Genomic DNA, 228,041 nt, shown 5'->3' with positions numbered 1-228,041 from the left:
GATAGCCTTCTGCGGGACCGACTTCATCGAAGGCGTGGAAGTCATAGCGTAGGTGGCTGACGTTTGCGTACAACTGTGCAAAGTAAGTGCGCAAGGCCGGCAGGCCTTCGATCCGGTGCAGAGGGTCTTGGAACTGGATGTCTGGGCTGTAGAGCTCATCGAGCTCAGCCAGGCGACTGGCGTCCAGCTCGGCGAAGGCGTGGGCGAAACGCTGGAGGTAGACGGACATGCAGAGGCTCCGATTGTTGTACAGAATATAATCTCTGTACAAGTTTTCAGAAGCCTACTGCACGTCATGTACAAGTTAAAGCATTTTGTACAAGTATTTTTTGCCCTTTGTACAAGTCCAAGCGAAGCGCGGGGGTTGGACGCTGGGCATCAGGCCCCGGTCAAGGTCGGATAGTCCGTATAACCGCGCTCGTCGCCCTGGTAGAACGTCGAGGGGTCAGGGATGTTCAGCGCCTGGCCTCGTTTGAAACGTTCCACCAGGTCCGGGTTCGCCAGAAACGGCGTGCCGAACGCCACCAGGTCTGCTTCACCGCAGCCGATGGCCGTGGCTGCGCGTTCAGCACTGTAGCCGCCATTGGCGATGTACGGTCCACCGAAGCGGCGCTTGAGTTCCCGGAAGTCGAACGGCCCTTCGCCCAGTTCCACGATATGCAGGTAAGCCAGGCCATAGCGGCTGAGCATTCTGGCGGTGTAGTCGAAGGTCGCTTGCGGGTTGCTGTCGCTCATCGAGAAGTAGCTGAAGGTTGGCGACAGTCGGACGCCGACACGGCTGGGACCGAAGACTTCGATCACCGACTCGACCACCTCCTTGAGGAAACGGGCACGGTTCTCGATCGAGCCGCCGTAGGCATCGGTCCGCTGGTTGGTGCCGTCACGCAGGAACTGGTCGATCAGGTAACCATTGGCGCCGTGGATCTCCACGCCGTCGAAGCCGGCCAGCTTCGCGTTGACGGCAGCCTGGCGGAAGTCGGCGACCACACCGGGGATTTCATCGAGCTCCAGGGCCCGTGGCAGTTCATAGGGCTTGAGGCCTTCGGGGGTGTAGATCTCGCCATCGGCCTTGATTGCCGAGGGGGCTACGGGTTGGGCACCGTTGACCTGCACCAACGGATGGGAAAGACGGCCTACGTGCCAGAGCTGCAAGAAGATCTGCCCGCCCTTGGCATGGACCGCGTCGGTCACCTGTTTCCAGCCGATGATTTGCTCAGGGGTAAAGATCCCTGGCGTTCTCAGGTAACCCTTGCCCTGGGCTGACACCTGGGAGCCTTCGCTGATGATCAGGCCGGCGCTGGCGCGTTGGCTGTAGTACTCGGCCATCAAGGGCGTGGCGACATCGCCAGCGCCTGCGCGGCTGCGGGTCATTGGCGCCATGATCATGCGGTTGTTCAGGGACAGCTTGCCGACTTGAGTGCGGGACAACAGAAGATCGAGACCGATGGCAGTCATGATTCACCTCTAAGGGATCGGGTATGAATTAGGGAGTGAGTCGAGGGTCGGTCAGGCCAACCGACCCTCTTGTTGCAAAAGGGCGCCGATGCGCTGGATTTCTTTCTCGCCTTTTTCCAGGGCGGCTTCGCTGGTGTGCACCGAGTAGTAGCCCATCACCAGGTCATGGGGATGCTTGACCGCCGAACCGAGCACGAAGGAGGTCGCGCCCCGGGCAACGATGTCGATGGCCTCGTCGGACGCTTCGAATACCACCATTTCTCCGGCATTGACGTTGCCGCCAGCATCGAGACTGCCGTCGTTGACCGCCAGCCAGGCGACGGTGTGCCCGGCCGGTGGCGTATAGCGCCAGTGCTCGTTGTCCTGCAACTGCACGGCGAGATAATTCATGCCTGCTGGCGCCGCGACACTGCTGCGGACGGTGCCGTATTGGCCGAGCAACACCAGCGCCGGACCTTCACGGGGGATCTCGGAGGGCGCCAGGTAGACACTAAGGGCCGGGGCATTTTCTTCTGCCGCCGGCAGCGCAACCCAGAGCTGGAAGCCTTGGATCGGTGCACCTGCGACGGGGCGGGCGGTGTGCCATACGCCGTTACCGGCTTGCATCCACTCCATGCCGCCGCTGGGCAGCGTGCCGGACTGGCCCGTGGTGTCTTCGTAGATCACCTGGCCCTCGATCATGTAGGTCAGCGTGGCGATACCGGAATGAGGGTGCATACCGAAACCTCTTTGCATGGCATCGGCGTTGAAGGCGAAGTGATCGAGAAATACGAATGGCTTGCAGAGCTGGCCCAGGTCACCGGGACTCATGAGTCGGGTGATCGGCCCATGGCTGTTGCCGGAGGTGCGATGGACGATGGCGCGGGGCGGTGCTGCGACGATGCTGTGCATGGGTGCCTCCAAGTCTTGGGCGTTGGGCCTCGATGCGAGAAGGATAAGTGCCTGCCAATAGATTGATTAGTCGATACAATCGGATTGAACTCATCCATAAAACGAAGGAATGTCGGCGCCATGCTCGATCTCAACGATGTTGCGCTGTTCGTTCAGGTGGTCCGCAGCGGCAGCTTCGCCGAAGCCGCCAGACGCTTGGGCATGCCTTCCAATACTGTCAGTCGACGGGTTCAGCAGTTGGAGGCGCAGCTTGAATCGCGACTTCTGCAGCGCTCGACCCGCAAACTCACGCTGACTCAGGCGGGCCAGGGGTTTTATGAGCGTTGCGTGGATGCGGTGGACGGCCTGATGGATGCCGGACAGGAACTGATGATGGGCAGCGAGGAACCCAGCGGCCTGGTGCGCATCGCGGCGATGGCGGATTTTTTCGATTTTTTTCCGATGGAATGGGTGGCCGACTTTTTAGCCGCGCATCCGCGAGTGCAACTTGATTTTGTGCTCAGCGACGCCCGGGTCGATCTGATTGCCGACCGCATTGACGTTGCCTTTCGCGGCGGTCCCTTGCAGGACTCGGGGTATGTCGGTCGCCAACTGCTCAAGAACGACGGTGACGGCATGGTCGCCAGCCCCGCGTACATTGCCGCGCGCGGCGCACCGCTTTCGTTGCAGGATCTGGCTCACCACGACGGCGTGAGTTTCGCTCATCCCGGCGGCATGACCCATTGGCGATTCGTTGGCCCGGACGGCATCGAGGAACAGGTGCAGATCGCCAGCCGATTCCACGCCAACACCGCCCAGGCGTTGCGCAGGGCGACCGTCGCCGGCCTGGGCATCGCCGTGTTGCCGGGGGCGCTGAGCAGCCTCGACCTGGAAGCCGGAAGGCTGGTGCGTGTGCTGCCACAATACCAACGCATCGGCTTCGGCCTGAATGTGCTCTATCCGAGCCGGCGGCAGTTGCCGCTGGCGGTTTCGGCATTCATCGGGTTAGTGATGGAGAAGCTTGAGCTCAAGGCGTTTCCGGCGCGGATGACGTAGGCGCAGTCGATCGTTCCCATGCTCCTGTGGGAGCGAGCTTGCTCGCGAAAGCGGTGGGTCAGCTTGCATCAATATTGATTGTTCCGCCGTCATCGCGAGCAGGCTCGCTCCCACAATGGTTCTGCGCCGAATGCAGTGCTCACCACACCCCAGCTCCTGAGTGGGAACGATCCTCGAGCAATAGCCCATTTTTTTCCTTCCCAGCAACGACAAAAACCCTCGTTTCGCAAATCTTCCCCCGCCAACACAATCGCCTCGACATCTGATCTCGATAGCTGCAAGCGCAGAACAACAAAAAATCAGACCCCGAGGCGGCGCTATGCCGGCCTGAACCAAACCTACTGCCGGAAGTGCACAGACATGCCCGTTGAAACCCTACGCATCGATACGCTTGTTATAGGCGCCGGCCAGGCCGGCATAGCCATGAGTGAGCACTTGAGCCGGCAAGGCGTGCCGCATCTCGTGGTGGAGCGAAGCCGCATTGCCGAAGCCTGGCGCACATCACGTTGGGATTCGCTGGTGGCCAACGGGCCAGCCTGGCATGACCGTTTTCCGGGGTTGGAATTCGAGGGGCTCGGTCCTGATGATTTCGCCACAAAGGACCAGGTGGCCGATTATTTCGAAGCCTATGCCAGCAAGTTCAACGCGCCGATCCGTACCGGCGTGGACGTCCGGAAAGTCGAGCGCAATGTCGGCCGTCCGGGTTTCACTGTTGAAACCTCTGAAGGCCTGATCGAGGCGATCCATGTGGTTGTCGCCACCGGGCCCTTCCAGCGGCCGGTGATTCCACCGATTGCGCCGGATATGGCGACGGTTACCCAGTTGCACTCGGCCCAGTACCGCAATCCCCGGCAGTTGCCCGAGGGGGCGGTGTTGGTAGTGGGTGCCGGGTCGTCGGGGGTGCAGATCGCCGATGAGCTGCAGCGCGCCGGCAAGCAGGTCTATCTCTCGGTGGGGGCCCACGACCGTCCACCCCGGGCCTATCGCAACCGCGATTTCTGCTGGTGGCTGGGCGTGCTGGGCGAGTGGGATGCGGAGGCGGTCAAGCCGGGCAAAGAGCACGTCACCATCGCAGTGAGTGGTGCCCGTGGCGGCCATACCGTGGATTTTCGCCGGCTGGCCCACGAGGGCATCACCCTGGTGGGACTGACGAAATCGTTCAATGGCAGCGTGGTGACCTTTGAGCCGAATCTTGCCGAAAACATTGCGCGTGGCGATGAAAACTACCTGGCGCTGCTCGATGCCGCCGACGCCTACATAGCCCGCAACGGCCTGGACCTGCCGCTCGAACCGGAAGCTCGTCACCGGCTGCCTGATCCGCACTGCCTGACCCAGCCGATCCTGGCGCTGGATCTGGTCGCCGCCGGTGTGACCAGTGTCATCTGGGCCACCGGCTACTCGGTGGATTACAGCTGGCTGAAGGTCGACGCCTTCGGCGCCAATGGCAAGCCTCGGCACCAGCGTGGTGTTTCCAGTGAACCGGGCCTGTACTTCGTCGGCTTGCCCTGGCTGTCACGACGAGGCTCGGCGTTCATCTGGGGTGTCTGGCATGACGCCCGGCATATTGCCGACCACATCGTGAAACAACGCATTTACCTCGCCTATCAAGATGCTGCCCAGCGCCAGGCCCCGGCACTGGCCAGCGATTCACAACGTTCGAGAACCAGTCTCACGGGAGTTCGTTGATGCCTACTCACACGCGTATTCGCATGTTCAATACCAAGGACACCTACCCGAACCAGACGCTGGACAACGACCTGTGCCAGGCCGTGCGTGCCGGCAACACCGTTTACGTGCGCGGCCAGGTCGGCACCGACTTCAACGGTCAACTGGTGGGCCTGGGCGATCCTCGCGCCCAGGCCGAACAGGCCATGCGCAACGTCAAGCAATTGCTGGAGGAGGCCGGCAGCGACCTGAGTCACATCGTCAAGACCACGACCTACCTGATCGACCCGCGCTATCGCGAGCCGGTGTACCAGGAGGTCGGCAAGTGGCTCAAGGGTGTGTTTCCGATCTCCACCGGCCTGGTGGTCAGTGCCTTGGGCCAGCCGCAGTGGCTGATGGAAATCGACGTGATCGCGGTGATCCCTGAATAAGGAACGGAACATGACCTTTTCCATCGTTGGACGCTGTGCCGAAACCGGCCAGTTGGGCATCGCCATCAGCTCCTCGAGCATTGCCGTCGGTGCCCGTTGCCCCTGGCTGCGCGCGGGCGTCGGCGCGGTGTCGAGCCAGAACATTACCCTGCCGGCCCTGGGCCCGCAGGTTCTCGATGAATTGGCCGGCGGCCTGGCGGCGCAAGCGGCGCTGGAGCGGACCCTGGCGCGCAATGGCTACAGCCACTACCGGCAGGTGGCGGTGATCGATGCCGAGGGCCGCACGGCGATTTTCAGCGGCGAGCATACCTTGGGCACCCACAACGCCGTGGCCGGTGAGCAATGCGTGGCGGCTGGGAATCTGTTGGCCAACGGTGCAGTGATTGAGGCGATGGTCGCGGCCTTCGAGCATAGCGGCGGCTGCCTTGCAGCACGCTTGGTGAGCGCGTTGCAGGCCGGGCAAGCGGCAGGCGGGGAGGCCGGGGCGGTGCATTCGGCGGCGTTGTCGGTGGTCGATGACCTGACCTGGCCCATCGTCGATCTGCGGGTGGATTGGGCCGAGGGAAATCCCATCGGCGAGCTGGAAAAACTCTGGCTCGCCTATCAACCGCAATTACAGGATTACCTGACCCGTGCGCTCAACCCGACCTTGGCGCCGAGTTATGGAGTGCCGGGTGATGAGTGAGCTGCGCAGCCGCGCCCTGCTTGCCGAGTTGGTGGGTTTTGCCACGGTCAGCCGCGATTCGAACCTGGCCTTGATCGAGTTCGTGCGCGACTACTTGCAAGGGCTGGGCGTGAACAGCGAGCTGATTTACAACGCCGAGCGAACCAAGGCCAACCTGCTGGCGAGCATTGGCCCGGCGGTGCCCGGTGGCGTGGTGTTGTCCGGGCACACCGATGTGGTGCCGGTGGACGGGCAGGCCTGGACGGTCGAGCCGTTCTGTCTGAGCGAGGCGGACGGCAAGCTGTTCGGGCGCGGCACGGCGGACATGAAGGGTTACCTGGCGTCAGTGCTGGCAGCGGTGCCGACGTTCCTTGCCAGCCCGCTTCGCCGGCCCGTGCACCTGGCGTTTTCCTATGACGAGGAGGTCGGTTGCCTGGGCGTTCACAGCTTGCTGGAGGTGCTGGTTCGGCGGATTGCACAACCGGCCCTGTGCCTGATTGGCGAACCCACCCAGCTGCGACCGGTGCTGGGGCACAAAGGCAAGCTGGCGATGCGTTGTCATGTGCGAGGGGCGGCCTGCCATTCGGCCTATGCCCCTTATGGGGTCAACGCCATCGAACAGGCGGCGCGCCTGATCGGGCGGTTGGGCGAGATCGGCGCGCAGTTGGCCGAACCCTCACGGCACGACCCGCGTTTCGACCCGGCGTTCTCCACAGTGCAGGTCGGGGTGGTCCACGGTGGCACGGCGCTGAACATCGTTGCGGCGGACTGTCGGTTCGATTTCGAAGTGCGCGCCTTGCCGGATTTCGATCCCCTCGTGGTGGCTGAGCAATTGCAAGGTTATGCCGAGCAGACCCTGTTGCCGGCCATGCAGGCGGTGGCGGGGGATACAGCGATCCGCTTCGAACCGTTGTCGGCCTACCCGGGTCTCGCCACTTCGCCCGACAGTGCGGCTGCCCGACTGGTTGCTCGGCTGTGCGGCAGCGACGCTTTCAGCACCGTCGCCTTTGGCACCGAAGGTGGCCTGTTCCATCAGGCCGGTGTGCCGGCAGTGGTCTGTGGCCCCGGCAGCATGGACCAGGGGCACAAGCCCGACGAATACGTGAGCGTTGAACAAATGGCCGCCTGCGACTGCTTGATGGATCGGCTGGCGAGCTATCTCTGTGAACCCAATGATTGCTGACCGCAAGGTGCCTGAGGAGGACGATTTCAATGGAAGGAGATTCCTCGCGGTCAGCCAGGCGACACCCATGAACAGGCCGACAAGAGCCTTTGCTGTAGACCTTGCCGCCCGTATTTACGGTCACTTTTGAGTCCCGTCACCGGCTCGTGCGGGCGAGCCGGTATTTTCGAGGAACCGCTTCATGTCCAGATCCTTGCGTTGCAATATTGCGTGTGCCCTGGCGTTACTGAGTACCAGTGTCCTGGCCGCGCCACAGAGCCTGACCGTGATCTCCTTCGGCGGCGCCACCAAGCAGGCCCAGGACAAGGCCTACTTCCAACCTTTCAATGCCAGCGGCGCGGGAAACATCGTGGCCGGCGAATACAACGGCGAACTGTCGAAGATCAAGGCCATGGTCGCGGCGGGTCACACCAGTTGGGACGTGGTCGAAGTTGAAAGCCCCGAGTTGCTGCGAGGCTGTGAGGAAGGCCTGTTCGAGAAACTCGACTTGGCAGGCCTGGGCGACCCGGCGAACTATGTGCCGGGAACGCTCAATGAATGTGGGGTCGCCACCTACGTCTGGTCGATGGTCCTGGCTTATGACCAGAGCAAGCTCGCCAAGGCACCCAAGTCCTGGGCGGATTTCTGGAACGTTGCCGAGTACCCGGGCAAGCGTGGCCTGCGCAAGGGGGCCAAGTACACCTTGGAAATCGCCTTGCTGGCCGACGGGGTCAAGGCGCAGGACCTGTACAAGGTGCTGAACACCCCGGAGGGCGTGTCCCGGGCATTCGCCAAGCTCGACCAGATCAAGCCGAACATCCAATGGTGGGAAGCCGGCGCGCAACCGGCGCAATGGCTGGTGGCGGGGGATGTAGCGATGAGCGCGGCCTACAACGGGCGCATTGCGTCGGCGCAGAAAGAAGGCATGAAGCTGAGCATCGTCTGGCCGCAGAGCCTCTACGACCCGGAGTACTGGGCCGTGGTCAAGGGCACGCCGAACAAGGCCCTGGCCGAGCAGTTCATTGCCTTTGCCAGCCAGCCGCAGACCCAGAAGGTGTTTTCGGAAAACATTCCTTATGGGCCGGTGCACCGCAAGACACTGGCGCTGTTGCCGACGGCGGTACAGGAACAGTTGCCCACCGCCGAGGCCAACCTGGCTGAAGCCCAAGCCGTGGACGCGGAGTTCTGGGTCGACCATGGCGAGGAACTGGAACAACGCTTTAACGCTTGGGCGGCTCGCTAGGCATAGCACCTGTGGCGAGGGGATTTATCCCCGTGGGCTGCGCAGCAGCCCCAATGCAGCAGACCCCATTCACCTGATAGCTTGGATGTTAGGTTTTGGGGGCGCTGCGCACCCCAGCGGGGATAAATCCCCTCGCCACACAAGCAGTGTTGCGCTTCATGTCCCTTGGTTCAAGGCAGCCATTGCTTGAACTGCTCCTTGCAGTAGTCGACAAACAACTGCGCCGGCTTGGTAAGGTGCGCACGCTTGAGCCAACCGGCCACCAACGCCGACCCCGTCACGTCCTCGGCGATGTCGACGCACACCACGTGTTGCCCATCGTAGGTGCAGGCGGACTGCGGCCGGGTCACCAGTACGGCAAAACCAAAGGACTGGCCGACCATGCCCCGCACCATCTCGATGGACGGCGAGCTGAAGACAATGTTGGGCGTCAGGCCCAGTTCCTCGAAGATGCTCACGAAATAGGTGCGACTGGGTTGTACGTCCAGCAGGATCATCGGTTCCAGCGCCAGGTCGCGCAGCGACACCTGGGCCTGATCGGCGAAGCGATGCCCCGCTGGCAATAATGCGTAGGGGCGCTGCGGTGCCGTCAGGGCTTCAGTCTCGATGGTGCTGTCGAGGTCATGTTCATAGAAAATCGCCAGGTCGAAACGCCCCCCCGTGAGGCCCTGTACCAGCTCCTGTTGCTCGCCATCCTGCACGCGGATCTCCACCCCCGGGAAACGCTCGCGAAAGCCGGCGATCAGCCGCGGCAGGTAGAGCGGGGCGACGGTTTCGAAGCAGCCGATGTCGATTTGTCCGCTGACCACATCGTTATCGGCCAGCGCGTTCTGCTCGAACTCCCGGGCCATGCGCAACAGCTCCTGGGCCTTGCGGTAGAAGCGCGCGCCGCCGGGGGTCAACGACACCCCCTGGGCGTGATGCCGAATGAGCAATTGCACCCCGAAACTGTCTTCCAACCCTTTGATGGCAGTGGCGATAGACGGCTGGGCGATGTACAGCTTGCGGGACGCTTCAGCGACGCTGCCACACTCGACGGTGGTGACGAAATACTTCAGCTGACGCAAGGAATAGGACGCCACGGCACACCTCGATCCGGATGATTTCTGCCTACCTTACCTTGTGCGCAGGGAGCAAGGTGCGGGCATTGATACGGATTTTGCTGGGCATTGACGATATTCAGGCTGGCTTGGGGCGAGCATCGTTGGCAGGCGTCCGGGAAAGACCGGCGCAGAAAGGAGGGACTGGCCGGGTTGGAAACGGGGCCCAGGCCACCGCGATCGACGGGGCTCGACAACCAGGCCTTCGGCACTTTGCGTCGGCAGCTGAATCCGTGCCGATTATCCGTTTTCGGCACAATTGCCCGACCGGCCCACGGGGCGGAATGGAACTTGCCTGACCTTTGACCCGTAAGCCCTGGAATCATCGAAGGTCGGGTCAATGAACAATGACAACATGGCGCAGCCAGCAGTCTCGTCGGACGGGATGCCGATGCTGCCGATCAATCGGTTCCGCACCACGGACATCGACGAGCACGCCCGGAACATGGGTGGTTGGCAGGTTTGCTATGACCAGTTGACCCCCGGGCGTTTCGACGGCGAGTTGATCGAGTTCCGCTCGGACTGGATGCAACTGGTGCGCGACCGCTCTAATCAGGCCCTCACCAAACAAGGCATGGCCTGGGAGGGCGCCATCACATTCAGCGTGCCGCTGAGTGCCGACGGCCCGGTCTTTTGCTCCGGACACCCGATTGTCGAGCCCAGCCTGTTGGTCGCCCGTGGGCATAACCTGCCCGAGCTGCGCACACCCCAGCATCTGGATCTGCTCGGTGTCGCCATCGACGAGCAGGCGTTGGAGCATGTGCTGGATCGACAGGGCAGTCGCTTTCGAATTACCGATCTTCCCAAGTGTTACCGTCTCGGCAACTCGACGCTGCCCGCTGAGCTTGCGGCATTGTTCGATGAGCTTGAAGGTGGCGAGCAGGGGCGTGACTCGTTACTGGGTTACGAGTCGATCCGCCGTGGCCTGCGTGACACGGTGATGCTGCACATACTGGAGCTGGTGGCACCGGATGAGGCGCCACCGCTCAACCCTACGGCGCGCAAGCGCATGGTCGACCGCGCCCGGGAATATGCCTTGACCCATGTCGATGAGCCGCTGTCGATCCTCGACCTGTGCAACCACATCGGTGCCAGCCGGCGAAAACTGCAGTATTGCTTCCAGGAGACGCTGGGCATTAACCCCGTGGCCTATTTGCGGGCGTTGCGCCTCAATGCCGTGCGTCGTGAACTGCGCAGTGGCGGCCACGCTCACGGTGTGCAGGAAGTGGCGGCACGCTGGGGCTTCTGGCATTTGAGCCGGTTCTCCAGCGACTATCGAGTGCTGTTCGGCGAGACACCGTCACAAACCCTGCGTCGCACGCATCTGTGCTGAAAACGGATAACGGCTGACCGGTCGGCTCCCTAGGATGACCCCTACACCACATGGTCGGGAGGGGCATTCGATGAATCAGAAGAATAAAACAAACGTCTTGCGCTGTACTGGGTTAACCCTTGGATTGATCGCTGTCTGTGGCGCTGCCCATGGCACCGAAAACGGCGCACCGACCACGGCGGTCGGGGTCTACGATTTCGGTGCGGGCATGATGCCGCCGGCCACGCCCTTCGGCACCGTCGGCCTGCGCACTGCGTTCTATTCGGCCAACGTGCAGAAGGATCGCCACGGCAAGTCCGTGGACAACAATTTCTCCCTGGATGTCTTGTCCATCGGCGTCGCCTACATGCGCATGACCGATTACACCGTGCTGGGCGCCAAGTATGGCTTCGGCGCAGTCGTGCCGTTTTTCCAGATGGACGCCTCGGTACAGGTGCAGACGCCCATTGGCCCGCTGGACCTGGAGGCCGATCCGTTTCGCATGGCCGACATGCAGGTGCTGCCGGTGATCCTGCAGTGGACCCTTTCGCCGAACCTGTTCGTCAATGCCCAGTTCCAGGTCCAGGCTCCTACCGGCGACTACGACAAGGATCGCTTGATTTCACCGGGTCTCAACCACTGGACCTTCTCGCCGATCCTCAACGCCACGTACATCTCCGACAGCGGCTTCGAGGTGTCTTCCAGTTTTGAAGCCGACATCAACACCCGCAACCACGCCACCGACTACAAGAACGGCGTCGAGTACCGTCACGAATTCGCCGTGGGTCAACACGTCGGGCCGTGGACCGTGGGCGTGGGCGGGTATTACTACCGACAGTTCACCGACGACGATGCGCCGGGCCTGGAAGCGGGCAATCGCGCCCGGGTGTTGGCGGTCGGGCCGGCGGTGAGCTACTTCAAGCCCGGCATGCCCCCGGTGTGGCTGCATGTCTACAAGGAGCTCGATGCGCGCAACCGCGCCGAGGGCTACACCACGGCGCTGCGTATTTCTCACAGTTTCTAAAGGGGCTCGCCATGAACCAATCAAGTTCCGTTTCAACGGCCGGCACCTTGTCGCGCCAGGCCGGTCGAGGCGAAGGGCTGGTGCTGATGCTGGGCAGCAGCCTGACGATCATGGGCTCGGTGATGGTCGCGCCCATTCTGCCCAGGTTGGGCGCCGAGTTCGGCCCCATGGAACCGCGTGCCGATCTGTTGGTGCCGCTGGCGATCACTGGGCCGGCCCTGGCGATTGCCGTGTGCGCGCCATTGGCGGGTTGGTTGGCCGACCGGGTCGGACGCAAGGCGCTGCTGGTCATTGCGACGCTGCTCTACGCCTTGCTCGGCGCGTTGCCGGCGCTGCTCGATAACCTGCCTTCCATTGTCGGGGTGCGGCTGTTGTTCGGTTGCACCGAGGCGGCGGTGATGACCTGCTGCGCAACCTTGATCGCTGACTATTGGCACGGCGAGGAGCGCCTGCGCTACGTCAACCGCCAGGTGGTGACCATCGGCCTGGTGGGCGCGCTGTTCTTCGTGGTGGGCGGAGCGCTCGGCGAGCATTCGTGGCGTGCGCCGTTCCTGTTGTATTTGCTGCCACTGCTGCTGGTGCCAGTGATGATGAAGGTGCTGTGGGAGCCACCCGTGGCGAAGCGGCAGACGGTGGCGCCGCAGGTCGATGAGTCAGGGCCGGCCAAGGTCGCCGTGCTGCAACTGCTGGCCGGCTATTTGATGATTCTGGGGGGCATGGTGCTGACCTTTGTCATGGCCATCCAGGCACCGACATTGTTGGTTGGCCTGGGCATTACTTCGAGCACGATGATCGGCCTGGCGGCGGGACTGAGCCTGTTGGCGACCTTGGGCGGATCGTTGGCGTGGCCGTCGTTGCGCCGTCGCGTTGGCATCGCCGGTTGCAACGCTTTGTTGCTGGGGCTGATGGGGATCGGGCTGTGGCTACTGATGCGCGCGCAAAGCTACAACGCGGTGCTGGTGGCCGTGCTTATCCAGGGCCTGGGTTCCGGGTTGCTGGTGCCTAACGTCATGGCGCCGGTGATGAATGCGTTGACCGCCCGCACCCGAGGTCGCGGCTTGGGCGGGTTCACATCGTGTCTTTACTTCGGCCAGTTCGTCAGCCCGCTGGTGGTGGCCGCCGTAGCCGTCTTCGCCGGTGATCTTCGCCATGCCATCCAGTGGCTGGCGTTCGCCAGTCTTGCCGGGGCGCTGCTTTGGGTGACCGTTGGCCTGCGAACGCGGGGCCACGGCCAGGCGAATAACCTCGAATCACGTCAATCGTCATGAAATAAGGAACCAGAAGCATGGGCATGCAAGACATTCATCACTTGATGGACAACGAAGACGCCACGGCGCTGGCCGAATGGGTCAGGCGTGGCGAGGTCCAGCCCGGCGAACTGCTGGAGGCTGCCATCGAGCGTCTCGAGCGGGTCGAGCCGCAGCTCAATGCGGTGGCCGAGCGCTTGTACGACTCGGCCCGGGAGGCGGCGCGCACGCCACAGGTCGGTCAAGGGGTGCTGGCCGGTGTGCCGACCTTGATCAAAGACTTGTTTTCCCCGGTCCACGGCGCGGCGATGACCAACGGTTCCCGCTCCCTGGGCGATTTTCGTGCGGATTTCGAATCGGAGGTCGTGACACGTCTGCGGCGTGCCGGATGCCAGGTGATGGGCACCAGCACTTCGCCGGAGTTCGGCACGTCGTACTCCACCGAGTCCGCGCGCTTCGGCGCCACCCGCAACCCATGGAGCACCGACCATAGCGCCGGTGGCTCCAGCGGCGGCGCGGCGGCTCTGGTGGCGGCCCGCGTGGTGCCGTTCGCCCACGGCAACGACGGCGGCGGTTCATTGCGCGTGCCGGCGTCTTGCTGTGGTGTGTTCGGGTTCAAGCCCAGCCGTGGCCTGATGCCTTCGGGGCCAGTAGTGGGAGAGGGCTGGGCGGGGATGGGCACGCCCCATGGGATCACCTTGTCGGTGCGCGACAGTGCGGCGTTGCTGGACGCCACCGCCGGGATGGACCTGGGAGCGCCCTATGCCGCGCCGCTCCAGGCGTTGCCGTATGTGATGGCGGTGCAGGCTGATCCCAAGCCGCTGCGCATTGCCCTGGTCGAACAGCTCGGTCCTTGGCCTACCACGCCGCAAAGCCTCCAGGCCGTGGGCGAGGCCGCCCGGCTGTGCGAGGCCCTGGGGCATCGTGTCGAACCGGTGAGCCTGCCGGTGGGGTTGCTGGAGTTTCTCGACCACGTGTTCACCATCATTGGCGCCAGCTCTCGCCACTATGTCGACCTGTTGGGCCAGATGCGTGGATTTGCCGTGCAGGCGGAAGAACTGGAAGTGCGTACCCGGATCATCTTGCGGGACAAGGGCAACGTCAGCGGCGCCCAATATGCCGCGGCGGTGGAATGGATTCATGCCCTCGGTCGACAGTTGGCCGTGTTCATGCAGGATTACGACGTGATCCTGACCCCAGCCCTGACCCGTGAACCGGCGCTGATTGGCGAGCTGGATCTGCAGGATGTGTGCATGAGCCTGGATCAACTGATCGAGCGCTACCACAGCTATTCGCCGTTCACTGCACTGTTCAATGCCAGCGGTCAGCCGGCGATGTCTGTGCCGTTGTCCTGGAGTGCCGATGGGTTGCCGATGGGGGCGCACTTTGCCGGTCGCTTTGGCGAAGAAAACACCTTGCTGGCCCTGGCTGCCCAACTGGAACGCGCCCAACCCTGGCGCGGTCGAGTTCCAGCGGTCAACGCCTGTCGGCGGTGAAACTGTAAGAGCGGGCTTGCTCGCGATGGCGTTGGGTCAGTCGGCATCGTGGTTGGCTGATAGTCCGCTATCGCGAGCAAGCCCGCTCCCACAAGGGGATTTTGGTGGTCGCGGATGTCTGGGACGACCCGGAAAAACCTGTGGGAGCGAGCTTGCTTGCGATAGCGTTGGGTCAGTCGGCATCGTGGTTGGCGGATAGTCCGCTATCGCGAGCAAGCCCGCTCCCACAGGGGGATTTTGGTGGTCGCGGATGTTTGGGACGACCCGGAAAAACTGTGGGAGCGGGCTTGCTTGCGATAGCGTTGGGGCAGTCGGCATCTTGGTTGGCTGGTAGTCCGCTTCCGCGAGCAAGCTTGCTCCCACAAAGGGGATTTTTGCTGGTAGGGCTCTGGGGTTGTCACAGAGCCCTTGAAGGTCAGTAGCGGATCATCACCGACTTCAGTTCGGTGTAGTCATCAATGAATGCACTGCCGAATTCACGGCCTATCCCTGAAGATTTACTGCCGCCAAAAGGCACGGCCGGGTCGAGCAGGGTGTGCATGTTCACCCAGACCGTGCCGGCTTCGATGGCGGGGACCATGCGCAGGGCCTTGCCCAGGTCGTTGGTCCAGAGGCTGGCGCTCAGGCCGTAGGGCGTGTCGTTCATCAGTTCCAGCAATTCTTCCTCAGTGTCGTAAGGGAAGAACGTGGCGATCGGGCCGAAGGTTTCTTCGTTGAGCAGGCTGTCGTCGCGACGATTGGCGAGGATGATGGTCGGCTCGACGTAGCAACCCGGTCCATCGATCAGCTTGCCGCCGTGGACGATGGTGTTGTTCTGCGCACGGGCCTTGGCGAAGAATTCCGCGAGTTTGTGTTGGTGCTGGCGGTTGGTTACCGGGCCGAATTCGGTGCGTTCGTCCAGGGGCGAGCCGATGGTGAGCTTGCCCAAGCGCTGGGCCAGTTTGTCCATGATCGACTCGATCTGCGAGCGGTGGACGAAGAACCGTTCCGCCGCTGCGCAGATTTGTCCCGAATGCAGGAACCCCGCCTCGATGATGCCGTTGACCGCTACCTCGGGGTCGATGTCCCGCAGGAACCCCGCCGCATTCTTCCCGCCCAGTTCCAGGGTAGCCCGGGTCAACCTGGCGCCCATGGCCGCCTGGCCCACCGCCAGGCCGGTGGGCACGGAACCGGTGAATGAGACCTTGTTGGTGCCTGGGTGTTCGATCAGCCCTTTGCCCACCTGTCCGCCGCCGGTCAACACATTCAGGGCACCGGCCGGCAGGCCGGCTTCCATGGCCAGCTCGGCGATGCGCAGAATGGTCAGGGGGGTGAACTCGCTGGGCTTGATGATGACACTGCAACCGGTCACCAGGGCTGAGGCCAGTTTCCAGATGGCGATCATGGTGGAAAAATTCCACGGCACGATACCGACGACCACTCCGACCGGTTCGCGCAAGGTGAATGCGGTGTAGCGTTCGCCAGCGAAGGAGGGCAACGAGGGGGTGATCGTCTCGCCATTGATCTTGGTGGCCCAGCCGGCGTAGTAACGCAGGAAGTGTGCGGCCTGGTCGACTTCGAAGGCCCGGGAGATGTGGATGATCTTTCCCGACTGGCAGGTTTCGATCTGCGCCAGCTCTTCGCGGTTGTGCTCCAACAGGTCCGCCAGCTTGAGCAGCACATGGCCGCGGACCGCCGGCGCGGTTTGAGACCACTGTTTGAAGCCGCGACGAGACGATTCCACCGCCGCATCGATGTCGCTGGGGTTGGCGTCGCTGACCAGGGCGATGACTTGGCCGGTGGCGGGGTTGACGACGTCCAGTGTCTGGCTGCTCTGGCTTTCGACGTAGCCACCGTCGATGAACAGGGCGTGATGTCTGCCAAGGAAGGCGTCGACCTGAGGCAGCAGGGCAATATCGCTCATGAGGGTTTCCTGATCACGAATAGGGAAAGTCTCGAGGGTAATCCCGCCAGAACCGTCCAGCTTGACTGTGCCTGCCGCGCGGTATGTCTGTGGCTGCCAGCCTGGGCGGTTGGCAGCCAGGAGCAAGGCGCCGTGCAGGCAGGGACAAGCCAGCCTGGCCGGTTTGCGATCAGATCCGGGTTTCCACTTGATGGCATAGGGGCGGGCGATGTTTCTCCAGACCAACAAACAGAAACTGGCGTTGACTGCACAGGTGCAACGCGTGCTGACCGGTGAAACGGAGGACATGCCGCAGCTCGACGCGAATCCGCAACTGCGCACCGTCCTTGAACAGCATGCACGGCAGATGGCGAGCGCGACTGCACATGTGCATCAGGTCGAAGCTCAAGTACAGGCGCAAACCCTGCAATGGCAGCACAGCGAGCGTGAGCTACACAGGGTTCGCCAGCAATTGGAGCAAGCCCTTGAGCGCGAGCAGATGCTTGAAGTTCGTCTGGGCGAACACAACCGGCAGCTGCAGCAACAACGCCAGGATGCGCAGATCTGGGAGCTGCTGCAGTCGACCCTGACGGAAGGCTGCTGGGACATCACAGTGGTCGACGGGGATCTCCAGCACTCGGCCAGTGGCATGCGCTTTTCCAGTCAGTTCCGTTCGCTGTTGGGTTATGGCCCCGACGACTTGCCCGATGGCTGGGATGCCCAGGTCGGCATCACCCACCCGGATGACTTGCCCAAGATCATGGCCATTTTCGACCGGGAAATCCTTGGCTCCCAGGGCAGCGGTGAATACGTCTTCGAATACCGGATGCGCCACAAGAGCCGTGATTACATCTGGTGCCGCGAACGTGGTCGGGCGGTACGCGACTCACATGGACAATTGGTCCGGGTCATCGGCGCGGTGCGTGACATCAGCGATGAGCGCTCGGCCCAGTCCACCCATCAGCGCATGCTAGAGCAGAACCAGGTGACCTACGCCCAGATTGCCACGGTGGTGGGGGTGATCAAGGGCATCGCCGACCAGACCAATCTGCTTGCCTTGAACGCCGCGATTGAAGCGGCCCGGGCCGGAGAGGTCGGGCGCGGTTTTTCGGTAGTGGCCGATGAAGTACGCAAGTTGGCGCAAAGCACCCGGCAGGCGACCCATCAGATCCAGACCATGCTGCATCAGCACAAACAGTAAGCCGAGCGGGAGCTGCCGTCGGGGCAGCCCCCGCCACGTTCAGAACGGAACCGCCACCACCACCTGGCTGTAGACGTTGGTGCCGTTGCCGCCGACCTGATTGCCACCGCTGTCCGCATCCTTCTCAGGCTTGTACAGGCCCACCAGCGGCGTGACGATCAGGTGTTCGTTCACCGCCCACTCCACGTACAGGTCCAGCTCCTGCGCGTCGAGGTTCAGCGCGTCACGGGTATGGAGGGTCTGGTAGTCGAAGAACAGTGCACCAAGGGTCACGGTTTCTGCCGGCTTGAGCTTGAGGCCCACGTGCTGGATGGCGGTATTGGTATTGAACGGGCCGGCATAGTTGCCCGCCACTTCCCCCTGGAACCAGGTGCCGTAGCCGCGGTTCTGGCCGTTGAACATCGAGTCCCAGTCCTTGGAGTAACGGCTGTAGCGATAGGTCAGGTCCGGTGTCCAGGGCAGGTCGGCGAAGGTGTAGCCGGCTTCGCCGTACCAGGCCTTCTCCGGGCCCGCGTCCTTGTCCTGCCAGGCGTACTCGAAGGAGAAGTGGGCGTTCTCGATGCCAGCATTCCCGGCGCCGCGCAGGCTGTAGATCTCCATGCCGTCGCGCTGTTTCTGGAAATCACTGGCATAGCGCTCATCGACATCGATGCCATGGATATAGGTCAGCCCCAGGGTGCCAGGTGCGGCGGTGTATTCCAGGGTGCCGGCGGCCATTTCGGTGTTGGCCTGGGCGCGGTTGTCGGACTTGAGCCACATCAGGCTGCCGTGCACGCCTTCCTTGCCGCCCAGGCGCACGACAGCAGTTTCGTCGAAGGCATGCCGGGCCGCCAGGTAGTAGGCGCCGCCACGGTTGAGCTCGCCATCGGCCACGCCTTTGCCCAGGTTCAGGCCATCGTCGTTAATGATGAAACCGTCGCCGATGGTGATCACTTGGCGACCGAAGGACAGGTCGACACCGTCCTTGCCCAGCGCCGGAAACAGGTCCCCCGAACGCCAGCCGGCAAAGGCTTCGTCGAATTTCGTGGTGCGCTCGGAACCGTCGCTCAGGCCGGCTGCATCGCCATCGCCCCAGGTGCCGGAGCTGACCAGGTTGGCCGTCCCGTAGACACTGCCCAGGCTGCCGAGTGTCTGATCGATACTCAGGCCATACTTGATGAAGCCTTCGCGCCAGCTTGAACCACCGGCGGTGCCGTCGTAGTTCTTGCGGCTGTTGAACAGCCCGTAGACCGCCAGGAAGTTGCCGGTGACGGTGGTGTCTTCGTCGGAATAAAGCTCATAAGCCTGGGCCGATGAGTCGGCGACCAGCAGGGCGATGCCCAGGCCGATGGCAGTGCGCAGCAAAGGTGTACGGCGTGTGTGCTCCATGATGGATTCCCCAGCGTGATAGGACAGCAGAGGGCGCATTAAAAGGAGCGGCACACGGGGAAGTCTTTCATCTGCCTGCCATGGAATTGATCCAGGCCGCCAGCGTGGCAGTGCTGGCAGACAGCAACAAAACCGGCGGCAGACACGGGCAAGACGCCCAGGGCGTGGGCAGCGCAGAGTAAGGCTGCACGCAACGCCGTTTCGATCAGGGACCGGTTGGGGAAGGCATGATCGCCGGGTCCTGGACGGCTGTGGCATCCCTACTAAAAATCCGCTTTCGAGGATCTGCACGATGTCGATCAATGACAGGCTCACCGAGCACTTGAACCGGGGTTCGGTGGGGTTTCCCACCGCGTTGGCCAGCACCATTGGCCTGATCATGGCAAGCCCCGTGATTCTCACCGCGACCATGGGTTTTGGCATCGGCGGCAGCGCCTTTGCCGTGGCGATGCTGATCGCCGTGGTGATGATGCTGGCCCAGGCGACGACGTTCGCCGAGGCCGCGTCGATTCTTCCGACCACCGGCTCGGTCTATGACTACATCAACTGTGGCATGGGGCGTTTCTTCGCGATTACTGGCACCTTGTCGGCCTATCTGATTGTCCATGTGTTCGCCGGCACCGCCGAGACCATCCTGGCCGGCGTCATGGCCCTGGTGAACTTCGAACACCTCAACACCCTGGCCGAATCGGCAGGCGGCTCCTGGTTGCTGGGCGTGGGGTTCGTGGTGGTGTTTGGCGTGCTCAATGCGTTCGGTGTCAGTGCTTTTGGCCGGGCCGAAATCATCCTGACGTTTGGCATGTGGACCACCTTGATGGTGTTCGGCGTGTTGGGCTTGATCGCGGCGCCAGCGGTGGAGCTGGAGGGCTGGTTCGGTGCGTCCATAGTGGGCACCGACCTGGTCACGGTGCTGTCGCTGGTGGGCATGGCCATGTTCATGTTTGTCGGCTGCGAATTCGTCACGCCGCTGGCGCCGGACCTGCGTCAGTCCGCCCGGACCATGCCCCGGGCCATGATGCTGGGCTTGTTCAGCGTCGCAACCTGCATGTTCATCTACGGTGCGGCGATGAAGCGCCAAGTGGAAAACGTGCTGCTCGATGCCACCAGTGGCGTGCATCTGCTGGACACTCCCATGGCGATTCCACGGTTCGCCGAACAGGTCATGGGCGATATCGGCCCGATGTGGTTGGGCATTGGCTTTCTGTTTGCCGGTGCGGCGACCATCAACACCCTGATGGCCGGCGTGCCGCGGATTCTCTATGGCATGGCGGTGGACGGCGCGTTGCCGAAGGTCTTCACTTACCTGCATCCACGCTTCAAGACGCCGCTGGTGTGCATCCTGGTGGCGATGCTGATTCCTTGCCTGCATGCGCTGTGGCTGGGCGGCAATCCCGACAACATCATGCACCTGGTGCTGGCCGCGGTGTGCGCCTGGAGTTTTGCCTACCTGCTGGTGACCGTGTCGGTGGTCAGCCTGCGGATTCGTCGCCCCGATCTGCCGCGGGCCTATCGTTCGCCGTGGTTCCCGCTGCCACAGATCCTGTCCAGTGTCGGCATTGTGCTGGGTATGTGGTTCATCACGCCGCCCGGCATGAATCCGGCGGACATCTACGTGCCTTTCGCGGTGATGCTCGGTGGCACCGCGGCGTACGCCTTGTTCTGGACCCTGGTGGTGCAGAAGGTCAATCCATTCAAGCCGGCGTCGGTGGAAGACGTGCTGGCCAAGGAGTTCTCCCATGAACCAGGGCAACCTGCGGGCGAGTTTGTCGACCCTGCTGCAAAAACTGTCTGAGGCGTTCAGCACCCAGCGCGCCCCGGCCGGTTATCGGCCCGGGGTCACCCTGGAGCACCTGCGGCGCAACCTCGCATTGTCGCGATTCGAGGTCACCGCCCCCGCCATGGCGACGGTCGTCACCGACGACGGCAGCTTGCAGTTGGAGATTGTCGAGCGCACCGAGTCGCAGTTGTTGATGCACTTGGTGATGACCGAGTTCGTCCTGCGCGTGCCTGCCTCCAGGGAGGGCATCGCGCGCCTGGAATTGCACCACGGCGGGGCTGTCCGGCGCAGTGGCATTCGTTGTCGGCAGCGGGAGGGGAGCCGTGACCTGGCGGCCCGATTGCAGGCGGCCGTGGAGCAGGATCCAGCGTTGTATCAGGCCCTCATGCCGCTGGATTTCAAACGGCTGCGCATCGATCTGCAGGGAGGCCAGTGGTGCGTGCGCCTGGAACACATGGGCGGTAGCGAAGTGGTCAATCGCATGCCGGCCTTTCGGCGCTATATCCCGTTGAGCAGCGAGCAGCGCGGCGTCTTGCTGGCGACCTTGAGCGGCCTGCAGCGGGTGTTGGCAACGCTCTGATCCTGTTGTACTGCCCTGGCATCATTCCTGCTACTGCTCTGGCGATCAGGTACTTGTTGCGCGCATATAGATAACATGTTAACTATTGCCGCACAAAAACAAAAAGCCACTGCGGAGAATGCCATGAGCATGCAACAGGTTGGGCAGGACGGTCTGGACACCTGGAACCGGGATCTGCGGGCGACTTGCGGCCACTTCGATACCGAGCTGGCCTTCAATCGCGCGCTGTTCATTGGTGAAGTGTCGAATGTCCATCGGGGCGGCCTTGCCCTCGCGAACCTGCGTACCAACGCCGGCCGTATCAAGCGTCACTCACCCAACGCCGATCACGATGATGACCAGGATTGCTTCCTGGTCAGTCAGCGCAGCGGCTACTGCCGCATTACCCAGAACGGCCTGAGCATCCAGTTGGCGCCCGGTGAATTGTTGCTGATGGATTCCGTGGGGGCGCTCGAGATCAGCCCGTTCGGCCTGATCGAGCACGCGGTGCTGTCCTTGTCTCGCCAGGACGTGTCGAGGCAGTTGGGCGGGGAAACCAAGACCTTCGGCAAGGTGTCGTCCAGCAAGGCGTGCGGACGGATGCTGCATGTGTTGATGGACCAGCTGTGCAAGGACACACCGGACGGCGAGGGTGCGGCGGGCGAGGGTGAAGCGTTGCAAAGTGCCTTCGTTTCTTTGTTGGGCTCGGCCCTGGAACACCGCACCGATGCCCGTGATGAAGGCGGGGCCTTGCAGGGCAGCCACTTGCGCAGTTATGTGCAGAAGGTCATCGACGAATCACTGACCCAGCCTGGCCTCAGCCCGGTGGGCCTGGCCAATCGGCTGAACATTTCGGTGCGGCATCTGTATCGCTTGTTCGAAGAGCAGGATGACAGCGTTTGCCGCTATATCCAGCGGGCCCGGCTCAAGCGCAGCGCCGATGACCTGACCAACCCGTTCCTGCGGGACGAGTCCATTACGTCGATTGCCTACAAGTGGGGCTTTACCGATTCGGCGCATTTCAGTCGTTCGTTCAAGAAGCAGTTCGAGCTGTCGCCCAAGGCGTTTCGTTCCAGTCATCTGCAACAGGCGCAGGGGGTGGCTTGAATGAGGTCTTCGTTGACTGGGCGATCGCTATCGCGAGCAAGCTCGCTCCCACAAAGGGATTTGTGATGAACATGATTTTTGTGGGTGACACTGGAAAGTGTGGGAGCGAGCTTGCTCGCGATGACGGTGGTCCATCCACCCTCACCGCAAGCTGACTCCCCCCCACTCAGGCTCAAACCTCCGGCAATGTCGAACCACCATCGACCACCAAGGTCTGCCCGGTCACATAGCTGGCCAGGCTCGACGCCAGGAACAGCATGGCGCCGGCGATGTCACTCGGTTGGCCCAATCGACCCAGCGGCACCCGGCGGGCGATGTCCTGGTTAACCTCATCGTCGCCAAGATTTTCCATGGCCGGTGTCGCGATCATGCCCGGCTCGACCCCATTGACGCGGACATGCTCGGCCGCCAGCTCCAGCGCGGCGTTGCGAATGAAACCATTGACCCCGGCCTTGGAGGCCGCGTAGTGGCTCAGCCCCGGATACGCTACCCGCGGGCCGGTGACCGAGGAGGTCACCAGTACGCAGCCTCGGCCCTGGCGCCGGAACATCGGCAGCGCCGCCTGGGTCAGCCAGAATAGCGCCGACAGGTTCACCGCCAGCGTGCGTTCAAGTATCGCCGGTGTGATCTCGGCGAACGGCGTCAGCGGAAAATACCCGGCGTTGTGCACCAGGGTATCGAGCCTTCCCAAGCGCTGTTCCAGCAAGGTCATCATTTCGAAAATCGCCGTCGCGTCGGCCAGATCGACCCCTACGGCTTGCACCTGACAGCCCACGGCGGTCAACTCGCTGGCCACTGCCTCGGCCCGGGCCAGGCCCAAGTCGGCGATGACCACGTGGGCTCCGCGCAGGGCAAACGCTTCGACGATGGCCCGGCCGATGCCCTGGGCGCCGCCCGTGACCAGTACAGTCTGGCCGCTGAAATCCAGATCCTCAGGCATCGCTGGCCTCCATCCGGCTGAAGGCCAGTGTCGGCACGTCGACGATGCTGGAACCGCCATCGGCCACCAGCGTCGCCCCGGTGATGATCGAGGCATCAGGCGAGGCCAGGAAGCGGCAGACGTTGGCGATTTCCTCCGCACTGGCTGGCCTGCGCAACGGCACGTCGGCGCAGACCCGGTCATAGGCCTGTTGCAACGTTTCGCCGTGGAACTGCATCAACATCTGCATTTCTTCATCGGCCATGGGCGTGCGGACCCAGCCTGGGCAGACCGCATTGACCCGTACGCCGTGAGGCCCGTAATCCCTTGCCAGGGAACGGTTGAGACCCAGCAGCGCATGCTTGGCGGTGGTGTAGCCGCACACGTGGGGGCCAGCCCCCAACGAAGCGATGGAGGCAATCAGCACAATGTTGCCAGCGCTTTCCTGCAGCAGTGGCAGGCACGCCCGGGCGCTGTAGAAGGCGCTATCGAGGTTGCTGCGCAGGGCCGCTTCCCAGGCCGATGGCTGAGTCTCGGTGGCGCTGCCCATGCCCAAGCCACCGGCACAGGCCAGCAGCACGTCGAGTCGGCCATAACGCGTGCGAATCTGCTCGACGAAGCCGTCCCAGGCGTTCGGACAAGCCGCGTCGCCCACCAGCACCAGGCCGCCGATGTCCTCGGCGAGTGCTTCCAGGGGCTCGCGACGACGGCCGATCAACACCAGGTTGGCGCCTGCGGCGGCATACAGGCGGGCGCAGGCGGCACCGATGCCGGTACCGGCACCGGTGATCACAATCGTGCGTGATTCAGGCATCGGGATACTCCGTCCGATTGAGCACCTGGCAGTACGAGCTGACCGGGAAATTGGAGAACTCATCGAACGATGCCCCGGCGTAGCCGAAGATCTTGCCGTCGCTGCGGTGTTGCTGCAGGTCGATCAGCACCAGGCCCAGGGTCGGGATGATCTTTTCCCGCCACACGAACAGGTACAACTGATCGGCGATCTTGTAGGTGTCGCAGCGATCGGTGTCGCACAGGCCTTGTTCAACGCCCTTGAGGCACTGCCAGGAGTAGAACTGGTCGTTGAGGTAAATGTGTTCGTAGACTTCGCTCGGGCTGTAGCGATACAGGTTGCGCAGCCCCACCAATTCAGTGGTCGGTGCGTGCGGGCACAGGCCAGGCTGCCAGGGACGGTCAAGGCTGCCGTGCAGGAACTGCGCTTGAACCGAGGTCAGTGGCTTGCCGGCCAATGCCCGGCCGTAGAGGCCTTCGCCGGTTTCTGGCGGGCTTGGCATGCGGCCGATCACGGCGGTAAAGGCGGCGCTGGCGGTATCGAGCACAAGGCTTACCGACGAGGTCAGCTCGCCTTCGCGCTTGATGAAGTCCACCAGGTACAGGCCCGGGCGTACGGATGTGGCCCGGTAGGTCGCGGTGCCGCTGGAGTGCCCATCGGCGGCGTTCCAGGTCAGGGTGTCCTGCTCGAAGCGATGCTCGATCTGCCAGCCGTTGGCGAAGTGCAGGGTGAACGTCTTGCCGTCCAGGTCGGCCAGGTTTGGCAGGATGAAGGCTTCGGGGGCAAAGCCATCGGCCAGGGCGCCGACGGTGATCCAGTCTGTAGATGTGCTCATTTTTGCAAGGCTCCGGTGGTTGAATTAGCCACTCGGATCATGCGGCGCCGGGCAGTGACAGCCTATCAACCGAATGGTTGATCAGAGGAACAGTGCGCTGACCAGCTCGGTGCGACTGCTCACGCCGACTTTGCGGAACAGGTGGATCAGGTGGGTCTTGATGGTTGGCAAGCCTACGCCCAGTTCCCGGGCCAATTGTTTGTTGCTGACCCCTTGGCGCAGTAGCCAGGCGATCTGGCGCTCCTTGGGCGTCAGGTCGTCCAGTGCATCCCCATGGGCCGGTAACTGGGCCACGGCCAATTGCAGCAAGACCTGCAACGCGTTGAGTTGGCTCAACTGCTGATGGGTGAAGGCGCCTTGTTCGGCGGTGCGCAGCAACGAAATGGCGGCTTGGGGCTGACCGTCCCGGTGGGCGAAGACTTCCACCACGTCGACCACGCCGTAGCGTTGCAGGAAGTCGCGATAACGATGGTTGTCACGCAGCGGTTGGCGGGCCATCGCCAGGCCCAGCGGCACCACGGCCAGTTCGCTGGACGCGCAGTGGCGCGGGTGCAGCGGGTCGAACTGGCGGTAATTGTCCAGGTAGTCGCGGTGCATCTCGCCGCTCATCCCATGGAGGCTGAAGTCGTGGGCTTGCAGGTGTCGGTCCACGCAGTAGAACGCTGCCCGGCTGACGGGCACCAGTTGGGTGAAGGCGTGCAGGCAATGGCCGGCGATGTCTTGGGCAGGGATGAGGTTCATGGTCGCAACCTTCGCAAGCGGGCCGCCGGGTGGGCCGGCAGCCCTGTCCGGTCAGGCTACCGCGAAGTAGTGCTTGACGAAACTTTCGCTGACCACTTCCCACAGCACCGGCGTGCCCTTGGTCACGAACCAGCTGTCGCCGGTTTTGTAACGGGTGCTCTGGCCGGTGGCCTCGTCGGTGAGGACCACCTCACCGGTGACCACGGTGGCTTGTTCGGCGAACGGGTAGACCATCCGGAATTTGCCTTGGGTGGTGCCGAAGTAGGCGCTGCTGACCGGATCGGTGGGGGCGCCGAAGGTCATCTTGCCGAAGGCCTTGACTTCGCCTTCGAGAATCTGCGAGCCGAGATCGGCGACGGTGCCCCAGGCGTCCAGGTCGGACAGCTGGATGTCTTTTTCGAGGGTGATAAGGGGCATGGCAGGTGACTCCTGATGATTGAAAGGAAGAAGGAGGTTGGCCGTCAGCGACGGCCGTTCCAGTAGCCCGACAGCTGATGCCAGGACTTGCCGGCGGTCAGCAGCAATGGACGAATGGCGTCTTTGCCGATGATGGTCGGGCGATGGATCGAGCTGACCAGGTCGTAGCGCGCCGAGCCTTCGCTCATGCCTTCGGCCAGCACCTTGCAGATGATGTGGCTCGGCGTGACGCCGAAGCCTGAGTAACCCTGGACGAAAAATGCGTTGCTGCGGCCGGGCAGGGTGCCGATCTGCGGGAACAGGTTCGGGCTGCACGCCATCGGGCCACCCCAGGCGAGGTCGATCTTCACGTCCTTGAGGTACGGGAAGATCTTCAGCATCAGGCGCCGGTTCCAGGCCTTGAGATCCTGGGGGATGTGCTCCACCAACGGCGTCGCGGCACCGAACAGCAGGCGGTTTTCGTTGGTGACGCGGTAGTAGTCGATCACCGGGCGAATGTCACTGTAGGCGCTGCGAATCGGGCTGATGCGCTGGATCAGTTCGTCCGACAACGGCTCGGTCATCATCTGGAAGGCGTAGGTATTGATGGTCGAGCGGTGCAGTTCCGGTTCCAGCTTGTTGAGGAAACTGTCGCAGGCCCAGAGCAGCTTGCTGGCCCTGACCGAGCCGCGCCCGGTGCGCACGGTGATGCGTTCGCCATAGCTGACTTCCAGGGCGGGGCTGTTTTCGAAAATCCGCACGCCGTGGCTGACCACCGCCTTGGCTTCACCCAGCAGCAGGTTCAGTGAGTGCACATGCCCGCCGCCCATGTGCAGCAATGCGCTGCTGTAGGCCTTGGAGCCGATGATCTGCTGCACATCGGAGCCGCCGAGGAAGCGGATCTCATGTTTGCTGTTGATCGACTTGAAGTCTTTTTCCCAGGCCCGCAGGGTTTTTTCCTGGCGGGCGTTGAAACCCATGTAGCCGTAGCCGTGGCAGAAATCGGCGTCGATGGCGTACTTGGCGATACGGTCCTTGATGATATCGGCGCCCAGGTCACTGATCTCGAAGACCTGGCGCAGGCCGTCTTCACCGACGTCCTTTTTGATCTTTTCCAGGTCATGACCGATGCCAGCCATGATCTGCCCGCCATTGCGTCCGGTGCCGCCGAACCCAAGGTAACGTGCCTCCAGCACCACGATGTTGGTGATGCCTTTTTCAGCGAGCTCCAGCGCGGTATTGATGCCGGAGAAACCACCGCCAATGACCACAACGTCGGCGTCCACGTCCTGTTCCAACGTGGGGAAGCTGAGGTTGTATTTCTTGGTGGCCGTGTAATAGGTGGGCGTTTCGATATTGATCATGACGCAACCTGACAAAGTGAAAGGAAACTCCGTAGCCACGCCTGTGCAAGGCATTGCAGGGGATGGCTCCATTAAGAGCCCTGACGGGGCGTTTGTCTTGATCATCCGTGCCGGGGTATTTGACCGAGCGCGCCAGGGCGCCTAAACCTGCCCCATGAAAAGTACAATCTTGGATCTGGAAGGTGCATTTTTCACCTGCCCGCGATTGCCCATACTGGACCGGCCTTAATCAATGATTCCGTCGTTTGTGCAGCCTGAGGTTGCCGGGCAAAGACGGGATCGGCAGATGCCAATAATAAAAGAGCCTCTCCATGAAAAAGCCAAACCCGCTGCTCGAAGACCTCAAGCCCCTCCTGCCGGCCATCGCCGCCAACGCCTTCCAGGCGGAGAAAGACCGTAGCGTGCCCGCCGAGAATATCGCCTTGCTCAAAAGCATCGGCATGCACCGGGCCTTCCAGCCGAAACCGTACGGTGGCCTGGAAATTTCCCTGCCACAGTTCGCCGATTGCATCGCGCTGCTGGCCGGTGCCTGTGCCAGCACGGCGTGGGCCATGAGCCTGTTGTGCACCCACAGCCATCAGTTGGCGATGTTTCCGGCCAAGGCCCAGCAGGAGGTCTGGGGCGATGACCCGGATGCCACTGCCAGCAGCAGCATCGCACCGTTTGGTCGCACCGAGGAGGTCGACGGCGGTGTGATGTTCAGCGGTGAAATGGGTTGGAGCAGCGGCTGCGATCATGCCGAATGGGCAATCGTGGGCTTTCGCCGGAAAAACGCCGAAGGCACCCAGGATTATTGCTTTGCGGTGCTGCCGCGCAGCGACTATGACATTCGCGATGACTGGTTCGCGGTGGGCATGCGCGGCAGTGGCAGCAAGACGTTGATCATCGACAACGCTTTCGTTCCGGAACACCGGATCCAGAAGGCCAAGGACATGATGGAAGGCAAGTCCGGTGGATTCGGCTTGTACCCCGACAGCAAGATTTTCTACTCGCCGTACCGGCCGTACTTCGCCAGTGGTTTCTCCACGGTCAGCCTGGGCGTGGCCGAGCGTATGCTGGAAGTCTTTCGCGAGAAAACCCGCAACCGCGTGCGGGCCTACACTGGCGCGGCGGTCGGTGCCGCGACCCCGGCGTTGATGCGCCTGGCCGAGTCCACCCATCAGGTGGCGGCGGCCCGTGCCTTCCTGGAGAAAACCTGGCAGGCGCACGCCGAACACAGTGAGCGCCACGAATACCCCAGCCGGGAAACCCTGGCGTTCTGGCGGACCAACCAGGGGTACGCCACCAAGATGTGCATCCAGGCCGTCGACCGCTTGATGGAGGCAGCCGGCGGCGGAGCGTGGTTCGAGAGCAACGAGTTGCAACGGCTGTTCCGCGACGCCCACCTGACCGGCGCCCATGCCTACACCGACTACGACGTCTGTGCGCAGATACTCGGTCGTGAGTTGATGGGCCTTGAGCCCGATCCTTCCATGGTTTGACCGCCTGTCCCCTAGAACAATAATCGAGGTCGTCCCTTGAGGCGGCCGGGAGTCTTGCATGTCCAGTCTTTGTGATACCGCTTTCGACACCCGTGCGTTCCGCCGGGCCCTGGGTAACTTCGCCACCGGCGTGACCGTGGTCACCGCTGCCACTGAAGATGGCCGCAAGGTTGGTGTGACGGCCAACAGTTTCAACTCGGTGTCCCTGGACCCGCCATTGATCCTGTGGAGCATCGACAAGCGATCGAGCAGCCACGAGGTGTTCGAAGCCGCCAGCCATTTTGCCGTGAACGTACTGGCCGCCGACCAGATCGACCTGTCGAACAACTTCGCACGACCCAAGGAGGACCGCTTCGCTGAAATCGAATTCGAAACCGGCGAAGGCGGCGCCCCGGTGTTTGTCGATTGCTCGGCGCGTTTTCACTGTGAAAAATTCCAGCAGGTCGATGGCGGCGATCACTGGATCATGATCGGTAAGGTCGTGGCCTTTGACGATTTCGGACGCTCTCCATTGCTCTATCACCAGGGCGCCTACTCGATGGTGCTGCCCCACACTCGCATGACCAAACGCGAAGAGGGCCAGTCCCCCAGCAGCCACTTCCAGGGGCGCTTGAGCCACAACCTGTATTACCTGATGACTCAGGCTCTGCGGGCCTATCAAGCCAGCTACCAGCCGCGTCAGTTGTCCACCGGCTTGCGCACCAGCGAAGCCCGGATGCTGATGGTGCTGGAGAACGACGCCGGGCTGAACCTGTGCGACTTGCAGCGGGAGGTGGCGATGCCGGTACGCGAGATCGAAGAAGCCGTGGCCAACCTCAAGCGCAAGGGCCTGGTGAGCGATGAAGGCGAGCGTGTACGCCTGACTGCCAAGGGCATGGATGAGACCGAAGGGCTCTGGGCCATCGCCAAGGAACAGCAGGACAAGGTGTTCGGCCAGTTCGGCGAGGCCCAGGTGGAGCATTTCAAACAAGTGCTCAAAGGTGTGATCAAGGGCGCTTGAGCTGAAACATGCATTAAGGGTTGGCACCAACCCCTGTCGCGAGGGGATTTATCCCCGCTGGGCCGCGAAGCGGCCCTAAAGCTACAACCGCGAATCGACTGACACACCGCGATGGCCGATATCAGGGCTGCTTCGCAACCCAGCGGGGATAAATCCCCTCGCCACAGGTAACTCGGCGTCGGAGATGTTAAGATTTAGTTAACTCATTAACTAACTCTGCTCGCGAACCCCCTCCATGCCCAAGCCGCGCCAATCCTTGACCCTGACCCTGCTACAGGCCCGCGAAGCGGCCATGGGTTTTTTCCGTCCTTCCCTCAATCAACATGGCTTGACCGAGCAGCAATGGCGAGTCATCCGTATTCTCAGCCAGCACGATGAGCTGGAGATCAATCGCCTGGCCGAACTGGCCTGCATCCTCAAACCCAGCATGACTGGCGTGCTGGTGCGCATGGAAGCAGCGGGCATGGTGGTGCGGCGCAAGGCTGAACAGGATCAGCGCCGGGTGCTGGTGCGCCTGGCGCCGCAGGGGCAGGCGAGCTTCGATTCGATGAGCCAGAGCATGGAAGAGAATTACCAGCGTCTGCAGGACAAGTTAGGGGAGGAAAAATTGCAGACGTTGCTGGGGTTGCTCAATGACCTGAAGGCGATCAGGCGCTGAGAACCCGGACAGGTTGCTTTCTGTGGGAGCAAGCTTTGCTCCCACAGATGCCCTTGCCACAAGGTATTTGATAATGATCAGTACACGCCGCCAGCCGCAGGCTTTGGCGTGTCTTTGAACGTCGCCGCCAGTGTCTGCAAGCCTCGCATCAACACCGTCGTATCCACGCCCACGGCGACAAACGCCGCACCGAGTGCGATATAGCGCCGAGCCAGTTTTTCATCGGCGCTGAGAATTCCGGCGGCCTTGCCGGCCTGACGGATGCGGGCGATGGCGTCTTCGATGGCCGCTTGCACATCCGGGTGACCGGGGTTGCCGCGAAAACCCATGGACGCACTCAAGTCCGCCGGGCCGATAAAAACCCCATCCACGCCTTCCACCGCCGCAATGGCTTCCAGGTTGGCCAGGCCTTCGCGACTTTCGATCTGCACCAGCAGGCACATCTGTTCATCGGCCTTGTCGAGGTAGCCGGGGATGCTGTTCCAGCGCGATGCCCGGGCCAGTGCGCTGCCGACACCACGAACCCCGCTGGGTGGGTAATGGATGGCGCGTACCAGTTCGCGGGCCTGCGCGGCGCTTTCCACCATCGGTACCAGCAGGGTTTGCACGCCGATATCGAGCACTTGCTTGATCAATGCCGTGTCGCCGATCACCGGGCGTATTACCGGCTGGCTGGGGTAGGGCGCCACGGCCTGGAGCTGGCCGAGCAGGGTGCGCACATCGTTGGGGGCGTGTTCACCGTCGATCAGCAGCCAGTCGAAACCGGCGTTGGCAGCCAGTTCTGCGCTGTAGGCATCGGCCAGGCCGAGCCAGAGGCCAATCTGCGCTTCGCCGCTGCACAGGCGTTGTTTGAAACGGTTGATGGGCATGTCCACTGAACAATCCTCGAGAAGTCAGACGAAGCGGCAGGCGATGGAACCGAGCATGTCGTAGTCGACATGGAAGGTATCGCCGCGTTGGGCGGCCACGGGGCGGGTGAAGGAGCCACCAAGGATGATCTGTCCCGGTTGCAGGGTGACGTCGTAGGCCGCCAGCTTGTTCGCCAGCCAGGCCACGCCTTTGGCCGGGTGATTGAGCACCGCCGCCGAGACGCCGGATTCTTCGATCACACCGTTGCGGTAGAGCACCGCCGGCACTTTGCGCAAATCGATGTCGGTCGGGCGGACTGCGCGACCGCCCATGACCACGCCGGCATTGGCGGCGTTGTCGGAGATGGTGTCGAACACCTTGCGGGTCGCCTGGGTCTGCGGGTCGATCTGCTGGATGCGCGCATCGATGATTTCCAGCGCCGGGATCACCCATTCGGTGGCGTCGAGCACGTCGAACACCGTCACGTTCGGGCCTTTCAACGGTTTGCCCAGAATGAATGCCAGCTCCACTTCCACCCGTGGCACGATGAAGCGCTCGAAGGGAATATCGGTGCCTTCGTCGAAGAACATGTCGTCCAGCAGCGCGCCGTAGTCGGGCTCGGTGATGTTCGAGGACACTTGCATGGCCCGGGAGGTCAGGCCGATCTTGTGGCCGACCAGCTTGCGGCCGTCCTTGATTTTCTGCGCGACCCAGGCGCGCTGAATGGCGTAGGCATCCTCGATCGTGATGTCCGGGTGATCGAGGGAAAACTGCCGCACCTGCTCGCGGGAGCGTTCGGCATGGTCCAGGCGGGCAGCGGCTTGCTGGATGAAGGTCTGGTCAAGCATGGCAAGGGTCTCTTATTGAGGGTTGACGATGGCGGCCCGGGTGCGCAGCACCAGCAAGCCACCAAGGGCGATGAGCAGGGCCAGCACATACAAGGCGAGGCTGGCGCTTTGGGTGGTGTCGCGCATCCAGCCGATCAGGTAGGGCGCGAAGAAGGAGGCGATGCTGCCAAAGGAGCTGATCAGCGCGATGCCGGCGGCCTGGGTGCCGTTGGACAGGAAGGCTGGCGGCAGCTGCGCCCAGCGCGGCCATCAACAGCGGCACGCACAAGTGCCAGCGGCGTTCGCGATGGCGGTCGGAGGAACGCCCGCAGCCGATCATGAAGAAACAGCCGGCCAGGTAGGGCACCGCGCTGAGCAGCCCGACCTTGCCGTCGCTGCCGATGCCGGCGCCGTGGATCAGGGTCGGCATCCAGAACGCCAGGGTGTTCACCGCCAGCATCACGGCAAAGTACACCGCCACCAACAACCAGACCTGCGGATTGTTGAGGATCGCCGAAAACGAGGTGATGGATTTGCGCTGTTCTTCAAGGCTCAGTTGTTCGCGCAGCTGCTGCTTGGCGTGCGGTGTGAGCCACCTGACCGTCTCGAAGTTGTCCGGCAGGCACTTGAGCACCACGAGGCCGAGCAGGATCACCGGCAACCCTTCGATGACGAACATCCACTGCCAGCCGCGCAAACCGCCAACATCATGGAAATGCTCGAGAATGCCGCCGGACAAAGGCCCGCCAATCACCCCGGCCATCGGTACGGCGATGGCGAACAACGCGGTCACCTGGGCTCGACGCCGGGCCGGATACCAACGGTTGAGAAAGACCAGGATGCCAGGAAAGAAACCGGCCTCGGCCACGCCCAGCAGAAAGCGCAACACGTAGAAGCCGGCGGCGCTGTCGATGAGGAACATGCCGGTGGACAAGGCCCCCCAGACCACCATCAGCGTGGCGATCCAGCGCCGCGGACCGACCCGGTCCAGGGCCATGTTGCTGGGCACGCCAAACAGCGCATAGGCGATGAAGAACAGGCCGGCGCCGAAGCCGTAGACCGTGTCGCTGAACTGCAGGTCGGCGCTCATCTGCATCTTCGCGAAGCCGATGTTGATGCGATCCAGGTGAGCGAAGAGGTAACAGACCAGCAGCAGCGGCATCAACCGCCAGGTGATGGTCGCATGGGTGCGGTCGTGGGTGACGGTGCCGACAGTGTCGAGGGTATTGGCTGTGCTCATGATCTTGTACTTTTTGTCAGAGAGGCCGATGGGGAAATGCGGGTAGACGGATTCAGGTGGCCTGGCCCTTGAGGAAGGCGTGGACGTTGTTGGCCTTGAAGTTGAGTTGCTCGTGCAGCTCGATCATCTCGAACGACAGCGCCAACAGGCGCTGGGCCTGGAGTTCGGCGAAGTGCGCGGTGATCACTTCGAAGAGGTTTTGCGCGACGGCCTGGCGGGTGGCCAGGTCGCGACCATGGCCGACTTTCAAGGTCATGTGCACGAAGGCGTAGTCATGCTTGCCATCGGCCATGCGCCAGGTGTCCAGGCGTACGCCGCGGCTGCGGATACCGCCCAGGGGGAACACGCCGCTGTCGCCCAGCAAGGCGTGGACCTTTTCAAACAGGCCGGGCAGGTCGGCCTGTCGTTCGATGTTGTCGGTGTATTCAGCGATGAAATGCGGCATGAATGGCTCCTTCGGGCCGCACGGGGATGCCGTACGGCCGCCGTGTCAAACAGGGAAGATGGCGTTGATCTGACCGGTACCGGAGCTGCCGAAAGGCTCGGTGATGATTTCGGCGGGCTTGTCGTAGTCGGGCCCGCCGAGCAACCCCAGCAGCATCGCCGTGTCATGCATCTTGCCTTCGCCGAAGCAGTGCTCGGCGTAGTCCGGGAGCATCGCGCAGAACTCTTTCCAGCGGCCCTGGCGCCACATCTCGACAACGTGCAAGTCGACTTGCTTGTCGAATTCCCGTGTCCAGTTGTGGATGTTGGCTTCGGCGTTGCGATCATCGGAGAAACGGTGCGACAGCGAGCCGGACGCGAGCACCAGGACCTTGCGGTCGCTTTTTTCGATGGCCCGGCGCACGGCGGCGCCGAAGGTGAAGCTGTCTTGCAGGCGGTGCCAGGCGCACCAGGCGGCAATCGACACGACGTCGAATTTCTGTTCCTGAGGAACGTCCATGTGCATGTAGCGCATGGGCACCAGCGTGCCATATTCCAGCTCAAGACTCGGGATGTTGTGGGCCAGGGTGCGGACATCGGCGGCATTGGCCTCGGCGGCGATCAGCTCGCCCAGTTCCGGGGCGCCTGGGTATTCGTACTCCATGTTCTTGATGAAGTGCGGCAGCTCGTTGCTGGTGTAAATGCCCTTGAAGTGCGCGCCGCTGTTGACGTGATAGGCGCTGTTGACCAACCAGTGCACGTCGAACACCACGGCGGTATCGGCGCCCAGCTCGCGGGCGCGGCGGCCGATTTCCTTATGGCCGGCAATGGCTGCGGCACGGCAACCATGGTGCTTGCCGGGCAGCTCCGACAGGTACATCGAGGGAACGTGGCAGATTTTCGCGGCCAGGACGACTTCGCCCATGATGATTCTCCTGAAAAATTGTTCTTGTTGAGTCTTGGGTAATCGGTGAATCACAGCCCTGATGTTCGGGATGGAATCACAGCTCTTGTGGCGAGGGGATTTATCCCCGCTGGGGCGCGAAGCGGCCCTGAAATGGCAAACCCAATCAACATGACACACCGAGGTGTCAGGCTTCAGGTCTGCTTCGCAGCCCATCGGGGATAAATCCCCTCGCCACAGGGTTAATCAGCAGGCTTGACCCGGATTACACCCCCCACCGCGGTATGTGATGACTGCCCATGGAAATGCAAACGTTCTTGATCTCGGCAAACACTTCAAAGCTGTACTGTCCACCTTCGCGGCCGGTTCCGGAACCCTTTACGCCGCCGAATGGCTGGCGCAGGTCGCGTACGTTCTGGCTGTTGATGAACACCATGCCGGCCTCGATGCCGTGGGCCAGGCGATGGGCCTTGCCGATGTCCTGGGTCCAGATATACGAAGCCAGGCCGTATTCGGTGTCGTTGGCCAGTTGCAGGGCCTGGGCTTCATCCTTGAACGGGATCAGGCAGACCACCGGGCCGAAGATTTCTTCCTGGGCGATGCGCATGTCGTTGTTCACGTCAGCGAATACCGTCGGCTGGATGAACTGGCCGCGGCTCAGGTGGGCAGGCAAGTTGGCCGGACGCTCCAGGCCGCCGGCCAGGAGGGTGGCCCCTTCTTCGAGGCCGATCTTGATGTAGCCGGTGACCTTGTCGTAGTGGGCCTGGGTGATCATCGAGCCGACCTGGGTCTTCGGGTCTTGCGGATCACCGACGATCAGGCGTTTGGCGCGGGCGGCAAATTCGGCGACGAACTGCGGGTAGATGCTTTCCTGGATGAATATCCGGCTGCCGGCGGTGCAACGTTCGCCATTGAGGGAAAAAATCGTGAACAGCGCGGCGTCGAGGGCGCGTTCCAGGTCAGCGTCTTCGAAAATCAGCACGGGCGACTTGCCGCCCAGTTCCATCGAGTACTTTTTCAACCCGGCGGTCTGCATGATTCTCTTGCCGGTGGCGGTACCGCCGGTAAAAGAGATCGCCCGCACGTCCGGGTGGCGCACCAGCGCATCGCCGGCCGTGGCGCCGTAGCCCTGGATCACGTTCAGCACACCATTGGGAATGCCGGCCTCGACGGCCAGGCGACCCAGCTCGTTGGCGGTCAACGGCGACAGTTCGGACATTTTCAGCACAGCCGTGTTGCCCAGCGCCAGGCATGGGGCGGTCTTCCAGGTCGCGGTCATGAACGGCACGTTCCAAGGTGAGACCAGCGCGCAGATCCCCACCGGTTGGTACAGCGTGTAGTTGAGCATCTGGTCGTCGACCGGATAGGTATGGCCGTCCATTCGCGTGCAGACTTCGGCAAAGAAATCGAAGTTGTGGGAGGCGCGCGGGATCAGCACGTTGCGGGTCTGGTGGATCGGCAAGCCCGTGTCGAGGGTTTCCAGCTCGGCCAGCTTCGGCACGTTCTGTTCGATCAGTTCACCGAGCTTGCGCATCAGGCGGGCGCGTTCCTTGGCCGGGGTATTGGCCCACTTTGGAAACGCTTCCTTGGCGGCTGCGACCGCTTGGGCCACTTCTTCGGCACCGCCGCTGGCGACTTCGCCAATGGCTTGGCCAGTGGCCGGGTTGTGGTTGACGAAGACGTCTTTGCTTTCGACCTCACGGCCGTTGATCCAGTGTTTGATCATGCTGCTCAAGCCTCTTTACGGGATGCGAAGAACTCGGCTTCGCTGACAATTCGATTGACCAGGCGGCCGACGCCTTCCACTTCCACCACCACTTCGTCACCGGGCACCACATCCGCCAGGCCTTCCGGCGTACCGGTGGCGATCATGTCGCCGGGCTGCAGGGTCATGAAGCTGGACAGGTATTCGATCAGGTAGGGGATGTCGAAAATCATGTCTTTGGTGCTGCCTTCCTGGCGCAGTTCGCCGTTGATCCAGGTGCGCAGCTTCAGGTCGCTCGGGTCCGGCACATCGGCCACATCGACGATCCATGGGCCGACGGGGGTGGTGGCATCGCGGTTCTTCACCCGCAGGTTGGGGCGATAGTAGTTTTCCAGGTAGTCGCGGATCGCGTAGTCGTTGCACACGGTGTAGCCGGCCAGGTAGCCCAGCGCGTCCTCGCGCTTGACGTTGCGTGCCGCTTTACCGATGACGGCCACGAGTTCGCACTCGTAATGCATGTAGGCGACGTTGTCGGGACGCCAGGTTGCCTGGTTATGGCCGGTGTAGGTGCCCGGCGACTTGATGAACGCCAGGGGTTCGGTCGGTGGCTTGAACGCCAGTTCGGCGGCGTGATCGGCATAGTTCAGGCCCAGGGCGAACATGCTGCCGGTGGCCGGTGGCAGCCATTGGACCTGGTCCTCGGTCAGCAGGCGACCATCGGCCAGGCGTACGGCGTTGCCGGCTTCAACGGTAACGGCGTGATCCTGGCCTTCAAAACGAATGCGCGCGTGTTTCATGAATGAGCTCCTGTGTCCTCGGCCACGACGGTATTGACGAGACGACCCAGGCCGCTGATGTCCACTTCGACACGGTCACCGGGCAATACGTCGACCCGGCCCTCAGGCGTGCCGGTGATCAGCACGTCGCCGGCATGCAGGGTCATGAACTCGCTGATCTCGGCAATCAATTGGGGAATGTTGCGAACGAAGTTGGCCGTGCTGTTCTGCTGGCGTACCTGGCCGTTGACGTACAGCGTGATCGCCAGGCTGTTCGGGTCGGCCACCTGGGCGGTCGGCACCAGTTCCGGGCCGATGGCGCAGAAACCGTCCCGGCACTTGGCCTTGACGGCAGGGCGGTAATAGCTGTCTTCCGGGAGACTGAATTCATTGACGACGGTGTAGCCAGCCACATAGCTCAGGGCCTCGGCGGCGCTGACGCGGCTGGCTGATTTGCCCATCACCACACCAAGGGCCGGCCCCGGTTGCAGTGTTTGGCCGTGACCGGGGTGAACTACGTCGGCGTCGTGCCGGTTACGGGTGTTGGGTGTCTTGATGAACAGCACGGGCTTGAGCGGCGGCTTCTGGTAGGGCGGTTGCTCGAACTCGGCGAGGCGCTGTTTCAGCAGCCCCTGGTAGTTCAACGCGACCCCGAACAGGGTGCCGGTCGCGACGTCATGCAGGGCACGGCTCATGCTTGTCTCCTGGCGATGCAGAGGGTGAGGGCTCTGCGGTTATTGTTAATGTGTTAACAGTTATAATTAAGATGTTAACTATCGTCAAGCGTGACAGAATGAGCGGGCACTGGTTGCCTTGCCGGATTCGGTGCAGGATGGGTGCGGCAGGTGCCTGGACCAGAATAAGAAAACGAGTACTGCGTGATGACTGACCGTCAGCCGATCCCCAACATCAACATTGGTCAGGTGTACGACCAGCGCTACAGCGACGCCGAGGTGCACTACGACCGGCTCGCCAACCTGGCGGATTTTTTCGGCCGTAACATGCCGGTGCATCGCCACGACCGATTCTTCCAGGTGCACTACGTCAAGAGCGGCACCGTACGCGTGTATCTCGATGACCAGCAGTACGTTGAATCCGGCCCGATGTTCTTCCTGACACCGCCGACCATTCCCCATGCCTTCGTGACCGAGGCCGACAGTGACGGGCATGTGCTGACGGTGCGCCAGCAATTGGTGTGGCAGTTGATCGACGCCGACCCGAGCCTGGCGCCGGCGGGTGTGCAGATGCCGGCAGCCTGCGTGGCGTTGGCGCAACTGGGGCCCGGGCAGGCGCGGGAGACGCAGCGGCTGGAATACCTGTTCGAGGCATTGAGCGAGGAGGTGGCGGCGGGGTATCCGGGGCGCAGCGCGGCGCTGGACGGGCTGACGCGGTTGATCATGATCAGCCTGTTGCGGCTGTGTTCCAACTCCCTGGAGGCCAGGCCGGCCCGGCATGAAGACCTGAAGATCTTTCACCGCTTCAACGAGCTGATCGAGGCCCACTACCTGCAGCATTGGCCGCTGTCGCGCTACGCCGAAGGCATCGGCGTGACCGAGGCGCGCCTCAACGACGTGTGCCGACGCATCGCCGACCTGCCTTCCAAGCGCCTGATCATGGAGCGGTTGATGCAGGAGGCCAAGCGACTGTTGTTGTTCACCGGCAGTTCGGCCAATGAAATCTGCTACCAGCTCGGGTTCAAGGACCCGGCGTATTTCAGTCGGTTTTTCCAGCGTTACGCCCAGCTCACGCCAGGGGAGTATCGCCAGCGGCAATCGGGGTTGCGCTGAGCGCTTGCAGCGCTGTGATAGCGACACTAAGCTGCCGACTCGCCCATTCACACAGTTCGAACATGGCCAACCCCAGACCTTCTTTGACCCTGACCCTGTTGCAAGCCCGCGAAGCGGCGATGGCTTTTTTTCGTCCGGCACTGAACCAGCATGACCTCACGGAGCAGCAATGGCGAGTGATCCGCATCCTCCATCAGCAAGGTGAGTTGGAAAGCCACCAGCTCGCCCACCAGGCCTGCATTCTCAAGCCGAGCATGACCGGCGTGCTCAGTCGCCTGGAGCGCGATGGGCTGGTTCGTCGCCAGAAATCCAGCCAGGACCAGCGACGGGTCTTCGTAGGCCTGACCGAGCGTGGCCAACAGTGCTTCGTGTCCATGAGCGAAGGCATGGAAAGCAACTACCGGCGGATCGAAGAACAGTTCGGCGAGGAAAAGATGCAGCAACTGCTCACGTTGCTCAATGAGCTCAAGACCATCAAGCCTTGAGCCTTGAGTCTTTGTGGCGATTGAGCTCGCTCCCGCTGGGCTGTGTAGCAGCCTCCCGGAACCACCAACTCGTCTAGTCACCGGTCGGCAGAGGGAGCCATCCCTGGCCAAAAAATCGCTTCACACCGTGCTGCGTTCACGCAACGCCTGCAACCGATCAGCCCCACCCTCAGCCACGCGATTCTCGATCAGGCGGTCGGAACCGCCTTCGGCCACTCGATTCTGGCTCAACCGATCGGAGCCGCCTTCAGCCAGTTGATGCGAAGCCTGGGCCGGGGCGTTCTTTGCCGAGGCTACGTTCGAGAGGCCGACACCGCCCACCAGTGTCAGGGCGATTGCCAGCGACGAAAGTTTCGAGAAGTTGAACATGGTGATTCTCCTTGCGCTTGATTGAGTGAGGCCGTGGCAGCGAGGTGTCGCTGTCCGGTGATCACAGTTAAACGCGCAGATGTATCGACGATGTTTGCCCGAAGAGGGCGAAATCTGCAGTTTCGTATCAAGCTGCCTTTCATATACAGAGCGATACAAACCCTGTTGGAGCGAGGGGAGGCGGGGCGTGCCATCGCGTGCAAGCTCGGCTCCCACAGGGTTCTACCGCGAATTGTCTGGTCGATAATCGCACGCTTTGCGGCCTATCCCCCCGTGGGTTATTGACCAAACTAACCGGGTGGTACATTTTAGCGGCACGTGTCTTGCCCAACGTGGCAAAAGACCATAATAAAAATATAGAGGAACACCCATGCCTACCCAAGCGCCCCACGCGGTCCCCTTGATCCGTCTTTCCAGTGCACCTTCCAGCCTCCCAGGTTCGATCCGCTAGCGGCCCAATGCTGTTTCGGTCTTATCGCACCACTGGGATGTGGGCACTCGACAAGCCTCGGAGTTCTTCAAGATGACAAAAGTCGTGGATCTGTATTTCAAGCTGCTGAAGCTGCTGATAGTGGTGTGCATGGTCGTGATGATCCTGCTGGTGTTCGGCAATGTAGTGCTGCGCTATGCCTTCAACTCGGGCATCAGTGTGTCGGAGGAGCTGTCGCGCTGGTGCTTCGTCTGGATGATCTTTCTCGGTGCCCTGGTGGCGCTCAAGGACCGCGCCCACCTGGGCATGGACAGCCTGGTCAAGCGCTTGCCGCCGGCCGGCAAGCGGATTTGCCTGGTCATCGGCCATTTGCTGATGTTGTACATCTGCTGGCTGATCTTCAGTGGCAGTTGGCAACAGGCGGCGATCAACCTGGAGGTGGTTGCCCCGGCGTCAGGATTGTCCATGGCGCTGTTCTATGGCGCCGGCCTGGTGTTCGGCGCCAGTGCCGCTCCCATCCTGCTCTACGAACTCTACCTGGCGCTGTTCCGCAAGCTGGGAGACGACGAGCTGGTGATGGTCAAGGACAACGACGCCGAGGGAATCGCACATAACGCCACCAAGAGTACCCACCCATGACACTGGTTATCTTCCTCGGGTCCTTGATAGGCAGCATGGCATTGGGCATGCCCATCGCGTTTGCCTTGCTGGTGGTCAGCGTGGCGTTGATGGCTTACCTGGATCTGTTCGACGCGCAAATCATTGCCCAGAACCTGCTCAACGGCGCGGACAGCTTCCCGCTGATGGCCGTGCCGTTCTTCATGCTGGCCGGTGAAGTCATGAACGTCGGCGGGTTGTCCAAACGCATCGTCAACATTGCCATGGCGCTGGTGGGGCACAAGCGCGGAGGCCTGGGTTACGTGGCGATCATCGCTTCCTGCCTGTTGGCATCGCTCTCCGGTTCGGCCGTGGCCGATGCGGCGGCACTGGCGGCGTTGCTGGTGCCAATGATGGTGTTGGCCGGGCACAATCGGGCGCGTTCGGCGGGTTTGATTGCCGCCGGTGGCATTATCGCGCCGGTCATACCGCCGAGCATTGGCTTCATCGTCTTTGGCGTGGCGTCCGGGGTGTCGATTTCCAAGTTGTTCCTGGCCGGCATTGTGCCGGGCATCATGCTCGGAGTGGCGCTCGCCATTGCCTGGTGGATCGTTTCCCGCAGCGAGGATGTCGAGACGCCACCCAAGCAATCCCGTGCCCAGGTCCTGCGGGCGTTGGTCGAGGGCAGTTGGGCCATGGGCTTGCCGATCATCATTGTTTTCGGCCTCAAGTTCGGCATTTTCACCCCGACGGAAGCGGCAGTGGTGGCGGCGGTCTACTCGCTGTTCGTATCCCTGGTGATCTACCGGGAAATGAAAGTCAGCCAGTTGTACGGGGTAATCCTGTCCTCGGCCAAGACCACCTCGGTGGTGATGCTGCTGGTAGCCGCCGCCATGGTTTCTTCCTGGCTGGTGACTATTGCCGACCTGCCGGGCCAATTGGCGGCGGTGCTCGAGCCGTTCATGGATAGCCCGACCCTGCTGTTGGTGGTGATCATGCTGATGATCATCCTGGTGGGTACGGTCATGGACATGACGCCCAGCATTCTCATCCTCACGCCGGTGCTGATGCCGGCAATCACCCAGGCGGGCATCGACCCGGTCTACTTTGGCGTGTTGTTCCTGATCAACACCGCCATTGGCCTGATTACTCCGCCCGTGGGCACTGTACTCAATGTGGTGAGCGGGGTTTCCAAGCTCAATATCGAAGACATCGTTCGTGGCGTGTGGCCGTTCCTGCTTGCGCAGCTGGCGGTATTGCTCCTGCTGGTCCTGTTCCCACAATTGGTCTTGGGACCGTTGAAATTCTTCACCGGTTGAGACCGGTGCAGGCCGTAGTAACTCGACTCAAAAACAATAATGATCGGAGAGTGACATGGGAAAACTGATGAAAACCCTGTTGGCCGGGGCGTGCGCGACGGGCTTGCTGTTGGCCAGCGCGGCCAGCCATGCGGACGAAATCCGCGAACGGACCTTGCGATTCGCCTTTCAGAACGTCAAGGAACACCCCCAGGGCCAGGGCGCGCAGAAGTTCGCTGACCTGCTCAGCGAAAAGAGTGGCGGCAAGATCAAGGTTCGTCTGTTCCCCGGCGGTACGCTGGGCGGTGATGTGCAAACGGTGTCGGCGTTGCAGGGCGGCACGCTGGACATCACCGTGCTCAACTCCGGCATCCTGGCCGCCCAGGCCCCGGATTACGCCATGCTCGATTTCCCGTTCCTGTTCAACAACGTCGAGGAAGCCCATGCGGTCATCGATGGGCCGGTCGGGCAGAAACTGGCGGCGCAACTGGACAGCAAAGGGCTGGTGGGGCTGGGTTATTGGGACCTGGGTTTCCGTAACCTGACCAACAGCAAGCACCCGGTGACCCGGCTCGAAGACATGCAGGGCTTGAAACTGCGCGTCATCCAGTCGCCGATCTACCTGGAGACGTTCTCCGCCCTGGGCGCCAACCCCGTGCCGATGGCGTTCCCCGAGGTCTACACCGGCCTTGAGCAACACACCATCGACGGCCAGGAAAACCCTTTCACGGTGATCGAGGGCAATAAGTTCTACGAGGTGCAGAAGTACCTTTCCGTCACGGGGCACATCTTCAACCCGCAGTCGTTGATCATCAGCCAGAAGACCTGGAACCGTCTCAATGACGATGAAAAGGCGATGATTCGCGCGGCCGCGGCCGAGGCGCAAACATTCCAGCGTGAAGTCACGGCGGCGAGCATGGACAAGGCCAAGGCCACGTTGGCGGCTGCGATGACCGTCAATGAGATCAGCCCGGCCGAGAAAGATCGCTTGCGCGAGCGGGTGAAACCGGTGATCGACAAGTTCGCCAAGTCCCTGGATGGCGATCTGGTGAAAATGATGTATGACGAGATTGCCAAGGTGCGTGCCGCCCAGTGAGGTGAAGGCACTCCTGTCGAGGGGCGATGAAGGGCGTCGGGGCAGTGTCCCGGCGCCCTTCGTTGTGTCTGCGGCCGATTTTTCCCAAGGCACAAAGCAGGGACGCCGCCGTTTCTCGTAGGAGCGTATTGGCGTTTGTAGAACAGTCATGGCCGGTCTCGATGCCCTCGTCATGCCTCCAAACTTGTTAGGCTAGGGCTCGCATATCTCGTTTTCACTTTGGAGCGGCGGGACTCATCAGGCCATGGCACGCATGCGCGTGCCGTAAATCAAAGGAGGTTCACGTGGGTAAAAATCCTGTAGACGATCTAGCAGGAAAATCCCAGACGCCCGGCACGGAGGGAATACCAGCCCCCAGCGGCGAGGCCAATCTCATTGAAACCGACTATGTCATAGGACAGGACAATATCAGCGGTCAGTTTTCGTTCTCTCTGGATATCCACGGCAAAGTCTTCCTTATCTCTGCCGCCACCGTTTTGCTGTTCGTCGTCATGACACTGGCCCTGCAAAACGAAGTTGAACCGCTGTTCAGTTCAATGCGCAGTTGGTTGACCCGGCACTTGGCCTGGTTCTTCCTGAGCGCAGGCAATGTCTTCGTATTGCTGTGCCTGGCGCTGATCGTTTCGCCATTGGGCAAGGTCCGATTGGGCGGGCGCGACGCCACGCCGGATCATACGTACCTGGGTTGGTTCTCCATGTTGTTCGCCGCCGGGATGGGCATCGGGTTGATGTTCTATGGCGTTGCGGAGCCGATGTCGCATTACGCTGCCGCAATGGGCGGAGTCACGGTCGATGCCAATGGCGTGCGTACGGACTGGGCCCCCCTGGGTGGTGCACAGGGTGACATGAGAGGCGCAGCAGACCTGGCGATGGCTGCGACTATCTTTCATTGGGGGCTGCATCCATGGGCTATCTACGCCATCGTTGCGTTGTCCCTGGCGCTGTTTTCCTTCAACAAAGGCTTGCCGCTGTCGATACGCTCGATTTTTTATCCTCTGCTGGGTGAGCGTGTCTGGGGCTGGCCGGGTCATATCATCGACATCCTGGCGGTCTTTGCCACGCTGTTTGGCCTGGCGACATCGCTTGGTATCGGTGCGGAGCAGGCCGCGGCGGGGATTGAGCACCTGTTCGGTATTCCGTCCACCAACGTCAGCAAGGTGCTACTGATCATCGGCATCACCTTGATTGCACTGTGGTCGGTACTTGCCGGGTTGGAGAAGGGCGTCAAGCTGCTGTCCGAAATCAACATGGGCCTGGCGCTCCTGTTGCTCCTGTTCATCATCGTCGTGGGGCCAACCCTGGCCATCCTCACTGGCTTCTTCAAGAACGTGGTGACGTACGTCGAATATCTGCCGGCATTGTCCAATCCTTTCGGGCGCACGGACACCGAGTTCACCCAGGGCTGGACGGCGTTCTATTGGGCCTGGTGGATCAGTTGGTCGCCGTTCGTGGGCATGTTCATCGCCAGGGTCAGCCGTGGCCGTACCGTTCGTGAGTTCCTGGTTTCGGTATTGCTGGTGCCTTCGTTGGTGTCGGTGCTGTGGATGACGACCTTTGGCGGGACGGCCATTGATCAGGCCACCCTGCAGGGCCTCAGCGGCGTGAAGGATGCCGTGCTGGAACTCAAGTTGTTCGTCATGCTTGAAGGACTGCCCTTCAAGGAGATTTCGTCCCTGCTGGGCATTGTGCTGGTGATCGTGTTCTTCACCACGTCCTCGGACTCCGGCTCGCTGGTGATCGATACGATCACCGCGGGCGGAAAGGTCGACGCGCCCGTTCCGCAGCGGGTCTTCTGGGCGGTCATTGAAGGGGTGATCGCCATCGCACTGTTGCTGGGAGGGGGCTTGGTTGCCTTGCAGGCCATGGCCGTGTCGACCGGGTTGCCGTTCGCCATAGTCCTGCTGCTGGGCTGCATTTCGCTGGTCAAGGGATTGCTCTCCGAACCACGCTCCTGACGGTCGAGGAGCGCCGATGATGGAAAGGGTCATGTTCCATCGTCGGCCTCAGTCCCAAAGTTCTCCAACCACAACGTCAGGGCTGTAGTGAGTGGCTATTTGCGCTTGCAGCAGCTCGGCCGTGGCCAACGCATCGGTCAAGGCCTGATGGGCGTGGTAGGGCGGCAGGTGATAGCGCGGGCGGCTGTCCGCCAACCGGACCGACGCGAGAGGGCGTTGCAACAATCGGTCTAGCCAGTTGCGATGGCCCCGGACCTGCCGCGCTTCGAGTTGCATGGTGTCAATGACTGGAAATTGCAGGCCTTCCCCCCAGTGGTGACGAAACGCCTGATCCAGGAAATCACGTTCGATGGCCCGGTAGTGCACGACCATGATTTTCCCTGTCATTGCTTCCAGCAGGTGCTCCATGATGTCCGGCAACCGGGGGGCATGGCGGATATCTGCGTGGGTGATGCGATGGAAAGTGACCGATTCGTCGGTCAGTCGCGCGGGCTTGATGATCCAGTACAGCGCTTCGCCGCAGCGTATCCGCTTGAGCGTCAACGGTATCAGGCCAATGCTGACGATGCTGTCGCTATGGGCATTCAAACCGGTGGTTTCCAGGTCCAGGGCCAGCAGGTCCACCTGCTCCAGTGGCGTCTGTCCGTTGGCAACGCCGGCCCGGTAGAAACGCTGCAAGAGAGGGTGTCTGGCTTGCTGTGCCAACTGTTCAAAGCGCGCCGGCCAGTCTGCTGTTGTCTGCCTCTGCGAGTTCCGTGAATCGCTCATCGTGTTGGCCGTGCGTGGCCGGGATAGCGGAAGCGCAAGAATTTCTGCGCATTGCTCAACACCTGGAACGCTTCCTTGAGGTTGTGGCGCTCAATGGTGGAAAAGCGCTCGGGCTCGATGTAGTTGTCGGGTGTCCGGCCCTGTTCGATGGCATGGGCCTGGTGCCGTATGCGCACCATCGATAGGAACTCCAAGGCGTAGCGCAGATGATCAATGGCTTGCGGTTGCAGCCATTTTGTCGTGCTGATGGCTTCGAGTCGATCAAAGGAATTTTGTGCGGTACTCCCGCACGCCAGCGCATGAATTCGGATCAGGTCGGTAAGGGGCGCCGTGCCACGGCCCTTCAGGTTGATGATCTGTTTTTGCTCCCCGTCGGTTTCCATGACAAACGTGCGGAAGAAACCCAGGGGTGGCGTCCTGTTCAATGCGTTGCGGGCCATTGCCGCCAGGAAGGCTGGCGTGGCCTTTGATTTTTCAGCGCAAAGCGCCTTGAGCGCATCGACCATTTCCAACCGACCATAGACGCCGTCCAGGTCAAAGAAAATACAAGCATTGAGCAGTGTGGCGGCGTTCGGTTTTTCAATCCACTGGGTGAAATAGTCGCGCCAGACTCGCAGCGGCTGACGCCACTGGACGTTGGTCGCCATGATCCCGCCCTTGCAGTAGCTGAAGCCGCACGCGGCGAGCCCGTCACTGACAAAGGTGGCCAGCTTCCTGAAATATTCATCGTGCAGGGCCGGGTCGAAACGATCATCCAGTACCAGGGCGTTGTCCTGGTCGGTCACCAGCAACTGTTCGTCCCGGGCCATCGAGCCCAGCACCATGAAACAATAGGGAACCGGCGGCGGCCCCAACGCCCTTTCGGCCAGTTCGAACAGGCGCTGGGTGAAGGCGCGACCAATACCTGAAATGGCGCTGCCGATCATGTGGGCGGTGGCACCGTCGCGCACCATGCGAATGTAGGTGCCGCGCAGATCCCGCAGCAATGATCGCAGACCTTCGACGCTGGTCTGGTTGGAGATGCTGTTGACGAGGTACAAGCTGCTCTGGGACTCGTGCCGGATAATGTCCGACAGATTGATCAGGCCCAGAGCGCGGCCCTTATGCATCACCGGCAGGTGGTGGATATTGCTTCGAAGCATGCACAGCATGGCCTCGAACAGCGAGTCGTCGGCCTGGATGGACACCGGGTCGTTCGACATGACTTCGCCGATGGTGGTGTTGCCGCTGCGGTTGGCGGCCACCACGCGAGTGCGCAGGTCTCGATCGGTCACGATGCCGAGCATCTTTCCGGGGTTATGCCCGTCCCGCTCCAGGACGACGACACAGGAAACGCTTTGCTCGGTCATCAGCTGTGCGGCTTCCTGGACGCTGGTTCGTGGCGTGACCCAGACCAGCTTGCGGGAAATCAAGGCACGGGATTTAAGCTGGATCAGATCGCTCGCGCGCCCTTGGGCCTCAACGGCCGACTTGAGCCTGGAGTGACCTTCGGCTTCGACAAAATCGGCGAAGTTGTCGTGCCGCTTGCACAATTGGGCGATGACATCCGCCGGGATGAAATAGATCAGGCTATCTTCCAGCGCCGTGGCTGGAAAACGCACTTTGTTGCTGCGTAGCAGGCCGGCCTGGCCGAAAATATCGCCTTCCACCAGGCGGTCATACAGCTCGCCGCCGCGTCGATAGATCTCGACGGCGCCGCTGCGTACGTAGTGCAGGTCGTGTATGACGGCGCCTGCTTCGAGGATAGGGCTGCCCGCCTTGAAATAGGCGACGTCGACGCGCCGCGCAATGTCTTCCAGCGTTGCCTGGGGCAGGGCATCGAATGGGGGAAAGCGATGCAGATGCTCGCTGATTTCCAAGAGTTCGATTTGCATGGGGCCTCGTGGCTGTTCGCTTCAGAGGAACAACATGCCAGACCATGGGAGCGCGCACAAATCCGCTGTTGGCAAGTGTGCGCGACCACCGCTTCGTCACTGGCCTTCAGGCACCGCCAGCCATTGCCCGATCACCTTCTGGTAGCTGCCATTGGCCTTGCTCAGGTGCAGCCATTGATCGACGTACATCTTCCAGGTGTTGTCGTCCCGTGGCAGCAGGTAGGCTTTCTCTCCATATTGCAGGTAACGGGTCGGGTTGACGGCGCACAGGCCGGGCTTGAGTTTTTGCTGGTAGAGCGCTTCCGAGGCGTCGGTAATCATCACGTCGGCTTTCTTGTCCAGCAGTTGCTGGAAGATGGTCACGTTGTCATGGAAGCTGAGCTGGCCGTTGGGCAGGAACGCTCGGACGAAGGCTTCGTTGGTGCCGCCCGCCGGCTCGACAAGACGCACCGAAGGCTGGTTCATCTGCTCGAGGGTCTGGTAACGCTCCTTGTCTTCGCAACGCACCAGCGGGATTTTCCCATCCACGTCCAGGGTGGTACTGAAATAGGCCTTCTTCTGGCGCTCCAGCGTCACCGAAATCCCGCCCATGCCGATGTCGCATTGACCGGCAACCATATCCGGCATCAGGGTTTTCCAGGTGGTCTGCACCCATTGCACCTTGACGCCCAGGCTGGCGGCCAGGGAGCGCGCCATGTCGATATCGATGCCTTCGTATTCGCCAGCTGCGGTTTTAAAGGTATAGGGCTTGTAGTCGCCGGTGGTGCACACCTTCAGTTCGCCGCGTTGCTGAACCTGGTCCAGTAGCGAAGGTGCCGGTTCGGCCAAGGCGCTGCAGGAGAGCGCCAACAGGCCACAGAGCGTCATCGAGCGTGTTATGTTTTTCATGGATAGGACGTCTCGCAACGGAAGGGAACAAGACCGGGGAGTGTAGTGAAAGCGCCTGCTCGCTGTCACGGCGGTGTTGATCGTGAACCGTCAGCTGGGCGTAGGCTCGGGGGGCTGTCGATGCAGGCTTTCCAGGTAGGCGCAGAACATATCGGCCATGGCGTCGCTATAGACGGCAACCTCCACAGGAGAGCGGGGCGCTGATGAAAATCGCTTACCCACGGTACTGAGCGTCGTAATCACCAGGTCACCCGCCAAGGCACGGGCCTGCGCCGGGACGGTTGGCAGTGCTTGCAGCATGAAGGCGCCCACCGACTGCTGTACCGACATCCGCGCCGCATGATGCTCGGGGGCGTCGCGGTAGAGCGGGGCGGCGTCGTTGAGGGCGACGCGTATCTGGGCCTCGTCGCATTCGGACTGGATGAACGCCTGCACCAAGGTACGCAGGCGCTCGAAGGGCGGCTTGAGGTCGTCTTCAAGAATCTCGCGCAGCATGTCGCTGGTTTGGCGCCATTCATCACTTTGCAGCCGGAACAGGATCGCCGCTTTGTTCGGGAAGTACTGATACACCGAGCCGACGCTCACGCCAGCTCGCTCGGCAACCCGGGCCACCGTGAAACGTGCCGCGCCCTGGGTCGCCAGAACCTGAACAGCCGCTTCCAGAACGGCGGCGACGAGCTCGGTGGAGCGTGCCTGTTTCGGCTGTTTACGCGAGGAAATCTGCGGGCTTGAGCGTTCGGGCATACGGGCATGAGCCTTGGAAGGGAATGCGAATAGGAAATGCGACGGATTGTTCGTATCTTGAATGCGACGAATTGATCGCATTTTAGTCGGCTCCGCAGGCAGCGTTCAACGTCACATCGCATCCTTTCCGTAGGCAGGGTTATGACACAAGACAATATTCATCTCGGTGCTTCTTCGGCGCCACAGGCAGCCGTCGAGGCCAGTCCGGCACTCAAGCTGTTGCCGCTCACGCTGACCGTATTCATCGGTTTCCTCACGATCGGCATGCAACTGCCTGTCTTGCCCCTCCATCTGCATGACACGCTGGGCATGGGCACGCTGGTTATCGGTCTGGTGGTCGGCGCGCAGTTCGCCGCGGCGCTGGTGTCACGGGCCTGGGCCGGCAATTTTGCCGACATGCGCGGTGGTAAACGCGCGGTCATGACCGGGCTGGTGACAGCCGCGGTTTCAGGGCTGGTCTATCTGCTTTCCCTGGCGTTCGTTGCCGCGCCTGTCACGTCGGTCTGGCTCTTGTCGGTCGGTCGGGTGCTGCTGGCAATTGGCGAAAGCCTCATTGTCACCGGTGCGCTGGGGTGGGGTATCGGCCTGGTGGGGGCGCAGCATGCCGGCAAGGTCATGGCCTGGAATGGCATCGCCATGTACGGCGCCTACGCATTGGGTGCTCCGCTCGGTGTGACGCTCAACAGCGCCTGGGGGTTTATCGGTATCGCCATGGCCTCGATGTTCATTCCGTTGCTGGCCTTGGCGATTGTCGCGGGCGTGCGCGCTGTCGCCCCTACGGCGACCCGGCGTACACCGTTCTACACGATGCTCGGTGCTGTATGGGTTCCCGGCATGGGATTGGCGTTTTGCAGCGTCGGCTTTGGTGTCCTCACGGCGTTCATTGCCCTGTTGTTCGCGGCCAGGGATTGGGGCAACGCTTCCTTGGCGTTCACGGCATTCGGTGTGGCTTTCATCGCTGCGCGCCTGCTTTTCGGGCACCTTCCGGACAAAATTGGCGGCGCCCGCGTCGCGCTGGTTTGCGTATTGATCGAAACCGTTGGCTTGCTGCTGATCTGGAGCGCCGACACCGCGACCATGGCTTATTTGGGCGCAGCCTTCACCGGCTTCGGTTATTCCCTGGCCTTTCCCGGCTTCGGCGTGGAAGCGGTACGGCGTGCGCCACCGCAGGCACGCGGTCTCGCCATGGGGGCCTACGTCGCGTTTCTCGATATTTCTCTGGGCATCACCAGTCCGCTGGCCGGTTTGTTGGCGAGTGACTGGGGTATCGGTGCGGTTTACCTGGGCGGCGCGATTGCCGTTGGGTTGTCCTTCGGGGTGGCCCTGATGCTGCTCAGAGGAGGGGAAGCACAAGTTCAATACAAATCCTGAGTCTTCGATGGGTTATAAGATTTTCGGTCGGTTTTTTAGAACAGGAGCGTTGCATATGCATGTATTCGTTACCGGTGCCACGGGCTGGGTTGGGGCGTCCGTGGTACAGGATCTGATCGCCGCCGGGCATCGGGTCACCGGCTTGGCCCGATGCGAAGAAAAAGGCGCCACACTGGCTGCGACAGGCGCGAAGGTGATTCCAGGCACTTTGGATGATCTCGACATCTTGCACAACGCAGCCTCGGCGGCGGACGCGGTGATTCACACGGCGTTCAATCATGACTTCTCCCGGTTTGCCGAAAATGCCCAGCAGGACCGCCGCGCCATCGAAACGTTGGGCGATGCCTTGCGGGGCTCCGACCGGCCGTTGCTGGTGACGTCGGGCCTGTTTGGATTGACGCGGGGCGCGAGTGAATTGGAAGTGGTGAGCCCGGCCTCGCCCCGCAGGTCCGAAGCCGCCGCCCGGGACCTGGCCGAGCGTGGGGTGCGTGTGGCGACGGTGCGGCTGGCGCCCTCGGTCCATGGCCTCGGCGACCATGGGTTCGTGCCGATCCTGATTCGCCTTGCCCGGGAAAACGGCGTATCGGCTTACCCCGGTGATGGCAGCCATTGCTGGTCGGGTGTGCATCGACAGGATGCCGCGCGGGTTTATCGGCTTGCCCTGGAGCAGGGGGTGACGCAATCCGTTTACCACGCCGTCGCTGACGAGGCCGTGCCGTTCAAGGACATTGCCCAGGCAATCGGTCGTGGCCTGGGGGTGCCGGTGGAATCCCGCGAGCGCGAGCATTTCGGCTGGTTCGCTCACATGGCGGGGGCGAACATGGCCGTGTCCAGCGCATACACCCGTGCCTTGCTGGGCTGGACGCCAAGCGGCCCGAGTCTATTGGATGATCTTGAGTTGCCGGGCTATTACCACACCGATTGAAATGAATAGCCGGTGGCGAGGGCGGTGTGGGACCTAGTGCGAAATGATCCCGTGGTCGATCGCGTATTTCACCAGGGCTGCGGGCTTGTCGATGTTCAGCTTGCGGCGAATGCTCAGGCGATGGGTCTCGACGGTGCGTACGCTGATGTCCAGTTCACGGGCCATTTCCTTGTTGTTCAAGCCCTGGACCATTTTGGACAACACTTGGCTTTCGCGCGGCGTCAGCTCGTTATCGGTGTGTGGGTCGGTGGCGAGCCGCTGGGCGATCTCGGCGCTGTAGAAGGTGCCGCCGCGGATGATTGCTTCGATGGCCGCGATGATTTCCCGCGACGGCGCGTTCTTGAGCACGTAGCCGCTGGCGCCGGAACGCACGGATTCGCTCACGTACTCATAATTGTCGTACATGCTGAGGATGAGGATCTTGAGGCTGGGGTATTGCTTGCCCAACTGTCGGGTCAGCTCGAGGCCGTTCTTGTCCTTGAGGCCAATGTCCATCAGCAACAGGTCCGGTTGGCAGCGCCCGACCATTTCGATCGCTTGCGCGCCGTTCTCGGCTTCGCCCACCACATCCAGTTGCGGCATCACCGACAGCAGGGCCCTGATGCCATCTCGGACCAGGGAATGGTCATCGACTAGCGCGACGCGAATCACGGGAGGCGTGTTCATGGGCAAGTACTCTTGTTGGAGGGGGGGCCATCAGCTTTCCGTGACCGAGAGATTCATGGGCAGCAGGATGTCCAGTTCGCTGCGGCCCGGCACCGACGTCATTTCCAGGCGTCCGCCGAAATGCTCGACTCGCTCGCGGATATTGCGCAGGCCGATGCCGGCATGGCCGCGTTCCACCTGTGGGACGTTGAACCCCATCCCGTCATCGACCACCGTCAGCCGCAAGGACTGGCTGGAGCCGAACAGGGTGATGCCGACACTTTTCGCCCCGGCATGGCGCTCGATGTTGGTCAGGGCTTCCTGGGCAATGCGAAACAGCGAGACAGGGGCGCCATTTTCAAGGCGACAATCGAATTCGTTGCTTCGGTAGGACACTTCCAGCCCACTGCGCTGTTGGAATTCGCTGGCGAGCTGGCCGATGGCGGCGGGCAGGCCCAAGGTGTCGAGCAGGGAGGAGCGCAAGTCGTGGGAGATGTTGCGAATCTCGCCGATGGCTTCGCCCAGCCGGTCGGTGGCGTTCTTCAGGATGCCCAGGCCGTTTTCCTGGCCCTTTTCCAACACGTGGCTGGCCAGTTCGAACTGGAACTTTATCGACACCAGCAGTTGGCTGATGCCGTCATGCAGCTCGCGCGAAACCCGCGAGCGTTCTTCTTCCTGCAAGCTGACGATGCGCTGGTTCAAGCGCTGCAGCTTTTTGTCGGCCAGGCGATGTTCGCTGACGTTGAGGGTCATGCCGCCGGCAAATACCAGCAGGACCGCCACCAACGCGATTGCGGCGATGGCTTGCATGGTGGTGTGGATGCCATGGGCGACTTCGTCACGGGCCTGCTGGGTGGCGCGCTCGACATCCTCCAGGTAAATCCCGGTGCCGAGCATCCAGCCCCATTTGTCCAGCATCACCACATAGGCCAGCTTGTCGGTCACCTGGCCGGAGGAGGGCTTGTTCCAGGCGTAGCGCTGGAACCCTTCGCCAGACTCGGCGCTTTTGATCAGTGCCTGGATGACCGGCAGGCCGTGGGGGTCCTTCATGTCCCAGAGGTATTGCCCCACCAGCTCGGACTGGCGGGCATGCATGAGGCTGCGGCCCTGGCGGTCGTACACGAAGAAGTAGCCGTTGATGCCGAAGCTGAGCTTGCGCAGTTCTTCCAGGACCTGCTGTTGCGCCCGGGCGTCTCCCTGGCCGTTGTCATACAGCGGGGCGATCAGGCTCTGCGCCATCTCGACATAGTTCTTCAACTCGGCGCGCTTGCTCGCCAGGATGCTGTCTTCGATCAGTTGCGCCTGTTGATCGCCCAACTGGCGGTTGAGCGAGATCACCAGGGCGCAGATGACCGCGATGGCCAGGACCAGCGGCAAAATCCCGAGGGCGACGATTTTGTGTTTGAGCAGCATCTGTACTCCTGTCCGGACTCGGCGGGGAGGCGAATGGCGGCATCATATGCCAAACCCATGGGTGAGGCATAAAACCTGTGGCGCAAGACATGTGGGAACAAAGCTTGCTCGCGATGCAGGCGCTGCGGCGTATGAAAGACCGTATGGACTCTATCGCGGGCAAGCCTTGCTCCCACAGGGGGAATTGGGGTTCTACGTAGTACTACGGATTTATTTGTTGACCCATTGCAGGGATATTGGGCCGGCTCCGAATAGCCGGGGCACACTATAAAAACAATCGCCGCAATCCACTGGATATCGGCAGGAGACACGCAATGACAACCCGTCTGGTTAAACACCTCGCCTGGTTTGCCGTGGCTGTTCTGGGAGCCTGTGCGTTGAGTGTCGTGGCCTTGCGCCGCGGCGAACCCATCAACGCCCTCTGGATCGTCGTCGCCGCCGTGGCCATCTACCTGGTCGCCTACCGCTACTACAGCCTCTTCATCGCCAACAACGTGATGCAACTCGATGCGCGCCGGGCCACCCCCGCCGTGCTCAACAACGATGGCCTGGACTACGTTCCGACCAACAAACACATTCTATTCGGCCACCATTTCGCGGCCATTGCCGGGGCGGGGCCGTTGGTCGGGCCGGTGCTGGCGGCGCAGATGGGCTACCTGCCCGGCACGCTCTGGCTGATCGCCGGCGTGGTGCTGGCCGGTGCCGTGCAGGACTTCATGGTCCTGTTCCTGTCCACCCGTCGCAACGGTCGCTCCCTGGGCGACATGGTGCGCGAGGAAATGGGCCGCATCCCCGGCACCATCGCGCTGTTCGGCTGCTTCCTGATCATGATCATCATCCTCGCGGTGCTGGCGCTGATCGTGGTCAAGGCCCTGGCCGAGAGCCCGTGGGGGATCTTCACGGTGATGGCGACCATCCCGATCGCGATGTTCATGGGCATCTACATGCGCTACATCCGCCCGGGCCGCATCGGAGAAATCTCGATCATCGGCGTGCTGTTGCTGCTGGGCTCGATCTGGCTGGGTGGGCAGATCGCCGCCGACCCGGTCTGGGCCAAGGCCTTCACCTTCACCGGCATCCAGATCACCTGGATGCTGATCGGCTATGGCTTCGTCGCGGCGGTGCTGCCGGTGTGGCTGATCCTGGCACCGCGGGACTACCTGTCGACCTTCCTCAAGATCGGCACCATCGTCGCCCTGGCGATCGGCATCCTGGTCACCATGCCCGAGCTGAAAATGCCGGCACTGACCCAGTTCACCGACGGCACCGGGCCGGTGTGGAAGGGCGGGCTGTTCCCGTTCCTGTTCATCACCATCGCCTGCGGCGCGGTCTCGGGCTTCCATGCGCTGATTTCCTCGGGCACCACGCCCAAGCTGCTGGATAACGAAACCAACGCCCGCTACATCGGTTACGGCGGCATGCTGATGGAGTCCTTCGTGGCGATCATGGCCATGGTCGCGGCTTCGGTCATCGAGCCAGGCGTGTACTTCGCCATGAACAGCCCGGCGGCGATCGTCGGCGGTGACGTGGTGGCCGTGGCCCAGACCGTCAGCAGTTGGGGTTTTGCCATCACGCCCGAGGCGCTGCAAGCGGTGGCCAAGGACATCGGCGAGACCACCGTGCTGGCCCGTGCCGGCGGTGCGCCGACCCTGGCGGTCGGTATCGCGCAGATCCTGCACTCGGTATTGCCGGGTGAGAACACCATGGCGTTCTGGTACCACTTCGCGATCCTGTTCGAAGCGCTGTTCATCCTCACCGCCGTGGACGCCGGCACCCGTGCCGGGCGGTTCATGCTCCAGGACCTGCTCGGCTCGTTCGTGCCGGCCCTCAAGCGCACCGAATCTTGGGCCGCCAACCTGATCGCCACCGCCGGCTGCGTCGCGCTGTGGGGTTATTTGCTGTACCAGGGCGTGATCGATCCGCTGGGCGGCATCAACACCTTGTGGCCGCTGTTCGGCATCTCCAACCAGATGCTGGCCGGTATCGCCCTGATGCTCGCCACCGTGGTGCTGATCAAGATGAAGCGCCAGCGCTACGTCTGGGTGACCATGCTGCCGGCGGCCTGGCTGTTGATCTGCACCACCTCGGCAGGCCTGATCAAGCTGTTCGACGCCAACCCGGCGATCGGCTTCCTGGCCCTGGCGCGCAAATACAACGATGCCCTGGCCGCCGGCCAGATCCTGGCCCCGGCCAAGAGCATCGAGCAGATGCAGCACGTGGTGTACAACGCCTACACCAACGCAACGCTGACGGTGTTGTTCCTGTTCGTGGTCTTCAGCATCCTGTTCTACGCGCTCAAGGTCGGCATCGCCGCCTGGGGTACAAAAGAGCGCACGGATAAAGAAGCACCATTCCAGGCCCTGCCGGACGCTTGATAGAGGATTGCAACGATGTTCAATGACTTGAGTCGCCTGGGTAAATACCTCGGTCAGGCCGCCCGCCTGATGGTCGGCATGCCCGACTACGACAACTACGTCGAGCACATGCAAACCAAACACCCGGACAAACCGCTGATGGACTACGAGGCGTTCTTTCGCGAACGCCAGGAGGCCCGTTACGGTGGCAAGGGTGGGCCCAAGTGCTGTTGAGCCGGCAGCCCTGAGGCAACCTCTGTGGGAGCAGGCTTGCTCGCGAAGAGGGTGGGTCAGTCGATAAAAATGTTGACTGACCCACCGCATTCGCGGGCAAGCCCGCTCCCACAGTTGTTCTGGGGGTGGGTTCAAGATGTGTATCGGCCCTGGATCCCATGTGGGAGCGAGCTTGCTCGCGAAGAGGGTGGGTCAGTCGATAAAAATGTTGACTGACCCACCGCATTCGCGGGCAAGCCCGCTCCCACAGTTGTTCTGGGGTGGGCATCAAGATGCGTATGCGCCCTGGATCCCATGTGGGAGCGGGCTTGCTCGCGAAGAGGGTGGGTCAGTCGATAAAAATGTTGGATGACCCACCGCATTCGCGGGCAAGCCCGCTCCCACAGTTGTTCTGGGGTGGGCTCAAGATGCGTATGCGCCCTGGATCCCATGTGGGAGCGAGCTTGCTCGCGAAGGGGGTGGGTCAGTTGGTGGAAATGTCGACTGGCCTGGCGCATTCGCGGGCAAGCCCGCTCCCACAGTTGTTCTGGGGTGGGCTCAAGGTGCGTATGCGCCCTGGATCCCTTGTGGGAGCGGGCTTGCTCGCGAAGAGGGTGGGTCAGTCGATAAAAATGTTGGATGACCCACCGCTTTCGCGGGCAAGCCCGCTCCCACAGTTGTTCTGGGGTGGGCTCAAGATGCGTATGCGGCGCCCTGGATCCCTTGTGGGAGCGAGCTTGCTCGCGAAGACGGCCGGTCAGCCATAAGATCTATGGCTGTACCCAACCTCACTCCGCCAACAACACCGCCGCATCGAATCCTACCCGCAAGTTGCCCCAATGGCGGCCGTCGAAGAAGAACGGTACGTCGATCTCGGTCATGATTTCCCCGGTATCGCGCAGGTAGGTCTGCAGCAGGAAGCGCTGGACGTTGCCCGCCGCGCGCAGGCCGATCGGGTCGTTGAAGATGCGCTTGTTGCGGCACACTGGCAAATCCACGGTCCGGTCGCCGGTCGGTGGCTTGGAGACCCAGCTGTTGTTCACCGGGCAATAGCCCTTGCTGTCGACCATGAACGAAACCTTGCCACCCGGCGTGCCGCGGGTGAGTTTGTCGCATTCTTCCTGGCAGACCTGGGCAAAGCGTTCGGTGTAGCTGGTCATGTACTGCTTGGGGTCGGTGCCGGGGATTGGCTGGTAATTCTGATCAAACAGGTTCAAGCCTTCGCGTTGCAGTGCCTCCAGGCGGACCTGGAGCGTGTCGCGGCACTCGCTGGCGCGAGTGATGGCGGCGTCCAGCTTGCCATGGCCGAGCACGAAGCGACCCAACAGCGCCTGGACCTTTTCGGCCACGCCGGACAAGTCGCGGGTGGCGGTTGCCGAATGCTGCATGCGCTGGTCGATCAACTGGCTGTCGGCGTGAATCTGGGTAACCCGGTCGTTGATCCCGGTGTTGCTGTCGGCGAACTGCTGGATATGGGTCGCGATGTCCGCCAGCTTGCCGTTGGTGGACTCGAAATCGCCGATCATGCTTTCGAAATGGCCGGAGGCGCGCTCCACCACTTTCTGGGTTTCCCGGGCGCTGTGGCTGATCTGGGTGGTCTGTTCGTGGGTGGAGCTGACTTCATCGAGCATGGCGTCAATGTTGCGCGAGATATCGTCGGTGGCCCGGCTGACGTTCTGGGCCAAGGTACGCACCTCATCGGCCACCACCGCGAAGCCACGACCGCTTTCGCCGGCCCGGGCGGCTTCGATGGCGGCATTGAGGGCCAGCAGGTTGGTCTGGGCAGAGATCTGCTGGATCAACCCGACAATCGACTTGATGCTCGAGGAGCGCTGGTTCAGGGCGCTCACCAGGGTGGCAAACTCACCGAGGCTGCTGGAGATTTCACTGATATTGCCGGTCACTTCCAGCAGCTCGGCGTAGGAGTCGCGGGCCATGCTCAGGTTCTGCGCGGTGGTGCTGGAGATGCCCTGGGTCTGGCGCGAGACTTCTTCGATGCGGCCCACGGCGGTGTTGCTCTGGTCCATCACCTCCTTGGCGAAGCGGGCCTGGTGGGTGGCGCTGTCGCTGGAGTCACTGATGTTCTTCAGCGAGCGGGCCGATTCGACGGCGATGTGCACGGTCAGCGCCTGGACATTGCTGATGATCTCCCGCTGCTTGGCCAGGAACCGGTTGCAGGTGCCGGCCAGCGTGCGGATCTCGTCGTGAGTGACCAGCGGCAGGTCCTTGGACAGGTCACCTTCGCCGTTTGCGATCTCTTCCAGGGCCTTGGTCATGGCGGTGACGGGGCGCACGATGAGGTGGCGGAAATACCAGACCATGAAGCTGATCATGCCCAGCGTCAGGATCGCGCCGAAGAGCAGGGCATGGGTGAGGCTATCGAGCCGGCCTTCGATCTGCCCCAGCAATGCGCCGTCCAACTGCGCGGTGCGCAACAGCAGCACGATCTCTGCGCGGGCGCTCAGGGCCACCCAATACAACAAGCCGCTGACCAGCACCAACAGGAAAAGGCTCGACAGCTTTTTGGTGAGGGTATCGAAAAATTGCACCTCGATAGACTCGTACAAGGCCTTTAACGTCTGCATGCCGCTGCTCCTGGGCAAAAAAATCTCTCAATGGCATACATTCGACCGATAGCGGCAAAGCTTTAGCGTATTGGGGCGATTTGATATCAGTCTGCTATTTCGAGGTTTTTAACCTTTCCTGGGCGATGAGGCAGGGATGTCAATACCCATTGGATTGAATTAGACGAAAGTCGTACTAGCGCCTTGCCCAGCGGCTGCTACGGTTTGAAGTGCAAAACAATAAAAACAAAACGGGAGAGCACCTCCATGTCCACTGAAAAGCAACAAGCTGCGCGTGCCTACTGGACGGAAAACCTACGCTGGATGTTGATATTGCTGGCCATCTGGTTCCTGGTGTCGTTCGGCTTCGGCATTTTGTTGGTTGATTCACTCAACACCGTCAGTTTCTTCGGTACCCCGCTGGGGTTCTGGTTTGCCCAGCAGGGCTCCATTTATGTCTTTGTCATCGAGATTTTCTTCTATGTCTGGAAGATGAATCAGCTCGATCGCAAATATGATGTCCACGAAGACTGAGGGTGACGAGCATGGATACCCAAACCCTGATCTATTTGTTCGTCGGAGCGTCCTTTGCGCTTTACATCGCGATAGCCATCTGGACAAGAGCCGGTTCAACCAGTGAGTACTACGTTGCGAGCAAGGGCGTGCATCCGGTATTGAACGGGATGGCAACTGGCGCTGACTGGATGTCGGCGGCGTCGTTCATTTCCATGGCGGGCATTATCGCTTTCGCCGGTTATGACGGTTCGGTCTACCTGATGGGCTGGACCGGGGGCTATGTGCTCCTGGCGATGTGCCTGGCGCCTTACCTGCGCAAATTCGGCAAGTTCACCGTGCCCGAGTTCGTCGGCGCGCGGTATTACTCCCAGACCGCCCGGGTGGTGGCGGTGATTTGCGTGATTTTCATCTCCTTTACTTACGTGGCGGGACAGATGCGTGGCGTGGGCATCGTCTTTTCCCGTTATCTGGAAGTCGATATCAACACGGGTGTCATGATCGGCATGGCCATCGTGTTCTTTTACTCGGTACTCGGTGGCATGAAAGGCATCACCTACACTCAGGTGGCGCAATATTGCGTGATGATTTTTGCCTACATGGTGCCGGCAATCTATATCTCGATAATGATCACCGGTAATCCGATACCGCAGTTGGGCTTTATCAGCGAAGTGGCCGGTTCGGGACAGAGCGTGATCGAGCGGCTAAACGGGCTGGGTGCCGAGCTGGGCTTCACCGCCTATACCGATGGCACCAAATCGACCATGGATGTGTTTTTCATCACCATGGCGCTGATGGTGGGTACTGCGGGCCTGCCCCATGTGATCGTGCGTTTCTTTACCACGCCGACCGTACGCGATGCCCGCAAGTCAGCCGGCTACGCATTGTTGTTCATCGCTATTCTCTATACCACCGCACCGGCCGTGGCAGCCTTTGCTCGCACCAATTTACTCACCTCTATTCCCAACGTCAGTTACGCCACTGCCCCTGGCTGGTTCAAGACCTGGGAGAACTCGGGCCTTATAGCCTGGGCGGACAAGAACAACGACGGCATTATCCAGTATGGTCCGGGGGCGGCCCTGGTCGGTGCGCCGAGCTTCACCGGCGAGCGAGGGGCACATGAGCAGCGGTTGCTGAAAAACCAGGTCTCGCCAGTGGCCAACGAACTCTATGTCGACAACGACATCATGGTGTTGGCCAACCCTGAAATTGCCGGCCTGCCGGGGTGGGTGATCGCATTGATCGCTGCCGGTGGCCTGGCGGCGGCGCTTTCGACGGCGGCGGGGTTGTTGCTGGTGATCTCCACCTCGATTTCCCATGACCTGCTCAAAAGCAACATCATGCCCAGGATCAACGAGAAGCAGGAATTGCTCGCTGCACGAATCGCCGCCGGCGTGGCGGTATTGATTGCCGGGTTGTTCGGCATCTATCCACCCGCATTCGTCGCCCAGGTGGTTGCGTTCGCCTTCGGATTGGCGGCGTCTTCCTTCTTCCCGGTCATTGTTCTGGGGATCTTCTCCAAACGCATGAACCGTGAAGGTGCGATTGCCGGGATGATCGTCGGGCTGACGTTCACGTTTACCTACATCGTCTACTTCAAATTCATCAACCCGACGATGAACACGGCCGAGCATTGGTGGCTGGGTGTTTCCCCTGAAGGCATCGGCACGTTGGGGATGCTCTTCAACTTCCTGGCCGCGGTGGTGGTGTCACGCTTTACCGCACCGCCACCCGAGCACATCCAGCACTTGGTCGAAGACATCCGCGTACCGAGAGGCGCCGGGGCTGCCATTGACCACTGATCGTATGCAGGCTGAGACTGGAAGAGGGTAAACATCAAGGGCGTCAGACTCATCATCCGGCGCCCTTTTTTTGCGCAGAGTCAAGCCAGGAGGTGTTAGAAAGATTTACTGGGAATCATTCTCAAAGTATATTCACTCTCATTCCTGTCCCTCTGTGAGTGCGTGTCTTGAATCGTCCCACCCCTCTCGTCTACCGCAATGCCCTCGTCAAATGTGTTTTACCCGCGCTGTCTTTCTGTTTCATGGCAAGCCCTTTGAGAGCACAGGACGCTCTGGAACTGCCCAGCACCAACGTGCAGGGCACTCGGATCATTCAGGACGAAGGCTACACGACGTCGCAAGCCAGCACGGCGAGCAAGAGCGATGTTCCGATCAAGGAAGAAGCGCAATCGATCAACGTGGTGACCCAGCAGACCCTGGCGGACTATCAGGTACGTTCGTTGAACGATGCGATGAAGTTTGTCAGCGGCGTCAGCCAGGGCAACACGCTGGGTGGCTCGCGGGACTCGTTGGTCAAGCGCGGGTTTGGTACCAACGACGACGGTTCGATCCTGCGCGACGGTGTGCGGTCGAACCTGGGGCACAACTTCAGCGCCACCACCGACCGCGTTGAAGTGCTCAAGGGACCGGCTTCGATGTTGTATGGCGCGTTGGAGCCTGGCGGCCTGGTCAACGTCATCAGCAAGAAACCGGAGTACACGCAAAGCACCACGTTGAGCGGCTCGGCCTACAGCGAAGGCGGCGGCACCATGGCCATGGACACTACCGGGCCGCTGGGCGATACCGGCCTGGCCTATCGCCTGATCGCCGAGCGTGGGCATGAGGATTACTGGCGCAACTACGGCGTCAATGAGAGCACCCTGGTGGCGCCGTCCCTGGCTTGGACGGGGGAGCGGGCTTCGTTGAATCTCAGCTATGAGTACAACGAATATTCCAATCCGTTTGATCGCGGGACGGTGTTCAGGAACGGGCATCCGGTGGATATCGACTATGACAAACGCCTGGATGAGCCTTGGGCCAAGAGTGTCGGCATTCGCGAAACGGCGACGGCGCGGTTCGAGTATGAGCTGAGCGAGGCGTGGAAGACGCGGGTCACCTATGGCTGGAACAATGATCGGTACAGTCTTTCGATTGCGCAGCCCGATGGTTTGACGGGAAATGAGTTGAGCAGAAAATCCAACGGTGCTCGATACGATGACGAGACACGTTATGCCAGTTGGGATTTCATGGGTAAGCAGGAGCTGTTCGGTCAGCGCCATGATCTGCTGGTGGGTATCGATAATCAGGTGTCAGATCAGTTTCGTGGCAAGACTTACCGTGGGGATGCAGAAGGGGGGTTCGACATCACCGCACCGGTTTATGGTGGCCTGGCTGAACCCAGTAAGCTGAATACCAAACAAAGCAACTTGAGCAACAAACTGACCTCCAGCTCCATCTATCTCAAGGACAACTGGCACCTTGATGATCGCTGGATCCTGGTCTTCGGTGGTCGTTACCAGCATTACGACCAATTTGCCGAACAGGGAATGATCAAGCGAGAGGGGGTTCGCGACGATAATGGGGACGCATTCGTTCCATTCCTGGGATTGGTCTATAAAGCCGACGAGAGCCTGTCGCTGTATGGCAATTACAGCCGTTCATTCAAGCCCAACGATACCGTCGACGACAACCTTAGTACCTTCAAACCGGAAGAAGGGCGTAGTTATGAAGTGGGCGCCAAATACGACCCAATGCCTGGGCTGAATATCAACCTCGCTCTGTTCGATATCGTCAAAAAGAATGTAGTCACTACCACGCTAGTGGGCGGAAAGAACATTGCAGAAGCCGCAGGCAAAGTCGGCTCCCAAGGCCTGGAACTCGACATCACCGGCCGCCTGGCCGAGCGCTGGGATCTGATCGGCACCTATGCCTACACTCATACAGAAATACTTGATGACCCTAAGAACGAAGACCACCGCCTCTCCGACGCGCCCAAACACACCGCCAGCCTCTACCTGACCCACCACCTGAACGTCCCGGCCGAATTCGGTGCCTGGCACGCCGGTGCCGGTGCCCGCTACGTCGGCGAGCGCGCTGCCAACAACACCAACACATTCTGGCTAAGCAGCTACACCGTCGCCGACGCCTTCCTGCGCTGGGAGTCGCCGGTGCTGGGGCACAAGACGTCGTTGCAACTGAACGTCGACAACCTGTTCGACAAGCAGTACTACCCGTCCTCCACGGGGAGCGAGTTGCAGGTCAACGTCGGCGAACCGCGTACTGCCAAGCTGAGCGCCAGCGTAACGTTCTGATTCGGCTGTGCTGAAACACAAAATGCCCGGGACCTGCGTTCCGGGCATTTTTGTATGGCTGCAGAGGCTAAGCCGCCGTGCTGCCAACGGAAGGCTGTGTGGCGCCGTATTTAACGCCTGCCCTGAGAGCGTGACGAAGTTTCAGCGCCGGTCGCTCGACCGCGTAGTAAGACACGCCACTCATCGCGAACGACAGCACCAGCACCGCCGTGATGATCAGGATGCTGTACTCCACTGGCCAGAACGCCCGCAGCACATACATCACCACAAAGTGATTGAGGAATACGCCGTAGCTGATGTTGCCCATGAACTCATCGAGCCGGTGGTGCTTTAGCCTGCCGAGCAGAAACACCGCCGGCAGGCCCAGGGCGATGCCTAAGGTCACCTCGGCATTGAACGGTCGACGGGGAATGATTCCCACGACGATGGCCAGGAACATCAAGGCGGCAACAAGCAGGGTGACGGACACGAGCCACAACCCCTTGGCCTGGGCTCGATACAGGTAGCTGCCACACAGGAAAATGAACAGCACACCGGGAAGCAGTCGATAGCCGTAGATGTCGGTGTCGAGGTAGCCCAACGAGGCGGCCATGAACACCGTCAGGGACACCACAAACGCAATGCCCCGGGCTTTATAGAGGATCAGGAACGGGATCAACAGGTAAAAGCACATTTCCAGCCCCAGGGACCAACCAGGTGGCAGGATCTCGGGCACGGTGATGCCAAACATGTAGAAACCCAACGGCACGATCGGCAGGCTGGTGGCGATGTTTTCGAGCGTCAGTGCGGCTGCCTGGGGCGTTCCTGGCAGCAGGAAATGGATCACCGCGCAGGACAGGACGAAGTACACCAGGAACTGCGGGTACAGCCTTAGCAATCGATCCATGTAGAACAGGCCAATTTGGCCAGGGGTGTTGTAGGTCCTCTCGATCAGCGAGGTCATCACGAAGCCGCTGATGATCAGAAAGGACACCACGGCAACGACGCCGGGGTTGATACCCATGAACGTCACGCCCATATGAGAAACGGCCACGAGCATGGCCAGCAGCAGCCGATAAACCCCCAACGCGCATCATCCTTAATCAGAGTTGATCCGTTTGCGCGGTACGTTATGCGGCTTTGCGAGCCGTTAATAGCGGTTTGCGGGGCGACGGCGGGGTAGTGGGGTCAATTGTCACATTTGACACATATGTTTCAGTTGGATGGCTATCGCGGGGCCTGCTGTACGCAACATCGGGGTCCGGCAAAAGCCCTGTGGGAGCGAGCTTGCTCGCGATTGGGTCAGTACATCCCCAATCTCTATGACAGACACACCGCCATCGCGAGCAAGCTCGCTCCCACAGGGCCGATGGTGCACGCAAATATTGTGTACGCCGTGGAGCCTATGTGGGAGCGAGCCTGCTCGCGAAAGCGATGCAACTGATCACCGAAACGCCGGCACCACCTGCTGGATAAACAGCTCCAGGGATTTTTTCTTCTCGGCATGGGGCAGGCTGTTGTCGCACCAGAAGCTGAACTCATCCACCCCCAGTTCCTGGTAATACTTGATCCGCTCAATGATTTCCTGTGGGGTGCCGATCATGGTGTTCTTGCGGATGTTTTCCAGCTGGAACTCCGGGCGCTCGGCGAACTTTTCTTCCGGGCTTGGCGCGAGGAAGCCGTTGACCGGCACTTGCTTGTTGCCGAACCAGGCATCGAAGGTGCGATAGAACTTCGAGATCGCCTGGGCGCCGACCTTCCAGCCTTCGGGATCATCCACCGCATGCACATGGGTGTGGCGCAGCACCATCAATTGCGGGCGTGGTACGTCGGGGTTGTTGTCCAGGGCGGCCTGGAACTTGTTCTTCAGGTCGAGGACTTCCTCATCGCCCTTCATCAATGGCGTGACCATCACGTTGCAGCCGTTGGCGACGGCGAAATTGTGGGAGTCCGGGTCGCGGGCGGCGATCCACATCGGTGGGTGAGGTTTGCGGATGGGCTTGGGTACGCTGGTGGAGGTGGGGAATTTCCAGATCTCGCCATCATGGGCGTAGTCGCCTTGCCACAGGGCGCGCACCACCGGGACCATTTCCCGCAGGGCCTGGCCGCCGGAGGAAGCCGGCATGCCGCCGGCCATGCGGTCGAACTCCACCTGGTAGGCGCCCCGGGCCAGGCCGACTTCCATGCGGCCATTGCTGATCACGTCCAGCAATGCGCATTCACCGGCGACCCGCAGTGGGTGCCAGAACGGCGCGATGATGGTGCCGGCGCCCAGGTGAATGGTGGTGGTCTTGCCGGCCAGGTACGCCAGCAACGGCATCGGGCTTGGCGAGATGGTGTATTCCATGGCGTGGTGTTCGCCGATCCACACGGTGCTGAAGCCGCCGGCTTCGGCCAACAGGGTGAGCTCGCTCAGGTCTTCGAACAACTGGCGATGGCTGACGCTTTCGTCCCAGCGCTCCATGTGTACGAACAGGGAAAATTTCATGGCGCTTTCTCTTTTTCGTTGACGATCGGTTCAGGCGAGGACGGGCAGGGCGCCCATCTTGCCGTGGCAATAGACCAGCGGCCCCGGTGTGTGCTGCGGCACGATCAGGTTCTTCACGGCGCCGACCATGATGGCGTGGTCGCCGCCTTCGTATTCGCGCCACAATTCGCATTCGATGATGGCGGTGGCGTTGCTCAGCAGCGGGTTGCCCAGTTCGCTCAAGGTCCATTCGATGCCTTGGGCCTTGTCCTTGCCTTTGCGGGCGAAGGCGTAGGCTTCGTTCTGCTGGCCGCCGGAGAGCAGGTGGATGGCGAAGCGCTTGTTCTTGATCAGCACCGGATAGGAGTCTGAGCTGTAGTTGGGGCAGAACAGCACCAGCGCCGGGTCCATCGACAATGAACTGAAGGCGCTGGCGGTGAGACCGACGATCTGACCGTCGTCATCGAGGGTGGTGATCACCGTCACGCCGGATGGGAACGAACCCATGACTTGTTTGTAGACGCTGGCATCGATCATCGGACGCTCCTCGGGCTTTATCGGTTGTGGACTTGCAGTGTTCATCAATGGGCTCCTGCGGCCTTGTTCAGGTCGCTATCGGCCCATTGGGTGTAGACGCAGGCATCGGCGGTGGCCCAGCGCACACGCACCGGGTCGCCGGCCTTGAGTGGCATGCCAGCGGCGGACAGCGCCTTGACCGTCATGGCCGTGCCGCCGGACGTCACTACGCTACAGGTCTGGCTTTCACCCAGGAACAGCACTTCGACGACCTTGGCCGAGACCTCATTCCAACCGGCCGCCAAGGGTTCCTGCGTGGCTTGTTCGATGCTCAGGGCGAGGGCTTTTTCCGGGCGCACCATCAGCAGCACGTCCTGGTCCGTTTGCAGGCCGGCGGTCAGGCGAATCGACAGCGACTGGCCTTCGAAGGTCGCCACCGCGTTGCCCTGGGCCTTGAGCTTGAGGAAGTTGGAGTTGCCCAGGAACGAGGCCACGAACGCGTTCGGCGGGTTCTGGTAGAGGTCATAGCCGCTGCCCAGGCCGACGATCTTGCCGTGGCTGAAAATGGCAATGCGCTGGGACAGGCGCATGGCTTCTTCCTGGTCATGGGTGACGTAGACGATGGTGATGCCCAGGCGTCGATGCAATTGACGCAGTTCATCCTGCAAATCTTCACGGAGCTTTTTGTCCAGGGCCCCGAGCGGTTCGTCCATCAGCAGGATGCGCGGTTCATAGACCAGCGCCCGGGCAATCGCCACGCGCTGCTGCTGGCCGCCGGACAGTTGCGAAGGGCGGCGATGGGCGAACTCTCCCAGTTGCACCAGTTTGAGCATGGCGTCGACCCGGCGTTCGCGCTCGGCGCTGGCCAGTTTGCGAATCGCCAGGGGGAAGGCAATGTTGTCGCGCACTGAAAGATGCGGGAACAGCGAGTAGCGCTGGAACACCATGCCGATGTCGCGTTTGTGTGGCGGTACGTTGACCAGGGATTTACCGTCCACCAGGATCTCGCCGCTGCTGGGGGTTTCAAACCCGGCCAGCATCGACAGCGTGGTGCTCTTGCCCGAGCCGCTGGAGCCGAGGAAGGTCAGGAATTCGCCGTCCTGGATCTCCAGGGAGATATCGTCCACGGCGGCAAAGTCACCGTAGTGCTTGTTCAGGTTGCGCAGGCTGACCAGGGTCTTGTTGTTCTGTTGTGCGGGGTCTTTGACGGCACTCATCGGGTTCTCCTAGGCGCTCAGGCGCTGATTTCGTTGCGCCGGCGCAGGGCGGCGGCGATCACCATCACCAGGACCGAGAGGCCGATCAGCAGCGTCGAAGCGACGGCGATCACAGGCGTCAGGTCCTGGCGCAGGGTGGTCCACATCTTCACGGGCAAGGTTTGCAGGGTCGGGCTGGCCATCATCACGCTCAGCACCACCTCGTCCCACGACACCAGGAACGCGAACAGGGCACCGGCGACCATGCCCGGGCGAATGGCCGGGAAGGTCACCTTGAACACCGCTTGCAGGCGCGAGGCGCCGCAGATCACCGCAGCGTCTTCGATGGATTGGTCGAACAGCTTGAGGGAGTTGATGATCGAGATGATGGTGAACGGCAGCGCGACGATGACGTGGCTGACCACGAACGCGAACATCGTCCCGGTGTAGCCGAGCTTGAGGAACAGCGCATACACCGCCACGGCGATGATCACCAGCGGCACGATCATTGGCAGGGTGAACAGGCCGTAGAGCATTTCCCGGCCGGGGAAGCGACCGCGCACCAGGGCAAACGCCGTCGGCAGGCCCAGCGCCACGGCGCAGACGGTGGTCAGTACCGCGACCTTGAGGCTGGTCAGTGCCGCGCTCATCCAGTCAGGGTTGGAAAAGAACTGACCGTACCATTTGAGTGTCCAGCCCGGTGGTGGGAAGACCAACCATTGGGACGAGCCGAACGACAGCAGCACGATGAACGCGATGGGCAGCAGCAGGAACAACGCGATCAGCGCGGTGGTGAAATACAGGCCGAACCGCATGCGCCGGCTCATGGCATTGGGGGTCAGGAGCATGGCGGCTTACCTCGCGTTGCTGGCGCCCACCGGGGATTCCGGTTGGAGCTTCAGGTAGAAGTAGAACAGCACCAGGGTGATCGCCACCAACAAGGCTGCACCGGCACTGGCCAGGCCCCAATTGAGGAACGACTGCACCTGCTGGATGATGAATTCCGGCAGCATCATGTTCTGCGCGCCGCCCAGCAGGGCCGGGGTCACGTAGTAACCGAGGGACATCACGAACACCATCAGCCCGCCGGAGAAGAGCCCCGGCCGGCACAGCGGCAGGAATACCCGGAAGAAGTTGGTCCAGGGGCTGGCACCACAAATGGAGCCGGCTTGCAGGATCATCGGGTCGATGGCCTGCATGGTCGCCTGCAACGGCAGGACGATGAACGGGATCATGATGTAGCTCATGCCGATCACCACGCCGGTGAGGTTGTGCACCATCTCCAGCGGTTGGTCGATGATGCCCAGCGCCATCAACGCCTTGTTCACCACCCCGGAGGCTTGCAACAGCACCAGCCAGGAGTAGGTGCGGGCCAGCAGGCTGGTCCACATCGACAGCAACACGATGTTCAGCATCCAGCGGCCCCAGCCGCGGGGCACCAGGGTGATGGCCCAGGCCAGGGGGAAACCCAGCAGCAGGCTGAACAACGTCACCAGGCCGGCCACCGAAAAGGTGTTGAACAACACCCGGGCGTAGGCCGAGTTGGCGAACAGTTGTTCGTAGTTGCCCAACCCAGGCACCGGCTCCAACACACCGCGCAGCAACAGGCCGATCAGTGGCGCCAGGAAGAACAGACCCAGGAACAGCAGGGCGGGGAGCAGGTTACCGGCCCCACGCCAGCGCTGCGCCAGCGACGGGGTTTGCGTCGCTGCCTTGGCCTGTACCGCACCGGCAGCGTCAATGGCGCCCCCAGTGCGAGGGGTTGTCGTTGCCGACATTTTTATTTGACCAGCCATTCGTTCCACCGTGTCGCGATGTCCTGACCGTTCTTGGCCCAGTACGCGAAATCAAGCGTGATCTGATCCTTGGCGTAGGCGGTCGGCAGGTTGGGGGCGAGCACCGAATCCAGGCGTGCAACGCTGTCGACGTTGACCGGGGCATAGGCGGTCAGGTTGGAAAAGTCGGCCTGGCCCTTGGCGCTGCTGGCGTTGGCCAGGAACTTCATGGCTGCGGCCTTGTTTTTCGAGCCCTTCGGGATGACCAGGATGTCGGCCATGACCAGGTTCTGCTTCCAGCTTACGCCGACCGGGGCGCCGTCTTGCTGCAAGGCGTAGATGCGACCGTTCCAGAACTGCCCGATGCTGGCTTCGCCGGACGCGAGCAACTGCTGGGACTGGGCGCCGCCGCCCCACCAGACGATGTCTTTCTTGATGGTGTCGAGTTTCTTGAAGGCGCGGTCCAGGTCCAACGGATAGAGCTTGTCGGCCGCGACGCCGTCGGCCAGCAGCGCCAGTTCCAGTACGCCGGGGCTTGGCCATTTGTACAGGGCGCGTTTGCCGGGGTAGGTCTTGGTGTCGAACAGCGCGGACCAGTCCTGGGGCTTGCCGGAACCGAGCTTGCCCTCGTTGTAGCCGAGGACGAAAGAGAAGTAGAACGAACCGACGCCGTGATCGGAAACGAAGCGCGGGTCGATCTTGTCCCGTTGGATGACCGAGAAGTCGAGGGGTTCGAGCAGGCCTTCGGCGGCGGCGCGCAAAGCGAAGTCCGCCTCTACGTCGACCACGTCCCACTGCACGTTACCGCTTTCGACCATGGCCTTGAGCTTGCCATAGTCGGTGGGGCCATCCTGGACCACGGTGATGCCGCTGGCCTTGCTGAACGGGTCGGCCCAGGCCTGTTTCTGCGCGTCCTGGGTGCTGCCGCCCCAACTGACGAAGTTGACGCTTTCAGCGGCCATTGTCGCCTGGCTGGTGACACTCAACAGGCCGGCAAAAAGAATTGCGGCTGCACTTTTCTTCAACACCATTTTCACGCCCTCATTGTTGTGTTTTTGAGCGGGCTTTTGTCGCCCGCCTATCGGGAGCAGTAGGTCCATCTGGCCTTAAAGGCGACCGTGCCAAGGGCTCTTGTTTGTACTTTCCCTTTCGGGGCACTTGGCTGAAGTGTTCGGTCTATGGAATATCATATTATGGTATTCCAAACTTTCTGCAAGCATTTTGCCGTACCGGCTATCTGTCCGGGGGTAGATTTTTCCCTGTCATTGCTGGGTCGAGCCCTGTGGGAGCGAGCTTGCTCGCGATAGCGGTGTGTCAGTCAACATTCAGGTTGGCAGGTCCATTGCTATCGCGAGCAAGCTCGCTCCCACAGGGGATTTGGGTGTTGCCTTGGGCTTATCTGGTGAAGGGAATGCTCTCCACCACCTCCAGGTCATACCCCGTCAATCCCGCGTACTTGAGCGGTGGTCCCAGGTGGCGCAATTTGCCGACGCCCAGGTCCTGCAGAATCTGTGCCCCGGTGCCTACTTCGGAATAGATACGTGATTGGGAGCGGCTGAATTGTCGTGGCGGCTGGGTCAGTTGCGGCACACGCTCGAGCAGCGCCTGAGAAGATTCGTGGTTGGCCAGCACGACCACCACGCCGCGACCCTCTTCGGCCACCCGCTGCAGGGCCGCCCACAGCGTCCAATTGGAAGGGCCGTTGTATTCGGCACCGACCAGGTCCCGCAGCGGGTCGATCACATGCACCCGCACCAGCGTCGGCTCATCCCGGCGAATCTCACCCATCACCATCGCCATGTGAACACCGCCTTCGATACGGTCTTCGAAGGTGAACAAGCGGAAGGTGCCATGCACCGTGGGCAGTTCCCGTTCACCAATGCGCACCACGGTGTGCTCGGTGCTCAAGCGGTAGTGGATCAGGTCGGCGATGGTGCCGATCTTGATCCCGTGCTTGCGGGCGAAAATCTCCAGGTCCGGCCGGCGGGCCATGGTGCCGTCATCGTTCATCACTTCGACGATCACCGAGGCCGGCGTGAAACCCGCCAGGCGCGCCAGGTCGCAACCGGCTTCGGTGTGCCCGGCGCGGGTCAATACACCGCCTTCCTTGGCCCGCAGCGGGAAGATATGCCCCGGCTGCACGATGTCGCTGGGCCCCGAATCGGCGGCCACGGCGGCGGCGACGGTGCGCGCCCGGTCGGCGGCGGAAATGCCGGTGGTCACGCCGGTGGCGGCCTCGATGGACACGGTGAACGCGGTGCTGAACACACTGCCGTTACTCGGCACCATTTGCTCAAGGCCCAGGCGCTGGCAGTGTTCGTCGGTCAGGGTCAGGCAAATCAATCCACGCGCTTCGCGAGCCATGAAGCTGATGGCCTGGGCGTTGCAACAGTCGGCGGCCAGCAGCAGGTCGCCTTCGTTTTCCCGATCTTCGTCATCCACCAGCAACACCATCTTGCCCAGGCGGTAGTCTTCGATGATTTCCTGAATGCTGTTAAAGGCCATGTCGGGCTCTCTTTGTTCTGATAGGGCTTGCTGGAATGATGTTGTGGTATACCATAATACAAAATAAACCAAGAGGTCACTATGAAGGCGTACTGGATTGCTCATGTGGATGTCACCGACCCCGATCAATACAGCCAATACACCCAACGGGCGCCGGCGGCGTTTGCCTTGTATGGCGGTCGGATGCTGGCCCGGGGCGGGCGCAGCGAAGCGATGGAGGGCAGGGCCACGCCGCAGCGCAGCGTGGTGATCGAGTTCGACTCCTACGAACAGGCGCTGGCCTGCTATCACTCGGCGCAGTATCAAGAGGCCAAGCGCCATCGCGAAGGCGTGGCCCGGGCCGAGGTGATCATTGTCGAGGGTGTGGCGCCTTTATAGATCGGTGTGGGACCACGCCCCCTGTGGGAGTCAGCGAATGAAGTGGATCTTGCCGCTGTCGTCGTTGCCCATGTAGATGCCATAGACCCCGGCCCGGCGTTCCTCGATATAACGTTCGAGGATCTGCCGGATGGCCGGGTAGTAGATGCTGTCCCAGGGAATGTCTTCGGGGGCGAAGAACTGGCAGGCGAGGGTTTCCGGGCCGAACTGGCCGGTGATCTCCAGCGCGATGGCGCGGAAGATGATGTACACCTCGCTGATCTTTGGCACGCTGAAGATCGAGTAGGGCGAGACGATTTCAGCGCGTACGCCGGTTTCCTCCCAGACTTCGCGCAGCGCCGCCTGTTCGGTGGTTTCACCGCCCTCCATGAAGCCGGCCGGCAGTGTCCAGGTGCCCGGGCGCGGCGGGATGGCGCGCTGGCACAGCAGGTACTTGCCGTCCTGCTCGATGATGCAGCCGGCAATGATCTTCGGGTTGACGTAGTGGATGTAGCCGCAACCGCCACACATCAGTCGCTCATGGGTATCGCCCGTTGGCAGGCGATGACTCAGGTCATTGCCGCCGCACTTTGGACAAAAGCTCGGGCTGAACATGGCTAGCGACCTATGCGCGGTTCTTTGAGGGCGATGGGTGGGATGATTTCGGGGATTTCACCGGTCTCTTCCTGTTTGCGCTTGAGGTATTCCAGGGCAACCTTGGCGGCGGCGCGCACGTGGTCGACGCAGGCCTGGTGGGCCGCCAGGGGATCGCCGCTCTTGATCGCCTCCACCATGCGCTCCATCTCCTGGTTGCTGTTGCCGCGACGGTTCTCCTGGGACACCGAAGTCGCCCGCAAATAGCTGATGCGTGCCTGCAACTGGCGCAACTGGGTGGCGGCGACATGGTTGCCGGAGCCTTCGAGCAACACGTCGTAGAAGCCTTGCACCGAATCGATGACCTGTTGCAGTTCGCCCTCTTTGAGGGCCTTGCGGTTTTCCGCGAGGGCTTTTTCCAGGGCCTTGATGTCCTTGGCCTTGGCGCGCAGGGTGAACAGCTGGACGATCAGGCCTTCGAGCACGCAACGCAGCTCATAGATGTCCACGGCGTCGGCCAAGGTGATGATGGCGACCCGCGGCCCCTTGGCATCGGCAAACTCCACCAGGCCTTCGGATTCCAGGTGGCGCAGCGCTTCGCGTACCGACGTGCGGCTCACACCCAGGCGATCGCACAGATCGCGTTCGACCAGGCGATCGCCCGGCAGAAGCTGGAAGTTCATGATGGCGCTTCGCAGTTTATCCAGCACGATCTCGCGCAGGGTAACGGGGTTGCGATTGACCTTGAAGCTGTCGTCGAGTGGCAGGCGTTTCATGGGGTCCGCTCTGTAATATGGCTGTCCATGCCAAACGGGCAACGTCCGTGCACGTTCAGTTCAAACAGCCGAGGGTTGACTGGAGGCCTCGGCATCGGCTTCGGCGAAGGCTTCACGGGCAAGCCGGAAACTGTCCACGGCAGCGGGAACACCGCAATAGATACCGACTTGAAGCAGAATTTCGCGTATTTGCTCACGACTCAGGCCGTTACGCAAGGCGCCGCGCACATGCAGCTTGAGTTCGTGCGGGCGATTGAGCGCCGAGATCATGGCCAGGTTGATCATGCTGCGCTCCTTGAGCGACAACCCCTCGCGACCCCAGACATGGCCCCAGCAATATTCGGTGACCATTTCCTGTAATGGCCGGTTGAAATCGTCGGCGTTCTCGATGGAACGGTTGACGTAGTCCTGGCCCAGCACCTGGGTGCGGATCTTCAGGCCTTGTTCGTACTTGTCGTTGCTCATGCGGGCTTCCTGAAAAAAGTGATGGGCCTGTGGGGGCGAGCTCGCGATAGCGGTGTGGCAGTCACCGTAAGGTTGGATGTGCTGCCGTCATCGCGAGCAAGCTCGCTCCCACAGGGATGTGTACGGTCGTCAGGCGAGTGCGGGCAGTGGGCCCAACTTGCCCTTGTGATAGATCATGGGCGTCACCGGCTGCTCGGGCAGGATCAGGTTCTTCACTGCGCCGACGATGATCGCGTGGTCGCCGCCATCGTATTCGCGCCACAGTTCGCATTCGATGATCGCCGTGGCCTTGCTCAGCAATGGATTGCCCAGGTCGCTCAGGTGCCAATCGATGCCCTTGGCCTTGTCCTTGCCTTTACCGGCAAAGGCATAGGCTTCGGCGGTCTGGTCGGCGGACAGCAGGTGGATCGCGAACTGCTTGCTGTCGCGCAGCACCGGGTAGGTGTCAGAGGCGTAGTTGGGACAGAACAGCACCAGCGCCGGGTCGATCGACAGCGCGCTGAAGGCACTGGCGGTGATACCGACGATGTTGCCGTCCGGGTCTAGGGTGGTGACCACCGTGACGCCGGACGGGAAGGAACTCATGACTTCTTTGTAGATGCCGGGTTCGATCATTTCTCAGGACTCCTAGCGCATCACGAACGGATCAGGCATAGGTGCCTGGGACAGGTTGATCCACACCGTTTTCAGTTCCGTATAGGCCAGCACCGAATCGATGCCGCTCTCGCGCCCATAGCCGCTGTTCTTGAAACCACCGATGGGTGCCATGGCCGACACTGCACGGTAGGTGTTGACCCAGATGATGCCCGAACGCACATCCCGGGCCAGGCGATGGGCACGGCCCAAGTCGCGGGTCCAGATGCCGGCGGCGAGGCCGAACTGCGAGTCGTTGGCAATCGCCAGGGCCTCGGCCTCGTCCTTGAAACGAATCACCGAGGCCACCGGGCCGAAGACTTCTTCCTGCATGATCTTCATCGAGTTGCGGTCGCATTCGAACAGCGTCGGCTCATAGAACCAACCATCCCCAAGATTCTCCGGACGCTTGCCGCCAGTGCGCAGGCGCGCCCCTTCGGCGATGGCATCGGCCACCAGGTCTTCGACCACGGCCAGTTGCTGCGCGGTGGCCATGGGGCCCATTTCGCTGGTGTCTTCCTGCGGGTTGCCGATGCGGATGCGCTGGGCCCGTTCGACCAGGCGCGAGACGAACTCGTCGTAGATTTCGTCCTGCACCAGCAAGCGCGAACCGGACACGCAGCTTTGGCCGGATGCCGCATAAATCCCGGCTATCGCCCCGTTGATCGCACTGTCCAGGTCGGCATCGGCAAAGATAATGTTCGGCGACTTGCCACCCAGTTCCAGTGATAGCTTGGCGAAGTTCTCGGCGCTGCTGCGCACCACATGTCGCGCCGTGGCCGCACCGCCGGTGAAGGCGATCTTGCGCACCAGTGGATGACGGGTGAGGGCGGCGCCTGTGCTTGGGCCGTAACCGGTGACGACGTTGACCACCCCCGGTGGAATGCCGGCTTCCAAGGCGAGGCGAGCCAGTTCCAGGACGGTAGCAGAAGCGTGTTCGGAAGGCTTGATGACGATGGTATTGCCGGCCGCCAGCGCCGGGGCGAGCTTGATCGCGGTCAGGTACAGCGGGCTGTTCCAGGGAATGATCGCCGCGACCACGCCCATGGCTTCGTGCACGGTGTAGGCAAACAGGTCGGGCTTGTCCAGCGGCAGGGTGCCGCCTTCGAGCTTGTCGGCCAGGCCTGCGGTGTAATGAAAGAACTCCGGCAGGTAGCCGACCTGGCCGCGGGTTTCGCGAATCAGCTTGCCATTGTCGCGGCTTTCCAACTGGGCCAGTTGTTCTTTGTTCTCGGCGATCAGGTCACCGAGACGACGCAACAGCTTGCCGCGGGCGGTGGCGGTCAAGCCGCGCCAGGCCGGGCTGTCGAAGGCGGTTTGCGCAGCCTGGACGGCGCGCTCGACATCGGCTTCATCGGCATCGGGCAACTCGGCCCAGGGTTGTGCCAGGGCCGGGTCCAGGCTTTCGAAGGTCTTGCCGGACAGGGCATCGACCCATTCACCGCCGATGCACATGGAAAAGCGTGCGAGTGTCATGCAACGATCCCCTTGATCTGGTTTTGTCGGGCGTTTGCCGCGTCGAGGAATTCCAGCAACAGCTGGTTGACCAGGCGCGGCGACTCTACCGGCATCATATGCCGCTGTTCGGCGAGCACGGCAACGCTGGCGCCGGGAATTCGCTCGGCCAGTTGCCGGGCCATTTCCGGTGTCGAGCCGGGGTCCAGTTCACCGGTCGCGATCAGCGTCGGCACTTGGATATTGCCCAGGTCATCGGCGCGGTACATGTCCTGGGTGGCGAACAGTTCATAGGTGGTCAGGTAGCCCTGGGGATCATTCTGCGCCAGGGTCTGGCGCAACGCGGCAATCTGCGCGGGGTTGGCCGCCTGGTATTCACGGCTGAACCAGCGCGACAACGCCGCCTCGGCATTGGCGTCCGGCCCATGCTCGGCGGCCTGTGCGGTGCGGGCGATGACCCCGGCGCGTTGTTCGGCGCTGCGATTGAACACGCTGTTGAGCACCACCAGGCCTTGCAGGCGCTGCGGGTAATGCAAGGCAAACGCACGGGCCACCAGGCCGCCCATGGAGAAACCGATCACGGTCGCCTGGGGCAGCTGCAAATGGTCGAGCAGCTCCAGCAACTGGTCGGCGTAGCCCAGCAATGCGGTTCCGCTTTGCGGGCGCGGGCTGGCGCCATGGCCGAGCATGTCGTAGGCAATCACCCGGTATTGGGTGGCCAGGCCAACGACCTGGCCACCCCACATTTCTTTGTTCAGGCCCACGCCATGGATCAAGACCACGGGTTGGCCTTGGCCGGTTGCCAGGTAGCTGGTGCCGGCCGGGGTGAGTTCAGCGGTGAGCCGAATCATGGAGCGCTCCTGCATGCCTTTTTTATTGTGGTTACCGAGGCTGGATTACTGTGCATTCTCGGCGGCCAGTTCTTCCAGGTCGATGTAGCGGTTGCCGATGCGCGGGTGCAGGCGGCCGCCATCGGCGCAGCCCAGCACCACGACGATTTCGTCGGCGCGCGGGGCGTCTTCGATTTGCATCTCCAGGGTGATGTAGTGCGAGCGCAGGCCTTCGTCGTCTTTGTGCATCATCGGGATCTGAATCGAGGTGCCAGGGCCGCCGCGCTTGTTGGTGAAGCTCAGGTAGCTCTTGGCCTTGACCGCTTCGCGGTAGTGGTTGCCAAAACGCAGGGTATGGATCACGGCGGAGGCGTGCTCGATTTCGCCGTCTGCACCGACTACCGCGGCCTTGCCGTAGGCTTCAATCTTCTCGGCGCCGCCGATGATGCCCACCAGACGCTCGACCATCAGCGCGCCGAGGTCGGAGCAGTTGGCGCGGATTTCCGGTTTCAGGTCTTCGACGAAACCGCGACCCAGCCAAGGGTTCTTCATCACCACGGCCAGCCCGACCATGGTCACCGGTTTGTCGGTGGCCTTGCCGCCTTCGATAAAGGTTTCTTCGACATGGCTGACGATCTTGCGAATTTCGAAACTCATGAGCTGCTCCCCGGGGGTGAATAGGTCTTTGCGTATGATGGTATACCATAATACTGGTCGTGCAAATGTCGCGGATAAATTTGTTCGAAGAGAGGCGACGGAAGGCTGCCTTGCCCATGTCGCAATAGGGGGCTGGAAGTTGAACGGCGCTCCTGTGGCGAGGGACGCGGCCCCAAAGTCCCGCGTGTCAGCTATCGTTGAACCGAGCGTGCGTTTCAGCGGTGGGTATTAACTTCCCCTTTTCAGGGCATTCAACGCCGGCTTCCCGTCTGTCTGCACCAATTCGACTCGTTTCTGGCATTGGCGCCGAAAACTGAAATAAACGTTTCAGCCTGCAAACCGTATTTCGTCGCAAAATCGAAAATAAATTTCGCTTTTCTGTCGCTCTGCGACGGTTTTTCCAGCATTGGCGCGATGCACCGCACTTAGGCACAGCCCTTGCTACGACTCCATGACGAAAGAGCAACCAGAGGTATTCGATACGTAGATAGACAGGGGGGCGCACGTCATCCGGACGCAAAGGCCTGATCAGAGACCCAAGCCGAACGAGGTATCCAGAGAACCAGGGCTCATAAAACAGGCAAGGCCGTACTGAGTGGAATGACGACGAAATAAGAAATGCCGTGAATGACACGGCTGGGAGTTGGCTATGCCCCACGCTTTTTTTAACGAAATGTATGACGCCCAGGGTGACTGCCGCCCGCATTACCAAGCCTTCTCGCGCTGGCTGGCGGACACCCCGCTTGAACTGCTGGAGCAACGCCGTCGCGAAGCCGACCTGCTGTTCCACCGCGCCGGTATCACCTTCACCCTGTATGGGGACGAGCAGGGCACCGAGCGGTTGATTCCGTTCGACATCATCCCGCGCAGCATCAAGGCCAGTGAATGGCAGATGGTCGAGCGTGGCTGCATCCAGCGGGTCCAGGCCCTGAACATGTTTCTGGCCGACATCTACCATGGGCAACACATCCTCAAGGAAGGGATCATTCCGCCCGAGCAGGTGCTCGCCAACGAGGGTTACCAGATTGCGATGCAGGGCCTGGACCTGCACCGGGGCATCTATGCCCATATCGCCGGTGTCGACCTGGTGCGCGATGGCGACGGCAGCTACTACGTGCTGGAGGACAACCTGCGTACGCCCAGCGGCGTGAGCTACATGCTCGAAGACCGCAAGATGATGATGCGCCTGTTCCCCGAGCTCTTCGCCGCCCAGCGCGTGGCCCCCATCGATCATTACCCGAACCTGCTGCTCGACACCCTCAAGAGTTCCAGTCCCCTGGAAAATCCTACCGCCGTGGTGCTGACCCCGGGGCGCTTCAACAGTGCCTATTTCGAACACGCCTTCCTGGCCCGTGAAATGGGCGTGGAACTGGTGGAAGGGGCTGATCTGTTCGTGCGGGACGACCACGTGTACATGCGCACCACCGCCGGCCCCCGGCAGGTGGACGTGATTTACCGCCGCCTTGACGATGCCTACCTTGACCCGCTGTCGTTCAACCCCGATTCGATGCTGGGCGTGCCCGGGCTGATCGCGGTGTACCGTGCGGGCAACGTGGTGCTGGCGAACGCGGTCGGCACGGGTGTGGCCGATGACAAGTCGATCTACCCCTACGTCGATGAAATGATCCGCTTCTACCTCACTGAAGAGCCCATCCTGAAGAACGTGCCCACCTGGCAGTGCCGCAAGCCCCAGGATCTGTCCCACGTGCTGGCCAACCTGCCGGATCTGGTGGTCAAGGAAACCCAAGGTTCCGGCGGCTACGGCATGCTGGTCGGGCCGGCGGCGAGCGCGGCGGAGATCGAGGATTTCCGCGCGCGCCTCAAGGCCCGCCCCGAAGCCTACATCGCCCAGCCGACCCTGAGCCTGTCTACCTGTCCGACCTTTGTCGAGAGCGGCATCGCCCCGCGCCACATCGACCTGCGTCCGTTCGTGCTGTCGGGCAAGGAAACCCGCCTGGTGCCTGGCGGGCTGACCCGCGTGGCGCTGCGCGAAGGCTCGCTGGTGGTGAACTCGTCCCAGGGCGGTGGCACCAAAGACACTTGGGTCGTGGAGGACTAAGACATGCTTTCAAGAACTGCTTCGGACCTCTATTGGATGTCCCGCTACCTGGAGCGCGCCGAGAACCTGGCGCGCATGCTCGAAGTCAGCTATTCGCTGTCGCTGATGCCCCAGGCCGGGCGCAGCGATGGCCATGCGGAGCTGGCGATGTCGCTGCTGGCGGCCGGCACGCTGGACGACTACAACGCCCGTTATGACGCGCTCAACACCGAGCGCATGTTGCATTTCTTCGCCTTGGATGAAACCAACCCCGGCAGTATCTACAGTTGTCTGCGGGCCGCGCGGACCAATGCCCATGCCGTGCGCGGGCGCATCACCGCCGACATGTGGGAGAACATCAACGCCACCTGGCTGGAAATGCGCAACATCGCCAGCAACGGCTTGGGGCGCTACGGCATCAGCCATTTCTGCGAGTGGGTCAAGGAGCGCTCGCACCTGTTCCGTGGCGCGACATCGGGCACCATCATGCGCAACGACGCCTACTGTTTCATTCGCCTGGGGACCTTTATCGAACGGGCCGACAACACCCTGCGCCTGCTGGATGCCCGCTATGAGATGTTCGGCGAGGAGTCGGAGGAGGTCAGTGACAATTCGGCCCGAGGTTATTACCAGTGGAGTGCATTGCTGCGCGCGTTGTCGTCGTTCGAGGCGTTCAACGAGATCTACCGCAATGCGCCCAATGCCGAGCAGGTTTCGGAGATGCTGCTGCTGCGGGCCGATGTACCGCGCTCGTTGCATGCCTGCATCGAGGAACTGGACCATATCCTCGCCAGCCTGCCGGGCAACAACGGCCGGCCGGCGCAACGCCTGGCCGCCGAGCTGAATGCGCGCCTGCGCTATTCCGGCATCGACGAGATCCTGGCGTCGGGCCTGCACCAATGGCTGACCGACCTGATTGGTCAGATTCGCCACTTGGGCCAGACCGTTCATGAGTCTTACCTGGAGGTCGTATGAAACTGTCCATACGCCACGACACCACCTACAGCTATGCCGATGAAGTCTGCACCAGCATCCAGTTCCTGCGCCTGACGCCCCGGGACACTCAGCGCCAGCGTGTCCTGGAATGGCACCTGGAACTGCCGCGACGGGTACGCAGTCAGCTTGATCCCTATGGCAACATCTTGCATGTGATGACCATGGACGAGCCCCACGGTGCCTTGGTACTGACAGCTTATGGCGAGGTGGAAATCCATCAGTCCATCGCGATGGAACCGGACAACCAGTCGCCGCTGCCGTTCCTGCGTACCAGCCGTCTCACCGAGGCGGATGAAACCCTCAGTGCTTTCGCCGTCGAACAATGTGCAGGACGACGCGATCGTTCGGCCTTGACCGATCTGATGAACGGCCTGGCCGCGCGGATGCCCTACAGTCCCGGCACGACGGCGGTCAACAGTACGGCTGCCGAGGCGTTTGCCGGTGGAACCGGGGTGTGCCAGGACCATACCCACGCGTTCCTGGCCTGCGCGCGCAGCCTGGGTGTTCCTGCGCGCTATGTGTCCGGCTACCTGTGCACCGAGGATGAAAGCCACCTGGCGAGTCACGCCTGGGCGGAAGCCTGGCTGGGCGATGGCTGGTACAGCTTCGACGTGACCAACCGCCTGACCGTTCCAGACCGCCACCTGAAACTGGCGGTGGGCCTGGACTACCTCGACGCCTGCCCGGTACGCGGCATGCGCCGGGGTGGCGGAGCGGAGCAGATGCAGGCGAGGGTGCAGGTGAGTTCGATGGTGCAGGTACAGCACCAATAGAGGCAACCACCCGATCCCACATGGAATTGAGTGGTGGACACAAACCATGTATCCACCCGAGTGCCCCTGTGGGAGCCGAGCTTGCTCGCGATGGCGGCAGCCTATTCAACATCGATGCAAGCTGCCCCACCGTCTTCGCGAGCAAGCCCGCTCCCACATCAGATGTGTGGTGAACACAAAAAGTGTGAACGCCCGGAATCTACTGTGGGAGCCGAGCTTGCTCGCGATGGCGGCAGCCCATCCAACATTGCTGCAAACTGACCCACCGTCTTCGCGAGCAGGCTCGTTCCCACAAAACCTCACTCCCTCCATATCCTCCAAATGAAGCTTTCATGACAAAAGTTCGGTAGCACATAGCCATTCCCGTCATGCCTGTGTGACGTGTTCGAGGGGACCTTTCAGGTCGTTTGGAGCCGGGGCGCGAGGCCGGGAGTGAGGCGATGGGGACTATGGAACGTTATTCGAAAGTGGGCATGCAGGAGCTTGACCAGCGGCTGTCGAAAATCGTCGAGGCGGCGCGCAAGCAGCCGGTCTCGGTGTATCGCTACGGCGCGCCGTGGGTCTGGATCGTTTCCCAGGATGACTGGCAGGGCGCGCTCAAGGAAGTGTCCAGCTACATTCCGCAAGGCCATTCACTGGTCTTGCTGCGTCCGCAGATCGACGACCTGCTGGATGACCATCGCGATGTGCTGCTGGGCCTCAACGCCAGTGCCCAGATGCTGATCGCACCGCAAACCGCCATGCATATCCTCCTGCTGCAACTGCTCTATTCGGTTCCCAGCGAGCAGCAACTCTACGAACAACTCAACTACAACCTGCTGTTCCGCTGGTTCGTCGGCCTGGACCTGAACCAGAAGGTCTGGAGCTTCAACGTCCTGAGCAAAGACCTCGCCACACTGCTGGGCGACGCGCGGGCAGTGCGGCTCATCCAGAAAATCATCGGTGAAGTGTTCTGTGGCGCCTTGCTGCAAATGCCGGAGTTCTCCTTGAACTTCGCGCTGCTGCACACCTGGCTCGCCCGGCACGCCACGACATCGACCGCAAGCAATTGAGCCGTACTTTGAATTCAGGGGGTGGTGTGGAGCATTTCTTCAAATCGCGGCCGGCGCTGTGGGGCTGGTTGCTGCTGGCGGTCGGGGGGCCGTCGGCATTCGCCGCCGAAGGAGGGCCGGAAGGCGAACCGGTGCCGGCGCGCCTGGTGGACGTGAACGAGTATTTCGTGCGGGGCAACACCGTGCTCGATGCCCGGGCCATCGAGGAAGCGGTGTACCCGTTCCTCGGCCCGCAAAAGGCCTTGAGCGACATCGAAGGCGCCCGGGAGGCGTTGCAGAAGGCTTATCAGGCCCGGGGGTATCAATCGGTGTTCGTCGAACTGCCAGAGCAGAAAGTCGAAGACGGCATCGTCTACCTGCAAGTCAGCGAGACCAAGATCGGTCGGGTGCGCGTGGTAGGGGCCAAGCACTATTCGCCTGTGGAAATCCGTGAAGACGTGCCGGGGCTGAAGGAAGGCGAGGTGCCCGATTTCGCCCGGGTCCAGGCAGAGCTGGCGCAGTTGAACAAGACCCCGGGGCGCCAGGTCATGCCGCTGGTGCGCGAAGGCCAGCGCCCCGGGACCATGGACGTGGATTTGCAAGTCCAGGACCAGGATCCCTGGCAAGCGAGCCTGGGACTGAACAATGACTACAGTGCCGACACCGAAAAGCTGCGCACGGTCGCCAGCCTGGGCTACAACAACCTTTGGCAACTGGGCCACAGCGTTTCGCTGACCTTCTTCACTGCGCCCCAGGACACCGAAAACGCCAAGGTCTGGTCGGGTTCCTACACCGCGCCGCTGAGTGAACGCTGGAGTGTGCAGTTGTCGGGGTACCAATCCGACAGCAACGTGGCGACCGTCGGCGGCAGTAATGTGTTGGGCAAAGGGCATTCCTACGGGGTGTCGGCGATCTACAGCCTGCCGTCCACGGGGGCATGGGCCAACAGCTTTTCGGTCGGGGTGGATTTCAAGGACTTCGAGGAAGAGCTGAACCTGGGCGGTGCCAGCGACAAGGCGCCGCTCAAGTACGCGCCGTTCACCTTCGCCTATAACGGCTTTCGCTACACCGAAACCAGCCAGTTGGGCCTCGGCTTGAGCCTGGTGGCGGGTACCCGGAGCCTGCTGGGCTATGGCAGCTCCGACGAAGAGTTCGACTACAAGCGCTATCGCGCCAGTCCCAGCTTCGCGGTGCTCAAGGGCGACGGCAATTACACCTTCACCTTCGCCAATGATTGGCAGACCGCCTCCAAGGCCGCCTTCCAACTCGCCTCCGGGCCACTGGTTTCCAACGAACAATTCTCTGCCGGTGGCGCCACCTCGGTACGTGGCTACCTGGCCGCCGAGCGCACCGGTGATGACGGCTACCTGCTGTCCCAGGAGCTGCGCACCCCATCCCTGGCCAAGTTCCTCGGCAGTTATGTCCAGGAGTGGCGCTTCTATGCCTTCGCCGAAGGCGCGCAGCTGTATTTGCGTGACGAACTGCCCGACCAGGAAGCCGACTACAGCCTCGCCAGCGTCGGCCTCGGCACCCGTGCGAGCTTGAGCAAATGGCTGTCCGGCAGCCTCGACTGGGGCTATCCGCTGCTCGAAGGGCCCAACACCTCGAAACAGGAATCGCGCCTGCACTTCAACCTGCAAGCGACGTTTTGAACCCAGGAGTCATGTCCATGCAACGCTTATTGTTATCCCTGTTTATCTGCCTGGGGCTGGTGCTTCCGGCGACCGCCAACGCCTGGTGGCAGGACGACTGGCACTATCGCAAACAGATTTCGGTGGACACCACGCCCCAGGGCGCCGCCATCGCCCAGGCCTTGGGCCGCACCGCGTTGCTGGTGCGCTTGCACACCGGCAACTTCACCTTCGACGGGGTCAAGGACGACGGCTCGGACCTGCGTTTCGTCAGTGCCGACGACAAGACAGTGCTCAATCACCAGATCGAAAGCTTCGACCCACTGATGGGCATGGCGCTGATCTGGGTCGACGTGCCGAGCGTGGAGGGTGGTCAGCGCCAGGACGTATGGATGTATTACGGCAACCAGAAGGCGCCGGCCACGGGTAGCGGCCAGTTGACCTTCGACCCGGATTACACCGCCCTGTACCACTTCGATGGCGCCACCGGCGTACTGCCCCGGGATACCACGGCCTACGGCAACAATGCCCAGGGCGCGACCGGCGTGAGCATCGACGGTGTGATCGGGCGGGCCTTGCAGTTCAACGGCCAGCCGCTGTTGCTGCCGGCCAGTCCGTCGTTGCAACACAGTGCCGGCGCGGCGTTCACCTTCAGCACCTGGCTGCGCCAGGACCAGGCCAGTGGCGAACAAGTGATCCTGGCCCGTCGCGAAGCCGCCACCAGCCTGTTGGTCGGGGTCAACCAGGGTGTGCCGTTCGTGGCGATCAATGACCAGCGCGCGGTCTCGACCCAGCCGCTGAACCCCGGTCAGTGGCAGCACCTGGCGTTGACCGCCTCGGGCGACCGGGTCGTGCTGTACGTCAACGGGCGTGAGGCCGCGAGCCTGGCAGTGGCGATGCCGGCGTTCAATTCGCCGATCGCCCTGGGTGCTGATGTCTCCGCCGATGCCTTCGCGCCTTTCAGCGGCGCCATGGACGAAGCGCGCCTGTCCAAGGTCGCTCGCCCGGCGCCGTTGTTGTTGGCCGACGCCAGTGCCCAGGGCGCCGAATCGAAACTGGTGGCCTACGGCGTCGATGAAGAGCAGTCCGGCTTCGGTTTCGGCAGCCTGGGGTTCCTGCTCAACGCCGTGCCGCTCGACGCGTGGGTGATCATCGGGGTACTGGTGCTGATGATGTTCCAGTCGTGGGTCATCATGATCCGCAAGAACCGCATGGTCAGCCGCCTCAGTGCCGCCAACGAAGCCTTCCGCGAGCAGTTCGCCAAGATCGGCACGCGCCTGGAAATGTTCGCCGACGACCAGGACCTCGCCCAGCGCCTGCAACATTCATCGCTGTGGCGCTTGTACTTGGTGGCCGTCAAGGAAATCCGCACCCGTCGTGAACAGGGTGCTGACACCTCGTCGGTGTCGGCGGCCACCATCGAAGCGATCCGTTGCTCGATGGACGGCGTGCGCACCCGCGAAAACCAGGCGCTGAGTTCGAAGCTCTCGACCCTGTCCAACGCCATCGCCGGCGGGCCTTACATCGGCCTGCTCGGCACTGTGCTGGGGATCATGGTGGTGTTCCTCGGCACGGCCATGGCCGGCGACGTGAACATCAACGCCATCGCCCCGGGCATGGCCGCGGCATTGCTCGCCACGGCCATGGGCCTGTTCGTCGCGATCCCGGCGTTGTTTGGCTACAACCGCCTGATCACCCGCAACAAGGAAGTCAGCGCCGACATGCGGGTCTTTGTCGATGAGTTCATCACGCGCCTGGCGGAAATGCACGGCGAAGGCCAGTCCGGTGAAGCGACCCATCGTCGCGGTCATCACGTCCAACCGTCCGTACCGGCCTGAGGGAGTCGCCATGGCTAGCGTAAACGCCTCACATGATGACGACGACGATGCCGCAGTCGACAGCATCAACATCACGCCGCTGGTGGATGTGCTCATGGTGGTGCTGGTGATGTTCATCCTCACGGCCACGGCTCAGGTTTCAGGTATCCAGATCAACCTGCCCAAGGCCAGTGCCTCGGTGTCATTGTCCGAAGCCAAGACCAAGGCGATTTCGGTGAATGACGGCGGGCAGGTGTTCCTCGATGCCTACCCGGTAACCCTGGCCGAGCTGGAAGAGCGCCTGCGCATCGAAAAGGCCCAGAGCCCGGATTTCCCGGTGATCGTGCGCGGCGACGCGACGGTGCAGTACCAGAAAGTCATTGAAGTACTGGACCTGTTGCGGCGCCTGGAACTGTCCCAGGTCGGCCTCGTGACCGGCAAACCGAGCCAGGGCTGATCATGACCGCCAGACTTCCCATCAATCCGCCCCCGGTGAAGACTTCGCCGCTGCGCCTGCTCAAGTGGGCCGCCGGCCTGCTGCTGGGCGCCATCGCGGCCTGGCTGCTGTGGCAGTGGGCCAACGACATGAGTGGCGTGCGCCGCGAAGCCCCGAAGGTACCGACCATCATCCCATTGCCGCCTCCGCCCCCACCACCGCCAGAGAAGCCCAAGGAACCTGAGCCCCAGGTCGAGGAAAAGGTGGTCGAGCCAGAACCGACCCCGGAGCCCGAAGAGGTCAAGCCCGAGGAAGAGGCGCCGCCGTCGCCAGTCGATGACCTGGCGAACCCGATGCAGATGGACGGCGATGCCCAGTCCGGCAATGACGCCTTCAACATCGGTGCCGGCAAGGGCGGCGGCATGGCCGGGGCCGGTGGTGGCGGTGGGCTGGGGAACGCCACTTACGGCCAGATGATGGCTGTTTCCTTTCAGCGTCTGCTACGCGATGACCCCGAGCTCCGCAGGCTGGAGTTCACGTTGCAGGCCGATGTCTGGATCAGTGCCTCGGGGGAAGTCACCCGAGTGGAACTGGCGAAGTCCAGCGGTAACCCGCAGACCGACGAGAAAGTCATCGCTTCGCTGCGCGCTTCGCGGCATTTGAATGAACGGCCACCGGCCTCCCTGAAGATACCTGTACGCATGACATTTAAAGGAAAGCGTCCGGGCTAGTCGAAGTTCTAGAAAGTTTGCCAACAGGAGTTGTGTGCAGATGATTTCCAATGTGAATCGATTGTCGTGGGCGATCGGCCTGATGGTCCTTAGTCTGGCCGGCCACGCGGCCGCCGCCCCGGGGCCTTCGGAAAACGCCACGATCAATCTGATCCGCCTGCTGGTGCAGCAGGGTGTGTTGAAACAGGACCAGGCCGATGGCTTGATCGCCCAGGCCGAACGCGAAGCCGTACAGGCCCGCCAGGCCGCCACGGCAGTCGCCGCGACGCCCGCCGGTGCGCCGGGGGACGTGCGGGTGCAATACGTGCCAAATATCGTGCGTGAGCAGATTCGCGACCAGGTCAAGGCTGAAGTCATGGCCACCGCCAAGCAGGAAAACTGGGCCCAGCCCAATACTTTCCCGGACTGGGTCTCGCGCATCAGTTTTGACGGCGACATTCGCCTGCGGGATGAGTCGCGCTATTACTCGGGCACCAACAGCAACGAAATCGTCGACTTCGCCCGCCTCAATGACAAGGGGCCCTACGACGTCAACCCCAACAGCAGCTCCAGCCTGCCGCCGTTACTCAACACCCGTGAGGACCGCGAGAACCTGTTCCGCCTGCGCGCACGTCTTGGCATGAAGGCCGTGATTGCCCCGCAATGGACTGCGGGTATCCGCATCGGCACCGGCTCGGACAACAACCCGGTGTCCACCACCCAGACCCTCGGTGGCGGTTTTGGCAAAAAAGACATCTGGCTCGACCAGGGCTACCTGACCTGGAAACCCTCGGACGAATTGACCCTGACCGGCGGGCGTTTCGCCAACCCGTTTTTCTCCACTGACCTGTTGTATTCCGGCGATCTGAACTTCGACGGTGTGGCGGCGAATTTCAACCACAAGCTCAGTCAGGATTGGGGCGTGTTCGGCACCGTCGGCGCGTTTCCGGTGGAGTACACCAACGACACCAGCACCAGCAATGGCAGCGACAAGGAAGAGAGCGACAACAAGTGGCTGTACGGTGCGCAACTGGGGGCCAACTGGGTCATCAATGACAGCAACCGCATCAAGGGCGCGTTGGCCTATTACCGCTTCGACGACATCGAAGGCCAGCGCTCTTCGCCGTGCCAGCCTTGGGCCGGTGATCCAGGCTGTGACAGCGACGGTTCGCGGGTAGCGTTCATGCAGAAGGGCAACACCGTGTTCCTGCTGCGCGACATCACGCCCAATCCCCTCAACCCGTCCACCACGCCACAGCCGCAATACGTCGGCCTAGCCTCGGAATTCAACCTGCTGGACCTGAATCTGGCCTGGGACACCGATCTGCCCGAAGACCTGAAGCTGCGCAGCCAGGCCCACTACGTCCACAACCTGGGCTACGACGAAGGCGAGATGCGTAAGCGCTCCGCGGGGCAGTTCGCCAACAACCTGGGCAGCGATGGCGAGGTGGAAAGCGGCGCCAACGCCTGGATGCTCCAGTTCACCCTTGGCAACTCCCTGGAACTCAAGCGCGAGGGCGACTGGAACCTGTTCGCCGGCTACAAGTACATCCAGCCGGACGCCTTGCCGGACGGCTTCAACGATTCGTCATTCCACCTGGGTGGCACCAACGCCAAGGGCTATTTCCTGGGCGGCAACTATGGCCTGGCGAGCAACGTCTTCGCCACCGGTCGTTGGTTGAGTTCCGAAGCGGTGTACGGCGCGCCGTACGACATCGATGTCTTGCAGCTTGAAATCAACACGCGCTTCTAAGCGCAGGGAGGTCTCATGAAAAGGCGTGGCATATACCAATGTCCGGCCGCGTTACTGGTGCTGGGCCTGCTTCTGAGCGGCGTCGCCCACGGCGAAGGCCTGGAAGAACGCTTGCGCGCGCAACTGCGCAGCACCACCGCTCAGTTGCAAACCCTGCAAAGCGAACAGGCCCAGGCCAGCGCCGCCCGGCAGGCTGCGGAGAGCCAGGCCAAGGAGGCCCAGGCGCAGATCAAGCAATTGACCGCGCAATTGAGCAAGGCTCAGGCCCTGAATGAGCAACTGGCCGGACATCAGCAAAACCTGCAAAGCCAGGCCCAGGCTCAGGTGGCGGCCAGCAACGAGCAAATTGGCAAGTTCAAGAAAGCCTACGACGAGCTGTTGGTCCTGGCTCGCGGCAAAGAGGCCGAGCGCGCGCGTCTGGAGGCACAATTGACCGAGCGTGACACACAAGTGCAGCAATGTTCGGTCAAGAATCAGCAGATGTACGAAGTCGCCAAGACGCTACTGCATGCCTACGAAACCATTGATGTGACCGACATCGTGAAGATCCGCCAACCGTTCGCGGCCAAGGCCCGGGTGCGTTTCGAAGAGCTGGCCCAAGGGTTCGGCGATGATCTCTACAAGAACCGTTTCGACGCGCCCCAGGCCTCGATCACTCACTGAAAAGAACAGAACAAGGATGAATCGAACATGACCTCAATGATTGAATACGTCGGTGCGAAATCCCTGACCGAGTTGTTGCAAGCCGCGGGTTATCGGGTCAACGAAACTGAGCAGAACGGCATCGTGCAACTGCTCAGTGCCAGCCAGGGCATCGGCTTTGCCGTGCGTTTCGGCAATCCGGCGGCGACGGCGGGCCAATACCTGGACTTCACCTTCAGCTGTGCCTTGCGGGTGCAGGGGCAATTGCCGGCCGGGTTGGCAGAACTGTGGAACGCTTCGCGACGTTTTGCCCGGCTGTCGCTGCAAGGCGAATTCCTGGTGATGGAAATGGACGTCGTGGTTGCGGCGGGCGTAAGTGCCGATCATCTGCGCAGCCATCTGGAGCTGTGGGACCGCTTGTTGCAGGAATTCATTGTCTATCTGCGTGAATACAGCCAGAGCGCGGCGCAGATGCAAACCCCGGTCGAGCCCGTCGAGGCGCTATCGGAGGAGGCCGTCGCATCGTGAAAAAACCGACCTTCGTGATCAGCGCCGCAGCGCTGGGCCTGATCGCCGTAGCGCTGGTGCTGGGCCTGCGGCCGGGCAGCGATCCTGTCGCCGCGGTACAGGCCGCCAGCGTTGTTTCGGCCGACTCGCCGAGTTTGGCCCGATTGGGCAACCAGCAGGTCAGCCCCGAAGAACTCAAGACCTTGCTGGCCGCACTGGCCCCCGAGGTTCGTCAGCAAATGCGTGGTAATCGGGCTGCGCTGGAGGGCTGGATCCGTGCCCGCCTGGCGGAAAAAGCCGTGTTGGAGCAGGCCGATGCCCAGGGTTGGCGCGAGCGGCCCGAGGTGGAGCGGCAGACGCGGGCGGCGGCTGAGCAGATTGTGTTTCGCGACTACTTGCAGTCGGTCAGCCAGGTGCCGGCCGGGTATCCCAGTGAAGAAGAACTGAAGCAGGCTTACGACGCCGGGAAAGCCAACTGGACCGCACCGGCGTTGTACCGCGTCAGCCAGATTTTCCTGGCCGCCACCGAGCCGCAAACCGTGGAGGCGGTGCGCCGGCAAGCGCTGGAACTGAGTAAAAAGGCCCAGGCGTCACCCGCCGAGTTCGGCGCCCTGGCCAGCCGTTTTTCCCAGGACCGTACCAGTGCCGAGCGCGGCGGCGACAGTGGCCTCCAGCCGTTGCAGCAACTGGTCCCGCCGGTGCGTGAGGCGGTGGCACGCCTGAAGGTCGGTGCGGTGTCGGACCCTGTGCAGAGCCCGGCGGGGTTCCATGTCATCAAGCTCACCGATCAACAGCCGGCCCGGGAAGCGACCCTGGACGAAGTCCGCGGACGTTTGACCCAGGCCCTTCGCTCCCAGCGCCAGGAACAGATCGCCAAGGCGTACCTGGACGGCATGCTCGACACGGCGACATTGAGCATCGATGGCGCGCAGTTGAGCAAGGTGCTGGAGGAGGGGCTTTAGGCCGGCCCACATATTCGTACAACCGACAGGGAGTCACCCATGACCTTCACCGAGCCCGCAGGACGCCAGGCTGTCACGGCATACCGCACGCCGTTGCGTGTCCCCGATCCCTGGCTGACATTGGCCGGAGGTATTGAACCGCAGGTGGCGCAGTGTTTCCTGGTCAGTGCCCGTTGCGGCTGCTTCATGCAAGCGGCCCGTAGCCTCAACGTCAAGGCAACCTGGCTGCGCAAGCAGTTAGCGCAGTTGGAGACGCGGCTGCAACGCTCGTTGTTCAGCTTCCAGGGTAGCGCCTTGACCCTCACTCGCGAAGGCCGGCAATTGCAGGCGCGATTGATCACTCTGGCCCACGAAAGCGCGCCGCCGCTGAACGATCAACCCATGATTCGCCTCGCCGTGGCCGAGTCGATTCTGCATGACATCCTGGGACGCGACCTGATCTCGTTGCTACGGCGCAATGCCAGCGTGCGACTGCAGATCATTACCCTGGACAGTGACTTGGCGCTGCAAGCCGTCAGCGCCGACCTGGTGCTCTGGTTGAGTGATGCCCAGGCGTCGGTGCCAGGGCCGAGCTTCGCTACGTTGCCTGCGGATCGACTGGCGCGGCTGGACTATGTGCCGCACATCGCTAAGCGCTACTCCCGACCGGCCACGCGCCCGGATTGCCTGGACGATCTGAACGACTACATGCTGGTGCAATGGCAGGCGGATCGCCACGTGGATGGCTTCGCCCCGTGGAACGCCCTGATAGAACAGCGCCGGGCCGGTGTGGTGCAGGTGCAATCCTACGAATTGATGCTGGAAATGATTCGCTGCAGCGCCTGCATCGGCCTGTTGCCGCAGTACATGAGCCGTTTCGACCGAGGCCTGGTGGCATTGCCGCAAGTGTTCGGCCTATCGATGCAGCGGCACTTGTGGATGGCCGTCAATGTCCAGGCCGAAGGTTCGCCAGAGGTGCAGATGCTTCGAGAGCTGATCCATCACACGCTGGATGAGCGCCGGGATTGGTTCCAGGCATAACCGAAAAAGGAATATCCCCCCTGTGGGAGCGAGCTTGCTCGCGATAGCGGCGTCCAACTGAACCTCCGCTCCTACAGGTTCCCCATAGCGCCTGGCGCAGCTTATAGTGATCGGCCTTGCCACGTCTCCAGGGAGGAGCCGCATGTCCGAATCATCGATCACCCTCGTACGCTTCACTGAAGCCCACATCGCCGGTGTCACCGCGCTCTACAACGATCCGGCGGTGACTCGCCAGGTGCTGCAGATGCCTTTCCAGTCCACCGAAGTCTGGCGCAAGCGCCTGGCAATGGACGACGAGCGTTTATTGAAACTGGTGGCCCTGCACGAGGGTGAGGTCATCGGCAACCTGGGGTTGGAGCAGTTTTCCCGGGTGCGTCGTGCCCATTGCGGCAGCCTCGGCATGGGCGTGGCTGTCGCCTGGCAGGGCAAGGGGGTGGGCTCGATGTTGCTGGCCGCCGCGTTGGATGTCGCGGACAACTGGATGAACCTGCGGCGGGTCGAGTTGACGGTGTACGCCGACAACGAAGCGGCCATCGGGCTGTACCGCAAGTTTGGCTTCGAAACCGAAGGCCTGATGCGCGACTACGCCGTGCGTGACGGCCGTTGGGTGGACACCCTCGCCATGGCGCGGTTGCGCTGAAGGGGTTGCTGCGAAGGCCAATCGGTCTTATATGCGTCGGCGTCTTGAACCTGTCATTTGTTCTTTCCAGGGCGGGCAAAAACCTGTCCATTGGCTATACCTGTAGTTCCGGCCCCGCCTTGTGTGGCTTACAGGAGTGACAGCATGAAGTTTTCATCAATGATCGGCTTTGTTTGCATGGCATCGATCGCCTTGGCGGGTTGTTCGAGCAAAGTCACCCAGCCGGATGAGTATTCCGGGTTCCTGGGCGATTACAGCCGCCTCAAGGAGGAGAAGTCGCCGTCGGGGGCTGAGGTCATGCGTTGGGTCGATCCGAAGATTGACCTGGACAAGTACACCCGTCTTTATATCGAGCCGACGCAGCTTTATCCCAAGCCGCAGCCGACCGTGAAGATTCCCCAGGCCACGCTGTCGGGCATCACCGCGTACTACGATCAGGCCCTCAAGCGGGAGGCGGGGAAGTCCTTGCCTCTGGCGACCGCTCCAGGGCCGGGGGTCCTGGTGATACGGGCGGCGATTACTGCCGTCAGCAGCAAGACCGAAGGCTTGAAACCTTATGAGGTGGTCCCGATTGCGCTGGTGGCAGCGGCTGTCAGCACCGCCAGCGGTATTCGCGACCAGGAAACCACCCTGGGCACCGAAGCGGTTTTTCTCGACGGCGGCAACAACGCGGTGGTCGCCCAGGTCGTGCGCAAGGGCACCGGCAAGCCTCTGTCCAACGAGTCCCAGGTCATGAAGCCCGATGACGTCAAAGGGGTCATCGATGGCTGGGCGTCGGACCTGCACCAGTCGTTCCTGCAGCTCAAGGCCAAATAACCACCGCCGTCGCTTTGAAGGTGGGGGCGGCGTCGTGTCTTTTTATGTCCGGGCATAGGTCGCGCGAGCATTTCGTGGTTAACTCCGGCCTCACCATTTTCAAACCTGTCAGAAGGAATCCGTTCATGGCTCAAGTCACCCTCAAAGGCAACCCGGTCCAAGTCAACGGCCAGTTGCCACAAGCCGGTTCCAAGGCGCCAGCCTTTTCCCTGGTTGCCGGCAATCTGTCGGACGTTTCCCTGAAGGACTTCGCCGGCAAGCGCAAAGTGCTGAACATTTTCCCAAGTGTCGACACGCCGACCTGCGCCACCTCCGTGCGCAAGTTCAATGCCCAGGCCAACGAGCTGAACAACACGGTGGTGCTGTGCATCTCCGCCGACCTGCCATTTGCCCAAGCGCGTTTCTGCGGTGCCGAAGGCCTGGAAAACGTCCAGAATCTGTCCACCCTGCGCGGTGCCGAATTCATCCAGGACTACGGCGTGGCCATTGCCGACGGCCCTCTGAAAGGCCTGACCGCCCGTGCCGTGGTGGTGTTGGACGAAAACGACACCGTGCTGCACAGCGAACTGGTCAAGGAAATCGCAGAGGAGCCGAATTACGACGCGGCCCTGGCTGTCCTGAAATAAATGGCATGAAATAAAGTATTTATTACAATTGTTAACGGCCTGGCCTTGCCCAGGCCGTTTTCTTTTGTGCTTCAAGGCTTTAGCCGACTGTTCGAAAGGTAAGCCCAACGTAAATTGCCGGTAAAGGCGCTTTGCTAAATACCCGCCAGTGCTTATCGTTCAGCCTCCCGTAAAAGAAGTCCACGCGCCCAATGGTTGATCATTCCATGCAATCTCCTGTTTCCCGCAATCCCCGTCGCTGGCTGTTCGGCCTGTTCGTTCTTTTGGTTGTCGCGGTGCTGGCCTGGAAGTTCTGGCCCAGTGGCTCGGCCCAGAAGCCGGGGGCCGGAGACAAGGCCGCGGCGGGGCACATGGGGCGCTCCGGTAGCATGCGCCCAGGGTTCGGCGGGGCGACGGGGCCGATTCCGGTGCGGGTGGCGCCAGCGGTGACCGGGGATTTCCCGCTCTACTTCAAGGCACTGGGCACGGTCACGGCGCTCAACACCATCAACGTGCGCAGCCGCGTGGGTGGCGAGTTGGTCAAGATCGCTTTCGAAGAGGGGCAAATGGTCAAGGCCGGGGACTTGCTGGCCGAGATCGATCCACGTCCGTACCAGAACGCCTTGCTCCAGGCCGAAGGCACGCTGTTGCAGAACCAGGCCCAACTGAAAAATGCCCAGGTAGACCTCGAGCGCTACCGCGGCTTGTACGCCGAAGACAGTATTGCCAAGCAGACCCTCGACACCGCCGCGGCGCTGGTGGGCCAGTACCAAGGTACGGTCAAGACCAATCAGGCGGCGGTCAACGACGCCAAGCTCAACCTGGAATTCACCAAGATCCGCGCGCCGATTACCGGCCGCGTAGGCTTGCGGCAACTGGACATCGGCAACCTGGTGGCGGCCAACGACACAACAGCCCTGGCGGTCATCACCCAGACCCAACCCATCAGTGTCGTGTTCACCTTGCCGGAAAACAACCTCGACACCGTGCTTGCCCGTTACCGCAGCGGGGCGAAACTGCCCGTCGAAGCCTGGGACCGCGGCGACGTGAAGCGCCAGGCCAGCGGCGTGTTGCAAAGCCTGGACAACCAGATCGATGTCACCACCGGCACCCTGAAGTTCAAGGCCCGCTATGAGAACCGCGATCAGTCGCTGTTCCCCAACCAATTCGTCAACGTCCACCTGCTGGCCGACACCCTTGAGGGCGTGGTCCTGGCACCGACGGCGGCCATCCAGTTCGGCACCAATGGCACCTTCGTCTACGCCCTGGACGGCGACAAGAAGGTCACCATCAAGAAGCTGAAGATCGGTGCCAGCGACGGCACGAACACCGTGGTCACCGAAGGCCTGGCCGCTGGCGACCGGGTGGTGCTCGAGGGCACCGATCGCTTGAAGGAAGGCAGTGAAGTGGAAGTGGTCAATGACAGCCAGGACGTACCCACCACGCCGACCGAGCACCTGCAGGGCAAGACCGCGGCAGCGCCGACTGAGCCGGCCTCGGCCGACAAGGCGAACAAGGACGGCGCATGAATATTTCGCGGCTGTTCATCCTCCGTCCGGTCGCCACCACCCTGAGCATGCTGGCGATCATCCTGGCCGGCCTGATCGCCTATCGGCTGCTGCCGGTGTCGGCATTGCCCCAGGTCGATTACCCGACCATCCGTGTGATGACCCTGTACCCGGGCGCCAGCCCCGATGTAATGACCAGCGCGGTGACCGCACCGCTGGAGCGCCAGTTCGGGCAGATGCCGGGCCTGACGCAGATGGCCTCCACCAGTTCCGGCGGCGCGTCAGTGATTACCCTGCGCTTCAACCTGGACATCAACATGGATGTCGCCGAGCAGCAGGTGCAGGCCGCGATCAATGCGGCCACCAACCTGCTGCCCACGGACCTGCCGGCGCCGCCGGTGTACAACAAGGTCAACCCGGCCGACACCCCGGTACTGACCCTGGCCATTACCTCCAAGACCATGCTGTTGCCCAAGCTCAATGACTTGGTGGACACCCGCATGGCCCAGAAAATCGCCCAGATCAGCGGCGTCGGCATGGTCACCATTGCCGGTGGACAGCGCCAGGCCGTGCGAATCAAGGTCAATCCCGAGGCCCTGGCGGCCAACGGCCTGAACCTGGCGGATGTGCGGACGCTGATTGGTGCCTCCAACGTCAACCAGCCCAAGGGCAATTTCGACGGCCCGACCCGGGTCTCGATGCTCGACGCCAACGACCAGTTGACCTCCCCCAAGGACTACGCGGAACTGATCCTGGCCTACGCCAACGGCGCGCCGTTGCGGCTCAAGGACGTGGCACAGATCGTCGACGGTGCCGAAAACGAACGCCTTGCCGCCTGGGCCAACGAAAACCAGGCCGTGCTGCTGAACATCCAGCGCCAGCCGGGGGCCAATGTCATCGAGGTGGTGGACCGGATCAAGGCCCTGCTGCCGAGCATCACCGACAACCTGCCGGCCGGCCTGGACGTCACCGTGCTGACCGACCGCACCCAGACCATCCGGGCCTCGGTCACCGACGTGCAGCATGAATTGCTGATCGCCATCGCCCTGGTGGTCATGGTGACGTTCCTGTTCCTGCGTCGGGTCAGTGCCACGATCATTCCGTCGGTGGCCGTGCCGCTGTCCTTGATCGGCACCTTTGGCGTGATGTACCTGGCCGGTTTCTCCATCAACAACCTGACCCTGATGGCCTTGACCATCGCCACCGGTTTCGTGGTGGACGATGCCATTGTCATGCTGGAGAACATCGCCCGCTTCATCGAGGAGGGCGACAGCCCTATGCAGGCTGCGCTCAAGGGCGCGAAGCAGATAGGCTTCACGCTGATTTCCCTGACGCTGTCGTTGATCGCCGTGTTGATCCCGCTGTTGTTCATGGCCGACGTGGTCGGACGTCTGTTCCGCGAGTTCGCCATCACCCTGGCGGTGGCGATCCTGATTTCCCTCGTGGTGTCCCTGACGCTGACGCCGATGATGTGTGCCCGTCTTCTCAAGCGCGAACCCAAGGAGCATGAGCAAGGTCGTTTCTACCGCGCCAGCGGCGCTTTGATCGACTGGTGGATCGCGGCCTACGGACGCAGGTTGCAATGGGTCCTCAAGCATCAGCCGCTGACGTTGCTGGTGGCGGTGGGCAGCCTGGTGCTGACGGTGGTGCTGTACCTGGCCGTGCCCAAGGGCTTTTTCCCGGTGCAGGACACCGGGGTGATCCAGGGCATTTCCGAAGCGCCGCAATCGATCTCCTTTGCCGCCATGAGCGAGCGCCAGCAGCAACTGGCCAAGGTGATCCTCGCCGATCCGGCGGTGCAGAGCCTGTCGTCCTACATTGGCGTGGACGGCGACAACGCCACGCTCAACAGCGGGCGCCTGCTGATCAACCTCAAGCCCCACAACGAACGGGATGAAAGCGCCACCCAGATCATTGCCCGCTTGCAGCCACAGTTGGACAGGCTGGTGGGCATTCGCCTGTTCATGCAACCGGTGCAGGACCTGACCATCGAAGACCGGGTCAGCCGCACCCAATACCAGTTCAGCCTGTCATCACCGGACGCCGAATTGCTCAGCCTGTGGAGCGCTCGCCTGGTCGAGGCCCTGGGCCGTCAGCCGGAGCTCACCGACGTGGCCAGTGACCTGCAGGACAAGGGTTTGCAGGTCTACCTGGTGATCGACCGCGATGCGGCTTCACGCCTGGGCGTCTCGGTGTCTAACATCACCGATGCGCTCTATGACGCCTTCGGCCAGCGGCAGATTTCGACCATCTACACCCAGGCCAGCCAGTACCGCGTGGTGCTGCAAGCCCAGGCCGGGGAACGGATCGGTCCGCAGGCCCTGGACCAGGTCCACGTCAAGACCACCGATGGCGGGCAGGTGCGCTTGTCGAGCCTGGCCCGGGTCGAGGAGCGCCAGGCGCAACTGGCGATAGCCCACATCGGCCAGTTTCCAGCGGTGATGATGTCGTTCAACCTCGCGCCGGGCGTGGCCCTGGGGCATGCGGTGGAGGTGATCGAAAAGGTCCAGCGGGACATCGGCGTGCCAGTGGGCGTGCAGACCGAGTTCCAGGGCGCGGCCCAGGCGTTCCAGGCGTCGTTGTCGAGTACCTTGCTGCTGATCCTGGCGGCGGTGGTGACGATGTACATCGTCCTGGGCGTGCTGTACGAGAGCTACATCCACCCGATCACGATCCTTTCCACCTTGCCCTCCGCGGCCATCGGCGCCTTGCTGGCGTTGATCCTCAGCGGCAATGACCTGGGCATGATCGCGATCATCGGCATCATCCTGCTGATCGGTATCGTCAAGAAGAACGCGATCATGATGATCGACTTCGCCCTCGATGCCGAACGCAACCAGGGCATGGACCCGCAGACGGCGATCTACCAGGCGGCATTGTTGCGCTTCCGCCCGATCCTGATGACGACCCTGGCGGCGTTGTTCGGCGCCATACCGCTGATGTTCGCCACCGGTTCCGGCGCCGAACTGCGCCAGCCCCTGGGCTTGGTGATGGTGGGCGGGCTGTTGGTGAGCCAGGTCCTGACGCTGTTCACCACGCCGGTGATCTACCTGTACTTCGACCGACTGGGGCGCCGGTTCGCCAGGCCAGAAGGGAAAGAGGTGCGGGCATGAAAGGCTGCAAGCCAGATGCCCACATGAGGCAGGGGCAGGGAGGCTTTTTGTGGCGAGGGGATTTACCCCCGCTTGTGCACGCAGCGCTCACAAAACAGTCTGCTGCGCAGCCTGACGGGGATAAATCCCCTCGCCACAAAAGCAGTGCCCGGTCGTTGCCCGCGGGTCGGAGCATCCAGCCATGAACCTCTCCGGCCCCTTCATCCGCCGTCCGGTGGCGACCATGCTCCTGAGCTTCGCCATCATGTTGCTTGGTGGCGTGAGCTTCGGCCTGTTGCCGGTTTCGCCGCTGCCGCAGATGGATTTTCCGGTGATTGTTGTCCAGGCCAGCCTGCCGGGAGCCAGCCCGGAAGTGATGGCCTCAACGGTGGCAACGCCCCTGGAGCGTTCCTTCGGCGCCATCGCCGGGGTCAATACCATGAGCAGCCGTTCCAGCCAGGGTTCCACCCGCGTCATCCTGCAATTCGACCTGGACCGCGATATCAACGGCGCGGCCCGGGAAGTGCAGGCGGCCATCAATGCCTCGCGCAACCTGTTGCCCAGCGGCATGCGCAGCATGCCCACCTACAAGAAGGTCAACCCGTCCCAGGCGCCGATCATGGTGCTGTCGTTGACCTCGGATGTGTTGGAAAAAGGCCAGCTCTACGACCTGGCGTCCACCATCCTGTCCCAGAGCCTGTCCCAGGTGTCGGGTGTCGGCGAAGTACAGATCGGCGGCAGCTCGTTGCCGGCGGTGCGCATCGAACTGGAGCCCCAGTTGCTCAATCAGTACGGCGTGGCCCTGGACGACGTGCGTACTGCCATCGCCAATAGCAACGTACGGCGACCCAAGGGGTCGGTGGAGGACGACCGGCGCATGTGGCAGGTCCAGGCTAATGACCAGTTGGAAAAGGCCAAGGACTACGAAACGCTGATCATCCGCTACCAGGACGGCTCGGTGCTGCGGCTCAAGGACGTGGCGAAAGTCACCGATAGCGTCGAGGACCGCTACAACAGCGGTTTTTTCAACAACGATGCCGCCGTGTTGCTGGTGATCAACCGCCAGGCCGGGGCCAACATCATCGAGACGGTCAACGAAATCAAGGCGCAACTGCCGGCGTTACAGGCCGTGCTGCCGGCCAGCGTCAAGCTGAACCTGGCGATGGACCGCTCGCCGGTGATCAAGGCCACCCTGCATGAAGCGGAAATGACCTTGCTGATCGCCGTGGCCCTGGTGGTGCTGGTGGTGTTCCTGTTCCTCGGCAACTTCCGCGCCTCGTTGATCCCGACGCTGGCGGTGCCGGTGTCGCTGGTGGGCACGTTCGCGGTGATGTACCTGTACGGCTTTTCCCTGAACAACCTGTCGCTCATGGCGTTGATCCTGGCGACCGGGTTGGTGGTGGACGACGCCATCGTGGTACTGGAAAACATTTCCCGGCACATCGACGAAGGCGTGCCACCGATGGAGGCGGCGTACCGGGGGGCCGAGGAGGTGGGTTTTACCCTGCTGTCGATGAACGTCTCGCTGGTGGCGGTGTTCCTGTCGATCCTGTTCATGGGCGGCATCATCGAAAGCCTGTTCCGTGAGTTCTCCATCACCCTGGCAGCATCCATCGTGGTTTCGCTGGTGGTCTCGCTGACGCTCACGCCAATGCTCTGCGCCCGCTGGCTCAAGCCCCACGTGCCAGGGCAGGAAAACCGCTTGCAACGCTGGAGCCTGCGGCTCAACGAGCGAATGGTGAGGGGTTACGCCCGCAGCCTGGACTGGGTGCTGCGCCATCGACGGCTGACCTTGCTGAGCCTGCTGGTGACCATCGGCGTGAACGTCGCGTTGTATGTGGTGGTGCCAAAGACCTTCATGCCACAGCAGGACACCGGCCAACTCATCGGTTTCGTGCGTGGCGACGACGGGCTGTCGTTCAATGTGATGCAGCCGAAAATGGAAATCTTCCGCCGTGCCGTGCTCAAGGACGAGGCGGTGCAAAGCGTCGCCGGTTTCATCGGCGGCAACAACGGCACCAACAACGCCTTCATGCTGGTGCGCCTCAAGCCGATCAAGGAACGGGGGATATCGGCGCAGAAAGTCATCGAGCGCCTGCGCAAGGAAATGCCCAAGGTCCCCGGTGGCCAATTGATGTTGATGGCCGACCAGGACCTGCAGTTCGGTGGCGGTCGCGAGCAGACCACCTCGCAGTATTCCTACATCCTGCAAAGCGCCGACCTGGCGTCGCTGCGCACCTGGTACCCCAAGGTCGTGGCGGCTTTCCGGGCCTTGCCGGAGCTGACCGCCATCGACGCCCGCGACGGTGGCGGGGCGCAGCAGGTGACGCTGGTGGTGGACCGCGACCAGGCCAAGCGGCTGGGCATCGACATGGACATGGTCACCGCCGTGCTGAACAACGCCTACAGCCAGCGGCAGATTTCCACCATCTATGACAGCCTCAACCAGTACCAGGTGGTGATGGAGGTCAATCCCAAGTATGCCCAGGACCCCAGTACCCTCGAACAGGTCCAGGTGATCACTGCCGATGGCGCGCGGGTGCCGCTGTCGGCCATTGCCCATTACGAGAACAGCCTGGAAGACGACCGGGTCAGTCATGAAGGTCAATTCGCTTCCGAGGGCATCTCCTTCGACATGGCCGAAGGCGTCACGGTGGAGCAGGGCACTGCGGCCATCGAGCGGGCGATTACCAAGCTCGGGATGCCCGAGGATGTCATCGCGAAAATGGCCGGCACCGCCGACGCGTTCGCCGCCACCCAGAAGAGCCAGCCCTTCATGATCCTCGGCGCGTTGCTGGCGGTGTACCTGGTGTTGGGTGTGCTGTATGAAAGTTACATTCATCCGCTGACCATCCTGTCGACGTTGCCATCGGCTGGGGTCGGCGCCTTGCTGTCGATCTACGCGCTGGGCAGCGAGTTCAGCCTGATCTCGCTGTTGGGGCTGTTCCTGCTCATCGGCGTGGTGAAGAAAAACGCCATCCTGATGATCGACCTGGCGCTGCAGCTGGAACGTGCCGGGCAGACGCCGCTGGAATCGATCCGCAATGCCTGCCTGTTGCGGTTGCGGCCGATCCTGATGACCACGCTGGCGGCGATCCTGGGTGCCTTGCCGCTGCTGCTAGGCACCGCCGAAGGTGCGGAGATGCGCCAACCGCTAGGCCTGACCATCATCGGTGGGTTGGTGTTCAGCCAGGTGCTGACGCTCTATACCACGCCGGTGGTTTACCTTTATCTCGACAAGCTTCGCCATCGCTTCAACCGCTGGCGTGGCGTGCGCACTGATGCTGCCCTGGAAACCCCGCTATGACCGAACGTTCGCCTTTCAATCTTGCCGCCACGCTGGCCACCGCCCGTGGCTCTCGGGTGCTGAGCCTGGCGCTGTGCGTGGCGATGCTGAGTGCCTGCGCCATCGGCCCGGATTACCAGCGTCCCGCGGCCGCCGCCCCGGTGCAATACAAGGAGGCCCAGGGCTGGCGCCAGGCCAACCCCAGCGACGCAATGGCCCGGGGCGCCTGGTGGGAGCTCTACGGCGATGCGCAACTCAATGGCCTGGTGGACCAGCTCAACGCGTCCAACCAGACCGTGGCCCAGGCCGAAGCCCAGTACCGCCAGGCGCGGGCGCTGGTACGCAATGCCCGGGGCGCCTTTTTCCCCACCGTGGACCTGACCGTTGGCAAGACCCGCTCCAGTCAGGGCACTGGTAGCAGCAGTTCGAGCCTGAGCAGTTCGTCCAGCGGCATTCGTGACACCTACAGCGCCCAGGCCGGTGTGAGTTGGGAGGCGGATGTGTGGGGCAAGTTACGCCGTACCCTGGAAGCCGACGAGGCCAGCGCACAAGCCAGTTTCGCCGACCTGGCGGCGATGCGCCTGAGCCAGCAATCGGAACTGGTGCAGAACTACTTGCAGTTGCGGGTCATCGACGAGCAGAAGCGTCTGTTGCAGACCACCGTCGACAACTATCAGCGCTCCCTGAAAATGACCGAAAACCAGTACCGGGCCGGGGTCTCCGGCAAGGACGCCGTGGCTCAGGCGCAGAACCAGCTCAAGACCACCCAGGGCGACCTGATCGACCTGATCTGGCAACGGGCCCAGTTCGAAAACGCCATCGCCGTGCTCATCGGCCTGCCGCCGGCCGAGTTCAACCTGGCCGAGACCCGGGACATCCCGTCGCTGCCGCAAATCCCGGTGGCGCTGCCGTCGCAACTGCTCGAGCGCCGGCCGGACATCGCCTCGGCCGAGCGCTCGGTGATGGCCGCCAACGCCAACATCGGCGTTGCCAAGGCCGCGTATTACCCGGACTTGACCCTGAGCCTCAGCGGCGGTTACAGCAGCAGTACCTACGACAACTGGGTGAGCGTGCCGAACCGCTTCTGGTCAGTGGGGCCCCAACTGGCGATGACGCTGTTCGATGGCGGCCAGCGTTCAGCGGAAGTCGACCGTACCGTCGCGGCGTACGACCAGACCGTCGCCACCTATCGCCAGACCGTGCTTGACGGCTTGCGCGAGGTGGAAAACTACATGATCCAGCTCAAGGTCCTGGAAGACGAAGCCCGCGTGCGCCAGGAAGCCCTGGACGCTGCCCGGGAATCCCTGCGCCTGACGCAGAACCAGTACAAGGCCGGGTTGATTGCCTACCTCGATGTGGTCACCGTCCAGGCCACGGCGCTGAGCAACGAACGCACCGTGCTGAGCCTGCAGCAGAGTCGGTTGATTGCCAGCGTGCAGTTGATCGCCGCGCTGGGTGGCGGCTGGGATGGGCAGCTAAAGACGGATGAATAGGCCCAAACGAAGCAGCTCCTGTGGCGAGGGGATTTATCCCCGCTGGGGCGCGAAGCGTCCCTTCTTGCATCCGTCCTGACATACCGCAATGGTAGATAGTAAGGGCTGCTGCGCAGCCCAGCGGGGATAAATCCCCTCGCCACAGGGGGGGGGTGGGCCGGGGCAGGGTGGCATCTTTGTTTGGTCGACAGCCAGGTCCCGCTTTTGGCCGATGCACTGCCTACGTCCCGTCGCGCTGGCTTGTTATAGTTCAAGCCTCTTTTCAGCCGGTAAAGGATCACTGCCATGTCGCAATACCAAGCGTTCAACGTCGAACTCGCCGACAACATCGCCCATGTGCAGATCAATCGCCCGGAAAAAATCAACGCGATGAACGCCGCGTTCTGGAGCGAGATCATCGAGATCTTCCAATGGGTCGACGACACCGATGCCGCACGGGTGGTGGTGCTGAGCGGCGCCGGCAAGCATTTCTCCTCGGGGATAGACCTGATGATGCTGGCGGGCGTGGCCAACGAACTGGGCAAGGACGTGGGGCGCAATGCACGCCTGCTGCGGCGCAAGATCCTGCAACTGCAAGCCTCGTTCAACGCCGTGGACAACTGCCGCAAACCCGTGCTCGCCGCGATCCAGGGCTACTGTCTGGGCGGGGCCATCGACCTGATTGCCGCCTGCGACATGCGTTATGCCACCGAGGACGCCCAGTTCTCCATCAAGGAAATCGATATCGGCATGGCCGCCGATGTTGGCACATTGCAACGCTTGCCCCGGATCATCGGGGACGGCATGCTGCGTGAACTCGCTTATACGGGGCGCAATTTTGGTGCCGAGGAGGCGCGCAGCATCGGCCTGGTCAATCGTGTCTACAGCGACACCACCAGCCTGCTCGACGGCGTGATGGGCATTGCCCGGGAAATCGCCGCCAAGTCGCCGATTGCCGTGACCGGCACCAAGGCAATGATCAGCTACATGCGCGACCACCGCATCGACGACGGCCTGGAATACGTCGCTACCTGGAACGCCGCCATGCTGCAATCAACCGACCTGCGCGTGGCCATGGCCGCCCATATGAGCAAACAGAAACCCGAATTTCTGGATTGACTGACCATGATTTCACGCTGGACCACCGCAGTACTCGACACTGACGTTCCTGGCGGCTGGGCCGTGGCCCGTAGCCCTGAAGGCTTTCTGTTCGATGACAACGGCGCGTTGTTCCCCCGCGACTGGCTCAAGCGCCAGGACCTGGCGATCCTCGCCGAACACGGCATCGGCCACCTGGATGGCGAGCCGGTCTACCTGTTGGAATTGCACAGTCCAGTGGACATCCCCGGCTGCAACTGGAAAGGCTTGCGGGCGTTCATGCTTGAGGACGATCACACGCTTTACAAGGTGTTGGGCTACGCGGCGCAGATCGGCACCTGGGCCCGGGAGCATCGTTTCTGTGGCAGTTGCGGCAAGCGCATGGGCCAGATTCCGTTGGAGCGGGCCATGTATTGCGATGCCTGCGACCTGCGCCACTATCCACGGATCTCACCGAGCATGATTGTGTTGATCACCCGCGGGGACGAAGTTCTGCTGGCCCGGTCGCCGCGTTTCGTCACGGGCGTCTACAGCACCCTGGCGGGGTTTGCCGAGCCCGGCGAGTCGGCCGAGGATTGCCTGGTGCGCGAGGTTCGCGAGGAAGTCAGCATCGAGGTGAAGAACATCCAGTACATGGGCAGCCAGTGCTGGCCGTTCCCCCATTCGATGATGCTCGGTTTTCACGCCGAATATGCAGGGGGTGACATCGTGCCCCAGGAGGATGAAATCGAGGACGCCCAATGGTTCAACGTCCACGACCTGCCACCGTTGCCGGCCTCGCGCTCGATCGCTCGCTACCTGATCGACCTGTATGTGGCGCGGCGCCTAGGCCGCGCTGAACCAGTGCTGCCAGGCTAGGCGCACGGTCAAGCCTAGCACCACGGTGATGAACACCGGTCGGATGAACTTCGCACCGCCGCTGATGGCGGTGCGAGCGCCGAAGAACGCGCCAACCATCACCGACAGGCCCATGCTCAGGCCGATGACCCAGTCCACCTGTCCGGAAAAGATGAACACCGACAGCGCCGCGATGTTACTGACAAAATTCATGCTGCGGGCCACGCCACTGGCCTTGACCAGGTCGATGGGGTAGAGCAGCAGGCTGCTGACCGTCCAGAACGCACCGGTGCCCGGCCCGGCCACGCCGTCATAGAAGCCCAGGCTGAAACCCTGGGGCGACTGCCATGTCTTCTTGATTGGCGCGTCACTGTCCAGCGGCGCCTTGGGCGTGCCGCCGAACAACAGGTACAGGCCGCAGGCGAAGACGATCACCGGCAGCATCTTGTTCAGCCACTCGGCGGGCAAGTAATGGGCGACGATGGCGCCGGTCAGGGCCCCGACCAGGGTGCCGACGAGGGCATGAGTCCACTGCCTTGGGTGGAACAGCTTGCGCTTGTAGAAAGTGAAGCTGGCTGTCGCCGAGCCAAAGGTCGAGCTGAGTTTGTTGGTCCCCAGGACCAAGTGGGGCGGCAAACCCGCAGTCAGCAGTGCCGGCGTGGTCAGCAGCCCACCGCCACCGGCAATGGCATCGATGAAACCGGCAATAAAAGCGACAACGGCAAGGATAGCGAGGGTAGTGAGGTCAACGCTGAGTTCAAAAGGCATGGAATGGGCTTATTTGGCAGGTCGCGGAAGGGCGGCGGGAAAGGCCGGTATGTTACCCATAATGGTGCAGGGCTGCGACAGCCTCTAAGCGCTGTGGATATATCCCATGGCCCCCTGCATGCCAGGGGGGAGGGAAAGCTGACCGTTAGGCGATTTTTTTTTGAAATCAAGGGGTTGTCAGCCTAGGCAAATGAGTACATAATTGCGCCCATCGAACGCACTGGGACGTAAAAAATCTCAATGTTTTCAAGGGGATAGCGCTGAGTAAGCGTGATTTTCCCGATCAGGTTTGTACCGCGGTTGATGTAGCTGTATCGCATCAAGCGTCTTGAGGCCGAATAGCAAAATGGTTATGCAGTGGATTGCAAATCCACCTACGCCGGTTCGATTCCGACTTCGGCCTCCACTTTTAAAAAGCTCTGTAGATCTATGATTTACAGAGCTTTTTTATTGGTGAAGCATCTGCAAGGTTTTGTCTTGAAAAGGGCATGAGCGACCTTGCTTCACAGGGGAGGGATGTATATATTTCCCCTCTTGCCGCACCAGCCAGGGCATCGGCCATCAGATTCTGCCGACGGTCCCAATGGCTAACCGCGCTACCGCCCGAATGGCGAAACTGGTAGACGCATGGGACTTAAAATCCCCCGCTCGTAAGGGCGTGCCGGTTCGATTCCGGCTTCGGGCACCATACAAAACAAAGGGTTGCATGACTTATCTCATGCAACCCTTTTTGTTTTTGCCTTTCCTTTCCAAGCGTTCCCGCCCAGGTTTACAACCGCCGGCGAAACGCCTCGAGAATATCCCGCGTGCCCTTTTTCATTTGGAGTTGGGCAATGGCATCCAAGGGGTGCCAGAGGCAATCGATGATTTCATTCTGTGGCCGGGCCGCCGCTGAGTCGTTGACTGATGCTTCGAATACATGATGCTCGGTTTGCCCGTCATTGATTCGCATCAGGTAGAGCAGGTTCTCGACGCCCAGGCCTGTTTCCTCTGCCAATTCCCGGATTGCAGCCCCAGCATGGGTTTCGCCGCGTTCGACGGTACCGCCGGGTAGCGCCCAACGACTGTTGGCTTTGCGAACCAACAGGACATGGCGATTGTCCTCGCAGATGACGGTCGCTCGAATTTTCATGGCGGTGCTCGATCAGTGACTGTCATTAAACTGAAATATATATGCAATATTTGGGCTTGGCATCAGCGGCTCGTGCAAATTTCTATTCTAGGGGGCCTATCAGGTACGACCGCGCAGGTGCGAGAAAGACTGAGTTAATTTGATATCGACATCGCTTCAATTGATCTTCCTACCGCCAGCGCCAGGCTTTCGACCGGTTATCGCCTCAAACGGAATCAGCTGCAAAAAAATGAATCCATGTTGGGTGGATTGGCCGGCCCTGGTTGGGGAAGGAAAGACAGATGACCACCGTTGAAGACTTCAAGATCAAATCCCGTGAGCTCTTGGTGGAGCTCGATGCGGCAACAGCGGAAATGATGCAGCTTATATGTGTCCATCAAATGAGCGGATCGACGTGGGATGAGGCGGTCCGGCGTCAACATGAAGCCTATGAGCAGTGGGTCGCTTATCTGAATGAACGAGGGTAGGCACCATGGTCGCCCACGGCGCAAATTCTTTGAACGGCCCTTGAGCGTCTGTGCCTAATCCTTAGACCTACAAGAGGATTGGGCCATGTCTGAATTAGCCAGTTACTTCTGGATCGCTGTCGCGGTGCTGTTGCTGCTCGTGGACCTGTGGGCGATCGTCAGTGTCTTTCGAAGCGATAAGTCGGCAGGCACCAAGGCCGGCTGGGCGTTGCTGCTGGTCATCCTGCCGGTACTGGGCCTAGTGATCTGGGGCGTCGCCGGACCTCGTGGTGTCAAGGAGGGCCCCTCATCGCCGGAGCACAGCAAGGGCTAGCCAGAAAATGCGAGCCGGCCCGACACTGGTTTTCCACTCACTGCCGGTGTTTTCGCAGTCTTCCTGGGCTGGCGGGAGCAGCTCGAATTTTTGCACCGGTACTTATGCATTTCGAAGTGCAAAAAATGTCCGCGTTCCATCGGTTTTCCAACCGGTAGAACCCGAAGGGGAACCCGTCTGACGTGAAGGCGTCAGCGGAACTTGGGCAGCGGCGGTTCAGCGGGCCTGAGTGACGTCAGTGCGCTCTGGATCGACGGGGCGTCTTTGTCGATGTCGTTGAGCCGGTCGCGGATACGCACCGCGGTAGGGTGGCCGCCTTGATGGTCGACCCAGTCGGCGATTTCCTTGCAGGCTGCCGTGAGCCTGGCCTGACGCGATTCGAGCAAGGTGAGCAGGGTGGTGATGGACTCTTTTTCGGACATGTCACACCTCCATTCAGGGTTGAAGAGACAGCACAAAACCCGCCGGGGGCGGGTCTTGCTGTGGTTTAAGCGTAGTTGAGTTATTTCGTATCTGTCGAAGAATCCGGCGCCCGGTCAGACAATCGGCGCGCCGGAAACGGTGCGCGAGATTTCAGCCGGACTCCTTGACCCAGGACGGTGCGACGCTGGCCCGCCAGCGTACATCGGTAATGCCGTATTTTTCCGCAAGGGGTTTGGATACCCGCTTGACCTTCTCCCTGCCGAATTTTGGAATGCGTCCGACCCCCGCGTCGCAACTGGCCCAATGCCAAGCCTCGGAGTTATTCATCACTTCTGCACGAATAATGAATGACTTGGGTTCGCCATGGAGCATGTAGTCAATAATGTAAAGCGATGGCCCGCCCATAAATCCTCCCTAATATAGTCCTATACGGATGGATACAAAGGCATTCGGAAAATTCCATCGAATTTCCAGACGGTCAAATTAATAGCGCCCTGGCTCAAGGGCGGCGGCAACCTCAAACTTTGCGAGCAGCCATTGTTTACAGCGAGGAACCAAACCCGGTTACCCTTCTCCAAGGTGGGCTCCAACACCGTCGGCCAGGGATCAAAGGCGAAACAGCGCGGCATCAAATAAAGGCAAAACATGAAAAACATCGCCAGGGTCCTGCTCGTCGCAGCCCTCGCCATCGGTTTGTCGGGCTGCATTGGCGCCCCCATCGAACTGACGCCGCAAACCGAGCAACGTTTGCTTGAACAACCCGCGATCCGTTTCCTGCTGACATTCGATGATGGGCCCAGCGCATCGTCTTTCTGGAACCCCAGCCTGGCGGTGCTGGACGCTCTCGCAGACAACCCGGTCCAGCCCGGCATCAAGGCCGTTTTTTTTCTACAGACGCGCGGGCCGCGGACCGGTGGCAGTGATATCGGTCGTTCGGTGATGCGCCGTCAGCAGCAGGAAGGCCATGTACTGGGGTTTCATACGGCGACCTATTGGCACACCAACCACCGGTTCCTGAGCCCTGATGAGCTGGAGCAATCGCTTAGCCGGGGCGGCAGTGATATTGCCGCCATGACTGGCGCGCCGCCGTCCTTGGTCAGGCCTCCGTTCTGGAGTTTCGACAGGCGCACCGCGGCTGCCTACCGACAACATGGCCTGCACATTTTGTTGACCGACCTGAGTGCCAATGACGGCAAGGTCTGGGGTATCACGATGAGCCCAAGGCGGCGAATCAACCTGACCCGGCAACTCTCCGAGGTGCGCGAGCGCATCGCCGCCGGGCAACTGCCAGCGGTGGATGGGGTTATCCCGGTAGTGGTGACGTTTCATGACATCAATCGTTATACCGCCCGACATGCCCGCGAGTATCTGCAGATCCTGCTCGATAGTGCCAAGGCGACCGGCATGAGGACCGCCGCCATGCCGTTCTATGATGACCGCCAGGCACTGGAGCGAGCGGCCTTGGCGCGGACGGTCGATCACAGCACCGAGCCCGTCCATTTGCCGGGGTTGTGGGACTGGCTGTGGGATTCGGACGCCCATTGACGGAGTCACGGACGCCCGTCAATGTCGCGACGTCCGGTCGGCACCCGTGGGCAATCAGCGTGTATGGTAGGCGTTGCACCCTTGTTAAAGTCGGAGGTGATCATGAGTACTGCGATGATGACGAAAATGCACATCAACGGTTATGACGTGCTCAGCGTCAACAGCGGCCCCTGGAGAGTCTGTACCCAGGTCGACCGCTTGGGTTCCTTCGCTTCCCGCGAGGAAGCGCTGGCCTACGCGGCCGCATTGCCGACCCGTAGAAGCGGTGGCGGCCGGTCTGGGAATACGAAATAGTTGGGAGCGCGCCTGCTCGCGATGGCGGCAGTTCCGGTTGCATCCATTGATCAGGCGCGCGCCAACTCCAACGGTATCTCCAGGGTAAACAGCGCACCTTGCCCCGGTCCATCGCTATGGACATGGAGGCGGCCGTTCATTTCAACGGCCGCCAACGCGCAGCTGTGCAGGCCGAAGCCATGGCCGTCCTTTCGGGTCGTGAAGCCATGGTTGAAGATGCGCGACAGGTTCTCCGGGGAAATGCCTTCGCCGCGGTCCTTGACGCTCAGGCACAGCGTCGTTTCGTCGAGGATACGGATCCCCAGGATCATTTCCCGCGGGTGCTCGCTGATGTGCGACATGGCGAATTTGGCGTTGCTGATCAGGTTGATCAGGACCAGCAGCAACCGGTGCTTGTCCCCCATGATCGCCGGAACGTCCTGGTATTCCTTGATGACCGTGACGTGATGTCGGCTGAGGGCGCCCGAGTTCATGCGTAGCGCATCGTCGAACAGGTCGCTGGCATTGAGCGGTTCGATCAGCCTGGCCGCCCCCGCGTAAGTCTGCTGCGTCGTGACGATTTCCTTGATGTGATCGATGCTCTTGGTCAACTGGGCCAATTCATCGATAAGCAGTTTCTGTTCGGCGGCGATGGAGTCGACCAGCTCGTTGAAATAACGCGGCAGCAACCGACCTTTTTCATCAAGGGTCATGAACTGGCCAAGATCCTCGGCATGTTCATTCATCATGTTGACGGCTTTCGTGAGCCCGAGCGTCTTGCTGCTTCTCAACTTGCGCGTCACCAGTTCGGCGGAAATATTGACGCTGTTGAGCACGTTCCCGACGTTGTGCAACACATTCGTGGCGATTTCGGCCATGCCTGCCATTCGGGCTGCATCCACCAGTTCGCGCTCGGCTTCCATCAACTCACGGGTGCGCTCCTGCACGCGCTCTTCCAGGCGTTCGTTGGACGATTGCAGTGCCTGGTTGATCTGATTGATCACGGCATAGCTTCGCACGAGTCGCACCGCCAGATAGATCATCAAAAGCGCCATCAGGCCGGCGCACACGGCCAGGTAGATGTGGTACTGACGGTCGGTTGCGGCGTTCCTGCGTTGTGTCTCGTTCAGCAGCTCATTGATGCTGTCCAGCTCCTGGGCAACCGGAATGACACTGATGCGGTCAAGCAGATCATTGACCACCGGTTGCTCCTGGACAACGGTCTTGACGTGCTGGGTCAGGGCAATAAAGGGGGCTTGGTCGGTCGCGGGCAACCGGTCGATGTAAGGCGCCAGCTCAGCTAACTTGTCTTGCACTGCCTTGGCTTTGTCCGTCGTGACATAAAGCGCGAACTCCAGTGTCGTCAGGGTCAACTCAAGTACATTGGACGCCACAGTCAGGCGCTCCATGGGGCTTTCGACATTCATGTCCTTGAGCAGCGCTTGAATCTGGTCTTCGACCTGCGGCAACGCATCCAGGGACTCGCGCAGATGCGCGTTGTGTTGTTCGAATTGCTCCACCAGCAAGGTCTTGTTCTTGACGGCATCCACATAACCGTTGCGTCGGGATGCCCAAAGCGCCGCCAAGGGGCCAGCGTTGTTGAGTTGCTCCAACTGTTGCCAGCGACTGTCGGCCTCCGGTGGCGGGGCCAATGACAGATTGTTGTTGAGGCCGATCTTTTTCCTCAGGATCTTGCCGTTCCAGTTCGCATCGGACTGTTTTAGTTGACGAATGAAGTCGCGGGACTCGAAGTAGGTCGATGAGTCGTACGTGTATGACTTGATCAAAAAGAATATCAGCGCGCAAAACACAATAAGCGCGACGGCCAACAGTGCGGGCCATTTATATTTTTTGATAAGAGTGGTCACGCTACTCTCCTGTCCAGGGTGCTTATCGAATGCGTCGGTGAATTGCCGAGGGGAGGGGGTTGCTCAAGGCATGAGCCGAAGGGGAGGCAAGGTAATCGTCGTACGGTGGGACGTGTCGGTCTGCTTTTGCGTGGGTACACGTTGAGCTCCCTGCTAACGATGATTGGGTTCATTGGCAGTGTAGCGCTAGAGAGGGTCGACGCTTGCTCGGGGCGCTCCGGGATAGAGCTGGCGCGGCCGGGGAGGCCGCGCCAGGGGGTTACTTGATGTCGATGAAGGGCATGGCGCTGTTCGGCAGCACGGTGGTTGGCAGTACGCCATTCCAGCGTTCGGCCTTGGTCAGCTCCACCAGGTTCTGGTTGCTGGCCAGGGCCTGGGCCCGCGCCTTGATGGCCTCGGCTTCGGCTTTGCCGCGCAGTTCGGTCGCCAGCGCGTCAGCCTTGGCCTGGGCCACTTGCGAATCAGCCTCCGCCTGGGCCTGAGTCACCCGGATCTGTGCCTGGACCTGCTCGGTGGCGAGCTGTTGTTCCCGGGTCTTGACCTGGACTTCCGCGGCCATGCGCGCCTCGATGGCTTTTTCGTAGGCGTCACTGAAATCGATGTTCTCGACCTGGACGCTGTCGATGATCACGGGGCCGGTGATGGAGGCCTTGATGGCCGTGGAAATATCGTTGACCAGTTGGACGCGGTTCTGCACGGCAGCCACGGCGTTGAACTTGCCAAAGACGTTCTCCACCTGGGTCGGCACCTGACGGCTGATCATCCGGTCGCGGATGCCTTCAAGGTCCTTGAACTGGGTATAGACCTTCGCCACATCGGAAGGGGCGATATGCCAGGACACGGATACCTTGAGCTGGGCGGACTGTTGATCCTTGCTGTAGGCCTGGAGATCTTCGTAAGCCGTGACCTGGCTCTGGACGCTGATCAGGCGTACGGACTCGATGAAAGGCGTCTTGAAGGAAAGTCCCGGTTCAACCACCCCGACCAGGGCCCCGTTGCGCAGCAACACACCGCGCTCGGTCTCGTCGACCGTGTACCAACTGCCGAACAATACGCACAACAGAACGATGCCCATGATTGCAGCAGCGATGGAACCGATGGTTTTGCTGGTCACTTTTCTCTCCTTGAGTGGCGGGTTGGCGGCTGCCATAGCGTTGTCCAGTGCTGAAGCTGCAATAGGCATTCTGAATGCCAGATACGAAAAAGCCCTGAATAATCAGGGCTTTAACGATAGAAGATGGCGGAGGCGATGGGATTCGAACTCATGGACCTGTTACAGTCGACGGTTTTCAAGACCGTTGCCTTAAACCACTCGGCCACACCTCCGTATTGCGTTGCGGGCGCCATAATACCCGAATGAAACACACTGTCAAACTCTCTACGTAGCTTGTTACAGAGCGTCTGTTATGATCCTTGCCACTGAATGTTTCAAAACCGGAGGAGTGTCGCCATGCGCGAACAGGATTACGCAGTGAACAACAGCGTGCAGGCTGAGCAGCTAGAGGTTAGCCGCGTCCTGCGCAACACTTATGGCCTGCTGGCACTTACACTCGCTTTCAGCGGTGTGATGGCCTACGTCGCACAACAGATGCGGGTGGGTTACCCGAACATCTTCGTCGTGCTGATCGGTTTCTATGGCCTTTTCTTCCTCACCAACAAACTCCGTGATTCGGCCTGGGGCCTGGTGTCGGCTTTCGCCCTGACCGGCTTCATGGGCTTCCTGCTCGGCCCGATCCTCAATCGCTACCTGCAAATGCAGGGCGGCGCCGAAGTGGTCAGCTCGGCCTTTGCAATGACCGCGCTGGTGTTCGGCGGCCTGTCGGCTTACGTGCTGATCTCCCGCAAGGACATGAGTTTCCTCGGCGGTTTCATCACCGCGGGCTTCTTCGTCCTGCTGGGGGCTGTGCTGGCCAGCTTCTTCTTCCAGATCAGCGGCCTGCAACTGGCGATCAGCGCCGGCTTCGTGCTGTTCTCGTCGGTCTGCATCCTGTACCAGACCAGCGCCATCATCCATGGCGGCGAGCGTAACTACATCATGGCCACCGTCAGCCTGTATGTATCGATCTACAACCTGTTCGTCAGCCTGCTGCAGCTGTTCGGCCTGATGGGGCGCGACGACTGATTGCATCCGCGATGAACGAAAAACCCGCTTCGGCGGGTTTTTTTTCGCTTGGAAGAACCCCGGCAGTATGAACTGCGGCCGTGGAAAAATGACGGCGCCTGTGGGAGCGAGCCTGCTCGCGATAGCGTTCTCGCATTCAACAAAGAGGTTCAACAGGCTAGTCTCTTCGCCAGCAGGAGGGTAAGAGCAGGCCTACGCCATCGGCGGCAACCGCCGCTTGACCGGGGTTTTCTTGACGATGGCCGTATTGGTCTCGGCGTGGACATTGAGCTTGTCCAGCAAGGTATCCAGCTGTTCCATCGATCGCACGTGCAGGCGCGCGATGAAGCAGTCGTCGCCGGTGACCTTGTCGCATTCGGTGAATTCAGCGATGGCCTGGATCTGCCGCTCCACTTCCTGCAACTGTCCTGGCAGCGGGCGGATCCGCACGATCGCCTGGAGTTGATAGCCGAAACACTTGGGGTCCACCTCAACGGTGTAGGCCCTGAGCACGCCGCGTTCCTCAAGCCGGCGAAGGCGTTCGGCGACGCTGGGGGAGGACAGGCCGCTGAGGTTTGCCAGGGCCTTGAGGGAACGGCGGGAGTCTTCCATCAGGGCGCTGATGAGGATCTGGTCGATGTCGTCAGTCATTTCAACTCCATTAGGCGATTATGTGAAGTTGCCTTCATAAAAAAGGTTGAAATGCAGTTTAGCCTTTTTCAAACCATGGAGAAGGCTCCGGTCGGCTCGTCATACTGTGTTCACTTGCTGAAGGAGCCTGAAGATGGACAAGACCTTACGTCGCGGTTCGCTGGAAATGACCGCCGCCATGCTGATTTCCGGAACTATAGGTTGGTTCGTGCTGGTGTCCGGTTTGCCGGTGCTGGATGTGGTGTTCTGGCGCTGCGTGTTCGGCGCCGCGACCTTGCTGTTGATCTGTGCCGGTTTCGGCTTTTTGCGCCCCGGCATCCTCACCCGTACCACCTTCCTGCTGGCGGTGCTCAGTGGTGTGGCGATTGTCGGCAACTGGGTGCTGTTGTTTGCCTCTTACTCTCGCGCTTCGATTGCCATTGGCACGGCGGTGTACAACGTCCAGCCGTTCATGCTGGTCGGGCTGGCGGCGTTGTTCCTGGGGGAGAAAATCACCGCGCAAAAACTGCTCTGGCTGGCGGTGTCGTTTCTCGGAATGCTTGCCATCGTCAGTGCCCATGGTGAACAGGGCCAGGGCGGTGGTGACTATCTGCTGGGTATCGCCTTGGCGCTGGGGGCTGCGTTGTTGTACGCCGTCGCGGCGTTGATCATCAAACGCCTGACCGGCACGCCACCCCATCTGATCGCGCTGATCCAGGTCAGTACCGGTGTGTTGCTGTTGGCACCCTGGGCGAACTTCTCGGCGTTGCCGCAAAACGCCCACGCCTGGGCCAGCCTGTTGACCCTGGGCATGGTGCATACCGGCGTGATGTACGTGCTGCTGTACAGCGCCATTCAAAGGTTGCCGACCGCATTGACGGGAGCACTGTCGTTCATCTATCCGATCGCGGCGATCTTCGTCGACTGGTTCGCCTTCGGGCATCGCCTCGAACTGCTGCAATGGCTGGGCGTGGCGGCGATCCTGCTGGCGGCTGCCGGCATGCAACAGGGCTGGGGCATCAAGCTGCGTCGCCCAGCCCTGTCGTAGTTCACCGCTCGGGCGTGGGTCAGAAGATGTAGTCGGTGGTCAGGAAGTTGGAATCCCGTTCACGGATAATGTCGCTGATCAACGCCTTGTTGCTCTCCTGGAACTTGGTCGCCACCAGGGTGCGAATGGAAAAGGTGCGCAGCGCATCGTGGACGGACAAGGTGCCCTCGGCCGAGTTCTTGCGTCCATTGAACGGGAACGTGTCCGGGCCACGCTGGCATTGGGCGTTGATGTTGATGCGGCCGACCTGGTTGGCGAAGATGTCCACCAGCTTGCCGACTTCCGCCGGGTGGGTGCCAAAAATGCTGAGCTGCTGGCCGAAGTCGGACTCCAGCACGTAATCGACCACGGTATTGAGGTCACGATAGGGCACGATGGGCACGACCGGGCCGAACTGTTCCTCGTGGTAGACCCGCATCGCCGTGTTCACCGGGTACAGCACCGCCGGGTAGAAGAAGGAGCTTCGCGATTCGCCGCCGTGGGCATTCTTCACTTGCGCACCCTTGGCGACCGCATCGGCGACCAGCGAATGCAGGTAATCGACCTTGCCCGCTTCGGGCAATGGCGTCAGGGCCACACCGTCTTCCCAGGGCATGCCGGGTTTCAGGCTGGCCAGCTTGGCGTTGAATTTCTCGATGAAAGCTGGCGCCACATCTTCATGGACAAACAGGATTTTCAGCGCGGTGCAGCGTTGGCCGTTGAATGACAACGAGCCGGTCAACGCCTCGCTGACCGCGTTGTCCAGGTCCACGTCCGGCAGCACCAGCCCGGGGTTCTTCGCATCCAGCCCCAGGGCGGCGCGCAAGCGATGCGGACGTGGGTGTAGCTTCTTCAAGTCACTGGCTGCCTTGTTGGTGCCGATGAAGGCGAAGATGTCGATCTTGCCACTGGCCATCAGCGCGCTGACGGTTTCCCGGCCACTGCCGTAGATCACATTGATCACTCCGGCCGGGAAGCTGTCGCGGAAGGCTTCGAGCAGCGGCCGCACCAACAGGACCCCGAGCTTGGCCGGCTTGAACACCACGGTGTTGCCCATGATCAAGGCCGGGATCAGCGTGGTGAAGGTTTCGTTGAGCGGATAGTTGTAGGGCCCCATGCACAGGGCCACGCCCAGGGGGACGCGGCGGATCTGCCCGAGGGTGTCCTGTTCCAGCTCGAAGCGGCTGGAGCGCCGGTCCAACTCCTTGAGGGCGTTGATGGTGTCGACGATGTAATCGCAGGTGCGGTCGAATTCCTTCTGGGAGTCCTTGAGGTTCTTGCCGATCTCCCACATCAGCAACTTGACCACGGCCTCGCGCTGTTCGCGCATGCGCGCCAGGAAAGTTTCCACGTGACGGATGCGCTCGGCGACGCGCATCGTCGGCCACTGGCCCTGGCCGCGATCGTAAGCCCGCACGGCAGCGTCCAGGGCGGTGAGGGCGGTCTCTGCATCCAGCAGCGGCGTGCTGCCGAGAATCACTTGTTCATCGCCCAGCTCACCCGTCAGGTAAACGGGGCTGCGGACGACGGCCAGCGGCCCTTGCCAGGTTTCCAGGACACCGTCGACCAGGTATTCGCGTTGCTCGATCCGACCTTCGAGGCGGTAGGCGTCCGGGATGTCGGCGGCACCGGGGAACAGGTTGGCGAGGAAGGGGGCTGTGGTCATGTCGTTACTCCATCAATGAAATGAGCCATGGGCGGACGGCTTGCAGGGATACATCGTTTTTAGCGTTATACGCCTTAATGGAGGTGTTTTTTAAGTGGCGGCAGATTGCTTGTGCCGGGCTTGTGCAGGCGCTGTCGAAGGTTCGGGCCGCGTTCGGACGATCTTGACCAGTCACTCGGGACTCAAGCGGCTGGGGAAAGACCGCAGCCTCGTTGCACTCGACAGCGCCTGTACGGGACATGGACTACTGCATCGGCGTTACCAGCGCATCCGCACCCCCATGCTGGTAATGATGCCGTTGAGGTCGTTGTCGTCGACATCACTGCTGTAATCGGCGCTGACATAGAGGCTTACCGCGGGTGTGACCCGGGCGACCAGGCCCAGGCCGACTTCGACGGTAGAGGATTTTCGGCTGCTGCTGATTTTGTCGACCTTATCCAGGGACACGGTGCCGGCGCTCTGGACGGTGTGCCACAGGTTGGTTCGCACGTAAGGTTCCACACCGAGGCCGCTGACCTGGTAGTTCCCTTTGAGCCGTGCGCCAACCCGGCCGCTCCAACTGTTCAGTTCGTCGCCGGCGCCATTCTCGGCATTCTGCGTCTGGAGGGTGACGCGCTGATTGATCAGTTGCGCCTGGGGTTCGACCACCCAGTGGGTGCCGATGCCAATAGGAAAGCCACCTTCGACCGACAGTGTCACCGCATGGCCTTCGGCGGCTTGGCGCTGCCCCTGTTCGGTGCGGCTGTAGCCGTTGACCGGGCCGCCGCTGGCACTCAGGTCAACGTGCCAGCCCGCCGGGCCGGTCAGGCTCCAGTAGGCGCCGAGGCTCGTACCTTTCAGGTTGAGGGCATCGTTGTCCGGGGCGGCCGGGGCCGGCATCACCAGCAGGCCGCCGCTGGTTGACATGATCGGGTGTTGCCCGCTGATCAGCCCCATTCGCTGGGTATGACCGCTGTCGTTTCGCAAGGTGAACAGGGCGGGGGGCTCGCCGGAAGCGGGCTGGCTTCCAATGAATGCGGCATCGAGGTGGGTAGACGCTGTTCGGCCATACCAGGGCTGCGTGGTTTCCTCGGCGGGCCAGGCCTGAACCTCCATGGTTGAAAGCAGCAGCAATGAAGTCGAAACAGTATGGAAAGTGAGGGTGAACTCTTGCGGGCGGAGGGAAGTTTTCATGGGGGCCTGCCTTGCAATCGCATGCGTTTCTCGCTTTTTGGCGTCTCTCCTACCCCGAATGAGGGGCGACCGAATGGATTGAGGCAAGCCTCTGGCGGCCCGTCCTGACGGGTTCCAGAGGCCTGCCCCTGACTGTGTTTCCGGGGGTAGTACGGTGTAGTCAAGAAGACTGATGGCTGCGCGTCAAGAAAATGGACGATGAATGGCATGATGAAATCAGGGTCAATAAACTGCTGATTTCAATTGGTTATTAAGATCTGTTTTTTCGCGTAAAACCTTTGTTGCGACGCCTGCCTACCAGCTGATCCGTAAACCGACGTTGCCGCTGACGCTGCGTTGCTGGTGGCTGTCGAGGTTCTGGCTGTAGTCGGCAGCGGCGTACACGGCGACTGCGGGCGCGAGGCTCACGACGACACCCATGCCCAGGTCGCCGGTGGAGGCGCGCTGTTGGGTCTCGACGCGCTCGGTATCGTCGAACGTCACCGAATCGGTGCCGGAAAACGTGTGCCAGAGGTTGGCGCGCACGTACGGTTCCACGGGCATGCCGCTGACCTGATAGCGACCCTTGAGGCGAGCGCCGAGACGACCGGTCCAGGCACCGTCGGAATCGAATTGGACCTTGGAGATTCCGTCGTTTTGCGTATCCAGGGAAACCTTTTGGTGGATGACCTGGGCCTGGGGTTCGAAAACCCAGTCGGCGGCCACCGCAAAGGGGTAGCCGGCCTCCGCCGAAAGGGTCAGGGCGTGTCCGCGATTGTCGATTTTCACGCCGCGTTCGGAACGGTTGTCGCCGTCCAGTCGCGTGCCCATCACCACCGCGTCGACATAGCCGCCAGTAGGATCGGTGAGGGTCCAGTAGAGTCCGTAGCTGTCGCCGTCGAGTTCTATCTTGCCGGCGTGCCGGTCCTCGAAACCCAGGTTGAAGCCCTTGACGTCGCCGTTCAATTCCGTGTGACCGACGAAGAAGCCGATGCGCTGGGTCTGGCCGCCAGGCAGGAGCGAGCTGTACAGATCGTTGCCCACCTGGAACCCCTTGATCGACCCATCGAACTGCGGCGTTACCGTGCCGGCCCAGGTTTGATCCAGATCCTTGCCATAGACCCGGCCCCACCCCGCGCCGAACGTGCCGGTTTCGGTGAGCAGGCGCTGGTCACCTTGGCGGTCATGGAACGTGCCGAGGGCCATCAGGGTCAGTTGTGCCGCCGCCGGAGGCAATACCGACCAGGTCGGCACTTCCGGGCGGTACAACGGAATGGGCGCCGCACCGGGCACCGCGGTTGGCAAGGGCGGCAGCGTCGGCATCGGTGGTGCGCCCGGTGCGGGGGGCGCGGTCGGGACAGGCGCCGCTACCGGTCCGGCGACTACGGTGGAACGCAAGTACCAGTTGTTTTCATTGCCGGTCACGCCGCCCTTGAACAGACGGTAATCGAAGGCACCGGCCGAGACAGACTGCGCCAGTGAAAAGGCATTGATGTCACTGACCGCGCCGCCTTGAGCCTGGACCACTTCGATGCCGTCCTGGATGGTCTGTGCGCCCGTACCGCCCAGGTTCGTGACCGTGATGGTGGTATTGCCGGTGAGCGTCCCGCCATTGACCACCAGTCTGTCGCTGGCGGAGCCATCTGCGCCGACCGCCGTCTGCACATGCAACTGGCCACTGTTGCCAACGTAGTTGCCCTGGACGGTCAGGGTGTCGTTGGTGCGGGTGTTGCCTTGGGTGAGGTCCACCGTGCCGGCGTTGTTGAGCGTTGCCAACTGACCGGCAGTAAAAGGGGCAATGACGCCTTGGGTCGACGTCAGCGTGCTGCCGCTTTCAATGTTGAGCGTCCCGGTGGCGGTGGCGCTGTCGCCCAAGGTCAGTGTGTCGTTGAGGTCCAGTCGCGAGCCTTGGGTGAGGTTGACTGTTTCCCAATTGAGGTACCGGGCGCCGGCACTGGAGGTACTGCCTTCCAAGGTCAGGACGTCCTGGCCCAATCCGCCATTCACGCTGGGGGTGATGCTCAGTCCGGCTTCATCGAGATTGATCAGCCGAGCCGTGTCGCTGCCGTCGCCCATCAGGATGGCGGAGTGAATGAGGCCACCGCTCCACAGGAGTTGATCATCACCGGCACTGGCACGGACCTCACCGAGGATTTCGCCACCGCTGACGGTAATGCTGTCGTTGCCGCCGCTGACGCTGACATTGCCCCCGATGCGTCCAGCGGAGAGGATGATGGTGTCTTGGCCGAAACCGGTTACCAGGTTGCCGATGATATTTCCGCCGGACATATCGAAAACGTTGTCATCGAGTTTCATGTCGACACGGCCGATGGTCCCGCCGGTCATCTTCGCCACGTCGCCGTCTTCGAACGCGTCGACGATGGTCCCGCCGGTCATCAAGAACGTATCAAGGCCATCCCCCTGGGCCAGGGACAGAATCCTGCCGCCACTCATGATGAAATCGTCGACGCCGGAGCCTTGTTGGACATCACCGTCAATCACGCCGTTGGCGTTGATCACGATACTGTCGACACCAGCGCCGAACGTGACGTCGCCGGTAATGAGGCCGTTGCCGTTGGCGGGCATCGTCAGGCTGTTGTCACCCGAAAGGTCCGTCAACCCAGGGCTGGTGCCGCTGTCGCAGACATACGTGTCATTACCGACGGTTGGCACCAGCGTGCAGGCCGCCATGGCGGCGGGTGCGGCTAGCAGGAAGGGGGTCGATACCCAAATGGTGTAGAGCAGCGGAATGAATCCTTTAGCGTGCCGAATCATGTGCTATCCCTCTGCATCGGCATCCCGGCGGACGCCCGTTCAGCATCGGTTGCGCGACAGATGGCACACAGGGCCTGGCAACGCTCGCTGTATGGAATGGCACCCTAGCAACGAATAATGGGCGTTGCTACTGTCAGAACTTACAGGTCGGCGCACAGAAAGCCTGGGGGAAGGCCCCTTCTACAAGTGGGCTACAAGTGCACTTCCACCGAAAGCGGCAGGTGGTCGCTCAGGTGGGTCCAAGGTTTGTTACCCAGTATTTGCGGGGAATGGCTGCTGGCGTTTCGCAGGTAGATGCGGTCCAGGCGCAACAGCGGGAAGCGGGCCGGGTAGGTCCTGGCGGGGCGGCCGAGGTGGTGCTCGAAGGCCTCGTGCAGGTAACCACGGCGGGCGAGGGCGAGGTTGCCGCGCAGTTGCCAGTCGTTGAAGTCGCCAGCAATGATCACCGGGGCGTCCTCGGGCAGCGAGTCGAGCAGTTGGCAGAGCAGTTTGAGCTGCAATTGGCGATGGCTTTCCAAAAGGCTCAGGTGCACGCAGATTCCGTGGACCGCGGCGTGGCCCGGCACATCCAGCACGCAATGCAACAACCCGCGCCGCTCCGGGCCGGTGATGGACACGTCGAGATTGCGAAACTGGCGGATCGGGTATTTGGAGAGCAGCGCGTTGCCATGGTGGCCATCGGGGTAGACCGCATTACGACCGTAGGCGAAGTCGCTCCACATGCTGTCGGCGAGGAATTCGTACTGGGACGTCTGGGGCCAGTTTTCGTAGCGTGACGCGTGGCGGTCATGCTCGCCGAGCACTTCTTGCAGGAACACCAGGTCGGCGCCGGTACTGCGCACCGCTTCGCGCAACTCGGGCAGGATGAAGCGCCGGTTGAGGGCGGTGAAGCCCTTGTGGGTATTGACCGTCAGGACCCGCAGCCGATGAACCGCCGCGGGCGTGTCCGATGGCATCGATTCGACGGCTCGCCAATCGGGAACTTGAGTCACGTTCACTCCTGAATCAGACGTACTTGTTCATGCGACTGATCCAAGGCACCGGCAGTTCCGGATTTTTCGTGTTCCGGCCAAGGCCTTCGCACCGGGTCCACTGCTATCGCGAGAAGCGCGTTCCCGTAGGGGGCCGTACGTCGCTCAAATGAAGACAATCTCATAAGGCAACCCCATCCGGTCAAGGATGACCCTGGGCACCAGCGGAGCGATGCCGCTCGCCGGTTCGCCGTTGAGTTGGCTGACGTAGGCGTACATGGCGTGGCGCTTGCGGGCGGTGGTCCAGACGTCGAGGCGCAATTTGCGGGCCCGATGCCACGGGATTTTATTCTGCTCGCGGACCGGCCAGTGCCAGGCCCACACCGGCAATTCGTTGAACGCCACCCCGGTCCTGTCGGCGGCGATGGCCCCGGCACGTCCGACGGTATCGTGGTCGCTGTCGCCATCCTGGCGCCAGGTACTGAACACCACATCACCGGGTTGCAGGTGACCGGCAATGAACGTGGATAGCTCGGCTTCGTGTTCAGCCAGGTGTTTTTCCGGAAAGCCACCGCGCACCCATTGCAGCTCATGGGTGGCGATGCCCAGGCGGTGCAGGGCGTCGACGCTTTCCTGGGGGTGAGGGCGGTGCACACGCAGGCGCTCGTCGTTCCACAGGGCAGAGCTGGGGTGGACCAGGGCGCCATCGGTGACCGAGATCAGCAACATGGGCTGGTCCAGATTGCTCAGCAATTGCAGCAATCCGCCACAGGCCCCGACCTCATCCCCCGGATGCGGCGCGAGAATGACGGCGCGGGCGCCAGCGGGAATGAGCGTCTGGGTGCTGATGATCGGAATATCGGCCAGTTGCGCAGCACTGTTCCAGATTTGCGGGTGCTGCCGGCCAGGCAAGCGAGAGGCAGGCTTCATAAACGACATCCTTGTATGTGTTCAATCTTTCAGCCATGCACCGGGCCTACTGTCCGATGGCACCGATGTGGGCATGACTGAGATTCACAGCGCTCCGAATCCTGGAGACCACCGCAAGGGAAGTATTGACCATGCCAGACGATTCGTCTCGTGGCATGTGGCATCTGAACTGCTTTTTTTTCTTCTAGCTGGAGGGTATGGGGTGGAAACCGCGTCCTTGCGGTCCCATGGCTGAGCAGCTATTTCACTCCTCTTCTTCGCGCTGCAGCTCGAACAGCAGCAGCGAGCGCCCGGTGACGGAGTATTCGGAATTGAAATCGAAGCGCTCCTGTCCACGAACGGTCGGCTGGTTGGTGTCGACCATGCAGGTCCAGAAACTGCCCTCGGGGACTTCCGGCAAGCGGAAGTTGACGATGTCATGGTGTGCGTTGACCACCAGCAGCAGCGTCGCATCGCCACCCTTGCGCCGAATACCGGTTTCCTGGGCGCGGCCGTCCATCAGCATGCCAAGGCAGCGACCATGACCGTCCTGCCATTGCTCGATGGTCATTTCGCTGCCGTCCGGGGCCAGCCAGGTGACGTCCTTGACGCCGATGTCCTCGTTGTAGTTGCCCACCAGGAAGCGCCCGCGGCGCAGGATTGGGTAGGTCAGGCGCAATTTGATCAGGCGCTTGACGAACTTGAGCAGCGCCGCGCCATCCTCGCTCAGGTCCCAATTGACCCAGCCGATCTCGCTGTCCTGGCAATAGGCGTTGTTGTTGCCGTGCTGCGTGCGGGCGAACTCGTCACCGGCGACGATCATCGGCGTGCCTTGGGCCAGCAGCAAGGTGGCAAAGAAGTTGCGCATCTGGCGATGGCGCAGGGCGTTGATCTCGGGATCATCCGTCGGGCCCTCGACGCCATGGTTCCAGGACAGGTTGTTATTGCTGCCGTCCTGGTTGTTTTCGTCGTTGGCTTCGTTGTGCTTGTCGTTGTACGACACCAAGTCATGCAGGGTGAAGCCATCATGGGCGGTGACAAAGTTCACCGAGGCGTACGGACGCCGGCCACGTTGGTTGAACATCTCGCCCGAGGCGGTCATCCGGCTGGCGAAGTCGGCAAGCTGGCCGTCGTCACCCTTCCAGAACGCCCGCACCGTGTCGCGGAACTTGTCGTTCCACTCGACCCAACCCGGCGGGAAACGTCCGACCTGGTAGCCCCCGGGGCCGCAGTCCCAAGGCTCGGCGATCATTTTCACCTGGCGCAATACCGGATCCTGGCGGCAGGCGACAAGGAAGCTGTGGCGCTCGTCGAAGCCGTCATGGTAGCGGCCCAGAATGGTCGCCAGGTCGAAGCGGAAGCCATCGACATGCATTTCCGTGGCCCAGTAGCGCAGGGAGTCGGTGACCATTTGCAGGACGCAAGGATGGCTCAGGTCCAGGGTGTTGCCGGTACCGGAGTCGTTGATGTAGTAGCGTTTGTCGTCGGGCATCAGCCGGTAGTACGAGGCGTTATCGATGCCGCGCATGGACAGGGTGGGGCCCTGTTCGTTGCCCTCGGCGGTGTGGTTGTAGACCACGTCGAGAATGACTTCCAGGTTGGCCTCGTGCAGATGGGCCACCATCTCCTTGAACTCGGCGATCTTGCCGCTGGCCAAATAGCGCGGGTCGGGCGCGAAGAAGGCAATGCTGTTATAGCCCCAGTAGTTGGTCATGCCTTTGTGCAGCAAGTGCTGGTCATTGACGAACGCATGGATGGGCAGCAGCTCCACCGACGAAACGCCCAGCTTGCGGATATGCTCCAGCACATCGTCGACCATCAGCCCGGCAAATGTACCGCGCAGGTTCTCGGGCACCGAGGGATGGCGCATGGTGATACCGCGCACATGGGTTTCATAGAGGATGGTCTTGTCCCAAGGCACGCTGACGCGATGGTCGTGGCCCCAGGTGTGCGCGGGGTCGATGACTTTGCACTTGGGGACGAACGGGGCGCTGTCGCGCTCATCGAAACTCAGGTCGCCGTCGGGGTGGCCGATGGTGTAGCCGAACAGGGCTTCGGACCATTTCAATTGGCCGACCAGTTGCTTGGCGTAGGGATCGATCAGCAGCTTGTTCGGGTTGAAGCGATGGCCATTCACTGGATCGTACGGGCCATAGACCCGGTAGCCATAGATCAATCCCGGATGGGCATCCGGCAGATAACCGTGGTAGATCTCGTCGGTGTACTCCGGCAGCTCGATGCGCTCGAGCTCGACTTCGCCGGCATCATCGAAAATGCACAGTTCGACCTTGGTGGCATTGGCTGAAAACAGCGCGAAATTGACCCCGAGGCCATCCCAGGTTGCACCCAGTGGAAAAGGCAGCCCTTCACGTATCCGCGAAGCCTCGATAACGGGCGGCGGCGTGGTTTTGTTTGGACGGGTCATAGTTGCTCCTGCAAAAAACAGACAGATACAGCGATGCGGTTCATTTGAAAGGGAGGGCAATGCCCTGCATTCGCGGCGAGGGAGATCTTTCCCCCGCCACACACAGGCGTCTTCGCCGCGAAGAAACGCCTGTTTGAGACCGATGACGCAGGTGAGATCAAACCGCTGGCGGCTTGCGCGGCGCCCGCGGCTTCTTGTCGGCGGTCTTGGCCGGTGGCACTACCGCTGCAGTCGCCGCGGCAGGCTTGGCCGCTGGCTTGACCTTGGGCGCGGCGTTCTTCGCGGCGGTCTTGGCCGTGGTGCTCTTGGCGGCAGCAGGCTTGGCGCCATCGGCTTTGCTGGCCGCCGATTTGCTCACCGCCTTGGGTGGCTTGCTGGGTGCCAGCGCTTCGGCTTCGGCCAGTTTGCACGCCATCTCCCAATGGCGTTTCTCCTGCCCGGTAGGCTTACCCTCGGACTCCCAGATCTGATAGGCGAATTCACGAATGCGTTTATCGTCGGTACTCATCGCAGTGCTCCTGATTCAACTCAAGATTGGATAAAGACATTGACCGGGAAATCCCCCAGCGCGGCGCTGATCAGCAGCTCCCTTTGGGGTGTGACTGTTACGCTTGAAAAAAGTCCCTTCAGTTTTTCCTCCTGGGCGGCGAACGGTAACGACACGCGGGTATCGCCCCAATCCGACGCGGCCACCATTGGCACGGCACTGTTTTCCAGCAATTTCGCCCCATGGACAGGTACCACAACGATCGCCCGTTGTTGCGAGTCTTCACGCATGAAGGCCAGTACCCGGTGGGCCTGCTCGCCGAGCACTTCCAGCGGTTGGTAGCGGCCCTGGCGCCACAGCTGTGGATACTCGGCTCGCACGGCCAGTGTCCTGGCGATCAATGCCTGCTTGACCCGGCCGTCGCGCCAGTCACGTACCAGTGCGCCAGGGGCGGCGTTCGCCTGCATCGCCTCGCGGCGTGCTTCGAAATCCACCGGGCGACGGTTGTCCGGGTCCACCAGGCTGAAGTCCCAGAACTCGTTGCCTTGGTACAGGTCCGGCACGCCGGGTACGGTCATGCGCAGCAAAGTTTGCGCCAGACTGTTGAGAGCGCCCGCCGGCGCAACGGCCTGGACCGCCTCGGCGATGGCGCTGCGCAACGGCAACCCTTCGTCGCCCAGCAACAGGCGTTCGAGAAACATCTGCGTGGCTTGCTCATAAGCGTCGTTGACCGCCGCCCAACTGCTTTGCAGCTTGGCTTCGCGCAGGGCCTTGCGTTGCCATTGCCACAGGCGCTCGTTGTAGGCGGCCAGTGCCTGGTGGTCCTGGAGATCGAGGTCCAGCGGCCAACTGCCGACCAGCGCCTGGTACAGGATCAGTTCATCACCGGCCGAGGGCGCGGCCGGATCGCTGTGCAGCGAAGGCGAAAGGATGCGCCATTGCTCGACGCAGGCCGCGTACCAGTCGGCGCGCTCGCTGAGCACCGCCAGTCTGGCGCGGGTGTCTTCGCCGCGCTTGTGGTCATGGGTGGCGGTGGTCATCAGGTTATCGGGGAAATGTTCGAGGCGTTCGAGGCACGCTTGGTGGAACACCTGCACCGGAGCACTGAAGCGCTCGGTGTCGTAGCCGACGTCATTGCGCGACAACAGCACCGCCGAGCGATAGAGGGCGGTGTCCTCCACGGCCTTGGCAGCCGCTGGCGAGGTCAATTGCTGGAAGCGTACGCAGGCGTGGCGCAGGCGTTTGCGCTGGCTGCCGCGGGGGCGTTGCCGCCAGGGCACTGCGCCGAGCCAACCGGCCAGGCAGTCGAGCACCGGCCAGTCGGCTTCACTGAGGGTTTGCCGGGCGCCTTCCAGGGCCTGTTTGAAAAAAACTTCGTCTTCGGCGGAGCGCCCCATGGGCGTGATGTAGGTGCGATACACCGGGAAATGCACGATCAACTCCTGCAACGCCCGCCGAATCGCCCCCAGCGTCAGGTCGCGGGTCATCACATCGTCCCGGGCCACTTGCAGCAGCGCCTGGGCAACGCTTTCGAAATCCCCGGCCAGGGAGCCATTGAGTATCTGCTGGCGAGCCAGGCGAGCTTCTTCGATGAAGTGCGCCGGTCTTTCACTGTGCCGGCTCCAGAGTTCGGCAAGGGGGGCGGCGCCGGCCGGGTCATGCTGCAGCAATGAGACCTGGTTCATGAACTCGTAGCCGGTGCTGCCGTCGATGTTCCAGTCCCGTCGCAAGGTCTCGCCATCGCCAAGGATCTTCTCGACGAAAATCGGCAGGTGCCGTGAAGGCGACAGTGAATCGACGCGCCTGCGCAGTTTTCGGCAGTAACCGCGAGGGTCTGCCAGACCGTCGATGTGATCGATGCGTAGGCCATCCACCCACCCTTCGCCGATCAATTCGAAGATCTTGGCATGGGTGGCTTCGAATACCGCCGGACGTTCGACCCGCAACCCGCCCAGTTCGTTGACATCGAAAAAACGCCGCCAATTGATATCGTCCGCCGCCGTGCGCCAGCTGGCGAGCCGGTAGCTCTGGCGCTCCAGCAATTGATGAAGGCGCTCGAAGCCTTGGGGCTGGGTAGCGTCGTAGCCACCGAGGTTGCCCTCGATGGCCGCGAGAATGCCAGGTTGGGCCGCCAGGTCCTGCAACTGCGCTTGCAGCGGGCGAGCGAGGGTGTGGGCATCGGTCTGGTAATTGAGCGTGGTGAAGCGCTCGGCCAGGGCCTTGAGCGATTCGGCCTGCTCGACGGGCAGGGTTTCGGCGGGTTTGAGCAACTCGCCGTAGTGCATCGGGCAAATCGGGAAACGGTGTTCGTAGTGCTCGACGTAGAAGCCGCCGTGGGAGGCATCGAAGCGCAGCTGCAAAGTGCCTTCCTGCAAGGCCACGCCATAGTCGCTGCCCAGGAACGGCAGCAACAACTGGCCTTCCATCAGCGGGTCCGGGGAGTGCCACTGGATGTCGAAGAACTCGCCGTAGGGGCTGAGTCGACCCCATTCCAGCAAATCCAGCCACCAGGGATTGTCGTGACCGCCCACGGCCATGTGATTGGACACGATGTCGAGGATCAAGCCCATCCGGTGCTCGCGCAAGGCTGCGACCAGTCGCTTGAGCGCGCCTTCGCCACCCAGCTCGGGGTTGACCAGGGTCGGGTCGACGACGTCGTAGCCGTGCATGGAGCCGGCCCGGGCCTTCAGCAGCGGTGACGCATAAATGTGGCTGATGGCCAGTGAGGCGAAGTACGGTACCTGGGGGATGGCATCGTCCAGGGTGAAGCCTTTATGGAACTGCAGACGCAATGTCGCTCGCAGCGGTTGGATCGACGTCTGTTTCATCGGTCACGCTCGTTCGCCTGAAGTCGCGCGCAGGCGAGTATTTCCAGGCGCCGGGCGGCGTCCGGGTGATCCAGCAACGCCTGGCTTTGCCCGGCCAGGCGGCGGCGCCAATTGGGGTGGGTATCGATGGTGCCCGGCAGGTTGGCCTGCTCCTCGATCCCCAGAGCGTCTTCGAGCGGCAACAACACCAGCGGTGCGCGGGTGTGACCGAGGAAGCGCACGCTGGCGTCCAGCACCTGGTCGGTCTCGTGGTGTTCCTCACGGAAGTTCTGCGGATCCTGGTTCAGCACCTGGCGCAGGCCTTCGCGTTCGCGCTCGCGGTGTTTGCGCCAGTCCATTTCAGTGTGGGAATCGATCAGGTCGAGGCGGGCGTTCCAGTCGATGTCGTGACCGTGCCACCAGCCATTGAGCGTCGGCAAGTCATGGGTGCTGGTAGTCGCCAGGGCGTTGTCCGGCCAGTCGAGGATAGGCTTGAAGTGGGTGTTGTCCTGTTCGAACAACAGCACGCGCATGCCGAGGATCGAGCGGGCGCTGAGCTTGTCCCGCAGGCCATCGGGCACGGTACCGAGGTCTTCGCCGAGCACGATGGCCTGGTGTCGATGGGATTCCAGTGCCAGTAGGCGCAGCAGGTCGTCCACGGGGTAATACAGGTAGGCGCCGTCGCTGGGGGGAGCGTCGTTGGGGATCACCCAGAGCCGTTGCAAGCCCATGACATGATCGATGCGCAAGCCGCCGGCGTGGGCGAAGTTGGCCCGCAGCATTTCAATGAAGGCGCGAAAACCGTTGCGCACCAGGCCTTCGGGGGAAAATGCCGAGATGCCCCAGCCTTGGCCGGAGCGGTTGAGAATGTCCGGCGGTGCGCCCACGGTCAACGACGCGAGCAGTTCGTCCTGCCGGCTCCAGGCCTGGCTGCCGGCGCCATCGGCGCCCACCGCGAGGTCGGCGATCAGGCCGATGCCCATGCCGCTGGACTTGGCTGCGCTCTGGGCGCGTTCCAGGCAGCGGGCGATCAACCATTGGCAAAAGGCGTAGAAACCGATCTCGTCGGCATTTTCTTCGGCGAAACGGGCCAGGGTCGCACTGCGTGGATCCCGTAGATCTTCAGGCCACTGCCGCCAGTCGAGGCTTTCGCCCCGGGCGGCGCGTTCGGCCTGCAAGGCCTCGAAGCGGCAGTGGTTCTCCAGGGCTTCGCCGCTTGTGTGGCGGAAACTGCTGAAGTCTTCGTGCAGTGGGTGCGCGCCCTGGCTGAAGCCGTCGAACAGGGCACGGAGGATTTTCTGCTTGGCCTGGGCGGCGACCGGCCAATCGATGAGCGGCTGCTCTTCCAGGTTGCGCAGTTGATTGGTCAAGCCGGTGGCATCGATGGCGGTGCGCAGGGCGCGTTCACCGAGGATGGTGCCGGGGGCGGCGTACAGGCTGTTGAGGAACAGTCGGCTGGACGGCGAATAAGGGCTGTAGCGTCCGGTATCGCTGCTGAACATCGCGTGCATCGGGCTGATGGCAATGGCCTCGGCACCGCGTTCGCCGGCCACCCGCGCCAGTTCTTCCAAGGCCTGGGTATCACCGAAGCCACCGTCACCGGGGCGGCGCAGGGCATACACCTGCGCGCTCAGGCCCCAGGCCCGTGGCGTCGGGTCGTCCACCGCATCGGCCACGCTGTAGCAGCGGGCGGGGGCGACGGCCAGGGTGAAATGCTGGTCGCGGATGCTGACGTGCTGGTACCCCACCGGGAGCATTCCTGGCAGCCTGGCCTCGCCGTCGAGGTTCAGGTGCAGTGTCGCGCCGTCTTCGAGTTTGATGTCGCAGGGTGTCCCGGCCTCGAAGTAGCGGCTCAAATCCAGGCTGGCCCCGACATCGACGGTAATCAGCGGTGGCAGCGGATGGTTCTGTTGATCTTCCTGCAACTGCAGCAGGCTGGCGTCGATTTCCTGGGCGGTGCCGGCTGGATGGCCCAGGCCCGTGAGGACTGAGCGCAAGACCGCCGGCGAGACTTTCTGGGCCCGGCCGTTGGCATCGATCCAATCCACCGCCAGTCCCGCTCGGCTGGCGAGGATTTCCAGTTGCGCATCGCTCATTGACGCTCTCCAGTGATGTTGGGCAAGGTTGTCGCCTGCGTCAGACTGACCAGCGCGCTGTAGGGCGCAAGGACGCCCTGTTGCAACAGACCCACGACCTGCTGCGGATGTTCGAAAAGAATGCGTGCCTCTTGCGGGGCGCGGTGTTCGACGGGCTGATCGCCCAGGTTCAGGTCGATGCGCAACACACTGCCATCACCCAGTCGCCAGCGTGCGCTGACGGCGCCACGACCCAGCACTTCGGTCCCCAGGGCCTGGGCACCGGGCAAGCGCGGGACGATCTCTTCACGGCGGATTTTCAGCAGGTGGCGATACAACGCCTCACTGGCCTGCTGCTCCGGTCGTTGCGGTTCGAGACTGGGGCGTGACGCCTCGAAAGTGCCGGCCGCGTTGGGGTCGGGAATCCGCTCGCGTTTCTGCGGATCGGCAAAGGCACTGAACGCCTTGAACTCATTGCGTCGGCCTTCGCGCACGAGCTCAGCCAACTCACCGTGATGACTGGTAAAGAACAGGAACGGCTGTTCGGCCGCCACCTCATCGCCCATGAACAGCAGCGGGATCATCGGTGACAACAGCAACAGGGCTGTCGCCGCTTGCAAGGCCTGGGGCGGGGCCAGCTGATGCAAGCGTTCGCCCAAGGCACGATTGCCGATCTGGTCGTGGTTCTGCAGGAACAGCACGAACGCGCTCGGCGGCAGGTGACCGCTGGGCTCACCCCGGGGTTCGCCGTGACGATTGATATGACCCTGGAAGACGAACCCCTGGCTCAGGCAGCGTGCCAGTTGTTCCGTCGGCTGCTCGGCATAGTCGGCGTAATAGGCGTCGGTCTCACCGGTCAACAGCACGTGCAAGGCATTGTGGCCGTCGTCGTTCCATTGGGCGTCGTAGCCCTGTTCCAGCAGGCTGGCCTGGTTGTGTTCGTTTTCCACGGTCAGCCAGACATGCCGGATCGGGTCCACCTGTTCGCGTACCCGGGCCGCCAGTTCCTGGAGAAAATCCGGGTCTTCGATGGCGTGCACCGCGTCGAGGCGCAGCCCGTCGAAGCGGTATTCCAGCAACCACATGAGCGCGTTGTCGATGAAGAAGTCCCGCACTTCGCGGCGCCGGAAGTCAATCGCCGCGCCCCAAGGCGTATGTTTGTCTTCGCGGAAGAACCCCTTGGCGTAGCGGTGCAGGTAATTGCCGTCGGGGCCGAAGTGGTTGTAGACCACGTCCAGGATGACCGCCAAGCCGTGGCCGTGGGCGCTGTCGATCAGGTGCTTGAGCTGTTCCGGGGTGCCGTAGGAGGCCTGGGGCGCGTAGGGCAGGACCCCGTCGTAGCCCCAGTTGCGATCACCGGGAAACTGCGCCAGCGGCATCAGCTCGATGGCGGTGACGCCCAGCCCGGCCAGGTGGGCCAGATGCTCTTCGACGCCGCTGAAACCGCCCAGGGCGCCCACGTGCAATTCGTAGATCACGGCTTCGTGCCAGGGGCGGCCGGACCATTGGGTGTGCCGCCAGGGGTAGGCATGGGGGTCGACCACCACACTGTGGCGGTCAATGTCGCCGGCCTGGGCGCGAGAGGCCGGATCCGGCACCTCCAGCTCGCCGTCGATGTTATAGCGATAGCCGGTGCCGGCGGGGCAACGGGTCTGGATCATGAACCAGCCGTCGGCTTGAGGCAGTAGCGGTATTGAGTCTCCAGTGTCGAGTTCGACACTGACAAAAAAGGCATCCGGGGCCCAGAGGGCGAAGCGGGTGTGCTCGTCATCCAGCATGACCGCCCCGTGGGTCCATGTCTCAGGCGTCCTTGACGTCATTGTTACCTCATTGTCTGGCCGATTTTCCCAGTGACTTCGCCACCAGCTGTTCGTAGAGTTCGGCGTAGGGTTCCACGGCCTTGCACCAGTTGAACGGCGCCGACATGGCCCGGCAGCGCATGGCGTTGAGCAGGTCGGGGAACTCGAAGACCTTGAAGGCCCGACTCAAGGCCTGCTTGTAGCTCTCCACGGTGGACTCATCGAACAGGAAGCCGGTGATGCCATCCTCGATGGTGTCCGCCAGGCCGCCGGTATTGCGCGCCACCGGCAGCGAGCCGAAACGTTGGGCGTACATCTGGCTCAAGCCACAGGGCTCGTAGCGCGACGGCATCAGCAGGAAGTCGCTGCCGGCGAACATCCGACGAGCATCGGTTTCGTTGAAGCCGATGCGCACGCCGATGCGGCCAGGGAACCGCAGCGCCAGTTCGCGCATGGCCTGTTCTTCCTCCGGTTCGCCGCGGCCGATGATGGCGATCTGGCCGCCGGACTCGACAATGAACTCGGCGACGGCTTCGGTCAGGTCCAGGCCTTTCTGGTAGACCAGGCGCGATACCACCGCGAACAGCGGGCCAGTGGAGTCGTCGAGGCCAAACAGTTCACGCACATGGCTCGCGTTGACGGCCTTGCCTTCCCAGTCGCCGATGGCGAACTGGCGGAACAGGTGGGTGTCGGTGGCCGAGTCCCAGCTTTCATCGATGCCGTTGGGAATCCCGCTGAGCAAGCCTTGTTGGGTCTTGGCCGCGAGGAAACCGTCGAGCCCGCAACCAAACGCAGGGGTGGTGATCTCCTGGGCGTAGGTGGCGCTGACGGTGGTGATATGGCTGGAATAGGCCATCCCGGCCTTGAGGAACGACAGCTTGCCGTAGAACTCCATGCCTTCCTGCTGCAAGGCATGCTCGGGAATGCCCAGCTCCGGGCAGGACGCCAGGCTGACCACGCCCTGGTAGGCCAGGTTGTGGATGGTGAACAGGGTCGGGGTGCGTTGCCCGCGCCAGTGCATATAGGCCGGGGCCAACCCGGCTGGCCAGTCATGGGCGTGGACCAGGTCCGGGCACCAGTGAATCTGTGCGAGGTTGGCGGCGATGTCCGCGGCGGCCAGGCCCAGGCGGGCGAAGCGAATGTGGTTGTCGGGCCAGTCGCGACCGTTGTTGGCGCCGTAGGGCGAGCCTTCGCGGGCAAACAGTTCCGGGCAGATCAGGACGTAGATCACCAGGCCATCGGCCATGTCCATGCGCCCGATCTTGCAGGGCGGCAGCGCAGCGTGGCCCCCCAGTTCGCCGACGATGTGGATAGGATTGCCGCTGTTCATCACTTGCGGGTAACCGGGGATCAGGACCCGGACATCATGCAGCCCGGCCATGGCCCGGGGCAGTGCCGAGGACACGTCGCCCAGGCCGCCGGTCTTGACCAGGTCGGCGATTTCCGAGGTGACGAACAGGACTTTCTTGCGATTGGGATTTTGTCGAACGACGGGGAGCAGTGCCTTGCCGCCGGTGACCAGCACCGGTGCCGTTGGCGATTCGGCCGCCGGCGGTAATTGCGAACGGACTTGTTGTGGTTCCAAGGCAGCACTGATCATACATTTCTCCCATTTTCTCGATCTGTTTCCGGCAAGCGCCAGAGCTGTTGTTTCATTGGCCGAATCCTGCGGCCAGGCGCACAAGCGCTACGCAAGGAAAGCGAACGGCTACCCAAACGCGGCGAAGCGAATCAGCTGAAGGAGCTGTTGCATGACTAGTGCAAGGACTGCACCAGTCGCTGTTGCCCTACCTCTAACCTGACCTGCCGCCGTTGCGAAAAGTTTCGACTTTTTTTCGTCTGGATGACCGGTCGGTTTTCCCCCCGGTTAGGCAGTCTAGGTCAGATCCTAGAGCGGTGCGGCTCGGTTCGTCGCATTGTCCGACAATCACGTTTTTTAGCGGCAATGTCTTACACGACGATGGGGAATACGCACCGACGAAGTGCAGTTTTCTGAAAAGAAATAAGTGTATGGGGGCGATCGGGTTCATCGGTGTGCGCGATGGAATGGCGCGACGCACCATAGGAGGGCGGGCAGGGTGGAGGCGTTTTGATGGCATTCATAAGCGCTCGAAACACGCTATTTTTGTGGGAACGGGCTTGCTCGCGAATACGGTCTGTCAGTCACACAGTTTCCGACTGATACACCGCATTCGCGAGCAAGCCCGCTCCCACGGAAGGCGTTGTCCCGGGTATTTGGGCAGGCTTCAGCCTGCTGGCGTCAGCAACCGGATCGGCTGGCCCGCCGCCCACGCCAACAGGTCTTCGATCATCAGGGAATAGAAACGCTGGTAATTCTGCCGGGTGACGTAGCCCACATGAGGCGTGGCCAATACGTTGTCCAGGGTTCGGAATGGATGGGCGAGAGGCAATGGCTCCTGGGCGAAGACATCCAGGGCGGCGCCGGCCAGGCGCTGGTGCTGGAGGGCATCGATCAGGGCGGGCTCATCGACGATCGGCCCGCGGGAGGTGTTGACCAGCAGTGCCTCGGGTTTCATCCAGCCCAGCGCCTGGGCATCTACCAGGCCGCGGGTGCGTTCGCCGAGCACCAGGTGGATCGAGAGAATGTCGGCCTGCTCGAACAACGCCTGCTTGCTGACGTAGGTCACGCCGGCTTCGGCGGCCCGTTCGGCACTGAGGTTCTGGCTCCAGGCAATGACCCGCATGCCGAACACCTGGCCGAACTGCGCCACCCGTGTACCGATGCTGCCCAGGCCGAGGATCGCCAGCGTCTTGCCGTGCAAGTCACCGCCCAGGCCTTGTTGCCACAGGCCGGCGCGCAACGCGTTGGCTTCCTGCAGCAGGTTGCGGGTCAAGGCCATGATCAGTGCCCAGGTCAGTTCGGGCGCGGCGTGCTTGTAGCTGTCGGTGCCGCACACCTGGATACCCAGCTCGGCGGCGGCCTTCAGGTCCAGGGCGGCATTACGCATGCCGCCGGTGAGCAGCAGCTTGAGATTGGGCAGGCGGCGCAGCAGGCCTTCATCGAACACGGTGCGTTCGCGCATCACGCAGATCACCTCGAAGCGCTGCAAGCGTTCGGCGAGGGTGTCACGGTCGGCGGGATAATCGTGGAGAAACGTCACCGGGCCGATGCTGTCCAGCACCGACCAATCCACCACACTGCGTGCCACATCTTGCCAATCGTCTATGACCGCTATTTGCACCGCCATGGATCACCTCGTCAGGGAATGGGTTTGTCCAGCCAGTCGAGCAGGGCCTTGTGAAACCTATCCGGCTCTTCCATCTGCGGGGCATGCCCCAGATTGGGGAACTCCACCAGGGTTGAGCGGGGAATCAGCCCGGCGACCTGCTTGCCCAGCACCGCGTAGTGGCCCAGCTTGGCCTTTACCGCCGGCGGCGCGATGTCGCTGCCGATGGCGGTGGTGTCGGAGGTGCCGATCAGCAGCAGGGTGGGTACGGTCAGGTCCTTGAACTCGTAATAGACCGGCTGGGTGAAGGTAGCTGCATTGTGGGGATTTTCCACTTTCCATGCTAGGGTGCCGCCAAGGCTACGATATTCAAGGGTGTGACATGGCAACGGCCTACAGCTACATCAGGTTTAGTACGGGGAAGCAGGCTAAGGGTTCTAGCCTTGAGCGACAAGAGGCCATGCTTGATGCATGGGCTGATAAGCACCCGACGTACACGCTCAACAGGACGCTTACATTCCGTGACTTGGGTATCAGTGGCCGTAGCGGCAAGCACCTTAAGAACGGCTTCGGGAAGCTCCTAGAGGCTATCGATCAGGGGGCAATCAAAGCGGGTGACGCTGTGCTGGTTGAAGCCATAGACCGTACAGGTCGTATGGAACCCGGCATCATGTCTGAGATATTGATAAAGATTTTGAATAGCGGTGTGTCACTGGTCACGCTCGATGACAACATGATGTACACACAGGAGTCTTTGAGGGGTGGTAACTACTACATCCTTGTAGGGAAGGTGCAAGCTGCCTTCAACTATTCACAGACTCTCAGTGACAGGATGAAAGCCAGTTACAAGAGCAGGAACACCCTAGCCGCCAATGGAGTGATTCCTAAGCGGTATACGCCTGTATGGCTGACATCCCAAGGAGAGCTAATTCAGGAGATTGCCCCATTCATCAGGCAGGCTTTCGAAGATTACGCGTCAGGGTTGGGAGAGAGGCGCATCTATGAGCGAATCCTTGAAGCTGGCGGTAATAAGCATCCTTGTTTTGTCAAGATGGCACCCTCTACAGTTAAACGATGGATGAAGAACAGAACAGCCGTAGGGGAGTGGCAGGGAATACCTAATGTCTATCCGGCTGTTGTTACACCTGACTTGTTTTATCGTGTGCAAAGAAAGCTTGCTGAGGGCCGTGTAGAACGCTCGGCACCAACAAAGCACAAATACACAGGCTTAGTGAGGTGTGGCGAGTGTGGCAAAAACTTTAACACCAAGCACTATGCAAAGAGGAAGAAGGGAGTAACACCGCCACCACCTGTGATGGAGTGTTCTACGCGTGCTCGTAGAGGCTCTACAGCGTGTTCTAACAGCAAGGGGATACCAGAGGCTGTGATAGCCATAGCCTTTCAGTTGTCGTGCTGGGAGCATGTCCACAGAGCCTTGCAAGGGCAAGTGTTGACGGAGAGTATGAAGCGAGAGGTTGTGATTGATGGATTGTTGGCTGACTTGAGCGTCAAGATTACCAAAGTGGCAAAGGTGGTGGCTGAGGTTGAGGATGTAGAAGAGTTGATTGTGACGCTACAAACCCTGAAGGCTGAGAGAAAGGCCCTAGAGACTGAGAAGCTGTCCTTGCAACACAGTGCAGCAACCATCAGAGATACAATTTTGAACAACGTAGAAGTGATGAAAGATCCAATGAAAGCTAATGCATTGTTGCAGAGTGTTGGCTATGAGATTGTCTGTCACTTGAACAGAACTATCGAGACGCCTGTGGGGAGGTTTGTCTACGATGGTTGGAGTAGAAGCAAAGATGTATACAAGGTTATCAATCCTCAAGGCCAGATGTTGGAAATCCCAATCATAAGGGACAAGCCTAGGAATGAGACACGCAGAATTGATGTAATGAAGGGGCTTGCTGGCAAACTGGCTAATGTCAAGATTGTGAAGTAATATTGGTTGACACATCACAGTCGTATGTTACTATGTAACACTGGGTGCATAACACAACCCTTCCTCCTTCTCTGTGTTGTGCACTCTGCCTAATTCAATGTTGGATGTTCCTTGAACTCTCTTGCATGTATGTGCAGGGGAGTTTTTTTTTGTCCATTTGTTAAATAATAGTGGCGTTATAACATAACGTATGCTATAATAATAGCGGTTGTTAGGAAGGACATTTCCGTTAACTGTGTGTGCTGGGCTTGGTACATTGTGAGAGGGCCACCATTGTGTGGCCTTTTTCATGTCTGCTCTTTCTTACAGTTTCCATAAGTGTCACAAGCCCCAAAGCCAAGTTCATCAACCTTAAAGAAGGTAGGTATACAAACATGATCATTACACAACGTGTATGTCAGCACTGCGGCGGCACTATGCCCTGCAAGACAATTCGCAAACAATTCTGCAAAGCCCAGTGCAGAACCAATCATCACAAGCAAAACGCTTTCACGGTAGCCGTGAGGCTGTTTGCTACACATCGAGGATACAGATATGCCCCTAACAGTTTCGACGATTAATGAACAAACAAAGTATGACAGACAATACAAGATCACGATTGGTGATTATATCAACGGTGACGGGATCGAACTGATTAGCACCGAAGTTGATGCCCCGCTTCAGATTACGTTCAATATTGAGAAGACAGCCGACACCAAACACAAAAATGGGAATTCCGGTTCCATTGAAATCTACAACCTGAACCCTGAACAAGCACTGTTGATGGACAGAAAGGATATCGAAGTTGCTTTGTACGTTGGTTACAACAATAAAGATGGTTTGAAGCTCCTAGCCTCTGGGAACATGACTAAGGGTAAGACAGTTAAGCATGGAACAGACACCATCTCTGTTATTGAGCTTGGTGAAGGTTACGTCGAACTTACCCAAGCCCGCCTAAGCCGTATTCTTTCCCCCGGACAAACCGTGAGGGATGTCATTGAAACCATCAGAGAGTCTATGCCGGGTGTTGCCCGTGGCTCTATTGTCGGGACTAACCTAAACAGCCCGATCATTGGCAGTTACCGCTTGAGTGCTACAGCCAAAGAAGAGTTAGACAAAATCACCAAAGCTTATGGCTTTCAATACCATGTTAGTAACGGTGTTTTGAATGTTACTGATGTCAATGGCCCAAACTCCAGAAGCGTAGTTGATGTACCTATCATCAATGTTGAAACAGGCATGATTGATGAGCCATTCCACACTACCGAATACTTGAAACTTCCTAAAGGCGACAAGCGTGCACGCTACGGTGTGCAAGTTGCTACAGCCCTAGACGCAACCATCACTCCTAGTTCTGTTGTCAGGATTGAATCTCAAAAAATCACAGGCTATTACCGTGTGAACACTGCTCGTTATACGGGCGACTTCCGTGGCAATGACTGGCAGGTTGAAATTCAATGCTCTGAAATGACCCCTGACGATATTGACGTTCTTGAATAAGTAAAGCATTTACAGCGTGCAAGCCCGCACACAATTTATAAGGAAACCCATTCATGGCAATCAAGACCAAGAAACTAACCGTTGAGGATAAACAATACCTCATCACGCAACATCCAGCCACCGAAGGTTGTCTGCTAGCCGAGAAGTACCATAACGCGATCCGTGCATTCATTCTCAATCAAGAAACGGCGGTATGGGAGAACACAGAACTCTTCCCACTGATTCCAGTTCAGGCCGTAGCGATTGATGGTCGTATGTTGGCTGTATTGATGTTCTTGGACAAACTGGCAAACCCTGATGTTCCATACGAGATGTTTAAGCAGCCTAACCAACCAACTGAAAAACTCTCTCTTAAAGAACTCCTAGAAGGCAAGACCGTTGAACAGCGGCAACCTCTAGAGCGTGTAAGAACGCCTATGAGCTACTTGATCAACTATGGTGCATCCACAGAACAGGATATGTCTTTGGATTACGCTGAAGCTTTGGATATGTTCCTGAAGCATGTCACGCTTGATGGTGAGCCACTTGATTATGACTCGCTGTCTTACACGACTATCCATGCATTGCTTGCTGAAGTGATTAATTTCAACTTCCTGCATATCTGGACTAAGAAGCGTTGGAGTTTGGCAGAAGGTTACAGCGCTGGTGGCGTTCAGGCTCCAAGAAGCTTAGAGCGTGTTTCAGCGGACTTTAGCCAGAGCAACATTATTTACACAATTCTCAAAAGTGAGCTTGATCTAGCAAGCCTCTCTGACTTAGCGCTTCACATGAGTGTTGAAGATGCTTACGACGCTAACGAAGCTGCACAGCGTGATTACTTCGAACGTGCAGAGATGCAGAAAGAGGCTGAACGCCAAGCCCGAAACAATCAATAACAGGAGGCTGTATGGCAGAGACAGTAAAAGAGAAGTTGAAGAGGCTTCAAAGACACATTGATGTGTTAGAGAACACGGGGCAACACCAAGCCTGCTACTTGCTGACAGGTCGTGTTGATCTAAATCGTTTAGGTCGTCACTTCAACATGATGCTTAAACGTAGACATCCAGAGGTTGTAGAGACACGTCATCATTTCTTTTGGTTCAAGACTAATGATGGTGTGGTTTTATCGTACACGGGGAACATGTTTTTGCTTGGAGCTGTAGATGAGTTTATGACAAAGGCTGTTGATATCGGTATCACTGGTGCGGCAGAAGAACTCTACTATGGACGTAGTAAGGATGTTTTTATGGCTGAGGTTCTAACTCGGCTTACACAATTCAAAACCAACTCCCATGGCCGTTCCTTTGGGGGCGCTCGATTGGGGTAACAAGGATAAACCATGAAACAAGGAACTCTAGGACAGCCCGTAACACGGCTACAAGGCATCATCACTACTTTTCTACTTGTCTGCTTCATCGCATTCACACCTTTCTTTCTCTTTGGCAGACTTGAAGATTACGAATGGCGTAATGGCTTTCATCAAAAGGAAATTGTAGAGCGAAGAGTGTTCAATGTTGAGAACAAAGTTTCTGAGCTTGAACAACGCGTGCAAGATGCTGAAATTAACGTCACTGCACAGTTGGCTCTAGTTGAGTCGGCCACGGATAGATTGCAAAACATCATGTATGACGCCAACCCAACAGCTATGCGTAGGCTAACAAAACTTCAGTTAAGAGAAGCTGAAGAAAAAGCAGCCAGAGGCATAAATATAAAACAAGAAGCAAGCCCAACAATCACAGTAAGTCCAATCATAGACGGGACAGCCAATAAATGACATTTACAAGGAAAGCACATGATTACAACAAAACTAGACATGAGAGGGCTAGTCAATCTCGCTAAGAGAATGCAGACCCTCGCTAAGACTAAAACAAAAGTGGGGTTCTTTGAAGACTCTGTGTATGACGATGGTATGCCGGTTGCACAAGTAGCTGCATATAACGAGTATGGAACAAGGTTTCACCCTGAACGTCCATTCATGCAAGAGACTCTGCAAGACAAACTGACAATCAAGAAGATCATCAGTGTACTGAAGCTGGCGGCTACAGCTTCCATTCAAGGGAAGGGGAGTGCAAGGGCCATCATGGCAACCCTTGGTCGTATAGTTGCTGAAGAAATCAAAATTACGATTGCCAACTATCCCGGCCATAACAGTGCAAGAACTATTGCAGCGAAAGGCTTTGATCGCCCTCTGTACGATACTGGCAAGATGCTGGAAAGCGTGAAGTTTAAGGTTGGCGTATGACAGACAACCAGAGCGACATACAGCAAGACATGCCAAGTCTCACAGAAGAGCTTCTAAACCTCCTAGAGAAGCACGCCAGTACATTGGCACTCCCAGCCAGAGAAAGAGCCGCTACGGCCTTTATACGCTCTCTTGAGTGGATGCAGGACAATCCGCAGTCATGGGAAATCAAGCCTGTGCAGCCGATCACCTATATCAACCAATTGGACAAGCCCCAAAAGCTGATTGTTCGTGGAAGAGTAGTTGATGTCTATAAGGCCGTTACAATAACAAGCAACAACTAACCAGTCTACAAGCTCCCGTGAGGCCGCTAGAGCCTCGCTAGGCAACATACCAACCCAACCCCACACATAAATACATCAACACGGCTCATACGGGCTTGTGGGGGCTTCTACACATTATATAAAGGAAAACACACTATGGCTGATCAAACATCCGGCTTTTTCATTAAACGTGAAAGCGGGGATATTCTATGGTTCGACGCAATCACAGCTCTGTCTGAGCAATATAGTGCCAGCGTTACCAAACACCCTATGTCCTCTGGCGCCAGTTACACAGACCACACTACAGTTGACAATCTAAAGTTCTCAATGAGTGGAGTTCTCTCTGATGCGGACTTCAATATCTCTCGACCTCTCTTGAATGACACTAATGTGAGTATCAATAAGCAGTTCACAAACAACACTAGGGTTGTAGAACCTGTGAAGATTACTAGCCCAAGTAGCATTAACAGAATTCTCCCAGAAGTAATTGCACAGTTTACTAGGGACTCAATTCCTGAAGCATACGTTACTCCGCAACCGAAGGCTAAGCTTGCTGCTGCTGTGAAGGCCGACCTAATCACTATTTTGACAGGCAGAGAAGCTTTTGCTTTTGTTGAGTATGTTGGCGATATCGTGGTTAAGTCGTATCCGAATTGCATTCTTACAAGCTTGAGCTTCAGTGAAGATACAAACAGCGGAGAAGGGTTATTCCCTGTCATGCAGTTCGAACAGGTGAAGTTCACTGAAGTTAAAAGCATCAAGGTGCGAATCAACAAGGGACGTAAGACAGGCTCCAGTAAGAAAGTACCAACTGAGAAATCACCAGCTAATGCACCATCTACCTACACTGAGAAAAGTTCTTATGACTATCAAGGTAAAGCTAGCCAGCAATGACAGACGTCTGTGACGTGAGAATGCCCGCCAATGAGCGGGCCTTTTCATGGGTGTTGGATTGTTGCACTGTCCGACAGGACAAAGGGGTAATCCACACACACACAAACATAGAGCATAGAAAACCTACAGGTAGTCAGCTTAGACCGTAGGTCTGAGGGTAAACCTCTACAGGCGTTGCCTGTGTTCTGCACCAACAAGAAGATCAAGAGCGGCCAAGCTCTTTTGGTGGTTGTTTTACTGTTGTTTGTTGTAGGTTAGTAACCTTCAAGTGTTACCCACTTCTAAGTGTGAATGCAGACCGTAGGTCTAAGTCTTACATCTTCATGGGCGAATAGCCCAAAGTTCGCACAATAGAGTGATATCCCTCTTCAAAGTGTACTAACAAATAAACCCAATATAGTAAAACACCAAGATATCAGGTAGGTGCAAAACGAGTCGGTACGACTCAGGGTGACAAGCCGGTCTGTAAGACCAGTGGTAATACCCTTTTTGTTTGTGCGGGTACTATTGTTGGTTGTGTTCTTGGATACCCCTTGAGGCGGTACGCCTTGAGGTAACACCCTTTGAAGTGAGAGCTTTTGTCCCAAGTGTCCCACTTATAAATATATGGTTCTCGTGGTTGGGACAACCAGCGTGGTCACTTCTCTATGTATAGGAAAAGTATCAACCCCCTGCAAACGCTGGGTCATGTAGGGTAAAAACTTACCAAAATTTTTCAGGTGGTAACTTTTCGTTGGTACAACGAGTGGTCAGGGTGTTGGGCTTGTCCCAAACGTCCCACCCTATAGATATGGTTCTCGCCATTGGGACAAATGGGATGGGGCATCCAAGTGTCAATGGTTGAGTGTGTGAGGGTAGGGGTGACAGGTGGTTGACAGTTAATGTATCTGTCCCAGAATTGTCCCAATTGTGTCCTAGAACTGTAAAACCTCTTGACATTGGGACAAATTAGTGTAAACTATAGATGTAGGGAAATAAAACCTTTCACGCACAGTTTTATCTGGCTGAGGAACAACCCAATGAAATGAAACCATACTGCACAAGGAAAAACAAGCGCCATGACCGTAAAGAAAACCAAACCAACCATGACAGACGCCAACGTACAGGAAGTGATTGCACTCCGCAAGACTGGCATGTCCCGCGCCAAGATCGTAGCTACAACCGGCTTCCCTGAACGCTTTGTCCGTGACCACATGGAAGGCGTTGAAATCGATCCAGCCACCAAAGCCCCATCCTCTGACTTTGAAAAGGCCGTTGCCCGCGTCTTCCCTTTGTCTGTGCGTCCACAAGGCATCAAGGATTACGAGCTACGCCAAGCCCTGTACGAAGTGTACGGCACCAAGTGGAGCGAAGAGAAAGGCACCTTCGAAGCTGCTTACGACAAAAGCACAATGAGTCGCATCAAGGCCCGCTGCCGTGAATTGGCTAAAGGCACTGAACAAACGGCCCTGTTCGTGATGGACTGGATTTGTGACGAAGCCCCAACAGCTAGCCGTGTCGCCCTTGAGCAGCTGGCCCTTGAGCTTGAGGAAGTGATTCAAGACAAGGTGAACAGCTTCATGGAAATGTACGCCACTGGTTACGACGCTGACCAACTGGAAAGCACTGAAGCTCAACGCAAACAACAGTATGCAGCACGTCGCCACATCCTGAAGCTAGCCATTAAAGAGTACGGCCAAGAAAGCACAGTCACTCTTCTGGCACGCTCTCTAAGCACCACAGATGCCATGGAAGCGACAAGCGATATGTCTGCTTCTGTTATCACACAGAAAACCCCACAACGCTCTGTAGAAGCGCCTGTAGCCATTCAGGAAGACAGCCTTGACGCATTCTTTGAAGAGGCTGTGATGCTTGCAGAAGCAGCAGTAGTGACACGTGCAGATGTGCAAGTTGCTAACACAGAATCTGCGCAAGAAGTAGCAAAAGTGGTTGACTATATCTTCCCGCCTGCTATGGACTACGCACCAATTATTGTCAATCATACAACTACCCAGATTGATGAAGAAGACCTGTTTGGGGAACTACTGGAGTACACACCACACATCACAGCAAAAGGGGGATACAATGCAACTGATCTACTCACTCAATCTCAAGCCACAGAACAACCGTGACCGTAAAGCAGAACAGCTTGCTGATGATTGGATGAAGGGCAAGGTGAAAGTGCTGGAGACAATCCCTGTCCCAACAATCACCAAGCGTGAGCTAGCCCAGATCGAAGCTACGCCTAAGCTGGATGTCATTGAAGACGATGTGCAAAGCCTTCTCGATGCTATCCAAGTTATGCGTTCTGAGAAAGCAGCCCCAACGCTGGATGCTGCTGTGGTGTATCGGTTCAAACACTGCGTATCTCAAGTGGTTCACTCTCTGAAGGTTGGAGCCGCAAGACGCCTACAGCGTAACCGTGGTGAGCTTTCCACACTGGTTAGCACTTACGGTGAGGAGCCTTTGTTGAAAGTGTGTCACGACTTGAATGTTAATCCCGCTGAGGTAGTCACCATTGTCACAAAATGATGGTGATTAACATGACATACAAATAATGTGTCAAAAATGTGTGGTAAATTGACAGACAGTGATTGACAATTTCCAAATCAATGCTATACTAATAGTAGATAGGGAGAAAGCTTAATGTTGCTTTCCTTCCTGACAGAATTCTTGAATCTGCCTTGTCAAAGCTCCTATCCTTCTGACTCATGGTAGTTGCTGTAGCTGGTTTCTCCTCCTTTCCTGATACAGCACCCTGAGCACTAGTAGTCGGTTACTTGCATTTCCGCCTACATCCTCCAGCCTTCCGGGCGGGCCGCTCAAAGCCCGGATATATTTAGATTATCTCGCCTGCTTCCTAGACGTTGTTTGGCGAGAGTCATTCGCAAGGCTCCTCATGGCCTGTTTCAGTACCATCGGTTTGCTGGCGAATAACCGAACGCATGTCTCCACGCCTCGTTAGCCTCTGTTGATGAAAGAGCCACTTAGCAGTGTGGTGCGGATAACTGCTGCCTAATTCAAATTCCTGTTGATTCGCAATGAGTCAACAAGACAGCACATAGCAAACTTCAAATAAAGAAGAGCAGCGACTTTTTCACTGCTTCAGGGTGGCAGGTGCGACAACCCTAACAATTTCCTTGTCAGAGCAGAGCAGCATTAGTGCTGCTTTTCTTTGGCTCAAATCTTTTATATGTCCGAATAACCGCCCACACAACAATCCTACAAGGAACCTAACTATATGCCTCGCCACTACACCACGAAGTGCTGCGACTGGTGCGGTAGCCTTTACAGTGCAAGTCGCTGTGATGCTCGTTACTGCTCCAGCTCTTGCCGCAATAAACACAACAGATACATCAAACTCTTGAAGGCTGATGTGCAGAACACCCTATTCAATGTGCTGGATATGACCGTAGCCAGTTACGCCAATGCTCTAAAGCAGCTAACAGCAGATGAGATTATGAAGGCAGCTCAAGGCATTATGAGCGAGACACCAGAACAACGGGAAGCTCGTACTAAAAGTCACTTGTTCGCACTTGTCAAAGGTAAAGAAAATGCTGTTTGATCCAATCACGTTTTATGCAATTGCCTTTGCAGTGCTTACAATCGGCTACACCATTGGCGTCCTAGTAGCACGGAATTCTAACTGAAATGAACGCATATAACATCGGTACAGAAACAACGCTGACTAATAAGGAATGGATCGAGGCTTACCTTGCCACTCTTAAAGACGGTGAAGAGACAGACGAAACATACGACTTCCTGAAAGCCAATAGATATCCTAATGATGGAATTGATGAAGAGCTTCAGGTTTACCAACAACTCTGTACTGAAAAAGGAATTGAGTTTTAATGATAGACGTACAAGCCCTAAAAGATGAAGCCCTTGATAAGTATGAGAAGCAAGGCAAGTTTGAAGTGATTTACACCAACTTCCATGTAGACATGTTCAGTCGATACGACGAATTGATTAGCCAAGGCTACAAGCGTGCTCCTGATCCTTATATCACAGCTTCTAACATGAACTGGTCTGTTGTGCAGGTGGTTCATATGGAGAAGCCTGCAAAGCTACAGGAACAAGAACTCAAAGCAATCTATGCAGCAATCGACGCTGACAACCAATAAGCCGACACAACAAGGAAAACAATAATGAGCATCACTGAATACGCACAAGAGTCCCTGAACCTCCTGAAGCCCTTTATAGCCCCTCTCGCCATTGTCCGTGAGGATGCATCGAGTAATGAGCAGTTTGCTCTTGTAGACGCCGTAGACGCATTCCTAGAGGCATTTGCAGACGCTAGTGAGAGTCTTGCTAAAGGACGTTCTGACATCATCCTAGAAGCCTGTATGGAAGCTGTAGAAGGCACTCTTGAAGTGCTCACAGGGCAGATGGACTTCTTCAATGTAGATACCAGAGTTGCTACAGGCTCCAAAGTCATCTTTGACAACACCCGAATCAATCCAATCCCAGAATACAAGGAAAACAAATAATGACACTGACAATCAAGAAACACGACAAAGAAGAGCTTCAAGCCTACATCGACGCTGAGCTAGCTTGCTATACCATCCGTCTTGATGGAGTTGATATTGATACAAGCGCCCAACCCGATACTCTCGGCAACTTCCCACGCAAACACTTCCTAGGTGCCATTGAACAGATTGTTGGACGAAACTTATTCTTTGCGATGAGCATTCTTCAAGAACGTCTTGAGCAAGGCTACAAAATCTTCCTGAGTCACACCTGTACACCAGACATTACCCATACTGGGGCAGGCATTCTGTATGTCACTAAGCCTGAAGCTCCCGCACTGGTTAATAAGATCGATAAGGATGGTAACGTCGTTCTTGATGACAATGGTAGCCCTGTGCAGGTAGAGAACCGCATTGAAGGTGCAGTATACCAATGTGATGATAAGGCCAAGATTGTCGCTGAAGTGACAGCTAAGTATGAAGTAAGTATTGATGCACACAACGATAAAGTGTTTGAGCAAGAGGCTGCTGCTCTACGTGCTGAAGAAGAGCAAGTTCGTAAGCAACTTCTACGTGAAGAAGCTTCCAAAGCTGAAGCAGACTTTGAGAAGCGTGTACAGCAACGCCTACGTGGCATGAGAGGGGCTAAGTGATGACGTATGACCCCGTAGCTATTGAGGCTCTTCGGGAGTCTCTAGGAATCACAGACATGGATGCAGGAGAGTATATTTTCCGCATTCTTGAGTCTGGGAAGGCGGTCACGCTTGAAACTGTAGCTCTTGAGAAGTCTGCACACCTTAGAAAGTCTGTTACCGCTCTGGATGCTACCACACGCATCCTTCAAGAGAAGTACGGCAATAAATAATCATGAAGCGACAGCAAGCCCAATACGATAGAGACGAGTGGGACGATACAGTCCCATCTAACTCCAAGCCTAGACACAAGAATAAACACCGTCAAGGCAGGAATACAAAACGACAATACAAAGAGGATAACGAATAATGGCTAGACGTAACTTTCCTAGTGTTGATGACAGGATGAGGTATGCAGGACGTGTGTATAAGCAACTCATCAAGCCTCTTGAGAAAGCCATAGAGCGTGCCAAAGCTACTAACTTCCCAGAGGCACACATCAACCAACTTGAACACCTCCTAGAACTTGCCAAGGCTCTACACGCACTTGAACTTGAACCTGAGCCACTTGTAGCCAAACGTAAACAAGGCCGTCCACGTAAGGAAGAGCCTACCGTATTGGAACATTGTGCAAGAATCTTTGATGAAATCTGCCCAATCTTCATTCCTGTTAAGGAACAAAAGAAACAGGGTGTGGACAGTAAAGGTAAGGTGAGGCCACAAGAAGGCATCAAGTTTAACTTTGCACATTAACTAACGATTCGATGGAGACGACATAGAATGACTGAAGCACAACACGCACTGATTCTTAAGCATCAGGCCAACACCCCAAGCAACTATCACCACATCATCAATCACTTGGTATTGACCAATCAGCTTACAGCAGCTTCTATGCTTGTCGCCACTCTTGAACAAGAACAGGCTAAGCCTAAAGAGGCTGCAATGAAATTTGAGTTGAAAACACTCAAGAGTGATATCAGATATGTACAGGACAAACTGACAACAGCCCAAGAGGAAACACGACTTGCTTATATGCAGGCTGAAGGCTTCAGGGTTCGTATGGAGCAGCTACTTACTGAGAATGCAAAGCTGAAGACTCTTGTTTAAGAGAGTTCATCTTTACAATCTGAACAATTTCAAAGGGACTATATGCCCCTTTCTTTATAAGGAATACCAATAATGATCCAAGAGAAACTAACCCGTACACACCTTGCTTTCTTTGAGGACTTTGCTAAACAGTTTTTTCGTGAGCAATTAGAGCAAGCCGCTGGCGACGATGTTGATGTAGAACACGTCCTATCCATGATCGATTACAAAGACTATGCCAAACGCTTTGGAGCTGTCGCCCTACAACATGCCTCCTACTCTGATTTGAAGTATGCAGATAAGGTGCTTAAAGATGAGCGTGTTGTACGTGCCTCTACAGCTATCAATCATGCAATCCTAACCTGCTTACCCTCCACTGAAGAAGATTTGAATATTCGATTCATTGCACAGATGCTTGCATCTAAGAATGATCCTGATGATTTGTTTAATGGCATCGCTGATGCTTCTGATGAAGTGCGTGAGGCTGCATTAGTGGCCCTGCAAGCTCGCCTAGCGGCTGTTAGCAAGGAGTAAGACATATGAGTATGACGGATCAAGCTCTAGCTAATCTATTTGCTACAATCGGCTTCAAGGTTGACCTGACAGGAATTAAAAAGGTTCAGCAACTCCTGAAGGCTACAGAGAAACAAGCGATTGCAACAGGCAGAGCGATTGACAAAGCTCTAAAAGGTACTGCTGGCCGTAATGCCAATAACCTTGTAGCTGCACAGAAAGCAGCAACCAAGGAACAATTCGCACAACAACTACAGAACGCCAAACTCACTAAGATCCAAGGTCAAACAGCAGCTTCTAACGCTGCATCTGGACTCAAGACACAACAGCAGCAAGTGGCCTTAGCAATCAAACAACAGAAGTTGGCAGCAACTACACAGGCGACACAAGCCGCTGCTGCTAAACAAGCCCTACAACAACAAGCCCTAACTCTTGCGAACCAGATCAAGCAACACAGCCTGACTAACCGCAACAACGCCGCTGCACAACAACATCAACTAAGACAACTGAGAATCCAAGCTGCTCAACTCAGAGCTAATCGTCAGACCGCTGGCCTAAGTGGTAACGGTTTCCACGGATACGGCGGACATGGGGGAGGTGGCTTACTTGGAATTGGTCACAAGTCGCTGCACGGCTTTGGTGGTATCGGTCGGTTTGCTGGTGGTGTAGCAGGTGGTAGCGGTGCTGTGATTGGTCTGGAGGGGCTTGCAGGTGGTTTGGGGCGTGCCTCTACAGGGTTGGGTGCCGTAGCTGGTAGCTCTGCTCTTGTGGTGGCTGCATTCGCTGCTATCAATGCTGCTGCCCTTGGGTATGCCCGAGAAGCTGAACGAGCTTCCAACACCAGAAGCAAACGCCTAGGACAGTTCGAATCTGTAGGCAGTCGAACACCTGAAAACGCCCAACGTATGAATAACCGCTTTGAAAACTTCGCACAAACAGAAGGGCTTTCTACAAGAGAGCTTGGAGACGATTATGCAAAGATCGTAGGTGCATTGTCTCCAAAGGTTGGCGTAGATAAAGCCGCTGATACTACAGAGGGTATCTTTAGGTACGGTAAGGCTCAACATCTATCCAATGAAAACATGTCCAAGATTAGTTTGGGTATGCGTCAAGCTCTCGGTAAGGGTCAGTTGTTCTCTGAAGAATGGACAGGCCAGATTGCTGAACACCTAGGGGCACACGCTAACGAGTTTGGTGCTGAAGCATGGCAGCGTGCATCTGGTGGCAAGCTCACTGGTGATGCTGCTATGAAGGCTTTTAGCAAGGATCGCCAAGACAAGAAGATCAGTGGTGACGCTCTTACAAAGTTTATGCTTGAGTTAGGCCAAGTGCTTAACCAACACGCCAATGATGGTGGTTTGCTGGATAAGGCACGTAACACTCAAGACTCTTGGGATAACCGTATTGCCAACCAGTATCAAGCCAACATGGTTAAGGCTTACGACAATACCGGCCTTCACGACACAATGACAAGTAGCGGTGGTCTGTACGACAGCTTCCTAAAATTCATGAATGAACTACAACCTCAGTTTGTGGCTCTTGGTAGTGTCTCTAATTCTGTGCTTGAAGGTTTGACAGGCGTAGTGAAGGGGCTTACATCCATCACGGCTTGGTTTAACAGCAGTGGGAGCTATTTTGACCCTAAGTTTACACAAGACATGGGGAATGCTTTTGCAGAGCTTGGACAATCCCTATCCACGCTGTGGAATACTGTATCTCAAATCCTAGGGCTTTCTGAAGAAGCTGGAGTATTCAAGACATCTGGCGAAGTAGTTATTGGTGTTATTACAAGTATGGTGGATGTGTTCACTATCCTTGCTGATGCGGTAATTGGCACTATCCGACTAATTCAAGATGCGCTTCATACACTTCCAGATAGTCTAGGTGGTATCAGTGATGATAGCTACGCCAAGATTCTTGCACAACGTCAAGTTGATGATAAGAAGCGTGCAGACATTCAAGCTGCACGAGAACTAGACCGTTTTGGGGGTGGTCCTGCACCTCAGAGCAACCCTAGTGCCAACGTTGATCCTAACGCACCTTGGAGACTTACAGATGGCTCTGATATCCCAACTTTGGACAACACTCCAAAGAACTGGCGTGTAACTGATGGTAGCGACATTCCTGTTATAGACACTAAAGCAATAGCTGCAATGTCTCAGGCTCCTATCACTAACCCTGTTCAACCTGCACTCAACGGTAAGGCTCTGGCTCCAACCAACGTTACAAACAACATTACGTTGAATCAGGCTCCAATCAATATTAGTGGTGTGGACTCCAAGGCCGCTGAACAAGCTCTGGAGAAACATAGAGCAGAAACACAGAAGCAGATTGATGGTCTAGAGACGAAACTATCCCCATCATCTAACGGCTACCAAGCCCGAGGTAACTAAGATGACTGAAGGAGTCCACTAATGACTATTTCCCCAGCTTCTAACGTTGTCTGGGGGTGGTTGTTCGCCGCTTGTATGTTCGTCTTGGTTGGGTGTTCCATCCTCACTGTGAACGCCCACATCACTCTAAATGACTATCAAGCAACTAGGGCGGCAGATATCAGTATGTTGAGGCGAGAGATAGCTAACACCTCCCTGTCTCAGTCTGAAACTCTACGAACACTCATCCTCAACAGCAATGAACAAACTAAGCAATACATTGATGTCCAAATCCCTATGAAGGTGAGAGACGCTGTATCAAGTATTGTTCCTCAAAGTATTACAGTGACGCAAACAGCCAATCCGGCCATACAGGCCAATCCAGCTATTCAAGCAAGCCCAACACTTAAAGCACTCAACAAAAAATAACAGGAGATTCTTCAATGAGATTCAATCAACCAATCACTGTGGAAGGCACCAACTATCATGCCTACTTCAGTACACAATCCAGTGCAATGCAAGCCGCTTACGAATACTTCAAGAATAGGGCGGTGCAGAAGTTCACCATCATCTCTTTTCTGTGGAGTAAAGAAGCAGGGGATTTTTATGTAGTTCAGGACGGTAAGGGCAAAGCTCTTGCTCTAGGAGTCTAATATGGCATGGATGGAAGAGATTCAAAGACAGATTCACAACAACAACGAAGCTATGAGTAACGCTTTTCCCGCTGTCATTGTTGGTATCTCTAAGCAATATCCCCCAATTGTCTCCGTCAAACCTCTGTGTCAACGTTATACAGATGGCGGTGAGAACATGGACGACACCCCAATCATCAATATTCCTGTAGCCATACAAAGAAGTGGAACATCCATCTTCTACTTCCCAATCAAGGTTGGTGATATAGGTATGTGCATTGTATCGGATAACGATGCAGAGCATTTCAAGATTGGCAATGGAAACCCTACACGGGTTAACTCCAATCGTATGAAAGATCAAATGGATTCTTTCTTTTATCCGGGGATTGGCCCTACACCTGTAATGGCTTCACAAGCTCAAAGCATGGTGTTGCCTAAAGACTTCTCTGATGTATTTATTGTGCACAATGTTGGAACTGGACAAGAGGCCAACGTCACAATCAAAGCTGATGGCAACATTGAGCTTAATAGCCAGTTCACTGTGAAGGTGACTGCTAAGGATATCAACCTAACTGCAACCAACAGCATTAGCCTCAACGCTCAATCGATGAACGTCAATGTAGCCAACACACAATGGGCAGGCCAAGCCTACGTCACTGGTGAGTTTACCGTTAACGGTATTCCTGTTTCTACACATCACCACATCGGCGTTACACCGGGTAATGGTGTGTCAGGACTGCCTATGGCATAAAATCCGGTGGTGTTTAGTCACCGGATTGTGTCACATATCATTTTTCAGGGCAAAAGTTTACGAGTGAATTGTTTGTATTCGTTGCCATCCTTTTTGATGGATCGAGCAATAAACTCTTTGTTGCCAATCTGGGCTACATAGTAAATTTTCTTAAGCTTGAGTTTAGTTGCCGCTTCAACAAGAACTGATGCGAGCCTTTTCTTGATAGCTTTGTAAGCTTCATCCTTTTCAGGGTCGGCTTTGCTATACCTAATAGTCCAAACAGTATCAACATCCTTTGTTTTAAGCCAGTTCTTGCTTTCTAAGAATTCATAGAAATCATCTCTTTGGTCTTCTGAGTCGATCAAGTCAAGAGACAGTAACACCCTAATCATTGCGGCTTCCTTTCATCGCGCATCGTTAACCGTGAAGTGCGGTGTGATCAAGATAATGGGGGTGCGACGATGGCTTTTCAATGGCTGTTCGCCATTATCGTGTTTTTTTGTGCTTTCAGTGAAAATCTGGATCGTAGCTATCAGCATTAGCGTCATCTATGGCTGACTGGGACATCCTGACACCCACTTCAACGTTAGCCCAGTCTTTGACACTCCTCGCTACACCATGAAATCCTGGAAATAGTGTTGAGCCATCTACACCAAATCGAGCACAGAGATTTAGCAGATCAGGAACTTCAGAAACTGGCATCGTTACCTTAATCAATGGGTGGTAAGCACCGGTTTTGTAGTAAATCTCTTGAACTTCTTCAAGTGCTTCCACTTGGTAGGGGTCAATAAAACTATAATCTTTGACGTTGTGTGTGGTGAATAGACCAGATTGAGCAGCTTGGTTTTTGCTTGTTCCCCCTGGAGTCCTAATAACCTTCACTGTTTCCCAATATTTGGCCTGAGATGTATCAAGTGCCCAAATGGCAATCCTGGGAAAATTCGTATCAATTTCAAGATTTGCTGATGACGCAGCAAAGTAGCACGCAACTAAGGCTCTTTCTGTCCAATCAAGCAGTCGAGTAGGTACGTCGTAGTGTTGTGCAGCAGCCATAATCTCGTAAAGGGATGCTGGGGGCCAGGGAGTGTGGGCACTCAGGAACGAGCTTATATCACTATGAAATCTGCTTTTGATCTGTTCTGTATAACCGGGAACAATCAGGCCGGACTTATCACAACCATCCAAAAACTTCTTAAGAATATCCAGCTCAAATGACACTTGCCCATTGCTTGAGGTATCAAACATCCTTCTAGGTGATCCATAGGCAAATGAACCGGGTCCACGCCTACAGATAGACGGTGTGAGCTTGTAGGTAGCATCGGGTTGCCCTCTGAAGATATACCGCCCTGTGTCCCACATCGGATTAAGAGGCGACATATAGTCGAAGAGCTGGCGGGCAGTGCTGAAGGGCTGTTCGAGTGGAGTCATCAATTCCCTAATTCCTATGCACGTTGAACATCCTCAGTGTACAGGATGCTCATTCCTGACAGCAACGTCTCAATTGCCACACCCCAAATTCCCTACAAGCCCATACAGAGCGTTTAAAGCACAGAGCTATGCAATGTCATTCCTTTGTGCTTAGACCGTCCTATGACGCAATACAGGAGCTTTCATATACATACAAGGAAAACTATTCATGCTTACAAAAGAACAATTATCTATTATCGATAAGGAGGTGAGCGATAAGGCGGACGCTTGGCTGTCTCGCAACCTCAAGTTAGCAACGCAAAAAGGCGAGACACAGCAACCCAAATCAAACAGAGGGCCTAAACCAGATATGTTAGGGAATCCATTTTATGGCTATGTAGGCACTACTACCGATTATGGCAAGTATCCAGAGTTTGCAATTGATGTTATTGAAGGGGTTGCACGCCTAGACTGGTACTCAAAGAAGGAGAGAAACATTCCTCTGTCTGTCTCTAAGCTGTGCATGATCTTAGAGAGTCAAGCAGTCGTTAGCAATCAAACGATCCAAGATCAGTTCCAGTTTGACAAGCGACATGCTCAACGATACTTCAAGGCTATTGAATTGGCTTTGCCCAGAATGATGGCTTGCCGTCCCCAAGGGCTGATTGATGAGATGTTGGGTGTTTTTCCTGAACATACTTCTGAATGGGATGACCTTGATAGTGCGTACACACCAACACCAGAAGAACTAGCAAAGCTCCATCATGACCTACGCACATTTACAGAGTATGGCTCTGAAGAGTTCTACAATGAAGTGTGGGGCATGGCTCCCGCTGATCAATACCCTAACGAGGGTGAGCCTCTTAGAAAGGCTCTTGAAGCTTCAGAGAAGGCCAGAGAGCACCCTAAGAAGGCTGTTGTACTAAGATTGTTGTCTCAGGGTATGGCTGTTGCTAGGGTGGCTAGAGAAACTGGGGTACATAGAAATACGGTCAATGCTTGGAAGAAAGCAGCCTAAAGCTACCACAAAAGTGCACATTAATAGGGACGCATTATATATAGAGGGTAAAACCCTCTTTCATGTTTCCCCGGCTACCACTTATCACCTGTCCCGTCAAAGAGAGCCATGGAATCAACGGGACAAACCTCGGGACAAACAATGTTTCAGACCTCACTGTCTGTTTAATCAGGGTTGCACTATCAATCCATAGGATTAGTGGTGTGCATGTATGCGTGCTATATGCTCTCTTTGTGACTGCACGCAACATTTTAGTCACATATTGAGGCTAGGCCAATACTGGCTGGGCCTGTGACACTTATGGAGGTTCCACACACTGGGGGTGTTGTTAAGCAAATTAATTTCTCTCTATCAAACAAAATTTCAAAAAAGTGGTAAATAATGGAAAGTGTCACCTCAAAATCACAATCCATGAACACAGTCAACCACTTTGGAAAGAATTTCTGCACAATTCTTCCTCCTGTGGTTTTCGCACCATTCAGCGTAGAGCTTCAAATAGATCCTCTCTAAAGCTGACTCCCATACAAAACACAACACATACAAACACTATCTAGGTGCATAAGGCTCTGTGGCAGGCCACAGGGAGGGACAATGCTTCTAGGGTGTGTAACCCCATACCGAAGGTATGAGAGCTTCCCTTGAGAGCTTGTAGGCGCTTCTGGTTGTTGGTATTTGATGTGTGTTGTTGTGAGTAACACTGATGGTGCGGAAAACTGCTTGAGGAGTGCTGCCCTGTGCTCAGCCACTGACAGTGCTCACTGTCGTTTTACGTTCACTCAACGGGCGTCTACCCCTGAAATATGTAAAATAATTCTTCTATTGACATATATTTGTATTGTCTGTATGTGGCCTGTCTGTCATAATCTGCACACACAAACAGATAGATGAGTGACACACAATGAGCATCCCACAAATCAAACAAAAGGTTGTTGCCTATGTCCGTGTGTCCACAGGGAAGCAGGAGGCTTCAGGGTTGGGCATTGAGGCTCAGCTTGAGTACATCCATACAGCGGCGAAAGCTCAACACTGGGAAGTGGTAGCTGTGTTCCAAGAGACGGTTTCAGGCACGAAAGCCCCAGAGCAACGCCCTGAGATGGCTAAGGCAATCGCTATGGCTCTGTCTATGAACATCCCAATCGTAGCGGCCAAGATTGACCGTATTAGTCGTGACGTTGAGCACATGGCATCCCTGATGAAGCGTGTACAGCTCAAGGTGGCAACCATGCCCCAAGCTGACAACTTTCAACTTCACCTCTTTGCAGCCTTGGCAGAGCAGGAGAGGGCATTCATCAGTCAGCGTACAAAAGACGCCCTGAAGGCTTTACAGGAGCGTGCAGACAATGGCTGTGTAGAGAGTATTGCTAAGGTGCAACGGCGTGCTCACAACCTTGTAGGAGCTAGACAGGCCAAGGCTGACATGTCTAAGGCTATTATCCCTGATGGCAGTGCACCCAAGAAGATCAGCCCCCATGTAGCGGCCCTGATGCCTCACGTTAAGGGCTTCTTGTTTGATGGTGTAAAGACCCTTCAAGGTTTGGCTGATGCACTCAACAATGCAGGACACTTCACTAGTCGTGGTGGTAGCTGGCATCCAACATCTGTGGCACGTCTAATGGACTCCCTGTCTGTCTCTTTCATGAAGTAGGGGAGATGTCAAGGAATGGTGATGTGATAGGTGTTATGTGTATGCTCTCTGCAAGCTCCTGTGATGATGTATGAGTGGCTTTGTCATATTGTTAGTATGTTGGGTATCAGTCCCTTGAGATAATGTCACAGAAAGCCTTACAGGCAGCGAGAGACACACTTTAAGAAGGGGGCTAGGATTTATTTTATAATTACGAACGTTTCTCGTTTGGGTGCTCGCTTGTTGCTTAGCAATGCTCGCTTAAATCTGTTTTTTAGATCGATACGCCCGCTCTCATTATTTTCCCAGCCACGAAATCAAACGCATAAAGCATGAGGCCGTTTCCCACGGCGGGAATTTGGAGATCGCACAGGAACCGCCCTTGGGAACTACACTGTGTTTGCAACACAACTAGGGGATGAGCTTCACGATGGCAAACAGTGACGAAGTGATGGCTGACGCATTGGAGCTGCTCCTGCTCAACCAGCATGCAATCGCTGCTGGCCTAGAGGAAGTGGCCTTGTGGATCGAGGCGAGAGGGGCTAGTGATACACACCAGAATGTTGCCACCGCGTTGGAGCAACTTGATATGAACGCCGAAGGCATCACTGCTGCAATCGACAGACTGCGTTCAGGGGCAGTGTAGGGGGAGTGGGTGTGCTTGCTTATTTTTTGTAGTGCCGCGTCAACTCACACTTCCTAAGTGGTGCCCGTCTAGCGGCGGGGGCGATTTCCTACAGGAAAAATTCTAAGCTCTTGCTCCGTTACGCTCTGATAGAATGGCCTTTTGGCATGATGGAATGGCAGCATGAAAGGGATCTGGGGAAAGGTCATTAAGGTGTCAGCCGCAACACTGGGTGCTGCTGGTGTGGCGCTGATCGCATATGTTGTTGAGCATGGAGAGTTACCTACATGGCTATCAACAGCTTTGAATGGGTTGTCAAGTTTCTTCAATGCACAAGCACCTTGGGCGTTGTGGGAGATTCTGCTGGCAGTTCTATTGCCTTGTGCAAGTTTGGGGGTTTTGATTGTTATCTTGTTGCAGAAGAACTCTGTTGATGTAGATGACTATAATGCACAGCTTGAGATATTGAGAACTACTAACGCCGCTAAGATTCGATTAGAAAAACAGGATAAGGAATTGACGGCTGAACATAGCAAGCTTTTGGCTTCGGTTGAGGCGCTAAAACTTTCAAATTCTGACTTGGTTGCACAGAATGAAGAGCTGAAAAAAGCTGTTGCGATGGTTAGCGAGGCAAAGCCTAAAGATATTGAGATCAACGACATTTGTTTGAGGGTGCTCAAAGCTATTGCGTCGCTAATTGAGCGTGATATTAGAGCGGATTTAGATAATATCGCTTCTATAGTTGGGGTTGGAAAAATACAAACTCATGTCGCTTTAGACAGTCTAATAGAAAATGGCTTGGTTTCCGCCTCAGCCAACGTTCGTGGGACACGTTATCGTTTCACTCCTCAAGGGCGTTCGTTCTATGTGAAGCTTGAAGATCAGTAACTGTTTGCTCTTCAAGTTTGATGCTTTCTTTGACTAATTGTGCGTATGCCATGAGTGCTCTGAAAAATTCTGTCATAGAGTCATGGTATGCCCCAATCCTAGCTCCTACGCCATGCTCTACGGGAAACTCGAGTAAGTCTATAAGTTTGTTTCCTTTGTGTGTCATGAAATATGAATCGATATATTCATTCAGGTTCTTCGTGTTCATATCTGACAATTGACGCGTTATGTCGCTCTTTAGCTCCTCGAAGTACTCGCTATAGCCTCCTTTGTGTGCGGTGATATGTCGGATTTTCTCGATTAACGCAAGTATCACCCTAAGATTTTTTCCGCGTTTTACCTCATGTGTCGCAAAATGTTTGGAGCAGAGCCTTAGCCGCTTCAACTGTTTGTCAGGTGTGTCCTTTCCTTTCCTTCTTGGATTGAGGTAATGATTGATGTCTGCTGATTTGCCATGTTTCCAGTCCTTTGGCTCCAGCCAAATACTGTTACGTGTCACACCACAATACGCATAGGCGCGCTCTACAAAATCCCCAAATGCCTCATAGGCTTCAGCCAGCAACCAATGATATGTCTTAAGCTTTTGAAGTTCGTTTAACTCTACCTGATCAGCTAGCATTAAAGTCTTAGACTGGTACGTAGTTTCTTCTCCTGTTGACGGAGAAGTGAAGCGGAAGTAATACCAGTGCCCCGTTTCCCTCTGGTCACTCCAGTCTGGTAGCTGTGCGTGGTATTCATGGATTCGTTTGAATTCTCTGTCATAGATATCCTTTGCTCTGTCTTTATGAATCGCAAGATCACTTATTTTTTCTAACAGTGTGCTGAATTCCGTTTCAATGTACTGAAAGTCTTTCATTGCATTCCTCTTGTCGGCGTGTTGACTGAAGGGATACATGCCCCTTCGACAGATTACGCGATTATAGGTGAAAACATACGCATCTTTGACATCGATTCGCGTCCAATGTTGGTGCTGACCGTGTTGACGCTGCTAAGCTATGTGACATAGCATGTGTCATCTGTGACAATACTGTCGATGATTTGAGGGATTCCTTATGGCTAAGATCCGTTACACAGACGAACAGAAAGAAGAGTTTGCTAAAGAGTGGATAGCCAGCGGTCAACCTATCGTTGCTTGGTTTGCTGAAGAGGATAGGCCGCACATCAACACCATGAAGCAACTTGCCATTGTGCAGGAAGAGCTAGAACGTCGTAAGGGCAACAGGGGTGGTCGTTCCACAAGCACTCAACATAGAGGCGCACAGGGTGCTCCGAGGTCTGTCATGTCTCCGTTACGTGCTCAGTTTGAAGCAGAGTATGAAGCTAACAAGGATGCTGCCTACGCTGTCTGGCTACAGACCAATCAAGAGGCCATCAAGGAGCAGTTGGTTAAGAAGGCTGAGGCTGAGCTAGCTGCTGAAATTGCCAGCCTAGCGTCAGCTCACTGACGTTAATGGCTTGGATAGACACAAGCGTTAACTGTGCAGCAGTGAAGATAGCCCGCCTAGAGCGGGTTTTTCTTTGTCTGTCACATTGTTGTGACTGTGTATTGACAGTGTGATTGTTTGTCACTATCATGTTCACACAGACAGCACGTTGTTGTCGTAACTGGAGGGATTGTTATGAGTGGTGTGAAGGTTTTGGATGATACGTTGGATGATACGTTGGATGTCAAGCTTGTGGCAGTGCTGGAAGAGTTCTACCGTGATGTCGTAGTGCCGGGTTGTGCTGAGAATGGTGCGGACCCACTCAAGACGTTTGATAGCATGCTGGGTCATGTCAAGGATGCGAAGCTAGCTGAGATTGTAGCAAGCATTCAGAGCAAAACTTGAGGTAGGAGTCAGAGTTTCAAAGCTTCACCAAGTTATCCCCGCATTGCAAACTACTGGGTGAAGATCATGTCGTAGATCAGCGCCGAGTTCCACGCCACTTGCGCATGACCCGGGCCCTTGTTCAAGCCGGCGAGCATGTCCACCCAACGGTCGAATTCGGGTTTCCAGCGACCGGCGTAATAGGTCGTGCGCTCATAATTGCGAATGCCCTCGGCGGTGACTTTCAGCTCCCGCGCATACCATTGGTCCACGGTGCGGTAGGGCACGCCCAAGGCTTTCCAGTCTTCCAGGCCAATGGGGTTGACCATCGCCAGGCGTTCGACCTGATCGGGAAACTGCAAGGCGTACCGGGTGGCGAGCATGCCGCCGGTGGAGTGACCGAGGACGATGGCCTTCTGTACGCCGAGGGCCTTGAGCAAGGCCTGGGTATTGGTTGCCAGTTGTTGGAAGCTGTACTGGTAATGCTCGGGTTTGCTTGAGGTGCAGAAACCGATCTGGTCCGCCGCGATGACCCGGTAGCCAGCCTCGCTGAGTGCCTTGATCGAATCGCCCCAGGTGGCGGCGCAGAAATTCTTGCCGTGCATCAGCACCACCGTGCGGCCATTGACGTTGCCTTGGGCCGGGACGTCCATATAGCCCATCTGCAACGATTGGCCCTGGGACTGCAAAGCGAAGTGCTTGAGGGTGTAGGGGTATTCGAAGCCCTCCAGCTGTGCTCCGTAGGCCGGGCCTTGCGGCGCAGTGGCGGCCTGGGTGAGCAGGGGCAGGGCGGCAGTGAGGAACAGGCTGGGCAACCAGCGCAGAGTGGTTCGGGACATGGTCAATCTCCTTGTGGCCGCTGCCGATCCTGGGGCGGCCTGATTATGGCGACATTAACCACAGGCAACCGAATGGTTTGAACGTTCAACCCATCCAGCCCAGCGTGGCCAGGGCGAGGACGCCATAGCGCAGGCCCTTGGCCAGGGTCACGATCAGCAGGAAGCGCCGCCACGGCTCGCCCATCACCCCCGCGACCAGGGTCAACGGGTCGCCGATGATCGGCAGCCAACTGAGCAGCAACGACCAACGACCGAAGCGCTGGTAATGGACGCGGGCCTTGTCCAGGTGGGTAGGGCTGACCGGAAACCAGCGCCGGTCCTTGAAGTGTTCCAGGCGCGTGCCCAGCCACCAGTTCACCAGCGATCCCAGAACGTTGCCGACGGTGGCGACACCCAGCAACAGCCAGGCGGCATGGCGCTCGCCGAGCAACAGGCCGACCAACAAGGCTTCCGATTGCAGCGGCAACAAGGTCGCCGCGCCGAACGCCGCCAGGAACAAGCCGATATAGGCTTGGCCCATCAGTGGGCCGGGTAATCCGCCACTACGGTTTGGGTCCCGTCTTTTTTCAGGCCGATCACCTGATAAGCGTCGCTCATGCCGTCCATTTCCATGCCGGGCGAGCCCATGGGCATGCCCGGTGCGGCCACGCCGAGCAAGTCATCGCGCTTGCTCAACGCCAGCACCTGGTCGGCCGGGACATGGCCTTCGACAAATTTGCCGTTGATTTCGGCGGTGTGGCAGGAGCGCAGGTTCGGCGCCACGCCCAGGCGTTGCTTGACCGAACTCATATCGGCTTCGACATGGTCATTGACCTTGAAACCATTGTCTTGCAGGTGCGAGATCCACTTTTTGCAGCAGCCGCAGTTGGCATCGCGGTGCACATCAATGCTGATCGGTTCGGCGGCCTGGGCCAGGGTGGTCATGAACAGAGCGCTCAAGGCAAGCAGGTGCAGGGGGTTGGCCATGAAGGAGGTCTCGTGTCGAACGGTTTGGTGCAAGGATAACAGAGTAGCGGGTACGAGCTGACGGGGGCCTGAGGCGGGAATTACAGAGTTGTCAGGTTGGGAGGCCGAATACAGTCCTGTGGGAGCGAGCTTGCTCGCGATAGCGGTTTGTCAGTCACGACCTTGCAACTGTTCCGACGCTATCGCGAGCAAGCTCGCTCCCACAGGGGATGGTGAGTTTTTAGCGCACCTTGAACCGCCCCATGATCGTATTCACCCGGCTGTTGGCTTCCAGCAGTTGTCGGGTATTGGCTTCGCTGGCCAAGCCGCTCTCCACCAGTTGCTCCACCATGTGGCGGATTTGCACCATGCTGCGATTGATCTCCTCGGTCACCGCGCTCTGTTGTTCGGCGGCCGTGGCGATCTGGGTGCTCAGGCTGTTGATCTGGCTGACGGAACCGGCCATTTCATCCAGGCCCGAGTTGACTCGGGATGTGGCATCGGCGGCCGACTGGCAACTGGCCTGGGTGTTTTCCATGGCCGCGACCGACGAGCTCACGCCTTGGGTCAGGCGTGTCAGCATTTCGTTGATTTCCGAGGTACTGGCCTGGGTGCGGGCCGCGAGGGCGCGGACTTCGTCGGCCACCACGGCAAAACCACGGCCTTGCTCACCGGCCCGGGCGGCCTCAATGGCTGCGTTGAGCGCCAGCAGGTTGGTCTGCCCGGCGATGGCGCCGATCACGCCCAGGATCTCGGTGATACGTTGGGCGTCCTGTTGCATGCTCTCGACCTTGCGGGTGGCGCTGGCCACTTCATCGATCAATGCCACCACACTGGTGGACGCCTCGCCGACCACCACCCGGGAGCGATCGGCGTGCTGGTTGGCGCGTTGGGTGAACGCGGCGGTTTCGGCGGCGTTTTGCGCAACGCTTTCAGCCGTGGAGCTCATCTGGGTGATGGCGGTCACGGTCTGGTCGGTTTCCGAAGCGTGGCGCATCAGGATTTCGCTGGTGTGGGCCGAGGTCCGCTGCAGGTCACCGAGGCTCGACGCCATGGCGCCGGTGGCCTGGGTGACTTCACCGATCATGCCTTGCAGGTAAGCGATGAAGCGGTTGACCGAATGACCGATAGCCCCCAATTCATCCTCGGCCCGGATGGTGATTCGGCGGGTCAGGTCGGCGTCGCCCGTTGACAAGGCGTCGATGTTGCCCTTGAGGATCTTCATGCGGTTGGTCAGTTGACGGATCGCGTACAACTGCATCAGTACCAGCAGGATCACCATCGGGATCTGCAGCAGGCTCAGCGTGCTCAGTACGTCGTCGCGCTGGGCGGTGATCAGGCGGGTGGGCAGTGCCGTCGCCAGGAACCACGGCGAACCTTCGATAGGACGCATGAAGAAGGTGCTGGCCTCGCCGTTGTTGTCGAACTCGACCCGTTGCAACGGCTGCTCACGCTTGGCCAGGCCCGCCTTGACCTGGGCGGCGAATGGTGAAGTGGCCGCCAGTTCGCTGATGTTTTTCAGCACGATCGACCCGTTGATGCGTGAACTGTTGCTGATGATCTTGCCGTCGCCTTCGACGATCAGCATTTCGGCGCTCAGGTCAGCTTCCTTCCGCGCCACCAGGTCGTTGAAGAAGCCCAGGGTCACGTCGATGGTGGACACGCCGTAAGGCGCGCCGTTTTTCTGAATGGCCATGGCGCAGTTGGTGCGCGGTTCGGCGCTGGCGTCGTCTTTGTACGCCGCAGCCCAGGCACATTTCCCAGGAGGGGTGGCCATGCCGCCCTTGTGCCAGGGTTGTTCGTAATAGTTGGGGGCGGCGTCACTGTTCCAGAAGGTATTGACCACCAGTTTGCCGGACGCGTCGCGGTGCCAGAACGTGCTGAATTTGCTGCGCCCCTCGGCCCGCTGGTTGGGCAACGGCCAGATCCCACCGCCGAAGACTTTCAACTCGCCGTACTGGTCCACCAGCCCCGGCAATACTTTGTCGATGGCATCGCTGTCGAGCAACGGGATGGTCTGGGTGATGCTGCGTTGCTGGGCCTGGACTTTGTTCAGTTCACCCTGGATCTGCTCGGCAACCTCGGCGATGCGGTTCAGGACCACTTGTTCTTCAGTCTGGCGCAGCTTGGGGGCGACCAGGTAACTGATGCCCACCACGGTCAGGATGGACAGCACCAAGATGAATAGAACCAGGAACAGCGTGTAGCGAGCCTGAATCGTTCGGAATGCGGGCATGGGGGGTCCTTGCACGGAGGCGTCTTTCAAGAGCAATTGGGATGATCGTACCAATTTGTATCGACTCGTTCGTGCGAAGCTTGAATGCCGTGTATCGGCGGCGTTGGCGCCCGTGGGGGAAATGATCGCCCGTAGGCGAACAGTCGGGTTGGCCTGTACCATGGGCCGTCCGCGCGCTGCCCGTCATCGCTTGAACCAGCGTCACCCCGGCGGGCTCGGGCTACAGAACGGAAACATTCAGGAAATTGGCAATGACTCATTCACAACGCTTGAAATACTCGATTCTGATCGTCCTCGTGGTCCTCGCGATCATGCTGGGCCTGTCCTGGATGCAGGGCAAGGGCATGATCAGCGAGCAGCTGTTCCAATACATCGCCATTGCAGTGGCGGTCATCGTGGTAGTGATCAACGGCGTGATGCGGCGCAAGGTCAAGTCCTGAGCACCGGCGTCAATCCTCGGCCTCGAGTACGGCCATCGCGTTGGGATGCAGCCGGTAGCTTTTATCGGGGTTGAGGGTCACGACGCCCTCGCTGCACAGGCGCTTCAACACCTCGCGCACGCTGAGAAAGGACAACGGAATGTCCAGTCCCAATAACTGGCTGTGCACGCCACGTACACCCAGGCAACGGTTTTCGTGAGCGGCCTTGAGCAGCGCGTCGATGACTTTGAGGCGAATCAGGCTGGTCCTGAGCCCGAAGCTCTTGAGCAGGCGCCTGATGTGATCATTGCCACCGCGCTCTGGCAGCCTGTCGAATTCACGGTGGGTGGCGTTCAGCGAGATGCCGGTCGGCCTTGGCTTGCCCTCCATGGGCAGTTGCGCGTTACGCATGCAGAAACTCCTTACCAGCCTGATCAGAAAAGGTCACGAATACTCTCCTGTTATAGGACGAACGAGGACGCGCAATCATGAGGGCCGTGATGTGAAAAAAATGCCCGTGCTTCGTCAAACCCCCGTGTTCAAGCGGTGCCAGGCTATTAATTTTTTTTCATCCGGTTCGTTTTCAAGGGAGGCACATTCCGGTCCAGCACGCGGCGTGTGATGTCCCAGGCGGCCGAGTGCTTGTCTATCGGCGCAGCGGTAGCCGTCCTGGTTTCTGAAGTTTTCATCAGGAGTGAACGTGAGAATGTCCGGGCAGTTATCGAGGGTTGGCCTTGCAGGCGCTTTTCTGGGGATCGCGCTCGGGCTCAGCCCCGTGGTCAATGCGCAGGACGATGGGACACAGGCCAGTGCCGAGATCCGGCGCACCCGTTTCGGCGTGCCGCATATCCGGGCTCAGGACGAACGAGGGCTGGGTTATGGCATCGGTTATGCCTACGCCCAGGACAATCTGTGCCTGCTGGCCAATGAGATCGTCACGGTCAATGCCCAGCGCTCGCGTTATTTCGGGCCCGAGCAGGTGACCGTCGAACAGCGGCAGAACCGCGTCAGCGATCTGTTTTTCAGCTGGCTCAACACGCCGCAAGCGGTTTCCGGGTTCTGGCAGGCCCAGACGCCTCAAGTGCAGCAACTGGTCGAGGGGTATGTGGCGGGCTACAACCGTGTGTTGGCCGAGCGCAAGGCCAAGGGCTTGCCCGAGCAGTGCGCCAGCGAGTGGGTACGGCCGATCACCGCACTGGACCTGGTCAAGTTGACCCGTCGGTTGTTGGTGGAAGGTGGCGTCGGCCAGTTCGCCGAAGCCCTGGCTGGCGCGCAGCCGCCCCAGGCGACGGCACTCGCCGCTGCCCCGGCCGCCCATTTCGCCGCCGCCGCGACCCGTCAGCAGCGGTTTGCCCTGGACCGCGGCAGCAATGCGCTGGCCATCGGCAGTGAGCGTTCGTTCAACGGTCGTGGGATGTTGCTGGCGAACCCGCATTTTCCGTGGGTAGGCGGCATGCGTTTCTACCAGATGCACCTGACCATCCCCGGCAAGCTGGACGTCATGGGGGCGGCGCTGCCAGGCTTGCCGATGATCAACATCGGTTTCAGCCAGCACCTGGCCTGGACCCACACCGTCGACAGTTCAAAACATTTCACCCTGTACCGTCTGCAACTCGACCCGAAGGACCCGACTCGCTACTTGCTCGATGGCAAGTCCGTACCGATGAGCCAACAGGCGGTCACGGTGGACATCAAGCAACCCGACGGCCAGGTGCAGAGGGTTTCTCGCGTGGTCTATGGCTCTGAGTTCGGCCCGGTCGTGCAGTGGCCTGGCCGGCTGGACTGGGACAACCGATTCGCCTACAGCCTGCGGGATGCGAACCTGGAAAACGATCGGGTACTGGCCCAGTGGTACGCCATGAACAAGGCGGTCACGCTCAAGGATCTGCAGGACGCCGTCCATGAGATCCAGGGCATTCCCTGGGTCAATACCCTGGCGGTGGACGACCAGGGACAAAGCCTCTACATGAATGTGTCGGTGGTGCCGAACGTCGATGCCGACAAATTGGCCCGGTGCAGCGATCCCAGGGCCGGGTTGCAACTGATCGTGCTGGATGGCGCGCGCAGTGAATGTGCCTGGGACAACGATTCCAAGGCGGCGCAGAAGGGCATCTATGCCGCCGACAAGCTCCCGCAACTGCTGCGCCGCGATTATGTGCAGAACGCCAACGACTCGGCCTGGATGGTCAACCCCGCGCAGCCCTTGTCCGGTTATTCCCCGTTGATCAGCCAGCACGGCCAGCCGCTAGGCCTGCGGGCGCGTTTTGCGCTGGAACGGATGGGCCAATTGGCCAAGGGCGGGCCGGTGAAGGTCGAGGATTTGCAGCGCATGGTCATGGACGATCAGGTTTACCTGGCTGACCAGGTGATGCCGGACCTGCTAGGGGTTTGCACCGGTGATCTGGGGGCCGATGCTGCGGCAATGAGCGAGGCCTGTGCCAGCCTCAAGGCTTGGGATCGCAAGGCAGGTTTGAATAGCGGCCTGGGGTTCGTGCATTTCCAGCAGATCATGGCGCGACTGCAAGCGGTGCCCGATTCGTGGCGCGTGGCGTTCGACCCCAAGGACCCGCAACACACCCCGCGTGGCCTGGCGACCGAGCGACCGCCCGTGCTCAAGGCCGTGCGCGAAGCCATGCTGGCTTCGGTGGCGGCGGTGAAGGCTTCCGGGTTATCGAAGGACAGTCGATGGCAGGACGTCCAGGTGAGCAGCAGTGGCAGCCGACAGACACCGATCCACGGTGGTCCCGGGGAGTTGGGCATCTATAACGCGATCCAGAGCGTGCCGGGGGCGAACGGCAAGCGGGAAGTGGTCAGCGGTACCAGCTACCTGCAAGTGGTGACGTTTGACGGTAAAGGGCCGCAAGCCCAGGGGTTGCTGGCGTTCTCCATTTCCAGCGATCCCGCCTCGCCTTATTCGGCCGACCAGACCCAGGCGTTTTCGCAGAAACAGTGGAGCGCGCTGCCATTCACCGAACAGCAGATCAAGGCCGATCCGGACTATCAGGCCGTGACTATCCGTGAACGTGAAGAGGCGGGCAGGGTGGCGACGCACTAACGGCTTTTGTACTTGTACACGAAGGCGGCACATTCGGCATTTCAGTGACCGGCACACCGCCTTCGCGAGCAGGCTCGCTCCCACAGAAAGCTTTCAGTGTGTGGCCGGACGTTGCCCGATGGAATTGAGGACCGGGTTGCCGTCCTTGTTCCGGGTCAGGTAGACCGGCAGGACTTTCGGCAACGAAGCCACGAGGTTCTGCACTTCGCGGACGTTGTAGACGCCGCCGACTCGCAAGTCGCCAGTGCTGTTGTCAGCCAGCATCACGGGACGGTCGAGGTAGCGGTTGATCAGTGGCAGTGCGTCGCTGAGGGCGAGGTTGTCCAGCACCAGTTTGCCGTTGCGCCATGCCAGCGAGCTGTCATTGGGGTCTGTCTCACGGACTTGGGGCTGATGGTCACCCGTCTTGTAGCTCGCTTGCATGCCCGGCGAGAGTTGCAGGCCATCGTGGGTGAATGCCTGGTTGCTGGTGACCCTGACCGAACCTTCAACCAGGGTGACCCGTACCTGGTCTTGATACATCCACACGTTGAAACGCGTACCGGTCACACGCACCTGACCCTGGCCGGCACGCACGACAAACGGATGCTGTTTGTCATGACTGACATCAAAAAACGCCTCGCCCTTTTCCAGGGTAACCCGGCGCTCGTTCTTGTAGTTGGCGAAGGTCAGTTCGCTGCCCAGGTTGAGTTCTACCTGGCTGCCGTCACTCAAGATGACATGGCGCATGCTCGTGCCGGCTTCGAATCGTTGGTAGGAATTGGCAATCCAGCCCAGGTTCCACCCGGTGTAGGCGGCCAGGGGCAGGCCCATGACAAATACCGCGGCGGCGACGGCCAGCCGGCTCCAGCGCGACCGTGGCCTGGTCGCTGGAGTAGCGGGCGCTGGCTCGACGCGCGGCAGATGATCGGCAACCTCCCAGATATCCCGCATGGCTTCGTATTCGAACGCATGCAGGGGATCGGCATCGTGCCACTGCTTGAACGCCTGCCGTTCGGCATCGGTGCAGTCGTCGGCATGCAGACGCATGCACCAATGGGCAGCGGCATCGGTAATGGCGTCGTATTCGGCTTCCGAGAGGGTATGTTCGGTCATTGATTCATCCTGGTTTGCAGCATTCTAACCTTCGGCATGAGCTGCCGAGAACTGCCATCATGGCGTTTGCGCATCAATGAGCCTGTTTTTTTGCTCAACCACCTGCCATGGCCTAGCGTTGCATACCTCGCGTGAAAAAAAGATCAACACGCCCTTTGTGCGGATCACCACACGGCCAGTTACCGGGAGGGACTCGCGTCGAGTTGCCGCCCTAATTCACAAATCAATAGCGTGATCGAGTCGGCGTTGCGAAGTATGACGTCGATGCGCTTGTCCGGCAAAATCGGATCCAGAAAATCGTCGCGAGCGTGCTCCATGGTTTTGGCGCCGGTTATCTTCAAGATCTCCTGGGTTGTCTCCTTGTATAACGGCAGCAACTCCACCTTCTTGTAAGTGTTGTCGGTGCTGTCCCATTGTGTGAACAGTTTTGATTTTGGAGTGGTCGACGAAAGCCCATTGGCTTGCAGGTCCTTTTGCTTGTCGTAGTGCACTTGCCCCAGATAAGTCGCCGTTGAGATCAGGTCGAGGAAGGGCAGTGCCGCGTCCAGATAGATGATGTCGAGGGTATTGAACAACTGATGGGAAACTTCATGGATGAAGGTCGCACCCTGGGCATGGGCATCGACATTAAAGGTATCGGGCACGGCGGTCTTGTACCAATCCAGTCCCATGTCGAAGAAAAACTGCGTGATGTAGATTCTTCCAACGGCGGCCGGTTCGAGCACGAATGCAGTCGCTCTGTCCTCCAGGTGTTTGAGGTGGCCGACAACGATGCGGTTCGCATTTTGCAATTCCCAGGACGGGTCGGCCAATGCCTGGCATATCGGTGAGATCGCAGTCTCTATTTTGCTCAGAAGACGGGCATCGACGTGGCTGACACCAAAAAACGATTTAAGGTACCTGTCCAGTCGAGAGCCCGGAAGAACCTGTCGCTTGAGTTGATGGAGGTTGTGAAGGGCATTGAACGAGTAGAACCGCGCGGTCTCCAGTGCCTGCACGATTGCATTGGCTCGATGGGGATATTTGCGGCGTATCTCAGCCATGCCTCGCGCTTCAATATTCAATGACCCCTTGGCTTTGAAGTCGCTATAGGTGATGGCCATCTTCGACCCGGCCTTGCCAAAGCGGATGGTCTGGCGTTGGGGGGCGATTACCCATGTCCGGCCATCAGGGGACTTCTTCAATAACGGCCCCTCGCCGTGTTCATGGATGATTCGCCAGGCTGGGCCGGCTTTTGCCACTTGAAAGACTTTGCCGGCCAGGGGGATATAGAACTTGCTGGTTTCCACGGCCTTGTAGGTGCCGTCCGCCAGGTTTTCTTGCAGGGTCGACAGGCTGACGCCCATGGCCTCGAAGACGCCCAGGTCGGTACGCAGTTGGCCGGTGCAAGCGATGTCCTTCCAGTTGAGCGCCGACGGGGCACTAGGCAATGCCGGTTCAACGGGGTCGAGCAGGCCGAATGTATCGTCGCGATTGAGCATGCCCAGCGACACCATCTCGGCGGCGCCGGCAATGAAGTTGTGCACGCCGGTTTTCCAGTCATCCGCTTGCAGGGCCTCGGAAGACGCCTTGAAGTCCTGGTAGCTTTCCCACAGCGTCTCTATGAACGTCAGTTTGCCCGGTAGCTGTCTTCCCACTAACCGGATGCCCGAACTGAACAGGTGCAGGACGGTGCTCCAATCGAATGGGCGCTTGTCCTGTGCCTGCGAGTCCAACAGCTCCGCTAGCAACCTGGTGTTGTCGTCGAACAGCGTGTCGAACAGGTTCGTACGAATAGGGGTGGAGCCCAGGGTGATTTCCGAAAGATGCCCGAGTGTCGAGGCGAACAGGTTCTTGAAGATGGCTTGCTGGCCCCCGGGAAGCCGGCGAATCAGCAGATCCTGAAGCGCACCGGGCGTGTTGAATGCCGCGACCACGCTCGCTTCGTCCTTGAACTCGGTGAAGCAATGGCCTGAGTGATAAGGGGCATATAGCACCAGCGGGCTGGTTGCCGGGGCGTTCGAACTCACCAGGTAAAGCCCGAGGGCCTTGACCGCCGCAGCACCGCTGGTCTTGATCAGCTCCACTGGGCGAAACAGCGCGCTGGCGCCTTCAACCGCGCTGCGCGCGATGGCGTCCGGCATGTCCAGTACCTGGCGAATCAGGTCGAACGCCTGGCTGGAGAGATGTTGCTGCAGATGCCGGGCGTGAGCGTGTTGCAGCAGTTGCCAGGGCAGTTGTTGGCGGAACCGCCGTCGCCTTTGCAAGACCTGCGTGGTGGAGCCTGAAAGCTTGTCCACCACCTGCGTTCTATAGGTGGTGACAATATCCAATGACGATAATAGTTGCCTGACCGCCGTCTCGTTCAACCCCTCCGGCAGTGCGCGCGTGGAGGTTGACGAAACCTTGAATCCATTTCGGGTCACCTCGATATGATTCAAGGCAAAGTCGGTCAAGGCGCTGGCCGGCCCCACGACCGCAAGGTTGGGTGTGATCTGGAGGGTGTCGGGGTCGAGGTTTTTCCCGGGGAAGCGTGCGTCCAGTAACGCTTTGAGCTTGTTATGCACGTAGGTGCGTAGTGGCTCGATACCGTCCAGGTAGTCCTTGGCATCGGCGTCGACCACGCTGTTCTTGTATTGCTCGAGCAATTCGATATGCAGCCGTTGATCCTCCAGGGTCGCCGTGCCGAGCCAAGCGGGGAGTTTCTGTTGTCGCCTGTTGGCTTGGGCGATGGCCACGGCGCGCTTCAGGTTGGTGGGCGCGCCTTGGTTCTGCAAGGCGTCGACACTGTTTCGCAACGCAGTCCCGCTCAGTGTCCAATGCCCGGCTTTCAATGTGCTCAAGTAGCTGTGCTCGTCCTTGAACCGTTGGATGAACGAATTCATTCGATCCACCAGCACATTGTCCTCCAGCAGCTCATACGCCTGGAGTTGATAGCGGCCATGGGGCTTACGCTGGGCGGGCGCCAGGTTCGAGAGCCAGGTAAAACGCTTTCGAGTGTCAAGCAGGCTTTTGTTCAGTTGCGCCGTGGCCAGGTCGACGCTCGCGAACGCCTGTAGACCGCCGGTGGGGGACCACAGGATGGCCATGCCGGAATAGGGGGTGTCCAGGCCGCCGCGCTCGGTCAGCAGGAAACAATTGGGCAGGGGCAGGGACGCGGTGTTGCCTTCGGCGCGGTAGGCCAGCGTCAGGGAGTAGACATCCGGTCGAAAGCCTTTGATGCTCTGGCGCTGCGTGCGGTCCGGGTAGTCTGCATCGTAGGCGAAAACGTTCCTGATCAAGTCATGTGTGGCGGCTGGCAGCGTTCCGTCAAGCTCCCTGAGCTCGGCCTCGGCACGCAGGCCCAGTGAAAAAACGTTGGTCAGTGCCGGCAGCAGGTTGTTCAGTCCACTGTGCAGCGAAGGGGTGTTGGTGGATGGCAGGTTGATGAATCGGGTGTGGAACGTGTCTTCGACGTCGGTGTAGCTCCTGATCTTCCTCTCCAACTGGTCGGCCCTGAAGTTGGACGGTCGCAGGTTGCCATAAAACGCCGGTCGCGTGCCCCAATGCCCATCGGTTTTCTGATCCAGCAGGCTTTTGTTGATCAAGGTGCGTATGTCCAGCGCCTTGTCGAGGAGCGAATGGAGGTTGACGTCGCCCTGGCGGGACATTTCCAGCGCGTAGTGAAGATTGTCCAACTGCTTGGCAATGATCCTGTCAGCCAGGGATTCGGCCACCGGCAAGTTCAACGATTCGCCCGACACGTGTGGTTGGTCGAAGCGCAGGAAACGGTTGCGTTCCTCCAGGCTCAAGAGGTTGTAGAGGGCTTGCCCGGGCTTGGCGCTGGCGCGGGTATCGAGCAGCGCATCCTTGAAACCCAGGTAGTTGGCGACTTTCTGCAGGCCGTGGCTGGGGGTGTAGAGGTAATGATCCTTGCCGCTGATCATCAACGAGCCCGCCAGTTCGACGAAACGCGGCGCATATTCCCAGAGGCGAATCGCTTCGATGAACAGCAGTGGCTCGTCCCGGCGCGAAGGCCTGAACAGTCGAAGCAGCTCCTGGCCTTGGGCTTCGGTCAGTTGTCCTTTTTCGCGCTCGATCAGGATCGCTGCCCCCAGTGCGTCGCGAATGACGCGGGCAAGAAGCTGGCGGCGCGATAGGTGGAAGGGGCTGTTCGCCTCCCAGTAGGCGTTGATGCATTGGCTGAGTAGGGGGATCAGGTTCCTGGCCGTGGCCTTGATGATCCCTTCCCATTGCTGCGCTGTGTGCGCACTCGTGCCGGGGTGAGTCAGGTCGACGTCATGCCCGACAGGCCAGCCCTGATTGTGGAAGTAAACCAGCACGGCGTCGCTCAGCGGAATGCTTTCAGTGACCGGGATTGCAAGGGGGGCGCCCAGCGGGACGCCCTTGCGCAGGGCTACACGGACCTGTCGTTGATCGAAGTCGGGCAGTCGCTCGCTCAGGGTCTGGTCCAGCATCGAGGTGAGTGTGGGCAGTTTGATCAGCTCATTCACCATGGCCAGGGCGTTGAGGCGCTGGGCGTATTCGATGGACGCTATCTGCGCCTTGAAAACGTCTTCGTTGATGAGCTGGCGGGTTTGGGTGATGTCGGTGGTGCTGTTCAGTTCGCTGCGCTGGGCAATCGACAGGTAGCGAAACAGTTCGTCGCGCCCCGCGGTGTCCTGCAGCATCTCATCGATCTTGTTTTCGAGGGCCTGTGGGTCGTTGAATTTGCTGAGTCCCTTGTCCGGTGTGTAAAGGAACGCGGGCTTGAGGACGGTTGCGTCGCTATCGGCCAGGGCTTTGAGGACAAAGCAGCCGGCCAATGGGATCGGCGCCTTGTTCTCGGCTTGGAGCAACACCGTTTCGGCGGACATCGGTGGCGTTTGCGCTGCACGTTGGGCATGGCTGGGCAGGGCGACGTGATGTAGCCAGTCGAGGTCGGCCTGGGTCAGCCCATGGGGCGCGGTCAAGTCGTCCAGGCGAGTGGCGTTCAAGACCTCGGGGAATCGCAGTGGCGTGGTTTCTGTGGGCATCGTTGCTTCTCGATCAAGGCGCCGCAAGGCGGCGCGAATGGGGCGCAAGCGGCCAGACTAGGCAACGATGGATGGGCAAGGGTGGTACATAGTTACTGCACGCCGGGCTTCTTTGATCTGCGGTGGGGAAGGATTGACAGTGCGCGCCTGAAACAGTGTTTAATCACCGGGCGGGTCCTTTACGCTGTTGCTACCTCCAACAATCATTCCGGAGCTTCAGATGTCTGCGCCATCCGATCATGCCGCTTCTTGCACCCTGTCCTTCGATGCTCTGGTGAGCTTGCTGGAGAAGATTTTCCTGCGTCATGGCACTTCGAGCGAAGTCGCCCGGTGCCTGGCTGAAAACTGCGCGGGGGCCGAGCGCGACGGAGCCCATAGCCATGGGGTGTTTCGCCTTCCCGGTTATGTCTCGACATTGAACAGCGGCTGGGTCAACGGCAAGGCCGTGCCAGTGGTCGAAGACGTGGCGTCAGGGTTCGTCGCGGTGGACGCCGGTAACGGCTTTGCCCAGCCAGCCCTGGCGGCGGCGCGTCCATTGCTGGTGGAAAAGGCCCGCAGCGCCGGGATCGCGGTCCTGGCCATTCGCAACTCCCATCACTTCGCGGCGCTCTGGCCGGATGTCGAGCCGTTTGCCTATGAGGGCCTGGTGGCGTTGAGCGTGGTCAACAGCATGACGTGCGTGGTGCCCCATGGCGCGGACCGTCCGTTGTTCGGCACCAACCCCATTGCCTTCGCCGCGCCACGGGCCGACGGTGAGCCGATTGTCTTCGACCTGGCCACCAGCGCCATCGCCCACGGCGATGTGCAGATTGCCGCGCGCAAGGGGGAGTTGTTGCCGCCGGGCATGGGCGTGGACAGCCTCGGCCAACCGACCCGCGACCCCAAGGCGATTCTAGAAGGCGGCGCGCTCCTGCCGTTTGGCGGACACAAGGGCTCGGCGCTGTCGATGATGGTCGAGTTACTGGCAGCGGCCCTGACCGGGGGTAACTTTTCCTTCGAGTTCGACTGGAGCAATCATCCGGGAGCCAAGACGCCGTGGACCGGCCAGCTGTTGATCGTGATCGACCCCAGCAAGGCCGCCGGACAAGACTTCGCCGAGCGCAGCCGGGAACTGGTCAGACAGATGCATGGCGTCGGGCTGCGACGGTTGCCGGGCGACCGTCGTCATCGCGAGCGCAGCAAGGCCAACGAGCAGGGGATTACCTTGGACGAGCAAACGGTGGCGCATCTGCGGGAACTGGCGGGCATCTGACCTGCTTGCGGTGGCAGCCAGCGTGGTTGCCGCCGGCCTTGCGCCTGGCCCTATTACCTTGCCGTGACACGCTGCGCCAAGCCTTTTACTATGACGGCTTCTTTTCTCTGGAATCGCCTGGATGAGTAAGCCCGGCCAAACGGTGCTGGTTGCGCTGCGCAAGATGATCGCCTCGGGCGAGCTGGCCGCGGGCGAGCGCTTGATGGAAATCCCCACGGCCGAGTTGTTCGGTGTTTCGCGCATGCCGGTGCGCATGGCGTTCCGCACCCTGGAGCAGGAAGGGCTGCTGGTGCGCTTTGGCGGGCGAGGTTTCCAGGTGCGCTCGGTCAGTGCCGAGCAAATCGCCGGTGCCGTGGAGGTGCGTGGTGTGCTGGAGGGCTTGGCGGCACGGCAGACGGCCGAGCATGGTTTGTCCGAGGAGGCCCGCGCGACGCTCGAGCAATGCCTGGCGCAGGGCGATGAGCTGTTCGCCAAGGGTTATGTCACCGAGGATGACTTGGAGGTCTATCACGACCTCAATATGCGCTTTCATCAGGTGATCGTCGAAGGCAGCCACAACCCGGCGATCGCCGACGCCCTGGCTCGCAACGATCACCTGCCATTCGCGTCAGTCACCGCCCTGGCGGTGGATCGCCAGAACATGGCCGGCGAATTTCGCCGCTTCAACTATGCCCACATGCAACACCATTCCGTGTTCGACGCACTGATCAATCGCCAGAGTGGCCGTGCCGAGGCGATCATGCGCGAGCATGCCAACGCGACCCTGCGCTACGCCGAAGTGTTCGGCTCGACGCCGGCTGACGAGCGGATGACGGTGATCCTGCGCTCGGAGTAACCCCGCGGCTGCTGTATTGTGCCGCCGCCTTCGCGAGCAGGCTCGCTCCCACAGGGTTCAGCGGTGTTACACAAAGGCTGCGCACGCCCCATCCCACTGTGGGAGCGACCCTGCTCGCGAAAGCGGTGGGGCAGTCACCCCCGATACCGCTTCATGAGCAAGCTCACAGCGTTTCCACGTTAGAGGTCGAGTACCAGCAGGGGGGTCTTCGACCTGGAGCAACACGGGGTGAACTGGTCGTTGCAGGCCTGTTCCACCTCGGTCAGAAACATGTCCCGATGCTCCGGCACACCTTCCAGTACCCGGGTCAGGCAGGTGCCGCACACGCCTTGTTCGCAGGAGATCGGGATCTCGATGCCATGGCTTTCCAGCACCTGCACCACGCTGCGGTCAGCCGGCACGTCGAACACCTGCCCGCTGCGGGCGAGCTTGACCGAAAAGCTGCCATCGGCGCGGGTGTCGATGGGGGCGGCGGCGAAGTATTCGCGGTGCAGGCAGTCTTCCTGCCAACCCTGGCCCTTGGCGGTGTCGAGGACGTGCTGCATGAACCCCCCGGGGCCGCACACATAGAGGTGCAAATCGTGACCGGGGGCGGCCAACACCTTGGCGGCGTCCAGCAGGGTTTCAGGTTCTTCATCGAAGTGCAGGAACACCTGGTCGGCGTAAGGGGCCTGGCGCAACCGTTCGACAAAGGCGGCACGGTCCCGGGAGCGGGCGCAGTAATGCAGCTCGAACGCGGCACCGCTCTGGGCCAGGTGCTCGGCCATGCACAGGATCGGCGTAATGCCGATGCCTCCGGCGAACAGCAGGCTACGTCGGGCGTGTGGGGCCAGTGAGAACAGGTTGCGCGGTTCGCTGATGTGCAGGCGCATGCCGGGCAGGATCTGTTCGTGCAAGCCGCGCGAACCACCGCGGGACGCCGGATCCTTGAGCACGCCGATCAGGTAGCGATGGCGCTCTTCGGGGTGGTTGCACAACGAGTATTGGCGGATCAAGCCGCCGGGCAGGTGCACATCGATATGGGCGCCGGCGGTGAAAGCGGGCAACGGCTGTCCATCGACCCGGGCCAATTCATAGCTGCAGATGTCCAGCGCTTCGTTGTGCCGCGCCGTGACCTGGACTTCGATCATGACCGTTGCTCCGCGGCTTGTGGCTGATGGGTGCTGGCAATCAATCCCGCCTGCGATTCGCGCTCACGGGCGATCCAGCGCTCCAGCACCCGCCGGGACTGTACGCCGCCGGCATCGATGTTGAGCTTGAGCAAGTTGCGCTGCGGATGGTCCAGCAGGTTGCGCTGTTGGCGTTCGAGCATTTCCAGGTCTTCGCTGAAAATCTTGCCTTGGCCTTCGCGAATAGACGCAGTGAGGGCTTCATCCTGTGGTTGGAAGTGCCGGGCCATGCCCCAGAAGTACCAGATCGAGGTCTCGGTTTCTGGCGTGATGAAGTCCACCACGATGCTCGACGCCTTGAAGTGCGGCGCGGCGTGATAACCGCCATTGCCGGCATGGGCCACGCCGACTTCGATCAGCACATGGCTGGGCGGAGTGAAACGGCAGATCTGCCAGCGATCCACCGGCACGTCGTCGGCCAGGTTGTTGCCGCGCAGGGCCATGCGCCAGAAAGGCGGGGCCATGATGTTTTCCATATGCCGGGCGGTGATCACTTCATCACCTTCGACCGTGGTCACCGGCGGCGCCTCGTCGATTTCCTTCTGGCCGATGCTGGAGGCGTGGACGTAGGTTTCGTGGGTCAGGTCCATCAGGTTGTCGATCATCAGGCGATAATCGCAATGGATATGAAACAGGCCGCCACCGTAGGCCCATTCATCGCTTTCGGCCCATTCCAGATGATGGATCTGTGCCGAATCGGCCAGCGCCGGGTCACCGGGCCAGACCCAGATGAAGCCATACCGCTCCTGCACCGCAAAGGTCTTGTTGCACGGGAATCCCCGTACCCGTTGCCCCGGCATCTCGACGGTCTTGCCATCACCGCCCATCACCAAGCCGTGGTAGCCACACACCAGGTTGCCGTTTTCGACGTAGCCCAAGGAAAGCGGGGCGCCACGGTGGGGGCAGAAATCTTCCACGGCCGCGACTTTGCCTTCCTGCCCACGGTAAAAAACCATCTTTTCACCACAAATCTGCCGGCCCAAGGGCTTGTCGGCGATTTCATCGGGGGTGCAGGCAACGTACCAGGCATTTTTGGGGTACATGACGGATCTCCAGGCGGATGTTGTTTTTATCTATGGATCCATTAACGCTCTTAACTAATTTGCCTGTCAACGATTTTGCAGGATAAAAAGGACAATTGGCTGATGTAGTGGATCCATTGGTGGGCCGTCGGGTGATCGCTCCGGAACCGACAGGCCACCGGACCCAGGGCTTCAATGAATGGCGGCAGGTGCGCTATGGTGGGTAGAAGAGGTATTCCTAGACCTGCTGGACCGGGTGCTTGATTGTCTAGCCGGCATGCTGTCGCACAACACGGAGTGATCCATGAAGACCAAAGCATTACTCACTGAGCAGGACGTTGCCCAATTGCTGGTGGCGGCCAAGGAGCTGGCTCACCAGCGTCAATGGGCGGTGTCGGTGTGTGTGGTGGACGACGGTGGCCATCCCCTCGGGCTCTTGCGCCTGGACGATGCCTCGCCGTTATCGGCTTATATCGCGACGGAAAAAGCCCGCACGGCCGCCATGGGCCGGCGCGACAGCAAGGCTTTCGAAGACATGATCAATGGTGGGCGTTACGCGTTTCTCAGCGCTCCGCACCTGCAGGGCATGCTTGAAGGTGGGGTGACGATCCGTCATGACGGTCAATGCATCGGCGCCATTGGCGTGTCCGGGGTCAGGGCCGAGCAGGATGCGGAATTGGCGCGGCTGGCAATGGAGGCGGTGCTGCCTATAACCCCGCAAGCCTGACGCTGAGGACGAGGTTGATAACCTGTGGGAGCGAGCAAGCCCGCTCCCACCGGGAATTGCACAAATCTTCCAGACGTCATCCCTACGAGCGGTTAATCTGCTTCGGTCGGGTACACAAAACGAGGCGGCTCATGACGGTGCGCAACTGGATCGATCTCAAGCAGGACGCCACGTCCGGTATCGAGACCGTGCGCGCGCATTTCGAGGGACATGCCTATGATCCCCACTGGCATGACGCCTATCTGGTGGGTGTGACCGAGCAAGGCGTGCAGCAATTTCATTGTCGTCGCCAGCAGCACAACAGCACGCCGGGCAAGGTGTTCCTGCTTGAGCCCGGCGAACTGCACGACGGCAATGCGCCCCATGACCACGGGTTCACCTACCGCACGTTGTACCTGGAACCCCAATGGCTGGAGCGCGAGTTGCGTTCCTTGTTCGACGTGGCGCCGGACAATGCCCAATTGGGATTCGCCGCGACCCTGAGCGACGATGCATGGCTGGCGAACGCCACGGCGTTAGCCTTCCAGAGCCTGCACGAGCAGGAAATCCGCATCGTGCGCCAGACGGCCCTCGATACCCTGTTGGCCAACCTGACCCAGCACCTGCACTGGCGCGTGCGGATCAGCCCCGACCCACGCCTGCCATTGGTCGCGCAACAGGCTCGCGATTTCTTGCACAGTCATCTGAGCGAAGACATCGGGCTGGATGACCTGGCGCGGGTTACCGGGGTGGATCGTTTTCGCCTGACCCGCGCCTTCAAGGCCGCCTTCGGCTTGGCGCCCCATGCTTATCTGATCCAGTTGCGCCTGGCCCGTGCCCGGCGCTTGCTGGCCGGCGGAGAGAGCGCCGTGGCAGTCGCGGCCATGCTCGGTTTTGCCGACCAAAGCCATTTGGGCCGCTGGTTCCAGCGCGCCTATCGCCTGAGCCCGGCGGACTACCGTAAGCGCTGCTCAATTATTCCAGACTGAGCAGGCCTTCGTGGGGATGATCCAGTGACGATCATTCAACGAGACGTTGCTCCATGGACCAGTTACTGCCGTTTGCCTTGTTCGCCTTTGTCGCCTCCATCACCCCGGGCCCGACCAATATCCTGGTGTTGAGCCATAGCTCGCGCTTCGGTCTGGCGACTACCGTGCCGATCATTTTTGGCGCCTGCACGGCGGCGGCGTTGCTGGTGTTGCTGGTGGGAACCGGGTTGGGGGATGTGCTTGCCCGGCATACCACGATTCAAACGCTGCTTTCATGGGCTGGTATCGCCTGGTTGAGCTGGATGGCCTGGCAGATTTTCCGCGCTCCGGCCGAGGCCATTGACCCGCACCGGCCTGTCGAGGGCCCAAGACTGGGGTTGGCGGGTGCGGCCGGCTTACAACTGGTGAACCCCAAGACCTGGATGATGGCGCTGGCGGTGGTCAGCGTCTTTGCCGGCGCCGAGGCCGACCGCACCGTGCGCGTGCTTTGGCTGTCGTTGGCGTTCTTCACGATATCGATCCCATGCATGACGGTCTGGGCCTGCCTGGGCCGCGGCGCCGCCAGGTTCTGCCGTTCCGCCGTGGCGATGGGGAGGTTCAACCGGACCATGGCGTTGTTGTTGCTGGTGTCAGCGTGGTTGACGTTGGTGGTGTAGACGGTTGCTTTGACCCGCAACCCCTTGCAATGGTTGGACAGTTCCAAGGGACGGCCATTTCTTGGAGCATCGGGTTCGCGCCGGTTGAGCGTACGTTACCGGTCGAGTCTGCAACTGCCCCCAAGGATGGAGGTCCATCATGTCTACCCTCGATACCCATGTCGAGTTCATCCAGGCCAGGCTGCCCGCCTGGCTGAAACAGGCCACAAGGCCCCAGAAGGCACGCTTCAAGGTGCTCACCCGGCAACTGCAGCGCGACAGCGACGCACTGAACGCGTTGCTCACCGACTTGCCATCGCCCTATGCCTTTACCCTCGATCTGCTCAAGATGCAGCCGCAGGTTCAAGGCTGGAGCCGGGTGAATGGCGGCGGCAGCGTCGTCGATGCCATACGCCGGGCGCGGGTCAGGCGAGGGCCTTTTGTGACCGATCCCGCGCTGTCGGTGATCGAAGCGGCCCTGGGCAACTACCCTCCCGCCGACGCCGTTGTCGGGGGGGATTTCGATAAGAAGGGCGAGCTGTTCATCCAGGGCAGGGCGGGAGAGTTCAACCAGGGGGACACCCCAACGAGCCGTGCGCCACTGGACATGACCCCGGCCAGTTTCGCCAGCCTCTGCCGACAGGTGGACGTCGGTGGGGCGTACCGACAGAAGCTCGAACAGCGGCTACCCCGCATCGCCGGTGAGGTCCCGGTCGTGGCAAAAGCCTACATGACGTACGCGCGCAGCCTGTTGGTTCATGATGCCTACGAGGCCAAGCTGGCTGGACGCCTGGATAGCACCGGTGAGCGGCTGCTGGCCCATGCCGGTGTCCAGTTGGAAGCGCATCCTGTGACGCCCTTGGCCTGCGAGGTCAAGGCGCTGGAGCTGTTGTCCGCGCCGTTGTTCGGCGCTCGGGTGTACTGGGGGCTGGCGAGCGACGCCAGCGGTGTTCGTCCGATCGTCCTGCACATGCCCCACGATACCGTGGCTCCGCTCAAGCAGTTCGCAAATTTGCAGGCGCTATCGGCGGAGCTGACCGAGCGGGTCCGTAAACGCAGTTATCGCCAGGACCTGACGCAATATTTCCCGTTGCGCTTGCAAGCCAGCCTGGGGGCGGCCCTGCACGATCAGGTGGAGTGGACGATCACCGATAACCCCAATCTGTTCCAGGAAATCCATGCTCGCATCACCGGTTGGCGTGAGGGCGAGCAGGGTGAGAGCGACGATCCCCGACGCATTCGGGTCCCCGTGCCCAGGGTCGCCTGGGGCCTGAATGACGTGCGCGAGGATCATTGGCACGCCGCCTACCACGAATGGCGGGGCCATGCGCTGGGCAACGCCTCGGCATTGATGGTGTCGACCCGGGATCAGGATCGGCGGGCGCTGCTGGCGCGGCTGGAATACTGGGAGAGTCTGGTGGAGCGCTCGCTGATGCTCGCCGCGACCTTTTTTCCGTTCTGCGCGCCGATTGGCATGGGTGCGGCGGTGGTCGGCGGGGTGCGCCTGGTGTATGAAATTTTCGAAGGTATCCAGGCGTTCAACGAAGGCCATGCGCAAGAAGGGATCGAGCATATCTTCAATGTGCTGTTCGGGGTCGCCCAAGGCGCCTATCTGGGCTTTGTTGGCGCAGCCATCGAGCCGATGCCCGTGGCCGACGGCAGCGTCCGGCTGTGGAACGGCGACGTCCTCCCGTTCGAGGCGCGGCGCCTGCCACCGGTGGAGGCCGAGCAGGACGCCTGGGGCGTCTGGCGCACGCCCGACGATGCCTGGGTGCGGATCGAGGGCCGTTACTTTGAAGTACAGGGCGCGCGGGCCGAGCTGAGCCTGCGCCTGCCCTCCGGGCACAGGGGCGTCAACCCGCCGCTGGAGTGGAGCCGCTCCCGTGGCTGGCAATGGACGCATCGCAACCCGTTGCAACGTAGCAATCCGGAACTGTTGCGCACGTTTGCCGAGACGCCTGCTGAACTCGACACCCCCACGATCCTTGCTGTGCAAAGCCAGATTGGCATCAGCGAGGCCCATTTGCGCTATCTGCAAGTCGAGGGGTTACCGATGCCGGCGATATTGGTCGATGCCCTGGATGATGCCCGCAACTGGCAATGGGTGCGGCACACGATCGAGCGCCTGCGCCGTGGCGAGGCGCCCCAGGGCCTGCATTTTCGAATCGTCCAGACGCTGGCGGAATTGCCGGGTTGGCCGGAGGACATGACATTACGCTACCACGATGGCGTAAGGCTGTATCCCGTGGGCGACATGGCCGATACGCGCTTTACCCTGTTGACCCGGGCCGATCTTGCCCAAGAATCCTGGGCGGCGGGAATTTTGGACGGCCTTCGGATGGACGAACAGACCGCGTTGCTGGGACAGAACAGTCTCGGCTTGCGCCCGCTGGAGCGCAGTCGCCTGTTGGCCGGGCGATGGGCCGAGCGGTTGGAGCGCGATGCCCCGCGCCTGACCCTGGCCATGGCCCGTACAAGCGGGCTCGACCCACTGGCGGTTCCATTGAGCCGAGCGTTCCCGGGCCTGCCTGACGCCATTGCCAACGAGCTGGTGCGCGGCATCTCCGGTCATGATCGACAGCGTCTGCTTGAAGGGCGGGTGACTGGAGACCTCGGCAGGCGGGGCGCCGAAGCTCTGCGTGAATTGCGTTTGAGCCGGGCCTTGCGCGCCCTGGCCCGGGGCGAAAGCACGGTCGATCGAGACCGCATCGTGCTCCACCTGCTGGCCGAGACCCCTTCGTTACAGGGACGCTTGCACCTGCGCCTATGGTTGCGCGAGCTGCCTGAACCGATCGAGGTGGGGCAGGGTGGGCCTTTCAAAGTCATCCGCCAGGAAGGCGACAGGTACCGCCCCTTTGACGAGAACGGCGAGGAACTGGCGAGCGCCCTGGGCCTGGAAGACGCGCTGCTGAGGGCCATGCCGGACGATGCGCGCCAGGCGCTGGGCGTGAACATCTGGGAAGCGGACAGGCTTCGCAGCCAGTTGCTGGCCCATGCCCTGGAAAACCGGCAGGCCCTGCGCCCGTACCTGGCAATGCGCAACCTGGGCAGCCTCGGGTCTCGCCCGCAGTGGTTGAACGGGCACCTGGTCTATCCGCTCAGCGGTCGCGGCCGGCTGCCGCTGCCAGAGTGGAACGCCAGCCTGAACCGGCGGCTGGAACGGCTGTTTCCCGCCCACGCGGGGGACGCCCTGGCGCGACTGCGATCGGGCCTGGCTGGCGAGGCGCAACGCGATGGCATCCGCTTCAACGACCTGGTCAGCCGCCTGGAAAACGAATGGACTACCCTGGACCAAGGGTTGCGCCAGTGGGAGGAGCACGAGGGCTTTCATCATCCCGTCGAGCAGGCGCTGGACCGTGAGGCGCTGCTGGCGCAACGCCGGGGCGTCGCCCGGGTCATCCGTCGTGCCTGGCAGCGCGCACCCGATCCGGGCAGCGAGGGCAGTGAGCTGGTGGTGCGGATCGAAAACGTCAATATCGGCCGACTGCCCCCGGTCGCCGTTCGTTTGGAACACATCGAAACGATGATCCTGACCAACCTGGGGCTGGTGGAGGATCCTTCGGATTTCCTGAGGATGTTCCCTGGCCTTGATTCGCTGGACCTGCGGGACAATCATCTCACTCGTGTCCCCGCTGCCGTGGCGCAGTTGCCGGCGTTGGTGGAGCTGTCCATGAGCCGCAACCCGCTGCACCTGGACGCGAATGTGTTCACGCCGTTGCTGGGCACCGAACCCTACATCCCTCTTTGGAGCCTGGACCTCTCAGGCATAGGCAGCGTACAGGCGGGAACCCCTGCCGAGGTGACTGCTGCCATTAGTAGCCTGGCCACGCTGCCGTCCCTGCGTGAGGTCATCTGGACCGACAACCTGAGCTTCACGCCTGAACAGCTGCAGACCCTGACCACTTCGCTGCCGGATTTGCTCGCGCTGAACCTGGGGCGCTGTGGCTTGCGCCTGGACGAGGAAGGCAGCGTCTTCCTGCGAGCCGCCACGGCGCTGCGGGAACTGCGCCTGAACGAAAATAACTGCCGGGACCTGCCCGAACTGCCGGAATTGGCGAACCTGATGACGCTGGAGTTGGGTCGCAGCGGGCTCGAACGAGTGCCCCAACTGGCATTGTCGGTGCTGGCCAGGCACACCGAGGTGTCCATCTTCGACACCTTCGTCGTCGACCTCAGCGGTAATCGCATCACCAGCATCGAATCTGACCTGCTGCCGTCGCTCGCGCCCTTGGCCAATAATGATTCGCTTGGGGTGTGGCTCGATGACAACCCGCTGCCCAGCGCACAGGTCAACGCCCTTCGCCAGATCTTCCCCGAGTCTTTCCGCTACACCGTCGATGATTGGTTGTACATTTCGCCCTCGCTCCAGAGGGCACTGGAAGTCGCTCGAGATGATCCGGGATTGCGCAACTTCATCGATTGGTTTTCGACGCTCGCGCGTGACGCCGATAATGGCACGACGGCCGGATTGGCGTTCAGCGTTCGCCAGCGGGCTGCAGCTGTCTTGCAGCACTTCATAGGCTATCCGGGTGCTTTTGACCGGCTGCCGACCTTGATCGGTGACTTCGACCAGCAATTGCGGCAACTGCGCTCGCGCTTGCAAGCCCGTACCCTGGACAGGGAACAGCCCGACCTCCCCGAGCTGGAGCTGCACTTTCGCATGTTCCAGTCGGCCATGCGCGCGCGACTCTCCCGGCACGGAGCGCCGTTTGCCGGCTTCCTGGCGGATCACCATTCCAACTGGGAGTACGCGCTGATGGCGCGGTTTCCCGATCCCGTGCAATTGGAAGCGCAGATGAGCCGGGATGCGTTCATCGACTGGCTCAGCGATGCCCAGGACACCTTCAACAGCAACGATCAAACTCCGAGCGCGGGCGAGATGCTGTGGCGGCCTTACCTGGGCTTGATGTCGCCCCAGTGGGCTGAAGGGTTGTCGATCTGGGAAACCCTCGATGACGACCTGGTGAATGCCTTCAGCGGGCCGGTGAATCCCGCCCGCTGGCCCCAGGTGATGCTGGAAAACCTGGTGCATCCGGATCCGGAGCTGCCCAGCGCCCTGGAACCGGTCACGGAAGGCGAGCGAACCGTCTGGCGCCGCACAGGGCTGGAAGCTGTCGCGGACGTGGATTGGGCCGCCGGCAGGCCGGTGACCCTCACCGAAGACCAGTTGCGTCGCACCATGGCCATCTACCGCTCGGTCAAGAGCCGCGAGGTCGAAGCGCTGGTGCGCCGGGTCACCATGGGCCTGGTCAATGCCTGGTGGCCGGTGCTGCCCCTATGAATACCAGTGCCTTCAGGCCGCACTGACTGTCGATGTCGGGAAACTCCGGCGGGTTGGCCAGGCGTTCGCTGAAGGCCAACCCGGGGGCTTCGCGAGTGACCCCGTCGATGAGGAAGTCCGGGCCTGTGGCGGGGTCATTGCTGCAGGCCAGGACCGCGCCATCGGCCGTCAGCAGCTCCGGCAGTCGACGCAGGACCCGCTGGTAGTCCTTGGTCAGCAGGAAACTGCCTTTCTGGAAGGTCGGCGGGTCGATGATCACCAGGTCGTAGGGTCCGCTGTTGATCACTTTGCCCCAGGATTTGAACAGGTCGTGGCCGAGAAAACTCACCTGGCTCAGGTCGTGGCCGTTCAGGCGATGGTTGTCGCGACCACGGCTCAGGGCGGCACGGGACATGTCCAGGTTGACCACATGCCGTGCGCCGCCAGCAATTGCTGCCACTGAGAAGCCGCAGGTGTAGGCGAACAGGTTCAGCACCCGCTTGCCATGGGCGTTGGCCCGCACCCAGTCGCGACCGTAGCGCATGTCGAGGAACAGGCCGTTGTTCTGCTTCTTACCCAGGTCGATCCGGTAACGAAGGCCACCTTCGGTCAGGGTCCATTCGTCTATGGGCTCGCCCACCAGCCATTGGGTGAGGCTCTGGGGCTGGTAGCGGTGTTGCACGGCGAGTGTATGGGCGCCGCTGTTTTTCCAGGCGGGCGAGGCGGCGAGAGCGAGCAGCATGGACATCAAGTCATCCAACTGCACCGGTTCCGGTTCCTTGAACAACGAAACCAGCACAATCCCTTGCAGCCAGTCGACGGTGATGTGCTCCAGCCCCGGCCAGCAACGGCCGCGGCCATGGAACAAACGGCGGGTTTCTTCCGGCGGGGAGGCCAGGGCTGTCAGCAAATGGGTGTGCAGGTCATGTAGAACTTGAGGGGTCATCAGGCAAGGCCAGCGATTCGAAAGGCCGGCATTTTAACCTGTGGCGCGGGAGCTTGCTCCCGCTCAGTTGGGCAGCAACGGCCTGGTCAGCCACCGCGGGTAGACAGAATGCTCGCCACCTGCTGCGGCTGGCAGTTGAGATAGGCCGAGCGCTTGAGCCAACTCGGGTCCGGGTACCAGGAAAACATGAATTGCCCGCCCTTGAGCTTGTCGATCACCTGGCGCGCCACTTGCGGGCGTACGGCGGGGCAGCCCTGGCTGCGCCCGATGCGACCCTGGCGCACACTCCACAACGGGTTCACGTAGTCGGCGGCATGGATCACGATCGCTCGATCGCGGGCCAGATCATTGAAGCCCGGTTCCAGGCCGTCCATGCGCAGTGAGTAGCCATGGGCGCCCTGGTAGCTTTCCTGGGTGCGGAACAGGCCCAGGCTTGACTGATAGCTGCCCAGGCGATTGGAAAACTGCGTCGCGAAGTTCTCCCCGGATTTCTGCCCGTGGGCCACCAGGTCGCGCAATACCAGCTTCTTCTGGCGCAGGTCGAAGATCCACAGGCGCCGGGCCGTGGAAGGCTGGGAATAATCGATGACCGCCAGGTGACGGGCCTGGCTGGCGCCATTGGCGACGGCGCATTGCATGGCGCTCAAGGCACTTTTGAGCGCCAGGGGATTGAGTTCCGGCGCTGTCTGGGAGAGGCTGTGGTAAAGCGTTTGCGCCTTCGCCTTTTTTTCGGCCAGCGCCGGGCTGCAAATGACGCCGAGGCCCAGCATGACCAGGCCGAGTCGGCGCAAAAAGCCTGCTACAGGCGAGGGGTTTCCAGCGTGGTGTTCGTTTTCGGCATCCCGTCCGGTTTCGTTTGTCTGCATGATGGCGGGTCGTACCTGTCGCAAAATTCACCGTCAGCGAGACGGCCATGGATTGGAGTAAAGCAGTTGTTCAAAAAGTCCGCATGTTACCTGAGCCTTTTATTGCTCACTGCGCCATTGGTCGCTACAGCCGAAGACAGCGATCCGGCTCTCGTGCAGACCACACTGGCGCAATTGCCGGTCGCATGCCCGGACGTGGCGGTGGGTGTCGACTTTCCGACGCTGCTCGACTTGCAGGCGTTCTATCAGCAAAACGCAGGCCAGGACGTCTGGTCGGACGACGAACGACGGGGGGCGTTGCAGGTCCAGTTGCAACAATTGGCCGATGACGGCCTGGATCCGGCCCGTTATCGCCTGCCGGTCGAGGGCGCCGCCCGAGGCCCTCATTGTGCCGACATCGCCATCAGCCAGCGCTACCTGCAAGCCTTGCATGACCTGCGTTTCGGCTACCTGTCTCAAGACCGGCTGGAACCGGTATGGAAGGCCAGCCCGCAACCACAGGATCACCCGGCCGTGGTGCTGGCCATCGCCGGGCTGGGCCGGCACGACCTGGCCGATGCCTTTGAACAGGCGCGGCCGAACCTGGACCTTTACCGTAACCTGCGCGGCCTCTATGCCCGGCTACGGCAGCAGCCTCTATCCGCCTGGCAACCGGTGCCCGGTGGGTCGTTGCTGCAACCGGACAAACAGGACGCCCGTGTCCCCGCCCTGGCCCAGCGACTGTTCAACGAGGGGTATCTGAGTACGCCGCCGCAGGCGACTGACGAGCATTACAACCCCACGCTGGTTGACGCGATGAAGCGTTTCCAGGCCCGGCATTCGCTGCAGGCCGACGGCGTGGTGGGGCCGTGGACCGTCACCGAGCTGAACATCAGCCCGGCCATGCGCCGCGAGCAGTTGCGCATCAACCTGGAACGTATGCGCTGGCTGGCCCAGGACGTGGAAGCCGACAGTGTCCTGGTCAACGTAGCCGCGGCGCAGTTGACGGTTTACCAGGGCGGCGCGCCGGTCTGGCAGACCCGCACCCAGGTGGGCCGTGCGCAACGGCAGACCCCGTTGCTCAAATCCCACGTTACCCGGCTGACGCTCAACCCGGCCTGGACCATTCCCCCGACCATCATGCGCGAAGACAAACTCCCCGAAATCCGCCGCGATCCAGAGTTTCTCGCCCGCCACAACCTGAGGATCCTCGACAGTGATGGCCTGCCGTTGCTGGCGGAGGATATCGACTGGGAGCATCCGGGCAACCTCATGTTGCGCCAGGATCCAGGCCCGAAGAACCCGTTGGGTAAAATGGCGATCCGCTTTCCCAATCCGTTCTCGGTGTACCTGCATGACACACCGAGCCAGGCGTTGTTCAGCAAAGGCCCGCGGGCCTTCAGTTCAGGCTGCGTGCGGATCGAGCAAGTGATGCACTTGCGCGACCTGCTGGTGAGCCCGGCCGAACGGGCACGCACCGATACCTTGCTGGCCAGTGAATCGACCCATGAGTTCAGGCTGGCGCGGCCCGTGGCGATCCTGTTGGGTTACTGGACAGCCCAAGCGGACAGCCAGGGCGAGGCGGTGTACATCCCGGATATCTACGGGCGTGACGCGACACTGGCTGCCGCCCATGGTCGCGCGCTCTGAGCTCAGGCGCATGCCGTCGCGGGCGCATGGGTGGTTGGGTCGAGCGTTGCGAACAAGCGCTGGCCGATAATGCCGGCAGCCTGCAAATGCGAGTGCGGGTCGGCGGTTTCCGAGTCGAGCAAACGTTGGGAACTCACCACTCGGGCGCCGCAATAATCGAAAATCCCATGGTCGATCTGCGTGGTCATCGCCTCACCGTAGCCGTGGCGCTGGAAACTGTCGGCATCGGCGCCACCGACCCCCACCAAATGAACCCGCAAGTGTCGCAGCTTCTGGACAAACGGCTTGTCGAGGCTGAAGTCGAACGCCCAGCCGTTGGAAAACACCCGGTCGATCCAGCCCTTGAGCAATGCTGGCATGGACCACCAATAAATCGGATAGACCAGCACCAACGCGTCGGCACGGTCGATCCTGGCTTGTTCGGCCAGCACATCCGCCGGTGGCAAGGCCTCGCGGTGGTGCACCGCGTGGTCGGCAAAGCTGAAGCGCGGCTCGAAGCCTTCGGCGGCCAGGTCCGCGATCTCGAACGTATCGGCAGGGTTGGCCTGGGTGATGCCTTCGGCGATTTTCCCGGCCAGGCTATGGGTAAGGGAACGCGGATCGTGGTGAGCCACAACGATGAGTGCATGCATGGCGAAACTCCTTCTGGTCATGAAGTCTTGAAGACGGGTATGCTTAAGTTACGGTTAGTAAGTTACGGTTGGTAAAGTTAGCATGTCAAGCATTGAAGAAAACCGGCAGGCACCGCGACGTCGATTATCCCGGCAGGATCGACAACGGCAGTTGCTGGATGTGGCCTGGCGGCTGGTGCGGGAGGAGGGCAGTGAAGCGCTGACCCTGGCGCGGCTCGCGGAGCAGGCGGGGGTGACCAAGCCGATCGTCTATGACCACTTCGTCACCCGGCCAGGGCTGTTGGCGGCGCTTTATCAGGATTTCGATGCCCGCCAGACCGCGTTGATGGATGCGACCCTGGAGGCCAGCGATGCCACCCTGCAGAGCCGGGCGGCGGTCATCGCTTCTTCCTATGTCGAATGCGTGCTGTTGCAGGGGCGGGAGATTCCCGGCGTGATCGCGGCCCTGACCAGTTCGCCGGAGCTGGAGCGTATCAAGCGCGAATACGAGGGCATTTTCCTCGACAAGTGCCGCCTGGTGCTGGAACCCTTCGCCGGTACGAAAGGCATCACCCAGGCCGGTCTGCGGGCGATGCTGGGGGCGGCCGAAGCCCTGTCCAATGCCGCCGCCACCGGGGAAATCAGCGCTGACGAGGCGAAGGACGAACTGCTGGTCAGTATCGTTGCGATGGTGACCAGGACCGTCGACACCCCTTCAAGCTGAACCACCGCTATCGCGAGCAAGCTCGCTCCCACAGGGGAAAGGCGCTGGCCATGGATTCAGATCAAGGGGCCTTGTTCTCTACCAGGCAGTTGCCGCCATCCACCACGATGACTTCCCCCGTGAGGTAGCTCGCCTCTGAAGACGCAAGGAAAGCCACCAGTGCAGCGACCTCTTCGGGACGTCCGGCGCGGCCCATTGGCGTGTAACCGGCCGCTTTGGCTTCCTCTGTAGTGGTCGATCCTGTGGTGATCCAGCCGGGAGCGACGCTATTGACCGTGATCCCTTGCTGGGCAACTTCCAGCGCCAGGCCCATGCTCATTCCAACCATTGCGGCCTTCGCGGCGCTGTAAGCCGCCTCACCGGGGTTACTGCACCGAGTGCCGGTCGTGGAGCTGATGTTGACGATGCGCCCGTATCGGCGCGCCCGCATGCCGGGCAGAACAGCCCGTGTCAGCAGAAAAGCCGTGGTCAGATTTCGCGCCAGCGTAAGGTTCCAGGTGTGCAGATCCATGGCAGCCAAGTCGGAAAACAACTCCGGGCTGCCTTGCATGGCCATGCCCGCGTTGTTGACCAGAATATCGATCTGCCCCCAGACGGACTCTGCCCACACCACAAACTCACGCACCTGGTTTTCATCGGTAAGATCGAGGGCCCGGCCTTCGACTTCGAACCCTTCGTTGCGCAGTTCAGCGACTCGATCATCGATTCGTGCACTGCTGGCGGTGACGATCAGCCTGGCACCTGCAGTACCCAGTCTGCGCGCGATGGCCATGCCGATTCCGATCTCACTTCCAACCCCACTGATGAGGGCCACAGGGTTCTGTCCAGTTGCGTTTGGCATGGCGCCTCCAGAGGGGATAAGTGATTGCCAAGTGGCGGAGCGCTATATAAACATCTTGGTCAACGCCCGAACACTGCCGTCATCCCCAACAACCGCTTTTGCCGCCAAGCCGGTGCGCTGGTAGGGAAAAGCACCTCGTCTGGCCGGAAGCGGGCGAGACCGCAGGCCGCGGCGATGCGCTGGCGTTGCTGGCCGCGGACAAGGGCTTGCTGAAAGCTGTGTTCGCTATGGGCCAATCCCAGCATGTAACGAGTCCCCGCCTGAAAGTGTCCGCCGTTGGCTTGCCACCATCTTTCGATTGCCTGCGGGTCGGGCCAGGGCAGGTTTTCATCGGGGTCCATGGCGACATTGGGATCTTCAGGGTTGTCGTTCGGGCCCGCATCGAAATCCGGCAGGGCCTGCAATTCCAGATCGAGCAACGCCAGGTCAGCGCCGGTGATCAGGCTGAAGGCTTCACCGGCGACCCGGGCATAGGGCAGGTCGCTCATCTGCTGGATCAACCAGGGCACGCTGACCGGATCGCCCAGCAGGCCAAGGGCCTGGATGCCGATGCGCCGATCCCGGGGATCCTGTACCCACTGGCGTATCCAGGCGATGCTGGGTTCGCGCTCTTGCCAAGCCAGCAGTACGCAGAGCGCGCGGTACTGGAACTCGCCCGGTTGCTCGGCGAATGAGCGCAGAGGCTCCAAGGCCTGCTGATCGCCCATTTGGGCGGTGGCCCAATTGGCCCAGAAACGCGCGGGGGCGTCTTCATGCTGGCGGTGGGCACGTATCGCCGGGAGCAGGTCACGCCGGCGCAGTTCGCCAGCCGTGCGGGCGGCACGTGCCAGCACGCTTGAGTCGGCATCGGAAAGTCCGGCCAGCAGGGCGGGGCCGGGGTCGCGGCGATGCATGCCGCAAGCGGCCAGGCCGAGGCGACGGAATAGCGGTTCGGGGGAGGCGAGCATGCGGTCGATCCAGGGCGATACCCGTTCCCAGTCGAGCCACCCCAGGGCCATCAGGTAACCACGCTCCGTTTCCAAGGCACAGCGCAAATGCTCGCTGAGCCGCGACAGCACTTTGGCGTTGGCCGCCTCGAAAGCCAGCACTACGCTGGCGAACATCTCGCCGATGGCGTGTGGGCCAAGTTGGGCCAGCAGGGTTTCCAGGCCGCCAGGGGCTGCGATTCGCAAGCCGTCGAGGTGGGCCTCGAGGCGGTTATCGAGTTTTTCGAGGTGGTCGATATCGTAGTGCGGGGCGCGCAGGGCATAGTCGCGCAGGACGGGAAGGAAGCTGGCTTCTTCGGCGTGTTGGTCCAGAACAACGGAAGTGACTAGCATGTTGAATGTTACGCCTCCAGCGGTTACAGGAAACTTCGAATGACCTGGCGTGCCCTTGGCACGCATCACTTCATTATCGTTTGCCATAGATCATTGCGGATTAACCCAATCGTTCTGTCCGCAAAGGACCACACCCCTTCGGTGCTGCTTCGAAGCACTGTGAATTGGAGGTCTGCTTCTTCTATATCCAAGGCAATCAAAGTTTGTCCGGCGACTTTGTCCACACCAGCCAAATGTGCTGCATATATTTCATCGTTATAGGCCGCAATCCCCCAGTAGCTTCTTCCCGTATCAATCGGCTGAACAATGGACCATTGATCTGCAACGCCGATCAGTACAGTTCCATTCTTGCCAGCAATGGCATAGTGACCGTTGTCCTGCTGACAGATACTGGTAAGACTTGCGTTGGTTGGTAGATCAAGGACCGTCCAGTTTGTACCGTCGAAATGCGCAGCGTAACCATCGGAAGTTACAGCGACAATGTCGCTGCGACTGCTTCCGGCGATATCTTCAATTGTCACATCCTGATAGCCAACGCTTAACTTCGGCAGCGTTTCGAACTTGTCGCCGAACAAGCGATAGACCTGGCCGACCGATCCTGCGCAGATCACATCATCACCTAGGATACGAATTCTGCGCAGTGGCCCGATATTACCGACGGCAGCGTTTGCGTAGGCCTTTCGCGAGGCTTTGAGCTCCTCTTTTGTTGTTGGCGATTTCCAGTCGAAACGCACGACTGAGCCATTCTCTCCCAAGACGTAAGCAGCGCCGTCAGTAGCGGCATCAACCGAGAGAATAGCTTCTGCAGACAATCCGAACTCAAGCCAGACATCCTGCTTTCTAACGCCGACCCTATTCTTGGGGTTGTCATAATCGTCGCCAATGGTACAGGTAGCGATGATGATACCCGCGACCGGACTAACGCCCTCCTGAATAAAGGCCCCTTCAATAAACTCCGCATCTGATATTCCGTTCATCTTCATTAGATCCCGTGCTTGTTAATCGTCCAATACTATGGCGGGTGGCGGCTGTTTCGCTCTGGGCAGCGGATCGTTGGGTTTCACCGTCAATTCCATCTTCTGGTGACCATCCTCCAGCTGCTTTTTCAGGCACTCCTTGTTACATCCTTTGGCTCCGGGTGGAACATTGACTTTGCCAACCGCCGACTTCGCGCCTATCTCGCAACCGACGGCCAAGGTATAGGCCTTGCCTCGGTTGGCAGGATTAGCGAGCCAAGCATTTCTTTCGACGGTGTAATTGCACCCTACCTGTCCATGCTCGGTACGTAATGCATGGCTATGGCCTTCCACACAGAGACAGGGAGCCTTGTCCGATTCATAGTTCGTCGCTGCGTCGGCGGAGCCTCGGTTGACATGTGCGACGAATTCCTTGGATGGAAGCAGGTGGTGGCCTGTCATCGGTTTGCCATCCGCGCCGTTGCAACAACGGTTCGGGGTCTTCGGCATAAGCAGGCATTTACGGCTACTACAACACTTGTCGCTTTTGTCTTTGGCATCAGAGCATTGGGTCTTAATATCGTTTGCCATTGGTTGGCAAGGGTGACCAGCGGTGTCCATCGCAATTGCATCTTGATAAGGCCAAGGGCCGGTGTTGCTTGTCGATCCGTGGTTGTGGGTAGTCAGGTCCATATTTCGCACGACGTTTTCAGCTTCAAACTTCACATTCATCGACCAGGCTGTGAAATAGACCTTCCCTTTGATCTTGCCGGTGATGATCCCCTTTTTTGGCGCATTTCCAGCTTCATCCCCATAACTGGTCTTGAAATAACTCTTATCCTTGAGCATGGCCTCCTTGCCACTGATCTTCACCGTTCGCGTGCCCCTGGTGGTGTCCTTGGCCAAGCCGGTATTGGGGTAGGGAATCGGCACCCCCAGCGGGGTGGGCGGGGCTTGGGGCGGGGTAAAGCAGACGTCCGGAAAACAGGCGATCGACTTGCCGTCGGCCGCCTTGCAGGAAACCTCCATATTGTTGGCGTAGACCTCATTCGCCATCATGCAGCCCTCACAGTCTGATAACTGAGCAGTGCGACGGCGCGTTCGCCGGCATCGTTGCCGAGGTGGCAGAAGATATTCGGACCTTCGCCGTAGCCCTTGCGACTGGCGGCCAGCGCCACGGCGAGCATGGCCGGGCCGATGGCGGCACCGACTTCGCCGATGCAGTCGGCCGGGTGCCAGAGATGGAAGAACTCCTTGCGCACGCGCAGGGTCCGGCTGAGGGCCAGGGAGGCTTCCTTGAAGTAGTACTGCTCGCCGGAGATGTCGGTGAGCCGATAATCCATTTGCTCCAACCCACAGCCGGCTTCGCTCAGGGCCGCCCGTACAGCTTGAGTCAGGCCTTCGGCGCGCAGGGGGATGTCTTCGGCCTCCACGGTAGCCTTCTCCATGCCGAACCCCAGACCGATGCAGGCCAATTGCGGCTCTTCACTGGCAACGGGAGCGGCCAGGACCACGACGGCGGCGCCTTCGCCGGGGATAAATCCATTGGAGTTCTGGCTGGTGAGCAGGCGTTCGCGCTCTTCGAAAGCGGCCAGCGTCGGTCCGTTCAAGAAGGAGTCGACGCCGGCAATCAATACGTGGCGATGGCCGTCCTGGTAGATCAGCGTACGCGCATTAAGCAGGGCCACCGCAGCGCTGACCCGCCCACGGGCGATGACGTTGGAGCTGGGATGAAAGCGCAGGCCCAATTCGGCTTCGATGGCGTGCAGCAGCCCCTTATCGAGACCATCGAGGCGACAGGGGCGCTCGACTTCCGCCACCCCCAGCAGCAACGGAGTCTTTTCCGGATCGACGTTGGGGGTGCTTTGCAGCGCCTCGGCGACGGCGCGGACGGCCATCTTGATCAGCTTGGTGCGGCCGCGCCAGGGCTGTTCCAGATGTACGCTGGCGGCCATCAGCCATTCTCCACCTTGGTCGATGAAGCGGGTTTCCTGGAAATTGTCGATGGCGCAGCGGATCGCGGCGCAGCTCGCGGGTGCGCTGAGGCCGACAGCGCTGACCATGCCGGAGCCGATGATGTAAAGTGCGGTCATCCGCCGGTCTCCTCGGGCGCCTGCTTGGCTCTTACCAGAGAGGAGAGGGTCGGGTAATAATCCTTGCCCAGTTCACGGGCGCGCCACCAGCCCGTGGACATCGTGCCGACCAGCACCTGGGCGATCTCGAACATATTGCGTCGCAGCGGACGGGAGACACGCCAGGTCAGTTGCACCTGGAGCGCATCCGTATCAATCAGCAGGGTGTCGATTACCGCCTGCACGGTTTCATGGCCGCCTTTTTTCAGAAAGAAGGTCACCGGCACGTCCATTTCGGGGATGCGAAAGCTCGCGCGCTCCCGGGACGTAAGGTTGAGCAGCAGTACGTCCTCGCCGCCACGCAGGTAAGGAATCTGCTGATCGTCAGGGGCCGCCTGGAAGTAGCGATGGTCGAAATCTTGTGGCAGAAACGGAAAGCTGTCGGCCAACCAGGCTTCGTCGTACGTACCGGCAAAACGGGCGCGCTGTGGCCAGCTACGACCTATGGGACCGAGCGCCATGGGGCGGAAGTCGCCGGAGGGGCTGTCGATCGGCTTTCCCAGTTCCTCGGTATTGGGCATTGGCTTGCCCGCGATTTCAGCACTGTCGGTGCTGCCTGGAAACCAACCGCAACCACTCGGATTGTCCGGATACCCATGCAGCATGTCCGGCTTGTTGGCCATGGGATGGGCCCCTCCGTAGGCCTGGGCATAAGAGATGTCCTGCTCGGTAAAAGGCTGCGGCAAACCGGGAGAAAGACCCAATAGCCCCGGTTGCCATCGCCGGGGCCCTAGGACGGAAAAGGCTTTGCTCATCTGACCGACACGAATGCCTGCGGTCAACTGCGTCACCGGCCGGCCACCTGGCGCATAAGCCTTGCCACGCACCAGCACATCGCAGAATGGCTTGACCGGGGCGAAGTCCATTTCCAGCAGCGGGGCACTGAGGCCCGGTTCGCCGACGAAAGTATCGGCCATCAGCAGCGGCTGCTGGATATCGGCAAGGGTCGCGGCGCGCCCGTCCAGTGGCAGATCGAAAGTGCCCTTGACAACGATCACCAAAGATTCGCGACCGTCGCTCGCCATCCCCATGGTATAGGCAGCCTGTAGTTTGCTGGCGTTGAGCAGCTCCATGAATCGACTACCTGTCTAGTTGATCTGCACCGAACCGCCCTTGATACGGTTCACGCCGGATGACCGGTTCGAAAGATAGGTCCCACGGATCAGCACCTTGCCCTCACGCGTGAGGGTAATGCTCGCCTTGCCGCAACGCAGGACGATTTCCCGCTCTGCCGTGAACTCCAGGCGCTCGCCGTCCAGGTGGGCGACGGCGGGCGTTGCGGTTTGCGGCAGGCGCTGGATGCGACCGATCACCAGCGGCCGGGTCAGGTCGCCGGCTTCGAACATCAGCGCGACCTGGGCGCCGATGTCTTCACGGGAGAGCGGGGTGGTGGTGCGCGCGGCCAGGCCCGTTTCGCCGGGGCAGCCAGGGAAGGCCACCACCGGGGCGTCCGCCCCGGGCACATCCAGCAGCACGCCAATCACGACGCCATCCACGCGCGCGGGCGTGGCGGTAGAGGAAACGGGGAAATGATATTCAACGGTCATGGCGCCCACTCCGTGGCTAGTTCTGCAGGATTTTCTGGCCTTTGACGACCACGTTCTTGTTCGCCTTGATGTTGATAGCGCCGGAGCCGTCGAGGGTGATGTTCTTGCCGCTGATCACGATGGTGCCGTCCTTCTTCAGGGTGATGCTGGCCGCGCCCGTGGTCAGGCTGATGGAGTCGCCAGCGTTGAGGGAGAAGTGCTTGCCCACGTCCAGGCTGTCGTTCTGCTTGATGCCCGTGCTGCGGTTCTGGGCGACGTCGCGGGATTCGTTCTGGCCGATCCGGGTACTCTGGTTGCCGTTGATCTCGATGCCTTCATTGCCCTGGACCGTTTCGTTACGGTTGCCCTTGATGCCGATCGTTTCGTTGCCGCCCACGTCTTCGGTACGGTTGCTGACGATGGTGATTGTCTCGTTGGCACCGACCTTCTCGGTGCGATTGGCGCCAATGGTGATGTTCTCGTTGCTACCCACATCCTCGGTGCGGTTCACGCCAATGGAGATGGTTTCGTTATTGCCGACCTTTTCCTTGCGATCCACACCAATGGTGATGGTTTCGTTGTTATCGACGGTTTCGGTGCGGTCGTGCTTGACGTGCACGGTCTCGTCGTTGTCGATGGTCTTGCGGCGGTCGTGGCCGACCCAGTGGGTCTCGTCGTTCTCGACCTCGATGTCCTGGTTCTTCTCGGCGTGGATAAACAGCTGCTCGGCGCCTTTCTTGTCCTCCATGCGGATTTCATTGAAGTTGGCCGGCGAGCCGCCCTTGCTTGAACGGCTTTTCACCCCGCTCTGGGTGGCATTGGCAGGCAACCCATAGGGCACGGTCTGTTCGGCGTTGTAGACGCGGCCGGTGATGATCGGCCGATCCGGGTCGCCCTCGAGGAAACTGACGATCACTTCCTGACCGATCCGCGGGAGCTGCACGGAGCCCCAGTTCTTGCCGGCCCAGGCCTGGGAGACGCGAATCCAGCAGGAGCTGTTTTCATTGGACTGGTCGTGACGGTCCCAATGGAAATGCACCTTGACCCGGCCATACTGGTCGGTCCAGATCTCTTCGCCACTGGGCCCCACCACCACGGCGGTCTGCGGCCCACGGACGATGGGCACGGGCGTGAGGGGCAGAGTGCGGAAGGCCTGGTGGGCATCCATGCAGTCCAGCTCGCTGACGAACTGTTCGTCGACGTCCGCCTGCCCGCTTTCGTAGGCCTCCTGACGAATCTGATAACGGGCGGCCACCACCAGGTACTCGCGGTTCTGGTCCGCGCGGTCGTACCCCGTCAGCGTGAACACATGACCGCAACCGATCCCGCGGGCGCGCCCACGCAATTGCACACGCTCGAACTGGCTGTGAATGGCTTCGATGCGGGCCCGTGCGTAATGATCGCCATCGTTGCTCTGGACGTATTCACCGGGGTAGTCGTAGAGCGGGTAGTCGGCGTTGGTGTGGTTGCGCGGCACGCTGGAACGTACCTCAAGGCTGGCGCGCGGGCGCAGGAAGTCATAGTCGTTCAGCGCCAACGAGCCGGGTTGGACTTCCCGGGCCAGTTGCCAATCGTAGAAATGATCGCGCTCACGCATTTGCCGATCGGGCGGGTAGAAGGGCACCGAGGCATAGTCCGCCGCCGTGGAGTGGGCACCATAGGCATCGGCCAGTACCAGCACATGACGGTTTTTTTCGTGGCGAAAGTAGTAATAGATGCCTTCCTGCTCCATCAACCGACTGACGAAATCGAAGCTGGTCTCGCGGTACTGCACGCAATAATCCCACTCGCGGTAGCTGCCGCTCAGGCTGTCTTCGAAATCGGAGAAACCAAGGTCACGGAACACCTGCTTGATGATGTCCGGCACCGTCTTGTTCTGGAAGATCCGGCAGTCGGAGGTGCGTGTGAGCAGCCAGAGCCAGGGTCGCAGGCTGACGCGGTAGCCGGCGAACTGGCCGTGGCCGGTCAATTGCCGGCAGCTACAGACGATGCCGTGGAAATAGCGTTTGCCGCCGTCGTACAACTCCAGGGTCAGGCCCATCGGCTTGCCCAGCAACTGGTCGAACGTGATCGCCCGGTCTTCGGACGTCAGGTCCAGTTCGTAGTGGAACAACCGCCCCAGCTCTTCGCTGCCGTCCATGCCCTGCAGCAACAGGACATCACCGCCCAGAGGACTGTCGACCTGCACCAAGCGGTTGCTTTGCGTGATTGCCATGAACGGCTTCCTTTGGCTCGTGTGCGGGTGTCAGTCGGCCGTTGCAAGGAAGGTGGCACCGTACGCAGGGTCGTCGCCGTCGGAAATGTCAGGGGAAGTTGAATCGAACAATGGCTGTACATCCACCACAGAGGTGATCTCCTTATCGGTCTTGCGGTCTTCGATCTGTGAACGTACCCGCACCGCCCCAAACGGGCGGATATGAGGTCAAGATAGGTGACCCAAAGGGCGTTGCTTAGTTTCGTTAGCTATAGGTTCCATTCTCCAATCGAATAAGCCACCCGTGCCATTCTGACAAGAATGTCAGGAAGCGGTCAGCCTCCAGACACCTTCGCTGCCTAGAATCACTGGGTTGCCTTGCTTTCGTAGAGGAGTCACCTGATGCGCTTGCTCATTGTCGAGGATGAAGAAAAGACCTCATCCTACGTCCATCGAGGTTTGACCGAACTCGGCTACATTGTCGACGTTGCCACCAATGGCATCGATGGCCTGCATTACGCACTGGAATGGGATTACGACGTGGTGATCCTGGATGTGATGCTACCGGGCAAGGACGGCTACGACGTGCTGCAAGGCCTGCGCGCGCACAAGAAAACCCCGGTCATCATGTTGTCGGCCAGGGGCACGGTGGATGACCGTATCCGAGGGCTGCGCGAGGGCGCCGATGATTATCTGGGCAAACCTTTTTCGTTTGCCGAGCTCGTCGCCCGTGTCCAGGCCTTGATTCGTCGTCGCGCCGGTGACACGGCCGACCTGACGCACTTGCGCATCGACGACCTGGAGGTCGATCTGCAAGCGCGCAAGGTGACCCGGGGAGGGCTGCGGCTGGACCTGACGGCCAAGGAGTTCTGCCTGTTGAGCCTGTTGGCGCGGCATCAGGGCGAGATTCTTTCCAAGTTGATGATTGCCGAACAGGTCTGGGACATGAATTTCGACAGTGACGCCAACGTGGTCGAGGTGGCGATCAAGCGCGTGCGCGCCAAGGTGGATGCCCCGTATCCGCGCAAACTGCTGCATACCGTGCGCGGCATGGGCTATGTACTGGAAAGCCGGGAGGCCGACGGCAGGCAGAGTGGTACGCCTTGATGAAAAGATCGATCGCCAAGCGGCTCGCCCTGATGTTCGCCGTCGCTGTCCTGCTGATCATGTCCATCAGCGCGACGCTGTTGCGCTGCTCCTTGAAGCAATCGCTCGATGAGCAGATGCAGAACGAGCTGATCCTGCGCCACTCCGTGCTCGACCCGGTGCTGGCGAAATACGATTCGCCGACATTCTGGGTCGGCTTGCGCCAGAAGCTCGACGGCCTGACGCCCGCGGATGAGCGGGTCCGCTATTGGATTCTGGTTGACAACCCGGCCTTCAGTTACGGCGGTGCGATACCGGATGGCCAGGACTGGTCGACCCGCGCCGATGGGCTGTTTAGCGTCGATCTCCCTGAGCGCGAACGTCCCATGATGGCGTTGCTCAAGACCATTCCCGCCATGGGCAACCGTCCGGAACTGCGCTTTGTCGTGGGGCTGGACTCGACACCGTTCAGGACGACCCTGGACCACTTCACCAAGATATTGATCCTGACCTCGGCGCTGGGCATCGGGCTGGTGGCGCTGCTCGGTTATTGGATCGCGCGTTTCGGCCTGGGACCGGTGAGGCGTTTGAGCCACCAAGCCAATAGCCTGCCCCCGGGGGATTCGAAGCAGCGCCTGGACACCGAGGCGCTGCCAGGCGAATTGCAGGAACTGGCGGTGTCGTTCAACGGCGCCCTGGCGCGTCAGGAAGCGGCCTGGTGCCAGCTCGAAGGGTTCAACGCCAATGTGGCCCATGAGTTGCGAACGCCGCTGACCAACCTCATCGGCCAGACCCAGGTGGCGTTGGCCCATGGACGGGAGGTGAGCGAACTTCAGGATCTGCTGCAGTCGAACCTCGAAGAGCTGGAACGGATGGGCACCATCGTCAATGACATGCTGTTCCTGGCCGGCGCCGAGAGTGGGCAGCGGGCAACCGAACTCAGTGATGTCTCGCTTTATGAAGAGGCGTCGAAGACGGTGGAGTATCTGGAGCCGGTGCTGCATGACAAGCAATTGAACGTGGTGATCCAAGGCGACATGCGCGTGTGCATCGACCGACGCCTCTTTCACCGCTCCCTGGCCAATTTGCTACAGAACGCGGCGCGCTACGCGCAGCCGACAAGCACCATCACGGTGAGCCTGGTCAGCCACGGCATGCAGGCCGAGGTGTGCGTTTCCAATGCCGGGGAGCCCATCGACAACGCGCACCTGGAGCGTTTGTTCGAGCGTTTCTACCGCGCCGACGCCGCTCGTGCGCGAAGCGATGCGCATCATGGCCTGGGCCTTTCCATCGTGCGCGCGGTGGCGTCCATGCACGGTGGGCGCGTGTTCGCCCATAGCGAAAACGGGCTCAACACCTTCGGGTTTTCCTTGATGAGCCAGGCGGCGCCTTAGTCGCCGCCCACCCGAGGAAAGTCCGCCCGCGTTTGACATCTTCCCGTCAGCCAGCCGTCACCTTGACGTCAGTCGCCCCCTTCTAGAGTGCTACGACCATCCAACGAGGACAGTGTCGTGGAGTCCACTATGAAAACTCAAAACCTGTCGATGGCCGGCCTGCTGGTCGTCACCGCCTTGAGCGGTTCACCGCTGCTCGCCAAAGAACAAGCGCAGTTCCCGGCTTACGAATACGGCATGCCGCTGGACATCGCCAAGGTCATCCGTATCGAGGCATCGACATCGCTGGAGTGCGAAGTCGTACCCGCAACGATGACCTACGTGAATACCCAAGGCGCAACGCAGCACATCAGTTTTCTGCAATTGGCCGAGGCGTGCTCGAGCCAGTGACCCTCCGGCGATGCCGGTTCTTTCTTCAGACAGGGGCCATCACCATGTGGAATAGAACAACACCCGCCATTGGCCGCGCGAGTAACATGAGCCGGCTTGCGAGAATGGCGAAAACCCTTGCCGCTGGCATCGCGCTGCTGGGTGCGGTGAGTGTCGAAGCGTCCGATCGCGTTGCACCGAAACCGGACTGGTCGACCCTCGACATGCCATCGCAAAAAGGTCGAATTGTCCTGATCACCGGTGGCACCAGCGGCATGGGCTACGAGGACGCATTGGCCTTGGCGCGTGCCGGCGCCGAGGTGATCATCGCCGCGCGCAACCCGGAGCGCGGCGCCCAGGCCATTGCCCGTATTCGCCAGTCCGTGCCCGACGCCAAGGTGCAGTTCGAGAACGTGGACCTGGCCGATCTTTCATCGGTGCGCGGCCTGGCCCAGCGTCTCAATCAGCGACTGCCGCGCCTCGACGTGTTGATCAACAATGCTGCCGTCATGGCGCCTCCCGAGCGGGGCACGTCCGCTGACGGCTTTGAACTTCAGTTGGCCACCAACTACCTGGGGCACTTCGCGCTGACCGGCCTGTTGGTGCCGCTCTTGCGTCAAAGCCAGGATGCCCGGGTGGTAAGCCTGTCGAGCATTGCCGCTGCCCGCGGCACGATGAACCTCGATGACCTTCAGAGCGAGCAGAAGTACGACCCCTACGCGGCCTACGCACAATCGAAACTGGCCGTCCTGCACTGGGCATTCGCCTTGCAGCGACGCAGCGACGCCGAGAACTGGGGTATTCGCAGCATGGCGGCGCACCCCGGCGTTGCGGTCACCGAATTGGTCGCGCGGGGCCCCGGCCTGGACAGCGAGTTCGGTCGGCGCTGGGCAAAGAACCGCGACGCGTACCATTCAGCGGCACAAGGGGCGCTGCCCACGCTGTATGCCGCCACGGCTGAGCAAGCCGTGGGCGGGGCCTATTACGGCCCGACCGGTGACGACGAAAGACGCGGGCCGCTGGGGTTCGCCAAGACGCCGCCTGCCGCGAGCACGCAAGCGGATGCCGAACGGCTCTGGTCCGTCTCCGAGCGCCTGACCGGCGTGAGCTATCGCTGATGCCACCTTTGGGCGCGGGCTCCGTCCCGCGCTTGACCTTTGCCTTGTTGCCGTTTCCCGGAGTTCCTTATGCGTGCGCCTTCCTATTTGCACCGGCTGAGTCTCGCCCTGAACGCCCGCGACGGCGAGTTGCGGCCGGCGCTGTGCGGGTTCCTGCTGTTCCTGTGCCTCTTCACCGGTTACTTCATGCTGCGGCCCATCCGTGAGTCCATGGGCATCGCGGCGGGGGTGGAGAATTTGCAATGGCTGTTTACCGCGACCTTCCTGGTCATGCTGGCGGCCGTTCCATTGTTTGCCTGGCTCAGTGCCCGAGTGCCACGCCTGCGTCTGATCGACTGGGTGTACGGTTTCTTCGGCTTCAACCTGCTGATGTTCGTCGAGCTGTTCCAGTTCCAGCCGGACAGCCTCTGGCTGGCCCGGGTCTTTTACGTCTGGATATCGGTCTATAACCTGTTCGTCGTCTCCGTGGCCTGGAGCCTGATGGCGGATGTGTTCGACAGCGAGCAGGCCAAGCGCCTGTTTGCCTTCGTTGCCGCGGGTGCCAGCGTCGGCGGCCTGCTGGGGCCGGCCCTGAGCGCGTTGCTGATTGGCCCCCTCGGTGCCTCGGGGTTGATGTTGCTGGCGGCCTTGTTGCTGGGGGTCACGCTGGTATTGAAACGAGCCTTGATGGGGTGGCGCGAAAAGGGCGGGGCCGGCCGGCCCGGCGCCGCGCCGACGCAAAGCCCCCGGCAGCCCCTGGAGGGCAATCCGTTCAGCGGTTTGACGGCGGTGCTCAGGTCGCCTTACCTGTTGGGAATCGCCGGGTTCGTCGTGTTGTTGGCGACGGTCAGCACCTTTCTCTATTTCGAGCAGGCACGCTTGGTGGCCGAGCACTATCCGGATCGCGCGGCGCAAGTGCGCATCTTCGGCACCATCGACATCATCGTGCAGGCCGGCGCGTTGCTGTCTCAGTTGTTCATCACCGGCCGGATCGCGCCACGACTGGGGGTTCGGACTTTGCTGGCCATCGTGCCGCTGATCATGTGCATCGGCTTTCTGGGCCTGGCGTTGGCGCCGGGGTTCGCGCTGCTGGCGGCGCTGATGATCGTACGGCGGATCGGCGAGTACGCGTTCGTCCGACCGGGCAGGGAAATGCTGTTCGCACCGTTGGATGCCGAGAGCAAATACAAGGCCAAGAGCTTCATCGACACCGTGGTGTATCGCGCCGGTGACGCCATGAGCGGCTGGGCCAAGAGCCTGCTCGACCTGTTGGGGCAAGGCGCCGGCCTGGCCGCGTTGATTGGCGCCGGTTGCGCGTTGCTGTGGGCCTACCTGGGTTGGCAACTGGGACGGCAGGCCGATTATGCCGCTTCCCGTGAACTGCGTTTGGCGGCCATCGCGGCCAGGGCATGAAGCGCATACCGACCAAGATCAAAACCACTTTAGTGTCTGTCGCATCGTTACAGCGAGTGAAAGGTGATCAGGATGAGTCTGAAAAAAAACGCACTGGCGGTCGGCGCCGTTATGGCTTTCTCGGCGTTCTCGACCGGGCTTGTGGGGCAAGAAAACACCTTGATCGGAACATGGCGCATGGTCAGTGCGACCGTGGATAGACAAGGCAACAGATCGGATGCCTACGGTCCCGATCCCCATGGCTGGCTCGTCTTCACGCCGGAGCTGACGTTTGTCGAAGTACTGACCGATCCGCGCGTGAAAACCTTTCGATCCAATGTTCGTGGCGAAGGCTCCGATGAGGAAAACCGGGCAGCGATGGCGGGGAGCATCGGTTTCTTCGGGCGATACACCGTCGACCAGAACGGCGAGTTCACGGGCAACACTGTCAAGGGATCCACGTTCCCGAACTGGGTGGGCGCTGTGCGCACCCGGGACGACCTGCAGTTGAAGGTCGACGGCGACCGGATGGTGGAGGACTTTCGCCGCCCCGACGGGGCGAAGGTTCACATCGTCTGGGAACGTGTAAGGTGATTTCGACAAGCGCTCGATCGAATAGAGGAGCGGGGCGGCTATGACGCACCGGCGGGCGATTCGCCAAACCCGACGATCGCCTTGGTCTCCAGGTACTCCTCCAGCCCGAAGACACCGTACTCGCGGCCATTACCTGATCGCTTGTAACCACCAAAGGGCGCCATGGGATTCCACGCCGGATAATTCAGGAGCACTTGCCCCGCGCGGATACGAGAAGCCACTGAACGCGCCAGCTCAAGATCCTGCGATTGAACATGGGCGCCGAGCCCATAGATCGTATCGTTGGCGATAGCGACTGCTTCATCGATGGTTTCGTAGGCAATGATGCACAGCACCGGCCCGAAGATTTCTTCCTGGGCGATCCGCATGGCGTTGTCCACTTCGGAGAACACAGTCGGCCGGGCGTAGAAGCCCTTTTCTAACCCCTCCACGCGTCCGAGCCCGCCGCACAGCAGTTTGGCGCCCTCGTGCAGACCCGCTTCGATCATGGCTTGCACACGGTTGAACTGGGCTTCATTGGCGATGGGGCCGAGTACCGTTTCCGGTGACTGCGGATCGCCCACGATGATCGCGTTGGCGGTGGCGGCCGCCAGCGCTTCGACTTCCGCCAACCGGTCCTTGGGCACGATCATCCGGGTGGGGGCGCTGCACGATTGCCCGACGTTGCGCATCGCCGTCATCACGCCCAGTGGGACGGCTTTGGCAAAGTCGGCATCGGGAAGCAGAATGTTGGGGGATTTTCCGCCCAACTCCTGTCCGACCCGCTTCGCCGTCGGGGCCGCCGCCTGGGCCACCAGCGCACCTGCGCGGTTTGAGCCGGTAATCGAAATCATGTCGATATCGGGGTGTGCGGCCATCGCCGCGCCGACCACATGACCGCTGCCGTTGACCAGGTTGAAGACCCCCGGCGGAACGCCCGCGTCATGGACCACCTGTGCAAAGAGCAGGGCGCTCAGCGGCGACAGTTCACTGGGCTTGAGCACCACCGTACAGCCGGCCGCCAGCGCCGCGGCGACTTTCGCGGTGATCTGATAAAGCGGCCAGTTCCACGGGGTGATGAGGCCACAGACCCCGATAGGTTCGCGTTGGATCGCGGTGCCGTTCTCGACGGTCTGGAAACGATAAGTGGAGAGCAGATCACGGGCGACCCGAACGTGTTCGGCTGCCAGGGGCACTTGCATCGCCCGCGCAGAACCGATGGCCGCGCCCATTTCCAAGGAGATCGCCTGGGCAAACGCTTCCTTTCGCTCAAGGATGAGCTCATGGAGCTTGCCCAGCACCTGCGCACGCGCCGCTGTCGAAGTGGCAGCCCAACCGGCAAACGCGACACGCGCTGCTGCGACCGCCCGATCGACATCCTCGGCAGAACCGCTGGCGACCTGGGCAACGACCGCTTCGGTCGCCGGATTGATCACCGGCAAACTGGCCGGATTTGCCGGCGCGGACCAACCGCCATTGATATAAAACAGCTGGGCGGTTTGCGGATCGGGGCTGTAGCTCATCGAGGCGTGGGTAGTCATCCAAGCGGTCCTTAAAACGGTGTGTCGAGTCTGTTCAATAAGCTAACAAAGCAGCCCAGGCAAAATATGCCGTTCTTCAAGGGTGCAAAGGAGAATCTGCCGTATCTGCCGGGCTAACTGGGCATTCACCCGTGTCAAGGGCTCGGCGCCCGCGGGGCTGCGTGATTGCCGTCCTTAAACGCCGCGGGCCAATGCTTCGATTTCGATCAGGTAGCCATGATGCAAGGCCGGAACAGGCACCACCGCACGCGCGGGCCGATGTTCTCCCAGGTAGCGGGCGTAGATTCGATCGAAGGCGGGCCAGTGTTCGATGCCGGCGACATAGACCGTGACCTTCAGCAGGTCCCGCGTGCTCCGGCCCGCTGCGTGGAGAATCGCCACCAGGTTGTCGAGCGCGATGCAGGCCTGGACCTCGAACGGTTGGTCGGCACTGTGGGTACCATTGGCGCGCACGGGCAGTTGCCCTGACACATACAGGACGCCCTGATGCAAGGCGGCCTGGGCGTAATGTCCACCCGGCGCTGCGGCGTTGGCCGTGTCGATCAGGTCGATCGAGCCTGTTTGATCACCAGCCATGCAGACGACTCCAGATGTGCACGCCACCCTCGGCGTCAACAGCGTAATAGTCCGGGAATTGCGCGCCGGTGGCACAGGCATGGTTGGGCAGGATGCGCAGGCGGCTGCCCAGGGGGAAACGCACGGTGATATCGACCCCTTCGGCCATTTCAAACGCGATGATCCCGTGCTCTTGATTGGCCCCCGTGAGCAGTGCCCCCTTGATCCAATCACCGGCTTCGGTGCAAACCTGGCCGTAACCGAAGTCTCGCTGCTGGCGCTGTGTACCCCGGTCACGACTCATGGCCATCCAACCGGCGTCGGTGATGATCCAGCCTTTGTCTTTTTGATGACCGATGACGGTGGTCAGCACGCTCAACGCCAACTCGTCCGGCTGGCAGACACCGATGTTGTGCATCACCAGATCGAAGAACACATAGACACCTGCGCGTACTTCAGTGACACCTTCCAGGTTCAGTGCCGACAAGGCCGTGGGCGTCGAACCGATGCTGACCTCGGGGCACGGGAACCCGGCTTGGCGGATTCGTCGGGCCGCTTTGACGCAGAGATTTCGTTCCTGTTCGGCCAGGGCTTGCAGCGCTTCTGGGGTGTCGAGTTCGTAGCTTGACCCGGCATGGGTCATCACACCGCGAAGCAGCATGCCGCCCTCGCTGAGTGTCCGTGCGACGTCAACGAGTGAATGGTCTTCGACCTGCAGGCCGGACCGATGGCCGTCACAGTCGATCTCGATCCAGACGTCGAAACGTTCGTTGTGTTGCTGACCGAAGGCGACGATGGCCTGGGCACCCGCGACGCTGTCGGTGAGGATGCTCAACTGGCAGCCGTTGCGTCGCAGCAGCAGGGCCTGGGCCAGTTTGCCGGGCGCCATGGCGACGGCATAAAAAATGTCACGAATGCCTTCAGCGAAACAATAGTGCGCTTCCTTCAAGGTCGACACCGTGACGCCGCTGGCGCCGGCGGCCAGTTGTGCCTTGATCACGGGGAGGCATTTGCTGGTTTTGATATGTGGGCGCAAACGCACGCCCAAGGCATCCATGCCCCGTTGCATGCGCTGGATATTGTGCTGCATGCGCGGCACATCCACGATCGCGACGGGGGTATCGAGGGAAGCAAGAGAGGTTGACATAAGTTGCGCTCAGAGGGCTGGGGACAGGGCTCACTCTACAAAGCGTTCGTGAAGGTGTGGTTCAATGATCCGTCATCAATCATTAAGTAGAATTGAATGATCTCCGTTGAAGACCTGCGTCTGGCCGTGACGTTGGCGCGCTCCGAGTCGTTGAGCGCTGCCGCCAGAACCCTGAATGTCTCACCTCCCGCGTTGTCCATGCGTCTGCGCAAGCTGGAGACACTGCTCGGCCTGACGCTGGCCAATCGTGATGCCCGTCGCCTGAGCCTCACCGCCGATGGCGAGCGTTTCTCCCGGGAAAGCGCGCGTTTGCTTGAGCAACTGGAAGCGCTCCCGGAATCCTTCAGGCAACAAGACGAGCAACTGGCTGGCACCCTCAGACTGGCGGCGCCGTTCGGTTATGGGCGGCAGCGCCTAGCACCGCTGCTGGCCCGCTTTGCCAGGTTGCATCCCCAACTGCGCCTGCACCTGGATTTGCGCGAAACGCCTTGGCCTGACCGCCACGACAGCGATGCGGTGATTCACATCGGCCACCTCAACGACAGCCTATGGGTGGCCCGGCTCCTCACGCCAAACGACCGCTGGTTATGCGCCAGCCCCGCCTATCTGGAGCAACACGGCACGCCGTTGTCGCCTGACCAACTGGCCGAGCACCGCTGCATTTGCATTCGTGAAAATGATGAAGACGTCACCCTGTGGCATTTGCGCAAGGGGCAGGGGCGCAAAACCCTGCGCATCGAGCCTGCGTTGCTGAGCAACGATGGCAGCGTGGCCCGCCGTTGGGCCGAGCAAGGCCTGGGGCTGGTGCTGCGCTCGCAATGGGATGTCAATGAAGCCCTGGCCGACAAACGTCTGGTTCGGGTGCTGGCGGATTGGCAATTCGACAGTGCACCGATCAACCTGTTGGTGCCCTCACGGAAACTGCGCAGCCCGCGCGTGCAGGCATTGGTGGCGTTTCTGGAAGACGCCTTGAAGGCATGATCGGCCCACTTGTCCTTTTCGTTGAAAACCGTGGCCAGGGCGCTTGCTCCGCAGCTTCCGCAAAGTCTGCTGAACGCGCCCCGTAAAACGGTGGTTTGTACCAGGCGGCCTATACTTTTAACCGTTTATGCGTGGTTTCTTGGTGTTGTAATAAAGCCATGATTCAGCGCGGCATCGAGGCTTCCAGATGGGAGTGTCGGCTTGCCCGGGTCGCCATCCTCCGTGCATGCCCAATGCACCCGCGACCGGCTGAAGAACACGCTTTTTTTACGCTCCCGGCCCTCAATGGACATCCTTAAAATGCCAGCACCGTTAATTTCCGTAGAGACACATTCTGAACTCCCGACGCACGCTGACGTTGTCGTGATCGGCGGCGGCATTATCGGAACCTTCACGGCCTATTATCTGGCCAAGCGCGGCATGAAGGTCGCACTAGTGGAAAAGGGCCGCGTGGGGGCCGAGCAGTCGAGTCGAAACTGGGGTTGGTGCCGTCAGCAGAATCGAGACGCTCGTGAACTGCCGCTGTCGACCAAGAGCCTGGACCTGTGGGAGCAGTTTGCGGCAGAGACCGGTGAAGACACCGGGTTCAGACGATGTGGCTTGCTCTACCTGAGCAACAACGAGAAAGAGCTGGCGAGTTGGGCAAAATGGGGCGAGTTTGCCCGTACCGTCAATGTGAAAACCCACATGCTGACGGCAGAGCAGGCCGCCCAACATGGGCGGGTGACGGGCAAGCCTTGGAAGGGCGGGGTCTTTTCACCGACCGACGGTACGGCCGATCCGTCCCGTGCCGCTCCGGCGGTGGCGCGGGCCATCGTTCAACTGAGGGGGACGGTGCACCAGGGTTGCGCCGCACGGGGGCTGGAGACCGAGGGCGGCCGGTTGTCTGCTGTTGTCACCGAGAAAGGCACCATTCGCACCAAGCTCGCGGTCCTCGCCGGGGGCGCATGGGCTTCTTCCTTCTGCCGGCAGTACGGCATTCGGTTTCCCCAGGCTTCCATTCGCCAAACGATACTGTCGGTTTCCAAGAGCGCCAAAGAAATACCGGATGCGCTCCACACGGATGAAGTTTCCATGACCCGTCGCTCCGATGGCGGGATCACGTTGGCCATCAGTGGTCGAGGACGTGTCGACCCCACCTTGCAACTGCTGCGTTTCGCCCCTCAGTTTCTGCCGATGTTCCAGCGTCGGTGGCGCAAGCTGGCCCCCGGTGGCCTGGAAGGCTTCCAGTCGGGCCACGAAGGCTTGGGCCGCTGGCGGTTGGACCAGCCAACACCGATGGAGCGGATGCGAATACTGGATCCGAAGGCAGACGCATCGACTGTCGAGCTGACTTACAAGCGCGCGGTCAACCTGATCCCAGCGCTGAAGGCCTCCTCCGTCACCGCAGCCTGGGCAGGTTACGTGGACAGCACGCCTGACGGCGTCCCGGGCATCGGCGAGATGGCGAGCCTCCCTGGTCTGGTGCTGGCGGCGGGATTCAGTGGTCATGGCTTCGGCATTGGCCCGGGTGCGGGCCACTTGATCGCCGACATTGTCTGTGGCACGGCCCCGCTGGTTGATCCGCGCCCCTATCACCCGGACCGGTTCCAATCTTCGGCCTGGGGCAAGGTCGCGGAGTTCTGAGGGCACGGGATATTCCACCGGCAGAACGATGAACGGGCGCATCCTCAGGGGGATGCGCCCGTTTTCATTCATGGGCGTAGTGCAGGCGTAGATTCTGCCGCAGGCGGCGGTCATTGCGGCTTCATGCGCACCATAAATGGCCGCGAACACCCTGAAAAAGGCGCGAATGCCCGAGCCTGGCGCATCCCGCACAGTCTGCTGAGCAGGCCCTGAAAAACGGTGGTTTGTGCCAAGCGGCCTATACTTTTAACCGTATATACGCGGTCTCATGATGCTGTAATAAATCCGTGATGCAGCGTTGCTCCCAGGCCTCCAGAACGGCGCAACTGCTTGCCCCTCATGACCTCAACCATCACTCAGGACTGCACTCATGAGCTTCCTTCGCCCCAAGTTCATTACCTTTGACTGCTACGGCACGTTGACCAACTTTCAGATGGGAACCATGACGCGCGAATTGTTCGCCGATCGGGTGCCTGCCGAGCAGATGGACCAGTTCGTCAAGGATTTCTCGGCCTATCGCCTGGACCAGGTAATGGGTGACTGGCGGCCTTATGATGAAATTCTCAAGACTGCCCTGGCACGAGTCTGCAAGCGTTGGGGCGTCGAGTACAAAGGCGAAGGCCAGCTCTACTACGATGCCGTACCCACTTGGGGTCCGCATGCCGACGTACCGGCAGGCCTGTCGAAAATCGCCGACAAGATTCCCCTGGTGATTTTCTCCAACGCGATGGACGAGCAGATCATGTCCAACGTCGACAAGCTCGGCGCGCCTTTCCATAAAGTCTTCACGGCTCAACAAGCCCAGGCCTACAAGCCGCGCCTGGCGGCCTTCGAGTTCATGCTCGATAACCTCGGCTGCGGGCCAGAGGATGTCCTGCACGTGTCTTCAAGCTTCCGCTATGACCTGATGTCGGCCCACGACATGAAGATCAAGCACAAAGCCTTCGTGGCCCGTGGTCATGAGCAACCGGCCAACGCCGCCTACGGTTACCACCAGATCCCGGATATCGGCGGTTTGGCCGGTTTGGTCGGTCTCTGAGCCTCAGGACACTCTTCAAGGCATAAGGGGTTAGACATGGGCAGTGAGTCCTATTGGCTCGATACCGCACCGCCATTTACCGGTGCCCGGCAAGGTGCGTTGCCCGGGCAGGTCGATGTGGCCATCGTCGGTGGTGGTTTCACTGGCCTGGCCGCAGCCCGGGCCCTGGCCTTGAAGGGGGCCAATGTGGTGGTGCTCGAAGGCGGGCGGGTCATTGGCGAGGCGTCGGGGCGCAATGGCGGCCAATGCAATACCGGCGTGGCCCAGGACTACGCGGGGCTGAGTGCCAGTCTCGGTGCCGACAAGGCGCGAGCGTATTACCAGGCCTATGAAAGCGCCGTGCAGAGCGTCGTCTCGCTGGTGGAGCAAGAGCAGATCGCTTGCGACCTCAAGCGCAATGGCAAGCTCAAGCTGGCGGCCAAGCCTATGCATTACGAAGGTTTGGCGCGCACCTGCGAGTTGATTCGGCGAGAGGTCGATGCCGAGGTCGAGTTGCTGTCTGCGCAAGAGACCCGCGCTGAAGTCAACTCGGCCCAGTTCCATGGCGGCTTGTTGCAGCGTAACGGCGTGCAGATGCACGTCGGGCGCTTCGGGGTGGGGTTGGCCGAGGCCGCCGTTCGTCACGGCGCTTCGATTTTCCAGGGCGTGACGGTCACGGACTGGAAAGCCAGTGCCGGTGGTTATCGGGTCAATACCACCAAGGGCTCGCTACAGGCCACGCAGATCCTGCTGGCCACCGGCACCTGCCAGCAGGGTGGGTTGGGTTGGTATCGGCGGCGGATCGTGCCGGTGGGCAGTTTCGTGATCGCCACCGAGGTGCTGCCGCAGGCGCTGGTCGACAGTTTGCTGCCGGCACACCGCTCCTACGTCACCAGCCGCATGATCGGCAACTACTTCCGGCTGACGCCGGACAACCGTCTGCTGTTCGGCGGCCGTGCGCGGTTTGCCATGTCTGACAGCGTGTCCGACGCCAAGAGCGGCAAAGTCCTGCACGCGGCGATGGTGCAGATGTTCCCGCAGCTGGCCCACGTGAAGGTCGATTACTGCTGGGGGGGATTGGTGGACATGACTTCAGACCGGTTGCCCCGGGCCGGCCAGCACGGCGGCGTCTATCACTCCATGGGCTACAGCGGCCATGGCGTGCAGATGTCGGTGCACATGGGGCACGTCATGGCCGACGTCATGGCCGGCAAGGTCGAGGCCAACCCTTGGCGCGAACTCGATTGGCCAGCCATTCCCGGACATTTTGGCAAACCCTGGTTCCTTCCATTGGTCGGTGCCTATTACCGCCTTCAAGACTATTTGCACTGAGTTGCGGGGGACGCTTCACGTTTCAACACATTGCGTTAATCGCGAACAATCGAGCCTGATCATTTCCGAAAGGTAGAACTGACATGACTGACAAAAAAAACAGTATCGACACCCAGCTGATAACAGGTACGGAAAGTCTGCGCATTTTTGAAGGGCTCAACCGCGGCATGTCACGCCGCAATGCACTGCAAATGTTGGGATTGGCGGGGGTGGCCGTGGCAGGCGCCGGCAGCCTGTTCGGCGCCGCCGGCAAGCTGTTCGCCGATGAGGAGGCCACAAGCACCGGCAAAGGCAAGCCCGGCGGTCGCATCCGTGTGGCAGGCTCGACCAGCTCCACCGCCGACACCCTGGACCCGGCCAAGGGCTCTTCGTCCACCGACTATGTGCGCCACTACATGTTTTATAACGGGCTGACGCGTTTCGACAGCCACATGGTGCCGCAACTGGAACTGGCCGAGCGGATCGAAACCACGGATGCCACGCTTTGGGTGATCAGCCTGCGCAAGGAAGTGACCTTCCACAATGGCAAGGCATTGACCGCCGCCGACGTGGTGTTTTCGCTGCTGCGGCACAAGGACCCGATCACGGGCTCCAAGGTTCTGCCGTTGGCGTCGCAGTTCGCCGAAGTCAAAGCCGTCGGCACCCACGAGGTTCAGATACAGTTGAGCGGTCCCAACGCTGAACTGCCGTCGATCCTTGCCGTCTCTCACATGTTGATCGTTCCCGAAGGCACCAGCGATTTCAGCCAGGGCATTGGTACCGGTCCGTTCAAGGTCAAGGAGTTCAAGCCCGGGGTGCGCTCCATTGGCGTGCGCAACACCAATTACTGGAAACCCGGCCTGCCGTACCTGGACGAGATCGAATTCATCGGCATTGCCGACGAGTCGTCACGGATCAATGCCCTGTTGTCGGGGGACGTGCAGATCGTCAACGAGGTCAACCCACGCTCGACGGTCCGCATCAAGGCCAGCGCCAAGCACCGGGTCATTGACTCGCCGTCGGGCAACTACACGGACCTGATCATCCGTCAGGACCAGATGCCGGGCAAAAGTCCGGAGTTCACCCAGGCCATGAAGTTGCTGCTGGATCGGGAACAGATCAAGTCGGCGATCTTCCGCGGCTATGCCAGGGTCGGCAACGATCATCCGATCGCCCCCGGTGCACGCTTCTACAACGCCGAGTTGCCACAACGGGCCTACGACCCGGAGCAGGCCAAGTTCCTGCTCAAGAAAGCCGGCATGGAAGACATCACCATGCCGTTGATGTGCTCGCCAGCGGCGACCGGCTCGGTGGACGTTGCGGTGCTGTTGCAGCAGTCCGCCAAGGAGGCGGGACTCAAACTCAACGTCAACCGCCTGCCGAGCGATGGCTACTGGTCCAACCACTGGGCCAAGCACCCCCTGAGCTTTGGCAACATCAACCCGCGCCCCAATGCCGACATGCTGTTCTCGCAGTTCTTCCAGTCGACCGCACCGTGGAACGAGTCCGGTTGGAAAAACGAACAGTTCGACCAACTGTTGATCCAGGCCCGCGGTGAAACCGACGAGGCCAAGCGCGGCAAGATGTACGGCGACATGCAAGTGTTGGTGCATGAGCATTGCGGTATTGGCGTACCGGTGTTCATCAGCAACATCGATGGCGCCGATCAGCGGGTCAAAGGCTATGGCGCCAACCCCCTGGGCGGTTTCATGGGCTACATGTTTGCCGAGCAAGTCTGGCTGGACGCCTGATGACCGTCGGGTTTGGGCCATATTGCATGAGGGTCGGATGATGAATAGCAACACACTCTGGTTGATCGGCCGCCGCCTGGGGGCGGCGGTCGTGACCTTGTTGATCGTCTCCATGGTGGTGTTCGCCATCACGGCAGTGCTGCCGGGGGACGCGGCGCAACAGGCGCTGGGGCAGTTCGCCACGCCGGAACAAGTGGCGGCCCTGCGAATGAAAATGGGCTTGGACCAGCCGGGTGTGTTGCGTTATCTGCACTGGCTGACGAGCCTGCTCAGTGGTGACATGGGCATGTCCATGTCCAACGCCATGCCGGTCATCGATTTGATGGCCGGCCGGGTCCCCAACACCTTGATGCTGGCGGCTGCGACGGCGTTGGTCTCGGTGCCTGTGGCCCTGACCCTGGGCATCGGCTCGGCGATGGGCCGAGGCGGGCGCATCGACAGTTTCCTGAGCTTTTTCACCCTGACCATGGTGGCGGTGCCGGAATTCCTGGTCGCCACTTTGGCGGTGCTGATCTTCGCGGTGAACCTGGGCTGGTTGTCGGCACTGTCCTACGCCAGTGACATCACGTCCCCCTGGCAATTCATGCGCACCTATGCGTTGCCGGTCATGACGCTGTGCTGCGTGATCGTCGCGCAAATGTCGCGCATGACCCGGGCTGCAGTGATCGATCAGCTCGACAGCCCTTACGTGGAAATGGCCCGGCTCAAGGGCGTCAGTAATATCCGGATCGTGCTTCGGCATGCCTTGCCCAATGCCATCGGGCCCATCGCCAATGCCATCGCCCTGAGCCTGTCCTACCTGTTGGGCGGGGTGGTGATCGTCGAAACGATCTTCAACTATCCCGGTATCGCCAGCCTGATGGTCGATGCCGTGACCAATCGTGACATGGCCCTGGTTCAAGCCTGCACCATGTTGTTCTGCACGGCGTACCTGGCGTTGGTATTGATTGCCGACCTGTGCGCGATACTTTCCAATCCGAGGCTGAGAAACCAATGAACAACCTCATTGTGAAGTCCCCGACGGCGGCCGTTGCGCTAGGGTTGGGCAAAGACGCCCATGCAAAGTCCTGGCTTGGCCTGGTCGGCGCAGCGATGTGTGTGATCTGGTTGCTGGTGGCCATTTTCGGCCCGTGGCTTGCGCCGCATCCCGTGGGGGAGGTGGTCTCCGACAACGTCTTCGACAGCCTCAGCGCAACGTACCCGTTCGGCACCGATTACCTGGGCCGCGACATGCTCAGCCGGATCCTCGTCGGCGCACGCTTCACCGTCGGCCTGGCGTTGGTGGCCGCCGTATTGTCCAGCACCCTGGGAACCAGTCTGGCGCTGTTGTCGGTGGTGTCGCCAAAGTGGCTGGATGAGTTGATCAGTCGCCTGATGGACGCGTTCATTTCGATCCCCAGCAAGATGCTGGCGCTGATCATGGTCTCGGCCTTCGGCTCTTCGGTCACCTTGCTCATCTGCACGGCGGTGTTGAGCTACACCCCCGGCGCCTTCCGCATCGCCCGCAGCATGGCGGTGAATATCGAGGCCCTGGAATACGTGCAAGTGGCCCGTACCCGGGGCGAGCGCCGGCTGTACATTGCCTGTGTGGAAATCCTGCCGAACATACTCAACCCCGTGCTGGCGGACCTGGGCCTGCGCTTCGGTTTTATCGTGCTGCTGCTCAGTGGCATGAGTTTCCTGGGGCTGGGCGTGCAACCGCCGGATGCCGACCTGGGCTCGCTGGTGCGCGAAAACATCGGCGGGCTCAATCAAGGGGCACCAGCCATTGTGATTCCAGCCTTGGCCATCGGCACCCTGACCATCGGCGTGAATCTGTTCATCGACCGGTTGTCGTCGCGACGCAGTCGACGTTCGGGAGGTCATTGAAATGAGTGAATTGATTCGAGTACAGGACCTGCGAGTGGTCGCCTGTGGCGAGCGCGAAGAAGTGGACATCGTCAAGGGTGTGAGCTTCTCCCTGCAAAAGGGCGAAGTGTTGGCGTTGATCGGTGAGTCCGGCTCCGGCAAGACCACCATTGCCCTGGCGCTGCTCGGCTATGCCCGGCGCGGGTGTCGGCTGGCGGGCGGGGTCGTGCACATCGGCGAACACGACATGCTGGCCCTGAGCGAAAGCCAGCTGCAGAAATTGCGGGGCAACCGGGTGTCCTACATCGCCCAGAGCGCCGCAGCGGCGTTCAACCCGGCGAAGAAACTGATCGACCAAGTGGTGGAGGGCGCTCTGATCCATGACCTGGGTAGCCGGGCCGTGCTTGAAGCCAAGGCCATCGAATTGTTCCGGGACCTGGCCCTGCCAGACCCGGAACGCATTGGCCAGCGCTACCCCCACCAGGTGTCCGGCGGGCAACTGCAACGGGTGATGGCGGCCATGGCGCTGATCAGCGATCCGTTGCTGGTGGTACTCGACGAGCCGACCACAGCCCTTGATGTGACGACCCAGATCGACGTGCTGCGGGCCTTCAAGCGGGTGGTTCGTGAGCGTGGGGCGACGGCCGTCTACGTGTCCCACGACCTGGCGGTGGTGGCGCAGATGGCTGACCAGATCGTGGTGCTCAACGGCGGCGAAATCTTCGAACACAGCGCCACGGCACCTTTGCTCAAGGGCCCGACCCACGAATACACCCGCAGCTTGTTGGCGGCGGCGCGGCCGGACACGACGATTCGTCCGCCGAGCGACATCGCCCAAGACACACCATTGCTGACCATCCAGGGACTGACCGCCGGCTACGGCAACAAGAACGCCCAGGGCATGCCCCCGATTCGCGTGCTGGAAGACATTGATCTGACGGTTCGCAGAGGCCAGGCCATCGGCGTCATCGGTGAGTCGGGTTCCGGCAAGTCGACCCTGGCGCGGGTCGTGGCCGGATTGTTGGCGCCGGCCCTTGGCGAGTTGACCTTCGATGGCCAACCCCTGGGTGGCAGCCTGTCATCGCGTACCAACGAGCAGTTCCGACGCATTCAAATGGTCTTCCAGAATGCCGACACCGCGCTCAACCCGATGCACAGCGTCGGCACCATCCTGAGCCGTCCGCTGAAGATGTATTTCGGCCTCAAGGGCGCGGCGTTGCGCGAGCGTATCGGCGAATTGCTGGACCTGGTGCGTTTGCCGCGCACCATGGCGGACCGGCGTCCGAACGAACTGTCCGGCGGGCAGAAGCAACGGATCAATCTGGCCCGGGCCCTGGCGGCCAAGCCGGACCTGATCCTTTGCGACGAGGTGACCTCGGCGCTGGATACCGTGGTCGGCGCGGCGATTCTCGAACTGTTGCGCGATCTGCGCGAGCAACTGGGGGTGTCCTATCTGTTCATCAGCCACGACATCTCCACCGTGCGGGCGTTGTGCGATGACATCGTGGTGATGTACAGCGGGCACAAGATCCAGGCCGGCACGCGCCAATCCTATGCGCAGGCACCGTTCCATCCGTACACCGACCTGTTGATTCATTCGGTGCCGGAACTGCGCCAGGGCTGGCTGGAAACCTGCGGGGCCACGACCTGCCAGACGCTGCCGCCCGTTGGCCCGAAAGCCAACGTGCCCGGGCTGTGCACCTTCCTTGGTCGCTGCCCGGTGCGGGTAGACGGGCTCTGCAATTGCGTCGCGCCGCAACGGCGGATAATCGCGGGCGGCAGCGAGATCCTCTGCCACCACGACAGTGCCGAACTGCTGAAAACCCAGCCGTCCAGCAACGTGACCGTGGCGGCGTATGCATGAGCGGGCGTTTCGTCAGGTGGGTCGACATTAACCGCGTCTCCTCTTCAGTCGAAAAATGGAGCAAGGCCTCATGAAACCCCGTGTATTGGCGATTCTCAAACGGCTGATGGCCTTCGATACCGTTTCTTCGGAGTCGAACATGGCCTTGATCGAGTACGTGCGCGATCTGCTGCTGACAAAGGGCATTGAGTCACTGATCGTCCGGGATGAAAGCGGCAAGAAAGCCAATCTGTTTGCCAGCACCGGGCCACGGGATGTGCCGGGGATCCTGCTGTCCGGTCATACCGATGTGGTGCCGGCGGCGGGGCAGGCCTGGACCTTCCCCGCGTTTGAGGCGACGGTGCAGGACGGACGGATTTATGGCCGTGGCAGCTGCGACATGAAGGGTTTTATCGCACTGGCCATCGACGCCATGCTCGAGGCCACCGAGCAGCCATTGAGCCGGCCCTTGCAACTGGCGTTGTCCCATGACGAAGAGATCGGGTGCGTGGGCGTGCGTCGTTTGCTCGATGTACTGCACCTGGCACCGGTGCGGCCGTTTCTGTGCGTCATTGGCGAGCCGACCAACATGCAGTTCGTGCTCGGGCACAAGGGCAAGGGCTCCTACCGCACGTACTGTCGCGGCCTGGAAGCGCATTCCTCGCTCGCGCCGCGCTCGGTCAATGCGATTCACGTGGCTTGCGATTTCATCGCCGCGCTGCGCCTGAGCCAGCAGCAGTTGCAAGAGCAGGGGGCCAGGGATACCGATTACGACGTGCCCTACAGCACCGTGCATGTTGGCCAGATTGTCGGCGGCAAGGCACTGAATATCGTGCCTAACCTGTGCACCCTGGACTTCGAGGTGCGTAACTTGCCGGCGGACGACCTGGACGGGTTCCTGGAACAGATGCGCGAGCGGGCCGAACGGATCGTGCGCGAAGCCAAGAAGCTTTCCAGCGTGGCCGCTATCGAAATCGAAACCTTGAACGTCTACCCGGGCCTCGATACGCACCCCAGCGTCGAAGCGGTGCGTTTCCTGAAAAACTTTGCCGCCGCGGACACGGGCACAGCCAAAGTCTCGTTCGGTACCGAAGGCGGGTTGTTCAAACAACGCCTGGAGGTGCCGGTGGTGGTCTGCGGTCCTGGCTCGATAGAACAGGCGCACAAGCCTGACGAGTTTATCGAGATCAGCCAGATGGACGCCGGCGAGCGCTTCTTGCAAGGGTTGGTGGGCTCCATGCACCGCTAGTGTTCCGTTTGCCGACTGCAACCCCAGGCTCAGCGAGCTGACAGCCTGGGACGTGCCAGGAAAGCCGTCCCAGGCTCGCTGACCTGCGCCTGTTCAAAAAAATCCCGCCAGCCACTCGCTAGCGTTTCGGAGCTTCCCATGAAAGTGCTTGATCGCCTGTCGTTCGCCGGCAAGTTCGTCTTGCTCGGTCTGCTGGCCGTGATCCTGGTTGCCATGCCTACCAGCCTCTACGTGCTGAGTGCTTATCAGAATAGTCAACAGACCCGTCAGGAGCTCAGTGGTATACGACCCGTGCAGGCGTTGCTGGCGTTAATCCACGTGACGCAGCAACATCGTGATTTGGCGTCCGTCGTTCTGAGCGGCAAGCAAGACTTCAACAAGGCCCGTCTGGACAAGCGGGCCGAAGTGGATCGTGCCGTCGAGGCCACCGAGCAACTGTTGCAGCAAGCCCAGGTTGCTCCGGCGCTGATGGCGGCCTGGCAACAGGCCGAGCATCAATGGCAGGCGCTGGCCGCCGACGTTGATCAGGCGACGGTCAAGAGCCCGCAAAGCCTGGCTCGGCACAGCCAATTGATCGCCGCCTATCTGCTGATCGAGGATGCCATGCTCGATCACTTCGAACTGTCCCTGGACCCGGTGTTAGACACCTACTCATTGATGGCCGGCGCCCTGATCGAATTACCGCAGGCCACCGAACAGTTGGGTCAGTTGCGGGGCGCTGGCGGCCTGTACCTGGCTCAGGGCAGGATCCTGCCCGAGCAACAAGGGGCGTTGCGAGGCCTGGGCGCCCAGGCAGTGAGCGGCGTTGACAAGACCCTGCGTGCCTTGACCAAGGCGGGGGCTGCCGAGCCCCAACTCAACGCCTTGCTGGAGGAGGCGATAACGGCGCTGGGGCCGCAAATCCAGCACGCGCTTGCACTGAGCAACGCGCGATTGGTATCGGCTGTCGAAATGGACCCGGACTTTGTCGCCAGCGCAAACCCCACGGGGGACACCGAGACGTCCGATGCCCTGTACGCGCTCAAGCTCAATTATCCGGTGGGCGATTATCTGGCTGCCTACAACAAGCCGATTGACGCGTTGTACGCCCTTGGCCATTCAGCGCTGACGGCGCTCGATGAAGCGCTGATAGCCCGTCGTGACAGCGCCCGGCAGAGCCTTGTCCTGATGTTTTCCGGTTTGCTGGCGCTGCTGGCGGCGGGGGGCGCATTGGCCACGCTGATCGTACTGCGCCTGCTTAAACAACTGGCGATTGCCATGGCGGCAGCCGAACGCATCGCCGAGGGGGACCTGACCCAATCGGTGAACAGCGTGGGCCTGGATGAAGCGGCGCGTCTGTTGCAGGCGCTCGAGCGCATGCAACTGAACTTGCGCAATACCGTCAGGCAGGTCTTGAGTTCCTCCGAGCGACTGGCCACGACGTCTGCTCAATTGAGCTCGGTCACCGATGACGCCACCCGGGGTGTGCAGCGCCAGAGCGCCGAGCTCGACCAGGCGGCCAGTGCGGTGACGCAAATGACCGGGGCCATCGAAGACGTGGCGCGTAACGCCGCGTGGGCCTCGCAGGTTTCCCAGGCAGCCGGCCAGCGTTCCCGGCAGGGGCAGGAGAGCGTTAGCCGTACGGTCGGTGCGATCGAAGCGTTGAGCGATGATATGGATGGGACCGCCACTGCCCTGCACACCCTGGCGGGGGAGATCGGCGATATCGGGTCGGTGCTGGAGGTGATCCGCGGCGTTGCCGAGCAAACCAATCTGCTGGCCTTGAATGCGGCGATCGAGGCCGCTCGCGCGGGTGAAAGCGGGCGCGGTTTTGCCGTGGTGGCCGACGAGGTCAGGGCCTTGGCGCAACGCACCCAAGCGTCGACCCAGCAAATCGAGACCATCATCGGCTCGGTGCAGAAAAACAGCCACTGCACCTTGCGAGCCATGCACAGCAGCAATGGCAAAACCCGCGAGACCCTGGAGGTGGCTCGTGCGGCGGGGACGGCACTGGACGCGATCGTGGACGACATCGCCCAGATCAACGAACGCAACCTGTGTATCGCCAGTGCCACCCAAGAGCAATCCCATGTTGCCCATGAAGTGGATCGCAACCTGCTCAATATCCGTGATGTGTCCCTGCTGGCCTCGGCCGGGGCCAACCAGAGCCTGAGCTCCAGCCGGGAACTCGCCGACCTGGCCCGGGAGCTCAATGGGCTGGTCAAGCACTTTGTCGTCTGAACGGGACTCGCCACGTCCCGGCAGCACGGCCTGACGATCGTCATTCCCTGCCCACAGTAGAGCCTGCCGTCGACGGCTGATTTTCAGCATTCACTTCTGTAGGGCCGGCGTTTTCAGCATCCTCGTCCAAGGCGAAACAATAGACTGGAGGCTGTCTCAGAACAGGACTCCACGCCATGCTCAAGAATCGCCTGAAAGACCCCAGCCTGCTGGTAGAACTCGCTTATATCGACGGTCAGTGGGTCGGTGCCGACAACGCCGCGACCGTGGACGTTGTCAACCCGGCCACCGGCGAAGTGCTCGCCAAGGTGCCGGCGATACAAGGCACTGAAACCCGGCGCGCCATCGAAGCCGCCGACCGTGCCTGGCCGGCCTGGCGCGCACGGCCTGCGGCAGAACGAGCGGCGCTGCTGGATCGCTGGTATCAAGCCATGCTCGACAACCTGGACGACCTGGCGTTGATCCTGACCTGTGAACAGGGCAAGCCGTTGACGGAAGCCCAGGGCGAAATTCGCTACGGTGCCAGCTTCGTCAAATGGTTTGCCGAAGAGGCCCGACGGGTCTACGGCGAAACCATCCAGGCCCCCAGCGGTGATCGCCGTTTGCTGACACTCAAGCAGCCGGTGGGTGTTTGCGCCGCGATCACCCCGTGGAACTTCCCCAACGCGATGATCACCCGCAAGTGCGCGCCCGCCCTGGCCGCCGGCTGCACGATCGTGGTCAAACCCTCGGACCTGACCCCGCTGTCGGCCCTGGCGCTGGCCGTGCTGGCCGAGCGGGTCGGCATTCCCGCCGGGGTGTTCAACGTCGTTACCGGCCTGCCAGTCGGCATTGGTGAAGAGCTGACCGGCAACCCAACGGTGCGCAAGCTTTCCTTCACCGGTTCCACCGCGGTCGGTCGGCTGCTGATGCGCCAGAGCTCGGAACACATCAAGCGCTTGAGCCTGGAACTGGGTGGTAACGCGCCGTTCATCGTGTTCGACGACGCGGACCTGGAACAGGCAGTGACCGGCATCATGCTCAGCAAATTCCGCAACGCTGGACAGACCTGCGTGTGCGCCAACCGGATCCTGGTGCAGGACGGGATCTACGAGCGCTTCGCCCAGCGCCTGGTGGAGGAGGTGGGCAAACTCAAGGTCGGCGATGGCCAGGAGGACGGCGTGAACATAGGCCCACTGATCAATGCCGCAGCGGTCAGCAAGGTTGCTCGGCATATCGACGAGGCGTTGAGCCAGGGCGCTCGTCTACTTTGTGGCGAGATTCCCCAGGGCGATAGCCAGTTCGTCCAGCCGACAGTGCTCGGTGAAGCCCATGCCGGGATGTTGCTGGCCAACGAAGAAACCTTCGGTCCGGTCGCGCCACTGATGCGCTTCAGCACTGAAGAAGAGGCGCTAGCCTCGGCCAACGCAACGCCTTATGGCTTGGCCGCTTATTTCTTCACCCAGGACTTGCGCCGCTCATGGCGATTTGGCGAGGCACTGGAATTCGGCATGATCGGTCTCAATACCGGCCTCATTTCCATGGACGTCGCTCCCTTTGGTGGTATCAAGCAATCGGGCCTGGGGCGTGAAGGCAGCAAGTACGGCCTGGATGAATTCCTTGAAGTCAAAGCCTTCCACATGGGTGGGCTGTGATCCGTTCAGTGTTTGAAGAGAGGAGGCACGGTTGATGAGTAAACCATTCAGAATCGCAGCAATTGCTGGCGACGGCATTGGCAAGGAAGTCTTGCCGCAAGGGCTGCGGGTATTGGAGCAGGCTGCGCAGAAATGGCAATTGGATTTGAGCATCGAAGTGCTCGACTGGGCTCACTGCGATTATTACCTGGAGCACGGGCAGATGATGCCCGACGACTGGTTCGAGCAGCTCAAGGGCTTCGACGCAATCTACTTTGGTGCCGTGGGCTGGCCGGACAAGGTGCCGGATCACATTTCCCTGTGGGGGTCGCTGCTGAAGTTCCGCCGGGACTTCGACCAATACGTGAACATCCGGCCGGTGCGGCTGTTCCCCGGCGTGCCGTGCCCGTTGGCCGGGCGCGAAGCCGGGGACATCGACTTCGTGGTGATCCGCGAAAACACCGAGGGCGAGTATTCCTCGATTGGCGGCAAGATGTTCGAAGGCACCGAGCGTGAGTTCGTGCTGCAGGAGTCGGTGTTCACTCGCCGCGGGGTGGACCGGATTCTCAAGTTCGCCTTCGACCTGGCCCAGACCCGGCCGCGCAAGCGCCTGACAGCGGCGACCAAGTCCAACGGCATCTCCATCAGCATGCCGTACTGGGACGAACGCACCGCGCTCATGGCGCAGCAGTACCCGGACGTCACTTGGGACAAGCAGCACATCGACATCCTGTGTGCGCGCTTCGTACTCCAGCCCGATCGTTTCGATGTGGTCGTGGCGTCGAATCTGTTCGGCGACATCCTGTCCGACCTGGGCCCCGCGTGCACCGGCACCATCGGCATCGCGCCGTCGGCCAACCTCGACCCCGAGCGACGCTTCCCCTCGTTGTTCGAACCGGTCCATGGCTCAGCGCCGGATATCTATGGCCGCAACATCGCCAACCCGATTGCGATGATCTGGTCCGGCGCCTTGATGCTGGACTTCCTGGGCAATGGCGATGAGCGCTACCGGGCGGCCCATGACGGTATTCTCAGGGCCATCGAGCAAATCATCGCCGAGGGGCCGATTACGCCTGACCTGGGCGGGCAGGGTTCGACCCAGGAGGTGGGGGCGGCGATCGCCGCGGTGCTTTGAGCCGAGGAAGCGCCCGGTTGGCTTGGGCGCTCTGTTGATTCTTGTTGTGTCGCTCTTTAGCCCGTCTCACTGCGGGCTTTTTTTATGCGCGTTCTCCAGGATGCAAAACTACTCGACAGCCTTGTATATTTCGGCCAAGTCGCACAGGTCCCAGTTTCCGCCAGTCAACACCACACACACCTTTTCATCCGGTTTGACGTTGATGGCACCTGCCAACAAGGCCCCGATACCAATGGCGGCGGCGGGCTCCGCTATCAATTTTGCATCCTTGGCCAGGACGCGCATACCTTCGATGATGTGCGCGTCCTCAACCAGAATGATCTCATCCACGTACCGCTCGATGATCGGATATGGATTCTGCCCTGGGACGCTGATTCTCAACCCATCCGCGATGGTGTCCTTGAGCGGAAGCGTCGTACGCTCTTTGTTTATCCTGCTCTGATAGTACTTTGGCGTTAAGGCAGGCTCTACGCCGACTACACGCACCGATGGCCTGGTTTCCTTGATGGCCGTGGCAACACCGGAAATAAGGCCGCCGCCGCCCATGGGGATGATGACCGTGTCCACATCCTGCAGGTCCTCCAGTATCTCGCAGCCGATCGTCCCCTGGCCGGCCATCACCAAAGGATCTTCAAACGCATGGACGACGGCATAGTGATGTTCTTCGGCGATTTCATAGACTCTTTTCCATCTGGCAGCCGTGTCGCCATCGAAAAGAATCACTTGTGCTCCGAGCGCCATGGTATTGGCAATTTTTATTTTTGGAGTGGTCACCGGTAGCACCAGTATCGCGCTTACTCCCAGCATTCGGGCCGCGTAGGCAAGCCCTTGGGCGTGGTTGCCCGACGACGTGGCAATGATGCCGTTGGCGATCTCATCCCTGGGTAACGAAAGTGCCTTGTTCAGAGCGCCTCGTATTTTAAAAGCCCCGGTAATTTGCAATGTTTCAGGTTTCAGATAGAGCTGGCACCCCACGGCAGGCTCTATTTTTTCTGCACGTAAGAGCGGTGTGTGCCTGATGTGAGGTCTCAGCCGTTCCTGGGCTTCCCTTATGTCTTTGATCGTTGGATGGTCGCGCACAGCTGTTACCTCTCCAAATCCAAATGTTGTTTGAATAGCAGCCTTCAAAGAAAACCAAAAAAAGTCCCTACGTTGTTTGCTATCGCGTTTCGATAAATTTTCTCGGACGTCGTATTGTCCTGTATGGCCATGCCCGTAGAATCGAAAATAGTGATTTCATCATCACTTTCCCTTCCTGGTTTCCTGCCCAGCAATATCTCGCCGATTTCTCCATGGATATCCGCTTTGGTAATGACGCCCTCATTCAGCGGATGCCAGGTTTCACCTTTTTCGATGCATTGGGAGATGGAGTCATTCACGATTTTTGCGTGCCTGAATATCGCGGGATCCAGTTCTTGTTTGCCTTTTTGATCCGTGCCGATGGCAATGATATGCGTACCGGGTTTTACCCAGTCCGCTTCCACAAGCGATCCTGTTCCACGCGTTGTGGTAATCAAGATGTCAGCTTGCTCAACCGCTTCTTTCTTCGAGTTCGCCACGATCACGGGAATGCCAAACTCACGTTCGATATCCACTTTATATCTGCACAGCGCATCCGGATTTCTGCTCCACGCGTGGATCGCTTCGATATCCATCACCTCGTGGATTGCTCGGATTTGCATCCGGGCCTGGTTTCCGGTGCCTATGCTTGTAATGACTCTCGAGTCCTTCCTTGCCAGTACTTGTACCGAAATGGCCCCGGAGGCTCCGGTTCTGAGGTGGGTGAGCAGGCTTGCATCCATGACGCAAATCAACGCACAGCTCCTGGCGTCAAACAGCAGCACCGTCCCCATGCTGTTAGGTACGTCGTGAGTGGCCGGATTGTCTATGAATCCTCCTGAGGAGGCCTTCATGGAGATCA

At 60.2% G+C, this 228,041-nt stretch carries 202 protein-coding genes, 3 tRNA genes and 5 pseudogenes (2 of these 210 cut by a window edge); 118 read left to right on the top strand and 92 right to left on the bottom strand.

Annotation, left to right across the window (positions count from 1 at the left end; genetic code table 11):
- The 3 genes from ACMTA2_RS19470 to ACMTA2_RS19460 form a co-directional block, all read right to left on the bottom strand.
- Positions 1-229, bottom strand: the 5' portion of a protein-coding gene (locus ACMTA2_RS19470) for a nuclear transport factor 2 family protein (protein WP_413791333.1). Its footprint begins 194 nt before the window's first position; 229 of the gene's 423 nt are visible here — the first part of the coding sequence; the start codon lies at positions 227-229; its stop codon lies beyond the left edge, outside the window.
- A gap of 149 nt (positions 230-378) precedes the next feature.
- Entirely contained in the window at positions 379-1,455 is a 1,077-nt protein-coding gene (locus ACMTA2_RS19465; protein WP_413791332.1) for an alkene reductase, read from the bottom strand.
- 51 nt (positions 1,456-1,506) lie between these two features.
- Entirely contained in the window at positions 1,507-2,346 is an 840-nt protein-coding gene (locus tag ACMTA2_RS19460) for a pirin family protein (RefSeq protein ID WP_413791331.1), read from the bottom strand.
- Positions 2,347-2,466: 120 nt separating this feature from the next.
- Between ACMTA2_RS19460 and ACMTA2_RS19455 the strand changes: the two genes are divergently transcribed.
- From ACMTA2_RS19455 to ACMTA2_RS19430, 6 genes are all read left to right on the top strand, one after another.
- On the top strand, positions 2,467-3,381 hold the full coding sequence (locus ACMTA2_RS19455; RefSeq protein WP_413791330.1) for a LysR family transcriptional regulator: 915 nt from the start codon (positions 2,467-2,469) through the stop codon (positions 3,379-3,381).
- A gap of 360 nt (positions 3,382-3,741) precedes the next feature.
- A complete protein-coding gene (locus ACMTA2_RS19450; RefSeq protein ID WP_413791329.1) occupies positions 3,742-5,067 on the top strand; it encodes a flavin-containing monooxygenase in 1,326 nt (441 codons plus the stop codon).
- A complete protein-coding gene (locus ACMTA2_RS19445; RefSeq protein ID WP_003201555.1) occupies positions 5,067-5,477 on the top strand; it encodes a RidA family protein in 411 nt (136 codons plus the stop codon). Before ACMTA2_RS19450 ends, ACMTA2_RS19445 begins: the two co-directional genes overlap by 1 nt.
- A gap of 10 nt (positions 5,478-5,487) precedes the next feature.
- Positions 5,488-6,162 carry a DUF1028 domain-containing protein gene (locus ACMTA2_RS19440; RefSeq protein WP_413791328.1) on the top strand — a complete coding sequence of 225 codons (675 nt, stop codon included), beginning with the start codon at positions 5,488-5,490 and terminating at the stop codon, positions 6,160-6,162.
- The gene (gene argE / locus ACMTA2_RS19435; RefSeq protein WP_413791327.1) at positions 6,155-7,324 is read left to right on the top strand and encodes an acetylornithine deacetylase; all 1,170 of its coding nucleotides are present in this window, start codon (positions 6,155-6,157) and stop codon (positions 7,322-7,324) included. Before ACMTA2_RS19440 ends, argE (ACMTA2_RS19435) begins: the two co-directional genes overlap by 8 nt.
- Positions 7,325-7,505: 181 nt before the next feature.
- Complete coding sequence (locus ACMTA2_RS19430; RefSeq protein WP_413791326.1) at positions 7,506-8,546, top strand: ABC transporter substrate-binding protein; 1,041 nt, start codon at positions 7,506-7,508, stop codon at positions 8,544-8,546.
- 170 nt (positions 8,547-8,716) lie between these two features.
- Here ACMTA2_RS19430 and ACMTA2_RS19425 read toward each other — a convergent pair whose 3' ends face one another.
- Positions 8,717-9,628, bottom strand: a complete 912-nt coding sequence (locus tag ACMTA2_RS19425; RefSeq protein WP_413791325.1) for a LysR family transcriptional regulator — start codon at positions 9,626-9,628, stop codon at positions 8,717-8,719.
- 358 nt (positions 9,629-9,986) lie between these two features.
- On the opposite strand from ACMTA2_RS19425, the gene ACMTA2_RS19420 reads away from it, so the two are divergent.
- The 4 genes from ACMTA2_RS19420 (at position 9,987) to ACMTA2_RS19405 (ending at position 14,725) form a co-directional block, all read left to right on the top strand.
- Positions 9,987-10,979 carry a helix-turn-helix domain-containing protein gene (locus ACMTA2_RS19420; RefSeq protein WP_413791324.1) on the top strand — a complete coding sequence of 331 codons (993 nt, stop codon included), beginning with the start codon at positions 9,987-9,989 and terminating at the stop codon, positions 10,977-10,979.
- A gap of 70 nt (positions 10,980-11,049) precedes the next feature.
- On the top strand, positions 11,050-11,982 hold the full coding sequence (locus ACMTA2_RS19415) for a SphA family protein (protein ID WP_413791323.1): 933 nt from the start codon (positions 11,050-11,052) through the stop codon (positions 11,980-11,982).
- A gap of 11 nt (positions 11,983-11,993) precedes the next feature.
- Positions 11,994-13,250 carry an MFS transporter gene (locus ACMTA2_RS19410; protein ID WP_413791322.1) on the top strand — a complete coding sequence of 419 codons (1,257 nt, stop codon included), beginning with the start codon at positions 11,994-11,996 and terminating at the stop codon, positions 13,248-13,250.
- Positions 13,251-13,267: 17 nt separating this feature from the next.
- Positions 13,268-14,725 (top strand): amidase, encoded by a 1,458-nt coding sequence (locus ACMTA2_RS19405; protein WP_413791321.1) that lies wholly within the window; start codon positions 13,268-13,270, stop codon positions 14,723-14,725.
- 415 nt (positions 14,726-15,140) lie between these two features.
- On the opposite strand, the gene ACMTA2_RS19400 is transcribed toward ACMTA2_RS19405, so the two are convergent.
- Complete coding sequence (locus tag ACMTA2_RS19400; protein ID WP_413791320.1) at positions 15,141-16,628, bottom strand: aldehyde dehydrogenase family protein; 1,488 nt, start codon at positions 16,626-16,628, stop codon at positions 15,141-15,143.
- Positions 16,629-16,836: 208 nt separating this feature from the next.
- Between ACMTA2_RS19400 and ACMTA2_RS19395 the strand changes: the two are divergent.
- Positions 16,837-17,805 (top strand): annotated as a pseudogene (locus tag ACMTA2_RS19395) (methyl-accepting chemotaxis protein); the annotation flags it as partial.
- 42 nt (positions 17,806-17,847) lie between these two features.
- Here the strand turns inward: ACMTA2_RS19395 and ACMTA2_RS19390 are convergent.
- Positions 17,848-19,176 carry an alginate export family protein gene (locus ACMTA2_RS19390; protein WP_413791319.1) on the bottom strand — a complete coding sequence of 443 codons (1,329 nt, stop codon included), beginning with the start codon at positions 19,174-19,176 and terminating at the stop codon, positions 17,848-17,850.
- Positions 19,177-19,468: 292 nt separating this feature from the next.
- Between ACMTA2_RS19390 and ACMTA2_RS19385 the strand changes: the two genes are divergently transcribed.
- The 3 genes from ACMTA2_RS19385 (at position 19,469) to feaR (ending at position 22,619) form a co-directional block, all read left to right on the top strand.
- Positions 19,469-20,968 (top strand): APC family permease, encoded by a 1,500-nt coding sequence (locus ACMTA2_RS19385; protein ID WP_413791318.1) that lies wholly within the window; start codon positions 19,469-19,471, stop codon positions 20,966-20,968.
- Positions 20,913-21,533: a DUF3156 family protein gene (locus ACMTA2_RS19380; protein WP_413791317.1), complete on the top strand. Its 621-nt coding sequence runs from the start codon at positions 20,913-20,915 to the stop codon at positions 21,531-21,533. The genes ACMTA2_RS19385 and ACMTA2_RS19380 overlap by 56 nt, the downstream gene beginning before the upstream one ends.
- Before the next feature lie 123 nt (positions 21,534-21,656).
- Positions 21,657-22,619, top strand: coding sequence for a transcriptional regulator FeaR (feaR, locus tag ACMTA2_RS19375; protein ID WP_413791316.1), 963 nt, complete (start codon positions 21,657-21,659; stop codon positions 22,617-22,619).
- 172 nt (positions 22,620-22,791) lie between these two features.
- Here the strand turns inward: feaR and ACMTA2_RS19370 are convergent, their stop codons facing one another.
- The 6 genes from ACMTA2_RS19370 to ACMTA2_RS19345 all read right to left on the bottom strand — a co-directional run bounded on the left by ACMTA2_RS19370 (position 22,792) and on the right by ACMTA2_RS19345 (position 27,667).
- Entirely contained in the window at positions 22,792-23,559 is a 768-nt protein-coding gene (locus tag ACMTA2_RS19370) for an SDR family oxidoreductase (RefSeq protein ID WP_413791315.1), read from the bottom strand.
- Positions 23,552-24,352: an SDR family NAD(P)-dependent oxidoreductase gene (locus tag ACMTA2_RS19365; RefSeq protein WP_413791314.1), complete on the bottom strand. Its 801-nt coding sequence runs from the start codon at positions 24,350-24,352 to the stop codon at positions 23,552-23,554. The genes ACMTA2_RS19370 and ACMTA2_RS19365 overlap by 8 nt, the downstream gene beginning before the upstream one ends.
- The gene (locus tag ACMTA2_RS19360; RefSeq protein ID WP_413791313.1) at positions 24,345-25,166 is read right to left on the bottom strand and encodes a molybdenum cofactor biosynthesis F family protein; all 822 of its coding nucleotides are present in this window, start codon (positions 25,164-25,166) and stop codon (positions 24,345-24,347) included. Before ACMTA2_RS19360 ends, ACMTA2_RS19365 begins: the two co-directional genes overlap by 8 nt.
- Before the next feature lie 81 nt (positions 25,167-25,247).
- The gene (locus tag ACMTA2_RS19355) at positions 25,248-25,907 is read right to left on the bottom strand and encodes a helix-turn-helix transcriptional regulator (protein ID WP_413791312.1); all 660 of its coding nucleotides are present in this window, start codon (positions 25,905-25,907) and stop codon (positions 25,248-25,250) included.
- A gap of 51 nt (positions 25,908-25,958) precedes the next feature.
- Entirely contained in the window at positions 25,959-26,324 is a 366-nt protein-coding gene (locus ACMTA2_RS19350) for a cupin domain-containing protein (RefSeq protein ID WP_413791311.1), read from the bottom strand.
- 44 nt (positions 26,325-26,368) lie between these two features.
- Positions 26,369-27,667, bottom strand: a complete 1,299-nt coding sequence (locus ACMTA2_RS19345; protein ID WP_413791310.1) for an NAD(P)/FAD-dependent oxidoreductase — start codon at positions 27,665-27,667, stop codon at positions 26,369-26,371.
- 311 nt (positions 27,668-27,978) lie between these two features.
- On the opposite strand from ACMTA2_RS19345, the gene ACMTA2_RS19340 reads away from it, so the two are divergent.
- From ACMTA2_RS19340 to hpaR (ACMTA2_RS19330), 3 genes are all read left to right on the top strand, one after another.
- Positions 27,979-29,148 (top strand): p-hydroxyphenylacetate 3-hydroxylase oxygenase component, encoded by a 1,170-nt coding sequence (locus tag ACMTA2_RS19340; RefSeq protein ID WP_413791309.1) that lies wholly within the window; start codon positions 27,979-27,981, stop codon positions 29,146-29,148.
- Between the two features lie 58 nt (positions 29,149-29,206).
- Positions 29,207-30,148 (top strand): p-hydroxyphenylacetate 3-hydroxylase reductase component, encoded by a 942-nt coding sequence (locus tag ACMTA2_RS19335; RefSeq protein WP_413791308.1) that lies wholly within the window; start codon positions 29,207-29,209, stop codon positions 30,146-30,148.
- Between the two features lie 235 nt (positions 30,149-30,383).
- On the top strand, positions 30,384-30,806 hold the full coding sequence (hpaR, locus tag ACMTA2_RS19330; protein ID WP_413791307.1) for a homoprotocatechuate degradation operon regulator HpaR: 423 nt from the start codon (positions 30,384-30,386) through the stop codon (positions 30,804-30,806).
- A 77-nt stretch (positions 30,807-30,883) separates the two neighbouring features.
- On the opposite strand, the gene hpaI is transcribed toward hpaR (ACMTA2_RS19330), so the two are convergent.
- The 8 genes and pseudogenes from hpaI to ACMTA2_RS19290 all read right to left on the bottom strand — a co-directional run bounded on the left by hpaI (position 30,884) and on the right by ACMTA2_RS19290 (position 38,225).
- A complete protein-coding gene (gene hpaI / locus ACMTA2_RS19325) occupies positions 30,884-31,681 on the bottom strand; it encodes a 4-hydroxy-2-oxoheptanedioate aldolase (protein ID WP_413791306.1) in 798 nt (265 codons plus the stop codon).
- 18 nt (positions 31,682-31,699) lie between these two features.
- Positions 31,700-32,503, bottom strand: a complete 804-nt coding sequence (hpaH, locus tag ACMTA2_RS19320) for a 2-oxo-hept-4-ene-1,7-dioate hydratase (RefSeq protein WP_413791305.1) — start codon at positions 32,501-32,503, stop codon at positions 31,700-31,702.
- Between the two features lie 12 nt (positions 32,504-32,515).
- Positions 32,516-33,722 (bottom strand): annotated as a pseudogene (locus ACMTA2_RS19315) (MFS transporter).
- A gap of 52 nt (positions 33,723-33,774) precedes the next feature.
- The gene (locus ACMTA2_RS19310) at positions 33,775-34,167 is read right to left on the bottom strand and encodes a tautomerase family protein (protein ID WP_413791304.1); all 393 of its coding nucleotides are present in this window, start codon (positions 34,165-34,167) and stop codon (positions 33,775-33,777) included.
- A gap of 45 nt (positions 34,168-34,212) precedes the next feature.
- The gene (gene hpaD / locus ACMTA2_RS19305) at positions 34,213-35,070 is read right to left on the bottom strand and encodes a 3,4-dihydroxyphenylacetate 2,3-dioxygenase (protein ID WP_413791303.1); all 858 of its coding nucleotides are present in this window, start codon (positions 35,068-35,070) and stop codon (positions 34,213-34,215) included.
- 244 nt (positions 35,071-35,314) lie between these two features.
- Complete coding sequence (gene hpaE, locus ACMTA2_RS19300; protein ID WP_413791302.1) at positions 35,315-36,775, bottom strand: 5-carboxymethyl-2-hydroxymuconate semialdehyde dehydrogenase; 1,461 nt, start codon at positions 36,773-36,775, stop codon at positions 35,315-35,317.
- A 5-nt stretch (positions 36,776-36,780) separates the two neighbouring features.
- Positions 36,781-37,551, bottom strand: coding sequence for a fumarylacetoacetate hydrolase family protein (locus tag ACMTA2_RS19295; RefSeq protein ID WP_413791301.1), 771 nt, complete (start codon positions 37,549-37,551; stop codon positions 36,781-36,783).
- Positions 37,548-38,225, bottom strand: coding sequence for a fumarylacetoacetate hydrolase family protein (locus ACMTA2_RS19290; protein ID WP_413791300.1), 678 nt, complete (start codon positions 38,223-38,225; stop codon positions 37,548-37,550). Before ACMTA2_RS19290 ends, ACMTA2_RS19295 begins: the two co-directional genes overlap by 4 nt.
- A 186-nt stretch (positions 38,226-38,411) precedes the next feature.
- Between ACMTA2_RS19290 and hpaA the strand changes: the two genes are divergently transcribed.
- Both hpaA and hpaR (ACMTA2_RS19280) read left to right on the top strand, forming a co-directional pair.
- On the top strand, positions 38,412-39,317 hold the full coding sequence (hpaA, locus tag ACMTA2_RS19285) for a 4-hydroxyphenylacetate catabolism regulatory protein HpaA (RefSeq protein WP_413791299.1): 906 nt from the start codon (positions 38,412-38,414) through the stop codon (positions 39,315-39,317).
- A 62-nt stretch (positions 39,318-39,379) separates the two neighbouring features.
- Positions 39,380-39,802: a homoprotocatechuate degradation operon regulator HpaR gene (gene hpaR, locus ACMTA2_RS19280; protein ID WP_413791298.1), complete on the top strand. Its 423-nt coding sequence runs from the start codon at positions 39,380-39,382 to the stop codon at positions 39,800-39,802.
- A 120-nt stretch (positions 39,803-39,922) separates the two neighbouring features.
- Here the strand turns inward: hpaR (ACMTA2_RS19280) and ACMTA2_RS19275 are convergent, their stop codons facing one another.
- A complete protein-coding gene (locus tag ACMTA2_RS19275; protein ID WP_413791297.1) occupies positions 39,923-40,171 on the bottom strand; it encodes a phage infection protein in 249 nt (82 codons plus the stop codon).
- A 523-nt stretch (positions 40,172-40,694) separates the two neighbouring features.
- On the opposite strand from ACMTA2_RS19275, the gene ACMTA2_RS19270 reads away from it, so the two are divergent.
- The 4 genes from ACMTA2_RS19270 to ACMTA2_RS19255 all read left to right on the top strand — a co-directional run bounded on the left by ACMTA2_RS19270 (position 40,695) and on the right by ACMTA2_RS19255 (position 45,547).
- Positions 40,695-41,240 (top strand): TRAP transporter small permease, encoded by a 546-nt coding sequence (locus ACMTA2_RS19270; protein WP_413791296.1) that lies wholly within the window; start codon positions 40,695-40,697, stop codon positions 41,238-41,240.
- Positions 41,237-42,517, top strand: a complete 1,281-nt coding sequence (locus tag ACMTA2_RS19265) for a TRAP transporter large permease subunit (protein ID WP_413791295.1) — start codon at positions 41,237-41,239, stop codon at positions 42,515-42,517. The genes ACMTA2_RS19270 and ACMTA2_RS19265 overlap by 4 nt, the downstream gene beginning before the upstream one ends.
- A 55-nt stretch (positions 42,518-42,572) precedes the next feature.
- Positions 42,573-43,592: a TRAP transporter substrate-binding protein gene (locus ACMTA2_RS19260; protein ID WP_413791294.1), complete on the top strand. Its 1,020-nt coding sequence runs from the start codon at positions 42,573-42,575 to the stop codon at positions 43,590-43,592.
- A 284-nt stretch (positions 43,593-43,876) separates the two neighbouring features.
- Positions 43,877-45,547 carry a BCCT family transporter gene (locus ACMTA2_RS19255; RefSeq protein WP_413791293.1) on the top strand — a complete coding sequence of 557 codons (1,671 nt, stop codon included), beginning with the start codon at positions 43,877-43,879 and terminating at the stop codon, positions 45,545-45,547.
- A gap of 48 nt (positions 45,548-45,595) precedes the next feature.
- Here ACMTA2_RS19255 and ACMTA2_RS19250 read toward each other — a convergent pair whose 3' ends face one another.
- The 4 genes from ACMTA2_RS19250 to ACMTA2_RS19235 form a co-directional block, all read right to left on the bottom strand.
- Entirely contained in the window at positions 45,596-46,315 is a 720-nt protein-coding gene (locus ACMTA2_RS19250; protein WP_413791292.1) for a 3'-5' exonuclease, read from the bottom strand.
- Positions 46,312-48,189: a DUF294 nucleotidyltransferase-like domain-containing protein gene (locus ACMTA2_RS19245; RefSeq protein WP_413791291.1), complete on the bottom strand. Its 1,878-nt coding sequence runs from the start codon at positions 48,187-48,189 to the stop codon at positions 46,312-46,314. The genes ACMTA2_RS19250 and ACMTA2_RS19245 overlap by 4 nt, the downstream gene beginning before the upstream one ends.
- 96 nt (positions 48,190-48,285) lie before the next feature.
- Complete coding sequence (locus ACMTA2_RS19240; protein WP_413791290.1) at positions 48,286-49,077, bottom strand: transporter substrate-binding domain-containing protein; 792 nt, start codon at positions 49,075-49,077, stop codon at positions 48,286-48,288.
- 90 nt (positions 49,078-49,167) lie between these two features.
- On the bottom strand, positions 49,168-49,821 hold the full coding sequence (locus ACMTA2_RS19235; protein WP_413791289.1) for a TetR/AcrR family transcriptional regulator: 654 nt from the start codon (positions 49,819-49,821) through the stop codon (positions 49,168-49,170).
- A 141-nt stretch (positions 49,822-49,962) separates the two neighbouring features.
- Between ACMTA2_RS19235 and ACMTA2_RS19230 the strand changes: the two genes are divergently transcribed.
- Positions 49,963-51,192, top strand: coding sequence for an arabinose transporter (locus ACMTA2_RS19230; protein ID WP_413791288.1), 1,230 nt, complete (start codon positions 49,963-49,965; stop codon positions 51,190-51,192).
- Between the two features lie 55 nt (positions 51,193-51,247).
- Positions 51,248-52,117: an SDR family oxidoreductase gene (locus ACMTA2_RS19225; RefSeq protein ID WP_413791287.1), complete on the top strand. Its 870-nt coding sequence runs from the start codon at positions 51,248-51,250 to the stop codon at positions 52,115-52,117.
- A 33-nt stretch (positions 52,118-52,150) separates the two neighbouring features.
- Here the strand turns inward: ACMTA2_RS19225 and ACMTA2_RS19220 are convergent, their stop codons facing one another.
- Together ACMTA2_RS19220 and ACMTA2_RS19215 are read right to left on the bottom strand one after the other, a co-directional pair.
- A complete protein-coding gene (locus ACMTA2_RS19220; RefSeq protein ID WP_413791286.1) occupies positions 52,151-52,783 on the bottom strand; it encodes a response regulator in 633 nt (210 codons plus the stop codon).
- A 30-nt stretch (positions 52,784-52,813) separates the two neighbouring features.
- On the bottom strand, positions 52,814-54,175 hold the full coding sequence (locus ACMTA2_RS19215) for a cache domain-containing protein (RefSeq protein ID WP_413791285.1): 1,362 nt from the start codon (positions 54,173-54,175) through the stop codon (positions 52,814-52,816).
- A gap of 314 nt (positions 54,176-54,489) precedes the next feature.
- Between ACMTA2_RS19215 and ACMTA2_RS19210 the strand changes: the two genes are divergently transcribed.
- Together ACMTA2_RS19210 and ACMTA2_RS19205 are read left to right on the top strand one after the other, a co-directional pair.
- Entirely contained in the window at positions 54,490-56,550 is a 2,061-nt protein-coding gene (locus tag ACMTA2_RS19210) for a carbon starvation CstA family protein (protein ID WP_413791284.1), read from the top strand.
- Positions 56,551-56,565: 15 nt separating this feature from the next.
- Positions 56,566-56,763, top strand: coding sequence for a YbdD/YjiX family protein (locus ACMTA2_RS19205; RefSeq protein ID WP_003201656.1), 198 nt, complete (start codon positions 56,566-56,568; stop codon positions 56,761-56,763).
- Between the two features lie 767 nt (positions 56,764-57,530).
- On the opposite strand, the gene ACMTA2_RS19200 is transcribed toward ACMTA2_RS19205, so the two are convergent.
- The gene (locus tag ACMTA2_RS19200) at positions 57,531-59,327 is read right to left on the bottom strand and encodes a methyl-accepting chemotaxis protein (RefSeq protein ID WP_413791283.1); all 1,797 of its coding nucleotides are present in this window, start codon (positions 59,325-59,327) and stop codon (positions 57,531-57,533) included.
- Between the two features lie 246 nt (positions 59,328-59,573).
- On the opposite strand from ACMTA2_RS19200, the gene ACMTA2_RS19195 reads away from it, so the two are divergent.
- The 3 genes from ACMTA2_RS19195 to ACMTA2_RS19185 all read left to right on the top strand — a co-directional run bounded on the left by ACMTA2_RS19195 (position 59,574) and on the right by ACMTA2_RS19185 (position 63,912).
- Positions 59,574-59,840: a DUF4212 domain-containing protein gene (locus tag ACMTA2_RS19195; protein ID WP_413791282.1), complete on the top strand. Its 267-nt coding sequence runs from the start codon at positions 59,574-59,576 to the stop codon at positions 59,838-59,840.
- Positions 59,841-59,851: 11 nt separating this feature from the next.
- The gene (locus ACMTA2_RS19190) at positions 59,852-61,621 is read left to right on the top strand and encodes a sodium:solute symporter family protein (RefSeq protein WP_413791281.1); all 1,770 of its coding nucleotides are present in this window, start codon (positions 59,852-59,854) and stop codon (positions 61,619-61,621) included.
- Positions 61,622-61,863: 242 nt separating this feature from the next.
- On the top strand, positions 61,864-63,912 hold the full coding sequence (locus ACMTA2_RS19185; RefSeq protein WP_413791280.1) for a TonB-dependent siderophore receptor: 2,049 nt from the start codon (positions 61,864-61,866) through the stop codon (positions 63,910-63,912).
- A gap of 67 nt (positions 63,913-63,979) precedes the next feature.
- On the opposite strand, the gene ACMTA2_RS19180 is transcribed toward ACMTA2_RS19185, so the two are convergent.
- The 8 genes from ACMTA2_RS19180 to ribBA form a co-directional block, all read right to left on the bottom strand.
- Positions 63,980-64,978, bottom strand: coding sequence for an acyltransferase family protein (locus tag ACMTA2_RS19180; RefSeq protein ID WP_413791279.1), 999 nt, complete (start codon positions 64,976-64,978; stop codon positions 63,980-63,982).
- A 357-nt stretch (positions 64,979-65,335) separates the two neighbouring features.
- Positions 65,336-66,379, bottom strand: a complete 1,044-nt coding sequence (locus ACMTA2_RS19175) for an LLM class flavin-dependent oxidoreductase (RefSeq protein ID WP_223472736.1) — start codon at positions 66,377-66,379, stop codon at positions 65,336-65,338.
- Positions 66,380-66,409: 30 nt separating this feature from the next.
- On the bottom strand, positions 66,410-66,895 hold the full coding sequence (locus ACMTA2_RS19170) for a flavin reductase family protein (protein WP_058545272.1): 486 nt from the start codon (positions 66,893-66,895) through the stop codon (positions 66,410-66,412).
- 44 nt (positions 66,896-66,939) lie between these two features.
- Positions 66,940-68,091: an ABC transporter ATP-binding protein gene (locus ACMTA2_RS19165; RefSeq protein WP_413791278.1), complete on the bottom strand. Its 1,152-nt coding sequence runs from the start codon at positions 68,089-68,091 to the stop codon at positions 66,940-66,942.
- A 17-nt stretch (positions 68,092-68,108) separates the two neighbouring features.
- On the bottom strand, positions 68,109-68,918 hold the full coding sequence (locus ACMTA2_RS19160) for an ABC transporter permease (protein ID WP_413791277.1): 810 nt from the start codon (positions 68,916-68,918) through the stop codon (positions 68,109-68,111).
- Between the two features lie 6 nt (positions 68,919-68,924).
- Entirely contained in the window at positions 68,925-69,866 is a 942-nt protein-coding gene (locus tag ACMTA2_RS19155) for an ABC transporter permease (RefSeq protein WP_413791276.1), read from the bottom strand.
- Complete coding sequence (locus tag ACMTA2_RS19150; protein ID WP_413791275.1) at positions 69,851-70,876, bottom strand: ABC transporter substrate-binding protein; 1,026 nt, start codon at positions 70,874-70,876, stop codon at positions 69,851-69,853. Before ACMTA2_RS19150 ends, ACMTA2_RS19155 begins: the two co-directional genes overlap by 16 nt.
- Positions 70,877-71,240: 364 nt before the next feature.
- Entirely contained in the window at positions 71,241-72,350 is a 1,110-nt protein-coding gene (ribBA, locus tag ACMTA2_RS19145) for a bifunctional 3,4-dihydroxy-2-butanone-4-phosphate synthase/GTP cyclohydrolase II (RefSeq protein WP_413791274.1), read from the bottom strand.
- An 81-nt stretch (positions 72,351-72,431) separates the two neighbouring features.
- On the opposite strand from ribBA, the gene ACMTA2_RS19140 reads away from it, so the two are divergent.
- Entirely contained in the window at positions 72,432-72,728 is a 297-nt protein-coding gene (locus ACMTA2_RS19140; protein ID WP_116642177.1) for a DUF1330 domain-containing protein, read from the top strand.
- Between the two features lie 30 nt (positions 72,729-72,758).
- Here the strand turns inward: ACMTA2_RS19140 and ACMTA2_RS19135 are convergent, their stop codons facing one another.
- The 7 genes from ACMTA2_RS19135 to ACMTA2_RS19105 form a co-directional block, all read right to left on the bottom strand.
- Positions 72,759-73,322 (bottom strand): NUDIX hydrolase, encoded by a 564-nt coding sequence (locus ACMTA2_RS19135; RefSeq protein WP_413791273.1) that lies wholly within the window; start codon positions 73,320-73,322, stop codon positions 72,759-72,761.
- 2 nt (positions 73,323-73,324) lie between these two features.
- Positions 73,325-74,077, bottom strand: a complete 753-nt coding sequence (locus tag ACMTA2_RS19130) for a GntR family transcriptional regulator (protein ID WP_413791272.1) — start codon at positions 74,075-74,077, stop codon at positions 73,325-73,327.
- Positions 74,078-74,137: 60 nt separating this feature from the next.
- Entirely contained in the window at positions 74,138-74,542 is a 405-nt protein-coding gene (locus ACMTA2_RS19125; protein ID WP_413791271.1) for a carboxymuconolactone decarboxylase family protein, read from the bottom strand.
- 129 nt (positions 74,543-74,671) lie between these two features.
- Positions 74,672-75,157 carry a flavin reductase family protein gene (locus ACMTA2_RS19120; protein ID WP_003201687.1) on the bottom strand — a complete coding sequence of 162 codons (486 nt, stop codon included), beginning with the start codon at positions 75,155-75,157 and terminating at the stop codon, positions 74,672-74,674.
- 12 nt (positions 75,158-75,169) lie between these two features.
- A complete protein-coding gene (locus ACMTA2_RS19115) occupies positions 75,170-76,651 on the bottom strand; it encodes an aldehyde dehydrogenase (protein WP_413791270.1) in 1,482 nt (493 codons plus the stop codon).
- Positions 76,648-77,481, bottom strand: a complete 834-nt coding sequence (locus ACMTA2_RS19110; RefSeq protein ID WP_413791269.1) for an alpha/beta fold hydrolase — start codon at positions 77,479-77,481, stop codon at positions 76,648-76,650. Before ACMTA2_RS19110 ends, ACMTA2_RS19115 begins: the two co-directional genes overlap by 4 nt.
- A gap of 45 nt (positions 77,482-77,526) precedes the next feature.
- Positions 77,527-78,117 (bottom strand): amino acid synthesis family protein, encoded by a 591-nt coding sequence (locus ACMTA2_RS19105; RefSeq protein WP_413791268.1) that lies wholly within the window; start codon positions 78,115-78,117, stop codon positions 77,527-77,529.
- 649 nt (positions 78,118-78,766) lie between these two features.
- On the opposite strand from ACMTA2_RS19105, the gene ACMTA2_RS19100 reads away from it, so the two are divergent.
- From ACMTA2_RS19100 to nudC, 22 genes are all read left to right on the top strand, one after another.
- The gene (locus tag ACMTA2_RS19100; RefSeq protein ID WP_413791267.1) at positions 78,767-80,176 is read left to right on the top strand and encodes a circularly permuted type 2 ATP-grasp protein; all 1,410 of its coding nucleotides are present in this window, start codon (positions 78,767-78,769) and stop codon (positions 80,174-80,176) included.
- Between the two features lie 3 nt (positions 80,177-80,179).
- Positions 80,180-81,130, top strand: a complete 951-nt coding sequence (locus tag ACMTA2_RS19095; protein WP_003201699.1) for an alpha-E domain-containing protein — start codon at positions 80,180-80,182, stop codon at positions 81,128-81,130.
- Positions 81,127-81,924 carry a transglutaminase family protein gene (locus ACMTA2_RS19090; protein ID WP_413791266.1) on the top strand — a complete coding sequence of 266 codons (798 nt, stop codon included), beginning with the start codon at positions 81,127-81,129 and terminating at the stop codon, positions 81,922-81,924. Before ACMTA2_RS19095 ends, ACMTA2_RS19090 begins: the two co-directional genes overlap by 4 nt.
- Positions 81,925-82,373: 449 nt before the next feature.
- Positions 82,374-82,976 carry a transposase gene (locus ACMTA2_RS19085; RefSeq protein ID WP_207965875.1) on the top strand — a complete coding sequence of 201 codons (603 nt, stop codon included), beginning with the start codon at positions 82,374-82,376 and terminating at the stop codon, positions 82,974-82,976.
- A 26-nt stretch (positions 82,977-83,002) separates the two neighbouring features.
- The gene (locus tag ACMTA2_RS19080; protein ID WP_413791265.1) at positions 83,003-84,607 is read left to right on the top strand and encodes a ShlB/FhaC/HecB family hemolysin secretion/activation protein; all 1,605 of its coding nucleotides are present in this window, start codon (positions 83,003-83,005) and stop codon (positions 84,605-84,607) included.
- A gap of 17 nt (positions 84,608-84,624) precedes the next feature.
- Positions 84,625-86,424 (top strand): DUF2341 domain-containing protein, encoded by a 1,800-nt coding sequence (locus ACMTA2_RS19075; RefSeq protein ID WP_413791264.1) that lies wholly within the window; start codon positions 84,625-84,627, stop codon positions 86,422-86,424.
- Positions 86,425-86,434: 10 nt separating this feature from the next.
- Complete coding sequence (locus ACMTA2_RS19070; protein ID WP_003201710.1) at positions 86,435-86,860, top strand: ExbD/TolR family protein; 426 nt, start codon at positions 86,435-86,437, stop codon at positions 86,858-86,860.
- Between the two features lie 2 nt (positions 86,861-86,862).
- A complete protein-coding gene (locus ACMTA2_RS19065; RefSeq protein WP_413791263.1) occupies positions 86,863-87,570 on the top strand; it encodes an energy transducer TonB in 708 nt (235 codons plus the stop codon).
- A gap of 40 nt (positions 87,571-87,610) precedes the next feature.
- On the top strand, positions 87,611-89,302 hold the full coding sequence (locus tag ACMTA2_RS19060; protein WP_413791262.1) for a putative porin: 1,692 nt from the start codon (positions 87,611-87,613) through the stop codon (positions 89,300-89,302).
- 15 nt (positions 89,303-89,317) lie between these two features.
- Positions 89,318-89,965, top strand: coding sequence for a DNA repair protein (locus tag ACMTA2_RS19055; RefSeq protein ID WP_413791261.1), 648 nt, complete (start codon positions 89,318-89,320; stop codon positions 89,963-89,965).
- 27 nt (positions 89,966-89,992) lie between these two features.
- Positions 89,993-90,472, top strand: a complete 480-nt coding sequence (locus tag ACMTA2_RS19050; protein WP_413791260.1) for a YbjN domain-containing protein — start codon at positions 89,993-89,995, stop codon at positions 90,470-90,472.
- Complete coding sequence (locus ACMTA2_RS19045) at positions 90,469-91,413, top strand: peptidylprolyl isomerase (RefSeq protein WP_413791259.1); 945 nt, start codon at positions 90,469-90,471, stop codon at positions 91,411-91,413. The genes ACMTA2_RS19050 and ACMTA2_RS19045 overlap by 4 nt, the downstream gene beginning before the upstream one ends.
- Positions 91,414-91,452: 39 nt before the next feature.
- On the top strand, positions 91,453-92,433 hold the full coding sequence (locus tag ACMTA2_RS19040; protein WP_413791258.1) for a LysR substrate-binding domain-containing protein: 981 nt from the start codon (positions 91,453-91,455) through the stop codon (positions 92,431-92,433).
- Between the two features lie 142 nt (positions 92,434-92,575).
- A complete protein-coding gene (locus tag ACMTA2_RS19035) occupies positions 92,576-93,073 on the top strand; it encodes a GNAT family N-acetyltransferase (protein WP_413791257.1) in 498 nt (165 codons plus the stop codon).
- Between the two features lie 144 nt (positions 93,074-93,217).
- A complete protein-coding gene (locus ACMTA2_RS19030; protein WP_413791256.1) occupies positions 93,218-93,889 on the top strand; it encodes a DUF3313 domain-containing protein in 672 nt (223 codons plus the stop codon).
- Positions 93,890-94,014: 125 nt separating this feature from the next.
- A complete protein-coding gene (tpx, locus tag ACMTA2_RS19025) occupies positions 94,015-94,515 on the top strand; it encodes a thiol peroxidase (RefSeq protein ID WP_018602018.1) in 501 nt (166 codons plus the stop codon).
- 191 nt (positions 94,516-94,706) lie between these two features.
- Positions 94,707-96,023 carry an MdtA/MuxA family multidrug efflux RND transporter periplasmic adaptor subunit gene (locus ACMTA2_RS19020; RefSeq protein WP_413791255.1) on the top strand — a complete coding sequence of 439 codons (1,317 nt, stop codon included), beginning with the start codon at positions 94,707-94,709 and terminating at the stop codon, positions 96,021-96,023.
- A complete protein-coding gene (locus tag ACMTA2_RS19015; protein WP_413791254.1) occupies positions 96,020-99,115 on the top strand; it encodes an MdtB/MuxB family multidrug efflux RND transporter permease subunit in 3,096 nt (1,031 codons plus the stop codon). Before ACMTA2_RS19020 ends, ACMTA2_RS19015 begins: the two co-directional genes overlap by 4 nt.
- Before the next feature lie 181 nt (positions 99,116-99,296).
- Positions 99,297-102,401 (top strand): efflux RND transporter permease subunit, encoded by a 3,105-nt coding sequence (locus ACMTA2_RS19010; protein WP_413791253.1) that lies wholly within the window; start codon positions 99,297-99,299, stop codon positions 102,399-102,401.
- Positions 102,398-103,873, top strand: a complete 1,476-nt coding sequence (locus ACMTA2_RS19005; RefSeq protein WP_413791252.1) for an efflux transporter outer membrane subunit — start codon at positions 102,398-102,400, stop codon at positions 103,871-103,873. Before ACMTA2_RS19010 ends, ACMTA2_RS19005 begins: the two co-directional genes overlap by 4 nt.
- Before the next feature lie 285 nt (positions 103,874-104,158).
- The gene (locus tag ACMTA2_RS19000) at positions 104,159-104,971 is read left to right on the top strand and encodes a crotonase/enoyl-CoA hydratase family protein (RefSeq protein ID WP_413791251.1); all 813 of its coding nucleotides are present in this window, start codon (positions 104,159-104,161) and stop codon (positions 104,969-104,971) included.
- Positions 104,972-104,977: 6 nt separating this feature from the next.
- Positions 104,978-105,808 (top strand): NAD(+) diphosphatase, encoded by an 831-nt coding sequence (gene nudC, locus ACMTA2_RS18995; protein WP_413791250.1) that lies wholly within the window; start codon positions 104,978-104,980, stop codon positions 105,806-105,808.
- Here nudC and ACMTA2_RS18990 read toward each other — a convergent pair.
- On the bottom strand, positions 105,776-106,555 hold the full coding sequence (locus ACMTA2_RS18990; RefSeq protein WP_413791249.1) for a TSUP family transporter: 780 nt from the start codon (positions 106,553-106,555) through the stop codon (positions 105,776-105,778). The genes nudC and ACMTA2_RS18990 overlap by 33 nt on opposite strands.
- A 332-nt stretch (positions 106,556-106,887) precedes the next feature.
- On the opposite strand from ACMTA2_RS18990, the gene ACMTA2_RS18985 reads away from it, so the two are divergent.
- Both ACMTA2_RS18985 and ACMTA2_RS18980 read left to right on the top strand, forming a co-directional pair.
- A tRNA-Cys gene (locus ACMTA2_RS18985) sits at positions 106,888-106,961 on the top strand.
- 195 nt (positions 106,962-107,156) lie between these two features.
- Positions 107,157-107,243 (top strand) — tRNA-Leu (locus tag ACMTA2_RS18980).
- A gap of 81 nt (positions 107,244-107,324) precedes the next feature.
- Here ACMTA2_RS18980 and ACMTA2_RS18975 read toward each other — a convergent pair.
- Positions 107,325-107,687: an NUDIX hydrolase gene (locus tag ACMTA2_RS18975; protein WP_413791248.1), complete on the bottom strand. Its 363-nt coding sequence runs from the start codon at positions 107,685-107,687 to the stop codon at positions 107,325-107,327.
- 281 nt (positions 107,688-107,968) lie between these two features.
- Here ACMTA2_RS18975 and ACMTA2_RS18970 point away from each other — a divergent pair, with 281 nt between their 5' ends.
- Together ACMTA2_RS18970 and ACMTA2_RS18965 are read left to right on the top strand one after the other, a co-directional pair.
- Positions 107,969-108,154, top strand: coding sequence for a hypothetical protein (locus tag ACMTA2_RS18970; RefSeq protein ID WP_413791247.1), 186 nt, complete (start codon positions 107,969-107,971; stop codon positions 108,152-108,154).
- 85 nt (positions 108,155-108,239) lie between these two features.
- Positions 108,240-108,467 (top strand): PLD nuclease N-terminal domain-containing protein, encoded by a 228-nt coding sequence (locus ACMTA2_RS18965; protein WP_413791246.1) that lies wholly within the window; start codon positions 108,240-108,242, stop codon positions 108,465-108,467.
- A gap of 191 nt (positions 108,468-108,658) precedes the next feature.
- Here the strand turns inward: ACMTA2_RS18965 and ACMTA2_RS18960 are convergent, their stop codons facing one another.
- Both ACMTA2_RS18960 and ACMTA2_RS18955 read right to left on the bottom strand, forming a co-directional pair.
- On the bottom strand, positions 108,659-108,889 hold the full coding sequence (locus tag ACMTA2_RS18960; protein ID WP_413791245.1) for a hypothetical protein: 231 nt from the start codon (positions 108,887-108,889) through the stop codon (positions 108,659-108,661).
- A gap of 151 nt (positions 108,890-109,040) precedes the next feature.
- Positions 109,041-109,295 carry a DUF6555 family protein gene (locus ACMTA2_RS18955; RefSeq protein ID WP_053125507.1) on the bottom strand — a complete coding sequence of 85 codons (255 nt, stop codon included), beginning with the start codon at positions 109,293-109,295 and terminating at the stop codon, positions 109,041-109,043.
- A 240-nt stretch (positions 109,296-109,535) separates the two neighbouring features.
- On the opposite strand from ACMTA2_RS18955, the gene ACMTA2_RS18950 reads away from it, so the two are divergent.
- Positions 109,536-110,435, top strand: coding sequence for a polysaccharide deacetylase family protein (locus tag ACMTA2_RS18950; RefSeq protein WP_413791244.1), 900 nt, complete (start codon positions 109,536-109,538; stop codon positions 110,433-110,435).
- A 102-nt stretch (positions 110,436-110,537) separates the two neighbouring features.
- The gene (locus ACMTA2_RS18945; RefSeq protein ID WP_413791243.1) at positions 110,538-110,729 is read left to right on the top strand and encodes a DUF2188 domain-containing protein; all 192 of its coding nucleotides are present in this window, start codon (positions 110,538-110,540) and stop codon (positions 110,727-110,729) included.
- 50 nt (positions 110,730-110,779) lie between these two features.
- Here ACMTA2_RS18945 and ACMTA2_RS18940 read toward each other — a convergent pair whose 3' ends face one another.
- The 3 genes from ACMTA2_RS18940 to ACMTA2_RS18930 all read right to left on the bottom strand — a co-directional run bounded on the left by ACMTA2_RS18940 (position 110,780) and on the right by ACMTA2_RS18930 (position 113,902).
- Positions 110,780-112,576 carry a DAHL domain-containing protein gene (locus ACMTA2_RS18940; RefSeq protein WP_413791242.1) on the bottom strand — a complete coding sequence of 599 codons (1,797 nt, stop codon included), beginning with the start codon at positions 112,574-112,576 and terminating at the stop codon, positions 110,780-110,782.
- 259 nt (positions 112,577-112,835) lie between these two features.
- Entirely contained in the window at positions 112,836-113,690 is an 855-nt protein-coding gene (locus tag ACMTA2_RS18935) for a prohibitin family protein (RefSeq protein WP_413791241.1), read from the bottom strand.
- 124 nt (positions 113,691-113,814) lie between these two features.
- Positions 113,815-113,902 (bottom strand) — tRNA-Ser (locus ACMTA2_RS18930).
- Positions 113,903-114,026: 124 nt separating this feature from the next.
- On the opposite strand from ACMTA2_RS18930, the gene ACMTA2_RS18925 reads away from it, so the two are divergent.
- On the top strand, positions 114,027-114,698 hold the full coding sequence (locus ACMTA2_RS18925) for a Bax inhibitor-1/YccA family protein (protein ID WP_014338124.1): 672 nt from the start codon (positions 114,027-114,029) through the stop codon (positions 114,696-114,698).
- Between the two features lie 192 nt (positions 114,699-114,890).
- On the opposite strand, the gene ACMTA2_RS18920 is transcribed toward ACMTA2_RS18925, so the two are convergent.
- Positions 114,891-115,328, bottom strand: coding sequence for an Lrp/AsnC family transcriptional regulator (locus ACMTA2_RS18920; RefSeq protein WP_413791240.1), 438 nt, complete (start codon positions 115,326-115,328; stop codon positions 114,891-114,893).
- Positions 115,329-115,461: 133 nt separating this feature from the next.
- On the opposite strand from ACMTA2_RS18920, the gene ACMTA2_RS18915 reads away from it, so the two are divergent.
- Positions 115,462-116,355, top strand: a complete 894-nt coding sequence (locus ACMTA2_RS18915; protein ID WP_413791239.1) for a DMT family transporter — start codon at positions 115,462-115,464, stop codon at positions 116,353-116,355.
- Between the two features lie 19 nt (positions 116,356-116,374).
- Here ACMTA2_RS18915 and ACMTA2_RS18910 read toward each other — a convergent pair whose 3' ends face one another.
- The 13 genes and pseudogenes from ACMTA2_RS18910 to ACMTA2_RS18850 all read right to left on the bottom strand — a co-directional run.
- Positions 116,375-118,000 carry an NADP-dependent glyceraldehyde-3-phosphate dehydrogenase gene (locus ACMTA2_RS18910; RefSeq protein ID WP_413791238.1) on the bottom strand — a complete coding sequence of 542 codons (1,626 nt, stop codon included), beginning with the start codon at positions 117,998-118,000 and terminating at the stop codon, positions 116,375-116,377.
- A 258-nt stretch (positions 118,001-118,258) separates the two neighbouring features.
- Positions 118,259-119,173: an autotransporter domain-containing protein gene (locus tag ACMTA2_RS18905; RefSeq protein ID WP_413791237.1), complete on the bottom strand. Its 915-nt coding sequence runs from the start codon at positions 119,171-119,173 to the stop codon at positions 118,259-118,261.
- A gap of 294 nt (positions 119,174-119,467) precedes the next feature.
- On the bottom strand, positions 119,468-121,927 hold the full coding sequence (locus ACMTA2_RS18900; RefSeq protein WP_413791236.1) for an autotransporter family protein: 2,460 nt from the start codon (positions 121,925-121,927) through the stop codon (positions 119,468-119,470).
- A 191-nt stretch (positions 121,928-122,118) separates the two neighbouring features.
- Positions 122,119-122,883 carry an endonuclease/exonuclease/phosphatase family protein gene (locus tag ACMTA2_RS18895; RefSeq protein ID WP_413795689.1) on the bottom strand — a complete coding sequence of 255 codons (765 nt, stop codon included), beginning with the start codon at positions 122,881-122,883 and terminating at the stop codon, positions 122,119-122,121.
- A 180-nt stretch (positions 122,884-123,063) separates the two neighbouring features.
- A complete protein-coding gene (locus ACMTA2_RS18890) occupies positions 123,064-123,828 on the bottom strand; it encodes a PIG-L deacetylase family protein (protein ID WP_413791235.1) in 765 nt (254 codons plus the stop codon).
- 244 nt (positions 123,829-124,072) lie between these two features.
- A complete protein-coding gene (glgX, locus tag ACMTA2_RS18885) occupies positions 124,073-126,232 on the bottom strand; it encodes a glycogen debranching protein GlgX (protein ID WP_413791234.1) in 2,160 nt (719 codons plus the stop codon).
- 157 nt (positions 126,233-126,389) lie between these two features.
- Positions 126,390-126,740, bottom strand: coding sequence for a DUF2934 domain-containing protein (locus tag ACMTA2_RS18880; RefSeq protein ID WP_413791233.1), 351 nt, complete (start codon positions 126,738-126,740; stop codon positions 126,390-126,392).
- Positions 126,741-126,760: 20 nt separating this feature from the next.
- On the bottom strand, positions 126,761-129,547 hold the full coding sequence (locus ACMTA2_RS18875; RefSeq protein WP_413791232.1) for a malto-oligosyltrehalose synthase: 2,787 nt from the start codon (positions 129,545-129,547) through the stop codon (positions 126,761-126,763).
- Positions 129,544-131,622, bottom strand: coding sequence for a 4-alpha-glucanotransferase (gene malQ / locus ACMTA2_RS18870; protein WP_413791231.1), 2,079 nt, complete (start codon positions 131,620-131,622; stop codon positions 129,544-129,546). The genes ACMTA2_RS18875 and malQ overlap by 4 nt, the downstream gene beginning before the upstream one ends.
- Positions 131,619-133,421, bottom strand: coding sequence for a malto-oligosyltrehalose trehalohydrolase (treZ, locus tag ACMTA2_RS18865; protein ID WP_413791230.1), 1,803 nt, complete (start codon positions 133,419-133,421; stop codon positions 131,619-131,621). The genes malQ and treZ overlap by 4 nt, the downstream gene beginning before the upstream one ends.
- Positions 133,422-133,428: 7 nt before the next feature.
- Positions 133,429-135,000, bottom strand: coding sequence for a glycogen synthase GlgA (gene glgA / locus ACMTA2_RS18860; RefSeq protein WP_413791229.1), 1,572 nt, complete (start codon positions 134,998-135,000; stop codon positions 133,429-133,431).
- 646 nt (positions 135,001-135,646) lie between these two features.
- Complete coding sequence (locus tag ACMTA2_RS18855; protein ID WP_413791228.1) at positions 135,647-136,609, bottom strand: D-2-hydroxyacid dehydrogenase family protein; 963 nt, start codon at positions 136,607-136,609, stop codon at positions 135,647-135,649.
- An 11-nt stretch (positions 136,610-136,620) separates the two neighbouring features.
- Positions 136,621-136,896 (bottom strand): annotated as a pseudogene (locus ACMTA2_RS18850) (alpha/beta fold hydrolase); the annotation flags it as partial.
- A gap of 74 nt (positions 136,897-136,970) precedes the next feature.
- On the opposite strand from ACMTA2_RS18850, the gene ACMTA2_RS18845 reads away from it, so the two are divergent.
- The 22 genes from ACMTA2_RS18845 to ACMTA2_RS18740 all read left to right on the top strand — a co-directional run bounded on the left by ACMTA2_RS18845 (position 136,971) and on the right by ACMTA2_RS18740 (position 153,824).
- Complete coding sequence (locus tag ACMTA2_RS18845; protein ID WP_413791227.1) at positions 136,971-138,533, top strand: recombinase family protein; 1,563 nt, start codon at positions 136,971-136,973, stop codon at positions 138,531-138,533.
- A 534-nt stretch (positions 138,534-139,067) separates the two neighbouring features.
- Entirely contained in the window at positions 139,068-140,012 is a 945-nt protein-coding gene (locus tag ACMTA2_RS18840; RefSeq protein WP_413791226.1) for a hypothetical protein, read from the top strand.
- A gap of 53 nt (positions 140,013-140,065) precedes the next feature.
- On the top strand, positions 140,066-140,887 hold the full coding sequence (locus ACMTA2_RS18835) for a hypothetical protein (protein WP_413791225.1): 822 nt from the start codon (positions 140,066-140,068) through the stop codon (positions 140,885-140,887).
- Positions 140,888-140,898: 11 nt separating this feature from the next.
- A complete protein-coding gene (locus tag ACMTA2_RS18830; protein ID WP_413791224.1) occupies positions 140,899-141,318 on the top strand; it encodes a hypothetical protein in 420 nt (139 codons plus the stop codon).
- A gap of 12 nt (positions 141,319-141,330) precedes the next feature.
- Complete coding sequence (locus ACMTA2_RS18825) at positions 141,331-141,765, top strand: hypothetical protein (RefSeq protein ID WP_413791223.1); 435 nt, start codon at positions 141,331-141,333, stop codon at positions 141,763-141,765.
- A gap of 18 nt (positions 141,766-141,783) precedes the next feature.
- Positions 141,784-142,233 carry a hypothetical protein gene (locus ACMTA2_RS18820; protein WP_413791222.1) on the top strand — a complete coding sequence of 150 codons (450 nt, stop codon included), beginning with the start codon at positions 141,784-141,786 and terminating at the stop codon, positions 142,231-142,233.
- Complete coding sequence (locus ACMTA2_RS18815; RefSeq protein WP_413791221.1) at positions 142,230-142,517, top strand: hypothetical protein; 288 nt, start codon at positions 142,230-142,232, stop codon at positions 142,515-142,517. Before ACMTA2_RS18820 ends, ACMTA2_RS18815 begins: the two co-directional genes overlap by 4 nt.
- Before the next feature lie 135 nt (positions 142,518-142,652).
- A complete protein-coding gene (locus tag ACMTA2_RS18810; protein WP_413791220.1) occupies positions 142,653-143,390 on the top strand; it encodes a phage baseplate protein in 738 nt (245 codons plus the stop codon).
- A 1,058-nt stretch (positions 143,391-144,448) separates the two neighbouring features.
- On the top strand, positions 144,449-145,501 hold the full coding sequence (locus ACMTA2_RS18805; protein WP_413791219.1) for a hypothetical protein: 1,053 nt from the start codon (positions 144,449-144,451) through the stop codon (positions 145,499-145,501).
- The gene (locus ACMTA2_RS18800; RefSeq protein WP_413791218.1) at positions 145,455-145,901 is read left to right on the top strand and encodes a hypothetical protein; all 447 of its coding nucleotides are present in this window, start codon (positions 145,455-145,457) and stop codon (positions 145,899-145,901) included. The genes ACMTA2_RS18805 and ACMTA2_RS18800 overlap by 47 nt, the downstream gene beginning before the upstream one ends.
- Positions 145,902-146,610: 709 nt before the next feature.
- Positions 146,611-146,934 carry a hypothetical protein gene (locus tag ACMTA2_RS18795; RefSeq protein WP_413791217.1) on the top strand — a complete coding sequence of 108 codons (324 nt, stop codon included), beginning with the start codon at positions 146,611-146,613 and terminating at the stop codon, positions 146,932-146,934.
- A gap of 86 nt (positions 146,935-147,020) precedes the next feature.
- Positions 147,021-147,221 (top strand): hypothetical protein, encoded by a 201-nt coding sequence (locus tag ACMTA2_RS18790; RefSeq protein ID WP_413791216.1) that lies wholly within the window; start codon positions 147,021-147,023, stop codon positions 147,219-147,221.
- On the top strand, positions 147,221-147,493 hold the full coding sequence (locus ACMTA2_RS18785; RefSeq protein WP_413791215.1) for a hypothetical protein: 273 nt from the start codon (positions 147,221-147,223) through the stop codon (positions 147,491-147,493). The genes ACMTA2_RS18790 and ACMTA2_RS18785 overlap by 1 nt, the downstream gene beginning before the upstream one ends.
- Before the next feature lie 24 nt (positions 147,494-147,517).
- Entirely contained in the window at positions 147,518-147,859 is a 342-nt protein-coding gene (locus ACMTA2_RS18780; protein WP_413791214.1) for a hypothetical protein, read from the top strand.
- Positions 147,859-148,491 (top strand): hypothetical protein, encoded by a 633-nt coding sequence (locus ACMTA2_RS18775; protein ID WP_413791213.1) that lies wholly within the window; start codon positions 147,859-147,861, stop codon positions 148,489-148,491. Before ACMTA2_RS18780 ends, ACMTA2_RS18775 begins: the two co-directional genes overlap by 1 nt.
- A 348-nt stretch (positions 148,492-148,839) precedes the next feature.
- The gene (locus ACMTA2_RS18770; protein WP_413791212.1) at positions 148,840-149,223 is read left to right on the top strand and encodes a hypothetical protein; all 384 of its coding nucleotides are present in this window, start codon (positions 148,840-148,842) and stop codon (positions 149,221-149,223) included.
- Positions 149,224-149,250: 27 nt separating this feature from the next.
- Entirely contained in the window at positions 149,251-149,577 is a 327-nt protein-coding gene (locus ACMTA2_RS18765; protein WP_413791211.1) for a hypothetical protein, read from the top strand.
- A gap of 72 nt (positions 149,578-149,649) precedes the next feature.
- Positions 149,650-150,090 carry a DUF7375 domain-containing protein gene (locus ACMTA2_RS18760; protein ID WP_413791210.1) on the top strand — a complete coding sequence of 147 codons (441 nt, stop codon included), beginning with the start codon at positions 149,650-149,652 and terminating at the stop codon, positions 150,088-150,090.
- A 5-nt stretch (positions 150,091-150,095) separates the two neighbouring features.
- Positions 150,096-152,462 (top strand): tape measure protein, encoded by a 2,367-nt coding sequence (locus ACMTA2_RS18755; protein ID WP_413791209.1) that lies wholly within the window; start codon positions 150,096-150,098, stop codon positions 152,460-152,462.
- A 21-nt stretch (positions 152,463-152,483) separates the two neighbouring features.
- Positions 152,484-152,870 (top strand): hypothetical protein, encoded by a 387-nt coding sequence (locus tag ACMTA2_RS18750; RefSeq protein ID WP_413791208.1) that lies wholly within the window; start codon positions 152,484-152,486, stop codon positions 152,868-152,870.
- Positions 152,871-152,884: 14 nt separating this feature from the next.
- Positions 152,885-153,094, top strand: coding sequence for a hypothetical protein (locus ACMTA2_RS18745; protein WP_413791207.1), 210 nt, complete (start codon positions 152,885-152,887; stop codon positions 153,092-153,094).
- A gap of 1 nt (position 153,095) precedes the next feature.
- Positions 153,096-153,824, top strand: coding sequence for a Gp138 family membrane-puncturing spike protein (locus ACMTA2_RS18740; RefSeq protein WP_413791206.1), 729 nt, complete (start codon positions 153,096-153,098; stop codon positions 153,822-153,824).
- 44 nt (positions 153,825-153,868) lie between these two features.
- On the opposite strand, the gene ACMTA2_RS18735 is transcribed toward ACMTA2_RS18740, so the two are convergent.
- On the bottom strand, positions 153,869-154,198 hold the full coding sequence (locus ACMTA2_RS18735; RefSeq protein ID WP_413791205.1) for a hypothetical protein: 330 nt from the start codon (positions 154,196-154,198) through the stop codon (positions 153,869-153,871).
- Positions 154,199-154,313: 115 nt separating this feature from the next.
- Positions 154,314-155,165: an FRG domain-containing protein gene (locus ACMTA2_RS18730; protein ID WP_413795688.1), complete on the bottom strand. Its 852-nt coding sequence runs from the start codon at positions 155,163-155,165 to the stop codon at positions 154,314-154,316.
- 277 nt (positions 155,166-155,442) lie between these two features.
- Between ACMTA2_RS18730 and ACMTA2_RS18725 the strand changes: the two genes are divergently transcribed.
- The 4 genes from ACMTA2_RS18725 to ACMTA2_RS18710 all read left to right on the top strand — a co-directional run bounded on the left by ACMTA2_RS18725 (position 155,443) and on the right by ACMTA2_RS18710 (position 159,368).
- Positions 155,443-156,231, top strand: a complete 789-nt coding sequence (locus ACMTA2_RS18725; RefSeq protein ID WP_413791204.1) for a helix-turn-helix domain-containing protein — start codon at positions 155,443-155,445, stop codon at positions 156,229-156,231.
- Positions 156,232-157,129: 898 nt separating this feature from the next.
- A complete protein-coding gene (locus tag ACMTA2_RS18720; protein WP_413791203.1) occupies positions 157,130-157,876 on the top strand; it encodes a recombinase family protein in 747 nt (248 codons plus the stop codon).
- Between the two features lie 409 nt (positions 157,877-158,285).
- Positions 158,286-158,501, top strand: coding sequence for a hypothetical protein (locus tag ACMTA2_RS18715; protein ID WP_413791202.1), 216 nt, complete (start codon positions 158,286-158,288; stop codon positions 158,499-158,501).
- A 162-nt stretch (positions 158,502-158,663) separates the two neighbouring features.
- Positions 158,664-159,368: a hypothetical protein gene (locus tag ACMTA2_RS18710; RefSeq protein ID WP_413791201.1), complete on the top strand. Its 705-nt coding sequence runs from the start codon at positions 158,664-158,666 to the stop codon at positions 159,366-159,368.
- Here ACMTA2_RS18710 and ACMTA2_RS18705 read toward each other — a convergent pair.
- Positions 159,322-160,224 carry a hypothetical protein gene (locus ACMTA2_RS18705; RefSeq protein ID WP_413791200.1) on the bottom strand — a complete coding sequence of 301 codons (903 nt, stop codon included), beginning with the start codon at positions 160,222-160,224 and terminating at the stop codon, positions 159,322-159,324. The two genes, ACMTA2_RS18710 and ACMTA2_RS18705, sit on opposite strands and share 47 nt — an antisense overlap.
- A gap of 196 nt (positions 160,225-160,420) precedes the next feature.
- Here ACMTA2_RS18705 and ACMTA2_RS18700 point away from each other — a divergent pair, with 196 nt between their 5' ends.
- Together ACMTA2_RS18700 and ACMTA2_RS18695 are read left to right on the top strand one after the other, a co-directional pair.
- Positions 160,421-160,813: a hypothetical protein gene (locus ACMTA2_RS18700; protein ID WP_413791199.1), complete on the top strand. Its 393-nt coding sequence runs from the start codon at positions 160,421-160,423 to the stop codon at positions 160,811-160,813.
- A gap of 174 nt (positions 160,814-160,987) precedes the next feature.
- Positions 160,988-161,197 (top strand): hypothetical protein, encoded by a 210-nt coding sequence (locus tag ACMTA2_RS18695; protein ID WP_413791198.1) that lies wholly within the window; start codon positions 160,988-160,990, stop codon positions 161,195-161,197.
- A 53-nt stretch (positions 161,198-161,250) separates the two neighbouring features.
- Here the strand turns inward: ACMTA2_RS18695 and ACMTA2_RS18690 are convergent.
- The 4 genes and pseudogenes from ACMTA2_RS18690 to ACMTA2_RS18675 all read right to left on the bottom strand — a co-directional run.
- Positions 161,251-162,015 (bottom strand): annotated as a pseudogene (locus tag ACMTA2_RS18690) (alpha/beta fold hydrolase); the annotation flags it as partial.
- A gap of 85 nt (positions 162,016-162,100) precedes the next feature.
- Positions 162,101-162,535, bottom strand: coding sequence for a YqaA family protein (locus ACMTA2_RS18685; RefSeq protein ID WP_413791197.1), 435 nt, complete (start codon positions 162,533-162,535; stop codon positions 162,101-162,103).
- A complete protein-coding gene (locus tag ACMTA2_RS18680; protein ID WP_413791196.1) occupies positions 162,535-162,981 on the bottom strand; it encodes a DUF411 domain-containing protein in 447 nt (148 codons plus the stop codon). Before ACMTA2_RS18680 ends, ACMTA2_RS18685 begins: the two co-directional genes overlap by 1 nt.
- A 220-nt stretch (positions 162,982-163,201) precedes the next feature.
- On the bottom strand, positions 163,202-165,196 hold the full coding sequence (locus ACMTA2_RS18675) for a methyl-accepting chemotaxis protein (RefSeq protein ID WP_413791195.1): 1,995 nt from the start codon (positions 165,194-165,196) through the stop codon (positions 163,202-163,204).
- 251 nt (positions 165,197-165,447) lie between these two features.
- Between ACMTA2_RS18675 and ACMTA2_RS18670 the strand changes: the two genes are divergently transcribed.
- Positions 165,448-165,636: a hypothetical protein gene (locus ACMTA2_RS18670; protein WP_003202135.1), complete on the top strand. Its 189-nt coding sequence runs from the start codon at positions 165,448-165,450 to the stop codon at positions 165,634-165,636.
- Positions 165,637-165,645: 9 nt separating this feature from the next.
- On the opposite strand, the gene ACMTA2_RS18665 is transcribed toward ACMTA2_RS18670, so the two are convergent.
- Entirely contained in the window at positions 165,646-166,026 is a 381-nt protein-coding gene (locus tag ACMTA2_RS18665) for a fe2+ zn2+ uptake regulation protein (protein ID WP_413791194.1), read from the bottom strand.
- 295 nt (positions 166,027-166,321) lie between these two features.
- Here ACMTA2_RS18665 and pvdQ point away from each other — a divergent pair, with 295 nt between their 5' ends.
- The gene (gene pvdQ, locus ACMTA2_RS18660) at positions 166,322-168,670 is read left to right on the top strand and encodes a bifunctional acylase PvdQ (RefSeq protein ID WP_413791193.1); all 2,349 of its coding nucleotides are present in this window, start codon (positions 166,322-166,324) and stop codon (positions 168,668-168,670) included.
- A gap of 93 nt (positions 168,671-168,763) precedes the next feature.
- Here pvdQ and ACMTA2_RS18655 read toward each other — a convergent pair whose 3' ends face one another.
- Together ACMTA2_RS18655 and ACMTA2_RS18650 are read right to left on the bottom strand one after the other, a co-directional pair.
- Positions 168,764-169,765, bottom strand: coding sequence for a FecR family protein (locus ACMTA2_RS18655; RefSeq protein WP_413791192.1), 1,002 nt, complete (start codon positions 169,763-169,765; stop codon positions 168,764-168,766).
- Positions 169,766-169,944: 179 nt separating this feature from the next.
- On the bottom strand, positions 169,945-174,759 hold the full coding sequence (locus tag ACMTA2_RS18650) for a dermonecrotic toxin domain-containing protein (protein WP_413791191.1): 4,815 nt from the start codon (positions 174,757-174,759) through the stop codon (positions 169,945-169,947).
- A gap of 220 nt (positions 174,760-174,979) precedes the next feature.
- On the opposite strand from ACMTA2_RS18650, the gene ACMTA2_RS18645 reads away from it, so the two are divergent.
- Together ACMTA2_RS18645 and ACMTA2_RS18640 are read left to right on the top strand one after the other, a co-directional pair.
- Positions 174,980-176,011, top strand: coding sequence for an Ldh family oxidoreductase (locus ACMTA2_RS18645; protein WP_413791190.1), 1,032 nt, complete (start codon positions 174,980-174,982; stop codon positions 176,009-176,011).
- A gap of 121 nt (positions 176,012-176,132) precedes the next feature.
- A complete protein-coding gene (locus ACMTA2_RS18640) occupies positions 176,133-176,846 on the top strand; it encodes a GntR family transcriptional regulator (protein WP_413791189.1) in 714 nt (237 codons plus the stop codon).
- A 179-nt stretch (positions 176,847-177,025) separates the two neighbouring features.
- Here ACMTA2_RS18640 and ACMTA2_RS18635 read toward each other — a convergent pair whose 3' ends face one another.
- Together ACMTA2_RS18635 and ACMTA2_RS18630 are read right to left on the bottom strand one after the other, a co-directional pair.
- Complete coding sequence (locus ACMTA2_RS18635; RefSeq protein ID WP_413791188.1) at positions 177,026-177,976, bottom strand: PDR/VanB family oxidoreductase; 951 nt, start codon at positions 177,974-177,976, stop codon at positions 177,026-177,028.
- Positions 177,973-179,058 carry an aromatic ring-hydroxylating dioxygenase subunit alpha gene (locus ACMTA2_RS18630; protein ID WP_413791187.1) on the bottom strand — a complete coding sequence of 362 codons (1,086 nt, stop codon included), beginning with the start codon at positions 179,056-179,058 and terminating at the stop codon, positions 177,973-177,975. The genes ACMTA2_RS18635 and ACMTA2_RS18630 overlap by 4 nt, the downstream gene beginning before the upstream one ends.
- Positions 179,059-179,341: 283 nt before the next feature.
- Here ACMTA2_RS18630 and ACMTA2_RS18625 point away from each other — a divergent pair, with 283 nt between their 5' ends.
- The 4 genes from ACMTA2_RS18625 (at position 179,342) to ACMTA2_RS18610 (ending at position 186,648) form a co-directional block, all read left to right on the top strand.
- Complete coding sequence (locus tag ACMTA2_RS18625; protein ID WP_413791186.1) at positions 179,342-179,764, top strand: GlcG/HbpS family heme-binding protein; 423 nt, start codon at positions 179,342-179,344, stop codon at positions 179,762-179,764.
- 131 nt (positions 179,765-179,895) lie between these two features.
- A complete protein-coding gene (locus ACMTA2_RS18620; protein ID WP_413791185.1) occupies positions 179,896-180,732 on the top strand; it encodes an AraC family transcriptional regulator in 837 nt (278 codons plus the stop codon).
- A 53-nt stretch (positions 180,733-180,785) separates the two neighbouring features.
- Positions 180,786-181,388, top strand: coding sequence for a LysE family translocator (locus ACMTA2_RS18615; RefSeq protein ID WP_413791184.1), 603 nt, complete (start codon positions 180,786-180,788; stop codon positions 181,386-181,388).
- A gap of 139 nt (positions 181,389-181,527) precedes the next feature.
- Complete coding sequence (locus ACMTA2_RS18610; RefSeq protein WP_413791183.1) at positions 181,528-186,648, top strand: dermonecrotic toxin domain-containing protein; 5,121 nt, start codon at positions 181,528-181,530, stop codon at positions 186,646-186,648.
- On the opposite strand, the gene ACMTA2_RS18605 is transcribed toward ACMTA2_RS18610, so the two are convergent.
- Positions 186,617-187,573 (bottom strand): class I SAM-dependent methyltransferase, encoded by a 957-nt coding sequence (locus ACMTA2_RS18605; protein WP_413791182.1) that lies wholly within the window; start codon positions 187,571-187,573, stop codon positions 186,617-186,619. The two genes, ACMTA2_RS18610 and ACMTA2_RS18605, sit on opposite strands and share 32 nt — an antisense overlap.
- An 86-nt stretch (positions 187,574-187,659) precedes the next feature.
- Positions 187,660-188,343, bottom strand: a complete 684-nt coding sequence (locus tag ACMTA2_RS18600; protein WP_413795687.1) for a murein L,D-transpeptidase catalytic domain family protein — start codon at positions 188,341-188,343, stop codon at positions 187,660-187,662.
- Between the two features lie 162 nt (positions 188,344-188,505).
- Between ACMTA2_RS18600 and ACMTA2_RS18595 the strand changes: the two genes are divergently transcribed.
- Positions 188,506-190,068 carry a L,D-transpeptidase family protein gene (locus tag ACMTA2_RS18595; RefSeq protein ID WP_413791181.1) on the top strand — a complete coding sequence of 521 codons (1,563 nt, stop codon included), beginning with the start codon at positions 188,506-188,508 and terminating at the stop codon, positions 190,066-190,068.
- A 2-nt stretch (positions 190,069-190,070) separates the two neighbouring features.
- Here ACMTA2_RS18595 and ACMTA2_RS18590 read toward each other — a convergent pair whose 3' ends face one another.
- On the bottom strand, positions 190,071-190,700 hold the full coding sequence (locus tag ACMTA2_RS18590; protein WP_413791180.1) for an NAD(P)H-dependent oxidoreductase: 630 nt from the start codon (positions 190,698-190,700) through the stop codon (positions 190,071-190,073).
- 82 nt (positions 190,701-190,782) lie between these two features.
- Here ACMTA2_RS18590 and ACMTA2_RS18585 point away from each other — a divergent pair, with 82 nt between their 5' ends.
- Positions 190,783-191,403, top strand: a complete 621-nt coding sequence (locus tag ACMTA2_RS18585; RefSeq protein ID WP_413791179.1) for a TetR/AcrR family transcriptional regulator — start codon at positions 190,783-190,785, stop codon at positions 191,401-191,403.
- Between the two features lie 61 nt (positions 191,404-191,464).
- On the opposite strand, the gene ACMTA2_RS18580 is transcribed toward ACMTA2_RS18585, so the two are convergent.
- The 8 genes from ACMTA2_RS18580 to ACMTA2_RS18545 all read right to left on the bottom strand — a co-directional run bounded on the left by ACMTA2_RS18580 (position 191,465) and on the right by ACMTA2_RS18545 (position 200,392).
- A complete protein-coding gene (locus ACMTA2_RS18580; protein WP_413791178.1) occupies positions 191,465-192,244 on the bottom strand; it encodes an SDR family NAD(P)-dependent oxidoreductase in 780 nt (259 codons plus the stop codon).
- 59 nt (positions 192,245-192,303) lie between these two features.
- A complete protein-coding gene (locus tag ACMTA2_RS18575; protein WP_413791177.1) occupies positions 192,304-193,563 on the bottom strand; it encodes a TIGR02270 family protein in 1,260 nt (419 codons plus the stop codon).
- A 65-nt stretch (positions 193,564-193,628) separates the two neighbouring features.
- Positions 193,629-194,540: a hypothetical protein gene (locus ACMTA2_RS18570; protein WP_413791176.1), complete on the bottom strand. Its 912-nt coding sequence runs from the start codon at positions 194,538-194,540 to the stop codon at positions 193,629-193,631.
- Positions 194,541-194,561: 21 nt separating this feature from the next.
- Positions 194,562-195,575, bottom strand: a complete 1,014-nt coding sequence (locus tag ACMTA2_RS18565) for a PAAR-like domain-containing protein (protein ID WP_413795686.1) — start codon at positions 195,573-195,575, stop codon at positions 194,562-194,564.
- On the bottom strand, positions 195,575-196,612 hold the full coding sequence (locus tag ACMTA2_RS18560) for a hypothetical protein (RefSeq protein ID WP_413791175.1): 1,038 nt from the start codon (positions 196,610-196,612) through the stop codon (positions 195,575-195,577). Before ACMTA2_RS18560 ends, ACMTA2_RS18565 begins: the two co-directional genes overlap by 1 nt.
- The gene (locus ACMTA2_RS18555; protein ID WP_413791174.1) at positions 196,609-197,724 is read right to left on the bottom strand and encodes a DUF2169 family type VI secretion system accessory protein; all 1,116 of its coding nucleotides are present in this window, start codon (positions 197,722-197,724) and stop codon (positions 196,609-196,611) included. Before ACMTA2_RS18555 ends, ACMTA2_RS18560 begins: the two co-directional genes overlap by 4 nt.
- A 15-nt stretch (positions 197,725-197,739) precedes the next feature.
- Positions 197,740-198,198, bottom strand: a complete 459-nt coding sequence (locus ACMTA2_RS18550; protein WP_413791173.1) for a DUF6484 domain-containing protein — start codon at positions 198,196-198,198, stop codon at positions 197,740-197,742.
- A gap of 16 nt (positions 198,199-198,214) precedes the next feature.
- On the bottom strand, positions 198,215-200,392 hold the full coding sequence (locus ACMTA2_RS18545) for a type VI secretion system Vgr family protein (RefSeq protein WP_413791172.1): 2,178 nt from the start codon (positions 200,390-200,392) through the stop codon (positions 198,215-198,217).
- A 381-nt stretch (positions 200,393-200,773) separates the two neighbouring features.
- Here ACMTA2_RS18545 and ACMTA2_RS18540 point away from each other — a divergent pair, with 381 nt between their 5' ends.
- The 6 genes from ACMTA2_RS18540 (at position 200,774) to ACMTA2_RS18515 (ending at position 206,303) form a co-directional block, all read left to right on the top strand.
- Positions 200,774-201,478: a heavy metal response regulator transcription factor gene (locus ACMTA2_RS18540; protein ID WP_413791171.1), complete on the top strand. Its 705-nt coding sequence runs from the start codon at positions 200,774-200,776 to the stop codon at positions 201,476-201,478.
- Positions 201,478-202,851 (top strand): heavy metal sensor histidine kinase, encoded by a 1,374-nt coding sequence (locus tag ACMTA2_RS18535; protein WP_413791170.1) that lies wholly within the window; start codon positions 201,478-201,480, stop codon positions 202,849-202,851. The genes ACMTA2_RS18540 and ACMTA2_RS18535 overlap by 1 nt, the downstream gene beginning before the upstream one ends.
- 129 nt (positions 202,852-202,980) lie before the next feature.
- Positions 202,981-203,241, top strand: a complete 261-nt coding sequence (locus ACMTA2_RS18530; RefSeq protein ID WP_413791169.1) for a DUF2790 domain-containing protein — start codon at positions 202,981-202,983, stop codon at positions 203,239-203,241.
- 104 nt (positions 203,242-203,345) lie between these two features.
- A complete protein-coding gene (locus ACMTA2_RS18525) occupies positions 203,346-204,338 on the top strand; it encodes an SDR family oxidoreductase (RefSeq protein WP_413791168.1) in 993 nt (330 codons plus the stop codon).
- Positions 204,339-204,407: 69 nt separating this feature from the next.
- Positions 204,408-205,730 carry an NTP/NDP exchange transporter gene (locus ACMTA2_RS18520; RefSeq protein WP_413791167.1) on the top strand — a complete coding sequence of 441 codons (1,323 nt, stop codon included), beginning with the start codon at positions 204,408-204,410 and terminating at the stop codon, positions 205,728-205,730.
- Positions 205,731-205,802: 72 nt separating this feature from the next.
- Positions 205,803-206,303 carry a lipocalin-like domain-containing protein gene (locus ACMTA2_RS18515; RefSeq protein ID WP_413791166.1) on the top strand — a complete coding sequence of 167 codons (501 nt, stop codon included), beginning with the start codon at positions 205,803-205,805 and terminating at the stop codon, positions 206,301-206,303.
- A gap of 38 nt (positions 206,304-206,341) precedes the next feature.
- Here the strand turns inward: ACMTA2_RS18515 and ACMTA2_RS18510 are convergent, their stop codons facing one another.
- The 3 genes from ACMTA2_RS18510 to ACMTA2_RS18500 all read right to left on the bottom strand — a co-directional run bounded on the left by ACMTA2_RS18510 (position 206,342) and on the right by ACMTA2_RS18500 (position 209,525).
- Entirely contained in the window at positions 206,342-207,823 is a 1,482-nt protein-coding gene (locus tag ACMTA2_RS18510; RefSeq protein WP_413791165.1) for an aldehyde dehydrogenase family protein, read from the bottom strand.
- Between the two features lie 174 nt (positions 207,824-207,997).
- Positions 207,998-208,399, bottom strand: coding sequence for a RidA family protein (locus ACMTA2_RS18505; protein ID WP_413791164.1), 402 nt, complete (start codon positions 208,397-208,399; stop codon positions 207,998-208,000).
- Positions 208,389-209,525 (bottom strand): DSD1 family PLP-dependent enzyme, encoded by a 1,137-nt coding sequence (locus tag ACMTA2_RS18500; protein ID WP_413791163.1) that lies wholly within the window; start codon positions 209,523-209,525, stop codon positions 208,389-208,391. The genes ACMTA2_RS18505 and ACMTA2_RS18500 overlap by 11 nt, the downstream gene beginning before the upstream one ends.
- A 96-nt stretch (positions 209,526-209,621) precedes the next feature.
- Here ACMTA2_RS18500 and ACMTA2_RS18495 point away from each other — a divergent pair, with 96 nt between their 5' ends.
- The 13 genes and pseudogenes from ACMTA2_RS18495 (at position 209,622) to ACMTA2_RS18435 (ending at position 226,120) form a co-directional block, all read left to right on the top strand.
- A complete protein-coding gene (locus ACMTA2_RS18495; protein ID WP_413791162.1) occupies positions 209,622-210,506 on the top strand; it encodes a LysR family transcriptional regulator in 885 nt (294 codons plus the stop codon).
- A 300-nt stretch (positions 210,507-210,806) separates the two neighbouring features.
- Positions 210,807-212,132, top strand: coding sequence for an NAD(P)/FAD-dependent oxidoreductase (locus ACMTA2_RS18490; RefSeq protein ID WP_413791161.1), 1,326 nt, complete (start codon positions 210,807-210,809; stop codon positions 212,130-212,132).
- Positions 212,133-212,502: 370 nt separating this feature from the next.
- Complete coding sequence (locus tag ACMTA2_RS18485) at positions 212,503-213,171, top strand: haloacid dehalogenase type II (RefSeq protein ID WP_413791160.1); 669 nt, start codon at positions 212,503-212,505, stop codon at positions 213,169-213,171.
- Positions 213,172-213,207: 36 nt separating this feature from the next.
- Positions 213,208-214,482, top strand: coding sequence for an NAD(P)/FAD-dependent oxidoreductase (locus tag ACMTA2_RS18480; RefSeq protein WP_413791159.1), 1,275 nt, complete (start codon positions 213,208-213,210; stop codon positions 214,480-214,482).
- A gap of 83 nt (positions 214,483-214,565) precedes the next feature.
- Positions 214,566-216,212 (top strand): ABC transporter substrate-binding protein, encoded by a 1,647-nt coding sequence (locus ACMTA2_RS18475; RefSeq protein WP_413791158.1) that lies wholly within the window; start codon positions 214,566-214,568, stop codon positions 216,210-216,212.
- 40 nt (positions 216,213-216,252) lie between these two features.
- On the top strand, positions 216,253-217,209 hold the full coding sequence (locus tag ACMTA2_RS18470) for an ABC transporter permease (RefSeq protein ID WP_413795685.1): 957 nt from the start codon (positions 216,253-216,255) through the stop codon (positions 217,207-217,209).
- Positions 217,206-218,081 (top strand): ABC transporter permease, encoded by an 876-nt coding sequence (locus ACMTA2_RS18465; protein ID WP_053121195.1) that lies wholly within the window; start codon positions 217,206-217,208, stop codon positions 218,079-218,081. The genes ACMTA2_RS18470 and ACMTA2_RS18465 overlap by 4 nt, the downstream gene beginning before the upstream one ends.
- A 1-nt stretch (position 218,082) precedes the next feature.
- Entirely contained in the window at positions 218,083-219,924 is a 1,842-nt protein-coding gene (locus ACMTA2_RS18460; RefSeq protein ID WP_413791157.1) for an ABC transporter ATP-binding protein, read from the top strand.
- A gap of 70 nt (positions 219,925-219,994) precedes the next feature.
- Complete coding sequence (gene argE, locus ACMTA2_RS18455; protein ID WP_413791156.1) at positions 219,995-221,152, top strand: acetylornithine deacetylase; 1,158 nt, start codon at positions 219,995-219,997, stop codon at positions 221,150-221,152.
- A gap of 138 nt (positions 221,153-221,290) precedes the next feature.
- Positions 221,291-222,514 (top strand): annotated as a pseudogene (locus tag ACMTA2_RS18450) (HAMP domain-containing protein); the annotation flags it as partial.
- The gene (locus tag ACMTA2_RS18445) at positions 222,509-223,372 is read left to right on the top strand and encodes a methyl-accepting chemotaxis protein (RefSeq protein WP_413795684.1); all 864 of its coding nucleotides are present in this window, start codon (positions 222,509-222,511) and stop codon (positions 223,370-223,372) included. The pseudogene ACMTA2_RS18450 and the gene ACMTA2_RS18445, both read left to right, overlap by 6 nt.
- Before the next feature lie 176 nt (positions 223,373-223,548).
- Positions 223,549-225,006: an NAD-dependent succinate-semialdehyde dehydrogenase gene (locus ACMTA2_RS18440; protein ID WP_413791155.1), complete on the top strand. Its 1,458-nt coding sequence runs from the start codon at positions 223,549-223,551 to the stop codon at positions 225,004-225,006.
- Positions 225,007-225,040: 34 nt separating this feature from the next.
- The gene (locus tag ACMTA2_RS18435; protein ID WP_413791154.1) at positions 225,041-226,120 is read left to right on the top strand and encodes a tartrate dehydrogenase; all 1,080 of its coding nucleotides are present in this window, start codon (positions 225,041-225,043) and stop codon (positions 226,118-226,120) included.
- Positions 226,121-226,228: 108 nt separating this feature from the next.
- Here ACMTA2_RS18435 and ACMTA2_RS18430 read toward each other — a convergent pair whose 3' ends face one another.
- Positions 226,229-227,200 (bottom strand): threonine/serine dehydratase family protein, encoded by a 972-nt coding sequence (locus tag ACMTA2_RS18430; RefSeq protein WP_413791153.1) that lies wholly within the window; start codon positions 227,198-227,200, stop codon positions 226,229-226,231.
- A 44-nt stretch (positions 227,201-227,244) separates the two neighbouring features.
- On the bottom strand, positions 227,245-228,041 hold the 3' portion of the coding sequence (locus tag ACMTA2_RS18425; RefSeq protein ID WP_413791152.1) for an ornithine cyclodeaminase family protein. 193 nt of this gene lie beyond the right edge of the window; the window shows 797 of its 990 coding nt (coding positions 194-990); its start codon lies off the right edge, out of view — the gene reads right to left on this strand; its stop codon occupies positions 227,245-227,247.

Origin of the sequence: Pseudomonas medicaginis, assembly GCF_965119365.1 — a bacterium.
In the GTDB taxonomy this organism is placed as follows: domain Bacteria; phylum Pseudomonadota; class Gammaproteobacteria; order Pseudomonadales; family Pseudomonadaceae; genus Aquipseudomonas.
The sequence above is the reverse complement of the archived record's forward strand: the minus strand, read 5'-3'. Positions and strand labels throughout refer to the sequence as shown.

Bases quoted from the DNA above. Each gene is read 5' to 3' on its own strand.
- ACMTA2_RS18785 (WP_413791215.1), top strand. From the start codon at position 147,221: ATGATAGACGTACAAGCCCTAAAAGATGAAGCCCTTGATAAGTATGAG.
- ACMTA2_RS19020 (WP_413791255.1), top strand. From the start codon at position 94,707: ATGGTTGATCATTCCATGCAATCTCCTGTTTCCCGCAATCCCCGTCGC.
- ACMTA2_RS18800 (WP_413791218.1), top strand. From the start codon at position 145,455: ATGCAACTGATCTACTCACTCAATCTCAAGCCACAGAACAACCGTGAC.
- ACMTA2_RS18435 (WP_413791154.1), top strand. From the start codon at position 225,041: ATGAGTAAACCATTCAGAATCGCAGCAATTGCTGGCGACGGCATTGGC.
- ACMTA2_RS18675 (WP_413791195.1), bottom strand. From the start codon at position 165,196: ATGCCCGCATTCCGAACGATTCAGGCTCGCTACACGCTGTTCCTGGTT.
- ACMTA2_RS19230 (WP_413791288.1), top strand. From the start codon at position 49,963: ATGACACAAGACAATATTCATCTCGGTGCTTCTTCGGCGCCACAGGCA.
- ACMTA2_RS18510 (WP_413791165.1), bottom strand. From the start codon at position 207,823: ATGACTACCCACGCCTCGATGAGCTACAGCCCCGATCCGCAAACCGCC.
- ACMTA2_RS19210 (WP_413791284.1), top strand. From the start codon at position 54,490: ATGACAACCCGTCTGGTTAAACACCTCGCCTGGTTTGCCGTGGCTGTT.
- ACMTA2_RS18755 (WP_413791209.1), top strand. From the start codon at position 150,096: ATGAGTATGACGGATCAAGCTCTAGCTAATCTATTTGCTACAATCGGC.
- ACMTA2_RS18975 (WP_413791248.1), bottom strand. From the start codon at position 107,687: ATGAAAATTCGAGCGACCGTCATCTGCGAGGACAATCGCCATGTCCTG.
- hpaR (WP_413791298.1), top strand. From the start codon at position 39,380: ATGGCCAACCCCAGACCTTCTTTGACCCTGACCCTGTTGCAAGCCCGC.
- ACMTA2_RS19455 (WP_413791330.1), top strand. From the start codon at position 2,467: ATGCTCGATCTCAACGATGTTGCGCTGTTCGTTCAGGTGGTCCGCAGC.
- ACMTA2_RS19095 (WP_003201699.1), top strand. From the start codon at position 80,180: ATGCTTTCAAGAACTGCTTCGGACCTCTATTGGATGTCCCGCTACCTG.
- ACMTA2_RS19155 (WP_413791276.1), bottom strand. From the start codon at position 69,866: ATGGCTGGTCAAATAAAAATGTCGGCAACGACAACCCCTCGCACTGGG.
- ACMTA2_RS18490 (WP_413791161.1), top strand. From the start codon at position 210,807: ATGCCAGCACCGTTAATTTCCGTAGAGACACATTCTGAACTCCCGACG.
- hpaE (WP_413791302.1), bottom strand. From the start codon at position 36,775: ATGATCAAACACTGGATCAACGGCCGTGAGGTCGAAAGCAAAGACGTC.
- ACMTA2_RS18530 (WP_413791169.1), top strand. From the start codon at position 202,981: ATGAAAACTCAAAACCTGTCGATGGCCGGCCTGCTGGTCGTCACCGCC.
- ACMTA2_RS18700 (WP_413791199.1), top strand. From the start codon at position 160,421: ATGGCTAAGATCCGTTACACAGACGAACAGAAAGAAGAGTTTGCTAAA.
- ACMTA2_RS19360 (WP_413791313.1), bottom strand. From the start codon at position 25,166: ATGAGCACATCTACAGACTGGATCACCGTCGGCGCCCTGGCCGATGGC.
- ACMTA2_RS19245 (WP_413791291.1), bottom strand. From the start codon at position 48,189: ATGCAAATCGAACTCTTGGAAATCAGCGAGCATCTGCATCGCTTTCCC.
- pvdQ (WP_413791193.1), top strand. From the start codon at position 166,322: ATGTCCGGGCAGTTATCGAGGGTTGGCCTTGCAGGCGCTTTTCTGGGG.
- ACMTA2_RS19170 (WP_058545272.1), bottom strand. From the start codon at position 66,895: ATGATCGATGCCAGCGTCTACAAACAAGTCATGGGTTCGTTCCCATCC.
- ACMTA2_RS19370 (WP_413791315.1), bottom strand. From the start codon at position 23,559: ATGCCTGAGGATCTGGATTTCAGCGGCCAGACTGTACTGGTCACGGGC.
- ACMTA2_RS19015 (WP_413791254.1), top strand. From the start codon at position 96,020: ATGAATATTTCGCGGCTGTTCATCCTCCGTCCGGTCGCCACCACCCTG.
- ACMTA2_RS19125 (WP_413791271.1), bottom strand. From the start codon at position 74,542: ATGAGCAACGACAAGTACGAACAAGGCCTGAAGATCCGCACCCAGGTG.
- ACMTA2_RS18720 (WP_413791203.1), top strand. From the start codon at position 157,130: ATGAGCATCCCACAAATCAAACAAAAGGTTGTTGCCTATGTCCGTGTG.
- ACMTA2_RS18770 (WP_413791212.1), top strand. From the start codon at position 148,840: ATGGCTAGACGTAACTTTCCTAGTGTTGATGACAGGATGAGGTATGCA.
- ACMTA2_RS18810 (WP_413791220.1), top strand. From the start codon at position 142,653: ATGGCTGATCAAACATCCGGCTTTTTCATTAAACGTGAAAGCGGGGAT.
- ACMTA2_RS18905 (WP_413791237.1), bottom strand. From the start codon at position 119,173: ATGAAAACTTCCCTCCGCCCGCAAGAGTTCACCCTCACTTTCCATACT.
- ACMTA2_RS18780 (WP_413791214.1), top strand. From the start codon at position 147,518: ATGAGCATCACTGAATACGCACAAGAGTCCCTGAACCTCCTGAAGCCC.
- ACMTA2_RS19040 (WP_413791258.1), top strand. From the start codon at position 91,453: ATGACCTTCACCGAGCCCGCAGGACGCCAGGCTGTCACGGCATACCGC.
- ACMTA2_RS18600 (WP_413795687.1), bottom strand. From the start codon at position 188,343: ATGCTGGGCCTCGGCGTCATTTGCAGCCCGGCGCTGGCCGAAAAAAAG.
- ACMTA2_RS18990 (WP_413791249.1), bottom strand. From the start codon at position 106,555: ATGCCTTTTGAACTCAGCGTTGACCTCACTACCCTCGCTATCCTTGCC.
- ACMTA2_RS19215 (WP_413791285.1), bottom strand. From the start codon at position 54,175: ATGCTGCTCAAACACAAAATCGTCGCCCTCGGGATTTTGCCGCTGGTC.
- ACMTA2_RS19065 (WP_413791263.1), top strand. From the start codon at position 86,863: ATGACCGCCAGACTTCCCATCAATCCGCCCCCGGTGAAGACTTCGCCG.
- ACMTA2_RS18655 (WP_413791192.1), bottom strand. From the start codon at position 169,765: ATGACCGAACATACCCTCTCGGAAGCCGAATACGACGCCATTACCGAT.
- ACMTA2_RS19420 (WP_413791324.1), top strand. From the start codon at position 9,987: ATGAACAATGACAACATGGCGCAGCCAGCAGTCTCGTCGGACGGGATG.
- ACMTA2_RS19450 (WP_413791329.1), top strand. From the start codon at position 3,742: ATGCCCGTTGAAACCCTACGCATCGATACGCTTGTTATAGGCGCCGGC.
- ACMTA2_RS19150 (WP_413791275.1), bottom strand. From the start codon at position 70,876: ATGGTGTTGAAGAAAAGTGCAGCCGCAATTCTTTTTGCCGGCCTGTTG.
- ACMTA2_RS18685 (WP_413791197.1), bottom strand. From the start codon at position 162,535: ATGGGCCAAGCCTATATCGGCTTGTTCCTGGCGGCGTTCGGCGCGGCG.
- ACMTA2_RS18760 (WP_413791210.1), top strand. From the start codon at position 149,650: ATGATCCAAGAGAAACTAACCCGTACACACCTTGCTTTCTTTGAGGAC.
- ACMTA2_RS18565 (WP_413795686.1), bottom strand. From the start codon at position 195,575: ATGGCGAATGAGGTCTACGCCAACAATATGGAGGTTTCCTGCAAGGCG.
- ACMTA2_RS19130 (WP_413791272.1), bottom strand. From the start codon at position 74,077: ATGAAACGCCTGCCACTCGACGACAGCTTCAAGGTCAATCGCAACCCC.
- ACMTA2_RS18465 (WP_053121195.1), top strand. From the start codon at position 217,206: ATGAACAACCTCATTGTGAAGTCCCCGACGGCGGCCGTTGCGCTAGGG.
- ACMTA2_RS18880 (WP_413791233.1), bottom strand. From the start codon at position 126,740: ATGAGTACCGACGATAAACGCATTCGTGAATTCGCCTATCAGATCTGG.
- ACMTA2_RS18710 (WP_413791201.1), top strand. From the start codon at position 158,664: ATGAAAGGGATCTGGGGAAAGGTCATTAAGGTGTCAGCCGCAACACTG.
- ACMTA2_RS19030 (WP_413791256.1), top strand. From the start codon at position 93,218: ATGAAGTTTTCATCAATGATCGGCTTTGTTTGCATGGCATCGATCGCC.
- ACMTA2_RS18735 (WP_413791205.1), bottom strand. From the start codon at position 154,198: ATGATTAGGGTGTTACTGTCTCTTGACTTGATCGACTCAGAAGACCAA.
- ACMTA2_RS18955 (WP_053125507.1), bottom strand. From the start codon at position 109,295: ATGGGCGGGCCATCGCTTTACATTATTGACTACATGCTCCATGGCGAA.
- ACMTA2_RS19275 (WP_413791297.1), bottom strand. From the start codon at position 40,171: ATGTTCAACTTCTCGAAACTTTCGTCGCTGGCAATCGCCCTGACACTG.
- ACMTA2_RS18515 (WP_413791166.1), top strand. From the start codon at position 205,803: ATGAGTCTGAAAAAAAACGCACTGGCGGTCGGCGCCGTTATGGCTTTC.
- ACMTA2_RS18790 (WP_413791216.1), top strand. From the start codon at position 147,021: ATGAACGCATATAACATCGGTACAGAAACAACGCTGACTAATAAGGAA.
- ACMTA2_RS18480 (WP_413791159.1), top strand. From the start codon at position 213,208: ATGGGCAGTGAGTCCTATTGGCTCGATACCGCACCGCCATTTACCGGT.
- ACMTA2_RS19135 (WP_413791273.1), bottom strand. From the start codon at position 73,322: ATGTTCAGCCCGAGCTTTTGTCCAAAGTGCGGCGGCAATGACCTGAGT.
- ACMTA2_RS19120 (WP_003201687.1), bottom strand. From the start codon at position 75,157: ATGATCGAACCCGGCATCTACAAAGAAGTCATGAGTTCCTTCCCGTCC.
- ACMTA2_RS18820 (WP_413791222.1), top strand. From the start codon at position 141,784: ATGATTACAACAAAACTAGACATGAGAGGGCTAGTCAATCTCGCTAAG.
- ACMTA2_RS18925 (WP_014338124.1), top strand. From the start codon at position 114,027: ATGCGCGAACAGGATTACGCAGTGAACAACAGCGTGCAGGCTGAGCAG.
- ACMTA2_RS19085 (WP_207965875.1), top strand. From the start codon at position 82,374: ATGGAACGTTATTCGAAAGTGGGCATGCAGGAGCTTGACCAGCGGCTG.
- ACMTA2_RS18555 (WP_413791174.1), bottom strand. From the start codon at position 197,724: ATGGAGCTGCTCAACGCCAGCAAACTACAGGCTGCCTATACCATGGGG.
- ACMTA2_RS19290 (WP_413791300.1), bottom strand. From the start codon at position 38,225: ATGAGCCGTGCCCTGCATGACGTCGCGACCGGCACCCTGTTCGGGGTC.
- ACMTA2_RS18525 (WP_413791168.1), top strand. From the start codon at position 203,346: ATGGCGAAAACCCTTGCCGCTGGCATCGCGCTGCTGGGTGCGGTGAGT.
- ACMTA2_RS19415 (WP_413791323.1), top strand. From the start codon at position 11,050: ATGAATCAGAAGAATAAAACAAACGTCTTGCGCTGTACTGGGTTAACC.
- ACMTA2_RS18715 (WP_413791202.1), top strand. From the start codon at position 158,286: ATGGCAAACAGTGACGAAGTGATGGCTGACGCATTGGAGCTGCTCCTG.
- ACMTA2_RS19410 (WP_413791322.1), top strand. From the start codon at position 11,994: ATGAACCAATCAAGTTCCGTTTCAACGGCCGGCACCTTGTCGCGCCAG.
- ACMTA2_RS19225 (WP_413791287.1), top strand. From the start codon at position 51,248: ATGCATGTATTCGTTACCGGTGCCACGGGCTGGGTTGGGGCGTCCGTG.
- ACMTA2_RS18750 (WP_413791208.1), top strand. From the start codon at position 152,484: ATGACTATTTCCCCAGCTTCTAACGTTGTCTGGGGGTGGTTGTTCGCC.
- ACMTA2_RS18620 (WP_413791185.1), top strand. From the start codon at position 179,896: ATGACGGTGCGCAACTGGATCGATCTCAAGCAGGACGCCACGTCCGGT.
- ACMTA2_RS18560 (WP_413791175.1), bottom strand. From the start codon at position 196,612: ATGACCGCACTTTACATCATCGGCTCCGGCATGGTCAGCGCTGTCGGC.
- ACMTA2_RS18630 (WP_413791187.1), bottom strand. From the start codon at position 179,058: ATGTACCCCAAAAATGCCTGGTACGTTGCCTGCACCCCCGATGAAATC.
- ACMTA2_RS18545 (WP_413791172.1), bottom strand. From the start codon at position 200,392: ATGGCAATCACGCAAAGCAACCGCTTGGTGCAGGTCGACAGTCCTCTG.
- nudC (WP_413791250.1), top strand. From the start codon at position 104,978: ATGATTTCACGCTGGACCACCGCAGTACTCGACACTGACGTTCCTGGC.
- ACMTA2_RS18815 (WP_413791221.1), top strand. From the start codon at position 142,230: ATGACAGACAACCAGAGCGACATACAGCAAGACATGCCAAGTCTCACA.
- ACMTA2_RS19390 (WP_413791319.1), bottom strand. From the start codon at position 19,176: ATGGAGCACACACGCCGTACACCTTTGCTGCGCACTGCCATCGGCCTG.
- ACMTA2_RS18765 (WP_413791211.1), top strand. From the start codon at position 149,251: ATGACTGAAGCACAACACGCACTGATTCTTAAGCATCAGGCCAACACC.
- ACMTA2_RS19060 (WP_413791262.1), top strand. From the start codon at position 87,611: ATGATTTCCAATGTGAATCGATTGTCGTGGGCGATCGGCCTGATGGTC.
- ACMTA2_RS19195 (WP_413791282.1), top strand. From the start codon at position 59,574: ATGTCCACTGAAAAGCAACAAGCTGCGCGTGCCTACTGGACGGAAAAC.
- hpaD (WP_413791303.1), bottom strand. From the start codon at position 35,070: ATGGGCGAAGTCGTCCTGGCCGCGAAAATCTGCCACGTTCCCTCGATG.
- ACMTA2_RS19160 (WP_413791277.1), bottom strand. From the start codon at position 68,918: ATGCTCCTGACCCCCAATGCCATGAGCCGGCGCATGCGGTTCGGCCTG.
- ACMTA2_RS18695 (WP_413791198.1), top strand. From the start codon at position 160,988: ATGAGTGGTGTGAAGGTTTTGGATGATACGTTGGATGATACGTTGGAT.
- ribBA (WP_413791274.1), bottom strand. From the start codon at position 72,350: ATGGCCTTTAACAGCATTCAGGAAATCATCGAAGACTACCGCCTGGGC.
- glgA (WP_413791229.1), bottom strand. From the start codon at position 135,000: ATGATCAGTGCTGCCTTGGAACCACAACAAGTCCGTTCGCAATTACCG.
- ACMTA2_RS19090 (WP_413791266.1), top strand. From the start codon at position 81,127: ATGAAACTGTCCATACGCCACGACACCACCTACAGCTATGCCGATGAA.
- ACMTA2_RS19310 (WP_413791304.1), bottom strand. From the start codon at position 34,167: ATGCCGCATTTCATCGCTGAATACACCGACAACATCGAACGACAGGCC.
- feaR (WP_413791316.1), top strand. From the start codon at position 21,657: ATGAGCATGCAACAGGTTGGGCAGGACGGTCTGGACACCTGGAACCGG.
- ACMTA2_RS18830 (WP_413791224.1), top strand. From the start codon at position 140,899: ATGGCAGAGACAGTAAAAGAGAAGTTGAAGAGGCTTCAAAGACACATT.
- ACMTA2_RS18970 (WP_413791247.1), top strand. From the start codon at position 107,969: ATGACCACCGTTGAAGACTTCAAGATCAAATCCCGTGAGCTCTTGGTG.
- ACMTA2_RS18470 (WP_413795685.1), top strand. From the start codon at position 216,253: ATGAATAGCAACACACTCTGGTTGATCGGCCGCCGCCTGGGGGCGGCG.
- ACMTA2_RS19070 (WP_003201710.1), top strand. From the start codon at position 86,435: ATGGCTAGCGTAAACGCCTCACATGATGACGACGACGATGCCGCAGTC.
- ACMTA2_RS19335 (WP_413791308.1), top strand. From the start codon at position 29,207: ATGTCCAGTCTTTGTGATACCGCTTTCGACACCCGTGCGTTCCGCCGG.
- ACMTA2_RS19165 (WP_413791278.1), bottom strand. From the start codon at position 68,091: ATGAGTGCCGTCAAAGACCCCGCACAACAGAACAACAAGACCCTGGTC.
- ACMTA2_RS18550 (WP_413791173.1), bottom strand. From the start codon at position 198,198: ATGACCGTTGAATATCATTTCCCCGTTTCCTCTACCGCCACGCCCGCG.
- ACMTA2_RS18535 (WP_413791170.1), top strand. From the start codon at position 201,478: ATGAAAAGATCGATCGCCAAGCGGCTCGCCCTGATGTTCGCCGTCGCT.
- ACMTA2_RS18635 (WP_413791188.1), bottom strand. From the start codon at position 177,976: ATGATCGAAGTCCAGGTCACGGCGCGGCACAACGAAGCGCTGGACATC.
- malQ (WP_413791231.1), bottom strand. From the start codon at position 131,622: ATGAGCGATGCGCAACTGGAAATCCTCGCCAGCCGAGCGGGACTGGCG.
- ACMTA2_RS19240 (WP_413791290.1), bottom strand. From the start codon at position 49,077: ATGAAAAACATAACACGCTCGATGACGCTCTGTGGCCTGTTGGCGCTC.
- ACMTA2_RS19110 (WP_413791269.1), bottom strand. From the start codon at position 77,481: ATGATTCGGCTCACCGCTGAACTCACCCCGGCCGGCACCAGCTACCTG.
- ACMTA2_RS19270 (WP_413791296.1), top strand. From the start codon at position 40,695: ATGACAAAAGTCGTGGATCTGTATTTCAAGCTGCTGAAGCTGCTGATA.
- ACMTA2_RS18610 (WP_413791183.1), top strand. From the start codon at position 181,528: ATGTCTACCCTCGATACCCATGTCGAGTTCATCCAGGCCAGGCTGCCC.
- tpx (WP_018602018.1), top strand. From the start codon at position 94,015: ATGGCTCAAGTCACCCTCAAAGGCAACCCGGTCCAAGTCAACGGCCAG.
- ACMTA2_RS19460 (WP_413791331.1), bottom strand. From the start codon at position 2,346: ATGCACAGCATCGTCGCAGCACCGCCCCGCGCCATCGTCCATCGCACC.
- ACMTA2_RS18505 (WP_413791164.1), bottom strand. From the start codon at position 208,399: ATGGCTGGTGATCAAACAGGCTCGATCGACCTGATCGACACGGCCAAC.
- ACMTA2_RS18475 (WP_413791158.1), top strand. From the start codon at position 214,566: ATGACTGACAAAAAAAACAGTATCGACACCCAGCTGATAACAGGTACG.
- argE (WP_413791327.1), top strand. From the start codon at position 6,155: ATGAGTGAGCTGCGCAGCCGCGCCCTGCTTGCCGAGTTGGTGGGTTTT.
- ACMTA2_RS18915 (WP_413791239.1), top strand. From the start codon at position 115,462: ATGGACAAGACCTTACGTCGCGGTTCGCTGGAAATGACCGCCGCCATG.
- hpaA (WP_413791299.1), top strand. From the start codon at position 38,412: ATGACTGACCGTCAGCCGATCCCCAACATCAACATTGGTCAGGTGTAC.
- ACMTA2_RS18705 (WP_413791200.1), bottom strand. From the start codon at position 160,224: ATGAAAGACTTTCAGTACATTGAAACGGAATTCAGCACACTGTTAGAA.
- ACMTA2_RS19465 (WP_413791332.1), bottom strand. From the start codon at position 1,455: ATGACTGCCATCGGTCTCGATCTTCTGTTGTCCCGCACTCAAGTCGGC.
- ACMTA2_RS19235 (WP_413791289.1), bottom strand. From the start codon at position 49,821: ATGCCCGAACGCTCAAGCCCGCAGATTTCCTCGCGTAAACAGCCGAAA.
- ACMTA2_RS18840 (WP_413791226.1), top strand. From the start codon at position 139,068: ATGCCCCTAACAGTTTCGACGATTAATGAACAAACAAAGTATGACAGA.
- ACMTA2_RS18775 (WP_413791213.1), top strand. From the start codon at position 147,859: ATGACACTGACAATCAAGAAACACGACAAAGAAGAGCTTCAAGCCTAC.
- ACMTA2_RS19220 (WP_413791286.1), bottom strand. From the start codon at position 52,783: ATGAACACGCCTCCCGTGATTCGCGTCGCGCTAGTCGATGACCATTCC.
- argE (WP_413791156.1), top strand. From the start codon at position 219,995: ATGAAACCCCGTGTATTGGCGATTCTCAAACGGCTGATGGCCTTCGAT.
- ACMTA2_RS18945 (WP_413791243.1), top strand. From the start codon at position 110,538: ATGAGTACTGCGATGATGACGAAAATGCACATCAACGGTTATGACGTG.
- ACMTA2_RS18950 (WP_413791244.1), top strand. From the start codon at position 109,536: ATGAAAAACATCGCCAGGGTCCTGCTCGTCGCAGCCCTCGCCATCGGT.
- ACMTA2_RS19340 (WP_413791309.1), top strand. From the start codon at position 27,979: ATGAAAAAGCCAAACCCGCTGCTCGAAGACCTCAAGCCCCTCCTGCCG.
- ACMTA2_RS18845 (WP_413791227.1), top strand. From the start codon at position 136,971: ATGGCAACGGCCTACAGCTACATCAGGTTTAGTACGGGGAAGCAGGCT.
- ACMTA2_RS19430 (WP_413791326.1), top strand. From the start codon at position 7,506: ATGTCCAGATCCTTGCGTTGCAATATTGCGTGTGCCCTGGCGTTACTG.
- ACMTA2_RS18520 (WP_413791167.1), top strand. From the start codon at position 204,408: ATGCGTGCGCCTTCCTATTTGCACCGGCTGAGTCTCGCCCTGAACGCC.
- ACMTA2_RS18460 (WP_413791157.1), top strand. From the start codon at position 218,083: ATGAGTGAATTGATTCGAGTACAGGACCTGCGAGTGGTCGCCTGTGGC.
- hpaR (WP_413791307.1), top strand. From the start codon at position 30,384: ATGCCCAAGCCGCGCCAATCCTTGACCCTGACCCTGCTACAGGCCCGC.
- ACMTA2_RS18890 (WP_413791235.1), bottom strand. From the start codon at position 123,828: ATGAAGCCTGCCTCTCGCTTGCCTGGCCGGCAGCACCCGCAAATCTGG.
- ACMTA2_RS18540 (WP_413791171.1), top strand. From the start codon at position 200,774: ATGCGCTTGCTCATTGTCGAGGATGAAGAAAAGACCTCATCCTACGTC.
- ACMTA2_RS19055 (WP_413791261.1), top strand. From the start codon at position 89,318: ATGAAAAGGCGTGGCATATACCAATGTCCGGCCGCGTTACTGGTGCTG.
- ACMTA2_RS18910 (WP_413791238.1), bottom strand. From the start codon at position 118,000: ATGACCACAGCCCCCTTCCTCGCCAACCTGTTCCCCGGTGCCGCCGAC.
- ACMTA2_RS18895 (WP_413795689.1), bottom strand. From the start codon at position 122,883: ATGCCATCGGACACGCCCGCGGCGGTTCATCGGCTGCGGGTCCTGACG.
- ACMTA2_RS19190 (WP_413791281.1), top strand. From the start codon at position 59,852: ATGGATACCCAAACCCTGATCTATTTGTTCGTCGGAGCGTCCTTTGCG.
- ACMTA2_RS19005 (WP_413791252.1), top strand. From the start codon at position 102,398: ATGACCGAACGTTCGCCTTTCAATCTTGCCGCCACGCTGGCCACCGCC.
- ACMTA2_RS18605 (WP_413791182.1), bottom strand. From the start codon at position 187,573: ATGACCCCTCAAGTTCTACATGACCTGCACACCCATTTGCTGACAGCC.
- ACMTA2_RS19100 (WP_413791267.1), top strand. From the start codon at position 78,767: ATGCCCCACGCTTTTTTTAACGAAATGTATGACGCCCAGGGTGACTGC.
- ACMTA2_RS18570 (WP_413791176.1), bottom strand. From the start codon at position 194,540: ATGAACGGAATATCAGATGCGGAGTTTATTGAAGGGGCCTTTATTCAG.
- ACMTA2_RS18965 (WP_413791246.1), top strand. From the start codon at position 108,240: ATGTCTGAATTAGCCAGTTACTTCTGGATCGCTGTCGCGGTGCTGTTG.
- ACMTA2_RS19175 (WP_223472736.1), bottom strand. From the start codon at position 66,379: ATGAAATTTTCCCTGTTCGTACACATGGAGCGCTGGGACGAAAGCGTC.
- ACMTA2_RS19355 (WP_413791312.1), bottom strand. From the start codon at position 25,907: ATGAACCTCATCCCTGCCCAAGACATCGCCGGCCATTGCCTGCACGCC.
- ACMTA2_RS18920 (WP_413791240.1), bottom strand. From the start codon at position 115,328: ATGACTGACGACATCGACCAGATCCTCATCAGCGCCCTGATGGAAGAC.
- ACMTA2_RS18575 (WP_413791177.1), bottom strand. From the start codon at position 193,563: ATGCTAGTCACTTCCGTTGTTCTGGACCAACACGCCGAAGAAGCCAGC.
- ACMTA2_RS18580 (WP_413791178.1), bottom strand. From the start codon at position 192,244: ATGCCAAACGCAACTGGACAGAACCCTGTGGCCCTCATCAGTGGGGTT.
- ACMTA2_RS19345 (WP_413791310.1), bottom strand. From the start codon at position 27,667: ATGATCAATATCGAAACGCCCACCTATTACACGGCCACCAAGAAATAC.
- ACMTA2_RS18730 (WP_413795688.1), bottom strand. From the start codon at position 155,165: ATGTGGGACACAGGGCGGTATATCTTCAGAGGGCAACCCGATGCTACC.
- ACMTA2_RS19260 (WP_413791294.1), top strand. From the start codon at position 42,573: ATGGGAAAACTGATGAAAACCCTGTTGGCCGGGGCGTGCGCGACGGGC.
- ACMTA2_RS19140 (WP_116642177.1), top strand. From the start codon at position 72,432: ATGAAGGCGTACTGGATTGCTCATGTGGATGTCACCGACCCCGATCAA.
- ACMTA2_RS19400 (WP_413791320.1), bottom strand. From the start codon at position 16,628: ATGAGCGATATTGCCCTGCTGCCTCAGGTCGACGCCTTCCTTGGCAGA.
- ACMTA2_RS18485 (WP_413791160.1), top strand. From the start codon at position 212,503: ATGAGCTTCCTTCGCCCCAAGTTCATTACCTTTGACTGCTACGGCACG.
- ACMTA2_RS19200 (WP_413791283.1), bottom strand. From the start codon at position 59,327: ATGCAGACGTTAAAGGCCTTGTACGAGTCTATCGAGGTGCAATTTTTC.
- ACMTA2_RS18725 (WP_413791204.1), top strand. From the start codon at position 155,443: ATGCTTACAAAAGAACAATTATCTATTATCGATAAGGAGGTGAGCGAT.
- ACMTA2_RS18665 (WP_413791194.1), bottom strand. From the start codon at position 166,026: ATGCGTAACGCGCAACTGCCCATGGAGGGCAAGCCAAGGCCGACCGGC.
- ACMTA2_RS19185 (WP_413791280.1), top strand. From the start codon at position 61,864: ATGGCAAGCCCTTTGAGAGCACAGGACGCTCTGGAACTGCCCAGCACC.
- ACMTA2_RS19385 (WP_413791318.1), top strand. From the start codon at position 19,469: ATGTCGATCAATGACAGGCTCACCGAGCACTTGAACCGGGGTTCGGTG.
- ACMTA2_RS18500 (WP_413791163.1), bottom strand. From the start codon at position 209,525: ATGTCAACCTCTCTTGCTTCCCTCGATACCCCCGTCGCGATCGTGGAT.
- ACMTA2_RS19365 (WP_413791314.1), bottom strand. From the start codon at position 24,352: ATGCCTGAATCACGCACGATTGTGATCACCGGTGCCGGTACCGGCATC.
- ACMTA2_RS18585 (WP_413791179.1), top strand. From the start codon at position 190,783: ATGTCAAGCATTGAAGAAAACCGGCAGGCACCGCGACGTCGATTATCC.
- ACMTA2_RS18875 (WP_413791232.1), bottom strand. From the start codon at position 129,547: ATGAAACAGACGTCGATCCAACCGCTGCGAGCGACATTGCGTCTGCAG.
- ACMTA2_RS19350 (WP_413791311.1), bottom strand. From the start codon at position 26,324: ATGCCCCTTATCACCCTCGAAAAAGACATCCAGCTGTCCGACCTGGAC.
- ACMTA2_RS19010 (WP_413791253.1), top strand. From the start codon at position 99,297: ATGAACCTCTCCGGCCCCTTCATCCGCCGTCCGGTGGCGACCATGCTC.
- ACMTA2_RS18960 (WP_413791245.1), bottom strand. From the start codon at position 108,889: ATGTCCGAAAAAGAGTCCATCACCACCCTGCTCACCTTGCTCGAATCG.
- hpaH (WP_413791305.1), bottom strand. From the start codon at position 32,503: ATGCTTGACCAGACCTTCATCCAGCAAGCCGCTGCCCGCCTGGACCAT.
- ACMTA2_RS18805 (WP_413791219.1), top strand. From the start codon at position 144,449: ATGACCGTAAAGAAAACCAAACCAACCATGACAGACGCCAACGTACAG.
- ACMTA2_RS18900 (WP_413791236.1), bottom strand. From the start codon at position 121,927: ATGATTCGGCACGCTAAAGGATTCATTCCGCTGCTCTACACCATTTGG.
- ACMTA2_RS18590 (WP_413791180.1), bottom strand. From the start codon at position 190,700: ATGCATGCACTCATCGTTGTGGCTCACCACGATCCGCGTTCCCTTACC.
- treZ (WP_413791230.1), bottom strand. From the start codon at position 133,421: ATGACGTCAAGGACGCCTGAGACATGGACCCACGGGGCGGTCATGCTG.
- ACMTA2_RS18650 (WP_413791191.1), bottom strand. From the start codon at position 174,759: ATGCCCACAGAAACCACGCCACTGCGATTCCCCGAGGTCTTGAACGCC.
- ACMTA2_RS18740 (WP_413791206.1), top strand. From the start codon at position 153,096: ATGGCATGGATGGAAGAGATTCAAAGACAGATTCACAACAACAACGAA.
- ACMTA2_RS18795 (WP_413791217.1), top strand. From the start codon at position 146,611: ATGCCTCGCCACTACACCACGAAGTGCTGCGACTGGTGCGGTAGCCTT.
- ACMTA2_RS18445 (WP_413795684.1), top strand. From the start codon at position 222,509: ATGCAACTGAACTTGCGCAATACCGTCAGGCAGGTCTTGAGTTCCTCC.
- ACMTA2_RS18855 (WP_413791228.1), bottom strand. From the start codon at position 136,609: ATGGCGGTGCAAATAGCGGTCATAGACGATTGGCAAGATGTGGCACGC.
- ACMTA2_RS19115 (WP_413791270.1), bottom strand. From the start codon at position 76,651: ATGACACTCGCACGCTTTTCCATGTGCATCGGCGGTGAATGGGTCGAT.
- ACMTA2_RS19075 (WP_413791264.1), top strand. From the start codon at position 84,625: ATGCAACGCTTATTGTTATCCCTGTTTATCTGCCTGGGGCTGGTGCTT.
- ACMTA2_RS18745 (WP_413791207.1), top strand. From the start codon at position 152,885: ATGAGATTCAATCAACCAATCACTGTGGAAGGCACCAACTATCATGCC.
- ACMTA2_RS19445 (WP_003201555.1), top strand. From the start codon at position 5,067: ATGCCTACTCACACGCGTATTCGCATGTTCAATACCAAGGACACCTAC.
- ACMTA2_RS19035 (WP_413791257.1), top strand. From the start codon at position 92,576: ATGTCCGAATCATCGATCACCCTCGTACGCTTCACTGAAGCCCACATC.
- ACMTA2_RS19105 (WP_413791268.1), bottom strand. From the start codon at position 78,117: ATGAGTTTCGAAATTCGCAAGATCGTCAGCCATGTCGAAGAAACCTTT.
- ACMTA2_RS18640 (WP_413791189.1), top strand. From the start codon at position 176,133: ATGAGTAAGCCCGGCCAAACGGTGCTGGTTGCGCTGCGCAAGATGATC.
- ACMTA2_RS18645 (WP_413791190.1), top strand. From the start codon at position 174,980: ATGTCTGCGCCATCCGATCATGCCGCTTCTTGCACCCTGTCCTTCGAT.
- ACMTA2_RS18495 (WP_413791162.1), top strand. From the start codon at position 209,622: ATGATCTCCGTTGAAGACCTGCGTCTGGCCGTGACGTTGGCGCGCTCC.
- ACMTA2_RS19050 (WP_413791260.1), top strand. From the start codon at position 89,993: ATGACCTCAATGATTGAATACGTCGGTGCGAAATCCCTGACCGAGTTG.
- ACMTA2_RS19380 (WP_413791317.1), top strand. From the start codon at position 20,913: ATGAACCAGGGCAACCTGCGGGCGAGTTTGTCGACCCTGCTGCAAAAA.
- ACMTA2_RS19265 (WP_413791295.1), top strand. From the start codon at position 41,237: ATGACACTGGTTATCTTCCTCGGGTCCTTGATAGGCAGCATGGCATTG.
- ACMTA2_RS19405 (WP_413791321.1), top strand. From the start codon at position 13,268: ATGGGCATGCAAGACATTCATCACTTGATGGACAACGAAGACGCCACG.
- ACMTA2_RS18440 (WP_413791155.1), top strand. From the start codon at position 223,549: ATGCTCAAGAATCGCCTGAAAGACCCCAGCCTGCTGGTAGAACTCGCT.
- ACMTA2_RS18835 (WP_413791225.1), top strand. From the start codon at position 140,066: ATGGCAATCAAGACCAAGAAACTAACCGTTGAGGATAAACAATACCTC.
- ACMTA2_RS19000 (WP_413791251.1), top strand. From the start codon at position 104,159: ATGTCGCAATACCAAGCGTTCAACGTCGAACTCGCCGACAACATCGCC.
- ACMTA2_RS18625 (WP_413791186.1), top strand. From the start codon at position 179,342: ATGAAGACCAAAGCATTACTCACTGAGCAGGACGTTGCCCAATTGCTG.
- glgX (WP_413791234.1), bottom strand. From the start codon at position 126,232: ATGACCCGTCCAAACAAAACCACGCCGCCGCCCGTTATCGAGGCTTCG.
- ACMTA2_RS19205 (WP_003201656.1), top strand. From the start codon at position 56,566: ATGTTCAATGACTTGAGTCGCCTGGGTAAATACCTCGGTCAGGCCGCC.
- ACMTA2_RS18615 (WP_413791184.1), top strand. From the start codon at position 180,786: ATGGACCAGTTACTGCCGTTTGCCTTGTTCGCCTTTGTCGCCTCCATC.
- ACMTA2_RS19440 (WP_413791328.1), top strand. From the start codon at position 5,488: ATGACCTTTTCCATCGTTGGACGCTGTGCCGAAACCGGCCAGTTGGGC.
- ACMTA2_RS19250 (WP_413791292.1), bottom strand. From the start codon at position 46,315: ATGAGCGATTCACGGAACTCGCAGAGGCAGACAACAGCAGACTGGCCG.
- ACMTA2_RS18680 (WP_413791196.1), bottom strand. From the start codon at position 162,981: ATGGCCAACCCCCTGCACCTGCTTGCCTTGAGCGCTCTGTTCATGACC.
- ACMTA2_RS18825 (WP_413791223.1), top strand. From the start codon at position 141,331: ATGAAACAAGGAACTCTAGGACAGCCCGTAACACGGCTACAAGGCATC.
- ACMTA2_RS19295 (WP_413791301.1), bottom strand. From the start codon at position 37,551: ATGAAACACGCGCGCATTCGTTTTGAAGGCCAGGATCACGCCGTTACC.
- ACMTA2_RS18670 (WP_003202135.1), top strand. From the start codon at position 165,448: ATGACTCATTCACAACGCTTGAAATACTCGATTCTGATCGTCCTCGTG.